Annotated in this window: 214 protein-coding genes, 5 tRNA genes and 2 pseudogenes (2 of these 221 cut by a window edge); 95 read left to right on the top strand and 126 right to left on the bottom strand. The window is 72.1% G+C overall.

Going from position 1 to position 221,915, the window contains the following annotated elements:
- Positions 1-1,241: the 3' portion of a class I SAM-dependent methyltransferase gene (locus tag F6W97_RS23390; RefSeq protein WP_155372545.1), read on the top strand. 262 nt of this gene lie to the left of the window's left edge; only the last 1,241 of its 1,503 coding nucleotides appear in the window; its start codon lies beyond the left edge, outside the window; the stop codon is at positions 1,239-1,241.
- Between the two features lie 85 nt (positions 1,242-1,326).
- Here F6W97_RS23390 and F6W97_RS23385 read toward each other — a convergent pair whose 3' ends face one another.
- Positions 1,327-2,112: a hypothetical protein gene (locus F6W97_RS23385; protein ID WP_155372544.1), complete on the bottom strand. Its 786-nt coding sequence runs from the start codon at positions 2,110-2,112 to the stop codon at positions 1,327-1,329.
- Positions 2,113-2,201: 89 nt separating this feature from the next.
- Between F6W97_RS23385 and F6W97_RS23380 the strand changes: the two genes are divergently transcribed.
- On the top strand, positions 2,202-2,834 hold the full coding sequence (locus tag F6W97_RS23380; RefSeq protein ID WP_196279284.1) for a DUF998 domain-containing protein: 633 nt from the start codon (positions 2,202-2,204) through the stop codon (positions 2,832-2,834).
- Here F6W97_RS23380 and F6W97_RS23375 read toward each other — a convergent pair whose 3' ends face one another.
- Positions 2,835-3,494, bottom strand: coding sequence for a HEAT repeat domain-containing protein (locus F6W97_RS23375; RefSeq protein WP_196279283.1), 660 nt, complete (start codon positions 3,492-3,494; stop codon positions 2,835-2,837).
- Between the two features lie 122 nt (positions 3,495-3,616).
- On the opposite strand from F6W97_RS23375, the gene F6W97_RS23370 reads away from it, so the two are divergent.
- Positions 3,617-4,303, top strand: a complete 687-nt coding sequence (locus F6W97_RS23370) for a GNAT family N-acetyltransferase (protein WP_155372541.1) — start codon at positions 3,617-3,619, stop codon at positions 4,301-4,303.
- A gap of 25 nt (positions 4,304-4,328) precedes the next feature.
- On the opposite strand, the gene F6W97_RS23365 is transcribed toward F6W97_RS23370, so the two are convergent.
- From F6W97_RS23365 to F6W97_RS23355, 3 genes are all read right to left on the bottom strand, one after another.
- A complete protein-coding gene (locus tag F6W97_RS23365) occupies positions 4,329-5,705 on the bottom strand; it encodes a hypothetical protein (protein ID WP_155372540.1) in 1,377 nt (458 codons plus the stop codon).
- A gap of 118 nt (positions 5,706-5,823) precedes the next feature.
- Positions 5,824-6,807, bottom strand: a complete 984-nt coding sequence (locus tag F6W97_RS23360; protein WP_155372539.1) for a CU044_5270 family protein — start codon at positions 6,805-6,807, stop codon at positions 5,824-5,826.
- Positions 6,807-7,388: an RNA polymerase sigma factor gene (locus F6W97_RS23355; RefSeq protein WP_155372538.1), complete on the bottom strand. Its 582-nt coding sequence runs from the start codon at positions 7,386-7,388 to the stop codon at positions 6,807-6,809. The genes F6W97_RS23360 and F6W97_RS23355 overlap by 1 nt, the downstream gene beginning before the upstream one ends.
- 129 nt (positions 7,389-7,517) lie before the next feature.
- Here F6W97_RS23355 and F6W97_RS23350 point away from each other — a divergent pair, with 129 nt between their 5' ends.
- Entirely contained in the window at positions 7,518-8,171 is a 654-nt protein-coding gene (locus tag F6W97_RS23350; RefSeq protein WP_230686895.1) for a DUF2625 family protein, read from the top strand.
- 13 nt (positions 8,172-8,184) lie between these two features.
- Here the strand turns inward: F6W97_RS23350 and F6W97_RS23345 are convergent, their stop codons facing one another.
- Both F6W97_RS23345 and F6W97_RS23340 read right to left on the bottom strand, forming a co-directional pair.
- Positions 8,185-8,736: a DUF6036 family nucleotidyltransferase gene (locus F6W97_RS23345; RefSeq protein WP_155372537.1), complete on the bottom strand. Its 552-nt coding sequence runs from the start codon at positions 8,734-8,736 to the stop codon at positions 8,185-8,187.
- Positions 8,733-9,239, bottom strand: a complete 507-nt coding sequence (locus F6W97_RS23340; protein ID WP_155372536.1) for a helix-turn-helix domain-containing protein — start codon at positions 9,237-9,239, stop codon at positions 8,733-8,735. Before F6W97_RS23340 ends, F6W97_RS23345 begins: the two co-directional genes overlap by 4 nt.
- Before the next feature lie 192 nt (positions 9,240-9,431).
- Here F6W97_RS23340 and F6W97_RS23335 point away from each other — a divergent pair, with 192 nt between their 5' ends.
- The 7 genes from F6W97_RS23335 to F6W97_RS23305 all read left to right on the top strand — a co-directional run bounded on the left by F6W97_RS23335 (position 9,432) and on the right by F6W97_RS23305 (position 17,550).
- Positions 9,432-10,832 (top strand): MFS transporter, encoded by a 1,401-nt coding sequence (locus F6W97_RS23335; protein WP_155372535.1) that lies wholly within the window; start codon positions 9,432-9,434, stop codon positions 10,830-10,832.
- A gap of 113 nt (positions 10,833-10,945) precedes the next feature.
- Positions 10,946-11,479, top strand: coding sequence for a hypothetical protein (locus F6W97_RS23330; protein ID WP_155372534.1), 534 nt, complete (start codon positions 10,946-10,948; stop codon positions 11,477-11,479).
- Between the two features lie 7 nt (positions 11,480-11,486).
- The gene (locus F6W97_RS23325) at positions 11,487-12,500 is read left to right on the top strand and encodes a hypothetical protein (protein ID WP_155372533.1); all 1,014 of its coding nucleotides are present in this window, start codon (positions 11,487-11,489) and stop codon (positions 12,498-12,500) included.
- 13 nt (positions 12,501-12,513) lie between these two features.
- A complete protein-coding gene (locus F6W97_RS23320) occupies positions 12,514-13,824 on the top strand; it encodes a Dyp-type peroxidase (RefSeq protein WP_155372532.1) in 1,311 nt (436 codons plus the stop codon).
- A 28-nt stretch (positions 13,825-13,852) separates the two neighbouring features.
- Positions 13,853-14,722 carry a bile acid:sodium symporter family protein gene (locus F6W97_RS23315; protein ID WP_155372531.1) on the top strand — a complete coding sequence of 290 codons (870 nt, stop codon included), beginning with the start codon at positions 13,853-13,855 and terminating at the stop codon, positions 14,720-14,722.
- Between the two features lie 9 nt (positions 14,723-14,731).
- Positions 14,732-15,490, top strand: coding sequence for an MBL fold metallo-hydrolase (locus tag F6W97_RS23310; RefSeq protein ID WP_230686894.1), 759 nt, complete (start codon positions 14,732-14,734; stop codon positions 15,488-15,490).
- Positions 15,478-17,550 carry a phage holin family protein gene (locus tag F6W97_RS23305; RefSeq protein WP_155372530.1) on the top strand — a complete coding sequence of 691 codons (2,073 nt, stop codon included), beginning with the start codon at positions 15,478-15,480 and terminating at the stop codon, positions 17,548-17,550. The genes F6W97_RS23310 and F6W97_RS23305 overlap by 13 nt, the downstream gene beginning before the upstream one ends.
- On the opposite strand, the gene F6W97_RS23300 is transcribed toward F6W97_RS23305, so the two are convergent.
- Positions 17,547-18,593, bottom strand: coding sequence for a questin oxidase family protein (locus F6W97_RS23300; RefSeq protein ID WP_155372529.1), 1,047 nt, complete (start codon positions 18,591-18,593; stop codon positions 17,547-17,549). The genes F6W97_RS23305 and F6W97_RS23300 overlap by 4 nt on opposite strands.
- A gap of 343 nt (positions 18,594-18,936) precedes the next feature.
- On the opposite strand from F6W97_RS23300, the gene F6W97_RS23295 reads away from it, so the two are divergent.
- On the top strand, positions 18,937-19,230 hold the full coding sequence (locus F6W97_RS23295; RefSeq protein WP_155372528.1) for a hypothetical protein: 294 nt from the start codon (positions 18,937-18,939) through the stop codon (positions 19,228-19,230).
- 35 nt (positions 19,231-19,265) lie between these two features.
- On the opposite strand, the gene F6W97_RS23290 is transcribed toward F6W97_RS23295, so the two are convergent.
- On the bottom strand, positions 19,266-19,901 hold the full coding sequence (locus F6W97_RS23290; protein WP_196279282.1) for a hypothetical protein: 636 nt from the start codon (positions 19,899-19,901) through the stop codon (positions 19,266-19,268).
- 68 nt (positions 19,902-19,969) lie between these two features.
- Positions 19,970-20,575, bottom strand: coding sequence for a TetR/AcrR family transcriptional regulator (locus F6W97_RS23285; RefSeq protein ID WP_155372526.1), 606 nt, complete (start codon positions 20,573-20,575; stop codon positions 19,970-19,972).
- Between the two features lie 66 nt (positions 20,576-20,641).
- Between F6W97_RS23285 and F6W97_RS23280 the strand changes: the two genes are divergently transcribed.
- The gene (locus F6W97_RS23280) at positions 20,642-21,556 is read left to right on the top strand and encodes an alpha/beta fold hydrolase (RefSeq protein ID WP_155372525.1); all 915 of its coding nucleotides are present in this window, start codon (positions 20,642-20,644) and stop codon (positions 21,554-21,556) included.
- 39 nt (positions 21,557-21,595) lie between these two features.
- Here the strand turns inward: F6W97_RS23280 and F6W97_RS23275 are convergent, their stop codons facing one another.
- On the bottom strand, positions 21,596-22,657 hold the full coding sequence (locus tag F6W97_RS23275) for a saccharopine dehydrogenase family protein (protein WP_155372524.1): 1,062 nt from the start codon (positions 22,655-22,657) through the stop codon (positions 21,596-21,598).
- A 104-nt stretch (positions 22,658-22,761) separates the two neighbouring features.
- Here F6W97_RS23275 and F6W97_RS23270 point away from each other — a divergent pair, with 104 nt between their 5' ends.
- Complete coding sequence (locus F6W97_RS23270) at positions 22,762-23,700, top strand: helix-turn-helix domain-containing protein (RefSeq protein ID WP_155372523.1); 939 nt, start codon at positions 22,762-22,764, stop codon at positions 23,698-23,700.
- Positions 23,701-23,771: 71 nt separating this feature from the next.
- Here F6W97_RS23270 and F6W97_RS23265 read toward each other — a convergent pair whose 3' ends face one another.
- Positions 23,772-24,176: a hypothetical protein gene (locus F6W97_RS23265; protein ID WP_155372522.1), complete on the bottom strand. Its 405-nt coding sequence runs from the start codon at positions 24,174-24,176 to the stop codon at positions 23,772-23,774.
- 229 nt (positions 24,177-24,405) lie between these two features.
- On the opposite strand from F6W97_RS23265, the gene F6W97_RS23260 reads away from it, so the two are divergent.
- Positions 24,406-27,540, top strand: a complete 3,135-nt coding sequence (locus tag F6W97_RS23260; RefSeq protein ID WP_155372521.1) for a BTAD domain-containing putative transcriptional regulator — start codon at positions 24,406-24,408, stop codon at positions 27,538-27,540.
- Here the strand turns inward: F6W97_RS23260 and F6W97_RS23255 are convergent.
- The 3 genes from F6W97_RS23255 to F6W97_RS23245 all read right to left on the bottom strand — a co-directional run bounded on the left by F6W97_RS23255 (position 27,524) and on the right by F6W97_RS23245 (position 30,062).
- Entirely contained in the window at positions 27,524-28,270 is a 747-nt protein-coding gene (locus F6W97_RS23255) for an ABC transporter permease (RefSeq protein ID WP_155372520.1), read from the bottom strand. The genes F6W97_RS23260 and F6W97_RS23255 overlap by 17 nt on opposite strands.
- The gene (locus F6W97_RS23250; RefSeq protein ID WP_155372519.1) at positions 28,267-29,208 is read right to left on the bottom strand and encodes an ATP-binding cassette domain-containing protein; all 942 of its coding nucleotides are present in this window, start codon (positions 29,206-29,208) and stop codon (positions 28,267-28,269) included. The genes F6W97_RS23255 and F6W97_RS23250 overlap by 4 nt, the downstream gene beginning before the upstream one ends.
- 110 nt (positions 29,209-29,318) lie before the next feature.
- Complete coding sequence (locus F6W97_RS23245) at positions 29,319-30,062, bottom strand: GbsR/MarR family transcriptional regulator (protein WP_155372518.1); 744 nt, start codon at positions 30,060-30,062, stop codon at positions 29,319-29,321.
- A gap of 230 nt (positions 30,063-30,292) precedes the next feature.
- Here F6W97_RS23245 and F6W97_RS23240 point away from each other — a divergent pair, with 230 nt between their 5' ends.
- Complete coding sequence (locus F6W97_RS23240; RefSeq protein ID WP_155372517.1) at positions 30,293-30,964, top strand: DUF4097 family beta strand repeat-containing protein; 672 nt, start codon at positions 30,293-30,295, stop codon at positions 30,962-30,964.
- Between the two features lie 17 nt (positions 30,965-30,981).
- Entirely contained in the window at positions 30,982-31,791 is an 810-nt protein-coding gene (locus F6W97_RS23235; protein WP_155372516.1) for an alpha/beta fold hydrolase, read from the top strand.
- 49 nt (positions 31,792-31,840) lie between these two features.
- On the opposite strand, the gene F6W97_RS23230 is transcribed toward F6W97_RS23235, so the two are convergent.
- Positions 31,841-32,389, bottom strand: a complete 549-nt coding sequence (locus tag F6W97_RS23230) for a cysteine hydrolase family protein (protein WP_155372515.1) — start codon at positions 32,387-32,389, stop codon at positions 31,841-31,843.
- An 8-nt stretch (positions 32,390-32,397) separates the two neighbouring features.
- The gene (locus tag F6W97_RS23225) at positions 32,398-33,246 is read right to left on the bottom strand and encodes a helix-turn-helix transcriptional regulator (protein ID WP_196279281.1); all 849 of its coding nucleotides are present in this window, start codon (positions 33,244-33,246) and stop codon (positions 32,398-32,400) included.
- Positions 33,247-33,319: 73 nt separating this feature from the next.
- On the opposite strand from F6W97_RS23225, the gene F6W97_RS23220 reads away from it, so the two are divergent.
- Together F6W97_RS23220 and F6W97_RS23215 are read left to right on the top strand one after the other, a co-directional pair.
- A complete protein-coding gene (locus F6W97_RS23220) occupies positions 33,320-33,844 on the top strand; it encodes a GNAT family N-acetyltransferase (protein ID WP_196279280.1) in 525 nt (174 codons plus the stop codon).
- A 110-nt stretch (positions 33,845-33,954) separates the two neighbouring features.
- Positions 33,955-34,152 (top strand): hypothetical protein, encoded by a 198-nt coding sequence (locus F6W97_RS23215; protein ID WP_155372513.1) that lies wholly within the window; start codon positions 33,955-33,957, stop codon positions 34,150-34,152.
- Between the two features lie 36 nt (positions 34,153-34,188).
- On the opposite strand, the gene F6W97_RS23210 is transcribed toward F6W97_RS23215, so the two are convergent.
- Together F6W97_RS23210 and F6W97_RS40880 are read right to left on the bottom strand one after the other, a co-directional pair.
- Positions 34,189-34,437 carry a hypothetical protein gene (locus F6W97_RS23210; protein WP_155372512.1) on the bottom strand — a complete coding sequence of 83 codons (249 nt, stop codon included), beginning with the start codon at positions 34,435-34,437 and terminating at the stop codon, positions 34,189-34,191.
- Positions 34,438-34,588: 151 nt separating this feature from the next.
- A pseudogene (locus F6W97_RS40880) lies at positions 34,589-34,855 on the bottom strand (GlsB/YeaQ/YmgE family stress response membrane protein); the annotation flags it as partial.
- A 186-nt stretch (positions 34,856-35,041) separates the two neighbouring features.
- On the opposite strand from F6W97_RS40880, the gene F6W97_RS23200 reads away from it, so the two are divergent.
- Complete coding sequence (locus F6W97_RS23200) at positions 35,042-35,410, top strand: hypothetical protein (RefSeq protein WP_155372510.1); 369 nt, start codon at positions 35,042-35,044, stop codon at positions 35,408-35,410.
- Positions 35,411-35,854: 444 nt separating this feature from the next.
- A complete protein-coding gene (locus F6W97_RS23195; protein WP_155372509.1) occupies positions 35,855-36,265 on the top strand; it encodes a hypothetical protein in 411 nt (136 codons plus the stop codon).
- A gap of 225 nt (positions 36,266-36,490) precedes the next feature.
- On the opposite strand, the gene F6W97_RS23190 is transcribed toward F6W97_RS23195, so the two are convergent.
- Positions 36,491-36,784 (bottom strand): hypothetical protein, encoded by a 294-nt coding sequence (locus F6W97_RS23190; RefSeq protein ID WP_155372508.1) that lies wholly within the window; start codon positions 36,782-36,784, stop codon positions 36,491-36,493.
- A gap of 373 nt (positions 36,785-37,157) precedes the next feature.
- Here F6W97_RS23190 and yidD point away from each other — a divergent pair, with 373 nt between their 5' ends.
- Complete coding sequence (gene yidD, locus F6W97_RS23185; protein WP_230686893.1) at positions 37,158-37,553, top strand: membrane protein insertion efficiency factor YidD; 396 nt, start codon at positions 37,158-37,160, stop codon at positions 37,551-37,553.
- A 217-nt stretch (positions 37,554-37,770) separates the two neighbouring features.
- Here the strand turns inward: yidD and F6W97_RS23180 are convergent, their stop codons facing one another.
- Together F6W97_RS23180 and F6W97_RS23175 are read right to left on the bottom strand one after the other, a co-directional pair.
- Entirely contained in the window at positions 37,771-38,421 is a 651-nt protein-coding gene (locus F6W97_RS23180; RefSeq protein WP_230686892.1) for a DNA alkylation repair protein, read from the bottom strand.
- A gap of 171 nt (positions 38,422-38,592) precedes the next feature.
- Positions 38,593-39,312, bottom strand: a complete 720-nt coding sequence (locus tag F6W97_RS23175; RefSeq protein WP_155372507.1) for a hypothetical protein — start codon at positions 39,310-39,312, stop codon at positions 38,593-38,595.
- 486 nt (positions 39,313-39,798) lie between these two features.
- On the opposite strand from F6W97_RS23175, the gene F6W97_RS23170 reads away from it, so the two are divergent.
- The 3 genes from F6W97_RS23170 (at position 39,799) to F6W97_RS23160 (ending at position 44,744) form a co-directional block, all read left to right on the top strand.
- A complete protein-coding gene (locus F6W97_RS23170) occupies positions 39,799-42,138 on the top strand; it encodes a carboxypeptidase-like regulatory domain-containing protein (protein ID WP_155372506.1) in 2,340 nt (779 codons plus the stop codon).
- Between the two features lie 194 nt (positions 42,139-42,332).
- Positions 42,333-42,953 carry a flagellar basal body-associated FliL family protein gene (locus F6W97_RS23165; protein WP_155372505.1) on the top strand — a complete coding sequence of 207 codons (621 nt, stop codon included), beginning with the start codon at positions 42,333-42,335 and terminating at the stop codon, positions 42,951-42,953.
- A gap of 387 nt (positions 42,954-43,340) precedes the next feature.
- On the top strand, positions 43,341-44,744 hold the full coding sequence (locus F6W97_RS23160) for a thrombospondin type 3 repeat-containing protein (RefSeq protein ID WP_155372504.1): 1,404 nt from the start codon (positions 43,341-43,343) through the stop codon (positions 44,742-44,744).
- 422 nt (positions 44,745-45,166) lie between these two features.
- Here F6W97_RS23160 and F6W97_RS23155 read toward each other — a convergent pair whose 3' ends face one another.
- The 4 genes from F6W97_RS23155 to F6W97_RS23140 all read right to left on the bottom strand — a co-directional run bounded on the left by F6W97_RS23155 (position 45,167) and on the right by F6W97_RS23140 (position 51,245).
- Positions 45,167-48,544, bottom strand: coding sequence for a S8 family serine peptidase (locus F6W97_RS23155; RefSeq protein WP_155372503.1), 3,378 nt, complete (start codon positions 48,542-48,544; stop codon positions 45,167-45,169).
- A gap of 107 nt (positions 48,545-48,651) precedes the next feature.
- Positions 48,652-49,509: a hypothetical protein gene (locus tag F6W97_RS23150; RefSeq protein ID WP_155372502.1), complete on the bottom strand. Its 858-nt coding sequence runs from the start codon at positions 49,507-49,509 to the stop codon at positions 48,652-48,654.
- A gap of 5 nt (positions 49,510-49,514) precedes the next feature.
- Complete coding sequence (locus F6W97_RS23145; RefSeq protein WP_155372501.1) at positions 49,515-50,072, bottom strand: SigE family RNA polymerase sigma factor; 558 nt, start codon at positions 50,070-50,072, stop codon at positions 49,515-49,517.
- Between the two features lie 519 nt (positions 50,073-50,591).
- Positions 50,592-51,245 carry an HAD family hydrolase gene (locus tag F6W97_RS23140; protein ID WP_155372500.1) on the bottom strand — a complete coding sequence of 218 codons (654 nt, stop codon included), beginning with the start codon at positions 51,243-51,245 and terminating at the stop codon, positions 50,592-50,594.
- Positions 51,246-51,323: 78 nt separating this feature from the next.
- On the opposite strand from F6W97_RS23140, the gene F6W97_RS23135 reads away from it, so the two are divergent.
- Positions 51,324-51,539, top strand: coding sequence for a hypothetical protein (locus F6W97_RS23135; RefSeq protein WP_155372499.1), 216 nt, complete (start codon positions 51,324-51,326; stop codon positions 51,537-51,539).
- Between the two features lie 1,390 nt (positions 51,540-52,929).
- A complete protein-coding gene (locus tag F6W97_RS40220; RefSeq protein WP_196279279.1) occupies positions 52,930-53,325 on the top strand; it encodes a peptidase inhibitor family I36 protein in 396 nt (131 codons plus the stop codon).
- 1,266 nt (positions 53,326-54,591) lie between these two features.
- On the opposite strand, the gene F6W97_RS41435 is transcribed toward F6W97_RS40220, so the two are convergent.
- Both F6W97_RS41435 and F6W97_RS23120 read right to left on the bottom strand, forming a co-directional pair.
- Positions 54,592-55,689: a helix-turn-helix transcriptional regulator gene (locus F6W97_RS41435; protein WP_330164982.1), complete on the bottom strand. Its 1,098-nt coding sequence runs from the start codon at positions 55,687-55,689 to the stop codon at positions 54,592-54,594.
- On the bottom strand, positions 55,664-56,500 hold the full coding sequence (locus F6W97_RS23120) for a helix-turn-helix domain-containing protein (protein WP_155372497.1): 837 nt from the start codon (positions 56,498-56,500) through the stop codon (positions 55,664-55,666). The genes F6W97_RS41435 and F6W97_RS23120 overlap by 26 nt, the downstream gene beginning before the upstream one ends.
- A gap of 429 nt (positions 56,501-56,929) precedes the next feature.
- Here F6W97_RS23120 and F6W97_RS23115 point away from each other — a divergent pair, with 429 nt between their 5' ends.
- From F6W97_RS23115 to F6W97_RS23105, 3 genes are all read left to right on the top strand, one after another.
- The gene (locus F6W97_RS23115) at positions 56,930-57,241 is read left to right on the top strand and encodes a hypothetical protein (protein WP_155372496.1); all 312 of its coding nucleotides are present in this window, start codon (positions 56,930-56,932) and stop codon (positions 57,239-57,241) included.
- Positions 57,242-57,369: 128 nt separating this feature from the next.
- A complete protein-coding gene (locus F6W97_RS23110; protein WP_155372495.1) occupies positions 57,370-57,528 on the top strand; it encodes a hypothetical protein in 159 nt (52 codons plus the stop codon).
- 326 nt (positions 57,529-57,854) lie between these two features.
- Positions 57,855-58,022: a hypothetical protein gene (locus F6W97_RS23105; protein WP_155372494.1), complete on the top strand. Its 168-nt coding sequence runs from the start codon at positions 57,855-57,857 to the stop codon at positions 58,020-58,022.
- Positions 58,023-58,371: 349 nt separating this feature from the next.
- Here the strand turns inward: F6W97_RS23105 and F6W97_RS23100 are convergent, their stop codons facing one another.
- The 3 genes from F6W97_RS23100 to F6W97_RS23090 form a co-directional block, all read right to left on the bottom strand.
- Positions 58,372-58,674, bottom strand: a complete 303-nt coding sequence (locus tag F6W97_RS23100; protein ID WP_155372493.1) for a hypothetical protein — start codon at positions 58,672-58,674, stop codon at positions 58,372-58,374.
- Between the two features lie 348 nt (positions 58,675-59,022).
- Positions 59,023-59,094 (bottom strand) — tRNA-Val (locus F6W97_RS23095).
- Between the two features lie 206 nt (positions 59,095-59,300).
- Positions 59,301-59,732, bottom strand: a complete 432-nt coding sequence (locus F6W97_RS23090) for an SsgA family sporulation/cell division regulator (protein ID WP_120318938.1) — start codon at positions 59,730-59,732, stop codon at positions 59,301-59,303.
- 272 nt (positions 59,733-60,004) lie between these two features.
- On the opposite strand from F6W97_RS23090, the gene F6W97_RS23085 reads away from it, so the two are divergent.
- The gene (locus F6W97_RS23085; RefSeq protein ID WP_155372492.1) at positions 60,005-60,454 is read left to right on the top strand and encodes a TIGR02611 family protein; all 450 of its coding nucleotides are present in this window, start codon (positions 60,005-60,007) and stop codon (positions 60,452-60,454) included.
- Positions 60,455-60,651: 197 nt separating this feature from the next.
- Here the strand turns inward: F6W97_RS23085 and F6W97_RS23080 are convergent, their stop codons facing one another.
- The 6 genes from F6W97_RS23080 to F6W97_RS23060 all read right to left on the bottom strand — a co-directional run bounded on the left by F6W97_RS23080 (position 60,652) and on the right by F6W97_RS23060 (position 69,120).
- Positions 60,652-61,803 (bottom strand): VWA domain-containing protein, encoded by a 1,152-nt coding sequence (locus F6W97_RS23080; RefSeq protein WP_155372491.1) that lies wholly within the window; start codon positions 61,801-61,803, stop codon positions 60,652-60,654.
- Positions 61,800-64,199 (bottom strand): DUF5682 family protein, encoded by a 2,400-nt coding sequence (locus tag F6W97_RS23075; protein WP_230686891.1) that lies wholly within the window; start codon positions 64,197-64,199, stop codon positions 61,800-61,802. Before F6W97_RS23075 ends, F6W97_RS23080 begins: the two co-directional genes overlap by 4 nt.
- Positions 64,196-65,284 carry an ATP-binding protein gene (locus F6W97_RS23070; RefSeq protein ID WP_230686890.1) on the bottom strand — a complete coding sequence of 363 codons (1,089 nt, stop codon included), beginning with the start codon at positions 65,282-65,284 and terminating at the stop codon, positions 64,196-64,198. Before F6W97_RS23070 ends, F6W97_RS23075 begins: the two co-directional genes overlap by 4 nt.
- Positions 65,281-66,768: a DUF5691 domain-containing protein gene (locus F6W97_RS40875; protein ID WP_230686889.1), complete on the bottom strand. Its 1,488-nt coding sequence runs from the start codon at positions 66,766-66,768 to the stop codon at positions 65,281-65,283. The genes F6W97_RS23070 and F6W97_RS40875 overlap by 4 nt, the downstream gene beginning before the upstream one ends.
- Before the next feature lie 136 nt (positions 66,769-66,904).
- A complete protein-coding gene (locus F6W97_RS23065; RefSeq protein WP_155372489.1) occupies positions 66,905-68,230 on the bottom strand; it encodes an SWIM zinc finger family protein in 1,326 nt (441 codons plus the stop codon).
- Positions 68,231-68,328: 98 nt separating this feature from the next.
- Positions 68,329-69,120 carry a hypothetical protein gene (locus tag F6W97_RS23060; protein WP_155372488.1) on the bottom strand — a complete coding sequence of 264 codons (792 nt, stop codon included), beginning with the start codon at positions 69,118-69,120 and terminating at the stop codon, positions 68,329-68,331.
- 321 nt (positions 69,121-69,441) lie between these two features.
- Between F6W97_RS23060 and F6W97_RS23055 the strand changes: the two genes are divergently transcribed.
- From F6W97_RS23055 to F6W97_RS23040, 4 genes are read left to right on the top strand one after another with little or no spacing between them, the layout of a single operon-like run.
- Positions 69,442-71,691 (top strand): sensor histidine kinase, encoded by a 2,250-nt coding sequence (locus F6W97_RS23055; RefSeq protein WP_155372487.1) that lies wholly within the window; start codon positions 69,442-69,444, stop codon positions 71,689-71,691.
- A gap of 1 nt (position 71,692) precedes the next feature.
- Positions 71,693-72,103: a roadblock/LC7 domain-containing protein gene (locus F6W97_RS23050; protein ID WP_230686981.1), complete on the top strand. Its 411-nt coding sequence runs from the start codon at positions 71,693-71,695 to the stop codon at positions 72,101-72,103.
- Positions 72,093-72,482 carry a DUF742 domain-containing protein gene (locus F6W97_RS23045; RefSeq protein ID WP_155372485.1) on the top strand — a complete coding sequence of 130 codons (390 nt, stop codon included), beginning with the start codon at positions 72,093-72,095 and terminating at the stop codon, positions 72,480-72,482. Before F6W97_RS23050 ends, F6W97_RS23045 begins: the two co-directional genes overlap by 11 nt.
- On the top strand, positions 72,463-73,050 hold the full coding sequence (locus F6W97_RS23040) for a GTP-binding protein (RefSeq protein ID WP_120318925.1): 588 nt from the start codon (positions 72,463-72,465) through the stop codon (positions 73,048-73,050). Before F6W97_RS23045 ends, F6W97_RS23040 begins: the two co-directional genes overlap by 20 nt.
- A gap of 61 nt (positions 73,051-73,111) precedes the next feature.
- Here the strand turns inward: F6W97_RS23040 and F6W97_RS23035 are convergent, their stop codons facing one another.
- The gene (locus tag F6W97_RS23035) at positions 73,112-73,339 is read right to left on the bottom strand and encodes a hypothetical protein (RefSeq protein ID WP_155372484.1); all 228 of its coding nucleotides are present in this window, start codon (positions 73,337-73,339) and stop codon (positions 73,112-73,114) included.
- A 70-nt stretch (positions 73,340-73,409) separates the two neighbouring features.
- On the opposite strand from F6W97_RS23035, the gene F6W97_RS23030 reads away from it, so the two are divergent.
- A complete protein-coding gene (locus F6W97_RS23030; RefSeq protein WP_155372483.1) occupies positions 73,410-73,862 on the top strand; it encodes a GNAT family N-acetyltransferase in 453 nt (150 codons plus the stop codon).
- Positions 73,859-74,251 carry an NTP pyrophosphohydrolase gene (locus F6W97_RS23025; protein ID WP_155372482.1) on the top strand — a complete coding sequence of 131 codons (393 nt, stop codon included), beginning with the start codon at positions 73,859-73,861 and terminating at the stop codon, positions 74,249-74,251. Before F6W97_RS23030 ends, F6W97_RS23025 begins: the two co-directional genes overlap by 4 nt.
- On the opposite strand, the gene F6W97_RS23020 is transcribed toward F6W97_RS23025, so the two are convergent.
- Positions 74,186-75,535, bottom strand: coding sequence for a TolB family protein (locus F6W97_RS23020; RefSeq protein ID WP_155372481.1), 1,350 nt, complete (start codon positions 75,533-75,535; stop codon positions 74,186-74,188). The genes F6W97_RS23025 and F6W97_RS23020 overlap by 66 nt on opposite strands.
- Positions 75,532-76,038: a SigE family RNA polymerase sigma factor gene (locus F6W97_RS23015; protein ID WP_155372480.1), complete on the bottom strand. Its 507-nt coding sequence runs from the start codon at positions 76,036-76,038 to the stop codon at positions 75,532-75,534. Before F6W97_RS23015 ends, F6W97_RS23020 begins: the two co-directional genes overlap by 4 nt.
- A 105-nt stretch (positions 76,039-76,143) precedes the next feature.
- Between F6W97_RS23015 and F6W97_RS23010 the strand changes: the two genes are divergently transcribed.
- Entirely contained in the window at positions 76,144-76,686 is a 543-nt protein-coding gene (locus F6W97_RS23010; protein ID WP_155372479.1) for an RNA 2'-phosphotransferase, read from the top strand.
- Between the two features lie 185 nt (positions 76,687-76,871).
- Here the strand turns inward: F6W97_RS23010 and F6W97_RS23005 are convergent.
- Positions 76,872-76,944, bottom strand: a tRNA-Gly gene (locus tag F6W97_RS23005).
- A gap of 152 nt (positions 76,945-77,096) precedes the next feature.
- On the opposite strand from F6W97_RS23005, the gene F6W97_RS23000 reads away from it, so the two are divergent.
- The 4 genes from F6W97_RS23000 (at position 77,097) to F6W97_RS22985 (ending at position 78,541) form a co-directional block, all read left to right on the top strand.
- A complete protein-coding gene (locus tag F6W97_RS23000; protein ID WP_230686888.1) occupies positions 77,097-78,179 on the top strand; it encodes a CapA family protein in 1,083 nt (360 codons plus the stop codon).
- 95 nt (positions 78,180-78,274) lie between these two features.
- Positions 78,275-78,347 (top strand) — tRNA-Gly (locus F6W97_RS22995).
- Positions 78,348-78,374: 27 nt separating this feature from the next.
- Positions 78,375-78,445 (top strand) — tRNA-Cys (locus F6W97_RS22990).
- A 21-nt stretch (positions 78,446-78,466) separates the two neighbouring features.
- A tRNA-Val gene (locus tag F6W97_RS22985) sits at positions 78,467-78,541 on the top strand.
- Positions 78,542-78,637: 96 nt separating this feature from the next.
- Here the strand turns inward: F6W97_RS22985 and F6W97_RS22980 are convergent.
- On the bottom strand, positions 78,638-78,865 hold the full coding sequence (locus tag F6W97_RS22980; protein ID WP_155372477.1) for a hypothetical protein: 228 nt from the start codon (positions 78,863-78,865) through the stop codon (positions 78,638-78,640).
- A 267-nt stretch (positions 78,866-79,132) separates the two neighbouring features.
- On the opposite strand from F6W97_RS22980, the gene F6W97_RS22975 reads away from it, so the two are divergent.
- Complete coding sequence (locus F6W97_RS22975; protein WP_155372476.1) at positions 79,133-79,786, top strand: hypothetical protein; 654 nt, start codon at positions 79,133-79,135, stop codon at positions 79,784-79,786.
- 27 nt (positions 79,787-79,813) lie between these two features.
- Here the strand turns inward: F6W97_RS22975 and F6W97_RS22970 are convergent, their stop codons facing one another.
- From F6W97_RS22970 to F6W97_RS22955, 4 genes are all read right to left on the bottom strand, one after another.
- Entirely contained in the window at positions 79,814-81,028 is a 1,215-nt protein-coding gene (locus F6W97_RS22970; protein WP_155372475.1) for a vWA domain-containing protein, read from the bottom strand.
- On the bottom strand, positions 81,025-82,278 hold the full coding sequence (locus F6W97_RS22965) for an AAA family ATPase (protein ID WP_155372474.1): 1,254 nt from the start codon (positions 82,276-82,278) through the stop codon (positions 81,025-81,027). The genes F6W97_RS22970 and F6W97_RS22965 overlap by 4 nt, the downstream gene beginning before the upstream one ends.
- 148 nt (positions 82,279-82,426) lie before the next feature.
- Positions 82,427-83,845: a hypothetical protein gene (locus F6W97_RS22960; RefSeq protein WP_230686887.1), complete on the bottom strand. Its 1,419-nt coding sequence runs from the start codon at positions 83,843-83,845 to the stop codon at positions 82,427-82,429.
- 114 nt (positions 83,846-83,959) lie between these two features.
- The gene (locus F6W97_RS22955) at positions 83,960-84,820 is read right to left on the bottom strand and encodes an isocitrate lyase/PEP mutase family protein (protein WP_155372472.1); all 861 of its coding nucleotides are present in this window, start codon (positions 84,818-84,820) and stop codon (positions 83,960-83,962) included.
- Between the two features lie 153 nt (positions 84,821-84,973).
- Here F6W97_RS22955 and F6W97_RS22950 point away from each other — a divergent pair, with 153 nt between their 5' ends.
- Positions 84,974-85,939 (top strand): alpha/beta hydrolase, encoded by a 966-nt coding sequence (locus F6W97_RS22950; protein WP_155372471.1) that lies wholly within the window; start codon positions 84,974-84,976, stop codon positions 85,937-85,939.
- A gap of 78 nt (positions 85,940-86,017) precedes the next feature.
- On the opposite strand, the gene F6W97_RS22945 is transcribed toward F6W97_RS22950, so the two are convergent.
- The gene (locus tag F6W97_RS22945) at positions 86,018-86,734 is read right to left on the bottom strand and encodes a FadR/GntR family transcriptional regulator (RefSeq protein ID WP_196279278.1); all 717 of its coding nucleotides are present in this window, start codon (positions 86,732-86,734) and stop codon (positions 86,018-86,020) included.
- A gap of 98 nt (positions 86,735-86,832) precedes the next feature.
- On the opposite strand from F6W97_RS22945, the gene manD reads away from it, so the two are divergent.
- Positions 86,833-88,056, top strand: coding sequence for a D-mannonate dehydratase ManD (gene manD, locus F6W97_RS22940; protein WP_155372469.1), 1,224 nt, complete (start codon positions 86,833-86,835; stop codon positions 88,054-88,056).
- Positions 88,046-90,241 carry an alpha-glucuronidase gene (locus tag F6W97_RS22935; protein ID WP_155372468.1) on the top strand — a complete coding sequence of 732 codons (2,196 nt, stop codon included), beginning with the start codon at positions 88,046-88,048 and terminating at the stop codon, positions 90,239-90,241. The genes manD and F6W97_RS22935 overlap by 11 nt, the downstream gene beginning before the upstream one ends.
- Positions 90,242-90,414: 173 nt before the next feature.
- Here the strand turns inward: F6W97_RS22935 and F6W97_RS22930 are convergent, their stop codons facing one another.
- From F6W97_RS22930 to F6W97_RS22905, 6 genes are all read right to left on the bottom strand, one after another.
- Complete coding sequence (locus F6W97_RS22930) at positions 90,415-92,463, bottom strand: beta-galactosidase (RefSeq protein ID WP_155372467.1); 2,049 nt, start codon at positions 92,461-92,463, stop codon at positions 90,415-90,417.
- On the bottom strand, positions 92,460-93,143 hold the full coding sequence (locus F6W97_RS22925) for a YesL family protein (protein WP_155372466.1): 684 nt from the start codon (positions 93,141-93,143) through the stop codon (positions 92,460-92,462). The genes F6W97_RS22930 and F6W97_RS22925 overlap by 4 nt, the downstream gene beginning before the upstream one ends.
- Positions 93,136-94,683: a GH39 family glycosyl hydrolase gene (locus F6W97_RS22920; protein ID WP_155372465.1), complete on the bottom strand. Its 1,548-nt coding sequence runs from the start codon at positions 94,681-94,683 to the stop codon at positions 93,136-93,138. Before F6W97_RS22920 ends, F6W97_RS22925 begins: the two co-directional genes overlap by 8 nt.
- 65 nt (positions 94,684-94,748) lie before the next feature.
- On the bottom strand, positions 94,749-96,383 hold the full coding sequence (locus F6W97_RS22915) for an ABC transporter substrate-binding protein (RefSeq protein ID WP_155372464.1): 1,635 nt from the start codon (positions 96,381-96,383) through the stop codon (positions 94,749-94,751).
- 56 nt (positions 96,384-96,439) lie between these two features.
- Positions 96,440-97,339, bottom strand: coding sequence for a carbohydrate ABC transporter permease (locus tag F6W97_RS22910; protein WP_230686886.1), 900 nt, complete (start codon positions 97,337-97,339; stop codon positions 96,440-96,442).
- Positions 97,336-98,328: an ABC transporter permease gene (locus F6W97_RS22905; RefSeq protein ID WP_155372463.1), complete on the bottom strand. Its 993-nt coding sequence runs from the start codon at positions 98,326-98,328 to the stop codon at positions 97,336-97,338. Before F6W97_RS22905 ends, F6W97_RS22910 begins: the two co-directional genes overlap by 4 nt.
- A 314-nt stretch (positions 98,329-98,642) precedes the next feature.
- Between F6W97_RS22905 and F6W97_RS22900 the strand changes: the two genes are divergently transcribed.
- Positions 98,643-99,686 carry a LacI family DNA-binding transcriptional regulator gene (locus tag F6W97_RS22900; RefSeq protein WP_155372462.1) on the top strand — a complete coding sequence of 348 codons (1,044 nt, stop codon included), beginning with the start codon at positions 98,643-98,645 and terminating at the stop codon, positions 99,684-99,686.
- Between the two features lie 6 nt (positions 99,687-99,692).
- Positions 99,693-100,700 (top strand): acetylxylan esterase, encoded by a 1,008-nt coding sequence (locus F6W97_RS22895; RefSeq protein WP_155372461.1) that lies wholly within the window; start codon positions 99,693-99,695, stop codon positions 100,698-100,700.
- Positions 100,701-100,812: 112 nt separating this feature from the next.
- Here the strand turns inward: F6W97_RS22895 and F6W97_RS22890 are convergent, their stop codons facing one another.
- The 4 genes from F6W97_RS22890 to F6W97_RS22875 form a co-directional block, all read right to left on the bottom strand.
- Positions 100,813-101,262, bottom strand: a complete 450-nt coding sequence (locus F6W97_RS22890; RefSeq protein WP_230686885.1) for a hypothetical protein — start codon at positions 101,260-101,262, stop codon at positions 100,813-100,815.
- The gene (locus F6W97_RS22885; protein ID WP_155372460.1) at positions 101,259-101,780 is read right to left on the bottom strand and encodes an RNA polymerase sigma factor; all 522 of its coding nucleotides are present in this window, start codon (positions 101,778-101,780) and stop codon (positions 101,259-101,261) included. Before F6W97_RS22885 ends, F6W97_RS22890 begins: the two co-directional genes overlap by 4 nt.
- Before the next feature lie 164 nt (positions 101,781-101,944).
- Positions 101,945-102,526 (bottom strand): DUF305 domain-containing protein, encoded by a 582-nt coding sequence (locus tag F6W97_RS22880; RefSeq protein WP_155372459.1) that lies wholly within the window; start codon positions 102,524-102,526, stop codon positions 101,945-101,947.
- 129 nt (positions 102,527-102,655) lie between these two features.
- Positions 102,656-103,474, bottom strand: a complete 819-nt coding sequence (locus F6W97_RS22875; RefSeq protein WP_155372458.1) for a lytic polysaccharide monooxygenase — start codon at positions 103,472-103,474, stop codon at positions 102,656-102,658.
- 269 nt (positions 103,475-103,743) lie between these two features.
- Between F6W97_RS22875 and F6W97_RS22870 the strand changes: the two genes are divergently transcribed.
- Positions 103,744-105,141, top strand: a complete 1,398-nt coding sequence (locus F6W97_RS22870; RefSeq protein ID WP_155372457.1) for a serine/threonine-protein kinase — start codon at positions 103,744-103,746, stop codon at positions 105,139-105,141.
- A gap of 112 nt (positions 105,142-105,253) precedes the next feature.
- Here F6W97_RS22870 and F6W97_RS22865 read toward each other — a convergent pair whose 3' ends face one another.
- Positions 105,254-106,171, bottom strand: a complete 918-nt coding sequence (locus tag F6W97_RS22865; RefSeq protein WP_155372456.1) for a LysR family transcriptional regulator — start codon at positions 106,169-106,171, stop codon at positions 105,254-105,256.
- Positions 106,172-106,243: 72 nt separating this feature from the next.
- On the opposite strand from F6W97_RS22865, the gene F6W97_RS22860 reads away from it, so the two are divergent.
- Together F6W97_RS22860 and F6W97_RS22855 are read left to right on the top strand one after the other, a co-directional pair.
- Positions 106,244-107,152, top strand: coding sequence for a cyclase family protein (locus tag F6W97_RS22860; protein ID WP_155372455.1), 909 nt, complete (start codon positions 106,244-106,246; stop codon positions 107,150-107,152).
- A gap of 25 nt (positions 107,153-107,177) precedes the next feature.
- Positions 107,178-107,474 carry a CBU_0592 family membrane protein gene (locus tag F6W97_RS22855; protein WP_196279277.1) on the top strand — a complete coding sequence of 99 codons (297 nt, stop codon included), beginning with the start codon at positions 107,178-107,180 and terminating at the stop codon, positions 107,472-107,474.
- Here F6W97_RS22855 and F6W97_RS22850 read toward each other — a convergent pair.
- The 4 genes from F6W97_RS22850 to F6W97_RS40215 all read right to left on the bottom strand — a co-directional run bounded on the left by F6W97_RS22850 (position 107,459) and on the right by F6W97_RS40215 (position 110,498).
- Positions 107,459-108,751 (bottom strand): RNA polymerase sigma factor, encoded by a 1,293-nt coding sequence (locus F6W97_RS22850; protein ID WP_230686980.1) that lies wholly within the window; start codon positions 108,749-108,751, stop codon positions 107,459-107,461. The two genes, F6W97_RS22855 and F6W97_RS22850, sit on opposite strands and share 16 nt — an antisense overlap.
- Positions 108,751-109,116: a YciI family protein gene (locus F6W97_RS22845; protein WP_155372454.1), complete on the bottom strand. Its 366-nt coding sequence runs from the start codon at positions 109,114-109,116 to the stop codon at positions 108,751-108,753. Before F6W97_RS22845 ends, F6W97_RS22850 begins: the two co-directional genes overlap by 1 nt.
- Before the next feature lie 125 nt (positions 109,117-109,241).
- Positions 109,242-109,745, bottom strand: a complete 504-nt coding sequence (locus tag F6W97_RS22840; RefSeq protein WP_155372453.1) for a GNAT family N-acetyltransferase — start codon at positions 109,743-109,745, stop codon at positions 109,242-109,244.
- A 33-nt stretch (positions 109,746-109,778) separates the two neighbouring features.
- On the bottom strand, positions 109,779-110,498 hold the full coding sequence (locus tag F6W97_RS40215; RefSeq protein WP_196279276.1) for a sulfite exporter TauE/SafE family protein: 720 nt from the start codon (positions 110,496-110,498) through the stop codon (positions 109,779-109,781).
- Positions 110,499-110,633: 135 nt separating this feature from the next.
- On the opposite strand from F6W97_RS40215, the gene F6W97_RS40210 reads away from it, so the two are divergent.
- Positions 110,634-110,852 carry a hypothetical protein gene (locus F6W97_RS40210; RefSeq protein WP_196279275.1) on the top strand — a complete coding sequence of 73 codons (219 nt, stop codon included), beginning with the start codon at positions 110,634-110,636 and terminating at the stop codon, positions 110,850-110,852.
- A gap of 132 nt (positions 110,853-110,984) precedes the next feature.
- Here the strand turns inward: F6W97_RS40210 and F6W97_RS22830 are convergent, their stop codons facing one another.
- The 6 genes from F6W97_RS22830 to F6W97_RS22805 form a co-directional block, all read right to left on the bottom strand.
- A complete protein-coding gene (locus F6W97_RS22830) occupies positions 110,985-112,031 on the bottom strand; it encodes a DivIVA domain-containing protein (RefSeq protein ID WP_155372451.1) in 1,047 nt (348 codons plus the stop codon).
- Positions 112,032-112,197: 166 nt separating this feature from the next.
- On the bottom strand, positions 112,198-113,955 hold the full coding sequence (locus F6W97_RS22825; protein ID WP_155372450.1) for an aldehyde ferredoxin oxidoreductase C-terminal domain-containing protein: 1,758 nt from the start codon (positions 113,953-113,955) through the stop codon (positions 112,198-112,200).
- Entirely contained in the window at positions 113,952-114,947 is a 996-nt protein-coding gene (locus F6W97_RS22820) for an aldo/keto reductase (RefSeq protein WP_155372449.1), read from the bottom strand. Before F6W97_RS22820 ends, F6W97_RS22825 begins: the two co-directional genes overlap by 4 nt.
- Before the next feature lie 22 nt (positions 114,948-114,969).
- Positions 114,970-115,566: a LutC/YkgG family protein gene (locus tag F6W97_RS22815; RefSeq protein WP_155372448.1), complete on the bottom strand. Its 597-nt coding sequence runs from the start codon at positions 115,564-115,566 to the stop codon at positions 114,970-114,972.
- Complete coding sequence (locus F6W97_RS22810) at positions 115,553-117,001, bottom strand: lactate utilization protein B (RefSeq protein ID WP_155373068.1); 1,449 nt, start codon at positions 116,999-117,001, stop codon at positions 115,553-115,555. Before F6W97_RS22810 ends, F6W97_RS22815 begins: the two co-directional genes overlap by 14 nt.
- Positions 117,002-117,103: 102 nt before the next feature.
- Positions 117,104-117,784 (bottom strand): (Fe-S)-binding protein, encoded by a 681-nt coding sequence (locus F6W97_RS22805; protein WP_155372447.1) that lies wholly within the window; start codon positions 117,782-117,784, stop codon positions 117,104-117,106.
- Positions 117,785-117,908: 124 nt separating this feature from the next.
- Between F6W97_RS22805 and F6W97_RS22800 the strand changes: the two genes are divergently transcribed.
- Both F6W97_RS22800 and F6W97_RS22795 read left to right on the top strand, forming a co-directional pair.
- Complete coding sequence (locus tag F6W97_RS22800) at positions 117,909-119,216, top strand: enolase C-terminal domain-like protein (RefSeq protein ID WP_155372446.1); 1,308 nt, start codon at positions 117,909-117,911, stop codon at positions 119,214-119,216.
- On the top strand, positions 119,209-119,946 hold the full coding sequence (locus F6W97_RS22795) for an SDR family NAD(P)-dependent oxidoreductase (protein ID WP_155372445.1): 738 nt from the start codon (positions 119,209-119,211) through the stop codon (positions 119,944-119,946). The genes F6W97_RS22800 and F6W97_RS22795 overlap by 8 nt, the downstream gene beginning before the upstream one ends.
- A 200-nt stretch (positions 119,947-120,146) precedes the next feature.
- On the opposite strand, the gene F6W97_RS22790 is transcribed toward F6W97_RS22795, so the two are convergent.
- Positions 120,147-120,989 (bottom strand): fumarylacetoacetate hydrolase family protein, encoded by an 843-nt coding sequence (locus F6W97_RS22790; RefSeq protein WP_155372444.1) that lies wholly within the window; start codon positions 120,987-120,989, stop codon positions 120,147-120,149.
- The gene (locus F6W97_RS22785; RefSeq protein ID WP_155372443.1) at positions 120,986-121,861 is read right to left on the bottom strand and encodes an amidohydrolase family protein; all 876 of its coding nucleotides are present in this window, start codon (positions 121,859-121,861) and stop codon (positions 120,986-120,988) included. Before F6W97_RS22785 ends, F6W97_RS22790 begins: the two co-directional genes overlap by 4 nt.
- A 69-nt stretch (positions 121,862-121,930) precedes the next feature.
- Between F6W97_RS22785 and F6W97_RS22780 the strand changes: the two genes are divergently transcribed.
- Entirely contained in the window at positions 121,931-122,614 is a 684-nt protein-coding gene (locus tag F6W97_RS22780) for a GntR family transcriptional regulator (protein ID WP_155372442.1), read from the top strand.
- Positions 122,615-122,778: 164 nt separating this feature from the next.
- Here the strand turns inward: F6W97_RS22780 and F6W97_RS22775 are convergent, their stop codons facing one another.
- On the bottom strand, positions 122,779-123,648 hold the full coding sequence (locus F6W97_RS22775; protein ID WP_155372441.1) for a hypothetical protein: 870 nt from the start codon (positions 123,646-123,648) through the stop codon (positions 122,779-122,781).
- 109 nt (positions 123,649-123,757) lie between these two features.
- On the opposite strand from F6W97_RS22775, the gene F6W97_RS22770 reads away from it, so the two are divergent.
- Complete coding sequence (locus tag F6W97_RS22770) at positions 123,758-124,624, top strand: tetratricopeptide repeat protein (protein ID WP_155372440.1); 867 nt, start codon at positions 123,758-123,760, stop codon at positions 124,622-124,624.
- A 4-nt stretch (positions 124,625-124,628) separates the two neighbouring features.
- Here F6W97_RS22770 and F6W97_RS22765 read toward each other — a convergent pair whose 3' ends face one another.
- Positions 124,629-125,183 (bottom strand): NADAR family protein, encoded by a 555-nt coding sequence (locus F6W97_RS22765; RefSeq protein WP_155372439.1) that lies wholly within the window; start codon positions 125,181-125,183, stop codon positions 124,629-124,631.
- Positions 125,184-125,259: 76 nt separating this feature from the next.
- Here F6W97_RS22765 and F6W97_RS22760 point away from each other — a divergent pair, with 76 nt between their 5' ends.
- The gene (locus F6W97_RS22760; RefSeq protein ID WP_196279322.1) at positions 125,260-125,742 is read left to right on the top strand and encodes a macro domain-containing protein; all 483 of its coding nucleotides are present in this window, start codon (positions 125,260-125,262) and stop codon (positions 125,740-125,742) included.
- A gap of 61 nt (positions 125,743-125,803) precedes the next feature.
- On the opposite strand, the gene F6W97_RS22755 is transcribed toward F6W97_RS22760, so the two are convergent.
- The 3 genes from F6W97_RS22755 to ssuE all read right to left on the bottom strand — a co-directional run bounded on the left by F6W97_RS22755 (position 125,804) and on the right by ssuE (position 128,008).
- The gene (locus tag F6W97_RS22755) at positions 125,804-126,673 is read right to left on the bottom strand and encodes an AraC family transcriptional regulator (protein WP_155372437.1); all 870 of its coding nucleotides are present in this window, start codon (positions 126,671-126,673) and stop codon (positions 125,804-125,806) included.
- Positions 126,674-126,837: 164 nt separating this feature from the next.
- Positions 126,838-127,413, bottom strand: coding sequence for a DUF4291 domain-containing protein (locus F6W97_RS22750; protein ID WP_155372436.1), 576 nt, complete (start codon positions 127,411-127,413; stop codon positions 126,838-126,840).
- A gap of 61 nt (positions 127,414-127,474) precedes the next feature.
- Positions 127,475-128,008 (bottom strand): NADPH-dependent FMN reductase, encoded by a 534-nt coding sequence (ssuE, locus tag F6W97_RS22745; protein ID WP_155372435.1) that lies wholly within the window; start codon positions 128,006-128,008, stop codon positions 127,475-127,477.
- A gap of 228 nt (positions 128,009-128,236) precedes the next feature.
- Between ssuE and F6W97_RS22740 the strand changes: the two genes are divergently transcribed.
- From F6W97_RS22740 to F6W97_RS22725, 4 genes are read left to right on the top strand one after another with little or no spacing between them, the layout of a single operon-like run.
- The gene (locus F6W97_RS22740; protein ID WP_155372434.1) at positions 128,237-128,815 is read left to right on the top strand and encodes a winged helix-turn-helix domain-containing protein; all 579 of its coding nucleotides are present in this window, start codon (positions 128,237-128,239) and stop codon (positions 128,813-128,815) included.
- Complete coding sequence (locus F6W97_RS22735) at positions 128,812-130,233, top strand: MFS transporter (RefSeq protein WP_196279274.1); 1,422 nt, start codon at positions 128,812-128,814, stop codon at positions 130,231-130,233. The genes F6W97_RS22740 and F6W97_RS22735 overlap by 4 nt, the downstream gene beginning before the upstream one ends.
- Positions 130,172-130,903, top strand: coding sequence for a lysophospholipid acyltransferase family protein (locus F6W97_RS22730; protein ID WP_155372433.1), 732 nt, complete (start codon positions 130,172-130,174; stop codon positions 130,901-130,903). The genes F6W97_RS22735 and F6W97_RS22730 overlap by 62 nt, the downstream gene beginning before the upstream one ends.
- 56 nt (positions 130,904-130,959) lie before the next feature.
- Positions 130,960-131,901 carry an acyl-ACP desaturase gene (locus tag F6W97_RS22725; protein ID WP_230686883.1) on the top strand — a complete coding sequence of 314 codons (942 nt, stop codon included), beginning with the start codon at positions 130,960-130,962 and terminating at the stop codon, positions 131,899-131,901.
- A gap of 200 nt (positions 131,902-132,101) precedes the next feature.
- Here the strand turns inward: F6W97_RS22725 and F6W97_RS22720 are convergent, their stop codons facing one another.
- Positions 132,102-133,061, bottom strand: a complete 960-nt coding sequence (locus F6W97_RS22720; protein WP_155372432.1) for a DMT family transporter — start codon at positions 133,059-133,061, stop codon at positions 132,102-132,104.
- Positions 133,062-133,131: 70 nt separating this feature from the next.
- Here F6W97_RS22720 and F6W97_RS22715 point away from each other — a divergent pair, with 70 nt between their 5' ends.
- Positions 133,132-134,043: a LysR family transcriptional regulator gene (locus F6W97_RS22715; RefSeq protein ID WP_155372431.1), complete on the top strand. Its 912-nt coding sequence runs from the start codon at positions 133,132-133,134 to the stop codon at positions 134,041-134,043.
- A gap of 131 nt (positions 134,044-134,174) precedes the next feature.
- On the opposite strand, the gene F6W97_RS22710 is transcribed toward F6W97_RS22715, so the two are convergent.
- The 4 genes and pseudogenes from F6W97_RS22710 to F6W97_RS40855 all read right to left on the bottom strand — a co-directional run.
- Positions 134,175-136,898 carry a PQQ-dependent sugar dehydrogenase gene (locus F6W97_RS22710; protein WP_196279273.1) on the bottom strand — a complete coding sequence of 908 codons (2,724 nt, stop codon included), beginning with the start codon at positions 136,896-136,898 and terminating at the stop codon, positions 134,175-134,177.
- A gap of 244 nt (positions 136,899-137,142) precedes the next feature.
- Positions 137,143-139,029 carry a cellulase family glycosylhydrolase gene (locus tag F6W97_RS22705; protein ID WP_155372429.1) on the bottom strand — a complete coding sequence of 629 codons (1,887 nt, stop codon included), beginning with the start codon at positions 139,027-139,029 and terminating at the stop codon, positions 137,143-137,145.
- A 281-nt stretch (positions 139,030-139,310) separates the two neighbouring features.
- The gene (locus tag F6W97_RS40860; RefSeq protein WP_230686978.1) at positions 139,311-140,501 is read right to left on the bottom strand and encodes a saccharopine dehydrogenase family protein; all 1,191 of its coding nucleotides are present in this window, start codon (positions 140,499-140,501) and stop codon (positions 139,311-139,313) included.
- 600 nt (positions 140,502-141,101) lie between these two features.
- A pseudogene (locus tag F6W97_RS40855) lies at positions 141,102-141,491 on the bottom strand (metallophosphoesterase); the annotation flags it as partial.
- 143 nt (positions 141,492-141,634) lie between these two features.
- On the opposite strand from F6W97_RS40855, the gene F6W97_RS22695 reads away from it, so the two are divergent.
- On the top strand, positions 141,635-144,472 hold the full coding sequence (locus F6W97_RS22695; protein ID WP_196279272.1) for an ATP-binding protein: 2,838 nt from the start codon (positions 141,635-141,637) through the stop codon (positions 144,470-144,472).
- A 468-nt stretch (positions 144,473-144,940) separates the two neighbouring features.
- On the opposite strand, the gene F6W97_RS22690 is transcribed toward F6W97_RS22695, so the two are convergent.
- The 3 genes from F6W97_RS22690 to F6W97_RS22680 form a co-directional block, all read right to left on the bottom strand.
- The gene (locus tag F6W97_RS22690) at positions 144,941-145,786 is read right to left on the bottom strand and encodes an AbfB domain-containing protein (RefSeq protein ID WP_155372426.1); all 846 of its coding nucleotides are present in this window, start codon (positions 145,784-145,786) and stop codon (positions 144,941-144,943) included.
- A 53-nt stretch (positions 145,787-145,839) separates the two neighbouring features.
- Positions 145,840-146,577 (bottom strand): YidC/Oxa1 family membrane protein insertase, encoded by a 738-nt coding sequence (locus tag F6W97_RS22685; RefSeq protein ID WP_155372425.1) that lies wholly within the window; start codon positions 146,575-146,577, stop codon positions 145,840-145,842.
- Between the two features lie 100 nt (positions 146,578-146,677).
- Complete coding sequence (locus tag F6W97_RS22680) at positions 146,678-146,980, bottom strand: DUF6412 domain-containing protein (protein ID WP_230686882.1); 303 nt, start codon at positions 146,978-146,980, stop codon at positions 146,678-146,680.
- 271 nt (positions 146,981-147,251) lie between these two features.
- Here F6W97_RS22680 and F6W97_RS22675 point away from each other — a divergent pair, with 271 nt between their 5' ends.
- Positions 147,252-147,743, top strand: a complete 492-nt coding sequence (locus F6W97_RS22675) for an SRPBCC family protein (RefSeq protein WP_155372424.1) — start codon at positions 147,252-147,254, stop codon at positions 147,741-147,743.
- 147 nt (positions 147,744-147,890) lie between these two features.
- On the opposite strand, the gene F6W97_RS22670 is transcribed toward F6W97_RS22675, so the two are convergent.
- A complete protein-coding gene (locus tag F6W97_RS22670) occupies positions 147,891-148,652 on the bottom strand; it encodes a putative protein N(5)-glutamine methyltransferase (RefSeq protein ID WP_155372423.1) in 762 nt (253 codons plus the stop codon).
- A 138-nt stretch (positions 148,653-148,790) separates the two neighbouring features.
- Between F6W97_RS22670 and F6W97_RS22665 the strand changes: the two genes are divergently transcribed.
- Positions 148,791-149,216 (top strand): NUDIX domain-containing protein, encoded by a 426-nt coding sequence (locus F6W97_RS22665; RefSeq protein ID WP_155372422.1) that lies wholly within the window; start codon positions 148,791-148,793, stop codon positions 149,214-149,216.
- A gap of 69 nt (positions 149,217-149,285) precedes the next feature.
- Here F6W97_RS22665 and F6W97_RS22660 read toward each other — a convergent pair whose 3' ends face one another.
- From F6W97_RS22660 to F6W97_RS22600, 13 genes are read right to left on the bottom strand one after another with little or no spacing between them, the layout of a single operon-like run.
- The gene (locus F6W97_RS22660; RefSeq protein WP_155372421.1) at positions 149,286-150,227 is read right to left on the bottom strand and encodes a S41 family peptidase; all 942 of its coding nucleotides are present in this window, start codon (positions 150,225-150,227) and stop codon (positions 149,286-149,288) included.
- Between the two features lie 42 nt (positions 150,228-150,269).
- Positions 150,270-152,453, bottom strand: coding sequence for a LysM peptidoglycan-binding domain-containing protein (locus F6W97_RS22655; RefSeq protein WP_155372420.1), 2,184 nt, complete (start codon positions 152,451-152,453; stop codon positions 150,270-150,272).
- 41 nt (positions 152,454-152,494) lie between these two features.
- Positions 152,495-152,905, bottom strand: a complete 411-nt coding sequence (locus F6W97_RS22650; protein ID WP_155372419.1) for a hypothetical protein — start codon at positions 152,903-152,905, stop codon at positions 152,495-152,497.
- Positions 152,902-153,336 (bottom strand): TadE family protein, encoded by a 435-nt coding sequence (locus F6W97_RS22645; RefSeq protein ID WP_155372418.1) that lies wholly within the window; start codon positions 153,334-153,336, stop codon positions 152,902-152,904. The genes F6W97_RS22650 and F6W97_RS22645 overlap by 4 nt, the downstream gene beginning before the upstream one ends.
- Positions 153,333-153,758, bottom strand: a complete 426-nt coding sequence (locus F6W97_RS22640; RefSeq protein WP_196279271.1) for a TadE family protein — start codon at positions 153,756-153,758, stop codon at positions 153,333-153,335. The genes F6W97_RS22645 and F6W97_RS22640 overlap by 4 nt, the downstream gene beginning before the upstream one ends.
- The gene (locus F6W97_RS40205; protein ID WP_196279270.1) at positions 153,755-153,970 is read right to left on the bottom strand and encodes a hypothetical protein; all 216 of its coding nucleotides are present in this window, start codon (positions 153,968-153,970) and stop codon (positions 153,755-153,757) included. The genes F6W97_RS22640 and F6W97_RS40205 overlap by 4 nt, the downstream gene beginning before the upstream one ends.
- A gap of 14 nt (positions 153,971-153,984) precedes the next feature.
- Positions 153,985-154,866 (bottom strand): type II secretion system F family protein, encoded by an 882-nt coding sequence (locus F6W97_RS22635; protein WP_407924598.1) that lies wholly within the window; start codon positions 154,864-154,866, stop codon positions 153,985-153,987.
- On the bottom strand, positions 154,863-155,765 hold the full coding sequence (locus F6W97_RS22630) for a type II secretion system F family protein (protein WP_155372416.1): 903 nt from the start codon (positions 155,763-155,765) through the stop codon (positions 154,863-154,865). The genes F6W97_RS22635 and F6W97_RS22630 overlap by 4 nt, the downstream gene beginning before the upstream one ends.
- Positions 155,762-157,264 (bottom strand): CpaF family protein, encoded by a 1,503-nt coding sequence (locus F6W97_RS22625; protein WP_155372415.1) that lies wholly within the window; start codon positions 157,262-157,264, stop codon positions 155,762-155,764. The genes F6W97_RS22630 and F6W97_RS22625 overlap by 4 nt, the downstream gene beginning before the upstream one ends.
- Positions 157,261-158,058 (bottom strand): ParA family protein, encoded by a 798-nt coding sequence (locus F6W97_RS22620; RefSeq protein ID WP_155372414.1) that lies wholly within the window; start codon positions 158,056-158,058, stop codon positions 157,261-157,263. Before F6W97_RS22620 ends, F6W97_RS22625 begins: the two co-directional genes overlap by 4 nt.
- 10 nt (positions 158,059-158,068) lie before the next feature.
- Positions 158,069-158,737, bottom strand: a complete 669-nt coding sequence (locus F6W97_RS22615; protein ID WP_155372413.1) for an SAF domain-containing protein — start codon at positions 158,735-158,737, stop codon at positions 158,069-158,071.
- A 46-nt stretch (positions 158,738-158,783) separates the two neighbouring features.
- Positions 158,784-159,734: a hypothetical protein gene (locus tag F6W97_RS22610; RefSeq protein ID WP_196279269.1), complete on the bottom strand. Its 951-nt coding sequence runs from the start codon at positions 159,732-159,734 to the stop codon at positions 158,784-158,786.
- Complete coding sequence (locus F6W97_RS22600) at positions 159,728-160,321, bottom strand: hypothetical protein (protein ID WP_155372410.1); 594 nt, start codon at positions 160,319-160,321, stop codon at positions 159,728-159,730. Before F6W97_RS22600 ends, F6W97_RS22610 begins: the two co-directional genes overlap by 7 nt.
- A gap of 383 nt (positions 160,322-160,704) precedes the next feature.
- Between F6W97_RS22600 and F6W97_RS22595 the strand changes: the two genes are divergently transcribed.
- Positions 160,705-161,916, top strand: coding sequence for a cytochrome P450 (locus F6W97_RS22595; RefSeq protein WP_155372409.1), 1,212 nt, complete (start codon positions 160,705-160,707; stop codon positions 161,914-161,916).
- Between the two features lie 149 nt (positions 161,917-162,065).
- On the opposite strand, the gene F6W97_RS22590 is transcribed toward F6W97_RS22595, so the two are convergent.
- From F6W97_RS22590 to F6W97_RS22580, 3 genes are all read right to left on the bottom strand, one after another.
- Complete coding sequence (locus tag F6W97_RS22590) at positions 162,066-164,876, bottom strand: helix-turn-helix transcriptional regulator (RefSeq protein ID WP_155372408.1); 2,811 nt, start codon at positions 164,874-164,876, stop codon at positions 162,066-162,068.
- 125 nt (positions 164,877-165,001) lie between these two features.
- Positions 165,002-165,205, bottom strand: coding sequence for a hypothetical protein (locus F6W97_RS22585; RefSeq protein WP_155372407.1), 204 nt, complete (start codon positions 165,203-165,205; stop codon positions 165,002-165,004).
- 243 nt (positions 165,206-165,448) lie between these two features.
- Complete coding sequence (locus tag F6W97_RS22580; RefSeq protein WP_155372406.1) at positions 165,449-165,709, bottom strand: Prokaryotic metallothionein; 261 nt, start codon at positions 165,707-165,709, stop codon at positions 165,449-165,451.
- A gap of 169 nt (positions 165,710-165,878) precedes the next feature.
- Between F6W97_RS22580 and F6W97_RS22575 the strand changes: the two genes are divergently transcribed.
- From F6W97_RS22575 to F6W97_RS22560, 4 genes are all read left to right on the top strand, one after another.
- Complete coding sequence (locus F6W97_RS22575; RefSeq protein ID WP_155372405.1) at positions 165,879-167,078, top strand: sensor histidine kinase; 1,200 nt, start codon at positions 165,879-165,881, stop codon at positions 167,076-167,078.
- A complete protein-coding gene (locus tag F6W97_RS22570; protein WP_155372404.1) occupies positions 167,075-167,728 on the top strand; it encodes a response regulator in 654 nt (217 codons plus the stop codon). Before F6W97_RS22575 ends, F6W97_RS22570 begins: the two co-directional genes overlap by 4 nt.
- 203 nt (positions 167,729-167,931) lie before the next feature.
- The gene (gene rox / locus F6W97_RS22565; RefSeq protein ID WP_155372403.1) at positions 167,932-169,455 is read left to right on the top strand and encodes a rifampin monooxygenase; all 1,524 of its coding nucleotides are present in this window, start codon (positions 167,932-167,934) and stop codon (positions 169,453-169,455) included.
- 93 nt (positions 169,456-169,548) lie between these two features.
- On the top strand, positions 169,549-171,603 hold the full coding sequence (locus tag F6W97_RS22560) for an MMPL family transporter (RefSeq protein WP_155372402.1): 2,055 nt from the start codon (positions 169,549-169,551) through the stop codon (positions 171,601-171,603).
- A 102-nt stretch (positions 171,604-171,705) separates the two neighbouring features.
- On the opposite strand, the gene F6W97_RS22555 is transcribed toward F6W97_RS22560, so the two are convergent.
- Positions 171,706-172,806, bottom strand: coding sequence for a sulfite oxidase (locus F6W97_RS22555; protein ID WP_155373064.1), 1,101 nt, complete (start codon positions 172,804-172,806; stop codon positions 171,706-171,708).
- Positions 172,807-172,960: 154 nt separating this feature from the next.
- Here F6W97_RS22555 and F6W97_RS22550 point away from each other — a divergent pair, with 154 nt between their 5' ends.
- Entirely contained in the window at positions 172,961-173,854 is an 894-nt protein-coding gene (locus tag F6W97_RS22550) for an ADP-ribosylglycohydrolase family protein (protein WP_155372401.1), read from the top strand.
- Positions 173,855-174,040: 186 nt separating this feature from the next.
- Here the strand turns inward: F6W97_RS22550 and F6W97_RS22545 are convergent, their stop codons facing one another.
- On the bottom strand, positions 174,041-174,796 hold the full coding sequence (locus F6W97_RS22545; RefSeq protein ID WP_155372400.1) for a hypothetical protein: 756 nt from the start codon (positions 174,794-174,796) through the stop codon (positions 174,041-174,043).
- Positions 174,797-174,995: 199 nt separating this feature from the next.
- On the opposite strand from F6W97_RS22545, the gene F6W97_RS22540 reads away from it, so the two are divergent.
- The 5 genes from F6W97_RS22540 (at position 174,996) to F6W97_RS22520 (ending at position 182,908) form a co-directional block, all read left to right on the top strand.
- On the top strand, positions 174,996-176,738 hold the full coding sequence (locus F6W97_RS22540; RefSeq protein WP_230686881.1) for a VWA domain-containing protein: 1,743 nt from the start codon (positions 174,996-174,998) through the stop codon (positions 176,736-176,738).
- A 320-nt stretch (positions 176,739-177,058) separates the two neighbouring features.
- The gene (locus F6W97_RS22535) at positions 177,059-177,547 is read left to right on the top strand and encodes a hypothetical protein (RefSeq protein ID WP_155372399.1); all 489 of its coding nucleotides are present in this window, start codon (positions 177,059-177,061) and stop codon (positions 177,545-177,547) included.
- A gap of 54 nt (positions 177,548-177,601) precedes the next feature.
- Positions 177,602-179,287 carry an aspartate-alanine antiporter gene (gene aspT / locus F6W97_RS22530; RefSeq protein ID WP_230686880.1) on the top strand — a complete coding sequence of 562 codons (1,686 nt, stop codon included), beginning with the start codon at positions 177,602-177,604 and terminating at the stop codon, positions 179,285-179,287.
- Positions 179,288-179,390: 103 nt separating this feature from the next.
- Positions 179,391-180,617: an FIST signal transduction protein gene (locus tag F6W97_RS22525; protein WP_155372398.1), complete on the top strand. Its 1,227-nt coding sequence runs from the start codon at positions 179,391-179,393 to the stop codon at positions 180,615-180,617.
- Positions 180,614-182,908: a putative bifunctional diguanylate cyclase/phosphodiesterase gene (locus tag F6W97_RS22520; protein ID WP_155372397.1), complete on the top strand. Its 2,295-nt coding sequence runs from the start codon at positions 180,614-180,616 to the stop codon at positions 182,906-182,908. Before F6W97_RS22525 ends, F6W97_RS22520 begins: the two co-directional genes overlap by 4 nt.
- Positions 182,909-182,942: 34 nt before the next feature.
- On the opposite strand, the gene F6W97_RS22515 is transcribed toward F6W97_RS22520, so the two are convergent.
- Positions 182,943-183,293, bottom strand: coding sequence for a DUF2203 domain-containing protein (locus F6W97_RS22515; protein WP_155372396.1), 351 nt, complete (start codon positions 183,291-183,293; stop codon positions 182,943-182,945).
- 204 nt (positions 183,294-183,497) lie between these two features.
- Here F6W97_RS22515 and F6W97_RS22510 point away from each other — a divergent pair, with 204 nt between their 5' ends.
- Positions 183,498-183,995 (top strand): DUF6232 family protein, encoded by a 498-nt coding sequence (locus tag F6W97_RS22510; protein ID WP_155372395.1) that lies wholly within the window; start codon positions 183,498-183,500, stop codon positions 183,993-183,995.
- 165 nt (positions 183,996-184,160) lie between these two features.
- On the opposite strand, the gene F6W97_RS22505 is transcribed toward F6W97_RS22510, so the two are convergent.
- Together F6W97_RS22505 and F6W97_RS22500 are read right to left on the bottom strand one after the other, a co-directional pair.
- A complete protein-coding gene (locus F6W97_RS22505; protein WP_155372394.1) occupies positions 184,161-186,854 on the bottom strand; it encodes a PEP/pyruvate-binding domain-containing protein in 2,694 nt (897 codons plus the stop codon).
- A 36-nt stretch (positions 186,855-186,890) separates the two neighbouring features.
- Positions 186,891-187,367, bottom strand: coding sequence for a MarR family winged helix-turn-helix transcriptional regulator (locus tag F6W97_RS22500; RefSeq protein WP_230686879.1), 477 nt, complete (start codon positions 187,365-187,367; stop codon positions 186,891-186,893).
- A 158-nt stretch (positions 187,368-187,525) separates the two neighbouring features.
- Between F6W97_RS22500 and F6W97_RS22495 the strand changes: the two genes are divergently transcribed.
- Positions 187,526-187,933 (top strand): DoxX family membrane protein, encoded by a 408-nt coding sequence (locus F6W97_RS22495; RefSeq protein ID WP_155372393.1) that lies wholly within the window; start codon positions 187,526-187,528, stop codon positions 187,931-187,933.
- A gap of 214 nt (positions 187,934-188,147) precedes the next feature.
- On the opposite strand, the gene F6W97_RS22490 is transcribed toward F6W97_RS22495, so the two are convergent.
- The 6 genes from F6W97_RS22490 to egtA form a co-directional block, all read right to left on the bottom strand.
- Positions 188,148-188,801: a response regulator gene (locus F6W97_RS22490; protein WP_155372392.1), complete on the bottom strand. Its 654-nt coding sequence runs from the start codon at positions 188,799-188,801 to the stop codon at positions 188,148-188,150.
- On the bottom strand, positions 188,798-190,036 hold the full coding sequence (locus tag F6W97_RS22485) for a sensor histidine kinase (RefSeq protein WP_155372391.1): 1,239 nt from the start codon (positions 190,034-190,036) through the stop codon (positions 188,798-188,800). The genes F6W97_RS22490 and F6W97_RS22485 overlap by 4 nt, the downstream gene beginning before the upstream one ends.
- 45 nt (positions 190,037-190,081) lie before the next feature.
- A complete protein-coding gene (gene egtD, locus F6W97_RS22480; protein WP_155372390.1) occupies positions 190,082-191,047 on the bottom strand; it encodes an L-histidine N(alpha)-methyltransferase in 966 nt (321 codons plus the stop codon).
- Positions 191,044-191,778: an ergothioneine biosynthesis protein EgtC gene (egtC, locus tag F6W97_RS22475; RefSeq protein ID WP_155372389.1), complete on the bottom strand. Its 735-nt coding sequence runs from the start codon at positions 191,776-191,778 to the stop codon at positions 191,044-191,046. Before egtC ends, egtD begins: the two co-directional genes overlap by 4 nt.
- On the bottom strand, positions 191,778-193,085 hold the full coding sequence (gene egtB / locus F6W97_RS22470; RefSeq protein ID WP_155372388.1) for an ergothioneine biosynthesis protein EgtB: 1,308 nt from the start codon (positions 193,083-193,085) through the stop codon (positions 191,778-191,780). The genes egtC and egtB overlap by 1 nt, the downstream gene beginning before the upstream one ends.
- A 120-nt stretch (positions 193,086-193,205) precedes the next feature.
- Positions 193,206-194,411 carry an ergothioneine biosynthesis glutamate--cysteine ligase EgtA gene (gene egtA, locus F6W97_RS22465; protein WP_155373060.1) on the bottom strand — a complete coding sequence of 402 codons (1,206 nt, stop codon included), beginning with the start codon at positions 194,409-194,411 and terminating at the stop codon, positions 193,206-193,208.
- A 256-nt stretch (positions 194,412-194,667) separates the two neighbouring features.
- Here egtA and F6W97_RS22460 point away from each other — a divergent pair, with 256 nt between their 5' ends.
- Positions 194,668-194,856, top strand: a complete 189-nt coding sequence (locus tag F6W97_RS22460; RefSeq protein ID WP_155372387.1) for a hypothetical protein — start codon at positions 194,668-194,670, stop codon at positions 194,854-194,856.
- A gap of 155 nt (positions 194,857-195,011) precedes the next feature.
- On the opposite strand, the gene F6W97_RS41555 is transcribed toward F6W97_RS22460, so the two are convergent.
- Together F6W97_RS41555 and F6W97_RS22450 are read right to left on the bottom strand one after the other, a co-directional pair.
- A complete protein-coding gene (locus F6W97_RS41555) occupies positions 195,012-197,312 on the bottom strand; it encodes a fibronectin type III domain-containing protein (RefSeq protein WP_230686877.1) in 2,301 nt (766 codons plus the stop codon).
- Positions 197,313-197,400: 88 nt separating this feature from the next.
- Positions 197,401-198,375, bottom strand: coding sequence for an urease accessory protein UreH domain-containing protein (locus F6W97_RS22450; RefSeq protein WP_155372386.1), 975 nt, complete (start codon positions 198,373-198,375; stop codon positions 197,401-197,403).
- 191 nt (positions 198,376-198,566) lie between these two features.
- Here F6W97_RS22450 and F6W97_RS22445 point away from each other — a divergent pair, with 191 nt between their 5' ends.
- Complete coding sequence (locus F6W97_RS22445; RefSeq protein ID WP_155372385.1) at positions 198,567-199,115, top strand: hypothetical protein; 549 nt, start codon at positions 198,567-198,569, stop codon at positions 199,113-199,115.
- Between the two features lie 209 nt (positions 199,116-199,324).
- Complete coding sequence (gene arfA, locus F6W97_RS22440) at positions 199,325-200,842, top strand: arabinosylfuranosidase ArfA (RefSeq protein ID WP_155372384.1); 1,518 nt, start codon at positions 199,325-199,327, stop codon at positions 200,840-200,842.
- A gap of 127 nt (positions 200,843-200,969) precedes the next feature.
- On the opposite strand, the gene F6W97_RS22435 is transcribed toward arfA, so the two are convergent.
- The 3 genes from F6W97_RS22435 to F6W97_RS22425 are packed head-to-tail and all read right to left on the bottom strand — an operon-like array spanning position 200,970 to position 202,957.
- Positions 200,970-201,956 carry an aldo/keto reductase gene (locus F6W97_RS22435; protein WP_155372383.1) on the bottom strand — a complete coding sequence of 329 codons (987 nt, stop codon included), beginning with the start codon at positions 201,954-201,956 and terminating at the stop codon, positions 200,970-200,972.
- A 51-nt stretch (positions 201,957-202,007) separates the two neighbouring features.
- Positions 202,008-202,193 carry a hypothetical protein gene (locus F6W97_RS22430; RefSeq protein WP_155372382.1) on the bottom strand — a complete coding sequence of 62 codons (186 nt, stop codon included), beginning with the start codon at positions 202,191-202,193 and terminating at the stop codon, positions 202,008-202,010.
- A gap of 26 nt (positions 202,194-202,219) precedes the next feature.
- Positions 202,220-202,957, bottom strand: a complete 738-nt coding sequence (locus tag F6W97_RS22425; protein WP_155372381.1) for a CBS domain-containing protein — start codon at positions 202,955-202,957, stop codon at positions 202,220-202,222.
- A 150-nt stretch (positions 202,958-203,107) separates the two neighbouring features.
- Between F6W97_RS22425 and F6W97_RS22420 the strand changes: the two genes are divergently transcribed.
- Positions 203,108-203,341: a DUF6158 family protein gene (locus tag F6W97_RS22420; protein WP_230686876.1), complete on the top strand. Its 234-nt coding sequence runs from the start codon at positions 203,108-203,110 to the stop codon at positions 203,339-203,341.
- An 82-nt stretch (positions 203,342-203,423) separates the two neighbouring features.
- Here F6W97_RS22420 and F6W97_RS22415 read toward each other — a convergent pair whose 3' ends face one another.
- Positions 203,424-203,663: a hypothetical protein gene (locus F6W97_RS22415; RefSeq protein WP_155372380.1), complete on the bottom strand. Its 240-nt coding sequence runs from the start codon at positions 203,661-203,663 to the stop codon at positions 203,424-203,426.
- A 117-nt stretch (positions 203,664-203,780) separates the two neighbouring features.
- Between F6W97_RS22415 and F6W97_RS22410 the strand changes: the two genes are divergently transcribed.
- Entirely contained in the window at positions 203,781-204,551 is a 771-nt protein-coding gene (locus F6W97_RS22410) for a hypothetical protein (RefSeq protein ID WP_155372379.1), read from the top strand.
- A 246-nt stretch (positions 204,552-204,797) separates the two neighbouring features.
- Here F6W97_RS22410 and F6W97_RS22405 read toward each other — a convergent pair whose 3' ends face one another.
- Together F6W97_RS22405 and F6W97_RS22400 are read right to left on the bottom strand one after the other, a co-directional pair.
- The gene (locus F6W97_RS22405; RefSeq protein ID WP_155372378.1) at positions 204,798-205,277 is read right to left on the bottom strand and encodes a GNAT family N-acetyltransferase; all 480 of its coding nucleotides are present in this window, start codon (positions 205,275-205,277) and stop codon (positions 204,798-204,800) included.
- Between the two features lie 100 nt (positions 205,278-205,377).
- Entirely contained in the window at positions 205,378-205,623 is a 246-nt protein-coding gene (locus F6W97_RS22400) for a DUF5522 domain-containing protein (RefSeq protein ID WP_155372377.1), read from the bottom strand.
- A gap of 58 nt (positions 205,624-205,681) precedes the next feature.
- Here F6W97_RS22400 and F6W97_RS22395 point away from each other — a divergent pair, with 58 nt between their 5' ends.
- Entirely contained in the window at positions 205,682-206,185 is a 504-nt protein-coding gene (locus F6W97_RS22395; protein ID WP_155372376.1) for an O-acetyl-ADP-ribose deacetylase, read from the top strand.
- A 10-nt stretch (positions 206,186-206,195) separates the two neighbouring features.
- On the opposite strand, the gene F6W97_RS22390 is transcribed toward F6W97_RS22395, so the two are convergent.
- Entirely contained in the window at positions 206,196-206,762 is a 567-nt protein-coding gene (locus F6W97_RS22390; RefSeq protein WP_155372375.1) for a GNAT family N-acetyltransferase, read from the bottom strand.
- A 59-nt stretch (positions 206,763-206,821) separates the two neighbouring features.
- Here F6W97_RS22390 and F6W97_RS22385 point away from each other — a divergent pair, with 59 nt between their 5' ends.
- Positions 206,822-207,310 carry a helix-turn-helix domain-containing protein gene (locus tag F6W97_RS22385; RefSeq protein WP_155372374.1) on the top strand — a complete coding sequence of 163 codons (489 nt, stop codon included), beginning with the start codon at positions 206,822-206,824 and terminating at the stop codon, positions 207,308-207,310.
- 10 nt (positions 207,311-207,320) lie between these two features.
- Positions 207,321-207,761, top strand: a complete 441-nt coding sequence (locus tag F6W97_RS22380) for a VOC family protein (protein WP_155372373.1) — start codon at positions 207,321-207,323, stop codon at positions 207,759-207,761.
- An 87-nt stretch (positions 207,762-207,848) separates the two neighbouring features.
- Here the strand turns inward: F6W97_RS22380 and F6W97_RS22375 are convergent, their stop codons facing one another.
- A complete protein-coding gene (locus F6W97_RS22375; protein WP_155372372.1) occupies positions 207,849-208,172 on the bottom strand; it encodes a hypothetical protein in 324 nt (107 codons plus the stop codon).
- 240 nt (positions 208,173-208,412) lie between these two features.
- Between F6W97_RS22375 and F6W97_RS22370 the strand changes: the two genes are divergently transcribed.
- Complete coding sequence (locus F6W97_RS22370) at positions 208,413-209,171, top strand: AfsR/SARP family transcriptional regulator (protein WP_155372371.1); 759 nt, start codon at positions 208,413-208,415, stop codon at positions 209,169-209,171.
- Positions 209,172-209,350: 179 nt separating this feature from the next.
- Here F6W97_RS22370 and F6W97_RS22365 read toward each other — a convergent pair whose 3' ends face one another.
- Entirely contained in the window at positions 209,351-209,962 is a 612-nt protein-coding gene (locus F6W97_RS22365; protein WP_155372370.1) for a histidine phosphatase family protein, read from the bottom strand.
- Between the two features lie 77 nt (positions 209,963-210,039).
- A complete protein-coding gene (locus F6W97_RS22360; RefSeq protein WP_155372369.1) occupies positions 210,040-211,317 on the bottom strand; it encodes an NAD(P)/FAD-dependent oxidoreductase in 1,278 nt (425 codons plus the stop codon).
- Between the two features lie 194 nt (positions 211,318-211,511).
- Here F6W97_RS22360 and F6W97_RS22355 point away from each other — a divergent pair, with 194 nt between their 5' ends.
- From F6W97_RS22355 to F6W97_RS22345, 3 genes are read left to right on the top strand one after another with little or no spacing between them, the layout of a single operon-like run.
- On the top strand, positions 211,512-212,093 hold the full coding sequence (locus F6W97_RS22355; protein WP_196279268.1) for an RNA polymerase sigma factor: 582 nt from the start codon (positions 211,512-211,514) through the stop codon (positions 212,091-212,093).
- The gene (locus F6W97_RS22350) at positions 212,090-213,166 is read left to right on the top strand and encodes a hypothetical protein (protein WP_155372367.1); all 1,077 of its coding nucleotides are present in this window, start codon (positions 212,090-212,092) and stop codon (positions 213,164-213,166) included. Before F6W97_RS22355 ends, F6W97_RS22350 begins: the two co-directional genes overlap by 4 nt.
- Positions 213,167-213,222: 56 nt before the next feature.
- A complete protein-coding gene (locus F6W97_RS22345; RefSeq protein ID WP_155372366.1) occupies positions 213,223-214,122 on the top strand; it encodes a dienelactone hydrolase family protein in 900 nt (299 codons plus the stop codon).
- 135 nt (positions 214,123-214,257) lie between these two features.
- On the opposite strand, the gene polX is transcribed toward F6W97_RS22345, so the two are convergent.
- Positions 214,258-215,985, bottom strand: a complete 1,728-nt coding sequence (gene polX, locus F6W97_RS22340; RefSeq protein WP_155372365.1) for a DNA polymerase/3'-5' exonuclease PolX — start codon at positions 215,983-215,985, stop codon at positions 214,258-214,260.
- Positions 215,986-216,008: 23 nt separating this feature from the next.
- Here polX and F6W97_RS22335 point away from each other — a divergent pair, with 23 nt between their 5' ends.
- The 4 genes from F6W97_RS22335 to F6W97_RS22320 all read left to right on the top strand — a co-directional run bounded on the left by F6W97_RS22335 (position 216,009) and on the right by F6W97_RS22320 (position 218,692).
- Complete coding sequence (locus tag F6W97_RS22335; protein WP_196279267.1) at positions 216,009-216,284, top strand: acylphosphatase; 276 nt, start codon at positions 216,009-216,011, stop codon at positions 216,282-216,284.
- A gap of 196 nt (positions 216,285-216,480) precedes the next feature.
- Complete coding sequence (locus F6W97_RS22330) at positions 216,481-217,170, top strand: DUF3105 domain-containing protein (protein ID WP_155372364.1); 690 nt, start codon at positions 216,481-216,483, stop codon at positions 217,168-217,170.
- Complete coding sequence (def, locus tag F6W97_RS22325; protein ID WP_155372363.1) at positions 217,167-217,706, top strand: peptide deformylase; 540 nt, start codon at positions 217,167-217,169, stop codon at positions 217,704-217,706. Before F6W97_RS22330 ends, def begins: the two co-directional genes overlap by 4 nt.
- Before the next feature lie 122 nt (positions 217,707-217,828).
- A complete protein-coding gene (locus F6W97_RS22320; RefSeq protein WP_196279266.1) occupies positions 217,829-218,692 on the top strand; it encodes a sulfotransferase family protein in 864 nt (287 codons plus the stop codon).
- Positions 218,693-218,752: 60 nt separating this feature from the next.
- Here F6W97_RS22320 and F6W97_RS22315 read toward each other — a convergent pair whose 3' ends face one another.
- Together F6W97_RS22315 and F6W97_RS22310 are read right to left on the bottom strand one after the other, a co-directional pair.
- A complete protein-coding gene (locus F6W97_RS22315; RefSeq protein ID WP_155372361.1) occupies positions 218,753-220,003 on the bottom strand; it encodes an ATP-grasp domain-containing protein in 1,251 nt (416 codons plus the stop codon).
- A gap of 106 nt (positions 220,004-220,109) precedes the next feature.
- Positions 220,110-221,363: an SGNH/GDSL hydrolase family protein gene (locus F6W97_RS22310; RefSeq protein WP_230686875.1), complete on the bottom strand. Its 1,254-nt coding sequence runs from the start codon at positions 221,361-221,363 to the stop codon at positions 220,110-220,112.
- A gap of 200 nt (positions 221,364-221,563) precedes the next feature.
- On the opposite strand from F6W97_RS22310, the gene F6W97_RS22305 reads away from it, so the two are divergent.
- A protein-coding gene (locus F6W97_RS22305; RefSeq protein WP_155372360.1) for a TIGR03086 family metal-binding protein crosses the window boundary here: on the top strand, positions 221,564-221,915 show its 5' portion. Its footprint extends 224 nt past the window's final position; the window shows 352 of its 576 coding nt (coding positions 1-352); its start codon is at positions 221,564-221,566; its stop codon lies beyond the right edge, outside the window.

Raw genomic sequence — 221,915 nt, 5'->3', positions numbered from 1 at the left:
TCAAGAACATCACCGCGGCCACCGGTATCGAGCTGACGCCGCACAACACCGTGGTGGCCTGCTCCACCCCCGACGTCGCCGCGCTGTACGAGCGGCTCGGCTTCGCGATCGACCCCGTCGAGGCCGGGCAGTCCCCGGCGGCCGAACGGCCCTGGGACGTCCTGCTGCGCCTGGCCGCCGGTGACGAGACGTGGCGCGAGCTGGCGCATCCCGCCACCGTGGACGTCTTCGACCGCTACCGGCTCACCGACACCGTGCGCAGGGTCGTCAACGACCCGGTCGTCGGGGACGAGGGCGGGCTGACCACGACCCGCGACTACCGCAGCTACGTGGAGGCGTTCGCCGACAGCGCCGCCCGCAAGTGGGCCGCGGCCCGCGAGCACGTCCAGCCCGGCCGGGTCGTCGACATCGGCTGCGGCGCGGGGGCTGTGCTCGAACTGGCCGACCGGGAGCCGGCCCTGCGCGAGAGCGACCTCATCGGGGTCGAGGTCGCCCGCCACCTGTTCGACGAGTGCGTACACCGCAAGGCGCAGGGGGTCTTCGCCAACCCGAACGTGTTCTTCTACCGCCGCAACGTGCTCGGCGGCGCGGTGTTCCCGGCCCGGTCGATCAACACGACGCTGACCTTCGCGCTCACGCACGAGATCTGGTCCTACGGTGACCAGGAGAAGTCGCTGCGCGCCTTCGCCCAGGCCATCTTCGAGCACACCGTGCCGGGCGGCGTCTGGATCAACAGCGACGTCTGCGGGCCCGACGACCGCGACCGGCAGGTGCTGCTGCGCCTGGAAAGCGGCGACGGCGAGAACCCGCGGCACCCGCGCACCGACCTGGCCGGGTTGCCTTCCGGGCAGGTCGCGGCCTATGTCGCGGGCCTGTCCACGCGGGCCCGCTTCGACCAGTTCACCGTCGACTTCGCCTTCGGCGTGCCGCACACCGCCACCGGCGACACGGTCCAGCTCGCCCTGGGCGACGCCATGGACTACCTGACCCGCAAGGACTACTCCGCGAGCTGGCTGGCGGAGACCCGCGAGCAGTTCTGCGGCATGGCGTACGCGGACTGGCGCCGCCTGCTCACCGACGTCGGCTTCGAACTGGACCCGGCCTCCGGGACCAGCCGCAACGACTGGATCGTCGACAACCGGATCGCCCCGGTGGCCACCCTCACCGACCCCGACGGCACCCCGCTCGACTGGCCGGTCACCCACCTCCTGCTGGTGGCCCGACGCCCCCTCAACTCGTAAGGCCGAAGGAAGGGCGCCTTCACATCGCTAAGCGACGTAGAAGGCGCCCTTCCCTAACGCCTGTGGGCGGAGCCCGCCTGCCGGGTCAGCGGATGCGGCCGCCCTCGGTGACCAGCCATTCGCCGGTCTCCCAGTCCGACGGGCCGCCGCCCTCGCCGCGGTAGCACAGGTCGAAACGGATGCCCAGGTCTGGCCACGGATGGCGGACCGGCACGACGCGGAAGATTTCCTCCAGACCCGGAAAGGTCAGCCCCTCGGGCTCGGGGAACAGCAGTTCCAGCTCTGCGCGGGTCAGATCGGTCCACAGCGCGATCTGCCACGACGTCTGCGTGAGCCGCTGCTCGAATACCAGCTCGAACCGGGGCTCGCGGCCGACGACGAAATCGCGGACATCGTCGTCGAGCTCCGCCGGTGACGCGGGCAGGACGAAGGGCCACTGCTCGCCGGTGGGATAGCGGTACATCGCGGACGCCGCGGCGACCGCGCCGACCAGGTCGTCCCACTGCTCGACGGACGTGCCGACGGGCAGGTTGACGCCCGTGTGGTCGACCCGGCGGACGTGCCCGGCGAGGCGGCGGCCCAACTCCGGCAGCTCGACCCGGCCCGGCAGCGTGACCGCGTCGGCGCCGGGGCCGCGTACGACGCGAATGACCTGGCCGGTGTCCAGGGCGACCTCGGGCGCGGGCACGTCGGCCAGCGCGAACGTCGTGATGGGGCGGGCGTCGCCGGGCCGCGGCGGGGTGAGCGTCAGCCGATCGGCCTTCCGCGCGGCGTAGGGGACGTCGGCGAGCAGCAGCCCCAGCCCGTCGAGGAAGGCACGTGACTCCGCGGTCGCGGGCAGGCGGAAGGTGATCTCGGAAAGGCGGTCCATGCGCCGACCGTAACCGCGCCCGCGTCCACCTCGATATGACAATTTACCGGGCCGGACCGCTGCTGGACAGCCGGTCTAATCTCGACCTGGTGAGACAACGGCTGGGTGCGGTCTGCTGGATGCTGACGATCGTCTACTTCCTGGTGCAGCCGGTGGTCGCGGCGGCCTGGGATCCCGCGTACAGCTTCGCCGACAACACGATCAGCGATCTCGGCAACGCCCGCTGCGCGCCCACCGGCGAATCCTGGCGGCCGGGGACCTTCCTCTGCTCGCCCAGGCACGCGCTCATGAACGTGGCCTTCGTACTGGTGGGCCTGTTCACCGCGGCGGGCGCGCTGACCACTCGGGGCTGGTGGCCGCGTCACCGCCTCGCCGGGGCGGGCCTGGCGCTGGTGGCCGTCAGCGGCGTAGGCGCGGTGCTCGTGGGCCTGGCTCCCGGCGATGTGAACATGCCGCTGCACCTGGTCGGGGCCGGGTTGCAGTTCCCCGGGGCGATCGGCCCGCTGCTGCTCGGCCTCGCCACACCCGGTGAGCGGCCGCGGGAGCGGGTCTTCTCCCTGGCCATGGGCGTCGTCGGGATCGTGGGCTGCGCGCTGTTCGCCAGCGGCCTGCATCTGGGCCTGGGCGTCGGCGGCGCGGAGCGGCTCGGCTTCGACCCGCTCACCGTCTGGACCGTGGTGCTCGGCGTGGTGATCTGGCGCGCCCGCTCAGCCCAGCGCTGATCAGCCCCGGTCCACAGCGGTCAGGTGTGTCCTGGCGAGTTCGCGGATCTGCTCATCGGGGTCGTCCAGCAGGTCGGCGAGCGACCGCGTGACGAGTTCCGGGTCCGCGCCGGAGATCTCCTCGACCATGGCGTGCAGGGCGTAATACCGGGTGTCCGCCTCCTCGTCGCCGCACAGTGTCCGCAGCGCCTCCAGCGCGCCCGGTTCGATCCGATCCGGGTCCACCAGCGCCGGCAGCGCTGCCGCGACGTGGAAGCGAACCCACCGGTTCGGGTGCCCGGTGAACCGGAGCACCTCGCCGAGTGCCTCCCGTGCGCAGTTGAATCCGAGCGCGGAGATCACCCACTGCAGCACCCGCGGGTCCCGCTCCTGATCGAGCCGCCCGACCAGCAGCGGTATCGCCTCCGCGCCGAACGGCCGGCGCCCTTCGTCGTCCCGCGGCCCCAGCTCGCGCAGCACCCGGGCGCCGAGTTCCCGCGCATCGGGGTCGTCGTCGGTCAGCAGCCGCACCGCGGTGGCGAACACCTGCCGGGTCGGCCGCTCGTGCAGGGCGACCAGGTGGGGAACCGGGTCCAGGTAGTCGTCCTCGGGAATCTCGGCCGCCGCGGCGGCGAACAACTCCGCATCCGACATCTCGGCCAAGCCGCTTCGCATTCCCATCCGCCCATTGTCTGTCGGTGGGCAACACGGATTCACCCGCCGCCGCAGCGCCCGCGCATCCATCCACGATCATGATTGTCAGGTTAGAGTCTGCGCAGCGCTAACGCCGACCCGAGGACGCCATGGACCCACTCGACGACCCCGTACGGTCCGCGCTGACCGGCCCGCATGCCCACCTGGCGCAGCGGCGGGGCCGCATCCTGCGCTACCCGCCGGAGCTGTCGCGGTTCATCACGATCCCGCATCCGACCACCGCCGAAGACTGGGCGGACGCCGCCGCGCTGGTCGGCCCGGAGCAGGCCCCGATCGCCGGCATCGTCGTGGCCCCGCACCCCGATTGGAAGGTCACCGGGGTCGGGCCCGGACTGCAGCTCGTCGAGGACGACGCCGAACCGCGGACCGACGACGAGGCAGTGCGGCTGGGTCCGGCCGACGTACCCGAGATCGTCGCGTTCGTCGCCCGCCACCGCAACGGCCGCCTGTTCACGCCGCGCACCCTGGAACTGGGCACCTACCTGGGTATCCGCCGCGGCGGGGCGCTGGTGGCGATGGCCGGCGAGCGGCTGCGCCCGACGGGCTGGGCCGAGCTCAGCGCCGTCTGCACCGACCCCGCCCACCGGCGCCAGGGCCTGGCCGTCCGGCTGGTCCGCGCGCTTATCGCCGGTATGCGCGAGCGCGGCGATCACGCCTTCCTGCACGTGGCCCACGACAACACCGGAGCGCTCGCCCTGTACGAGCGGCTCGGCTTCCGGCTGCGCCGCCCGATCAGCATGGGGTCGGTGCACATCCCGGAGGTGGACCGGCCGTGAGCACGCCACGGCCGGTCCTGGGCGGTCAGCCGCAGCTCGGGCAGCCCCCGGGCGCGGGCACGCCCACGCGGGGCAGGTCGTCGCGGTACTCGGGCTGGGCCTTGGTGACCCGCGTCGGCGACACCAGCAGGTAGCCACCGGACAGGTCGGAGTCGATCAGCGCCACCAGGCTCGGATCGTTCGGGTCGGCCGGCTCGCCCTCGAAACCGGGCGCGGCCCAGCCGGGCACCACCTTCACCGCCGCGCCACGGGTACGCAGCACGTTCTTCTCCGTCTCGAAGGTCACGACCGTGGTGTCGGCGTCGGGGTTGTAGTACTCCTCGTCGTCGACGGTGTCGCTGTCCTCGTAGTCGGAGTCCACCATCGTGCAGTTGCCCGCGGAGTCGCAGTCCTCGACCGTGGTGTCCGCGGAGCCGTACTCGCCGTCGGCGGAGATGTAGCTGACCACGGTCGTTCTCTGGGAGCCGGTGACGTTGCCGTCTGAGTCCCGGACGAACTTGGTGGTCGTCGTGATGGTGCTGACCGCCCCGCCGGCGAAGCGGTGCTCGTCGGTATAGGTGACGCTGTCCAGGTCACCGTCGGCGTCGGTCGTGGTCTGCTTCTCCTCGTGCCGGGTGCCGCCTTCGCCGTCGCTGGATTCCCGGGCCTGGCCGGTGGTGCTGGGGCCCGCGCTACCGTCGGCGTTCGTAGTGGTCCTGTTGAATCCGCCCGCGCCGTCGGACCTGGTGGTCTGGGACGCGCCGTCGTTGAACTCGATGTGGGTGCCGGTCCCGCCCTCGATCGGCTTGGTGCTCTTGACGCCGCCGTGCTCCTGGCCGAACTGGTGCTTCGGGTCGACGGAGCCCGCGGAGATCAGCCCGACGGAGACCCCGCCGACGCGGGCGCCGGGCAGGGAGCCGATGCCGCCCTTGCCCGCCATGCCGATCGTGAACCCGTGGCTGGGATCGACGTCCACACCGCCGGTCTGGATCTCACCGAAGGTGAGGCCGAAGTGGGTGAGCGTGTCCCGCCGTGAGGCCATGCCGAACGCGCCGAGCACGTCCATGCCGATCTTCTCCCGCGCCTCGACGATCTCCTGGGGCATGGCGAGGAACGCGCCCAGACCTGCCTCGAACGAGGGCAGTCTGCGCTCCAGTGCTACTTCCACGACCAGCTTCAGGGGCGGGCGGCTGGTCGGGTCCCACGGGTCGGTGCCCGCCATCAGCTCGTCGGCGTCGCCGACGCCGTCGTGATCGGAGTCGACGACCCGCCAGGCCACGTAGCAGCCGGTCGGGTCGCAGAGCCGCAGGGTGGACTTGTGCACGGGATCTGCCGCGTGGGCAGGCTGGGCCGCCACGGTGGCGGCCAGCAGCACGGCCGCGGCGACGGTCGCGGCGGTGCGCCGCGAGATATCGATAATCATGCGCCGAGCTTCGGCGTCCCCTGGGGCGAAAGCCCTGGACTGCGCAATACCTGTCTGTCCGAAACCGGCCTCGCGGCGGGCCGCGGCGCGTACGCCACGGCCCGCCGTCAAGCAACCCTCACACGCCGGCCCGGTCGACGATCTCGACCGTCAGCACCGCGGCCGAGTACATCACCTGTCCGGCCCGCAGGCCGTCGCCGTCCTGCAGGGCGACCGAACGGTTGCCCAGGTAGGCGTGGCTGTCCCGGTCGAAGATGAGTTCGGCGCGGGTGCCCTGCACCTCGTGCAGGGCCACTGCGACGCCGTCGCGGCCAGCCTCGTCGGTCACGTCGCCGACCACGCTGACCCCGGGGATCCTGGCCACGGCGCCGAAGACCGCGGCCAGTGACGCCGGCGACAGGTACGCCTCGGCGACGAGGTCCACCGCAGCGGTGAACGCCCGCTGGTCGCGGGGGTTCTTGTTCGGCTGCTCGTCGGCGATGCGGTAGAGGTGGGCCAGCATCGCGTCCGCGTCGGTCGGCAGGCCGCCCCGATAGGCGGGCGTCGGCGTGCACGCGTTCGTGACGGTGACCCCACCCTTGGTCTGCGTGACGACCCCGCCGTGGCAGCCGGGCAGGGCGGTGTCCGTCCAGTCCCCGCCGGACCGCGGCCGCTGCTGGATGAGCCCGTCGCGGGTCCCGTCCACCGACAGCCAGACCCGGCGTGCGATCACGGCCGTCGACGACTGCTTCGTCGCCTCGTTCATCCCGAGCACCGTCGCGACTGACTCGACATGCACGAACTGATCCCCGCGCACCGGCACGTCCGGCTGGTGCCGGGCCTGCTCGGCGGCACCGGCGAGGATGTCCGCGGCCTGCGCCTGGGCCGCCGGTCCACTGCCGCCGAACGGCACGACCTGCGCCGCCAGCACCGCCGCGGTGAGCACCGCGGCCAGCCCGCCGCCGACCGCGACCCGCATCCCGGTACGCCCGGTGAGCATGCGGCGCCAGACCGGTTGCGGGCGCATCACCCCGGTGAGCACCCGCCGGCGCAGGTCCCGCGGCGGCGGACCGTCCGGGTCCAGGGCAGCGCCGAAATCGTCCAGCATCGTCATCTCGTCCATCACTCCACCTCGAAAAAGTCGGTCATCGTGTCCTCGCCGAGGGCCTCGCGCAGCTTGAGTCGCGCCCGGTGCAGCCGGGAGCGCACCGTGCCGACCTTGATCCGCAGCGTCTGCGCGACCTCCTCGTACGTCAGGCCGCTCCACGCGACGAGCAGCAGCACGTCGCGATCACGCGCGGCGAGTCCGCGCAGCCCGTCGGCGAGCGCGCCGCGGGTCGCCTGGGCGCTGACCGCCGCGTCGACCTCGTCGGCGAAGCCCTCGACGGCCTCGGCTTCGCCTGCTCGGCTCAGCGCCCGGTATCTGGCCTGCTCCGTGCGCCACCGCCGGGCGATCTCCTTGGTGAGGATCCCGAACAGCCACGGACGGGCGTCCTCGCGCCCCAGGTCGTAGCGGTCGCGGTGGCGGAATGCGGCGAGGAACGTCTCCGCGACCGCGTCCTCCGCCGTCTGCGGCCCGAGCCGCCGGTACGCGTACCGGTGCAGCCCGGCGGCGTACCGGTCGTATATGACCCCGAACGCCTCCGCGTCGTGCCTGGACGCGGCGATCACCGCCGCGTCGCCGGACAGCTCCGCCGTCGTCATCGCTGATGTGGCCAATGCACCGTGGTCCCTCCTCCCGAAAACCGACCTGACAGCCATGTCTCTGCGCCAGGGCCGATTCGGGTTCACGGCCGCGTCCCGCAGCGGCAGACCGGCGGGTACCTTGGCGGCGTGCGCGAACTGGACGAGCTGGTGGTCGGCGATCAGTCTGCCTGGGCGGAGATCCTGGGCGTCGTCGCGCAGTCGCCCCATATCGTCGAAGTCCTGCCCGCCGACGAGGGCATGCCGGCGTCCTGCCTGCACCACCTGCAGGTCACCACCGGGTCCTGGCTGGGCGCCGTCACCTATCTCAGCGGCGGCATCGTCGTCGACGGCGGTTGGCTTCGTGTCCTGGGTTCCGGCAGCATCGGCCGCGGGCTGACCGACATCGTCGCCGCCAACCAGCCGGACTCGTTCGGCCTGGTGGTGGCGCATGACGTGCTCGGCGGTGTGTTCGCGTGGGCGCAGGGCTCACCGGGCGACGCCCCGACGGTGCACTACTTCGGCCCGGACGCGCTGGACTGGCAGGACCTCGAGCTGGGGTACGCGGCCTGGCTGACCGCCATGCTGATGGGCGCGATCGAGCCCTTCTACGACACCCTTCGCTGGCCCGGCTGGCCGGCCGAGGTCGCCGCCTGCCGGCTCGACCAGGGCATCCACACGCTTCCGCCGCCCTGGAGCAAGGAAGGCAAGGATCTCGGGAAGGCCTCCCGGCGGCCGATTCCCATGACCGAGCTGGTCGCTGTCCACCGCGACATGGCACGGCAGCTCAACGGGATCGGGTGAGGTACGCGGCCGCTCAGCTGGGCGCTCCCCGCCGTGCGTGATAGTTGATCCACTGGCGCAAGCGCTGCCGGTGAGCAGCGGTCACGTCCACGGTCTCCACCCGCTCGGTGAGAACAGCAGCGTCGATCAACCCGTGTTCCAGCAGCGCCGCCGCGAAGACGTGGTCCTTCTCCCTGCCCGCGACGAGCTTCGAAACCACACAATCGTGCGGGTCGAGCAGGTGACCACGCCCAGGCGCGGTACCTGGCGTGTCGACCACCACCAGTCGCTGCCGCCAGCCTGCCGGGAGCACTGCGGTGGAAACGCTCACACCCTGGGCGTAGTAGCCGAAGGTTTCGTGGAAGGGCGACAGCTCGCCGATCGCCCCGTCCACCCGGTCCGCCTTGAGATCGTCCGGATCGTCGAAGAACGCGACGTCCACTTCGATCGACGCCGTCGCCGCGGCGGGCAGCCTGTCCTCGGGTATGGCGCCGAGGATCGACTGGCTGCCGATGACCAGGATGTCGGGCTCCTGCGCGATCTGCGACGCGGCCCGGAGCACGTGCTCCAGCTGCTCGCGGTTCACGCCATCCGCTCCCTGCGCCAGCGCTCGGCGAACGCGGCCAGCACAGCCTGGCGGGTGCCTTCGGGAAGCACGCCTGCGAACGGCGAGTTCTGGCGCAGGTCGGCGGCGTCGCGGCTCCGTGAGGTCAGGACCTCGAGCACCGCCTCGGCTCCGGCATCGAGGACCTGCCGCCAGCGTTCGAGCCACATCGCCGCCATGCCGTCCGGGTGTACGCGCTGGAGTCTGTGCAGGTTCTCAGTGGCGTCGGCCAGCACGTTGTCGGGGTCGGCGACGAGACGGCCGGCCACGGCGCGGTGCAGCCACAGCGACTTGAGCTGGTCGCGGGTCAGTTCCGGACGCAGCATGGCGAGCACGTCCGCCCTGGCGATCCGCCGGTGCGTCCCCACCCTGACGAAGGGAAGGGCTCCCCGCTCACACAGGTCGACCACATGCTGACGTGACGAACGCAGCAGCGCCGCCGCCTCGCTCGTCGTCATCAGGTCGTCGTCGGAGTCGCCTCTCATGCGTCAACCATGCCGCAGTAAACACCAAAAACGCAACCGCCCGTCCCCTCTCCGCAGCGATCTCCCGGTATACCGGCATGAATCGGACAGCTTTACTACGCTGTCCATGTCGGCCCGCCAGCAGGAGGAGTGACCCATGCCCACCGCGATTGAGCAGTTCGTCGCGGCCGGCGTGAAACGGTTCGCGAGCCGATGAGCACCGCCATGCCGCCCGCGGGGTCGCTGCGGCAGATGCTCGTGCCGCTCGCGCTGGCGCAGTTCATCTGCAGCTTCGCCGGCACCAACATGAACGTGATGATCAACGACATCAGCACGGACCTGAACACGACCGTGCAGGGTGTCCAGATCGCCATCACGATCTTCCTGCTGGTGATGGCCGCCCTCATGATCCCCGGCGGCAAACTCACCGACCGGTACGGCCGCAAGCGCTGCTTCCTCGCCGGCCTCATCCTCTACGGCATCGGCGCGCTGCTCAGCGCGGTGTCACCCGGGCTGGGCGTGCTCATCCTCGGCAACTCGATCCTGGAGGGTGTGGGCACCGCGCTGCTCATTCCACCCGTCTACATCCTCACCACGCTGCTGTTCACCAGCGTCACCTCCCGCGCCAAGGCGTTCGGCATGATCAGCGCGATGGGCGGCGTCGGCGCGGCCGCGGGACCGCTCATCGGCGGCCTGATCACCTCGGCGCTGAGCTGGCGCTGGGCGTTCGTGTTCCAGGCACTCGTGGTGGCCGTGATCGTCGTGCTCGGCCGCAAGCTGTTCGACCCGCTGCCGCCGGACCCGACCCGGCCGTTCGACACCCGCGGCGCGGTGCTGTCGGCCGGCGGGCTCATCCTCGTCGTCGCCGGCATCCTCGCCGCCGACGACAACCTCTGGCTGATGCTCGCCCTGATCGTCGCGGGCCTGCTGCTGCTGTTCCTGTTCTTCCGCTGGGTACGCGCCCAGGAACGCGCCGGCCGCGAACCGCTGCTGTCGACCACGCTCTTCCGCAACCGCACCTCCAACTTCGGCCTGGTCACCCAGAACACCCAGTGGCTGATCCTGATGGGCACGTCCTTCACCGTGTCCGCGTACCTGCAGGTGGTCCGCGGCTACGACGCGATCCAGACCGGTGTCATCTTCACCGCCGCGACGGCCGGTCTGCTGATCTCGTCGCTGGCAGCCGAGCGCCTGGCCAAACGCCGCCCGCAGCGCACCCTGATCCGGGCCGGCTTCGTGCTCACCGCGATCGGCGTGGTCGTGCTGCTGGCCCTGGTCACCGGCACGCCCGGGGCCTGGGCGTTCGCGCCCGGCCTGCTGCTCATCGGGCTCGGGCTGGGCCTGATGCTGACCCCGTCGGTCAACATCGTGCAGTCCAGCTTCAGCGACGACCAGCAGGGCGAGATCTCCGGGCTGTCGCGCAGCGTGTCCAACCTCGGCTCCTGCCTGGGCACCGCCGTCGCCGGCACCATCCTCGTCGCGGGCATCACCGCGACCCCCGAACGCGCCTACGGGCTGGCCATGGCCGTGCTCGCCGTGGTGGCGATCGCCGGGCTGTGGGCGGCCGCGAAGCTGCCGCGAACCCCCGCACCCGCGGCGACCCGGACGCCCTGACTTCCCCGAGGACCGGTTCAGTCGGGTCGATTTGCATATTTTCAGTATGGTCTGTGGGCATGATGGGCTGGTCGCCACCGTGACCACGGGGTGTGCCTGCGATGGGAAGCGCGATGGAACTCAAGCCTGCGGCCATGGTGATCCCCAAGGACACCAGCCATCTCGAACAGGGCAAGTACGGCCCGGTCTTCCCCCGCACCCCGGCCTGCTACGGGTTCACCATCATCGCGAAGGTGAAGCCGGGTCGCGCGGACACCATGCGCGAGTACGGCAACACCCTGGCCAAGGCGCTGGAGTCCGACCCGTACCTGCTGGCCCCGTTGAAACTGCACTACCTGCGGTGGGTCCTGTTCGACGACGACACCCGGTTCATGTACCAGGGCATCTTCGACACCGACTTCGACAAGTACACCGAGGACGCCGTCGCGCTGTTCGGCAAGTCGGGGGTCAACACCGCGTTCGAGAACCTCGAAGGCTTCCCGGAGGACTGGAAGACCAACCCCGAGGCGTTCATCCGGTTCGTGCGCGAGCACCAGTGCCCGAGCTTCATCGAGTACGGCGAGTACCCGTACGTCACCGCCGACGAGATCAAGAAGGCGCTGCGGATCAAGGGCGCGTTGTCGGAGATGCTCGACCAACTGCAGTGAGGACTTCATGAGCGACCCGCGACCCGCCCGCGTCTACAACACCCGCCACCAGCCCCGCCCGTACACGCCGGGACGGCGGCGGGTCAGCATCTACGTCGCGTGGAGCTACCCCGCCGAGGCCGGCCGCAACCCGGCCGAGCTCGACAACCGGTTCTCCACGATGACCGAGGTGCGCCGGGTCACCTGGCCCGCGTACGAGGACCCGCAGTGGTCCGACCCGATGCGCTTCCAGCAGGGCATCTCCGGCGCGCTCGAACTGTTCTTCTGGGCCTGGGCGCCGTTCCAGGACTTCGCCGCCGAGACCACCGGCCACCCGGTGGCGATGTACCAGCGCGTCGACCAGGCGGGTGTGGTCACCCCGCTCGACGAGCGGGTGCTGGCCGACACCGACACGCTGTTCGTCTTCGGGCTGGACCATATGGTCACCGGCCAGGACGCCACCGCCGAGGAGGTGCAGGCGCTGCGCGAGTGGGTGGGCCGGGACGGCACCCGCCTGGTGCTCGGCCCGCACCACGACGTCGGCGCGGGCGACGACCTCGCCGTGCGCGACGTGGAGTACCACCACCACGGCGACGCGCTGGTGCCGCGCCAGCAGCGCTTCGGCCGGTACACCCGCTCGCTGATGGAGGCGCTCGGCGTGCCGGTGGAGAACCGCTACGGCCTGCGCCCGGCCGTCGCCGCGCCCAAGCGCATCGCCCCGCTGTCGATCAACCGCGACCTGGACACCAAGGGCTGGCTGGCCGACGTGACCAGCTTCAACTTCCACATGCACCTGCCGCACTACGCCGTGACGACCAGCGACGAGCAGGCCGTACGCGTGCTGGGCCGCCAGCCCATCGACCTGGCCAAGCCGCACCCGTTCACCGAGGCGGGCAACACCGAGTTCAACATGTTCCTGTGGCTGCCGCCCGCGGGCGACCGGGCCGGCGACATCCTGATGGCCGACTCGACCATCTTCAGCACCCTGTTCGGCGCGGACGACAGCCTGCGCAACTTCTGGCGCAACATCGTCACGCTCTAGCGGGAGGCGCGACGTGGAGCTGCACGACATCCAGCGCGGGGTCCTCAGCCCTCGGCCGTCGCCGTACGCGGCCACCTACCTCCTGTTCCGCATCGACGACCGGGCCCACGGCAGGGAGCTGATGCGCCGCATCGCCGCCGCGGTCACCAGCGCCGCCGACACGCTCAGCCCGCTGGGCGAGACCTGGGTCAGCGTCGCCGTCACCTACCACGGTCTGCGCGCGCTCGGCGTGCCCCAACCTGCGCTCGACACCATGGCCTGGGAGTTCCGCCAGGGCATGGCCGCCCGCGCCACCGCCCTGTCCGACACCGCCGGCAGCGCCCCCGAACATTGGGAAGCCCCGCTGGGCAGCCCCGACGTGCACGTCGTCCTGGTCGCGCTGGCACCCGACGAGCCGACCCTCGAAGCCGCGATCGACCGCGCCCGGCCCGCCTACGAGGGCCTGAGCGGGGTGACCGCGATCTGGCGGCAGAACTGCCACGCCCTGCCCACCGAGACCGAGCCGTTCGGCTACCGCGACGGCATCAGCCATCCGGCCGTCGACGGCAGCGGCATCCCCGGCTCCAATCCTCTGGAGAAGCCGCTGGCGGCCGGCGAGTTCGTGCTCGGCTACCCCGACGAACTCGGCGGTGTGCAGACCACCACGCCGGACGTGCTCGGCCGCAACGGCAGCTACGTCGCCTTCCGCAAACTGCACCAGGACGTGGCCGGGTTCCGGCGCTTCCTGCGGGCCAACTCGGCCGGGCCTGACGAGGAGGAGCAGCTCGCCGCCAAGCTCATGGGACGTTGGCGCAGCGGCGCACCGTTGGCCCTGTGCCCCGTGCACGACGATCCGGAAGTCGGCGCCGACCGGGACCGCAACAACGCGTTCCTGTTCCGGCAGGACGACCCGGACGGGTTCGCCACCCCCGGCGGCAGCCACATCCGCCGCGCCAACCCGCGCGACTCGGCCGTCGCGGGCGAACCCCGCCTGCACCGCATGATCCGGCGCGGCACCGCGTACGGGCCGCTGCTGCCCGAGGGCGTGCTCGACGACGACGGCGCCGACCGCGGGCTCATCTTCGCCTTCGTCGGCGCCCATCTGGGCCGGCAGTTCGAGTTCGCGCAGTCGCAGTGGATGAACGACGGCGTGTTCTTCGGCGGCGACGACGCCCGGGACCCCATCGTCGGCTCCGGTGAGGGCCTGTCCGACTACACGATCCCCCGCCGGCCGGTGCGGCGGCGGCTGCCGGCCGTGCCGCGCTTCGTCACCACCCGCGGCGGCGAGTACGCGTTCATGCCCAGCCTCAGCGCCCTGCGCTGGCTCGGCGAACTCACCGACTGACCCATCCGACCGCAGGCAGGAGACCACGGTGGACACGCTGCAGTTGCTGCTCAACGCGGTGACCGTGATCTTCATTTCGACGACCATGTTCGCCGCCGGCCTCGGCGCGACCCTGCCCGCGCTGCGCCGGGCGTTCACCGACGTGCCGCTGCTGGCGCTCGTGCTGCTGGCCAACCTGGTCGTCGTCCCGCTGCTGGGCTGGGGGCTGGCGGCCCTGTTCCAGCTCGCGTCCGCACCGTTCATCGCGCTGATCCTGATCGCGTCCTCGCCGGGCGGTCCGTTCGGAGCCAAACTCGGCATGATCCAGCGCGGCGACGTCACCACCGGCGCCGCGATGCAGGTGCTGCTCGCGGCCATCGGCAGTGTCACCTTCGCGCTCACCGCCAACGTCCTGCTGACCGCGGCGAACGTCGGCGGCGGCATCTCCCTAGACGTCGGCGCGCTGGTGCGCACCGTCGCGATCCTGCAGCTCGTGCCGTTCGCGATCGGCCTGCTGCTGCGCCACCACACCGCCGAAACCGCACTGGCCTGGCACCCGGTCGCGATCAAGGTCTCCAACGTGACGTTCCTGATCGTGCTGGCCGGGATGATTCTGGGCAGCTGGAGCGACGTCGTCGACCTGCTGGGCTCGCGTACCCTGCTCGCCGGGTTCCTGTTCTCCGCCCTCGCCTTCGGCCTGGGCACGCTGCTGTCCACCGGATCACCGGCCCGGCGCACCACCATGGGCGCGGTCACCGCGGTACGCAACCTCGGCCCGGCCCTGGCCGCCATCGGGATCGCGTTCAGCGACCAGCCCGCCGTCCTCGGCGCGGTCGCCGCCATCCTGCTCAGCGGCCTCTGCGCCGCCATCCCCATCACCGCGGCGCTGGCCCGCCGCCGGGCCGAACCCCGGACCTGAGGGGTTCCCGTGACGTCCTCGCTGGTGTTCCTGGGCCACTCGACGGTCCTGCTCGACCTCGGCGGCGTCCGGGTGCTCACCGATCCGGTGCTGCGCGGGCGGCTGACGTTCCTGCGCCGGGTGGCCGCGCCGGTGGCCGCCGCCGACCACGCCGACATCGACGTCGTCGTGCTGTCCCACCTGCACCACGACCACTGCGACCTGCGCTCGCTGGCGCTGCTCGGACGCGACGTGCCACTCGTCGCGCCCGACGGCGCCGCGGACTTCCTCCGGCGGCGAGGATTCCGGCGCGTCGTCACGCTGAAGGCCGGTCAATCCCACACCGTCGGCGCGGTGACCGTGACCGCGACCCCGGCGGTGCACGACGGGCGGCGGGAACCGTTCGGGCCCCGGGCCGCCGCGGTCGGATACCTCATCGGGACCGCGCAGGCCGTCGCGTACTTCGCCGGCGACACCGACCTGTTCGCCGGGATGCGCGAGCTGTGCCCCGACCTCGATCTCGCCCTGATCCCGGTGTGGGGATGGGGGCCGAACCTCGGCCCGGGGCACCTGAACCCGCAACGGGCCGCCGAGGCCGTCGCCCTGCTGCGCCCACGCCGCGCCGTGCCGATCCACTGGGGCACGCTGTTCCCGTACGGGCTGGGGGTCTTCTATCCCGGCCGGCTCCGGGAACCCGCCCGTGCCTTCGCCGACGCCGTCGCGGCCCGCGAGCTGCCCACCGAGGTGCGGGTGCTGGCCCCGGGCAGCAGGCTGACATGGCAGCCGTGAACCCCGGGTGGATCGGCGCCCAACTGCGCACGGCGGTCCCGGTGCTGCTGCTGGACTGGGCGGCGCTGAGCATCGCGATCGCGGTCACGCCGGGGCTGTCCGCGAGCACCGGCTGGGACGTCCTGCTGGCCGCGGTGCTGCTCGCGGTCGCCGCCGCGGTGCTGCGGCCGCTGTTCGCCGCGTTCGCCGCCCGGCTGGGCTGGGCCGGTGTCGTGGCGGGCTGGCTGCTGACCCAGGCGCTGCTCGTCTACCTGGCCCTGTCGCTGGCCCCGCACATCCAGGTCGACGGCTTCTGGCCCGCGTTCTGGGCGTCGTGGATCTACTCCGCCCTGGTCAGTGCGGCCATGTGGGTCGTCACCGCGGGCGACAACTCCGCCGTGCTGGCACACCTGCTGCGGACCACGAAGAAGACCCGCCGCGCGGCGGCCACCACCGCGGTCCCCGGGGTCGTGATGATCCAGATCGACGGGCTGTCCGCCCCGCTGGCACGCTGGGCGATCCAGGCGGGCAACCTGCCGACGCTGACCCGGTGGATCCGCTCGGGCAGCCACACGCTGGTCGAATGGCACGCGCAGCTGCCCGCGACCACCCCCGCCAGCCAGGCCGGCCTGCTGCACGGGGCCAGCGCGCACGTGCCGGCGTTCCGCTGGCTGGAGAAGGAGACCGGCCGGCTCGTCGTCACCAACCATCCCAAGGACGCCGAGTACGTCGAGCGCGGCTTCTCCGACGGCCGGGGCCTGCTCGCCGACGGCGGGGTGAGCCTGTCCAACGTCTTCTCCGGCGACGCGCCGACCAGCCTGCTGACCATGAGCACCGTCGCCCGCAAAAGCTCCCGGCGCGGCCCCACCCGCGAGGTCAGCAGCTATCTCGTCGATCCGTTCGGGCTCACCCGGTCGCTGGTCCTGACCGCCGGAGAAATGATCAAAGAGGTGTTCCAGGCCCGGCGGCAGCGGGCCCGCGACATCGAGCCCCGGGTGCACCGCGCCGCCTCCTACGTGGCGTTGCGCGGCGTGACCAACGTGCTGCTGCGCGACCTCAACCTGAACCTGGCCGCCGAGCACATGATGCGGGGCGCACCGGCGATCTACTGCGACTTCGTCGACTACGACGAGATCGCCCACCACGCGGGACCGACCCGGGCCGAGTCGCTGGCCTCGCTCGACGGCATCGACTGGGTCCTGGGCACGCTGGAGCAGCTTGCCGCGAGCGCGCCGCGCCCGTACCACCTCGTGGTCCTGTCCGATCACGGCCAGAGCCAGGGTGCGACCTTCCTCCAGCGGTACGGGTACACGCTGGAGGTCCTGGTCCGAAGGCTGATGGCGGGCGACGGCACGGACGTGTCGACCGCACCCGACAACGAGCAGTGGGGCCGGGTCCGCGCCCTGCTCACCGAGGTCAGCGGCGAGCAGCAGCTGGTCGGCAGGCTGACCGGCGGCGTGCTGCGGGCGAAGGAGGAGCCACCCGCGCCGGCGCAGGGCGCGGAGCTGGTCGTCGTCGCGTCCGGCAACCTGGGCATGGTGTATCTGGCCCGGGAGCGCCGCCGCCTGACGCTGGAAGAGATCGAGGCCCGGCACCCGAACCTGCTGACCGGCCTGATCGCGCATCCCGGCGTCGGGTTCGTGGTGGTGCGATCGAGTGCCCGCGGGCCGGTCGCCCTCGGCCGCGACGGCGTCCACCATCTGGCCGACGGGCGGGTCGACGGCACGGACCCGCTGGCCCCGTTCGGCCCGCACGCGGCAGCCGACCTGCGGCGGCACGACACCCTGCCGCACGTCGGCGACATCGTGCTCAACAGCCTGCTCGACGCCTCGACCGGCGAGGTCGCGGCGTTCGAGGAGCTGGTCGGCTGTCACGGCGGGCTGGGCGGCGCGCAGACCAGGCCGGTGCTGATCCACCCCGCCGGCTGGGCGGCCCCGGGCCCGCTCGTCGGCGCCGACGCGGTCCACCGGCAGCTGATCGGCTGGCTGGAAGATTCAGGCAGCCGAGCGCGGCTGGAGCCGGCCGATCAGGCCCGCCGCGCGGACCCGCCGGATCCGGCAGGGCAGGCGCAGCCGCGCTAGCCCCGGACGATCAGGTCGTTGGCGTACACCGCCACATCCAGCACCGCCTGTTCGCCGGTGCGGCGGTGCACGTCGAGAGCCGCGTCGATGAACTTGATTCCGTGCGAATCCTGGTCGTGCAGGCCGCGGGCCATCAGGTCGGCCGGGTCCACGGCCTCCCCGACCGGCATCGCCCGAGCCGTCGCGGGCGAGTACGCGCTGGTCACCGCAGCGGTGGCGGCCCAGGCGGCCTCGATGCTCGGCTCCCACAGCGCGGCGGGCAGCACCGGCAGGACGCGGGCGATCGCGTTCGGCGCGGTCGCCGCGTGGACCAGCATCACCGGGTTGCCGTGCCCGTGTGTGCCGAAGCGCAGCACCGCCGCCTCGACGATGGCGGCGAGCCGGTCGGGCACACCGGTTGCGGCGTCACCGGGGACCGCGCCGACCGACTCCGGCCAGCCGGGCAGGTCGGCGAGCTGCGCGAGCCGGGCACGGATGCCCGAACGCTGGTGCGGCACCCGGGGCACGGCGTCCAGCGCCGCACGCGGATCGGTCGACCGGTACGGGCCTTTGCCGGCCGGTGCCAGCGGCTGCCAGCGGGCGGCCCAGTAGCCGAGCCCTGCTGCCAGTTCGGCCACCCGGGCCGGAGTCGCCACGCCGTCCTGCTCGCTGTCGAGCAGGGCGCGCACCGCGTGCCCCACCCTGATGACGCCGTGCGTCGCCCCGGCTGCCACGCCCGGCAGCAGCCGGGGCCACCACTCGATCAGCACCTCGCGCCAGGGCCGCTCGCCGAGTTGCCGCTCGAAGAAGGTGAGCCAGTCGCCGGTCCGGACCGGGTCGCCCAGCGGATCGCGCCACTCGCCTGCCGAGATGCGCTGGATGCCGCGGGGGCGTTCGGACAGCCGGTCGGCATAGCCGTCGATCCAGGCATGCACCTGATCGCCGTAGCCGTGCCGGACCAGCGCCTCCGCCGCCATCGGCGCGTGGTTGGACAGCCAGCCGTCGCGCTCCGGTCCGGTGTGCTGCAGCCGCTGGTATGCCTCGTCGAGAACCCCGTTTGTCATGGCCAAAAGCTTCCGGCTTCAAGTCCACTTGAAGTCAATAGCCTCTGAGCCGCCGCTACATCAACATCGACTCACACATCCGTCACCTGCGCCTGAAGCGAAGGAAGGGCACCTTCACATCGCCATACGTATTAGAAGGTGCCCTTCTTAACGGTGGTCGCGGAGCGCACGGGCGAAGATCACTGTTTGCGGTCGAAAAGTAAGGCCTGGCCGTACTTTTCGACCGCAAACAGTGATCTTCCGCGGAGCGAGAAGGCGCGGAGAAGTTCCACAACAGCCCGTAGCCGAGCCGTCACCCGACCTATGCTGATCCCACAGTCCAAGATCGAGACAGGGGTACGCGATGGCGATCGTGCTGGTCCACGAAGGCCCTACCTTCACCGAAGAGCAGTACGTCGAGATCGTCCGCAGGATGACCGGCGGAAAGACCCGCATGGAGTCGTTGGCCGACTGGCCCGTCGAAGGGCTGCTGGTGCACGTCGCCGGCCAGGGCGACAACGGCTTCCGGGTGGTCGACGTGTGGGAGGACGAGGACGCCTGCCGCCAGTTCGCCGACAAGCTGAAGCCGATCATGGATGAAGTCGGCGTGACGGAACAGGCCAAGCTCTACCCGCTGCACTCGTTCGTGGCGGCCTGAGCCGGAGACGGCCGGACGAAGGGCGCGCGCCGGCGTCACCGTCCGAGCGCGGCGTCGCCGACGGCACCGGCCCCGACCGTGGTGGCCAGGGCCTGTGCCAGTTCTTCCCCGTTCGAACGGACGTGCAGGTAGAGGCTGTGGCCGGGCGGCGGGTCGCGGTGGTACAGCTCGATGCCGTTGAGACCCAACTCGAAACCCGCGTACTTGTGCTCACCAGGCCAGCACACACGCCACAAGACCGAGGCCGGATCCGAGCCCACCGCCGACAGCAGAGATCCGGCAGGATCGTCCTCCAGCTCGCACTCATAGGTGGAGATCCTGCATTCCAGCGGTGGAAGCCGGCGCAACGCCGTGACGACCGCGCCGTCGAAGTCGATCATCAAAGGCAGGCTGCCGTCACGGGACGTTTTCCAGCGGTCGGCGGCCGACAGGTGCGGGCCGAGGACCGGCGTCGCCTGCTCCACCAGCTCCGCGGGAAGCGTCACCACGAGGTAGGCGCTACCGAGCGTCAGGTAGCGGGCGAGGTCCCGATGGGTGTCGACTTCGACGTCCACTGCCACATACGCCCGGCAGCAGCCGGTCGACCGCCGGTCGAGCAGCCGCCGCGCCATCGCGTGGACGGCGACGACGTCGTCGCCGGTGTGTATCCGGTACACGGCCGAGGTCCCCATGGCCGGGGATTGTGCCAGCGGGCGGATGCGCCGACCGCCGGGGCGGCAACAGGCCGTGCGGTCCCCGGTCAGGCGAGCAGGTCTCCGGTCGGGAGCAGGGCAAGGTGGCGGTCCACCACGGCCAGCGCGTCCTGGTATGAAAGCGCACCGACCAGCACCGGTAGCCGCAGTCCGTCGAGCAGCGCGGCGAGCCGCTGCGCTTCGGCCGGGGCGTCGATCGATACTCCTGCGCCCTGAAGCACGGTGCTCAGCGTGTGGGCGAAACCGGCGAAGGCTGGGGCGAGGGCGGCGGCCAGGGCGGGCGCGACGGCGGCCCGGGACAGGAACGCCATGCTGACCAGCACCTCGGATCGGCAGGCTTCGTCATAGGGCAGGTACTCGGCGGCGATGGCGCGCAGTGCCGCGGTCGGCTCGCCGGAGGGTTCGCGGGTGAGCCGGGCGCGCACCCGCTCGGCGAAGCGGTCGTGCACGCTGAGGCTCAGCCAGTGCTGCAGCGCGTAGAGCAGCATCTCGTCCTTGGTGGCGAAGTAGTGCTGGACGGCGCCCATCGACACGCCCGCCTCGTGGGCGACCTCGCGCAGGGAGACCGCTTCCAGGCCCTGCGTGCCCGTGATGCGCAGCAGCGATTCGACGATGTGGCGGCGGCGCTGCTCGTGGTCGACCTTGCGGGGCATGGCCAGAACCTATCCTTCCCGGTTACAATGCAGTCGCATTGCAAAAGCTAGCGCGAAGAGGCCACGGTGACCATACGGACGGCACACAACGGCGACGTCCAGCTCGCGTACGAGACCTTCGGCGCGCCCGGCGGCGAGCCGCTGCTGCTCATCATGGGCCTGGACTTCCAGATGACGTACTGGCCCGACGGCCTCTGCCAGGCGCTGGCCGCACGCGGCTTCCACGTCGCCCGCTTCGACAACCGGGACGCGGGCCTGTCCACCCACTTCTCCTCGCCCGAGCCGGAGAACCCGTTCAAGGTGCTGTTCCGGGGCAGCCGCAAACCGGCGTACACCGGATCGGACATGGTCGCCGACGGCCTGGCCGTGATGGACGCCCTCGGCTGGGACTCCTCCCACGTGTGCGGCACCTCCCTCGGCAGCGGACTCGCCCTGGCCACCGCCGTCCTGCACCCGCAGCGGGTGCGCACCGTCACCGCGATCATGGGTGCGCCGCCGGGGAAGCTCAACATGCTGCGGTACGTGAACTTCGGCGTCTTCCCCCGCTTCGCCCGGATCAAGCACCCCGCCACCGACGAGGGAGCGGTCCAGACCCTGGTCGACATGATCCGGCTGCTGTCCTCGCCGCACCATCCGTTCGAAGAGGAATGGGCCCGGTCCGTGGCCGAGGTCAGCCACGCGCGCGCCCCACGCGACCCCAGCACGACGCAGCGCCAGACCGCCGCCGGGCTCAACCTCGGGACCACGGGCCGCCGGCTGGGTGAGATCACCGCGCCGACCCTGATCGTCAACGGCGCCGACGACCCGCTCATCCGGCCGTCCGCCGGGGCCGCGCTGGCCCGCCGGATCCCCGGCGCACGCTCGGTCGTCTACCCGCGCATGGGCCACATCCTGCCCGAACACGTGTGGACCACGCTGGCCGACGACATGGCCGCCCAGGCCCGCCTCGCCGCAGGACCGGTGACCTCCGACGCCGCCTGAGCGCCACCGGCCGTCCCGATCCGTCGGGGCGGCCTCCGATCAGGCGAACTGCGGCACGCTCGACTCGTCGTGCAGTTCGATCGCCAGGTGCGCGGACAGCGCGCGCAGGAAATCGGGCGCGTCGAAGATCTCACCCGCGGAGGCGACACCGGTCGTCCTCGTCTGCCCGGCGAGGATGCGGTGGACCGCCTCGACCGCCAGCGGGGCGCTGACGGCGTAGATGTCCCGGCCCCTGGCGACGACGCGCCGACGCGTGTCGCCGGAGCGCACGACGACGTCGACGGTGAACAGCTGCGCCGACCGGCCCAGCTCGTCGACCGCGGCCGGGGCGGGCGAGTCCGGGGCGGCCAGGTCCCGGGCCGCGTCGGTGGTCATGTAAGTGCGCACCTCGGGGATCGCCAGGTGGCTGGGCACGGTGACGACGTCGGCCATGGTGAACTCGCCGAGCACGGACCGAGTGCCCATCGGTGCGGGGAAGTCCCAGTCCAGGGTCGGCAGGGCCTGCTCGGCGACGTAGTACTCCAGCCGGCCGCCGGTGTAGCGGACCCGCTGCCCGTCGCGCCTTTCCCGGGAGACGGCGCCGGAGACGAGAGTCCCGGCCGTGGGGTGCCAGCTGCTCAGCCCGTACGCGACGTGCGCCTCGTCGGCCGCCGTCCAGTCCCCCATCGCCGTGGTGACCAACAGGTCGCCGAGCCCTCCGAAGAACGCCATCGCCGGGACCACCGCGACGCCCGCAGCCTTAGCCCGGTCGGCGAAGTGCGTGAACGTGTCGACGTTGGCCTCGATCTCGGCCGCCACGTCCACGTACGGAACACGGTTGCGCAGAGCGGCCTCGATCACGGGCCCCGCGGTCGACGCGAACGGTCCGGCGCTGTTGACAACCGCGGCCGCACCCGCCAGCGCCCGGTCCAGCGAGGCCGGATCGTCGGCCGACGCCACCCGGTAGGCGAGCCCCGGATGCCGCGCCGCCAGTTCCTGGAGCCTGCCCGCAGCACGGCCGACGAGCAGCGGGACGAACCCGCGACCGAGCAACTCCGCCACCAGGAACCGTCCGGTGTGTCCATACGCGCCGAACACCGCCACGGTCTTGTTCGCACTCATCTGTGGTTCCTCCGCGCTTTGCAAAAGATCGACTGAGGAGATCCTGTCAGCGGCGGCAGGCCCGGACGAGTGTCTGGAACGCCAAGCCCCATACAATTTCGGACATGGCCACTGTCGCGCTCGCCGCCACCGACGGAATGCTGCACTTCGAGCTCGCCATGGCCTGCGAGGTGTTCGTCCGCGACCCGTCCGGCCTGGCCGACCCGTGGTACGACCTGGTGATCTGCGGGCCGGGCCCGGTCGGCATCGGCAGATTCCAGCTGACACCGGACGACGGGCTGGACCGGCTCGCCCGCGCCGACACCGTGATCGTCCCCGCCGTCGCGGACGTCGACGCGGACATCCCGGCCGGCCTGCTCGACGCCGTACGCGCGGCCCACGAGGCGGGCGCCCGGATGGTCTCGCTGTGCACCGGCGCGTTCGTGCTGGCCGCCGCCGGGGTGCTGGACGGGCGACGCGCGACCACGCACTGGGCCCACACCGACGCGCTGGCCGCCCGCTACCCCCAGGTCACGGTGGACCCGGACGTGCTCTACGTCGACAACGGCGACGTGCTCGCCTCGGCCGGCAAGGCCGCCGCGATCGACCTGTGCCTGCACCTCATCCGTCGCGACCACGGCTCGACGGTCGCCAACGCCGTCGCCCGCCGCCTGGTCGTGCCGCCGCACCGGGCCGGTGGCCAGGCGCAGTTCGTCACCACCCCGGTGCCCGCCCGCGACGACCATCCTCTCGCCGGCCTGCTCCCCTGGGTGATGGCCCGGCTGGACCGCCCGCTGACCGTGGAGGACCTGGCCCGCCAGGCGAACCTGAGCTCGCGCCACCTGGCCCGCCACTTCCGGTCGGCGACCGGCGTCACCCCGCTGCAGTGGCTGTCGACCCAGCGCATCCGCCGGGCCCAGGAGCTGCTGGAGAACACCGACGACAGCATCGACGCCATCGCGGCGGCGGCCGGCATGGGCACCGCCACGACCTTGCGCCGGCACTTCCACCGCACCGTGGGGGTGGCCCCGGACGCGTACCGGCGTACCTTCCGCAGCACGTGACGACTGCCCCTGATCACAGCAAGGGTGTGCCACAGGATCCTGTGGCACACCCTTGCTTGTTGCGCGTTCTGTCAGGCGGCGTCGAGCGCCTTCGTGATCTTGTTGATCATGTCGGCGACCACCGGGCCGGGCTGGCTGTGGTGCGTGGCGGACTCGATCGCGGTGACGACGGCGCTGCGGAAGTTGTCCGCCTCCGCCGGGGACTGCCCCTTGAGCAGGGTCATCGACGCGGTCAGCGCCGGCAGCACCCGGTCGGCGATCTCGGCCACGGACTTGCCGTTGAGGTCCTTGCCCTTCGGGTACTTGGCGAGCACGTGCCCGACCAGGCCGGTGGCCGAGCCCAGCGCGATACTGCCGTTCGTCGCGATCTTGTGAGGTGAGCCGCCGGCGGCGCCTGCGGCGGCCAGCAGCGTGACGGCGCCGTAAGCGGCCAGGCGCAGCGTGGTCTGGTCCTGCTCGGAGATGGTGATGGTCATGGCGGTGCACTCCTTCGTACGGAACTCACGTGAACCGGTGGGGCGGGCCGTGCCGGTTTCTGTCATGGGTCAACCATCGGCGTCGCGCCTGACACCGGTCTGCCACCGCCCTGACACGGGCACTGACACCGCGCTCCGAGCACTGACACCGCGACAGAACGCCTGACGGCGGCGACCCCGGACATCGGCCGGTTCCTTCCTGATCATCGTTCGTGGCAGGATCTGTCAGGTGCAGATCGCGATGCTCGGACCGTTCGAGGTGCGCACGGACGACGGCACCGCCGCCGACGTGCCGGGTGCGCGGCTGCGCGGGCTGCTGGTCGCGCTGGCCCTGGAACCGGGTCGGGTGGTCCCGAAGGCGACGCTGCTCGACTGGATCTGGGGCGAGAACCCGCCCGCCGACGCGACGAACGCGCTGCACCGCCTGGTCTCCCGGCTGCGCAAGGCGCTGCCGGACGGCTCGATCGAGGGGCATTCGGACGGCTACCGGCTGGCGGTCGAGCCCGACGCCGTCGACGCGGTGCGTTTCGAACGCCTGGTGGGCCGGGTGCGCGACGACGACGGCCCGCAGCGCGTACGTCGGCTGCGCGAGGCCCTCGCCCTGTGGCGCGGTGCGGCCATGCAGGACGTCGGCCTGCCCGACAGCTTGGCGCTGGATGCTGCGGTCACCCGGCTCGACCGGCTGCGCCTGACCGCCACGGAGGACCGCTTCGACGCGGAGCTCGGCCTCGGCCACGGCGCGGACCTGGTCACGGAACTGACCGACCTGGTCGCCGCGCACCCGCTGCGCGAACGGCTCGCCGGTGCGCTCATGCGGGCCCTGATGAGCGCCGGGCAGGACACCGAGGCCCTGCAGGTGTATCAGCGCACGAGGGAGGCCCTGGCCGACGCGCTGGGCGTGGACCCCTCGCCGGAGCTGTCCGCGCTGCACGTCGCGCTGCTGCGCGGCGAGTCGGGACGGCGGCAGGAGAACCGGAACACGAACCTGCGGGCCGAACTGGCCAGCTACATCGGCAAGGACGCCGACGTGGCCGCGGTCGCCGGTCTCGTCGCCGAGCACCGGCTCACCACCCTGATCGGGCCGGGCGGGTCGGGCAAGACGCGGCTGGCCAACGAAACCGGGCGCGGACTGCTCGCCGACCTGCCCGACGGGGCCTGGCTGGTCGAGTTCGCGGCCATCGGCGCCGACGGTGACGTGGCGCAGGCGACGCTCGCGGCCCTCGGCCTGCGCGACGCGCTGCTCGGGGAGCCGTCGAACCTGGAGCCCAGGGACCGGCTCATCGCCGCGATCGGGGACCGGGAGATGCTGCTGATCCTGGACAACTGCGAGCACGTGATCGAGCCGGCCGCCGAACTCGCCCACCGCCTGCTCGGGGAGTGCCGGCGGCTGCGGATCCTGGCGACGAGCCGGGAACCGCTGGGCATCACCGGTGAGGCGCTGTGGCCGGTCGCGCCGCTGGCCCTGCCCGCCAAGGACGCCGACCCGGCCGGGATCGCGGCCGCGCCGGCCGTCCGGTTGCTGCTGGACCGGGCCGGTGCGGTACGCACGGATCTCGTGCTCGACGCGCACACCCTGACGACGATGGCGCGGGTCTGCCGGGCCCTGGACGGGATGCCGCTGGCGATCGAACTGGCCGCGGCCAGGCTGCGCACCATGACGATCGACCAGCTCGCGAACCGGCTCGACGACCGGTTCCGGCTGCTGACCGGCGGCAGCCGCACCGCGCTGCCCCGGCACCGGACCCTGCGCGCGATGGTCGACTGGAGCTGGGAGCTGCTCACCGACGCCGAACGGGTGGTTCTGCGCAGGCTGTCGGTGTTCTCGGGCGGGGCGAGCCTGGAAGCGGCCGAACGGGTCTGCGTCGGCGACGACGTCGCGCCCGAGGACGTGCTCGAGCTGCTCACCGCGCTGACCGAGAAGTCGCTGCTGGTCGCCGCGGGTGACAGCGCGCCGCGCTACCGGATGCTCGGCACGATCAAGGAGTACGCCGCCCAGCGGCTCGCCGAGGCGGCGGAGTCGGACCTGGCGCGCGACGCGCACCTGGCCTACTTCACCGAACTCGCCGAGAAGGCGGACCCGCACCTGCGCCGCGCCGAGCAGCTGACATGGCTGGCGACGCTCGACGCCGAGCACGACAACATCACCGCCGCGATGCGTGGTGCGCTCGCCGCCGGACAAGCCCAGGCGCCGATGCGGCTCGCGGCGGGGGCCGGCTGGTACTGGTGGCTCAGCGGGCACCGGGCCGAAGGCATGGAGCTGATCTCCGCGGCCGCCGGGCTGCCCGGCGAGGTGGACGACGAGATCCGGGCCACCGTCTACGGCCACGCCGTGACGTTCGCCAGTTCCGGCCGGGCCGCCGACGAACACCAGGTGGCGGAATGGATCCATCAGGCGTACCGGTTCGCCGGGCGCAGCCGGTCGGGCAATCCCGTGCTGGCCGTGGTGGTCCCGCTGGAACGCATGCTGGCCGGACCGGACGCGATCCTGCCCGCGTGGGAGTCGATGCTCGACCACGAGGACCCCTGGGTACGCGCGCTGGCCCGGCTGCATCTGGGCAAGTCGCGGATCCTGCTCGGCCACGCCGGGCAGGACGCGGACACGGACCTGCGGACGGCGCTGACCGAGTTCCAGGCGCTCGGCGAACGGTTCGGGATCTCGTTCGCGCTGACCGTGCTGGCGGACCGCATCGCCACCCGGGGCGAGTTCGCCGCCGCGAGCGAGTACTACGAGCAGGCGATCGCGGTGGTCACCGAGGTCGGCGCCGTCGAGGACGTCATCCGGATGCGGTCGCGCCAGGCGCAGCTGTACTGGCTGCTCGGTGACGCCGCCGCCGGCGAGGCCGCGATGGCCGAGGCCGAACGCCACGCCGAGCGGGTCACCTGGCCGGAGGCGCTGGCGGAGCTGGCCCTGGCGAAGGCGGAACTGGCCCGCTGGCGCGGCGACGCCGGGCAGGCCCGCCGGCAGCTCGACGCGGCGACCGCCATGCTGGGCGACAAGGCGGACAAGCTCCGCGCGCTGACCCACGACCTGCTCGGCTACCTCGCCGACGACCTGGACGAGGCCCGCGCGCACCGCACCGCGGCCTACCAGGCGGCGACCGAGACCGGGCACGTGCCCATGATCGCCCAGGTGCTGGTGGGCATAGCGGACCTGGCATTGCGCCGTGACCAGCCCGAGCAGGCCGCCCGGCTGCTGGCGGCGAGCGACGCCGTACGCGGGCTGGCGGACCGTTCGCTGCCGGACACGGGCCGGATCGAGCGGGCAGCACGCAGCCGCCTCGGCGACACAAGGTTCGCCGAGGCGGCTGCGGAAGGTGTTCAGACGAGCTGGGCCGAGCTGGCCGAGGTCACGCTCGCTTCTTGAACGTGGACCGCGCCCACAGGTAGCCGACGAGCGCGATCACGACGCACCAGGCGACCGCGACGATCGCGTCGGTGGTGTCCGGCGCGCCGTTGAGCAGCCCGCGCATGGTCTCGATGATCGGCGTGAACGGCTGGTACTCGGCGAACTGGCGCAGGCCGGGGCCCATCTTCTCGGCGGGGACGATCGCGCTGCTGAAGAACGGCAGCATGACCAGCGGCACCGCGGCCAGACCCGCCGTCTCCGGCGACTTCGCGGACAGTCCCAGCGCGACGGTGAGCCAGCCGGCCGCGAAGCCGAGCAGCACGATCATCCCGACCACGCCGAGCCAGTGCGGCAGGCTCGCCGCCGGGCTGAAGCCCAGCAGGAAAGCCACCCCGATCAGCGCCGCGATGGCGATCACGTTGGTCAGCACGCTGGCGATGACGTGGCCGGTCAGCACCGCGCCGCGGGACACGTCCATGACCTTGAACCGGTTGATGATGCCCTTGGTCATGTCGGAGTTCACCGCCGTCGCGGTGGCCCCCAGCCCGTAGCAGACGGCCAGCAGGATCAGCCCCGGTGTCGCGTAGTCGATGTAGTCGACGCCGACACTGAACGCGTCACCGAACATGTACACGAACATCAGCATGATGATGATCGGCATCAGGACCGCGTTGAAGACCGAGGTCGGGTTCCGGGCGATGTGCTTGAAGTTGCGGCGCAGCATGACCAGCGAGTGCGACTTGCTCATTTCGCTTCCACCTCCGTGGTGTGGCCCGTCAGGGCGAGGAAAACGTCGTCGAGGTCGGGGGTGTGCACCGAGCACTCCTCGGCGCTGAGGGAGTACTCGTCGAGCCGGTCCAGCAGCGCCCGCAGCGATTTGGTGCCGCCGTCACCGGGCACCCGCAGGGCCAGCGCCTCGTCGTCGCGGGTGGCGTCGGTCAGCACCCGGGCGGCCGCGTCGAGTTCGGCGGCGGTGGTGAACCGCAACCGGATGTGAGTGCCGGGGATCTGCCGCTTGAGCTCGTCGGCGGTGCCCTGCGCGACCAGCCGGCCCTTGTCCAGCACCGCGATCCGGTCGGCGAGCTGGTCCGCCTCCTCCAGGTACTGGGTGGTGAGGAAGACGGTCACGCCGTCGGCGACCAGGCCGCGGATGATCGACCACATGGTGCGGCGGCTGCGCGGGTCCAGCCCGGTCGTCGGCTCGTCCAGGAAGATGATCTGCGGGTTGCCGACCAGCGTCATCGCCAGGTCGAGCTTGCGGCGCATACCCCCGGAGTAGGTCGAGGCGGGCTTGCCCGCCGCCGCGGTCAGCTCGAACCGCTCCAGCAGGTCCGCGACGATCCGCTTGCCGTCACCGGCGACCGCGCGGTTCAGGTCCACCATCAGCTGCAGGTTCTCCTGGCCGGTCAGCAGCTCGTCGACCGCCGCGAACTGACCGGTGACCCCGATCGCCGCCCGCACCGCCTTCGCGTTGCTCGCCACGTCGTGCCCGGCGACCCGGACCGTGCCGGCGTCGGCGCTCAGCAGCGTGGTCAGCACGTTCACCGTCGTCGTCTTGCCGGCGCCGTTCGGGCCGAGCAGGGAGAACACCGTTCCTGCGCGGACCTCGAAGTCGATGCCGTCGAGCACGACCTTGTCCTTGTAGGCCTTCCGCAGTCCGGAGACCGCGATCGCTGAATTCGTCATGCCGATGACTATCGAGATCCGGCCTGTCACCACCCTGACACGCTTCTGACACGGCCCCTGACACGGCTTCCCGCCCTCGTCGGGCCAGGTCACGGCGCTGACGGAACCGGTCAGCCCGGCTTGACGGTGTCGCCTGGGCTCGCTTCGGGCTTGGTGTAGAGGATCTCGCGGACCTGCTCGGCGGCGCGCAGGATGCTCTCGCTGATGAAGTCGCTGAAGCGGGCGATGTTCTCCAGGCGGACGGTGGCCGGGGTGCCGGGGCCGAGGACGCTGACGCCCTTGCGCGCGGTCTCGGCGACCTGGGCGATGCCACGGGCGCTGGCGATCGTCGATTGGTACCAGACGCCGTCGTCGACGAAGTAGCGCTCGCGGCGGCGTTCGTCGCGGACCCGGCGGATGAGGCCCTGCTCTTCGAGGAACGTGATCGCCTTGGAGACCGACGCCGGGCTGACCTGCAGGTGCGAGACGAGTTCGGACGCGGTGAGGCTGCCCGCGTCGGCGATGAACAGGCAGGTCAGCACACGGGCCATCATCTTGGGCAGGCCCTGGTGCATCATCAGGGTGGCGAAGGCCTCCTCGTACTCGCGCACGGCCTCGGGGTCGCGCCCGGGGCCCTGTACCAGCGCCCCCTGCTCCCGGGGCGGGCTGAGCTTTCGTCGGTGGGCGCGGCGTTCGGTGGCGCGGTGGGCCAGGTCGGCCCGATAGGCGGTGGGGCCGCCGTTGCGCATCACCTCGCGCGTGATCGTCGAGGTGGGGCGGTCGAGACGCCGGGCGACCTCGGCGTAGGCGAGGCCGTCGGCCAGCCCCAGCGCGATCTGCTGCCGTTCCTGCTGGGTGAGTCTGCCTCCCGGCACGCGCGAACTCCCTTCGTGCTTTGACTGTCGCCGCCAGCGTAGCGTTCGCGCCCAGCCCAATGCAACGATCACTGGGTCGCTCATTGCATTCAGCTTCAGGCCCGTTGCAACGAAATCATTGCCCTCAACTGCTAATACGCTTCTCCATAGCAACGATCTGGTTGCCGATTTATCGAACGCAACGTAGCGTTTCCGTTGTCGGAAACGAAGAAACGCACGAGGAGAGCAAGATGCAGAAGTTCGCCACCCCCGCCGCGATCACCGCCGTCCTGGACATCCCCGCCGGACGCATCCAGGTCATCGCCGCCGACCGCGCCGACACCACCGTCGAGATCCGGCCGGCCAATCCCGGCAAGAGCCGCGACGTGAAGGCCGCCGAACAGACCGAGGTCGCCTTCGACGACGGCGTGCTGCGGATCAAAGCCCCAGCGCAGACGAAGCAGATCCTCGGCCCGTCCGGATCCATCGAGGTGACCATCCAGCTGCCCGCCGGTTCCCGCGTCGCGGCCAAGGCGGAAGCCGCCGAGTTCCGGGGCGTCGGACGGCTCGGCGACGTCGCCTGCGAAGGCGCCCACGGCACGATCAAGATCGACGAGGCCGCCGGCGTGCGACTGAGCGCCCACGCCGGTGACGTCACCGTCGGCCGCCTCACCGGCCCCGCCGAGATCACCGTCCAGCAGGGCGCCATCCACATCGCCGAGGCCGTCTCCGGCAACGTCGTGCTGAGCACCCGGATGGGTGACGTGACCGTCGGCGCCGCCCGCGGAGTCTCCGCCTCGATGAACGCCGGCACCCGCTACGGCCGGATCCACAACGCGCTGAGCAACACCGAGGGCGCCGGGGCCGGGCTGAACATCCACGCGACCACCGACCACGGCGACATCACCGCCCGCAGCCTGTGAAGAAGGAGCCACCAGTCATGAACACCCCCTCGAACAGCGCACCGTGGACCGGCATGGTCCCGGTCGACGACACCGCCCTGGCCGTCACCGACACCGCCGGCCCCGGCATCCCCGTGCTCTACCTCAACGGCCAGTTCGCCACCCAGGGGTACTGGCGGCGCGTCATCGCCGACCTGGGCCCGGGATGGCGGCACATCACCTACGACGAGCGGGCCCGCGGCAGGAAGTCGGGTCGCTCGGCGGACTACTCCTTCGAGGCCGCCGTCCGCGACGTCGACGCCGTGCTCGCGGCCCGGGGCGTGGACCGGGCGCTGCTGGTGGGCTGGTCCTACGGCGCGTTCGTCGGCGCGCACTGGGCCAGCCGCAACCCGGCCCGCACCATCGGCGCGGTCCTGGTCGACGGCGCGTTCCCGTACGACTGGCTCGACGAGGCCATGGAGCAGCGGATCCGCACGATGTTCCGCCGGATGGGCTGGTTCATGCCGCTGCTGCGCCCGACCGGCCTGGTCCCCCGGATGACCGCCGACCAGCAGGCCGACAGCAACATCGAGATCGGCGTCATCTCCCGCGAACGCGCACTGGGCCCGGTGCTCGACGCCGTCACCGTCCCGGCGCGGTACGTGGTCGCCTCGGGAACGTCCCTGGGCAGCAAGGGTGACGAGCAGGAGCGCATCCGCGCCGGCCTCGACGCGGTGACCGCCCGCAACCCGAACATCAAGATCAGCGCGAAGGTCCCCAGCAACCACGGCGCGATCCTGCGCAAGGACTTCCGCGCCATCGCCGACGCCGTACGCGAGGTCGCCGCCCTCGACGGCGGCAACCGCTGACGACCTGCCCGCGGATCGGCCCCGGCCTGCGCCGGGGCCGATCCGCGCGTCACTTCGACGCCAGCGTCTCGGCCCAGCGCGCGATGGTGGTGACCTCCGCCTGGGTCGGGAACACCTTGGCGGTGAGCACGGTGTGCACCTCGGGGTCGCCGTCGTGGCAGCCGTCGGCGAGCACGGTGAGGCGGTAGTCCAGGTCGGCGGCCTGCCGCAGGGTCGACAGCACGACGCCGCTGGTCGCGATCCCGGTCAGCACCAGGTGGTCGATCCGCTGGGCGCGCAGCAGCAGGTCCAGGTCGCTGCCCGCGAAGGCGGACACCCGGCGTTTCACCACGACGATGTCGCCCGGCAGCGGTGCGACGTCGGCGTGGATGTCGTTGGGCTGGGCGACGGTGCGCCCGGCGAGGGCGCCGAACATCCGGTTGTCCGGGCTGACCTCCGGTGCGCCCGGCCGGAAGGCGACCGTCACGTAGATCACCATCAAGCCGGCCGGGCGGGCCGCATCGATCGCGGCACGCAGGCGGGGCAGGTAGTCAGGGTCGGGGTAGCGGGCGACGACGGCCTCCTGGACGTCCATCACGAGCAGCGCGGAGCGGGTCATGCTGATCCTTACGTGGTGAGGGTCTGTCGCCGGCCGGTGCTCCAGCCGGCGAGGAACTGCAGTGCCGCCGCGGATGCGGAGTGCGGCTCGGCGGCGCCCGCGGTGATCCGCAGATCGGGGTCGGTGATCAGCGCCATCGACTGGAATTCCACGGTGATCGGCCCGGCGACCGGGTGCCGGAAGCGCTTGACGCCGGTGTGCCGGGTCCGCACGTCATACGCCGTCCACATGTCCCGGAACGTGCCGCTGCCCGCCGACAGCTCCCCCACCAGGGCCTCCAGCCGCCGGTCCTGCGGGGTGCGGCGCAGCACGGCGACGGCGTCATGGGCGAGCTGCGCCCAGTCCGGGAAGAAGTCGGGCGCCGCCGGGTCGAGGAACAGGAACCGGGCCTGGTTGACCGGGCCGTCCGGGCCGTCGAACAGCGGCGCGAACAGCGCCCGGCCCAGCGGGTTCACCGCCAGGATGTCGAGTCGGCCGTTCCAGACGTACGCGGGGGCCGTCGCCATCGCGTCGAGCAGGCGCCGCACGCCGTCCGGCACCGGCTGACCCACCGGCTTCCTGGTGCGCCGGGAACGGGCGTTGGCCAGGTGTACGAGGTCGAACAGGTGCTCGCGCTCGGCCTCGTCGAGCCGCAGTGCCCCGGCGACGGCCGAGACCACGTCATCGGAGAAGCCGCGGGCGTTGCCGCGTTCGAGCCGGATGTAGTACTCGACGCTGATCCCGGCCAGCCGGGCGACCTCCTCGCGGCGCAGTCCGGCCACCCGCCGCTCGCCGTGTACCGCGATCCCGGCCTGGCCGGGCGACACCCGGGCCCGCCTGGCCAGCAGGAAGTCGCGGATCTCGTCCTTCACACCCACCCGCCGACTGTATGTCGATCACCGTCGCGCCCGGGAGGAACCACCAGTACCTGGCAGCCGTATCCTTCCTCCGGTGTCCACCGTCCTGTTCACCACCGAACGCCTGGTGGTACGGCCGTTCCACCACGCCGACGCCGCCGCGGCCTTCTCGATGTGGTCGGACCCCGAGGTCTGCCGCTTCACCGGCGACGAGCCGCCCCGCGACATCGAGGTCATCGCGGCCGACATCCCCCGCTGGCAGGCGGTCGCCGAGCGCGGTCCGGGCTGCGGCTTCTGGGCCGTCACGACGCCCGACGCCATGTTCGTCGGCGACGTCTACGTGCGACCGGTCGACGGCCTGGCCGGAGAGTACGAGATCGGCTGGCACCTCGCCCGGCCCTTCTGGGGTCGCGGCTACGCCACGGAGCTCGCGCTCGCGGCGACAGCCCATGCCCGGCGAAACGGCATCAACCGGCTGGTGGCGCTCATCCACCCCGAGCACATGGCCTCACGCCGGGTCGCGGAGAAGACCGGCCTGACCTTCGAGGGGCTGTCGGACCGCTACGACCCCGACGACCCGCCCGTGGCGGTGTACGCCGTTCTACCCGCCGAGGCTTGACCGGCTCGCCCGGATCTGTTGCCGTCGGGTCGGGCCGGTAAACCTTTCCGGGGACAGATTCATCCGAAAGAGTGTCCAGGATCGTAATACGACGATGGCACCCTTTTCGGGTGACTGGATTTCTGAGCCGCGTGCAGCGGCGCGGCATGTGGGCCGCGTTCCTGGTGATGTCCGCGTATGCCCCGTTCACCGCCTGGCTGTCCGACGACGACACGTGGTTCCTGAGCATCGTCGTCGCGGGCCTGGTCGCCACGGTGCTGATCGCCGACGACGTCGAGCGCGGCTCCCGGCGCGTCAGGCGCGACTGACGGCTCGCCCCGAGCGTGGCAGGTGCGCGCGGAGACTCAGCGCGTCCACGGCCACGTCGCCGCAGCCTGGGGGAAGCGGCGCAGATACTCCCCGTCCAGTTCGTCGAGGCGGGTCTGCAGCATGGCCCGGTCCAGCGGAACCGCCCGCAGGTGTACGAGACGGCCGACCGCGTGGGTGTTGGCCAGCTCCACGCGCAGCTGCGCATCGTCGAGCTCCGCGGCGGGACGCAGCGCCCCGGACCTGGCTGCGGGCACCACCTGTCGCGGCGCCAATGCGGTCGTCATGCCTGCCACTGCCTTCCGGTAGAGAAAACCACCCCCGGCTCGCTTCCCTGAACCCTGCTGGCTCAAACCTGGGCGGCGTCCGGACTTTCACCGCACGTGGCGCGGGGCCCCAACCTACGTTGGGGCCCCGCGCCCGGGTGGAGGCGGCTCCGACCGTGCTGCGTCCACGGAAGCCGGACAGCAGCGCGACGCCGAGGGCCGCGAGGCCGACCTGGAAGACCAGCTCGATCCAGTCGATGCCGTCGGTGACGGCGACACCGACGGCCTGCGCGATCGCGGTGCCGATCAGGGCGGCGACGATGCCGACCACGATGGTCAGCCAGATCGGCAGGCTCTGGCGGCCGGGCAGCACGAGCCGGCCGAGCGCGCCGATGACCAGACCGACGATGAGAGCCGAGATGATTCCGGCGACAGTCATGACCTTCTCCTTAAGCGCGTGAAGTCTTCTGCCGTCTGTCTGCCCCCTGTGCCCACGCCGCAAACACCCCCCGGCGCATCGATGGCAGTACGCACTGATCCGGTCTGCCGTCCACCGGGCCCGAGGTTTGAAACAGCGCAGGATGGACATGCGCCTGTCGCGGACGACGTACCTGGAGGAACGGCGATGAGCAATGAAGTAATGGTGCGGCTGGCGCTGACGGGCTTTGCGATCTCGCTACTCGTCCGCTACTGGTACGCCATACGCAAGGCCGGGCGAACCGTCGCCGCGTCTCCGGTTCGGGAACGCCGCACGACGCTCGGCGCCCGAAGGCTCGTCTCCCGGATGGCCGCCTCGGGGCGCAGGCGCGCGGCGATGAACTACGCGTTCCGACTGCGCACCTTCCGACCGGCGGGCGAGTACAGCGAGCCCACGGGCCGCCGCCTGATGGCAACCCTCACCCGGCGGCAGGGGCTCGCGCCGCTGGGCCCGCGACGACCGACGCCGAGCGGATCCCCCCGACGCACCGCGCCGCGCCTGCGCCCGATCCTCTGACCACCGCCGTACCGCTGCCGGGCGTCACTTCGCGGTGTCGGACAGCTGGGTGATGAGGAGTTCGAGCCGCTGCTCCTGTGCGTCCGCGGGGATGTGGCCGCTGTCTGCCAGGACGCCTATGCCGTGCAAGGCGCTCCAGGTGGCTTCGGCGCTGCTGGCAGACTCCGGCAGCCGGCTGGTTCCCGTCCGATCACGGCTGAACCGCGCTCTCGCAGCCGGCGCCGGATCGCACTCATCGCGCGACAGTATCGACGATCAGCAACCTGCCAACGGGTGCAGCGCTGACCGCGAGCCGGGGCGGATCCTCGGGAACCTCTGATGCCTGTTTCGCGGTAGGCTTCGCGACCGCGTGCTGGGAAGGGCGGACGGGGAAACGTGATGAAGGGTTTCTGGGCGCGGCTTCGCGGGCGGGCTGTTCCGTCGGATGCCGAGACGGCGACACGCATGCGCGCACTCGCCGAGGCGTTCGTGCAGGGCGCGGCGGAGGAGGGCGAGGCCTTCGGCTGGGAGTCCGTCGAGGCCTCGCGGCTGGACAGCCTGTGCGGAGCGTTTCTGAACTCCCGCCCGTCGGCAGACGTCCAGCATTCCATGATCATGGCCATGGGCGCATACCTGGGCGAGCTGATGGTGCGCAACGGCGGTGGCCGATGGCGGTACGACTCCCGCCATCGTGAGGCCGTGGTGGAGATGCCGAACGGGCTGCACGGATACCCCCACACCAAGGTGGCCAAGCGGCTCACCGTCGGCCCGGAGCACGACCTCTTCCAGTTCTACTGGTACGCCTTGACCAGGGACACTCCTCCTGGCTCGCAGATCCGGGTCCTGTCCGACGAGGACAGCGGAACCTCCGGCTGACCAGCGCCCACACGATGGCACCGACTCCGCCGGTGGCCTGGGTATCGGGATCGCGTCGTCGGCGTCGTCGGCGCCAGTGCCCGCCGGCGTGTCTGGAGAAGTCACGCGTCTATCCAATGTGGCTGCAGTAGCGATGTGCACCGAAAGTAGCCGTGGCGATACAGACTAACCAGACGGCGAATGTGCGCTCCGGCTCACCGGATCGGCTGCCGGACGGGGGCCGGGTCAGCGTCCCCCCGGGCAGTCGGGCGCCATGCAATCGCGACGGCGGCGGTGTATACGCAGATCGTTCGCGCTGATCTGCACCACCCTCAGCCGCGGGCGCATCGGGCCGGGCCGCCAGTACCGGAAGTCGGCGACAGCGGCTCGCAGCGCCTCGGCCTCGGTCAACCGCGGCAGGACGAACTCGTGGGTCGCCGGATATGGCCAGTCCCGCCGCACTACGTACAGCACCTGATTGTCGCGCACACGTTGCGACAGCTCGCCGCGCCAGATACCGCCCGCCCCTTTGCGCACCACGCACCTACCTCCCCGCCGACGAGATCGGACCGCTCGGAGGCGACCCGGATCCAGCATTCGAACATATGTTCGAATCTCGATGGTAGCAGCGAACGCCGGATCTTGGCACCGATGTCCCCAGCCGGTCGTCGCGATGCCGGGATTCGAGCCGCTCGCGGACTCAGTGGTCCAGTTCCTGGACCGGCTGCGGAACGTCGTCCCCAGGTTCGTGGACGGCGGCGCGGAGTCTGGCACCACCCCGCGACAATCCACGGCCGCGGCCCGCGAGCAGCATCCGGCGTCCGCCGGATCCGCCGGGATCCTCCACACGACCTGCACCGTTCCCGGCGACCCGCCCGCTAACTTTCTGCGTGAGACCCCGCAGGAGGATGCCATGGCTGCTCTGGAACCGCCGTTCCCCGCCTGCTTCGCGTGCTGCCCCGGCGGCATGTGTTGCGGCGGAGGCGTGGATGACCTCGCCGCCTGGGCGCACCTGCCCGAGGTGGTGCTGCGGGCGGTGGCGGGGCTGTTCACGGCTGAGCCGGCCGACGGGCCGCGGCTCGGGATCACCGCCCGGCTGGCCGAGAACCTGATCCGCGAATACCAGCACCGGATCTCCGCGCGCACCGCCGCCCGCTGCCGGTTCAGCCCCAGTTGCAGCGCGTTCGGCCTGGAGGCGGTGCGCCGCCACGGCACCTGGGCGGGCACCCGGATGATCTGGCAGCGCCTGTTGCGATGCCGCGCCACCGTTGCCTACGGCACCGCCGACCCGGTGCCCGCAGCAGCCTGAGCCCCAGTGTCCGCTCTCCAGTACACAGACTTTTGTCGACAGAATGCCCTCGACGCCAGGTCGGAACCGTAGTTCGTACGACCCCGGGTGAGGAATGCGACGAGTCGGAGTCGATACCCGGCGATCCCGCCGTTGGACAACGCGCCACCTCGCCCGCCGATGCCGGCTCCACCTCGCGGCGTCGGCTTCCCCTGCCCCATGATCAACGCGGCGCGGCTCAGCGACCGAAGGCCAGGTAGTGCCGCCGCTGCTCCGGCTCCAGGTGCTCGATCGCCGCCCGCAGCAGGACGCGCGGCGCCGTAGCCGCGTGCCGGTCGAGGAAGTCCAGCAGCCGGGCGCGGTCGGTCTTGCCGGCCTCGCGCAGCATGCCTCCCGTGGTCGAGGCGAGCATCAGATGATCGTCGTCGGCCAGGATCTCGGCGAGCGCGAAGGTGTCGTCGACCTGCCCGTGGCGCAGAAAGTGCAGCGTGCAGAAGATCGCGATCCGGCGCTCCTGCGGCAGCGGCGACCGGGCCAGCCCGCAGAGCACGTCCCGGGGCTTGTCGAACAGGTAGCGGCCGACGACGTGGTGGGCGCTCACGTCCACCAGGTCCCAGGTCGCGATCCGGTCGGTGCGGCGCAGGTAGAGCTCGTACAACTCGCGCAGGCGGTCCGGCGTGGTCTGCTTGCGCTGCGCCTGGTGGCCCATGACGCTGACCGCGCCGACCCGCTCGTCGTGGGTCTCCCCGTCGAGGAGTTTCTCGATCTCGGCCGGTGGCAGGTGGGCGTACTCCTTGGCGAGTTTGAAGATCTCGCGCATGGGCAGCGAGCCGTCCGCGGACCGCAACCCGCTGAGCCGCTCGCGGAATTCAGCCGCGGTGAGGTTCACAGCGAGTATGAGACCACGTCCTGCGTGTCCCCGGAGCCCGGACCGATGGACGCGGGAAGAAGTCCGCCCCAGGCTCGAATCCAGAAGGATGGGCAGACCGCCACCGTGCTGTGACGTCGTCTGCCGGGTCAACCCGGAAGGGCGGTGCCGGCCGCGAGCATGCCGGGCAGGTCAGTGCGGCGGACGGTTGCCCTGCCGACCAAGTGCCTCGGCAGCGGTGCAGCCGAGCTCGCCGGGCTGGTCCTGGGCGCGCGACAGGGTCCACGCCTCGACAACGCCGCGCTCGGCCCGGATCAGCATGCAGCCGGCGCGCTCGCCGAACGGGCCCCGGGCACGCAGCGCGACGCCGACCGCCGCGGCATCCGCGGCGACGTCGATCTCCAGCCGCTGGTCCACCTTGAGGCGTTGCAGCGCCTGACGTGCAGCGGCGACGTCGGCGGGCACCTTCGCGAACACCTCCTCCACCGCGTCCTGCGCAGGGAAGCTCGCCGGGGCGGGCAGCGGCGGATACGCGATCGCAGGCTTCGCCGGGCAGCTGACCAGCTCGGGGTCGTGCCCGACGTGCATGCCGGTGAACTGAAGTCGGAAGCAGAACGGCAGATCGACCGCGTTCTCCTCCATGCCGTAGAAATCGTGGTCGGCCCCATGGCCGACGACACGCACGATCAGCGTGACCCCTGGGCCCTCTTCGCGGCCGGCCTCCGTGCCGATCACCTCCAGCACCTCCAGATCCCGGTCGACTGCCATCCGACCGACCAGTTCCGCAGGCATGATCCGGTTGTTGTTCCGCATGCTCGCGTAAGCGACGGACACCGCGCTCGTGGCGTCCTCCTCGGCCTGCTCGGCCGGGGACGGGTCACCGCAACCGGTCAGTGTCAGCAGCGCGGCCATGGCACACAGGCCGATCCGTCGTTGCACGAGCCCTCCCCCGTTCCGAAACAACGCGTGCAGCATAGGCGCATCGGGTACCGGGGTGATCGCCCCCGGGCGGAGTGGCTGTGCGGCGGCAGTCCCGACGGGCCCGGCCACCGGGCGACCCGAAGAGTGATCGTCTGTAGTGGGTGGTCGCTGCCGACAAGCCGACGCCTGCTCCTGGACCAGCCCGAAGGCTTAGCGCATCCGAGTGACGCACTGCAGCAAGACCGGTCCACGGCGGCTCGCCGCCGGGCCGATCGGATATTCCAGACGTGCCCAGTCGGCGCAGGCCTGTCGACTGAGCTGGATCAGGATTGCTGCCGCGAGGCGGGCGGCCGAGGTGAAGATCCAAAAGGGCCCGCCCGGTGTCAGGCGACGCCGCTATGGTGTCGGCCATACGACGGGGGATCTTCGTAAACCCCTGTGCGTGCACACATCCACTTCTCACTTTTGAGGAAACGCATGCGCAGAACCACCCTGCGCCGGCTCGGCTCGACGCTGCTCGCCGTGACAGTCGCCATCATGGGACTGGCCACGCCCGCGCACGCCGATCCCGGCACCGGCGCGATCTCCGGGCACCTGACCGACAACGGCAGCCCGGTCGCCAACGCCTGGGTCAGCGTCTGGGGCGGCGTCACCTACCGTGACACCACCACCGACGCCGACGGCTACTACCGGGTCACCGATCTACCGCCGGGCACCGACTACCGGGTCATTTACTACCCACCCGGCCGGCCCAACCAATACGCCTACCAGTCCCTGGAATGGGAAGGCTCGACCGAGTTCACCGTCGTCGCCGACACGGAGACCGTGGTAGACGACAGCCTCTTCCCCGTCGGTTTCATCACCGGCCGGTTCACCACACACACCGGCGAACCGCTGCTCAACGGCTCGGTCGAGCTTCGATCCACCAACGGTGGATACCGAACCTGGGCCGAGACCGACGCCGACGGCCGCTACACGGCGGCGGCGCCGGCGGGCACCTACAAGGTCGGCTTCAGCAGCTACTGGACACAGCAGCAGTGGGTACCCGGGCAGGCCTTCTACGACGACGGCGCCACCTTCACGGTGACGGTCGGGCAGACGCTGGACGTCAGTGAGGCCCAGACCGAGCGGGCCGTGGTCACCGGCCACATCACCAGACCCGACGGCGCTCCGGCCGCCTCGGCCTCGGTGTCACTGTCCGATGTCACCGACCGTCTGAGCGGCATCGGGGCCAGCACCGACGAAAACGGCGCATACCGCATCGAGGCGCTGCCCGGGCAGTACCGGATCGTCGTCACCAACGCCGTCGGCGAGCAGTACGTGCCGCAGCAGCGGTATATCGCCGGTGCGACGGTGTTTGACCTGGTCGCAGGCGTGGTCACCACGGTCGATGAGACACAGCTGGGCCTGCCGGGTTCCCCCGCCACCATGCGGGGGCGGCTCGTCGACGCCGCCGGGCACGGCGTGCCCGACGTCGAGGTGCGCATCACCAGCGAATGGGGCTCGTACCGGACGGCCACCACCAACACCAGCGGGGACTGGACCTCCACGGGCATGACCGCGGGCGTCTACACGGTGCGTTTCAGCTCCCCCGCGCACCAGGTGTTTCAGTACGCCTACGGCAAGGCTCAAGAACAGGACGCGACCAGGTTCACGCTCCAGTCGGGACAGACCCTCGTCGTCAACGACACGGTCATTCCCGCGACGTCGATCCGGATCACGGCCAAGGATGCGGCCACCGCGGCGGCGCTCGACGCGTTCGACGTGTCGCTGGGCCAGCAGTACGTGACGGCCGAGCACGGCGTGGCGGTGCTCCTCGGGGCGCCGGCGGGCCAGGTCGAGGTCGCGGTGCACGCCCCTGGATACCGCTACCAGCTGTTCCCGGTGACGGTCACGGCCGGACAGACGACCGAGCTGGAGGTGTCCCTCACGCCCTACGCCCACATCACCACGAAGGTCGTCGACGCCGTGACGGGAGAGCCGCTCGCCGGGGTCTGCGTCTTCCCCGCCACCAGGCAGAGCTTCCGCACCTGGCAGGGCTGCCCCGGCGAGAGCGGACCGGACGGCACGCTGACCCTCGACCACGTGGACCCGGGCACGATGCAGCTGTTCGTGCTGCCCGCCGGCGGTTCGCCGTACGGCGCGCAGTGGTTCGGCAAGGACGGGCACGGCACCGGCAGCCAGCAGGATGCCCGCTCGATCACACTCGCACCCGGCGAGACGCGGCAGATCCAGCGGATCAAGATGGATCGGGCCGGGACGGTGACCGGCGTGGTGACCGGCGCGGACGGCCAACCGGTCACCGGCGGCGTCGTGTCCATGGTCACCCCGACCATCGGCAACGGCAGCCGCGGCGGCGCCACCATCGACAGCACCGGGCACTACACGATCGGATGGCTCGGGCCGTACCAGTGGCCGCTGCAGTTCCGGGTCGCCGAGCATGCCTGGCAGTGGAGCGGCGCGATCGCCAAACGGCACGACGCGGTGAAGGTGCCCGTCGCCGCCGAGCAGACCACCGTTTTCGACCAGCAGCTCAAGCGGGGAACCCAGGTGCGGGTCACCGTCACCGGCGGGCCGGACGGCGGCGAGCCGGCCGCGTTCAACGTCGCCACCGGCGACCTGGCCGCGATCGGATACGCCGAACAGTCCGGTGACGAGGTCAGCCTGCTCATCCTCCACGGGCAGCAGGTGCGGTTCCAGTACTCGGCCGGCAACGGTGACCGGTTCGGCTGGTACGGCGGCACCGGCTTCGCCACCGCCACGAACGTGCCGATCACACCGACCGGCCCGGCCACGCTGACGTACGCGTACAGCTGACCTGGCCCGCCGGCCGGGAGCGGTCTTCCTGCTCCCGGCCGGCGACGTGTGCGGCCCCGCCGCTCTCCTCCATCCCGCACATGATCAACGCGGGTGACCGACCCGCGGCGCGATCGATCCAGGATGCCGGCGCCCCGCGCCGCTGACGTTCCGGTAGGTTCAGCCGACTTCGTTGACCACAGAACGGCGAGACAATGAGCGACCTTCCTCGGCAGCCGCCGACCCGACTGCGGCGCGGCGTTTTGATCGGCCTGCTCGCACTCGCGCTGGTCGTCTGCGGGGGCGGCGGCTACGCCGTGTGGTCGTGGGCCGGGCAGCAGAACGGTTCGCCTCGCATGCTGAGCTTCGGCACGCCGCTGCTGGACGAGCTGCCGACGCCGAGTGCCGGCCCGTCCGTGTCTTCCGTGCCCAGCCCGTCACCGAAGCCGAGCCCGTCGCCGAAGCCGACCCGCGCGCCCAGCCCGAAGCCGTCGCCGAAGCCGGCGGGCAAACTGAAGTCTGTACAGATCGCCGGCCACGTGAGCGGCGGCAACGTGGTCGCGACCGTCACCGCTCAAGTCACCGGTACCGGTCCCGTCAAGATTCTGGTGACTTTCACGTTCCCCACCGGGAACGGCGTCGAGAGCCGGGCCATCAGCAAGGTCGTCACCGTCACCGCGACCGGCGGCGAGTCGACCAGGACGGCGACGACGAGCATCAGCCGGTCGATCGTCTGTGCGCACTTGAACACCCCGCTTGGCCGGTATGTCAGCCTGCTCGCGCAGCGCCACCCAGGCGGCAACCCGCACGCCTCGGACGACGTCGACTGTCCCTAGCCGGGCACTCGCAGCCTGGAGCGCGGGACCGTCCGTCAACCGAATCCAGCGCCGCCCGCGAGCGATGTGGTGCGTGTCGTGCACCCGAGGAGGCTCTGACCACTGCCGGCGGATTGGTCGGCTATCTCATAGGCGCGGGTCCTGCTGGATCTTCAGGGCGTTGAGGATTGGGTCGCCTTCGCCCTTGTCGCGGCGAAGCTCGATCTTCTGGGTTTTGCTCCGCAGCAACGTACGCCTGACACCGGGATCATCAGCGGCGCGCCGAGGTCGGGGCCTTGCCCGAGGAGAGCGGCGGGACTGGGGAATCCCCCTGGGGGTGGCCGACGCGGGTGTCACGGAACAGACAGACAGCGTACGGACACCGACGGTGCTGCCAGCATTCGCCGCATGACAAACCCCTCCGTGAATCGTGGCGGCGCCTATGCGCCGGCCCGGAGAGCGCTCGCCGCTGCCGCCGCGCTGGCGCTGGCAGTCGCGGCGGCGCCCGCTGCCGCCGCCGAGGACCCGCCCCGCCGCCCCACGCGCGACCTTGTCGTCTGCGACACGACCGCCTGCTACGCGGCCTGGTTCGTGGTCGACTCCGACGGCGACGGCTACTGCGACGCCGACGAACTGGCCGCCGGCACCGACCCGAACGACAAGACCAGCCGCCCGCTGCTGCAAAGACTCGTCGACCTGGCCGTCGACCGCGCCCTGCCCTCGTTCGAAGCGGGCGCCGGAGCGTTCCTCCTGCTGCCCACCGAGCTGGTCCGGCAACGTCAGGAGGTGGCCCACGACTGGCTGGGCGCGTTCCCGATCCCGAGCCGCGCCGACGCCGTGGGCAGGTTCGGTGTCACCGGGGACCTGATGAAGAAGTTCGGCCTCGACCCGACGAAGGACCCGTTCAGCCTCGGCCTCGACCTGCCCGGCACCAACGGCGGCACCAGCAGCGGCGGCCTGAAACTGGCCGCGGTCAAGCCCGGCCGTGTGCAGACCTCGCTGCTCGCCGTGGACGGCAGTGCGACCTACGGGGCCGAGCGCGGCGGAGTGGTGGACAGCGTCAAGGACTGGGGCGGCTACGGCAGCGGCGACATCACCACGTACGGCGACGGCTCGGAGACCCACACCACGACCGACAAGAACGGCACGACCACCGTCGAGTACACCAACCCCGGCGGGTCCGCGGGACCGACCGTGACGACCACCTCCGACAGCCACTGGGAAGGTGACGTGCGGGTCGACGAGGAGCACGAGACGACGAAAGACGCGGACGGCAACATCCTGAAGGAGTCCACGACGGTCACGCTCCACTTCAAGGACGGGCACACCGAGAGCCAGACCGACACCACGCGGTACAACCGGAACGCCAACGGCGAAGTCATGGACACGTCGGTGAGCCATACCGAGTCGAGTTACGTCCCGGGCGGAAAGAACACCAGCAGCACGGTCACCTACCGCTGCGACGCCAACGCCGAGAACTGCACCCAGACGGGCAGCGGCACCGCCGAGGGCGGCATGTACGACCCCGACTACGGGCCGCCGGTCCTCACCGAAGAGGTGGTCAAAGGCACGCTGCGGGTACGCGGCGCGGCGGTCACCGTGCTGGAGGGCTGGCAGCGGCCGGGCTCGGAGGAGCCGGACCTGCCCGACCTGGGGGCGCTGATCCTGGTCGACCCGAACGCCGACGACCTGTTCGCGCTGATCGAGCCAGGCAACGCGGCACGGGCGAAGCCGGAGTCGCGGCCCGACCTGCCCAACCCGATGACCGGCGAACCGGTGCCGGTGGGCGGTTGCACGGGCGGCCTCTGCTGACGTAGACGGCCCGTGAGTCGTGGGGGGCGGGCGGGTCGCCGGGCCCCCCCCGCACGCCCCGACGGGCCGGACAACACCGGGGCGGGGGGGGGTGGGTGGTGGTGCTTGGCGCGGCGGGGGGGGGGGGGGGGGCGGCCCCCCCCCCCCCCCCCCCACGACTCGCCCGTACGTGCCGGAAATCCCGTGAGCTCCCCGGACACGAACCAGCAGTTGTGGCCGATGAGTCCGGCTCAACTGCCACACCGAGAGGGCCGAACACGCCGCCCTGTCGGTCGCCGCCGACGTCAAGGTCTACTTCGCCCGCCCCCACCTGAGTTCGACAGGCAGCGCGAACTCGCCCACGTCCGGGTCGAACCCAGTCGGCTGTCGAGGTCGGCTGGACCTGGTGAGGGTGCCGGGCTGCAGGCCCGGCACCCTAGCGGTCAGGCGTACCGGTATGCCCGGATCACGGTCACCTCGACTGTTGAGCCGTCGGCCGTGGCGGCCTGCGCTCGCAGCGACACGAAACCACTGCCGGATGGATGGCGCACCAATGCGCAGCCGTCTTTGACCGAGACGTTCTGCCACGTCGTGCCGTCGTCGAACGACGCCTGCACGGACAGTGACGTGACGGCTCCGGCTGTGGAACCGGCCTGGGGCAGCACCGTGACCGGGACGGCGGATAGCCGGCCGGCGGGCGCGCTGCCGAACCGGTCGAGGGCTGGGGTCCAGCGGATCGCCGACAGCGGCAGCGGCAGCGCGGCGCCGGAGACGTGCCCGGACCGGAAGGTCCACGCGACCTGTGTACGTGTGGTGAGCGCGAACCGGGCGCCGCGCTCGGCACGCAGCTCCAGCCGGTAGCGGCCGTCCTGCGCCGGCAGAGCGATCTCGGCGTACTCGGCGCCGTCGAGGTCGGCGAGCTTGACGCCGTCGCGGTGCAGCGTCCCGGAGACCGAGTCGGTCTGCGACCGACCGGGCCGCCCGGCGCCGTCGCCGTGCAGCCCAAGGTCCATCGTGAGCGTGTCGCCGGTGCGGGTGACGCCCGCCAGGACACCGTTGCCGAGGCTGGGTGCGAAGACGGCGCGGTTCCATCGCTCGAGATAGCTCCGATCGGCACGGTAGGCCCTGTGTTCGCCGAACACGCCGCTGATCCTCTCGTCGGTGATGGCGTCGATCTCGGCGAAGTCGCCGGCGAAGGTGACGAGCGGGTCTGCGGTGTAGTACTCGGTGCGGGTGAACGGCAGCGGGAAGCTGAGGAACGGGCCGAAGTTGCCGACGCTGTAGTCGCTCAGCCCGCCCCGGATGCGCTTGGCTCCTCTCGTGTCCGCAGTCGTATGCGCGAAGTCGGCCCGCACGGACGCCAGCTGGTCGTCGGTGACGGCGCGCTGGTAGCCGGTCACCATCCGGCCTCGCTCGGGGAACGAGAGCGCGTAGACGTAGGGGCTGGCCCAGAGGCTTCCGGAGGTGTCCGCGCGAGCCCACTGACCTGACACGATCGAGACGTAGTCCGGATCAAGCGGCGCCGGGGTGAGCTGGGCGGCGTAGATGCTACTGAAGTCGCCGCCGACGAGCGCGCCGCCGGCGGTCCCGTGTGGACGTCCGGTGTATGCGGCCAGGACGGCGTAGTACTGCCGGGCCGACGTGCGCGGCACGGTGACCGACAGCGGCAGTCCCCGCGTGCCGTCGAGGCGGATGGTCATCGCCCGGTCGATCAGCAGATCAGGTTGGCCGAGCATGACGTCGTAGCGATCCTCCGCGGCGGCGGTGGCGGAGGCGCCCTTCGTCACCGGCGGCGCGTCGGGGTAGACGTGGAGGAAGCTGTTCAGCGAGTAGTGCGCCTTCGGCACCCGCAGGGTCACGGTGCCGTCCGGGTCCGGCCCCCACAGGTCCAGCGGCGGCCGGTCGCTGTCGCGCCGGGCCAGTTGGGTGAGGAAGAACGACGGCGTCCGCCCGGCCCGATCGGTGTGGAGCAGGGTGACGTCGTAGCTTTCCACCTCCTTGTCGACGGCGACGGGCACGCCCACGACGATTCCGCCCGCGGTCGCGGTCAGCCAGCCGCCGACCAGACCGTCCGGCCCGATCCGGGGGTCGGCCGTGACGGTCGCGGTCGCTTCACCGCCTGCGGGGACGGTCAGCTGCGCAGGGGTCACCGTGAACATTCCCGCCGGGACGGCCGCGCCGTCCGGCCCGGTCACGTTCAGCCGCAGGTCGAGGGTGACCGGCGTGGCGGCGGTGTTGCGGAAGACCGCCTGCCGGTGGGTGACCTGGTCGTCGGTGTGCGGCCACCTGAGTGCGCCGAACGAGATGCCGGCCGTGGTGCTCGTGACGGTCTGCGCGACGGTGCGTGCGGCGTCGACCCGGCCCGCGCCCTGGGTGTACACGGCCTGGTCGGCGCGCGGCTGGGCAGCGGCCATCAGCGCCGCCTTCAACTGCTGGCCCGTCCAGCCCGGGTGCCGCTGGTTCAGCAGCGCCGCAACGCCGGCGACGTGCGGCGTGGCCATCGAGGTTCCGGACAGCTCCGTGTACGCGTCGCCCAGCGCGCCGGGCACGTCGAGGGCGGTCGTGCTGCGGGCTGCGGTGATCGCGACCCCGGGGGCGGTGATCTCCGGCTTCAGCACGCCGTCCGGGCCTGGTCCCCGCCGGGAGAACGGCGCGACCGCGTCGGCGCCGTCCACCGCTCCGACGGTCAGCGCAGCGGGGACCGTGCCCGGCGAGCCCACCGCGCCTTCGGTCGGGCCGTCGGCGTTACCCGCGGCCACGACGAACAGCATGCCGTGGCTCGCGCTGAGGTCCTGCACCGCCTGCTCCACCGGATCCAGTCCTGGGCTGTCGGGTGCGCTGACACTGAGGTTGGCGATCTTCGCCCCCTGCTCGGCGGCCCAGGTCATCCCGGCGATGATGGCCGAGTCGAAGCAGTCGTAACGGTCGCACACCTTGGCGTCGAGCAGCTTCGCACCCGGTGCGACGCCCCGGTACGTGCCGCCCGACGCCATACCGGTCCCGGCGATCGTCGCCGCGACATGCGTGCCGTGCCCACTCAGGTCCAGCTCGGACTCGCCGCTGCCGGTGAAGTCCCGGCGTCCGGCAACCTGCCCGGCGAGATCAGCATGGGCCGTGTCGATGCCCGTGTCGAGGACGGCGACGCTCGCACCCGTCCCGGTGAAGCCGGCCGCCCAGGCGGTGGGCGCGCCGATCTGGACGACGCTGGTGTCCAGCGCCGGCCGGCGTACGCCGTCCAGCCAGATCCTGCCGACACCGGCCCGCAGCCGGGCGCCGCCCGGCGACCCCGTCAGCCCGCGCCACGCATCGGCGGCCGTGGCCCGCGCCTGCCGGACCGCGACCCCGCCGATCGCAGACAGATCGCGTACTCCCGTCAGGCCGGCGATGCCGGTGACACCCCGCCGGGCGGTCGCCGTGCCGACTGTCCGGGTGCCGGAGCCGTCGCCGGTGACGATCAGGGGAAGGCCGTCGCGGCGGGCATACCCGCCGTCGAGCAACCCCGTGACGTCGAAGAGCCGGACGTCGAGCCTGCCTGCGGCGAGCAGCGCTCCCGCATCGGCCGGGATCACCCGCACCCGGCCGGACGCCGTCGTGACCTGGAACGTCATGCCCGCCCGGCCCGGCCCCGGCTCGACAGCGACCTGGCCGTCGGCCGAGACCGTGACGTTGTCGCCGGTCACCAGGGTGACTCCGGCGGCGTCGGGCGGGGCGGCCGCCGGCGCGGCCGTCGCGATCGGGGTACCGATGCCGGTCAGTAGACCGGCGACCAGCGCGGCAGCAGCCGCGGCCGCTGCGGCAGGCCGCCATGTGACTCTACGCATGTGAGTATCTCCTTGCCCGTGGCAGAACAGAGGCTGCCCGCGACCCGACGGGTCGGGGGCAGCCTCTGCTGTCGTGAATGGGGGTGCAGTGACTATCCGAGTGGAGGTCAGCCAGCCGAGGCCGGGACCGGGTTCGGCGGCGCTTCGACGGCCACCGGCTCGCCGTAGCCGGAGTACTCCAGGACGACGTTGGACTTCTTGAAGCCGCCCTGGCCGTAGTCCAGCAGCCAGGCGTAGGCCACCTTCGCGATCCGCTTGTCCGCGCCGACGACGATGTCGCCGGTGAAGGTGACGGTTCCCTCGTGCTTGCTGCTCGTCACAGCGAAGTGGTAGGTGTCCGCGCCGGTCTTGTCGACCTTGCCGCCGCTGCTCAGCGCCGAGAACAGCTGCTGCGAGTCGGCGGACTCGACGAACGCGCCGCGCAGCTTGTCCTCGTCCATGTTCAGTGACGTGTAGGTGCCGGGATCGCGCAACCACTGTCCGCCGTCGGTCATGTAGAGCACCCCATTGACCAGGCGGTACTCGCGGCCGTCCACAGTCCGGACGTATCCGGTGGCGGTGGCCGGGTCGAACGCCGTCTCGGTGACCATCGTGTACGCCGGGACCGTCGTCTTCCCGTCGCCCTTCTGGTCGGTCGTCGTCGTCTTCAGCCGGAAGCTGATCTGCTGGCTGTTGGCGATGGCGGCGACCAGCTCCAGCCGCGGGTCGGTCACGGTGGCCGACGTCGCCGCAGCGTCCGGCCGCACCGGGCCGCCGGGTGCGGTGGACGGCGTCCCGGCGATCACGACCGCGGCGACCGCGCCGAGCGCCACGACCGCGAACGAGGTCCCGGCCAGCGAAGCGGCCCGGCGCTGGCGTGCCCGCCGGCCGCGGTCGAGCAGCTGCCGGGTCGGCGGGGCGGAGACCGGCTCGGCGGCGGCCAGCTCGTGCAGCCCCTCGGTCAGCTGCCTGTCGAAATAGTTCACGTGTTTCACCTGCTTCTTCCGTGTACCAGGTGGTTCTCGCCGACTTCGCCGACGAGATGACGAAGCTTGGCCAGGGCCTTGGAGTGCTGGCTCTTGACGGTGCCCAGGCTGCAGCCGAGCACCGCCGCGACCTCCCGTTCGGGCAGGTCCTCGTAATGACGCAGCACCACCACCGCGCGCTGGCGCGGCGGCAGCGCCCGCAGGGCGTCACGTAGCACGAGCGCGTCGGCGCTCACCGCCCTGTCCGGCGCAGACCGCTCGGGCACGTCGGCGACCAGGCTTTCGCGCCGTCGCCGCCGCCAGATCGAAGTGTGGTTGTTCACGAGCACCTTGCGCAGGTATGCCTGGAGGTCATCGGCACTCGACAACCGGCGCCACCGCTCGTAGATCCGCACGAGGCTGTCCTGGAGCAGCTCCTCCGCCTGCCACCGATCGCCGGTCAGGAGCAGAGCAAATCGCAGTTGGCGCTGCCAGGCGGCCTCGACGAACGCCGTGTACGCCGCGTCGGCACCATGCGGTGCCTTGATTCGGTTCGTCACGGTCCTACCACGGTCGAAGGGCATGCAAGGTTGCCCGCGACTTCAGGCTGATTCATGCGACCGGACAACGACCAGAGGGCATGAGATAAGGCCGAGCGCCGCTCCTTGCCCTGGGCAGGCCCATTCACGGCATTGCCGTGACCGGGTCGTTCAGCTGTGTGACGTGGCCCGCGCCTGCCTGTCGGACGAGTGACGCCCGGCGGGGGCGCCTTCGCAACCGAACCCCGACACCACGACTTCTCCAGTCGGCGCTGCGTCAAGGACTTCAAGTCCTCGGCGCTGACCGTCGGCGGCAGCAACGGAATCGGGTGGGCCGAGCTACGCCTCGGGCACAACTGCTGGAACCACGCGGAAGACCTCACGATCCGCTACCACGACGTCCGCAGTCTCACGATCGATCCCGCCACCGCCGCAGCGGACGCCGTAATCGTCGCTTTTCGCCATGGGTGGTATCGAGAATCTTCGACGGCATGCTTCTCGGCCAGCGCGCCGCCGTGCCGTCGGCCCGTACCGCACGGTGCTGACGGTCCCCTTGCCGCAGGTTCAGATCCCGGCCAACCACAGCACGTGATCGAAACCACGGTTTTGGGCAGGCGAACTCACCATAGGCAGCACAAGGGCCGGAATCCCGGCCGTCACGGAACCACCGTCGCCGCCGGGATGATCTCCGACCATCAGCGTCCGGTCCGGCTGTGCCGCCAAGGCGTCGAGGGCGGTGCGCCAGATCCGCACGTCGGGTTTGACGAAGCCGACCTCGTAGGAGAGCACGAAGGCGTCGATGTAGTGGTCAAGCCCGTGCCGGACGAAGCATTTACGGATGTCCCAGCCCACGTTGCTCACCACGCCGAGGCGGATGCCGGCGGCATGCAGCGCGGCGAGGGTGGGCAACGTATCCGCGTACGGCTCGACCGCTTCGGCGCGCGTCTCATGCAGCGCGCGCGCAAATGCCGCGCTCACCCCGGGAATCTGCTGCAGCACGGCCAGAATCGCCTGATCCCAGACCTGAGGGTCGAGGTCCCGCGCGATGTGCTCAGGATCTGTAGCGGTCGACCGTAACAACTCGGCGAAGTCGTCGGCGATGCGCTGCGCCTCACCAGGTGCGACCGTCCGCCCGATCTTGGTCGCCGCGTTGCCGACCCAGCAGACCGGGTCGCTGGCGAACAGCGTCCAGGCGAAATCGAACAGGACAGTCGTCACACGAGGTGAAGGCACCAGGCCACCTTAGAACAACCGGACGATTCCCGTAGGCCATGATCCTCTTCGCCGGTCGGGAAGATGGAGGTTCAGCGTGCTGTTCAATCGACGATCGTGAGGTTCGTCAGATGTCGAGCTCGTGATGGCGTCGAGGTACATCGGGAACCGGTCGAGCAGGCGGCGGTGGCCGGTGGCCAGCAGCCGCCAGTTCCTGAGGTGCCCGAAAACGCGCTCGATGCCGGCGCGGCGGGCGGCGACGGCGCGGTTGTACTCGCGGTCGACTCGGTCGGGCTCTAGCCTTTCTGTCTGCGGTGGGGCACGCACAGGCCGGTGCCGGTGCCGGTGCCGGTGCCGGCGGCGTCGGTGAAGCCGCCTGGTCCGCCGTCGGCGTGCAGCCGGCCTTCGAACCTGTTGGCGAGTACGGAAGCGTCCGGCGGCGTCCGGCTTCCGGTCCCCCGGACATGACCGCGACCAGGACATCCGCTGACATCAATCCGGAATCGGTCGGCACCCGACCCTGACGATGCGTAGCCCCGGTTGACTCGGGCCACAGAGGCAACGGATCCACGACCCGCGCCGGCCGCTTCGACCCCGAGCCCGCCGACTCGGCGACCCGGCCACCACGGAACCGATCGACCGACGCAGGGCCAGTGCCAAGGCCTCGGCCAGCCCGAAAAAGGAGGTCTCGAAACGTCTACCGCTGATCGATCCACCCTCGTCGTGCTCGCCGCAGTCGTCGGCGTAGCCACCTTCACCCCGAAGACGATATCCATCCAACTTAGGAGCTCTCATGCGTAAAGTCCCGCAAAGGATCGGAGTCGGGCTCGCGGCTGTCCTGCTGGCCATCGTCGGCGGTTTGGTCGCCACCGCCTCACCTGCGTCTGCGTCAGTGACATGCGGGCCGCCCGCGCCCGACTACGACGCAGCGTCGTCGCAGGTTATCAACGCGGTCAGCGGCTACACCGGCCCTGCGATGCGGACCGGACCCGGTCACAATTGCAGCATCCTCGTCCGACCGCCATGGGGTGCCTGGCTTCCCATGAACTGCTTCCGGTACGGCGACTCGGTCAACGGCGTCGCCACCTGGACGGCTGTCCATTACGGCGGATACTTCGGCTGGGTCTCCGACTATCACCTCTCTGGGTACGGATCCACGAAGCTCTGCTGACCGTCGCGGCACCGTTCTCTTCTCCTGGCGCCTGAAGCAATCCATCGACATCCCGTGAGGGGTTGAGGTCGGATGCCTAGACCGGCAGCCCGTAGATACGCAGTCAGCCCGGCCGGCCTGGCTGCGTATCGCGACTGACTGGCCCGCTTGCGCCCCGTTCCAGGCAGCGGCCCCGCGTCGCAGAGCACGTCGGTGAGCCGGCTCGCCGCGCTACGGCTCATATCTCCGCCGTCGCCGACGCGGTCACCGCACCGTAGCGCGAACACCGGCGTGCCCGGTTCGGCGGTCGATCCTGGCCGCCAATCAGCTCGGTGGCTCCAGCGCGTTGACGACGATCACCGGCCAACGCGCTTTGGAGGCATCGCTCGTGGTCGAGCTGATGCACTACCTCGGCCACGGGCACATCAGAAAGACACCGGACAGCGACGTCCACCCCGGGTCGCAGCGCCCCTATCAATCAGGAGGAAAACTTTGAGTACAGGAAACACTTCCCGTCGGATTGCGGTCATTCTGTCAGCGGTGATTCTGCTCTTGACCGGAACCTCAGCGGCCGCCAACGCTACGACCGCCCGCACTACGGCCCTAGCGGCCTGGGACTGCCCTGTCGGCGATCTCTGCGTCTGGAGCGGGTATGACGGCACGGGCTCCCGTTGCAACTGGGCGAACGCGGACAACGACTGGATGAACGCTCCGGTTACCTGTTCGTGGTCGGGGTACAACAAGGTTAAGTCCATCTACAACCGCGGGCAGAGCACCTCCTTTTTGGGAGTGATGCTGTACAAGAACACCAACTACCCCTCCAACGCTATTTGGGATTGCATTGCCCAAGGCAGCAAGATGTCGTTCATCTCGGGCATCAGCGACGGGGTTTACTTGGCCTCACATCGCTGGACCAACAGTTGGCCGTACTGCTGACACTGCGATAAGAGGGCTGACACGCCGGTCACCACCCGTCAACGAGATGCAGGCGGGACCAGGTTCGGCGTAGGCAACCGTTTGGGTTGGCGGTGGGCGGGATGGCCCACCGCCAACCGCCCCCAGACCGCCAGCCGCCCGCGCTCCTCTGGCGTCCCGCCTCTGCTGATCCGTCCACCGCTCTGACGCGGTGACCGGTCGGCGGCTACCTCGACGGTGGTCGACTGCGCCACGAGCTCCAACGGGACTCCCGGCACCCGCTCCAGTAGACGCGCCTGGAGCATGTCGAAATCGGCGGGGGTAGCAGGGTCGGTCCTGCCCGTGTTGCGCACGAAGACCGTCCGGCCTGGAACTTGTCGAACTGTCTACGTAGGACGTGGATCGGATCGCCGGCACGGGGCGGGTCCACGATGACGACGAGCACCTGGCGTTGCTCGACCGTCACGTACTCGGGCGTCCAGCGGACGGCGTCGCCTTCCGCAACCCGGATCTCCACCGGCAGCTGTGGATCGACCGCCGTGACGCCGCCGATCCCGCCAGGTGATACCCCGACGAGCAGATAAGCGTTCGGAGCGAACATGCTGTCCGGCCGCATCAGGCTAAAGAAGATGTCACGCACCGAGGCGCAGACGATCCTCACGGAGCCGGAACTGTGGCCGACAGACATCGTCAGAGCCGCCGCCGAGACAGCCTCCGCAGGACTGTCTGATCTTCCACCGCTGGCCAAGGTAGCCGAGGTCGACGGATGGTTCACGAGCTAACAGGGCCCAGCGTCTCCGATGGCGCGCCGCCCGCGCAAGCCGCCGTCGGAGCAGCCGCCATCTAGGCTAGTTCGCTGGGTGCTCGATATCTCCCCTGCTGGCTCGCTGCCGAACCTGTCGCGCATCCTCGACAAATACTCGGTGAATTGTGATGGCGTAAGGGCGGTCACAACACAGCGACGTTACACGCCCCATACTTGCTGCTGATCAGTGATCCTCCTTCGAGCATCCACTTCCGAGATCCGCTGGCAATGTTGCACAGCAGCTATCTCGATGATCTTCTTTAGTTTGGCCCCTATGATCACCGCCGCCTCCCAGGGCTTCTCCTGAGTGAATAGCAAGGTGGCTTGGGCAGCAGGCACATGTAGCGCAATCGCCCCGAGGGTGGGCGGGCGTCCGCTTACCGAGCGGGACTTGCCAGCAGCGCTGCTGTCCCTTTGATTTACCGACGACTGGGAAGATCCGGAAGATTAAATGCCTCTACCGAATCTGGTTTCTGCGCCGATCAGAAGATCAGACCGGCCCGGAATCCAGTCGCAACAGCATGTGCCCGATCCCGAGCACCAAGCTTGCGAAACAGCCGGCGCACGTGCGTCTTCACCGTGTCCTCGCTCACGAAGAGGGCTGCGCCGATCTCGGCGTTGCTCATCCCGTCAGCCATCCCCCGAAGGACCTGCAGCTCTCGCTCGGTGAGGGTGACTGAACGCGCGGGCCTCATCCTCAGAGCACGAGGTTCTGCCTCCACAGCGAAGCCCTCTGCGATGGCAAGCATCCGCAGCTCGGCGGCCTCACTTTGACGGCCAGCTTGCCGCAGCAGGTCGAATAGAGTCTGGATGTGAACCGATCCCGACCGCTCCGGATAGAGGCTGGACTGGCACATCTGAACGAACTCACCGAGTAGATACCCGGCAGCCGAGCCCTCACGGAGCCCAGCTTGGGAGGCAACCAGTGCGGAGCGCGTTGGGTCGACAAGTTCACGCAACTGCTGGGCACCGTCCGCTCCAAGCGAGGACGCCTCGATCAGCCGCCAGAACTCCTGCAGTCTCGCGCGATCGAGGACGTCCACAGCGGGAGGTGCGTGACCCGGAAGTTCCTGGCCCGACATTCGTTGCGCTAGAGGTTCCCGAGGAGGGATGGACCGCGGGCCGGGGATTAGAGTCGCCCGAGCTCCCACAGTCGAGCCGGCGGCAACGGCCATGGCGGGCGTCCGTCGATCGGCGGCACTGTGAGGAGCCTTGGCCAGCACCAACAAGATTATCGACTTGGCTGCCGTCGCGACCGTTTCACCGGGTGCGCCGATGACCCCACGGGCACCCGCGCGGATCGCCGCCCGCGCAGCCTCCGGTTCCTCCTCGCCGAAGAAGATCACTGTGGCGTAGGGCACTAGCGCAAGCACTTTCCGAACGAACGTCGCAATGTCTGGGTGGCGAGCCAACGTCACTTCGGCCAGAACGATGTCAGCGGGATGCTCGCCGAGCCAAGCCAAGGCCTCTTCCTGGGTGACCGCTGTGCGGACGGCGGGGGCCACATTCAGACGGTCCGCAACCGCGGAAATCGCGCTCGCCGCGGCCGGCGAACTAACGCAGACGAGCATGGTCTGCATCGCTGTCACCTCCCTTCAATACCAGTCGAGCACGCCGCCTCGCCCGGTAGAGCTCGCCCTCTACGCCGCGTTCACTTATCCCGCCACCCAGTGCCTCGGCAATCTCCCGGTGGGTGTAGCCCTCGGCCGCCAGGGCCAACATCTTCGCGATGCGAGGTGGCTCGGAACCAAGCACTTGCATGATCATCTCACGGAGGACGGCGATGTTCTGGGGGTCGCTCTGCTGACGCGGCCCGGGAACGTGCAGGGCCTCCCCGGTGGGGATCTCGCACATCGGCGTGTCCGCCCGCCACATCCGGCAGGCGTTGCTCAGTTTCAGCAGGCAACCGCCGATGAAGTACGTCTTAATGCTGGCACCACGATCTGGGCACCAGGTCCGTTCGCGCAGCACGACCTTGTCGAACAGTTGCAAACCGAGGGTGACCGTTAGATCTGCGATCGCCAGAGCGTCGTCGCGGTGGGTTCGTCCAGCCAGTGGCCGGTGTTCGACGGCCACTGGGCGGCCGACTTTAAAGGCCCGCACGAACGCGGAGCCGTCTAGCGCCCACGCGGTCATCACCGCCAGCCCGTATCTGGTGAGTTCGACGATGAAGGCGTCGTACTCGGGGCCCTGCAGACCTGCGGCGAACAGCCGCCGTAGCAGCAGTTGGTCAGCAAGCAGCCGGTCTTCGACTTCCGAACTGAGTTTGGCCGCACGGTCGATGCTGCCGACAACCGCCTCGACCTGTTGCAGGTCGTCGTCCAGTTGGAGGTAATCGACAAAGACGGGCACCGCCTCTTCATCGGCGGGAACCTCGAAGTCCTCCGTCATCGCGAGCCGGCCGGCACATGGACGCACGCACGGACAGCAACCACCGCGAGCCGCTTATGGGGTGCGGCGATGCGATCGGCCGGTCGCGGGTGGATGGTCCTGTCCTTCCTGCGCTGAGGGGGTACCCGGGTGCGGCCAGGAGGTTGCGCAGGCCAGCCGCATCAGGGCCGATCGTTGATCGGGATTCGCCACTGTGACCGCGCGCCATGCTGAGTTGTAGATCAAATCAACTCGATCGTGTCTGGCGCGCGTGCTGCTCCCCGAAGCAGCCACGCTCCCTGGTATCTCGGCAGTTCGGAGGTAGCCCACGGCTCTGGCGAACTTTTTTCGGTGACGTTGCCGTCACCTCGCCGCCGTGGGTTTGTGCCGCGTGGTTGAGCTAGAGCCTGGCGCACTGCTTCTCAGATGACAAACCCCTAGGAGCACAACATGTCCAGGAAGCCGCCGAACAGCGTACCGCCGCGGAATCCCCGCCCTGGCGCTTCGCGACCTGACGCCGCAGCGCAGATCGACACGCTGCGCGGACTGGTACGCCGCTACCGGCGCACAGCAGTGGCCGCCGTGCTCGTGGGCGAGGCGAAGGCCACTGTCGGGTTCTTCGTGATCGACACGGGTGACGTTCTCTGGTGGGCCAATCTCGGCTGGGCAGCGGCGCTACTCACGGGCGGCGGCTACCTCGCCGCTCCGCACCTCAAGCGCTTGGCCCAGCTGAGCGACCCAGCCCGGCCGCCTCGGGTGTAACGCGGGCGGTCGGAATCTCGAACCGGCGAGGTGCCGTTCTCGCGTCGACCAGCCCCGCGGCCTGATTCGCTAGTCGAACTCATGTACGAACGGCACCCTTCAGCGCTGCCGCACGCAGGGAGTTCCGGATGACCTCACCTACCAGGCCGCTGGCGGGGGTCCGAGCTGATAGTGGCGCTGACGTCGGCCGAGCGCTGGAGCTGGTGCGCGAGCGGGCCGGGGCGCGGCAGAACACCTCGGCGATGCTGCACCCGGTCTCGACAGGGGCCGCGGCCGAGGACCGCTGAGCCCACGCCAGCGCTGCCGGTCCAGCCCCGAGCTGGCGCAGACCCCCGCCGTGGCAGGGACTGCGCCGCGACGCGGTCGTGGCGGTGACCGGTTCGACGACGCTGCTGATCACGCTGCTCGGCAAGGCTTTGGCGCAAGGATCGTGATGCGCGGCGGTCGGGTGGCCGGACCTGGGCATCGCCGCGGCCGCCGGGGCCGGTGTCGAGCTGTCCCGACGCGGCCGAACTTCGGTGGTCTAACGCCAGTTCGGCCGCGCCGCTCGCGGTCAGCGATCTGGCCGATCAGCGCCCGCCTGCGCGGGACCAGGTGGGCCAGGAACACCCGAATGGCCGCGCGCATGACCACGGCGACCACGGCTGCCACGCCGGTGCCGATCTCGGCGGCGGTGCTGGTAGCGCTGCTACTGGGCACGCCCGACATCGTCGTGCTGCTGGACTTGGTGACGGGCTTCGTCGCTGTGCATGTTGATCTACCAAAAAGTGCCACTCCATGACTTACGATCTTGTGCGCAATCGCTGAGGTCGCGCGATGAACTGCTCGGGGCGTTCACCAGGTGATGGTGAGGCCCGAGATCAGGGCGGCGACGGCGTCGACGAATCTGCGGGAGGAGTTCGCACCGTCTAGGAAGCGCTGCAAGCACCGGCTGCACGAGCCACCGGACACGGTGCTCCGGCTGGCCGCCTGACCGCCCCCGGCCGCGAGCCCTACCGCCCGCGAGACCGGCGGCCACGGCATCCCCGGCGCGGTCGCGCAGACCCGTCTGCGGCAGGCCGCCGCGTTGTGCCACTTGGCAACATAAGCGGCACGGGCAGCGCTCAGCCATCTGGTCGCGACTTCGGAGATCACCGCAGCGGCGGGCGGACTGCGTTGATATCTGCGATCACCTCGTTCATCCGCGCAATCTTCGCGTCCAGCCATCGGTCGTCGATCCAGAAACGGTTGCCGGTGATGGCCCGTTGTACGACTTCGGCACGGTTGAGTCGCTGGCCGTCCGGATGGGTCGCCGGACGGGCGTGCAGAACATCGCTGCGGATCTCAGCGACAATGAACAGGCCGCGGTAGACCGCGGTTAGGTAGTCCTTCATCGCACCCTGCGGGAGCGACTTGGCCGCCGTCCTCACTGATGTGGCAATGCCCGCGGTCATCATCGGCTCCAGGGCGGCGAGCGTCAGTTCGGGTGGCAGGTCGGTGGCGAGCCGGTGGAGGTCGCCAAGGATCGTCCACTCGATCGAACTTGCGGTAAGGCCACCTCACCGATGCGGGCCAGATATTCAGGCTCAGGCAGAGCTACGTGGGAATGCTCCATGACCGCATTGTGCCAAGTACCCGGTGTGATGGGGCCGGCCGCGCCCGGTTGCAGCACCTGACGCCACGCGCGACCAAGCCGAGCTTGAGTCATTGACGTGGGGCAATTGTGGAGCAGATTGCCCACCGACAATAGAAGAAGCTCGCTAGCGTTGATCGCTAGCGAGCTTCTTCCCTGCAAATATCGGTGGGCGATACTGGGATCGAACCAGTGACCTCTTCCGTGTGAAGGAAGCGCGCTCCCGCTGCGCCAATCGCCCGCAACGAAAAGGAACTCTACAGCACCCCCGGCGCCCAGCGCATCTCGGTACCCCTCCGGCGTGGCGCACCGGACAAACACCCCAGACAGCACGAGACGAGGTGCTCATCACGAGCACCTCGTCGGAGTGCTGACCGGGTGTCCGGCCGGAGTTCGCCTAGCTCAAGGGAGTGATCATCCTGCTGACCGTCGCTGGTCAGCAGTTGATCATCGTCCGGCGAGCAGTCGGTTGACCGCCGCGTCGACGTCGAGGTGGTCGGTCTCGCGACCGCGGGGTACCACGACGTAGGTGCGGCGCAGGAAGCGTACGAGGACGCTTCGTGGGACCTCGAAGAGCGCGTTGCCGTCGGGCGACGACAGGGCGAGCGCGACGAAGTCTCCGCGCGGGGTGGCCCAGGGCCAGACCCGCACGTCGCCGATGCCGGCCGGTTCGTCGAGTCCGGTGACCAGCAGTTCTCGGGCGAACGACCAGCTCACCGCCTCGCCGCCGGCGGACTCGGCATGGAAGAGCACATGCACCGCGTACGGGTCGACCGGGTCGTAGCGAAGACTCGCCCGCACCGGAAGCGAGGTCGCGTCGGGCGCGACCAGCCGCAACGATGTCTCGACCTCGACGGTCGTAGGACGGATAGCACTCATGGACGTACTCCCCCCGGCACTGCGGCGGAGCTTGACCGCCCCGCCTCTCCCATACTCAAGGTGACCCTCCCCTATACGCTCCGTCATCGTTCGATCTCACCCGATAGCGGGAAGATCGAGGATTACGCGGGCACGGACCCACCTACAGGGAGTAAGATGCCGTGCTTTTGCCCGGTATTGCTGATAGTGCGATGCCGGCCAAGACCGTCGACACACTCCGGTAACGTCCAGTCATCGGGGTTGGTGACGGGTGATTCCGCGACCCTGACGACATGGCTGACAAGGGTGTGGAGATGAGCGACAAACCGGACTTTCCTCGGGGCTCCAGCACCTGGCGGGACCGGGCACGGATAGCGCATCAGGCCGTTCGGGCTAATCCGACCGGGGCAGCCGCGCTCAAGGTGATCATCGGGGTGCTCGGGGCGGTGGTGGTGGCGATCGGCATCCTGCTGATCCCTCTGCCGGGGCCGGGCTGGCTGATCGTGATCGGCGGTCTCGCGATCTGGGCGATCGAGTTCGTGTGGGCGCGCCACCTGCTGCAGTTCACCAAGGACAAGGTGCGCGGCTGGACCGAGTGGGTCAAACGCCAGTCGCTGCTGGTCCGCGTGCTGATCGGCCTGGCCGGGCTGGTGTTCGTGGCCGCGGTGCTCATCACCACCCTGCGTTACAGCTTCGGCGTCAACGTGGTCAGTCAGGCGTGGAGCTACGTCAGCACCCATTGACCGCACCGAAACATGCCGGACGCAGGGCCGAAACCACCGGTGAGCGTGGCGGCCGAGCGCTCCGGACAGCGCGGCCCGTACGTCCGGAGGACTTGACCGGACGCCCGGCAAGCGGTGTGATCAGTGTGATCCGGCCGCGCCCGTCAACCTCCCCAGGTCAGCGCGGCCGGGTCCGTGCGTTGTGGCTGATCCGTGGCTCAGCGGCCCATCTTCTCGATGATCGGCTGGAGCTCCCGGCGTTCGATCGCCGCCGCCATCAGCTCCGGGAATGCGTCCGGTGTGCACGCGAAGGACGGAACCCCCATCGCCGCCAGTGCCGAGGCGTTGCTGTGGTCGTACGCCGGCTGTCCTTCATCGGACAGTGCGAGCAGGACGATCACCTGCACCCCGGCGGCCTTCATGGTGGCGACGCGGCGCAGCATCTCGGCGCGCACCCCGCCCTCATACAGGTCGCTGATGAGGATGAAGATGCTGTCCCGGGGCCGGGTGATCAGCCCCTGGCAGTACGCGATGGCCCGGTTGATGTCGGTGCCGCCGCCCAGCTGCGTGCCGAACAGCACCTCGACCGGGTCGTGCAGCTCGTCGGTGAGGTCGACGACCGCCGTGTCGAACACGACAAGCGACGTACGCAGGCATTTCATCGACGCGAGCACCGCAGCGAAGACTCCGGAGTAGACCACCGACGCCGCCATCGAACCGGACTGGTCCACGCACAGCACCACGTCGCGCTGCACGGACCGGGTCTGCCGGCCGTAGCCGATCAGCCGCTCCGGCACCACGGTGCGGTGTTCGGCCTGGTAGTGCTTGAGGTTGGCGCGGATGGTGCGGTTCCAGTCGATGTCGCGGTGGCGCGGGCGGTTGATCCGGGCGGCCCGGTTGACCGCGCCGGTGATCGCGGCCCGGGTGCGCTGCGCGACGCGACGTTCCAGCTCTTTGACGACCTTCGCGACGACCATCCGCGCGGTGGTGCGGGCCTTGTCGGGCATCACCTTGTTCAGCGACAGCAGCGTGCCGACCAGGTGCACGTCGGGTTCGACGGCCTCCAGCATCTCCGGTTCGACCAGCAGCCGGGTCAGGTTGAGCCGCTCGATCGCGTCGGCCTGCATCACCTGCACCACCGTGGACGGGAAGTACTGCCTGATGTCGCCGAGCCAGCGGGCGACCTTCGGCGCGGAGCCGCCCAGCCCGGCGCTGCGCCCGGATCCGCCGTCGCCGCCGCCGTCGCGGTAGAGCGCGGCCAGGGCCTCGTCCATGCCCTTGTCCACCCCGGCCAGCGTCACTCCGGTGCCCTCGGCGCCCTCGCCGCCGAGGACCAGCCGCCACCGGCGCATCCGCTCGTCGTCGCTCACCGTGCTCCCCTTCCCGCTGCCAGCAGCAGTTCCAGCGTCGGCAGCACCCGCGCGACCCGCGCCGGGTCCAGCTCGCCGAGTTCGTCCACATCAGACTTCGGTCGCGGACCACCGGTGCCGAGGCGTCGGACCTGCTCGCCGACCGCACGTCGTTCCGGGGCCGCGAACGCGGCGAAGGTACGCCGCAGCAGCGGCAGCACCGCCGTGAACACGTCCGGGGCCAGCCCGGCCAGCCATCGGTCGGTCAGCGTCAGCAGCGCCTCGTCGTGCACCAGCAGCAGCCCGCCGCCGGACAGGAAGCCTTCGACGTACCCGGCGGCGGTCACCGGCGGCACGCCGACGGTCAGCGCCCGGGCCAGCCGCAGCTCGGCAGCATCGGCGTCGAGGGCGCCCGCGTCGCGCAGCAGCCGCAGCAGCCGCCCGGCGAGCAGGCCGGGCAGGTCCGACCGGTCGACGAGCCTGTGCAACGTGTCCAGCCACTCCTCCCGCAGCGGCAGCCGGTCGGCGAGCAGGTTCAGCGCCTCGTGCGTGGCGTCGAGATGTTCGCGCATCGCGCGGGCCGCGTCGTCGTCGAGGCCGGTGAGCGCGCCGGGCAGGCCCAGCCGGATCCGGGTGACCAGACCCGTCAGCACCTCGGCAAGCGCGTCGGTGCTGGTGGCGCGTACGTCGCCGTAGCGCAGCGAGCGGGCCAGCGCCGGGACGGCCGCCATCAGCTGCGCGACGTCGGTGTCGAGCGCGGCCCGGTCGGACAGGGTGCGCAGCACCGCGGGCTGCGCGTCGGGCAGCTGCGCGAGCAGGCACGACTCCAGCAGCCCGGTCAGTGTCGGCAGGTCGGCGTCGGCGCAGGTCTCGACGACCTTCGCGGTGGCGGCCCGCTCCACGGTGGTGCCGTAGGCGCTGGCGGCGACGAGGTCGACCGCGTACTCCGGGTGCCATTGCAGCTGCCAGGACTCCCAGAAGGTGCCCTTGCCGGACTTGCGCTGCACCGGGGTGCCCCAGCCGACGCCGAGCAGGCGCAGCCGGTGCAGCAGCCGGCTGCGGTCCAGGTCGTTGGGTTTGCGCAGGTCGAGGTCGTGGTCGCTGACCAGGGCCTGCTGGGCGAGTTTCAGGCGGCGGGCGGTCGCGTCGAGGTCGCGGGCCAGCGGCACCGCTGGGGCGTCCGGGGGTACGGCGCCCAGCCGCTCCCCCACCACGACCCTGCGCTGCACGAGTTCCAGGCGGGTGTCGTCGCCCTCGCAGAGCACCGCCCTGGTCGCCTCGGTGACCTCGGCCAGGCCCGGCAGCGGCCGTCCCCGCAGCACGGCGAGGGTGTCGGCCAGCCGCGCCGACTCGATCACGTGCGCGCTGGAGACCGGCAGGTCCTCGTCGCGCAGCACCCCGGCGACGGCGACGAGCCAGCGCTCGACCGGGGCGTCCTCGGCGGTGAACAGGTGGTGGTACCAGCCGGGCGCGGTGACGCCCGCGCCGTAGCCGCTCCACGACGCGAGCCGCCCGTGCGTCCACGGCACCCAGGTGACCGTCGCCGGGGTGCTCGGCAGGCCCTTGAGCAGGGCCGTGTCTGCCTTGGCGGGCGGCAGGTCGCCGGTCAGCGCGGGCACGTGCCATGCGCCGCAGACCACGGCGATGCGCTGGTGTCCTTCTTTCAGGGCGGCGCGCAGGACCTGGCGCATGTGCGCCTCGCGCACCAGGTCCTCGGTGATCGCCGGGGCGGCCTCGCGGACCGCCGCCATCGCCTCGGCCACGGCCGCGAACGGCGGCACATCGCGCCGGTGCTCGATCACGTCCTCCCACCAGCGCTCCGGGTCGTCGTACCCGGCCGCATGGGCCAGGCCCGCGATCGGGTCGACCCGCAGCTCGTCCTCGGCGCTGTCAGGAGTCGCGCCCGCAGGCGCGCCGTCGTCAGGCTCGGCGCCGGCGTCCGGTCCGGCAGGCGCGGCGAGCCCGACCACCGGTTCCTGAGCGGTGCCGGCTTCCGTGCCGGTGGGCGGCGCTTGCGCGGCAGTCGGGTCCACCGGGCCGGTCCCGTCCAGGGGACCGGCCGGTTCGACCGCGCGGGCGGCGAAGCGGTGGCCGGCGGGCAGGTCGCAGAAGCGCAGCGGCACGTCGTGGGTGACGGCCCAGCGCAGCGCCTGCCACTCCGGGGAGAAGACCGCGAAGGGCCAGAACGACGCGGTACGCGCATGCTCGCCCTTGGCCGCGTTCGTCGGATACGCCAGCAGCGCCACCGGCGGTTCGAGCCGCTCGTCGGCGGCCAGCGCCACCAGTCCGTCCGCTTCGGGCGGCCCCTCCACCAGGATGATGTCGGGCTTCAGCTCGTCCAGCGCCCGCACCAGGGCACGGGCCGAACCCGGGCCGTGGTGGCGTACGCCGAAGACGTGCACCCGGTCGGTGCTCACTCCGCCTCCCGGGCCGCGCGGTAGAAGTCCTTCCAGCCGTCGCGCTCGCGCGCCACGGTCTCCAGGTACTCCCGCCACACGACGGCGTCGGAGACGGAGTCGCGCACGACCGCGCCGCGGATGCCCGCGGCGACGTCGGCGGCCCGGACCGTGCCGTCGCCGAAGTGCGAGGCCAGGGCCATGCCGCTGGTCATCACCGAGATCGCCTCGGCGGTGGACAGGGTGCCGCTGGGGCTCTTCAGCTTGGTACGCCCGTCGGCGGTCAGTCCTTCGCGCAGCTCCCGGAACACGGTCACCACCCGGCGGATCTCGGTGATCGCGTCCGGCACCTCGGGCAGTTCCAGGGCCCGGCCCAGCGACGCGACCCGCTGCGCGACGATCTCGACCTCTTCCTCGACGGTGCCCGGCACCGGCAGCACCACCGTGTTGAACCGCCGCCGCAGCGCGCTGGACAGCTCGTTGACGCCCCGGTCGCGGTCGTTGGCGGTCGCGATGACGTTGAAGCCCTTGACCGCCTGCACCTCCTCGCCGAGCTCCGGCACCGGCAGGGTCTTCTCCGACAGGATGGTCAGCAGGGTGTCCTGCACGTCGGAGGGCACCCGGGTCAGCTCTTCGATGCGGGCGATCGTGCCGGTGCGCATCGCGCGCATCACCGGGCTGGCCACCACCGCAGCGGCGGTCGGGCCCTCGGCCAGCAGCCGGGCGTAGTTCCAGCCGTAGCGCATCGCCTCCTCGGGCGTGCCGGCGGTGCCCTGCACGAGCAGTGTCGAGTCGCCGCTGATCGCCGCGGCCAGGTGCTCCGACACCCACGTCTTGGCGGTGCCGGGCACGCCGAGCAGCAGCAGCGCCCGGTCGGTGGCCAGCGTCGCCACGGCCACCTCCATCAGCCGCCGCGGTCCGATGTACTTGGCGCTGACGTCCTTGCCGTTGCCGAGCAGGTACGTCACCACGGCCTGCGGGGACATCCGCCAGCCGGGCGGGCGGGGCAGGTCGTCGGCCGCGGCCAGCTGCTCCAGCTCCGCGGCGTAGAGCTGCTCGGCGTGCGGGCGCAGCACCGTGGGCGTGGCGTCGATGGTGGCGGTCATGCAAGCTCCTGGTGGATGTCGTGGCGGATCTGCAGCATCGTGGTGAAGCGGCCCAGCAGTTGCTGGTCCGGGATCGGAACGGAGTCGTGCAGGGCGCGGGCCCGCGGCGCGTACGCCGGGTCGAAGCCCCATTCGGCGTGGCGCAGCAGCTGCCACCAGCCGGAGCGGCGGCGCTCGTCGTCGGCCAGGCACTCCAGCACGGCCTCGGCGACCGGCGGGGTCCACGGCTGCGGCAGCACGTCGAGCAGCCGCACCGCCGCGTCGACCTTGCGGCGCAGCTGCGCCGCGATCAGCTCGGCCAGGTCCGGTTCGGGCATGATCGCGGCGAGTTCCCGCAACTCGTTCATGTCCCGCAGGCCGAGCCCGTCGTGGATCAGCACAGCGGCCCAGGCCGAGTCGCGTTGCGTGATCGCGGCGCGGACCAGGCCGGCCCGGAACACCGCGCCCCAGGTGTCGTCGAACTTGCGGCTGAGCAGCCCGGCGGGTGTCTCGTCGTAGGCGGTCCAGCAGTCCAGCGGCGCGTACTCGATGATCTGGCGCAGCCATTGGGTGCGCTCGCCGGTGCCCTGCTGCGCTTTGGAGGTGATGCCGTCGCGGCGCATCGCGTCGTCGCACTCGGTGGGCGGCGTCGCGACCAGCCGCCGGGCCGCGACGTGCACGCAGGCCAGCGCCCGGTCGGCCATGCGCTGCCGGTACGCCGAGCCCGGCAGCGCACCGAGCAGCCGCGCCGCTACCTCGCGGACCTGCGCCCGCCGGTCGTCGAGGGCCTTCTCCAGCCACGGCTCGTCGTCGGGCCCGAGCCCGGCGTCGCACGCGGCGAGCAGCGCGGCCAGGTCGGACGCCTTCTCCTGCGGCCACGCCGCCAGCAGCAGGTCCCGCCCCGCGGCGGCGTCGCGGGCGCGCAGCTCGCCGAGGTAGCGGACCCGGTCGGCGAGCCGGCCGGTGTCCCAGTCGGACGGCTGCGCCGTCTCCTCCTGCTGCACGGCCCACGCCCAGCGGCCGGGCCCCTGCAGGGCCAGCCAGCCGAGCCGTGTTCCGCCGACGGCTCGCACCGTGGCGCGTACCGACGAGTCGGAGCTGCCCAGGTCCAGCAGCGCGACCAGGATCGCCGGTCCGGCCAGCAGCCCGCGTCCGGCAGCCACCCGCAGCCATTCACCGGCCAGTTCCCGGTTCGTGGACCGGTCCAGTTCGGCGTCCCCGCCGGACAGCAGCGCCGCGAGCCGCTGCTGCGCGGCGGCCGGCGCGTATGGCAGGGTTTCGGCGGGGGCGGCTTCGGGGCGTTGCGGCCGGGCGGCGGCCTGCCCCGCGCGGCGGGCCACGGTCACCGCGGCCGCCGCGCTCAGCAGCCCGTCGGGGTCCAGCTCCGTGCCGAGCGGCGACAGCACCGCGGCCAGTGGGCCGTCCGTGCCGGGCAGCACGAGCCTGCGCCGGTCGGTGCCGACGAGCGCGCTGGACATCAGATCGGACCAGATGCTCGTGCTCATGCCGGCTCCCCCAGCGGCCCGTGGGGCCGCGTCGTGTCCTGGGGGCAGCGGCTCGTGCCCTGCCCGGTGTGCTCGGCGGGCGGGCCGGCGTGGTGGGCGCGCTGAGGGGTCCGGGGCGCGGCGTAGTAATAAGGCCTCATGCGCGTGCCACCTCCGTGCCGTCGTACACGGCGAGCGGGCGCAGCCCGGCCGGGCCCCACTCGGCCGCGAGGGTGATCTCGTGTCCGCCCGCGACGGCGGCCAGCCGCCACGGCTCGCCCAGCGCCGGGTCCAGGGGCAGCGCGTCGCCGTCGGGGTCCACCAGGTGCCAGGGGCTGCCGGGGGCGAGCACGCCGCGCAGCAGCACCGGCCACTGGAACAGCCACGGGTCGCCGGCCAGCGCGGCGCTGACCTCGTCGAGGGCCTGCGCGACGGTCTGCGCCGGGCCGGGCACCGGGCAGGCCCGGGGTGTGCCGTGGCGCGCGGCGACCAGGGCGCGCAGCGGGGCCGCCCCGGGGTAATAGGTCAGGTCGGCGTCGAGTTCGGTGCCGAGCACAAGGTCGACGGGCAGCGCCTGGCCGGGCATCGCGAACGACAGGATCAGCGCGGCGCGTCCGGTGTCGCGGCCGCGCAGCCATACCCGGCGGCTGGTCAGCTTGTCCTCGGTGTCGTCGCGGGTGCCGACGACCTGCCACCGGTCGCGCACCGGCGGCCCGGCCAGCACCTGCTCGGTGGTCACGGCGTGGCCGACGCGGCTGCTCACCGTCGCGGCCAGGTCGTCGGGCAGCGCGTCAGGGTTCGCCGCGGCGCCGGACAGCAGGTGCAGCAGCGACAGTTCGGCCAGCAGCCGCTGCTCCCAGCCGGTGCCGGAGCTGGGCACCGGGGCCAGGCGGCGCACCGCCGCGGCCAGGCCGGGTGCCTGCGCGTCGACGAGTCGTGCCGCGACCTGCTCGAACGGGCGGTAGCCGGCCTGGTCGAGCCCGGCGATGCCGTGCCGGACCTGATCGGACAGCCAGGTCCGCAGCTCGGCGATGCCCGCCGCGACGGACTCGGCGCGTTTGTCGGCCCGGCGCTGCGCGGCCTTCTCCTGCGCCTCGGTGCGCGGCGCGGCGGCCTGCTCGGCCTTCTTCGTGGCGCGCGCCTCGCGGGAGGTGGTCCACTCGGTCATCCACAACGGCGGCTCCTCGGCCGCGACCTGCCCCGCCGACCAGCGCAGCAGCAGCGCCAGCGCGTGCTTGCAGGGGAACTTGCGGCTCGGGCACGAGCAGCGGTACGCGGGCTCGGCCAGGTCGACGCAGATCTGGTACGGCGTGCTGCCGCTGCCCTGGCACAGGCCCCACAGCCCGGACGGGCTGCCACCCGTGCCGGTGCTGCTCCAGCCGGACTTGCCGGCGAGCTTGCGGGCCGCGGCGAACGACGCCGCGTCGGGGGCCAGTCCCTGGACCTGTTCGGCGGTCCAGGGCGGCTCGGTCGGTTCGGACATGCGCGCCACCGTAGCCACCCCGTCCGACAACGACGGTCGCACCCCGGTCGATCCGGCCGCCACCTGTTCGCACGGCGTCATCCCACGGCCGGCGCCGGCTACACCACCACGGGCGCGGCAGCCTGGCTCGGCGCGGGTGCGGCCTCGGCGAGCTTGGCCCGGTCGTCCGGCAGCCGGGTCCGGGCCGGATCCAGGAAGTCGATGAGGTCGATCAGGGCGTGCTGGGCCCGCAGCAGCCGCTCGTTGCCTGCCCAGTCCTGGGCCACGATCTCGGCGACGTCGTCGAGCAGCCGGCGGAACCAGCGGCGGAACTCGAGGCTCTGGTCCAGCCGGGCGCAGAACGCCGGGTAGGTCATGCTGTCGGCCCGGCCGTTGGCGGTCTCGATCATCAGCTCGCCGATGGCCCGCTGCTGGCCCTTGAACAGCCGGAAGTGGGTGCCCGGCAGCTTCAGCGACGAGAACGCCGTGCCGACCAGCGTCAGGTGCCGGTTGAAGGTGCGGTTGCTGTCCTCGTCGCCCAGGTCGAGGAACCGCAGGTCACGACGGATGATCTCGACCCAGCAGAGGTAGTCGGCCAGCACGTAGACCGTGTAGTCGCGGGCGTAGCGGCGCTCGTCCTCATCCTCGTGGTTGAGATATTCCGCCAGGTAGACGCCGCCGACAGCGTTGTGCAGGCGGGACTGGAGGTTGAACGCGGCCAGCAGCAGCGGCTCGCGGTAGCGGCTGATCACCTCCTGGGCCTGCTCGGCCTTGCTGGCCTCGTGGCGTTCGGCGGCCAGCCGGTGCTCGAACATCGCGTTGCGGCGCGCCGACCAGGTGGTCATGACGCCGGCGACGATCGCGCCGAGCACGGACAGTGCCGCCGAGACCACGGTGACGATGTCGCCCATCGATGACCCTCCAGATATGACGCCGCTGCCGTGCGACAGTGTGCCGGGCGACCGGCGGCGAGCCAAGCCCATACACCCTGCGCAAGCGCTCCATCGCCTTAAGTGACCTTGTCCACAATGGAGATTCACCGCAGTGGACAGGAACTCCAGAGCCGACTAGGTTCACTGCCCGGAGGCATTGTCAGATAGCGACCTGTGGCGTGTCATGGTTCCGCTTCGTGCACCGGCTGGCCCCCGGAACACGATGGTGACGTCGCGGTGAGCCGTACCTTGGACGTGGTCAGTGTGAGAAACCGTGGCTGGAGCATTCGCGCCAAGATCATGACCCTGGCAGTGGTGCCATTGGTTGCCATCACCGGCCTTTCCGTCTTCGGAGTGGCCGTCAGCGCGGGCGGGGCGCTGAATCTACTCGCCGCCCGCGACTACGAGCAGGTCTTCGGCGCGTACGGCGAGCGCATGATGGTGCAGCTGCAGAAGGAGCGGCGGGTCTCGGTCGCCGAGAAGCCCGGCTCGGCCGCGCTGGCCGAGCAGCGGCGCGCCACCGACGAGCGCGAGCAGCAGTTCCACACCCGACTGGCCGACAGCAAGCTGCGCGACGACCTGCCGCCCGACCAGCTCGCGCAGGTCGACGCCTTCCTGGCCAAGCTGGCCAAGCTGCCCGAACTGCGCACCGACGTCGACGCCGGCAACGCCGACCCCACGGCCGTGGTACGCCGCTACTCCGAGATCATCGACACGCTGTACCAGGCGTTCACGCCGATGACCAAGCTCGCCGACCCCGACCTGGCCGCCCTGGCGCACAGCATCTTCGCCATCAGCCGGGCCCGTGAGCTGCTCGCCCGCGAGGACGCCGTGATCACCGGCGCGGTCGCCGACGGCAAGCTCACCCTCGCCGAGCAGGGCCACCTGCTGCGCGCCGTCGGCGCCCGGCGCCAGGTGCACGACGAGGCGCTGGCCGCCCTGCCCGAGCCGCACCGCGAGCACTTCCGGCAGATCTTCGACAGCGACACCTACGGCACCCTGTTCGCGATGGAGGAGACGCTCAGCACCTCCCGCCCCGGCAAGGTGCTCGTCGACGCCGCCACCTGGCGCAGCACGAACGACGCCATCTACGCGCAGATGGACGCCACCGAGGGCGCGGCCGCCGCGGCCACCTCCGACCTGGCCAACGAGCTGGGCATCGCGGCCTTCGCGCAGACCATCGTCGCCGCGCTGCTGGGCCTGCTGTGCGCGGCGATCTCGCTGGTCCTGGCGCTGCGCACCGGCCGCTCCGTGGTCCGCCGCCTGGAGCGCCTGCGGGTGTCGGCCCTCGAGGTCGCCCACGAGCGGCTGCCCCGCGCCATCGCCGCGCTGCGCCAGCCCGGCGCACTGGTCAACGACCCGTCGCTGACCGACGTGCCGCTGGTCGCCGTCGGCACCGACGAGGTCGGCCAGGTCGGCCACGCCTTCGGCGCCGTGCAGCGCACCGCGGTGCGTGCCGCCGTCGACGAGGCCGTGCTGCGCCGCGGCATCAGCGAGGTCTTCCTCAACATCGCCCGCCGCTCGCAGGCGCTGCTGCACCGCCAGCTGACCCTGCTGGACCGGATGGAGCGGCGCACCACCGAGCCGCAGGAGCTGGAGGACCTGTTCCGGCTCGACCACATGGCCACCCGCATGCGCCGCCACGCCGAGGCGCTGGTCATCCTCGCCGGCGCGGCCCCGGGCCGCGGCTGGCGGCACCCGGTGCCGGTCATCGACGTGGTGCGCGGCGCGACCTCCGAGATCGAGGACTACCAGCGGGTCACCATCGACCGCATGCCCGACGTGAAGATCGTCGGCCGGGCCGTCGGCGACATCATCCACCTGCTGGCCGAGCTGCTGGAGAACTCGACCTCGTTCGCCCCGCCGCACACCCGGGTGCGCGTCTTCGCCGAGCAGGTCGGCAACGGCCTGGCCCTGCACGTGGAGGACCGCGGCCTGGGCATGAGCGACGCCGAGCTGCTGGAGGCCAACGGCAAGCTGGCCGAGCCGCCCGCGTTCGACCCCTCCAGCAGCGCCCGCCTGGGCCTGCTGGTGGTGGCCCGGCTGGCCGCGCGGCAGGGCATCAACGTGCGGCTGCGCTCCTCGTCATACGGCGGCATCACGGCCGTCGTGCTCATCCCGACCGAGCTGGCCCTGACCGACCCGACCGACAAGGGCGAGCCGCTGGGCATCTTCGCCCCGCGCGCCCCCCGCGCCGTCGAGGCCGCACCGGCCGCTCCGGTCGAGGAGCAGACCGTCGACCTGGGCTCCGGCGGCGAGGAGACCACCGCGCTGCTGCCCAAGCGGGTGCGCAAGGCGGCCCCCGAGACCGCCCCGGTCACCGAGGAGACCACCGTCTCGCTGGGCACCGCCGAAACCCCCGTGGTCCCCCGCCAGCGCAGCGCCGACCAGGTCCGGACGATGATGTCCGCGTTCCAGTCGGGTACCGTGCGCGGGCGCGCGAAGGCCGTCACCGAGAGCACCGCGAACGGGGATGCACCCGCCACAGCACCGACCCCGCAAGACAGCGCCGGTATGGAAGACAGCTCCACCCTGGAAGGACGTGCCTGACGTGGTACCGACGACGACCCGACCCGCGACCGACTGGCTGCTCGACGACCTGCTCGCCCGGGTCCCACAGGCCCGCTGCGCCGTCGTGCTCTCGGTCGACGGACTGCTCACGGGAGCCTCCAGCGGGCTGTCCCGCGACGACGCCGAGCACCTGTCGGCGGTCGCGTCCGGGTTCTCCAGTCTCGCCACCGCCACCGGCCAGCGTTTCAAGGGCGGCCAGGTGCGCCAGACCATCGTCGAGATGGAGGAGGCGTTCCTGCTGGTGAGCACGGCCGGGCAGGGCTCCTGCCTGGCGGTGCTGGCCGACCCGGACAGCGACCTGGGCATCCTCGCGTACGAGATGGCCATGCTGGCGACCCGCGTGGGCACGCATCTGGCCACACCGTCCCGGCCGGGCACCGATGTCCACTGATCCGCTCGACGGTGTCGAGGAAGGCCCGGCCTGGTGGGACCACGAGGCCGGCCCCGTGGTGCGCCCGTACATGGTCACCGGCGGCCGGGTCCGGCCCACCACCGTCGACTTCGACCTGATCACCTACCTGGTGGCCACGGCGACGCTGGCCGCGGACACCCCCAGCCCGGAGCACCAGGCGATCCTGGCGCTGACCCAGGAGCCCCGCGCGGTGGCCGAGGTGGCCTCCCGCGTGGACCTGCCCCTGGGTGTCGTCCGGGTCCTGTTGTGTGATCTGCTTTCCGACGGGCTGATCGCTCGATACGATCCTCCCCCCACTGACCATCTCCCGAACGTCGAAACCCTGCAGGCGGTGATCCATGGACTCCGTGCGCTCTGACACCGCACCGGTCCCCCAGGCGCTCAAGATCCTGGTCGCCGGGGGCTTCGGCGCCGGCAAGACGACCCTGGTCGGCGCGGTGAGTGAGATCGCTCCACTGCGGACCGAGGAGGTGCTGACCACCGCGGGCGTCGGCACCGACGACACCACCGGGGTCGCCACCAAGACCACCACGACGGTGGCGATGGACTTCGGCCGGATCACCATCAACCCGAGCCTGGTGCTGTACCTGTTCGGCACCCCGGGGCAGAACCGGTTCTGGTTCCTGTGGGACGAGCTGGCCACCGGCGCGCTGGGCGCGGTCGTGCTGGCCGACACCCGCCGGCTGGCCGACTCGTTCGCCGCGATCGACTACTTCGAGCAGCGCAACACGCCGTTCGTCATCGCGGTCAACTGCTTCGACAACGACCAGCGCTACACCGCCGAGCAGGTGCGCGAGGCGCTGGACGTGGACGGCCACGTGCCCGTGCTGCTCACCGACGCGCGCGACCGGATGTCGGTGAAGAACGTGCTGATCACGCTGGTCGAGCACGTGCTGACGATGGTCCGCAGCTCCGTCCCGGCCTGACCTGCGACGACAGACGCCGGTGGGCGCGCCCCGCGCGCGCCCACCGGCGTCTTCGCGTGCACTACTTCTTGCGGCTGCGCATCACCAGGAACACTGCCCCGACGATGATCGCGATCACGACGAGGCAGCAGATCAGGCCGAAGATGCCGCCGAAGCCGAAGCTGACGCCCTTCTTCTTGCGCAGCACATCGGCGACGCCGGACTCCTCGGCCCACGCGGTGGCGGGCACGAGGACGGTGGCCAGGAAACCGGCCACCACAGCGGCCCAAACACGAGAGATACGTTCCATGCGCGCCAGCGTAGAGGGCGTGCGCCACGGTAGGTCCGCGCAGCGTCGGCATTCTGCTACCGTCGCGCCCGTGAGTGATCTTGAAATTCGCCGCGCCACCCTCGCCGACGTGCCGGTCATCGTCGCCATGCTCGCCGACGACCCGCTCGGCGCGACCCGGGAGGGCGACCCGGCGGATCCCGCGTACGCCCAGGCTTTCGCCGCACTCGACGCGGACCCGCACCAGCTCCTCGTGGTCGCCGAACGCGGCGGCGAGGTCGTCGGCACGCTGCAGCTCACCGTCATCCCCGGCCTCAGCCGCCGCGGCATGCGCCGCGCCCTGATCGAGGCCGTGCGGGTACGCGCCGACCAGCGCGGCCACGGCACCGGCCGCCGGCTCGTGCAGTGGGCGATCGACCGCGCCCGCGCCGACGGCTGCGGCCTGGTGCAGCTCACCACCGACCGGTCCCGCACCGACGCGCACCGCTTCTACGAGGGTCTGGGCTTCGAAGGAACGCACCTGGGTATGAAACTGGCACTGTGACCGCACCCGCGCCCCGCCCGCTGCTCGTCGTCGACGCCGCCAACGTCGTCGGCTCCGTGCCCGACGGCTGGTGGCGCGACCGCCAGGGGGCCGCCACCCGGCTGCGCGACGCCGTCGCGCGCATCGCCGACACCGGCCTGCCGCAGCTGCCCGGCCCGCTGGACGTGGTGCTCGTCGTCGAGGGCGCGGCCCGCGGCGTCGCGGACGCACCGGGAGTGCGGGTGCTCGCCGCGTCCCGCAGCGGCGACGACGCGATCGTCGACCTGGTGCGCCAGGAGAGCGTTTCGCGGCCTGCCGTGGTCGTCGCCACCGCGGACCGCGGCCTACGCGACCGCGTCACCGCCCTCGGCGCGCAGATCGTCGGGCCCCGCACCCTGCCCTACCCGTAGCCCCGGCAACGCCCTGAGCGCCCTCCTGCGCAGCCGGAGCACCACCAGCAGCACCACCGGCGGCGCCAGGCAGGCGGCGAGGCCCACGAACGCCCACGGCTGCGCCTGCAACGGGTTCGCGGTGTAAACACCGAACGTGCCGTGCTCGACCAGATCCCGCGGCACGTCCAGCTCTCCGGCACCCGCCGGGCCGGCCAGCAGCACCTCCCGCCCTCCGCCGGGACGCGCCACCACCAGCTCCGGCGGCGAAAAGCGCCCGCCCTCGACGAACACCGGAAGCCCGTCCCGCCACCCGGCCAGCGCCCGCGGCAGCCCTGCCCGGCCGCGGGCCTCCTCGTCGGTGACCGCACCCGTGGCAGCGTCGACATACTGCATCCGCCAGCCGCGCAGGCTGTCCGGCCTTGCCTGGCAGGCGGACCAGGCGCACCCGTCCGCGACCGTCAGCACCACGGAGCGCCCGTCCGGCGTCCACGCGGCCGGGCCGGCCAGCCGTTGCTCGCCGGTCAGCACGTGAGAAGTCGACGGGCTGCCGGTGATGTCGTCAACGATCACCAGCTGGTGCAGCCCGCTGTCGGCCGTCCCGTAGCTCACCGCGATCCGGTCGCCGTCCGGCGCGAATGCCCCCACCGGCGGGGCCGTGTCGACATTCATGATCGGCAGCGACTGGTCGGTGTCCAGGTCGTACACCACGATCTCGTCCGGACGCGCGGGGTCGCTCTCCGCGCCGTCCACGTACTGCCGGGTGAACCCGTCGGCGCGGTCCACCCAGAGCAGCAGCCGGCGCCCGTCCGGCGACCAGGCCAGCGGCCGCCCGTACACCGCGCCGACCCGCCCGGTCACCAGGTCCACGAGCTGGAAGTCCCGGGCCAGGTGGCGGCCGTCCGGTGAGACCAGCCCCAGCTCCTTGCCCGGGTCGATCGGCAGCAGCCGGTACGAGCCGTCCTGACCGACCAGCACTCCCGCCCCCGCGGAGAACGTGTCGTCGTCGGTGAACACCGCCACCACCGGGCCGTTGGGCCCCGCCTCGTGCGACAGCTGCCACGGGAAGGGTTTGCCCAGGCTGCCCACGATCACGTCACCCTGCGCCGGTCCGGGCAGCACGCCGCCGCCCGCCAGACCCGGCAGCGTGGCCAGGCCCGCCACCAGCAGCAACCCGGCCAGCGTCGTCGCCGCCCGGCGCATCCGCCGCCGCCGGCGGCCCCGCCGCCACAGCTGCCCGTCAAGCCGCGGCACCGGCGCGGACTCCGCGGCCCGCCGCAGCGCTTCCCGCAACGTCTCGCTCACCGGTTCACCTCCGCCAAGGAATCCGACAGCTCGGGAGCGATCCTCCGGAGCCGCGCCAGCGCATCCCTGGTCTGGCTCTTCACCGTGCCGACCGCGACGCCCAGCACCGCGGCCGTCTCCGCCTCGCTCAGATCCTCGAAGTAGCGCAGCACCAGCACCGCCCGCTGCCGGGGCGCCAGCCGGGCCAGCGCCTCGCGCACCGCCAGCGCGGTCACCGTCTCGCCCGCGAAGTCCGCCGCCGCCCGCTCCGGCAGCACCGCGACCGGCAGCGCCTCCCGGCGCACCCGCCGCCAGGACACGTGCTGGGTGTAGAGGATCCGGCGCACGTACGCGTCCGGCTCGCGCGCGGCGGACACCTGCTCCCAGCGCGACGCCAGGCGCAGCAGCGTCAGCTGCACCAGGTCGTCGGCCAGGTACGGGTCGCCGGTGAGCAGGTACGCCACCCGGGCCAGCATCGGCAGCCGGGAGCGCGCGTACTCCTCGAACGACTCGGCGTAGGTCATCGCCACCTCCGCCTCGTACACGCGGCGGACCGGCACCGTGGAGGGGTCCCGGCACGACGTATTCGATCGACGGATCCGCCCCGCGCCGCTAACGTGAGCCCCGACATGGACCTGAAGAAGATAAGCAAGCAACTGTCGTACGTGCTGCGGCACCGTCCCGACAGCATCGGCATCACCCTCGGCCCCGACGGCTGGGTGCCGATCGACACCCTGCTGGCCGCGATGCGCGCCCACGGCAAGGCCATCAGCCGCGCCACCCTCGACGCCGTAGTCGCCGACAACGACAAGCAGCGCTTCGCCGTCGACGGCGACCGCATCCGGGCCAGCCAGGGCCACTCCGTGCCGGTCGACCTCGGGCTGGCCCCGATCGCCCCGCCCGCGCGGCTCTACCACGGCACCGCCCGCCGCAACCTGGACTCGATCATGGCCGGCGGCGTGCACCGCGGCAGCCGCCACCACGTGCACCTGTCCGGCGACCCCGACACCGCCCGCAACGTCGGCAGCCGCCACGGCGCACCCGTGATCCTGATCGTCGACGCCGCCGCGATGGCCGCCGACGGCCACACCTTCTACCGCAGCGCCAACGGCGTCTACCTCACCGACGAGATCCCCGCCCCCTACCTCCGCGGCGAAGCCCCCACCCCCTGACCCGCCCCATCCCCTGCGCAACACTTAAAGAGTCGCGCCCTCCGAGGGGCCACGAGGCCGCAAGTCCTTCAGAGTTGCGCCAGGAGGCGGTGGCCGGAGGGCCGGTGGCGGGGCGGGGGCGGGGCGGGGCGGGAAAGGCGAATCGCCGGTGACCCGTGGGGGTCCCGGCGATTTCGGGGAAAGAGAGCGGATGACGAGATTCGAACTCGCGACCCTCACCTTGGCAAGGTGATGCGCTACCAGCTGCGCTACATCCGCACGTCCCTCAGCTGGCCTTGCGGCTCGCTGCCTGACAGGAGAGAACTTTAGCGGGTCCTCCGGCGGCCCCGCCACCGGGTATCCCCCCGGATGTCGGCAAGCCGGTCGAGACGGTGATGCGAAACGCCTTCACCTGCCCGTACCCTCGTGCCGTGACCTCCCCCCGCGCCGTCCGCCGCACCCTGGCCCTGGCCCTCGCCGTCGCCCTGGCGGCCTGCTCGGGCGAGGAGCCCGCCGTCTGGCAGCAGCCCGGCGGCACACCCCCGGTGCCCGCGCCCGCGGACAGCGCCGCGCCCAGCAGCCCGCCCGCCGCTGAGATCACCCTGGCGTTCGCCGGCGACGTGCACTTCACCGGGCGCACCCTGCCCCTGCTGAAGAACCCGGACACCGCCTTCGGCCCGTACGCCGAGCAGCTGCGCGCCGCGGACTTCGCCATGGTCAACCTGGAGACCGCGGTCACCGACCGCGGCACCCCGCAGCCCAAGGAGTTCCACTTCCGGGCGCCGACCACGGCGTACGCGGCGATCCAGGCCGCCGGCATCGACCTGGTGTCCATCGCCAACAACCACACCCTCGACTACGGCCAGGTCGGCCTGCTCGACACCCTCGACTCCGCCAAGGCCGCCGGGATGCCGATCGTCGGCGCGGGCCACAACACCACCGAGGCGTACGCCCCCCACCTGGTCACCGTGAAGGGAGTCCGGCTCGCCGTCGTCGGCATGTCGCAGGTCCACGAGCTCAAGGAGCAGTGGAAGCCCACCGCCACCCGCCCCGGCATCGCCATGGCGTTCGACCGGAAGCTGGCCGTCGCCGCCGTCAAGTCCGCCCGCGAGCAGGCCGACGTGGTGATCGCGTTCATGCACTGGGGCACCGAGGGCCAGGGCTGCCCCAACGGCGACCAGAAGAGCATCGCCAAAGCCCTGTCCGCGGCCGGAGCCGACCTGATCATCGGGACCCACGCGCACGTGCTGCTCGCCGACGGCTTCCTCGGCGGCGCCTACGTGCACTACGGCCTGGGCAACTTCCTCTGGTACTCGACCTCCAAGAGCACCGACACCGGCCTGCTGACCGTGACGATCAAGGATGGGAAGGTCGAAACCAGGCAGTTCACCCCCGGGGTCGTCTCGAACAATGGACAGCCCAAGCCGGTGACCGGAGCCGCGCTCAAGGCCGTACAGGGCAGGCTTGACCAGGCTGCACGCTGCACCGGGCTGGCCAAGAGCCCCGCAGCGTGACGCGCCGGGGGACCCCGGTTTGTCAAGACCTCTGCGGACCGGCTAAAGTTCTCAACCGTTGGGCAAGCACGCCGGAAGGCGGGCAAACCTTACAAGCGGATGTAGCGCAGCTGGTAGCGCATCACCTTGCCAAGGTGAGGGTCGCGAGTTCGAATCTCGTCATCCGCTCGGAGAACCGCCGCAAGGCGTCACCACGGTGGAGTGGCCGAGAGGCGAGGCAACGGCCTGCAAAGCCGTGTACACGGGTTCAAATCCCGTCTCCACCTCGTAGTACAGCACGACAGCACGGGCGATTGGCGCAGTGGGAGCGCGCTTCCTTGACACGGAAGAGGTCACTGGTTCAAACCCAGTATCGCCCACCAGATCAGAAGGCCTGTCCGATCATCGGACAGGCCTTCTTTCGCGCCGACGCATCGGACCGCCTCCCGTGACGCCGTCACATCGGGGCCCTCCCGGAGCTAGTCCCATGGCTCCCGGCGCGCGTCCTCGCCGAGTATCAACGCAGCTGCCCGGCACAGATCTTCGCCGTACAGCTGGTTGTCACCGAACTCGGAACCCCACAGCTCCGTCGCGGCCTGGGCGACACCTCGCCAGCTCGCCTCCTCGTCCACGCGCCATCTTCGGATCTGGCGCGCCTGCTCAAGCGTGAGAGCGGCGGGATCGACGAGGCCGACGAACTTCTCCACGTGCTGAAGCGTAGACGCGCGGACACCATCCCGATCGCGAGCGCCGACAACAGCTCAAGGCCACGACCGCGATGCTCGCGTGCGAGGTGAAGGCTCAATGTGGCGTGCACGGAGTCACCACGTCGCGCACTGGCGCGTGGACTGCTTCGATCCACCCGGCGAAGTCGACAGACCTGGCCGGCTGTTGCGCCCGGAGCCACCGCCGGGCAACCCTGATTCACTGTGGCGCACCCGGCGATTCCACAGCGGAGAGAAAGCCCGAGGAACATGCCGAGCAGCCCTGAGCGTCGCATTGCCGACCGCGTCAAGCAGTTCCTCGACGACGAGAAGACCAGCCCGGAACTCGTCCGCGAGTACCTGAACCTGCTCCTGGCCGAGCAGCGTTCGATCGTCGGTCAGCTCAACAAGGCTCTGGGGTTCATGTTCCTGCTGGCCGCCCTTTTCGTCCTCATCGATGTGCAAGGAGTCCAGGAGGTGAGCGTCGGCGGTGTGAAGTTGGGGAATCTCCACTTCCTCACCGCGCTCATCCCCGTCGTCATGGTCGGACTCTTCGCCCGGGCGGCCATCCTCAACGTCCAGCGCTCCGTGGTGAACAAGACCTACTTCTCGTTGAACGAACACGCGTTTCCCGGGCTGTACCGCTCGGATCTGGACACGCTGCTGGTGCCGAACCTCTTCTTCGTCACCTCCGAGCCCGACGCGATCGCCCGGAGCGGCCGGATGAAGAAGGTGCTGGAAGCAGCGTGGATCACCGAGATCCTGGTGTTCATCGCATTGCCGCTCGCTTTCTACGTGTACGCCTACGTGCGAATCTTCGCCCTGTTGCACGTGACGAGTCCGCTGGCGTGGATCTCGCTCGTGCTGACCGTCGCTCTTTACGTCCTCGCTCTCGTGGTGTTCTACGAGGGCGTGGAAGACTAGGGTCGGGAGACCATTTGTCTGCCGCGCTCAGCCGATGGTGACCACCCGCGCCCAGTCCGGCGGCGTATCCGGGACGTACCCTTCGTCGTCCTCGTCGTACCTGCTCGGCCGGGGGAACAGTCCCACCACCGTGCGGCACGGTGGCTGTGCCTGCGGCCAGGGCGTCTGCCCGTCGGTCAGCACCACGACGACGTCCGGGCGCGGGCTGAGCCGCAGCGCCTTGGCGAACCCGGCGCGCAGGTCCGTGCCCCCGCCGCCGGTCAGCGGTATGCCCTCCGCCCGGCACAGCGCGTACGCGACCCCGGCGGCCGCGTCGCAGGACAGCACCGTGACCAGGTCCCGCCGCCCGCCGACGGCGCGGGCGATGGCGGTGACCTCCAGCAGCGCGCTGCCCAGTTCGGCGTCGCTGACCGACCCGGACGTGTCGATGACCACGGCGACCCGGGGCGGCCTGCGCCGCAGGCTCGGCAGGACTACCCCGGGCAGGCCCGCGGACCGCCGCGACGGCCGGCCGTAGGTGTAGTCGTCGCCTGCCCCGGCGGAGGTCACCGCGGACCGGACCGCCGCGCCGAGCAGGTCCCGCCACGGCTGCGGCGGGTGGAACACGTCTTCGGCCCAGCGCTGCCAGCCCTTCGGGGCGCAGCCCGGGGCTCCGGTGACGCCCTGCGCCACCCGGAACCGGACCGCGTCCTGCTCCTGGTCGCTGAGCCCGTGCGCGCCGCCGGGTCCCAGGTCCCATTCGCGGTCCAGCCCGTCGGCGCCGCTGCCGCAGTCGAGCCAGACCATGCCCTGGGTATGCCGGCCGAGCCGGAACTGGCGCAGGTAGTCCTCCATCAGCTCGCCCGCGCACAGCCCGAGCATGCCCGGGACGACGACGTCGGCGGGCCGGGCCAGCCCGTCGCCGTACACGTCGTCGTTGATCTCGAAGTCGGCGGCGATGTTGATGCGCAGGCGCTCCCCCGGGCCGGTCAGGCCGCGTGCGGCGGCGACCCGGTCGCCGCGTCCGTGGTGGTCGCGCAGCAGGTGGGAGACCTCGTGGACCCATACCCCGGCCAGTTCCTCGACCGGGGTCGCGTCCACGAAACCGGGCGAGACGTAGCAGCGCCATTGCCTGTCCACGGCCATCGTCGGCACCCGCCGCGACTCCACCACGGTCAAGGCGAACAGCGCCGTGGCCAGGTACGGCCGGACCCGGGCGGCGTGCAGCCGGGCGGCGTAGAGCTTCTCCAGGTCCATGGTCATCGGCCGGCGCCGACGGGGGTGCGTTCGGCGGCGCGGTCGGCCCGCTGCGACAGCGACACCGCGCCGGCGAGCCGCTCGATCTCCGCCGGGACCGTCCAGTCGTCGTCGCGCAGCGCGGCGAGCGTCGCCGCGGGCACCACGACCAGGTCCGGGGCCCCGGTCTCCAGGGCTCGGACCAGGACCGCCCAGGCCGCGTCCCAGCGGGACTGGTCGGGCCGCCGGCGGACCGCCTCGACCACGCCGTCGAGCACCGCCTGGCGCAGGTCGCCCCGGTCGGGCAGGACGGCCGACGCGGGGTCGGCCAGCAGCGTCTCCGGGTCCGGCAGGTCCATCCGGTCCAGGCTCGCCAGCAGCTCCAGCCCGGGGCCGTCGCCGACGGTGCCGCGGACCAGCATGGACAGCACCTCCCGGGAGGTTCCCGCGGCGGTGGCGAACGCGATCAGGCGCAGCGCCATGTCCCAGCTGCGGGGCGAGGGCCATGCGCCGCCCCGGCGGGTCTCGCTGTCGGGCAACCGGTGCACGAGCTTGGGACGGGTGGCCAGCAGCTCGCAGACGGCCCGGCGGGCGTATGCCACGGCATCGCCGAGCAGGTCCGGGTCGAGCCGGGGCAGCGACGCCCTCGGCCAGGTCCCGCCGAGGCCGCGTACCACGACGTCGTGGTCGTGGGTCCACTGCAGATGGACGAACCGGTTGGCCAGCGGCGCGCTGAGTTCCCAGCCGTCGGCGGCCGACGAGCGCGGGTTGGCGGCGGCCACGATCCGGATCCCGGGCGGTAGTCGCAGCGCCCCGACCCGGCGTTCGAGCACGAGCCGCAGCAGCGCGGCCTGCACGGCGGGCGGGGCGGTGGACAGCTCGTCGAGGAAGAGCAGCCCGCGGCCCGCCCGCACCAGGCGTACGGCCCAGTCCGGCGGCGCCATCGGGACGCCCTGTACGGCGGGGTCGTCGCCGACGACGGGCAGACCGGAGAAGTCCGACGGTTCGTGCACGCTGGCGATCACCGTGGTCAGCGGCAGGTCGAGGGACGCGGCGAGCTGGGTCAGGGCGGCGGTCTTGCCGATTCCCGGCTCGCCCCACAGCAGCACCGGCAGGTCGGCGGCCACGGCCAGGGTCAGCGCCTCCAGCTGCGTGTCGGCACGCTGCTCGGTGGCGGTGTCGCCGAGCAGCGCGAGCAGCTCGGCGGCGACGTCGAGCTGCGGGACGTCGCCCACAGCTCGGGAGAGTTCGACGGTGGACGGGACGGTAACAGTCATGTGAGATCACCTTCGGGTGTGCGGGGCCGCGAGGCGGCCGGCGGAGACGGCGAGTTGCCGGCGTGCAGAGCCAGGGCGGCCGGAGCCGGTGTCATGAGGGCAGCGACGGCCGTAGCCGGTGTCGTGGAGGCAGCGCCGAGGTGGGCTGTCAGGGGCGCGAGGCGTGGCGCGGCCGGGTGCGGACCGTGTTGCGGGTCAGCAGGCTGCTGGGGTCCCGGCTGGCGGGTCCGCGGCCGAGCCCGGCCAGGCCGGCCCGGAACAGCCCGTGCGTGATCCGGCCCTGCGCCGCCGCTGCCAGCTCGTCGCGCAGCGCACCGCTGCGTAGCAGCACGTCCGGGCCGAGCAGGCCTTCGACGGCGGCCAGTGCACCGGCGGCGTCGCCGTGGTCGAGGCGGGCGCGGACGTCGACGAGGCACTCCGGGTGGCGGTGTGTCTCGTCGACGGCCCGCAGGCAGGGCAGCGCCGGGCCGCCGAGCGCGGTCAGCAGCTCCTCGCGCCGGATCTCGACCGCGCTGTGGTCGAGCGCGGTGAGCACCCCGTCCACGAGGCCGATCCGGTGCTGCTCGCCCCGGCAGTCGACGAACCGGGTGCCGCTCATGTCGTCCGCGGTGCGCGACGTGGGCGGTGGGCGGTCCGGCGCGAGCGCCGCGGCGACGAGCGGGTGCAGCCCGTCGGCGTCGATGAGCCCGTGGTCGAGCAGCTCCAGGTCCGGCAGCACCCACGTCGCGGCGTCCGGCAGGAGCAGCGACGCGCGGGCGCGGTCCCGGGACGGCACCGCCGTGATCCGCGTGGCGGCCGGCGACGCGCCGACGTCGACCGCGAAGCGGTGCCGGCTGTCGAGCCGCACCACGACCACACCGCTGGACCGGCCTTCGGCGTGCAACAACAGGGCCGCCTCCGGCCCCCATCGGTGCACGGCGCACCCGTCCCCGACCGGCAACGGGTCGCGGACGGGCTGGTCGGCTTCGGACACCCGGCCGGGAGTGGGCCACCGGTCCGTGGCGGCCCGCTGGCCGGTGCGCCGCCACCGGCCTGCCCCGGCCCGGTGCGCCAGGTCGCCGGACCGGCGCGCGTCCCACAGCTGGCGGTGCAGGTCGAGGCGGAACCGGCGGTCCGGGTGGGGGTGCGGATGCAGGTACGGCACGTCGCCGGACCCGGAGCCGTCCCACAGCGCGAGGCTGATCCGCTGCCCGGCGTCCGCCCAGGCGGGCGCGGTCCGGGCGACGAGATGCACCGTGCCCGCCCCTTGGTAGCGGGCCAGGGAGATGGTCAGCCCCGGGCGCAGCAGGCCGTCCGGCGCGATCCTGGGCATGTGCCAGCGCAGCAGGTCAGGAGCGAGGTTCTTGAGGTCTGCGCGGACCCGGGCGGCAAGCTCCCGGCCGTGGGCGTGGGCCACGGTACGCAGGTTCAGATCGACGTCGACACGTGCGGCGGCGCAGGCCCCGGCCCAGTCGCCGGCGGCCCGGCGGGCGGTCGCACTTTCGATCATCGAGGGCGGCACGGCGAACTCGCGCACGCGCAGCCACAGGGCAAGGCGGGTGTCCCTCATCGCAGTCAAGGAGCGCATCAGCACTCACCTTTTGCGGACGGGACCCCCGATCTGATCGAGGAGGTAGTCATCGCAGGAAGCGTACAACGCCGCGCAAGCCCTGTCAGGTCCCTACCGGCCGGGCAGGCCCGGTCACCCGGCCCGGTGGCGGAAGACGTCGTTGAGTTCGGTCTGGCTGACCTGGTCGTCGGCGTAGCTGAAGGTGCCCTGCTCGGCGAGTTCCCGGGCGGCGCGTTGCAGCTGCCGGTACATGCTGCGGGCGATGCTGCCGCCGACGGTGACCCGCCGCACGCCCAGCTCCCGCAGGTCGTCCAGCGACAGCGCGTTGCCGCTCAGTCCCATGACGACGTTGAGCGGGCCGGCCAGCTCGCGGACGAGTGTGCCGATGGTCGCGGCGTCGGCCGCGCCGGGGACGAACGCGCAGTCGGCCCCGGCGGCCAGGTAGGCGTTGGCCCGCCGGATGCTCTCGTCGAGGCTGCCGCCGACCAGGAGCACGTCGGTGCGCCCGACCAGGACGAACGGCTCGCCGCAGGTGTCGGCGGCGGCGCGGGCGGCCCGGATGCGGTCGGCGGCGCGGGCGAGGTCGTACAGCGGCTCGGCCCGGTCGCCGGTGAAGTCCTCGATGTTGCCGCCGCAGGCCCCCGTCGCAAGCGTGGCCGTGATCGTGGCCGCCACGTCCTCGGGCGCCGCGCCGAAGCCGTCTTCGAGGTCCGCGCTGACCGGCACGTCGACGCTGTCGGCGATCTCGCGTACCCGGCGCAGCATCGTGTCGCGGCCGACCCGGTCGTCCGGGGACTGTCCGGGATCGTGGTAGTCGTGGTCGGGGCGGCCCAGGGAGAACGCGATGCCCGCGCTGGTGGTCGCGACGGCGGGGAAGCCCGCGGCGGCCAGCATCCGGGCGCTGCCCGCGTCCCAGGCGTTGGGCAGCAGGAAGCAGCCTGCGCGGTGCAGTTCGGCGAAGCGTTCCGCGCGGTGCCGTGTCGTGCCGTTCATGCGGTGGTACCTCCTGGCGTCCGTCGTGACGGTACGAGCGGCATCCGAGCTTCGTCCAATATGGCACATCGGAGGCCTTGACCTGCCCGGGTACCGACCTCCTTAATCTTCCCTAAGGGAAACGCCGTTCCACCAAGGGAAACCGGAGGCATCATGTCGTTCCGCAGAGCCGTGCTCGCCCTAGCCCTCGCCGCCACCTTCCTCGCCGCACCGTCGCCCGCGTCCGCCGCTCCCGGCGTAGTCGAGGTCAGCAACACCGTCGACATCCGCTGCGCGTTCTACACGATGAAGGCCGACACCGACTGGTACTTCCCGGCCGGCGCCCCGCGCGGCCTGGTCTACCTGCAGCACGGGTTCTCCCGCAGCAACGGCAACGTGCAGGACCTGGCCGAGCACTACGCCGCCGCGGGCTTCGTGGTCTTCGCGCCCACGCTGCCCTCGGCCAACCTCTACGGCTGCACGGTCAACAACATCGGCAACAACACCGCGTTCCTCGACAACGTCGCCGACCTGCTCGGCAAGGCCGCCGACAGCACCGACAAGCTGGGCCGCAGCTTCGCCGACGCGCGCACCAAGGCCGGCCGCGCCGGGCTGGCCCTGCCGACCGGCTACGTGATCTCGGGCCACTCGGCGGGCGGCGAGGTCGCCGCCTACGTCGCCAACAAGCTGCGCACCTCGTACGCATCCCAGTTCGCCAAGGTGAAGGCGCTGGTGCTGCTCGACCCGGTGAAGTCGCCGGTCGGGCAGAGCATGGCCAACGCCTTCGGTGGCCTGAAGACCACCGCCCTGCCGATGTACGCGATCTCGTCGCCGCCGTACCTGGCCAACAGCGACGCCAGCGGCACCGTCGAGCTGACCAACGACGTGCCCCGCCCGTTCCTCGGCGTACGGCTGACCACCGGCTGCCACTGCGACGCCGAGGGCGCCAGCACCGACGGCCTGTGCACGCTGACCTCGGGCACGCCGCAGGCCCGGAACGTCACCGCGCTGCAGACCCTCGCCGTCACCTGGGCCGCCGACGGTGTCGCCGGCACGACGACCGCCACCCACTACCCGGGCGGCGCGTACTACGACGGCCTGCTCACCGCAGGCGTGACCCAGACCCTCAGCGGCGTCTGACCTGCCACGCAGGACGACACCCGTTAGGAAGGGCACCTTCCACAACGCATAGCGATGTGAAGGTGCCCTTCCTTTCGCTCAGGCGGTGGGCGGGTGGGCGTCCTTCATCTCGTCGTGTATCTGCTGCATGAGGTCGGTCATCGCGGTCCGGGCGCGTTCGCCGTCGCGGCGCTGGATCGCCTGCGCGACGTCGGCGTGCAGGGTCAGCGCACGCTGGTCCGGATGCTGCGGCATCAGGTGGTGGTGATGGCGGCCCACCAGCGATGCGGCCACGAGTTCGTGCAGCCCGGCGAACATCTCGTTGCCGGAGTGCAGCAGCACCCGCCGGTGGAACTCGATGTCTGCGGCCAGGAAACCCGCCTCGTCGCCGGACTCGGCCGCCGCCCACAGCTTCGCGGCGAGCGCGACCAGCTCGGCGGCCTCGGCCGACGACGCCCGCCGGGCGGCCAGCAGCGCCGCCTGCGGCTCCACCGCGGCCCGCAGTTCGGTCAGCGAGCGCAGCTGGACCAGCCGCTCGGCCGACGCCAGCCGCCAGCGGATCACCTGCGGGTCGAAGACGTTCCAGTCGGCGGCGGGACGGATCCGGGTGCCGACCCGGCGGCGCGCCTCCACCAGGCCCATCGAGGCCAGCACCCGCAGCACCTCGCGGACGACCGAACGCGACACGGCGCAGCGTTCGACCAGCTCGTCGATGTAGAGCACGGTGCCGGGCGCGAACTTTCCGCCGCAGATCGCGACGCCGAGTTCGTCGAGGACGCGGGCATGCAGCCGGGAGGCGGCGGGGGGTGTGTCCATCCCATACAACATATCAGTTTATGGGTTGTCCTTGATTACGTCTGATTTATGGGCCTAGCATTTCGGGGCGAACCAGCACCGTCCAGAAAGGGCGCCTTGTGAAGATCGTCGCCGCGGAAGTCATCGTCACCAGCCCCAGCCGCAACTTCGTCACCCTGAAGATCACCACGGAGGACGGGATCACCGGCCTGGGCGACGGCACGCTCAACGGCCGCGAGCTGTCCGTCGCCTCCTACCTGACCGACCACGTCGCGCCGCTGCTCATCGGCCGCGACGCCCACCGCATCGAGGACACCTGGCAGTACCTGTACCGCTCGGCGTACTGGCGGCGCGGCCCGGTCACCATGGCCGCCATCGCCGCCGTCGACGTGGCCCTGTGGGACATCAAGGCCAAAGCCGCCGGGATGCCGCTCTACCAGCTGCTCGGCGGCGCGTCCCGCAACGGGATCATGGCGTACGGGCACGCCTCCGGCCGCGACCTGCCCGAGCTGTTCGACTCCGTACGCGAACACCTCGCGCTCGGCTTCCGGTCCATCCGCATCCAGACCTCCGTGCCCGGCATCGACGCGGTCTACGGCGTCGCCGCGCAGACCGAGGGCGAGCGCTACGACTACGAACCCGCCCAGCGCACCCCGCTGCCGGTCGAGGAGGACTGGGACACCCGCGCCTACCTGCGCCACCTGCCCGGCGTGTTCGAGGCGGTGCGCAACGAGTTCGGGCCCGAGCTGCCGCTGCTGCACGACGGCCACCACCGGATGACCCCCATCCAGGCCGCCCGGCTCGGCCGGGACCTCGAGCCATACGACCTGTTCTGGCTGGAGGACTGCACCCCGGCCGAGAATCAGGAGGCGCTGCGGCTGGTCCGGCAGCACACCACCACGCCACTGGCCATCGGCGAGGTCTTCAACACCGTCTGGGACTACCAGACCCTCATCCGCGAGCAGCTCATCGACTACGTGCGCTCGGCCGTCACGCACACCGGCGGCATCACCGCCATGCGCAAGCTGCTCGACTTCGCCGCGCAGTACCAGATCAAGTCCGGCATCCACGGGCCGACCGACATCTCGCCGGTCGGCATGGCCGCCGCGCTGCACCTGGACCTGGCCATCCACAACTTCGGCATCCAGGAGTACATGCAGCACAGCCGGCTGACCGACGAGGTGTTCCGGCAGTCGTTCACCTTCGTCGACGGCTACCTGCACCCCGGCGAGCAGCCGGGCCTGGGGGTCGAACTCGACGAGCGGGCCGCCGCGCGTTTCCCGTACGTGGCCGCGTACCTGCCGGTGAACCGGCTCAAGGACGGCACCGTCCATGACTGGTGACCAGACGGCCACACCGCACCCGGCCTGGCTGCCCGCCGAGGCGTTCCGGGCACTCGGCTCCCGCCGCACCCTGATCATCGCCGAAGGGTTCCTGGCGCAGACCGTCGTGCAGGAGGTCATCCAGGCCGCCGAACAGCACGGCGGCAGCCTGCACCACCGGCCGACACGACGGGCGGAACCTCGGCCGGACGACGCGGGCGGCGCGGGCAGCGCGGGCAGCGCGGGCAGCGCCGGCGGCACGGGCGGTGACGGCGGTCCGGACGGCGGCATCGGCGGTGACGGCCGGTTCGACCTGGTGCTGGCGTTGACAGCCGCGGACGGCCTGCCGGATACGGCGGCGACGGTGCTGGCCGAGCTGGACTACCGGGCCGGGCGGGGCACGCTCGGCCCGGAGGGCTTCGCGCTGGCACGGCGCGACGGCGTCACCGTGGTCCTGGCCGGCGAACCGGCGGGGCTGCTCTACGGCCTGTTCCAGGTGGTCCGGCTCGGCGAGGCGGCGTTCGGCGCGACGCTGCCGCTGGAGCTGCACCACCCCGTGACGGCGAGCCGGATGCTGAACCACTGGGACAACATCGACACCCATCCGGTGATGGGCCAGGTCGAACGCGGCTACTCCGGCGGCTCGATCTTCTGGCGGGACGGCGGGCTGACCCCGGACCTCGGCCGGGTCCGTGCCTACGCCCGGCTGCTGGCCTCGACCGGCGTCAACGCGGTCACCGTCAACAACGTCAACGTGCACGCCACCGAGGCGCACCTGCTGACCGACCGCCTCGGCGACGTCGCGGCGCTCGCGGACGTGCTGCGCCCCTACGGCATCCGGACCCATCTCTCGGTGAACTTCAACTCCCCCGTCGCGCTGGGCGGCCTGCCCACCGCCGACCCGCTGCACTCCGACGTGCGGGCGTGGTGGGCGGCCACGACCCAGCAGGTGTACGCGGCGATCCCCGACTTCGGCGGGTACGTGGTGAAGGCCGACTCCGAGGGGCAGCCCGGCCCGTTCGGCTACGGGCGCACCCACGCCGACGGCGCGAACACCCTCGCCGTCGCGCTGGAGCCGTTCGGCGGCGTCGTGCACTGGCGCGCGTTCGTCTACGACCACCGCCAGGACTGGCGCGACCGCGGCACCGACCGGGCCCGCGCGGCGTACGACCACTTCGCCCCGCTCGACGGGCAGTTCGCCGGCAACGTGATCCTCCAGGTCAAGTACGGCCCGATCGACTTCCAGACCCGTGAGCCGGTGTCGCCGGTGATCGCCGCGATGCCCGGCACCCGGCTGGCAGTGGAACTGCAGGTGACGCAGGAGTACACCGGCCAGCAGCGGCACGTTTGCTACCTGGGCCCGCTGTGGAGCGAGGTGCTGGCGTTCGAGCCGTGGGGCCGGGGGCGGACCGTGGCCCAGGTCGCGGCCGGGCTGGGCGCCGACAACGGCCCGACGGGGCTGCCCGGCGGGCTGGTCGCCGTGTCCAACGTGGGCGACGACCCGTTCTGGACCGGGCACCCCCTCGCTCAGGCCAACCTGTACGCCTTCGGCCGCCTGGCCTGGAACCCGCGCCTGGACCCGGCCGCTGTCCTCGACGAGTGGATCGGCCTGACCTTCACGCCGTCGGCGACCGCCGACCCCGAGCTGCTGCGGCGGACCCTGCACGAGGTCATGGACGACTCGTGGCACGTCTACGAGTCGTACACCGCGCCGCTGGGCGTCGGGTTCATGGTCCGGCCCGGCAGCCACTACGGCCCCGACGTCGACGGCTACGAGTACACCCCGTGGGGCACCTACCACTTCGCCGACCGCGACGGCGTCGGCGTCGACCGCACCCGCGCCACCGGCACCGGCTTCACCGGCCAGTACCCGCAGCCCTGGTCGGCGCGCTACGAGTCGCTGGACTCATGCCCCGACGAGCTGCTGCTGTTCTTCCACCACGTGCCCTACACCCACCTGCTGCGCAGCGGGAAGGCGGTGATCCAGCACATCTACGACACCCACTTCGACGGTGCGGAGCGGGTGGCGCGGATGCGATCGCAGTGGGCGGGGCTCGCCGGGCTGGTCGCCCCGGACGTGGACGGCCGGGTGCGCGAACGCCTCGGCGAGCAGCTGCGCAGCGCCCAGGAGTGGCGCGACCAGATCAACACCTACTTCTACCGCAAATCCGGCATCCCCGACGCCCACGGTCGCCGCATCCACTGACCCGCGCTCGATCCACGGCTGAAGATCTGTTTTTGTGGACGCTGGACGCCCCTATAGGGACAGCTGGCGTCCACAAAAACAGATCTTCGCGGCCACCCGGTCAGGAAGCGGGCGGACGCGGTGAGCGTCGTCGCCCGGCTCGGCATCTCTGCCCCGGCGCAACCGATGCCCGGTCAGCGGCTGGCGGTCGTGCTGTCGCACGCGATCACCATGACGGCGCAGGCGGCGAGAGCGAGCCGCTGCCCACGCACGATCCGCTCACCCGTCAGCAGGTCGACGCCCGCAACGCAGGCGGCCACCTCGGCAGGGGCCATCGCATGGTTGAGCAGGAACAGCAGGCGCGTCCCATCGGCAGCGACCCGCACCGCCGTCTCCAGGTCCGGCACCTCGGCGTATGGGCCGATCAGGTCGTGGCGGGCCAGCACCTGCCGCATCACCCACGACACGCCGTCCTGCTCCAGCCCGGCGCCGACGTACCACCCGTGCCCGGCCCCGAACGCGTTGCGGGTGACGGCGGGCGTGCCCGCGTAGAAGTCGGCCCCGTAGGCGCCGACGACGTCCGCGCCCTGCGGGATTACCAGCTCGAACAGCAGCCGCGACGGACCTTCGAGGCGGTCGTCGTCGGACTCCAGCAGCACCGGGTTGACCACGTCGGCCTCGCGGGCGTCCCACTCGTCGACCCGCACCCCCATCAGCGGCCCGAGCGGGCCGGGCACGTCGGTCAGGAACGCGTTGTCGTCCTCGTCGACCCGCCCGGACAGGAACGTCGTCACGACCGAGCCGCCGCGCGCCGCCACCGCCTCCAACCGCCGCACCAGGTCGCCCTTGACCATATGCAGGGCGGGCGCGACGACCACGTCGTAGCGGCACAGGTCGGCGGTCACCGGCAGCACGTCCACGTCGGCCCCGGCGTCCCACAGCGCCCGGTGGTAGGCGAGCACGACCTGCTGGTAGCGCACCAGCCGGGACGGGCCGTCGGAGATCTCCAGCGCCCACCAGCTGTCCCAGTCGAACAGCAGCGCGACCCGGGCCGGGGTCCGCGCGCCCAGGCTCGCGCCGCCGAGCCGGTCCAGTTCCGCGCCGAGCTGCGCGACCTCGCCGAACACCCGGGTATCGGACCGGCCGGCGTGCCCGATGACCGCGCCGTGGTACTTCTCGCTCGCCCCCCGCGAGGCCCGCAGCTGGAAGTACAGCACCGCGTCCGCGCCGTGCGCGACGGCCTGCCAGCTCCACAGCCGGTTGATCCCGGGGCGTTTGAGCGGGTTGACGTCGCGGCAGGCGGTGACGCTCGGGGTCTGTTCCATCAGCCAGAACGGCTGCCCGTCCTTGAGGCCGCGCATCAGGTCGTGGGTCAGCGCCATCCGGGCCGCGGACCGGTCGTCGGGCGGGTAGTTGTCCCAGGACGCGAAGTCCAGGTGCGCCGCCCAGCGGTGGTAGTCCAGCGGCCGGTACATGCCCATGAAGTTCGTGGTCACCGGGATGTCGGGGCTGGACTCGCGGATCGCGGCCTTCTCGTCGGCGAAGTCGGCCAGCATCGCGTCGGACATGAACCGCAGGTAGTCCAGGGTGATGCCCTGGAAGGCCGTGTGGTTCGGGCCGCGCCAGTGCTCGGTCAGCGCCGACGGGGCCTCGATCTCGTCCCAGCCGGTGAACGTGTGCGACCAGAACGTCGTGCACCAGGCGTGGTTGAGCCGGTCCAGGGTCCGGTACTTCTCCCGCAGCCAGTCCCGGAACCCGGCCGCGCACAGCTCGCAGTAGCAGGCCCCGCCGTACTCGTTGCCGACGTGCCAGGCGACCACGGCGGGCTCGTCGGCGTAGCGGGCGGCGATGCGGCGGGCCAGTTCGGCCGACAGCCGCCGGAACACCGGCGAGCTGGGGCACGAGTTGTGCCGCTGGCCGAACCTGTGCCGCCGGCCCTCGAAGTCGACGCGGGTCACCTCCGGGTGGGCGCGGGCCAGCCAGGCCGGGTGCGCGCCGGTGCCGGTCGCCAGGCACACGGCGCGGCCCTGCTCGGCGGCCCGTCCGACGATCGCGTCGAGGGTGGTGAAGTCGTACACGTCGGGTGCGGGCTGGGTCTGCGCCCAGGTGAACACGCCGACGGTGACGGTGTCGATACGGGCTTCGTCGAACAGCTGGTAGTCCTGCGTCCACACGTCGCGCGGCCACTGCTCGGGGTTGTAGTCGCCGCCGTAGGCGATCTTCGAGGTGGCGGGCAGGGTCATGCGGTGAACTCCCTGGAGATCTGGCCGACCATCGGGCGGCAGTTGCGTGACAGCACGAACACCAGCACCGCGCCGAACAGGGTGAGCACCGCCTCGGACAGCAGCACGGTGAGCCCGGCCGCCGCGACGAGCACGCTGAGGTTGCCCAGGGCGACGGCGGGGCGGCGCACCAGGAAGTACGACGCGAGCCGGGCGGCGTCCCGGACCCGGAAGTCGAACAGGGACGTGATCACCAGCAGGTTCACGCCCCACAGGGCCGCCGCGACGGCGAGCACGACCAGCAGCGCGGCCCACCACCGGGGCACGGCGGCGGCGTCGAGGTGGGCGAGGTTCACCGCGACGACGGCCAGCCACAGCAGCCACGGCGCCCAGACCAGCAGCACCGGGCCGGCGTTGACCCGGTAGCCGCGCCAGAACGCGGCGGCGGGCGTGAGGTCCGCGAGGTCGGCACGGTGGTGGTGCAGCGCGTACAGGGCGGCGGACACCGCCGGGCCGAGCGGCAGCGCGCAGGCCGCGAACAGCGGGATGTTGCTGGCGTCGCGGTCCAGCAGCACCAGCGGCGCCAGGCCGGGCAGCGTGGTCGCCACGAGCAGCAGTTCCACGACGAGCAGGCTGTAGACCAGCGCCGCGGCCCGCGACAGCACGCCCTGCCCGAACCGGCCCGCAACGGCGTCAGCCATCGCTTCGCCCCGACGGCTGCGGGGCCGGGCGGCTCAGGCCGAGCAGCCGGTTGTCGTCCCACCAGGGCGGGGTCTCGTCGACGACCGGGGTCAGCTCGACCAGGGTCACCTCGTGCCGGGCCAGGACGAGGTCCAGCTCGACGCAGCCGCCGACGCGGGGCAGGTTGCGGTGGCAACGGGCCGGTTCGGCGGCCTCGTACAGGTCGGCGAGCTGGCGGCGGTCGGGTGAGGCGGGCCGGCCCATCTCGCACCAGGCCGTCCAGGCGTTGCCCGCCTCCTCGCTGACCGAGGAGCGGTTCAGGTACACCGACGCCGTGCCGGGGCCGCCGACCGGGATCGACAGCCGCACGGTGTGGCCGTCGACCGCGGGGCCGCCGCTGACGTCGACCGGGGCCCAGGCCAGCACGGTGACCCGGCCGGTGGCGTCGCGGGTCACCAGGTGGTCGTCGCCGCGGGTGAGGATCTGTTCGCCCATCCGGGCCATGAACGCGTACAGGTGGTAGGTGGGTTTGCGCAGCTGCCGGTGGGTGAGCAGGCCGAAGCCGCCGTGGAACAGCGACGTCGGCACGCCGGTCTCCTCGAACATGTCGGAAAACGTCCAGTACGAGAACGAGTCGACCAGGTCGCCGCCGTTGGCCAGCACCGGCGCCAGGTAGGCGGCGTGCAGGGCCGTGTCGTGCACGGGGTTGTCGGGCCGGTAGGACGAGTTGAACTCGGTGATGTGCACCGGCAGCCCGGCCAGGCCGGTCGCGGCCAGCAGCTCCCGCGGGGTCGCGAACTGCTCCAGCAGCTGCTCGGCCGGGGCCAGGGTCTGGTGCACCCCGAACGGCACGTGCTGGGCGGGCCCGGAGGTGTAGGCGTGCTTGCTGACGAAGTCGACCGGCACCCCGCGGCTGTCCGCGAACTCGGCGAACGGAATCAGCCAGTCGTCCGCGCCGGGTGAGATCGCCGGGCCGCCGACCTGCAACGACGCGTCGACCGCCTTGACCGCATCGGCGCTGACCTCGTACAGCCGGTGGTAGGCGTCGCGGTCGGCGCCGGCCCAGAACTCCTTGAGGTTGGGCTCGTTCCACACCTCGATCGGCCAGGTCCGGACCTGCTCGACGCCGTACCGGTCGACCAGGTGCGACACGGTCGCCTTGACCAGGTCGGCCCACTGGGTCCAGGAGCGGGGCGGGGTCACGTTGCCGCCCCACCAGAACACGGTCTGCTCGCCCGAGGCCAGGGCCGCGGGCATGAACCCCAGCTCCACGAACGGCGCGATGCCGAGGTCGAGGTAGGCGTCGATCACCTGGTCCACGTAGGTGAACGCGTACCGGGTGCGGCTCGCGCCCTGGTACTCGTAGGGCCGGTACACCCCGACGCCGTCGGACAGCAGGCCGTGCCCGCGGATGTGCCGGAAGCCGATGTCGCGCTGGATCATCGCCAGCGAGTCCTGGTAGTCGCGCCGCAGGGCGAGCTCGAAGCGGCCGGTGCCGACGCAGAAACGCCAGGCGTCGGTGAGCCGTCCGGAGGCGGTCTCGGGAACGTGGATGCGCATCGCGGTCTCCTGCGTCGGTGCGTCGGCCCGGCCGCACCCCCGTGGATGCGGCCGGGCCGGCGGGGTCAGCCCCGCTGCTTGGCGAAGCGGTCGTACGCCTTGTTGACGAGCTCGATGTAGGCGTCGGAGTTCTTGGCCTTCAGCTCGGCGACGTAGGCATCCCATTCGGACAGGTCACGCTGGCCGAGGATGAACTTCAGCGTCATCTGGGCGACGTGGTCCTTCAGCGGCGTCTCCCAGAGGGTGGCCTGCTCGGCCTCGGCGTCCTCGTACGGGTGCGGCGGCGGCACGGGCAGGATCTTCCTGGTGTCCATCGCCTTCTGGTACTCCAGCTCCTCGGCGGAGAACGTCGACTGCAGCAGCGCGGTGGTGCCGCCGTAGGCGAACACGCCGTTGCCGAAGCCGAAGTCCTTCTGCAGGTGCTTGGTGGCGGTGGGGTTGAGCTTGACGTAGTCGACGTCGGGCGCGAGCGTGATCTTGCCCGAGGCGTCCTTGTCGTAGGTGGTGCCGGGCACGCCCCACTTGGCGAACTCCTGGCCCGCGTCGGAGTAGTACAGCCAGTCGATGAACTGCATCATCGCCACGAAGTTCTTGCTCTCCCGGGCCTTCTTGGAGATCATGACGCCGTTCTCCAGGCGGCTGCCCGCCTTGACCTCGCCGGCCGGCCCGACCGGCTGCGGGATCTTGACCATCGTCGCCTTGGGCAGCGTCTCGGCCATCGTGGTGCGGTACTTGTTGACCAGCTCCTGAGCGTTGGCGCTGATCACGAAGGACTTGCCGGTGGCGAGCTTCTGGATGGCGGTGTCGTCGTCCTGGGTGAAGCTCTCCGGGTCGAGCAGCCCCTCCTTCACCAGCTTGTTCAGGTAGGTGACCATCTGCCGGTAGCCGTCGGTGGCGCCGGTGAAGACGAACTTCTTGGCGTCGGCGTCCCAGTAGTCGTTGCGGTAGCCCCAGCCGCCGTTGGTGCTGAACGCCCCGGCCATGTAGTTGAACAGCGCGCCGCCGGGCGTGGGCTTGCTCCACCGGTCCGACATCGGGTACTGGTTCGGGTAGGCCGCCTTCATCGCCTTGAGCATCGTGTACACCTCGTCCCAGGTCTTGGGCGCGGTGAGGTTGAGCTGGGCGAGGATGTCGGTGCGCACGCCGAGCGAGTAGTCGGTCCACACGTTCTCGTGCAGGCCGGGCAGGAGGTAGAACTTGCCGTCGAGCTGGCGCAGCTGGTCGACGTCAGGCTGCAGGTTCCACTTGGTGATCTTGTCCTTGAAGTTCGGCATCAGGTCGAGGTAGTCGCTGACCGGCAGGATCGAGCCCGAGGCCACGAACGGCGTCTCCTGGCCGGGATAGGTCTTCGGGATGATCAGCGGCGCGTCGCCCGCGCCGATGAGCAGGCTGCGCTTCTGCTCGTAGTCCGACAGCGGCACCGCGGTCGGCTGCAGCGTGACGCCGGTGCGCTTGGTCAGCTCGGACCAGAACAGCCACTCGTTCTTGATCGGGTAGTTCGGGTGGTTGTTGTACAGGATCGAGAAGTTCAGCGCCTCGGTGGCCTTGAACTGCGAGTTCACGGCGTAGTCGGACATCGCGCCGACGCGGTTGCCGGACAGGTCGTCGGAGCTCGATTCCTCGCCGGTGCACGCGGACAGGGATACGGCCAGCAGCGCGGCGGCGAAGGCCGCGACACGTCTGCGGGAGCGGGTTGCCATGTGTTTGCGCCTTTCGGGTTGAGGAGTGGAAGGTGCGACTTGCGGACAGCGCCGGTTCACCCCTTGACCGCCCCGAGCATCACGCCGGACACGAAGTACCTCTGGACGAAGGGGTAGACCAGCAGGATCGGCACGACGGTGAGCACGATCGTCACGGCCTGGATGTTGGCCGCCGTTTGCAGATCGGCGTCGGCTGCGCCGACGGAGCCCGCCCCCGTCGCCCCCGCGATGAGATTGCGCAGGTAGACGGTGACCGGGAACAGGTCTGACTGGTCCATGTAGAGGAAGGCCGAGAACCACGAGTTCCAGAACGCGACCGCGTAGAACAGCACCATCGTCGCGATCATGGCCTTGGACAGCGGCAGCACGATGCGCCACAGGATGCGGTAGGTGTCCAGGCCGTCGACGGCGGCGGCCTCCTCCAGCTCGACCGGCATGCTCTCGAAGAACGCCTTCATGACCAGCAGGTTGAACACGCTGATCGCGTTGGGCAGCGCGATCGCCCACACCGAGTTCTTCAGGCCCAGGCTGGTGATCAGGATGTAGTTCGGGATCAGGCCGCCGGAGAAGAACATCGTGAACACGGCGATGCCGACCAGCGCCGACCGGCCGCGCAGGTGCTTCTTGGACAGCACGTACGCGTAGCAGGTGGTCAGCGTGATCGCGACGGCGGTCGCGACAACGGTGTAGAACACGGTGTTGCGGTAGTTGGCCCAGAACATGTCGTCAGCCATGACCAGCTTGTAGGTGGCCAGGTTGAACCCGCGCGGCACCAGGTTGACCTGCCCGGCCCGGATGTAGCTCTCCTGGCTGAACGAGCGCGCCACCACGTTGACGAACGGGTACAGCGTCACGATCACCACGACGGTCAGCACGACCGCGTTGACGGCCTGGAACACCCGGTAGCCCCGGGTGACCTGCATCCGCCGCCGGGCGGGCTTGCGTCCGACGGTCACCACAGGCTCGTCCCTACCGCGCGGCGGGCGATGAGGTTGGCCGTCAGCACCAGCGTCAGGCCGATGACGGCCTCGAACAGGCCGATCGCGGCGGCGTAGCTGAAGCTGTTGGACAGCACGCCCATCCGGAACAGGTACGTGGAGATCACGTCGCCGGTGGGGTAGGTCAGCGGGTTGTACAGCAGCAGGATCTTCTCGAAGCCGACCGCCATGAACGTGCCGATGTTGAGGATCAGCAGGGTCACCATGGTCGGGCGGATGCCGGGCAGGGTGACGTGCCAGGTCTGGCGCCACCGGCCGGCCCCGTCGATGCGGGCCGCCTCGTACAGGTCGGAGTCGATGGTGGTCAGCGCGGCCAGGTACAGGATCGTGCCCCAGCCGACGGTCTGCCACGCCTCCGAGGAGACGTAGATGGTGCGGAACCACTCCGGCTGCTGCAGGAACGAGACCGGCTCACCGCCGAACGCCCGCACGACCTGGTTGACCGTGCCGTCGACGGACAGCAGCTGCATCACCATCGCCGCGATGATCACGACCGACAGGAAGTGCGGCAGGTAGGACACCGACTGCACGAAGCGCTTGAGCCGGCGGCTGCTCAGCTCGTTGAACAGCAGCGCCAGCACGATCGGCAGCGGGAAGCAGACCACCAGCGTCAGCACGCCCAGCACCAGGGTGTTGGTGAACACGTTCCAGAACGTCGGGTCGTTGAGGAACATCTCGACGTAGCGCAGGCCCACCCAGTACTCCCCGAGCGGGTTGCCGCCGGGCGAGAACTTACGGAACGCGATGACGTTGCCGATCATCGGCAGGTAGCGGAAGACCGCGAAGAACAGCAGCGGCGCCAGCGCCAGCGAGTACAGCTGCCAGTCCCGGCGCAGCGCCCGCCGCCAGGTCGGCCGCCGGGCGCGGACGGGCGGCGCGGGAGCGGGCGCCGGCCGCACCACCTCCGGCGTGGACCGCGGCGGGTCCAGCGTCCCGGGCACGCTCATCGGAGGACCTCCCCTGTTCAAAACCACAGCGCATCGCGTACGACCACAGCGCGGTCCATCACGGACAGCGAGAGCCGACCTCCGCGTTCCACCGAAAGTTTCGGAAATATTGCGTTACCTTTGCCGGGCAACTTAAGCGCCCCACCGAGGCATGTCAAGGGTCGTTGAACTGCTGACACAAACGATTGCAGTGCGTGACCCTCCGGAGAGGACCATCGATCTCCTCGATCCCCGGAAACATCAGTCTGGCCGAGAATGCCGATCGTGGTGTTAGAGTTCGGTCCGAAACTTCCGAGGCTCCTGGCGAGGCAAAGATGACGAAGTCCCGTCCGAGCGCCGCATCCGGCGCGGTGACGATCGCGGCCATCGCCGACGAGGTCGGCGTCTCCACCGCCACCGTCTCGAAAGTCCTCAACGGCCGCCTCGACGTCTCCGCCCTGACCAGGGCCCGCGTCGAAGCCAGCCTCGAACGCAACCGCTACCGCCGCCGCTCCCGGCGGCTGCCCACCGGCCAGATCGACCTCGTCTTCCACGAGTACGACTCCACCTGGGCCATGGAGATCATCCGCGGGATCGAGACGGTGACCGTCCCCGCCCGGATCGGCGTGGTGCTGTCCCAGCTCGACGGCCGCCACCGGCCCCCGCAGGAATGGCTCGACGGCGTCCTGTCCCGCCGGCCCCGCGGCGTGGTGCTCGTGCAATGCCACCTCTCCGAACCCCAGCGCCGGCAACTGCACCGCCGCGCGATCCCGTTCGTCGTCATCGACACCGACAGCGCCACCTCCGCCTCCGTGCCCACCGTCGGCGCGAACAACTGGAGCGGCGGCCTGCTCGCCACCCGCCACCTGATCGAACTCGGCCACCGCCGGATCGCCGTCATCTCCGGCCCGACCGACGTGCTGTGCAGCCGCGCCCGCACCGCCGGCTTCCGCGCCGCACACGAGGAAGCCGGCCTGCCCGTCGACCCCGCCCTGGTCCGGCACGGCGCCTTCTACGTCGCCACCGGCCACGAGCACGCCATGGACCTGCTCACCCGGCCCGACCGGCCCACCGCGATCTTCGCCGGCTCCGACATGCAGGCCATGGGCGTGCTGCGCGCCGCCCGGCAGCTCGGCCTGCACGTGCCCGACGACCTGTCCGTCATCGGCTACGACAACCTGCCCGTCGCCGCCTGGACCGACCCCGCCCTCACCACCGTCGACCAGCCGCTGCGTGACATGGCCGGAATCGCCGCCCAGATGGTGCTCGACCTCGCCGACAAGATCGACCTGGCGACCAGCCGGATCGACCTGGTGACCGAACTCGTCGTCCGCGAGACCACAGCCCCACCCGCGCACCTGCGCCAGAACACCCGGTGAGGACCCATGCCCCTGTTCGACCTACCGCTCGACCAGCTCCGGCACTACACGCCCGACGTCACCGAACCCGCCGACTTCGACGAGTTCTGGACCGCGACGCTGAAGGACGCCGCCGCCCACCCCGTGCTCGGCGACGTCCATCCGGTGCGCACGGACCTGCCCCTGCTCGACACCTGGGACGTCACCTTCGCCGGATTCGGCGGCGACCCCGTCCGCGCCTGGTACACCCGCCCCGCAGGCGTGCACACCCCACTGCCCGCGGTCGTCGAGTACGTCGGCTACGGCCGCGGCCGCGGCCTGCCCCACGAACGCCTGACCTGGCCCGTCGCCGGATACGCCCACCTGCTCATGGACGCCCGCGGCCAGGGCGGCCAGTACGGCAGCGGCGGGGACACCCCCGACCCGCACGGCGGCGCACTCGGCGGGCCGTGGCCGGTGGTCCGCGGCATCCTGGACCCGCGCGACTACTACTACCGTCGGCTGATCACCGACGCCGTCCGGGCCGTCGACGCGATCCGCGCCCTGCCGGGAGTCGACCCCGACCGGGTCGTCGCCACCGGCAACAGCCAGGGCGGCGGCCTCGCGCTGGCCGTCGCGGGCCTGGTGCCCGACCTCGCCGCGCTGATCGCCACCGCCCCGCTGCTGTGCCACCTGCAGCGCGCCATCGAGATCACCGACGCCCCGCCGTACGGCGAGATCGTCAACTTCCTCGCCGTGCACCGGGAGGCCGAAGACGCGGTCCGGCACACCCTGTCCTATGTCGACGGGGTCAACTTCGCCCGCCGCGCCGTGGCGCCCGCGCACTTCGGCGCCGGGCTGCGCGACAACGTGTGCCCACCCGGCGGCGTGTTCGCCGCCCACAACCACTACGGCGCCGCCAACGGCCGCCCGCAGCGCCCCGCCCGCGAGATCCACGCCTACCCGTTCAACCACCACGAGGGCGGCGAGGCCTTCCAGGTCCGCCGCCAAATGAGCTGGCTGTCAGAGTTGCTGCGCGGCGATCGTCACGAGTGACCGGCGCGGCCCCGGGCCGTGGCGCGGGCTCACCACGGCCACCCTCCCGCACAGGAACGAAGCCCCGCCCATGCCGGTTCGACGGCAGGAACGGGGCCTCGGCCCGTAGGAGTCAGCCGCCGAGCTCCCGCTTGCGGCGCAACAGCGCGCCACGCGACGCGCGGGCCCGGACGAGGTTGCCCACCGCCACTACGACCAGCACCCCGACCATCGCGTACGCCGCCGGGTGCACGCCGCCCCGGGTCACCGCCACCAGCGCCGTCGACCCGGCGAGCAGGCCCGTGGCGGCCAGCGCGAGCCAACCGGCGATCACGCGGTCGAGCGCGAACAGCGGAGTACGCCGCGACAGCACCCACCCGCCGTAACCGGCCCACCCCAGCCCGACCAGCACCAGCCCCCCGAAGGCGAGCTGCGTGCGGACCGGCAGCACCGGCTCGGTCAGCCACAGCAGGCCGACGAACGCGGCCCCGAACAGCCCGCCCAGCAGCACGGCCACGGTGGCCACCCGGCGGCGCAGCGACAGCGGCCCGGACAGTCGGGAGATCATTTCGTCGGCGTTCACGGGCGGCCTTCCTTCCGGTTCAGCTCCTCGCGCAGCAGCCGCCGCGCACGGGACAGGCGTGACTTGACGGTGCCGACCGGGACGTCGCAGATCGCCGCGCACGTCTCCAGCGGCAGGTCCTGAAGATGGAAGAGGATGAGCACCTCCCGCTCCCGGGCCGGCAGCGCCGCCAGCCCGGCCAGCAGCTCGGCCCGGTCCACCAGCGCGTCGGCGGGATCGGGCGTCACCGGTTCGGCGTCGGCGGCCACCTCGGGGCGGGCGTACTCGGCCCGCAGCCGGTTGGTCACCGCCCGCCGCGCGATGGTGAACAGCCACGGCGTGAACCGCTCCGGCTGCCGCAGCCCCGGCAGGCCCCGCACCACCGCGAGCCATACCTCCTGCGTCACGTCGTCGGCCTCGCCCGGCCCGATCATGCGCCGCACGTACCCCCACACCGGCGCATGCCAGGCCCGCACCAGCTCCGCGAGCGCATCCCGCTCGCCGAGCCGGCACCGCACCACCAGCAGCTCGTCGCTCATACCCGCCTCCTCGACCAGCACAGTCGCCGGACGGGCCGTCCAGGTTCACGCCGCCGCCGCAGGAATCAGCCGAGGCTCCGCCCATGCTGCCAGAGCAGCGCGGACGGAGCCTCGGACACGGCGGCCGGGGGACCTTCGGGCGCCGGGTCGGCCTGGTCGCGGGGTCAGGCCGCGACCAGGCCCAGCATCTGCTTGATCTGTTCGGTGCGGGACAGACTGATCCGGTTGGCGAGGTCCTTGACCTTCTCGTTGAGGCCGCTGTCGGTCTCCATACGGGCCATCTCGACGGCGTTGTGCTGGTGGCCGATCAGCAGGTTCAGGAACGTCGTCTGGAACTGTCCGCCGGTCGCCTTGCGCAGCGCCGCCATCTCGTCCGCGCCGGTGATCGGCAGGCCGCCGTGCGAGGCGTGCGCGTTCGGGTCGTGACCCGCGGTCGTCGGCTCGCCCCACCCGGTCAACCAGCCCTGCATGACCTCCAGCTCCGTGGTCTGGGTGACCTCGATCGCGCCCGCGAGCTGCGCCACCTCCTCGCTGGTCCCGCGCGTGCGAGCGAGTTTGACCAGCTCCAGGCCCTGCGTGTGGTGGGCGACCATCATCTGCAGGTACATCACGTCGGTCGAGTTGAACGTCGCGCCGGCCTCGGGCGCCGACGGCGGCCGGTACGCCACCGGTTCGGGTGCCGCGGTGCCGCAGGCGGCCAGCAGCGTGAGCGCGGCGGCGGCCAGCGCGAACTTGATCCTTCTCATCGTCACGGTCCTGTTCGGAGACGGCGCGATCGCCGGGTCGGGTGCGGGGGTCTCAGCCGCGGGCAGGGCTGGTGGGCAGGGCAGCCGGTGACCGGCGGGCCGCACGGCGGTGCGGCCCGCCGGAGCCGGTCAGATCGGCAGCCAGAGCGCCAGCGTGTAGTACGAGGGCTCCCAGGTGACGATCGAGGTGTGCGACTGCCGGCAGCGGTAGCGCACACCCTGGTAGCTGATCTCGTCACCGGTCCGGTAGGCCGTGCCCGGGGCCCACTCGCCGGCGGGCGCGCCGGGCCCGGGGCCCGTCGGCCGGGCCGACGGCGACCCGGCCGGGCTCGACGGCCGCACCGTCGGCTGCGCGCTCGGGCGGGCGGTGGGCCGGGCGGTGGGCGACGTGCTGGGCCGGGCCGTCGGCGACGCGGTCGGCGACGGAGCCGGGCCGCCCCCGCCGATCTGCAGGTCGATGCAGTTGTAGAAGGCCATCGGGGTGTCGCCGATGTTCCAGATCGCCAGCAGCGTCTGCCGGCCGCTGAACCCGGCCAGGCTCACCTGGTGCGACACCGTCGCGTTCGGCTGGCGGCCGCCGTCCTCGAAGAACGCGATCCGCCTACCCCCGATGAAGTACTCCCAACTGCTGGTGGAGTGACGCGCGGTCAGCACCCAGTTGAACGTCACCGAGGAGCCGACCGACGTCGCCGGCCAGTTGCGGCTGTCGTCGTTCAGCACGGCGAACTGCGCCAGGCCGCCGTGGCAGTTGCGCTGGCCCTTCGGGCCCTCGACGCTCTGCGGCTCGTACTGGACCGGGCCGCAGCCGGTGACCCTGCCCGACGCGCACAGCGCCTGGCGGCTCGGGGGCGACGACACGTACCCGTGCGCGGACGCGGGCGAGGCGAGCGCCAGCGACGCGGTCACGAGACCCAGCGCCACCAGCGGGTAGGCGACCAGTCTTCGCATGCGGTGAACTCCGTTCCTGCCGGGGGCACGCACGCGTCCGGCAGCCCGGCTGGCGGGACGGCGGCGTGCGGCGGCGGCCGCGGTGCACGGCCGATGCCCGGAACGCTACGGAGAACTCCCTTGTGGAGACCTTAAACGGCCCACAAGATCCGCATAAACCTCGGCCGGACCGGGTCGCCTTCCCGACTCGCGCCACGCTCCGGCGGACGCGTAAGGGTGACATCGGCCGGATTCGGTTTGCGGTCTGGAGAGCCGGGTAGAGCCACCGAATGGGCAGACTCCTGAGCGCCCGGTACCAGATCGACGAGGAGATCGGGCACGGCGGCATGGCCACCGTCTGGAGTGGACGCGACCTGCGTCTACGCCGCCCGGTCGCCGTGAAGATCCTGGACCCGGCACGGTTCGCCGACACCGGCATGCGGCAGCGCTTCTGGCGTGAGGCGCAGGCCGTCGCCGCGCTGCCGCACCCGCACATCGTCGCGGTGTACGACGTCGCCGTCGAGTCCGACGACGCGTACGTGGTGATGGAACTCGTCGACGGGCCCAGCGTGCACACCCTGCTGCAGGACGGCCCGCTGCACCGCGACCAGGCCGTCGGCATCGCCGTGCAGACATGCGCAGCCCTGGCCGCCGCGCACTCGGCCGGCATCGTGCACCGCGACGTGACCGCGGCCAACCTGCTGGTCAACTCGTCGGGCACGGTCAAGGTGTGCGACTTCGGCATCGCCGCCTGGCAGGAGGCGGCGTACCCGTCCCTGATCGCGGGCACCCGCGGCTACACCGCCCCCGAGCAGGCCGCAGGCGGGCCCGTCGACGCGCGCACCGACGTGTTCGGGCTGGGCTGCTCGCTGTACGCGATGCTCACCGGCGCCCCGCCCCCGGCCGGGCACGACGGCGACGGCGTACGCGACGACCTGCTGCGCGCCGGAGTGCCCGAGCCCCTGGCCGAGCTCACCGGACGGCTGACCGCGGCCGACCCCCGGCACCGGCCCGGCAGCGCCGACCAGGTCGCGGCGCAGCTGCTGACGATCGGCGAGGCGATAGTGCCCGACCCGTACGCGACGGCCCAGCTCTCCGACACCCTCATCTCGGCACCGGTGTCACCGTCCGGCGCACGATCGTCGGGCACGCTGGTCGGGGTGGCCTCCGTGCCCCCTCCCCCGCTCTACCGGCCCGAACCAGCGCGCAGGTCCGCAGCCCGCCCGGCACGACCCGACCGCTGGCTGCGGCCGGTGCTGTGGGGGACCGCGGGCGTGCTGGCCATCGTCGCCGGGCTCATGATGATCGTGCTCGCCTCGGCCGGGTCACCGCCCGGCAACGCCGCCGTGGCCGGGCCGTCGGTCCCCGCGAGCGCCTCCCGGGCCGCCGCGCCGCAGCCGTCCGCCGCCCGGCCCGCCGATCAGCTCCGGCAGCTGCGGCAGGAGATAGACCGGCTGGCGCAGACGGGCGGCATCGCCGGCAAGAACGCTGCCGAACTGCGCAAGCAGGTCCAGGACATCGAGAAGCGGTTGCGCAAGGACGGCGACGACGAGGCCGCCGACGAGGCCCGGGACCTGCTGGCCAAGCTGCGGGACATGCGCGGCGACGGCGACCTCTCGGACGGCGCGTACCAGGTGCTGGAGCCTATCGCCGGCCGCCTGGCCTCGGCCCTGTCCGACGCCACCTGACCCTGGACGGCATCCTTCCGCAGCTCGCACGGGCAGTGCGGATGGCAAGGGCACCTTCTACAACGCATAGCGATAAGAAGGTGCCCTTGCTTTGCACGGTGGGTGGGGCTTCCTAGGGGGATGGGGTGGTGGTGTGGGCTTGGGTGGTGAGTGCGGCGGCGACCAGGCGGGCGGCGGGGCTGGGTTCGTGGCGGCCGCGGCGGTGCATCAGGTCGAGGCGGCGGGCGCCCACCAGCGGGGTGGTGATGGCGCGGACCGCCGGATGTTCCTCGGGCAGGGCCAGCGCGGGCACCACGGCGGCGGCCAGGCCGGCCGCGACCACGGCGAGCGCGGCGGGGAACTCCAGGCACTCGTGCCGGCGGTCCAGGGTCAGGCCGTGCTGGGCGCACACCCGGTCGAGCACCCGGCGCACCGCGGTGTCGGGCGGCCCGTCCACCCACGGCCGGTCCCGCAGCACGTCGAGGTCGGTGACAGGACCCCAGCGGCGCGGCACCACGATCCGGTAGGGATCGTCGAACAGCTTCACCGTGCGCAGCCCGGCCGGGTCGCGAGCGGGCGCGGCCGCGTCGGTCTCCGTGATCAGCAGGTCCAGTTCGCCGGTGCGCAGCGCGGCCCGTCCCGGCTCCGGCTCGTACTGCCGGATGCGCAGCGCCACCGCGGGCGCGCTCTGGCCCAGCTCGGCGGCCACTGGGACGACCAGGTGCCGGATCGCGGTCGGGAACGCGCCCACGTTCACCGGCCCGGCGACCTGCCCGGTGAACGCGGCCAGTTCGTGCTCCGCGGCGGCGAGCACCGCCCCGAGCTTCGCGGCGTGGCCCGCCAGCATCCGCCCGGCCGGGGTCAGCCCGGCAGCGCGCCGCCCGCCGAGCTGCGAGCGGTCCAGCAGGGTCACCCCGGTCTCCGCCTCCAGCCGCGCGATGTGCTGCGACACCGCCGACGGGGTCAGATGCAGCACGGACGCCGCGGCGAGCACGCCGCCCGCGTCGGCGACGGCGCGCAGCACGGCGAGGCGGCGCGGGTCGATCTGCATTCAGTCAGGCTACATGCCACATGAAGAGATCGTCGCTTGTGCTGCATGCCGACCGAGGCGGATCATGAGGATATGACCGAGTACCGGGCGTCCTTCGACGCGGACGTGACCTTCCTCAACGGCGGCGGCATCCAGGCGCAGGGCTTCCGCCTCGACGTGCCCGGCCCGGACGTCACCCCCGACGACCTGGCCGCGCTGTTCGTCAGCCACCTCGGCCTGCTGATGGTGGACCAGGTGCGGCTGACCGGGGTCGAGGTCTTCACGGAGGCGCACAAGGGCTCCCGCGGCGGCCCGTCCGCGAACGCCGCCACCAGGCGGCAGACCCGGCTGGTCGACCTGAGCCACGTGATCGAGGCCGGGATGACCACCTACCCCGGGCTGCCCGGTCCGGAGATCATCCCGCACCTGACCCGCGCCGACTCGCGCGGCGTCTACGCCGAGGGCACCGAGTTCACCATCGACCGGATCAGCATGGTCAGCAACACCGGCACCTACGTGGACAGCCCGTTCCACCGCTACGAAGGCGGCGTGGACCTGGCCGGGCTGCCCCTGGAGTCGCTGGCCGACCTGCCCGCCGTGGTGGTCCGGGTGACCGGCACGACCGAGCGGGCGATCACCGCGCAGACCCTCGCGCCCTACGACGTGGCCGGGCGGGCGGTGCTGCTGCACACGGGCTGGGACCGGCACTGGCGCACCGCCGAGTACGGCGTCGCGGCCCCGTACCTGGCCGAGGACGGCGCGAAGCACCTGGTCGACGCCGGGGCCAAGCTGGTCGGCATCGACAGCGTCAACATCGACTGCACCGACGGCAGGACCCGGCCCGCGCACTCGATCCTGCTGCACGCGGGCATCCCCGTGCTGGAGCACCTGACCGGCCTCGGCGAGCTGCCCGTGCACGGCGCCCGGCTGCACGCGGCGCCCGCGCCGGTGCGCGACTTCGGCACGTTCCCGGTGCGCGCGTACGCGCTGGTGCCGCGATGAGCACCCGCTACGGCCGGGCGCGGTCATGAGCGTCGACCTGCTGGTCGAGGTGTTCGGGTGGCTGGGCGCGGCCGCGCTGCTGCTGGCGTACGGGCTGCTGTCCAGCGGGCGGATCGCGGCCGGGACGACGTATCAGCTGCTCAACCTCGCCGGGGCGGTCGCGCTCGCGGTCAACGGCATCGTGCACCGTGCGCTGCCGTCGGTGGCGGTCAACGTCGTCTGGCTCGTCATCGGCCTCGCCGCGCTGCGCGGCCTCGCCGGACGCCGACACGCCCAACGCCGCGCCGCGACCCACGACGAGCCTGCTCAGCCGGGCCGCTGAGTGGGAAGGCGCCTTCTATGACGCGGAGCGTCAAGAAGGCGCCTTCCTTCGTTCTCCGCCGCGCGGGTGGTGAGGTGGCGGCGTTCGGGGAGGTTGGTGGCCAGGGTGGCGGCGGCGCGATAGGAGGCCGCCGCGGCGGTGTGGTCGCCGGACTGTTCGAGCAGGTGGGCTCGGGTGGCCAGGAGGCGGTGGTGGTTGGCCATGCGGGGGTCGGCGGCGAGGGTCGCCAGGAGGTCCAGGCCGGCCTGAGGGCCGTGGACGTGGCCGACGGCGACGGCGCGGTTGAGGGTGACGGCGGGGCTGGGGGCGACCTGTTCCAGTAGGCCGTAGAGGGCGAGGATCTGGGGCCAGTCGGTGTCGGCCATGGCGGGAGCCTCGTCGTGGACCGCGGCGATGGCGGCCTGGAGCTGGTACGGGCCGACCGCGCCGCGGGGCAGGGCCTCGCTGATCAGGGCCACTCCCTCGGTGATCCGGGCCCGGTCCCAGCGGCCGCGGTCCTGGTCGGCCAGGGCCACCAGGCTGCCGTCGGAGCGGGTGCGGGCCGGGCGGCGGGCGTCGGTGAGCAGCATCAGGGCGAGCAGCCCGGCCACCTCGGGGTCGTCGGGCAGCAGGCGGCGCAGCCAGCGGGTCAGGCGGATCGCCTCGTCGGACAGCTGGGGGGCGACGAGGTCGGGGCCGGCCGTGGTGGCGTACCCCTCGTTGAAGATCAGGTAGAGCACCTGCAGCACGGCCCGCAGGCGGCCGTCGCGGTCGGCGGCGTCGGGCATCGCGAACGACGCGCCCGCCGCCTTCACGCTCGCCTTGGCCCGGCTGATCCGCTGCGCCATGGTCGCCGTCGGCACCAGGAACGCCGTGGCGATCTGCTCGGTGCTCAGACCGCCGACCGCGCGCAGGGTCAGCGCGACCTGGCTCGGCGCGGCCAGCGCCGGATGGCAGCACAGGAACAGCAGCGTCAGCGAGTCGTCGCGGTCGGGCTCGGCATCGGCGGGCGCGCCGAGCAGCGCCGACTGCGGCGTGGCGAGGGTGACCGCGTCCTCGCGGCGGCGGCGGGCCGACTCGCTGCGCACCTCGTCCAGCAGGCGGTGCGCGCCGACCGTGATCAGCCAGCCGCGCGGGTTGTCCGGCACGCCGTCGGCCGGCCACTTCGTCGCCGCGACCAGCAGCGCCTCCTGCACCGCGTCCTCGCAGGCGTCGAACATGCCGTAGCGGCGCACCAGCGCGCCGAGGACCTGCGGCGCGAGTTCGCGCAGCAGCTCCTCGACGCGCCGGTCGGTGATCACAGGTCGTTGACCGGCGACTCGTGCAAGACCGGCCACAGCTCGACCGGATCCTGGTCGGTCCACGGCATGTCCGCCGCGATCTCCTCCGCACGCTGCTGGCTCTCGCAGTCGAGCAGGTAGAAGCTCGCGATGTACTCCTTGGTCTCCAGGTACGGCCCGTCGGTCACCGCGGGCTGCCCGTCGACGCGGCGGACCAGCTTCGCCACCGCCGCGTCGGCCAGCCCGTACGCACCCAGCAGCTCGCCGGTCTCCTTGTACTTCGCGTTCCAGGCCTCCTGCTTGGCGACCTCCACCGGGAACGTCTCGGCCGGGATCGACGCCCACTTCTCCTGGTTGCCGTAGATCAAAAGCAGGTACTTCATCGCGGTCTTCCCTCCGGTCCGGCGGGCCCCGTCGGCCCGCCCTTCACCTCACGGACGGAGCCGGCCCGCCGGTCTCTACATCCGCGGGGAAATTCTTCCAAGATTTTTTGCCGGGAACCGGCCGATCAGGAACTCGACAGGTCGTAGCGCCAATCGTTGCTGCGCATGAGGCTGCCCGGCGGGTACTCGAAGTCGTACGGCCCGACCAGCTCGAACCCGGCCTTGCGGCAGATCGCGTTCGAGGGCAGGTTGTCCACGCCCGGGTACGCGTGCAGCCACCGGCGCCGCCCGTCGGCGCGCGCCGCCTCGATCAACTCCTGCGCGGCCGCGACGGCGATGCCCCGGCCCTGGAACTCCGGCAGCACGCTCCAGCCGGTCTCGTACACCTGCTCGCCCTGCCACTCCCGGTCCCAGTGGCCGATGGTGCCGACCGGCTCCCCCGTCGCCGCCAGCGCGACCCGGAACATGCGGCCGTTCGGCAGCGCCAGGTAACGCTGGTGGCGCGCCAGCACCTTCTCCTCGGTCTCCGGGCCGCCGAGGTGCTTCTTCATCTCGGGCGTGTTGATCCGGCGCAGCAGGCCGAGATCGTCGTCGGACCAGGGAACGAGGCGTACCAGTCGATCAGTCACGCCGTCCACCCTGCCTCAACCCTGCGACATCGGCTACCAGGCCGCCTTCGCCAGCGCCGCCGCCGAGCTGACCACGAGGGCGCCCAGCACCATCCGGCGGAACGTGCCCGCGGCGAACCGGGCGAACAGCCGGTTGCCCGCCCAGCCGCCCAGCGCCGCCGCCGGCAGGCCGACCGCCGCGACCAGCAGCGCCCGCGTGCTCAGCAGCCCCGCCAGCAGAAACCCGGCCACCGCGATCGGCGACACCGCGGCGAACAGCAACGCCAGCGTGGCCCGGAACGCGCGCGGCTCCAGCCGCATCGCCTGCAGGGCCGCCACCAGCGGCGGGCCGTTCGTGGCGGTGGCCGTGGTGAGCACCCCGGACAGCAGGCCCGCGCCGCGCAGGGTCCAGCCGCCCGGCGCGAGGTGCCAGCCCCGCCAGACGACCACCGTGCAGCCCAGCGTCACCAGCGCGATCACGGCGACCAGCGCGCCCGACGGCAGCAGTCGCAGCGCCAGCACGCCCAGCGGCAGCCCCGCCAGCACCCAGGGCAGCAGTCGCCGCGTCGCGCCGAGGTCGAGGTGGCGGCGGTGCCCGTACGCGTTGGCCGTGTTCAGGCAGCAGCTCACCATCGTGGCGGCGACCACGGCAGGCTGCGGATCCACGATCATGGCCAGCAGCGGCACGGCCACCAGGGAGAAGCCGAAGCCCGAGATGGCCTGGGCGAACGCCGCCACGGTGAGCACCGCGAAGGCGAGCAGGTACAGGGTCACGGGCGGCACCGTACCCGCAGCGTCACCCCGCCCGCGCGTCCCGTGAACAGAATGTGAACCAGTCCCCATCCGCACCCGGCGGGCGGCGGCGAAACTCGGAGGACGTCGACGGTGATCGTTGCTACCGTCGCGGCCATGACAACGCTGGTTCAGGTCGACCTGAGATCCGGAAACCGGATGCTGACGTGCTGGGTGGAGCCCAAGGTCAGAATCGGTGACCGGATCACGCTGAAGAGCTCCGAGGAGCCGCACCGCCGCTGGGACGTGCTCCGCGTCGGAGCACCGCACGCCTCCACCGACATCCGGCGCGGCTGGAACGGCGACCTCAAGCGCGGCTGGCGCGAAGCCCGCTGACGCCGCCGTGGGGCACGGTCGGCGACAGGGTGGATGATCGCTGTTCGGTGCCATGAGCTGCGGCCGGACCGCAGCTCATGGCACCGAAGGACGCTCTGCACACCATCGGTCCGGGGTCCGGGCCGGGCCGGCTCACGGGCGCTTGGCGGGAAGGGTCTGCGCGGGGTCGGACGAGCCGGCGGGTTGCGCGTTGGCGGGGTTGGCGCGCTGGTTGCGGGCCCGCTTGCGGCGCGACTTGTTCGACCCGTTGTGGAACCGCTCCACCGGCTCCTCGATGACGGGGTACTCGTCCTCCAGCACCTCCGGCACGGTGTGGTCATCGACCCCCGGCTCGTCGCGCTGCACACCGGCCTCGGCAGGCCCGAGACAGGCGGCCGCGGCGGCATCCTCGCGAGCCCCGTCCACCGGCGCCGCGACCGCGGTCGGGCGGCCCGTTGGCGCCGAACCCGCAGCCTGGCCGTTCGCCGACGCCAGACCCACGGCGCGGGCGTCCGTCGCAGTGGGAACGGGCTCGACGTCGCGTTCGGCCTCAAGATCCGGCGTGAACCCCAGGTCCGACCCCGCCTGCACCGTTGGCACCGGCTCGACGGCGCTCTTGCGGGCTACCCCGTCCACCGGCTGACGGCCGTCCACCCGCTTGCGCTTCTTCTCGGACGCGCTGGCGAACAGTTCCCGCATCCCGACGGTCTCGCGCGGCTCGGGCTCCGGCTCGGCGCTCGCGGCGGCTTCGGCCATGACCTCGGCGATCAGCTCTTCCTTGTCGTGCCTGCGGCGGTGGGCGAGGGCGATCTCGTAGTCGCGGGTGGCGTTGTACGCCTCGTCCTCGGCCTTCTGCCGAACCTCGCGCGCCTCCTCGTAGGCCTTGCGCAGCACCTCGAACGCCGTGCGGCGCAGCGTTTCGGCCTCCCGCTCGGCCATCCGCAGGATCGCCTGCACCCGGGGGCCGACGCTGGCCAGCGGCCGCGCCTCGGCGAGTTCGGAGGTCAGTTTGGAGATCTCTATCCGGGCGGCGCCGAGCTGGTTCTCCGCCACGGACAGCCGCTGGATCTCCGCGGCGAGCCGGCGCATGCGCCTGGCGGTGTCCTCGACGTAGGCGTCCACCTCGTCCATGGAGTATCCCCACAGCGCGGTGGTGAACAAGTCATCACTGCGCACCTGGTCAGCGGCGGTCCGAGCCATGACGTAAGCCTAGGCAACGACCCCTGCTCCCCCGAGCCGAATCCGGCGATTCGCGCATTCCGGTCTGGACCAGATCACGGAAGGCGTGAAGATCGTCGCGATGCGATGCGATGCGATGCGACGACGCGACGGCGACGGTGGTCGGGGGCTAGGGCTGGCGCGCGTGTCAGGTCGTGGTGGTGCGCCAGTGGTGGTGCAGCGCCCGCACCGCGGCGGAGAACTCGGCCCGGTCGAGGGCCGCTCCGCGGTGCGCACCGGTGGCCACGGGTTCGTCGAAGAACCTGGCGGGCAGGGTCCCGGCGGGCACGCCGAGCCGGTCGTTGATCTCCTGCTGGGCGCGCAGCCGGTCCCGGCCGAGGGCGAACACCTGCTCCGGGGTGATCGGACGGCCGGAGGTGGCCCGGACCAGCTCGCAGACGCGGTCGAGGGTGAGCGGCCGGGTCGGCGTGCTGGCGAACGGGCAGATCAGCAGCGCGTCCAGGCCGCTCCACAGGTCGGCCAGGCGCAGCGTGCGCGCGACGTCCAGGGTGGACGCGGGCGCGGGCACCGACAGCCCGATCCGCTCGGCCTCGCCGTAGCAGTGCGGCAGGCCGTACACCGGGTCGAAGTCGAGGTCGTGCTCCACGGCGTCGTAGCGCGGGCCGATCGGCGCGGCCGCGTACATCAGTCCCAGGCCGGGCTGGGCGCGCGGGTCGAACGGCGGCAGCTCGACCCCGCGGCTGGTCATCGCGAGTTCGGGCGCGCCGATCCGGGCGGCCAGCGCCGCCGCGCCCACCCCCAGCGGATGCCCCGGCCGAGCGGCCCGCTCGACCAGCTCGACGAGCAGCTCGGCGGCCCCGAAGCCGGCTCCCGGCGGCAGCTCCTCGGCCAGCCAGGACGGCAGCGAGCCGCGATCGGCGGCTTCGAACACGCAGGCCAGGGTGCCGCCGAGCGACACCGGGTCGAGGCCCAGGTCCTGGCAGCGGGCGTTGGCGGCGAGGATCGCGCCGAGGTCGCCGATACCGAGGTTCGGACCGAGCATCGCCACGGCCTCCTGGTGCAGGCCCGCGCCCGCGTACCCCTTGACGCAGTCGTTGGGGCAGCCGGGACAGCCGCCGCCGGACCAGGTCGCGAACGCGGCGTAGCGGTCGGGGTGCAGGCCGGGCCAGGACGCGGGGGCGGTGGCGGTGTCGGCGAAGTTGCGCACCGCCGCCGCGCCGGGCTCGGCCGACGTGCCCGGCCAGGCCCCGAAACCCGGGGCTGCGAGCTGCCAGCCGGCCAGCGGGTGGTCCGGCATCTCCCGGCGGTACGCGGTGAACAGCGCCTGCGCGGCGAGCACGTCGTGCGGCCACGGGGCGGAACCGGACGGCACGCAGACAACGGCCTTGATGCGCCGCGCGCCGAGCACCGCCCCGAACCCGAGCCGGGGCAGCGGGAACGAGCCGCAGGTGACGACGTCGGCGTAGCGCGCCCCGGCCTCGCCCGCCGGCCCGATCACCGCGACGGCGGCGTCGCGCCCGTGCCGGGCCAGCAGGGTCTCGGTGGCCTGCCCGGTCTCCATCCCCCACAGCTCGCCCGCCGGGAGCACAGCGGCCCGTCCGGCCGCGACGACGACATAGGACGGCTGGACGGCAGACCCGGTCAGGCTGATGCCGGTGATCCCCGCCGCGCGCATGCCCGCCGCGTACGGGCCTTCGGCCCGGGTCTCGGCGACCGCGCCGGACAGCGGCGAGACGCCGACGGCGGCGACGCGCGCCGTGCCGACCGCGCCGAGCCCGGCGACGGTGCTGGTGACCAGCGCGACGGGCAGCCGCGGATCGGCCGGGTCGACCAGCCCGTCCAGCGCCTTGTACAGCGTGGACAGTGCCTGCAGCGGCCCGCCCCAGCCGACCGCCGGCTCGGTGTACTGGCCACCGCTGTCCAGGTCGAGATGCAGGTACGTCATGCGGGGACCGGGGCGTCGGGGCGCAGCAGGCCCTCGTCGACCAGCTCGGCCCACAGCTGCGCGGGCGGCGCGGGCAGGGCGAACCACTCGGCGCTGCGCTCGACGTGGCTCGGCTTGCCCGCGCCGACCACGACCGACGCGACGGCCGGGTGCGCGGCCGCGAACGCGAGCGCGGCCTGCGGCAGGGTCACCCCGTGGCGGCGGCACGCGGTGGCGATGCCCTGCGCGCGGGCCAGGATGCCGGCGGGCGCGGCGCCGTACTCGTACGGCCGGGTCTCGTCGGGCCACTCCACGGCCAGCAGGCCGCTGTTGAACACGCCGACGTTGAGCACCGAGATGCCACGAGTGACGCAGGCGGGCAGGATGTCGTCGAGTGCGGGCTGCTCCAGCAGCGTGTACCGCCCGGCGACCATCAGCGCGTCCACATCGGTCTCGTGCGCGAAGCGCGCCAGCGTCGCCGGGTCCTTGGAGCCGACGCCGATCGCGCCGACGACACCCTCGCGGCGCAGCCCGTCCAGCGCCGGGTACGCCTCGCGCAGCGCCCGGTCGGGGTCCGGGCTCTCCTCCGGGTCGTGCATCAGCACGATGTCGACGCGGTCGTGGCCGAGCCGGGACAGGCTCTGCTCGATGCTGCGGCGCACCCCGGCGGCGCTGTAGTCCCACACCCGCCGCCGGGTCGCGGGCACCGCGAAGCCGTTGGCCATGTCGTCGCCCGCGCCGTCGGGTTCGTCGACGAGGATCCGGCCGACCTTGGTGGAGACGACGTACTGCTCGCGCGGCCGCCCGGCCAGGGCCCGGCCCAGCCGCTGCTCCGACAGGCCCAGCCCGTAGTGCGGTGCGGTGTCGAAGTACCGGATGCCCGCCTGCCAGGCGGCGTCGACGGTGGCCGCGGCCTGCTCGTCCGGGACGGCCCGGTAGAGGTTGCCGATGGACGCCGCGCCGAACCCGAGCGCGCTGACCGCGACCTTGGAGCCGCCTAGCGCTTTGGTCATGGTGGATCGCCTTTCCGTGTGCTCAGGGATGTACGCAGACGATGTCGAGGCGGCGCGGACCGTGCACGCCCTCGACCCGGTTCAGCTCGATGTCACTGGTCGCCGACGGCCCGGAGATCATCGTCAGGGGTCGGCGGGGATCGGGCAGCGCGGCGATCATGTCGGGCACGTCGGCGACGATCTGCTCGTCGCGTACCACGCAGACGTGGTGGTCCGGGACCAGTGTCAGCAGCCGCCGGCCCTGCCCCGGCCCGGCGTCGAGCACGATCGTGCCGGTCTCCGCGATCGCCACCGCACACCCGGTGAGCACGGACAGCCCGGCTTCGTCCAGCTCAACCGCCGTCAGCCCGGCCTCGTCCAGCTCGGCCGCCGTCAGCGCGGCGGCTCGCCCGTCCCGAGCCGATCCGGGCCGAGCCGCCTGTGCGACCGCCGGGCCGTCCAGGAGGGCCGGCATGGTCAGCGCGGCGGTCCACGCGTCCGGCAGGCCCGGCGGCAGCACCACCTTGGACGCTCCGGCCAGCAGACCGGCGAGCACCGCGGGCAGGTCGTCCTCGGTGCAGTGGTGCATCCCGGCGCGGTAGTCGCCCGCCCGCTCGGCGAACAGCTCAGGAAGACTCATGGGTGCGCCTCCACCAGTCTCGGAACGACTCGGCCGCGGGCAGCGGCGCGTCGCGGTGCGCGGTCCACGCCGACAGCGGCCACGGCGCGCGCCGCAGCGTGCCGCCCCGGCGGCGGGTGAGGGCGCGCAGCGGCGCGGCCCCGGACCGGGCGGCCCGCAGCGCGGCGCGCCACCGCCGCCGGTCGCGCATCACCCAGCTCAGTGTCGACATCGCGGCCCGCTCGGCGGCCGGTTTCGAGCCGGTCTGGCGCAGGTGCACCAGGATCTCCGGAATGTTGATCTTCACGGGGCAGACGTCGTAGCAGGCCCCGCACAGCGTCGAGGCGTACGGCAGGGTCTTGTTGAACCCCGCGTCCTGCCCGGTGAGCTGCGGCGACAGGATCGCCCCGATCGGTCCGGGGTAGACCGAGCCGTAGGCGTGGCCGCCCGCGCGCTCGTACACCGGGCACACGTTGAGGCAGGCCGAGCAGCGGATGCAGCGCAGCGCCGCCCGGCCGACCGGGTCCTGCGCGACCTGGGTGCGGCCGTTGTCCAGCAGCACGATGTGCAGCCGCTGCGGCCCGTCACCGGGCGTCACCCCGGTGAAGATCGAGGTGTACGGGTTCATCCGCTCCCCGGTCGACGAGCGCGGCAGCAGCCGCAGGAAGTCGCCGAGGTCGGCGAAGCGGGGCAGCAGCTTCTCCACGCCCACGACCGCGATCAGCGTCTCCGGCAGGGTCAGGCACATCCGCCCGTTGCCCTCCGACTCGACGATGACCAGCGACCCGGTCGCAGCGATCGCGAAGTTGGCCCCGCACACCGCCACCTTCGCGGCGAGGAACGTGCGGCGCAGGTACTCGCGCGCCGCCCCGGCCAGCACCGCGGGTTCGTCCGACGTGGCGGTGAACCCGGGCATGCGCCGCGCGAACAGGTCCCGGATCTGGCTGCGGTTGTAGTGGATCGCCGGGACCAGGATGTGCGACGGGGTGTCGTCGGCGAGCTGCACGATCAGCTCGGCCAGGTCCGTCTCGATCGGCGTGATGCCCGCGGCCTCAAGAGCCTCGTTCAGCCCGATCTCCTGCGTGGCCATCGACTTGATCTTCACCACGCTCTCGGCCCGCTGCTCCTTCACCAGCTCGGTCACGATCGCGTTCGCGTGCGCGGCGTCCGTCGCGTGGTGCACCGTCGCCCCGGCCGCGACCGCCGCCGCCTCGAATCGCGCCAGCAGCTCCGACAGGTTGTCCAGCACCTCGTCCTTGACCGCCGCGGCCCGATCCCGCATCGGCTCCCAGTCGGCGACCTCGGCCACCACCCGCGCCCGCTTGTCGCGAATGGTCCGCGTGGCCCGCCCCAGATTCGCCCGCAGCTGCGCATCCCCCAGCTCACGCTCCGCCGCCACCGCAAACGGCGTGATCGCCACGATCGGCAGCTCCCTACTCACCGTCCCCACCCCCATGATCGCGACGATCTTGCGCGAACTGTTGCCCATCTGCCCGGATAGTGCGTGTCGTCCCCACAGTCCACGCAAGATCGTCGGCTCGGGGAGGGGGTGGGGGGGTCATGGGTGGGCTCCGGTGGTGGCGAGGATTTCGGCGTAGTGGATCGGTTTGGGGGCGGCGGGGTGGCGGGCGAGGCCGCCGCCGATGTGGGCCAGGCAGGAGTTGTCGGCGGCGGCGAGGTATTCGGCGCCGGTGGTGGCGGCGTTGGCGCATTTGTCGGCGAGCATGGCGCCGGAGACGGCGGCGTTCTTGAGGGCGAAGGTGCCGCCGAAGCCGCAGCACTGCTCGGGTTCGGGCAGGTCGATGAGTTGCAAACCCTTGACGGCGCGCAGCAGGGTGGTGGGGCGGTCGCCGAGGCGGAGTGCTCTCAGGCCGTGGCAGGTCGGGTGGTAGGTGACGCGGTGCGGGAAGGTCGCGCCCACGTCGGTCACGCCGAGCACGTCGATCAGCAGCTCGGACAGCTCGTAGGCGGGTAGGCCGGTGTGGGCGCGCAGGTGGGCGACGCAGGAGCCCGAGGGGGAGACGATTACGTCGTGGCCGGCGAACGCGGCCCCGGTGAGGCGCTCCAGTCGGCGGGCGGGCGCCGCGTAGCCGGTGTTGGCGTGCATCTGGCCACAACACGACTGAGCGTCCGGGAACGCGACGGTGTGGCCGAGCCGTTCCAGCACCGTCACCGTCGCGATACCGGCCTGCGGGAACAGCGCGTCGTTGAGACATGTGACGAACAGTGCGATCCGCACGGAGCGACCCCTCCTCCCTTGACGATGTCTTGCTCTTGAGGCTAGATCCTATAGGATCCAGGATGTAGCCGGAAGGAGCCAACCACATGCCGACCCACCACTGCCCACCCCGCGGCGCGGCGCGATGAAGGTCATTGATCTGCGCGTACGCGACATCCGCTTCCCCACCTCACGCCACCTCGACGGCTCCGACGCGATGAACCCGGATCCCGACTACTCGGCCGCCTACGTCGAGCTGGTCACCGACGGCGACACCGACGGGCACGGCTTCACCTTCACCATCGGGCGGGGCAACGACATCTGCGCCGCGGCAATCGAAGCGCTTCGACCGTATGTGGTGGGCCAGGATCTGGACACCCTCGACCTCGGGGAGTTCGGCCGCCGGCTCACCCACGACTCGCAGCTGCGCTGGCTCGGCCCGGAGAAGGGCGTCATGCACCTCGCCGCCGGCGCGGTCGTCAACGCCGCCTGGGACCTGGCCGCGCGCCGGGCCGGGCAGCCGCTGTGGCGCTACCTGACCAGCCTGTCCCCCGACACGATCGTCGACTGCGTGGACTGGCGCTACCTCACCGACGCGCTGACCCCCGAGGCCGCCCACGACCTGCTCAGCGCACGTGCGCCGGGCCGGGCCGCGCGAGCCGAGGAGATCGCCGCCGACGGCTTCCCGGCGTACACCACCTCGGCGGGCTGGCTCGGCTACGACGACGCGAAGGTGACCCGGCGGGCGCTGCGCGCGGTGGCCGACGGGTTCTCCATGGTGAAGCTGAAGGTCGGCGCGGACCTCGACGACGACCTCCGCCGGTTCACCGCCGCGCGGCAGGCGCTCGGCCCGGACTTCCCGATCGGCATCGACGCCAACCAGCGGTGGGGCGTCGGCGAGGCGATCGGCTGGGTGAGCGCCCTGGGCCACCTGAACCCGTACTGGATCGAGGAGCCGACCAGCCCCGACGAGATCCTCGGCCACGCGGCCATCCGCACCGGGCTGTCCCAGGCCGGACCCGGCGGCACCCCGATCCGGGTGGCCACCGGCGAGCACGTGCACAACCGCATCATGTTCAAGCAGCTGCTGCAGGCCGACGCGGTGGACGTGGTGCAGCTCGACGCGGCCCGGGTCGGCGGCGTCAACGAGAACCTGGCGATCCTGCTGCTGGCCGCGGCGTACGGCAAGCCGGTCTGCCCGCACGCGGGCGGGGTCGGCCTGTGCGAGCTGGTGCAGCACCTGTCGTTCTTCGACTACACCTCGGTGGCCGCCGCCCTGGACGGCCGGATGATCGAGTACGTGGACCACCTGCACGAGCACTTCGCCGACCCGGTCCGCATCGTGAACGGCCGGTACGCCGCGCCCGAAGCGCCCGGCTTCTCGGCCAGGATGCACGAGGAGTCCCTGCTCCGCTACAGCTTCCCCGACGGTCCGGAGTGGAAGAATGACTGAGTTCTCAGGCCTGGTCGCCGCGATCACCGGCGGCGCGTCGGGCATCGGCGCGGCGATCGCCGATCTGCTTGCCGACCGCGGCGCGGCGGTGGCGGTGCTCGACCGCGCGCCCGCCGAGGGCGGCCGGCACCTGGCCGTCACCGCCGACGTCACCGCGCCGCTGGACGCCGCGATGGCCCGGGTCGTGAGCACCCTGGGCAGCCTCGACATCCTCGTCAACTGCGCCGGGATCAGCGCCGTCGGCACGGTCGAGGAGGCCGCCGACGAAGAGTGGCAGCGCTGCCTGGACGTCAACGTCGTCGGCATCGCCCGCGCCAGCCGGGCCGCGCTGCCGTTCCTGCGCGGCTCGAAGAGCGGCGTGATCGTGAACATCTCCTCGATCGCCGCGACGGCCGGCCTGGTGAACCGGGCCGTCTACTCGGCGACCAAGGGGGCTGTGCACGCGCTGACCCTGGCCATGGCCGCCGACCTGGTCGGCGAGGGCATCCGCGTGGTCAGCGTCGCCCCCGGCACGGTCGACACCCCCTGGGTGGCCCGGCTGCTGGCCGGAGCCGACGACCCGGCCGAGGAGAAGCGCAAACTCGCCGCCCGCCAGCCCACCGGCCGCCTGGTCACCGCCGACCAGGTCGCCGAGGCCGTCGCCTACCTCGCCTCCCCCCGCTCGGGCGCCACCACCGGCACCTCACTCGCCGTCGACGGCGGCATGAGCGGCCTCCGCCTGATCCGCTGACCCCCCATCCGGCGGCGTGGCCCCTACACACGGGCGACGCCGCCCTTTCTCTGCCGCAACTCTTGAAGAGTCGCGGCCTCAGGGGCGCGGCAAGACCGCGACTCTTCAAGAGTTGCGCGACGGGCGCGGCCGGGGGGCGGAGGCGGGGCGGGGGGCGGAGGCGGGGCGGCACGCCGCCGAGCGCACCGCCTCCGGGTCTGTCAGGCCTGGGCCATGACGTTGCGCTGGCGGCCGAGGCCGTCGATCTCGACCTCGATCACGTCGCCCGCGGCCAGGTAGGGGAAGCGGCCCGACAGGGCCACGCCCTGCGGCGTGCCCGTGTTCACCACGTCGCCCGGGTCCAGCACCGTGTACTGCGACAGGTGCCAGATCAGGTACGCCACGTCGAAGATCATGTCCTTGGTGGTCGAGTCCTGCCGGACCTCGCCGTTGACCCACGAGCGCAGCCCGAGCCCCTGCACGTCCGCGACCTCGTCCGGGGTGACCAGCCACGGGCCCAGCGGCTGGAACGTCTCGCAGGACTTGCCCTTGGACCACTGCCCGCCGGACTGCTGCAGCTGGAAGTCGCGCTCGGACACGTCGTTGGACACGACGAACCCGGCCACGTGGTCGAGGGCCTGCGCGGGCGAGTCGAGGTAGCGGGCCCGCCGCCCGATGACGACGGCCAGCTCCACCTCCCAGTCCGTGGTGGTCGAGCCGCGCGGGATCAGCACCTCGTCGTACGGGCCGACCACCGTGTTCGGGGCCTTGTAGAAGACGATCGGCGTGGTCGGCGAGGGCGCGCCGGACTCGGCGGCGTGCGCCGCGTAGTTCTGCCCGACGCACAGCACCACACCCGGCCGGGCCACCGGCGCGCCGACCCGCAGGCCGGTGACGTCGATCTCGGGCAGGTCCGCCGCGGCCGCCCGGACCCGGCCGACGCCGTCCGCGGCCAGGAACGCGCCGTCGATGTCGGGCGTGACCGGGGACAGGTCGTAGTGCCGGCCGCCGGACAGCAGCACCGGCTTCTCCGCGCCCGGGGCGCCGACCCGCATGAACTTCATTGGTTGATCTCCAGACCGTAGGTGCGAATCGCGGTGCCGCCCTCCACGGCGGCCCGCTCCGAGGGCGACAGCCCCGACAGGCAGGAACCGACCGCGGCCAGCGCGTCGGCGTACGAGGCGACCAGCTCGCAGACCGGCCAGTCCGAGCCGATCAGCAGCCGGTCGGGGCCGAACAGCTCCAGCGCGGTCTCCACGAACGGCACGATCGCCTCGACCGTCCAGTCCGGACCGGCCTCGGTGAGCAGCCCGGACAGTTTGGCGGCGACGTTGTCGCAGGCCGACAGCGGCTCGACCGCGTCCCGCCATTCGCGCAGGCCGTCCGCCGTGATCCGCGGTTTGCCCAGGTGGTCGAGCACGAACATGGTGTTCGGCGTCGCCGCGACGGCCGCGGCGACCGACGGCAGCTGGTCGGCGCGCACCACGAGGTCGAAGGTGAGCCCGGCCGCGCCGATCGCCCGCAGCGCGCCGCGGACGTCAGGGCGGGCCAGGTAACCGGGGTCGGTCACGCCCTGGACCTGGTCGCGCAGGCCGACGAGCAGGTCGCCGCCGCGCCCGTCCAGGAACGTGGTGATGGTGCCGGGCAGGTCGGGGTCGGTCAGCGAGGCCCAGCCCACCACTCCGGCGATCTCGGGCGTGTCCTGCGCGAGCGCCAGGAAGCGTACGGTCTCGTCGGTGTGGCACCGCCCGGCTTCCACCAGCACGGTAGCGTCCACCTTGCCGGTCGGCAGCTCGCGGCGCAGGTCCTCGACGGTGTAGTCGCGGCGCAGCGGCTCCAGGCCGGGTTCGGCCAGCCAGGCGTAGTCAGCCGTCCACAGGTGGTGGTGCGCGTCGATCCGCACGTGTCTGCCCCCTGTCAGGTCCACGGTAATCATAGATCCTATATCATTGCAGTATCGATAAGGTGTACTCGCTCACGACGGTGACAGTCAAGGGGTGTTCCGATGGCCACTACGCCCATCTCCGGCCGGATCCGGCCCGCGCAGCGGCTCACGCTGACCGATGACGTCTACGAGTCACTCAAGACCCTCATCATGGAGCACGCCATCGCACCCGGCGAGCGGGTGAGCATCGACGGCCTTGCCCGTACCCTCGAAGTCTCCCCCACCCCGGTCCGGGAGGCGCTGGCCCGTCTGGAGTCCGACGGCCTGGTGCGCAAGCGCGCCATGTCCGGATACACCACCACCCCGCTGCTCACCCGCACCGAGTTCGACGAGCTGTTCGAGATGCGGCTGCTGCTGGAGCCCGCGGCCGCCCGCCGCGCCGCCGCCCAGGCCGACGCCGAGCAGCGCCGCCGGGTACGCGAGGAGGCCGCCGCCACGGTCGCCGTCGAAGCCGGTGACGGCTACCGCAGGCACGCCGTGTTCACCGCTCTCGACGCCCGCTTCCACGGCCTGGTCGCCGAGGTCTCCGGCAGCGGCCTGCTCCGCGACGCCATCATCCGGCTGCACGCCCACCTGCACCTGCACCGGCTGTACTTCCCCTCCGCGGGCACCGGCGACACCGTCGGCGAGCACAAGCGCATCGCCACCGCCATCGCCAAGGGCGACGCCGACGCCGCCGCCGACGCCATGCACCACCACCTCACCTCGGCCCGCGACCGCCACCTCCCCGCCTTCCCCTCCTGACCAGGCACCCACCGCCCCGCCCCGCCCCGCCCCGCGCCCCTGCCGCAACTCTTAAAGAGTCGCGGTCTCATGACCCGCCTGATGGCGCGGCTCTTTAAGAGTTGCGCCAGGACTGGGCAGGCCAGGCCAGGCGGGGCCGGGCGGCGGGGGGGGGTTGGGGTGGGTCAGGGGGTGATGAGGCGGAGGCTGCCCAGGCGGGTGAGGCCGTCGTCGGCGAGCAGGGCGGCGTGGTCGATGGCGAAGTCGCCGTTGGCCAGCAGGTCCGGCCGGTCGAGGTCGCCGATGCGTACGCCGACCACCCGGTCCGGCAGGAACTCCCGGAGCTGGTGGCGCATGCCGCCGGGCCACTGCATGACCGCGCTGCACAGGTGTTCCGGGCCGAGGCCCCAGTCGTCGGCCACGTCCTCGTCGTCCACCCCGAAGACGACCAGGTGGTCGCGCCCTACCGGGCTGCCCAGCCGCGGCACGCCGCCGGTGTGGCAGTCGATCGCGGGGACGACGAGCCGGGACGGATCACGCGGCTCGTACCAGAGCAGCAGCGGTTTGGCCCGGCGCGCGTCGCGGTTGTCGAAGCAGCACAGCGCGACCGCGTGCCCCGGGAACGCGGTCGCGTAGAACTCGAACAGCTCCGGGCTCACCCGCGGGCGGCGGTGGGGCGGCACGCGCTCCAGCGCCGCGTACACCCGCATCGGGTCCTCGGCCAGCACCACGGTGTAGACGTCGTGCTCGAACACGTGCACCTGCGGCGGCGTCCCCTGCTCCATCCAGTCCATGCCGTCCGCCGACGCGGACACCGGGGTCAGCGCGTCCGACATCCTGGTGAGCACGTCGGCATGACGGCCGACGTCGACGAAGTGCTCCGGGCCGACGCCTGCCGCGGGCAGGTGCAGCAGCATCGCGTTCGGTCCGGCGGCCAGGTTGAGCGCGGTGTTCTGGTAGCCCAGCACCTCGATCCGGCCCAGCCGCGGATGGTTGCGCCGGCCCGCGTACACGATGGTGCCGCGGAAGTCCGCGTAGTCAGCCGAAACGCACATCGCGCGAGGATACGCGGTCACGGCCGGACGCGCGCCCCACGGCGGAACGGTCTGCGGTAGCGTGCGGCGACCACGACGCGGATCAGGGGACGGGAACATGTTCGGGCGCTTGAGGATCACTGCCGCAGCCCGTTCCGCACACGCCGACGCCTACACGGCGTTCGAGGCCGAGGACTGGCCGCTGGCCGGGCAGCGGCTCGCCGGGGCGGCGGCATTGCTGCCGACGGGCAAGGTGCAGCAGGCCACCTGGTTCGACGCCGCGCTGGCGTACAAGTTCGCCCGGGACTGGCCGCGCGCGTTCGAGCACGGCCGGACCGCCGCCTCGCTCGTCAGGCGCGGCAAGCAGGAGCCCGCGTTCTGGAACCTCGGCATCGCGGCGACCATGCTGCGCGAGTGGGACACCGCCCGTGACGCCTGGGCCGGTTACGGCCTGCGGCTGCCGCCCGGCACCGGCGAGATCGACGAGGACCTCGGGCCGACCTGCGTACGCATCGAGACCGAGGGTGGCCAGGAGGTCGTCTGGGCCGTCCGGGTCTGCCCCACCCGGGCGCGGATCGTCAACGTGCCGTTCCACCCGTCCCGCCGGTTCGGCGAGGTGGTGCTGCACGACGGCGTGCCCAACGGTGAGCGGGTGTACGGCGACCTGACCGTCCCCGTCTTCGACGAGATCGCCCTGTTCACGCCCTCGGACCTGGCCACGCTGACCGTCGACGCGGAGGCGTCGGAGCAGGCCGACGTCGAGGCGCTCGCGGAGCTGTTCGCGCAGGAGAAGTACGGCATGGAGCTGCCGTCGACCCGGCGCGACATGTGTGCGTGCTGCAGCGCGTCGACAGTGCGCCAGGAGCGCGTCGTCCCCGTCGGCAGCCAGCAGATTCTGCTGGCCGCGCCGCTGGATCACGCGCGGGAACTGCTCGACCGGTGGCAGGCCGAGCGGCCCGCCGCGCGTGCCTGGGCGAACCTGCACCCGGCCGCCTGACGCCTCAGCTGTACGCGAGCTGCTCGCGGGCCTCCATCAGGGCGAAGCCGAGCAGGTTCAGGCCGCGCCAGCGCTGCGGATACCAGGCGTCGCCCTCCTTGGCCGACAGGCCGATGCCCCAGATCGCGTCGAGCGGGCTCGCCTCCACCAGCACCCGGTCGCCGGTCGACAGCAGGTACGCCCGCAGCGCCTCGTCCTGGCCGAACTTCGCCACGCTGCCCGCCAGCACGATGCCGTACCGCTCCCGCTCCCAGACGGCCTGGCTGAAGCCGCGGACCTCGCGACCCAGGCCCTTGGCCTGCTGCGGATGGTCGACCGCCAGAATCCGCTGCGCGACCTCGGCGTCGCCGAACAGCGTCGCCTTGCGCCACATCATGTAGTGCTCGGCGGTCGCGAAGGCCAGCCCGTCGACCGTGAACGGCGCCTCCCACCACTGGCTCAGGCAGCTCGGGCCGATGCTCCCGTCCGCGGACGGCTGGTGCCCCCAGAACATCAGGTACTTCACCCGCCGCCCGCGCTCGGCGAGGGTGACGAGTTCGGCGACGCTGCGAGGTGACATGCCCGCCAGTGTGGCGCAGTGCGGTCCCGCCGCGCGTCACGATTTCGGTCGACCGAAGTCACACCCCGGCGGCATGATGCCCACCGTGACCACGCTGACGATCATCAAGGGCGACGCGACCAGCCCGCAGGCCAAAGGCCCGAAGGTGATCGCGCACGTCTGCAACGACGTCGGCGGCTGGGGCAAGGGCTTCGTGCTGGCGATCTCCCGGCGCTGGCCGGAGCCGGAACGTGACTTCCGGCGCTGGCACCGCGAGCGGGCGCGCAACGACTTCGGCCTCGGCGCGGTGCGCCTGGTGCAGGTGCTGCCGGACACCTGGGTGGCGAACATGGTCGCCCAGCGTGGCACGAAGACCGGCAGCTCCGGACCGCCGATCCGGTACGAGGCGGTCGAGTCGTGCCTGCGCCTGCTCGCCGGACAGGCATCGCGTCTCGGCGCGTCCGTGCACATGCCGCGCATCGGCTGCGGGCTGGCGGGTGGACGCTGGGAGCGCATCGGACCGATCGTCGCGGGCACCCTGCTCGCCGCGGGCGTGCCCACCACGGTCTACGACGCCTAGGCCCGGCGAACGCCCTCCCGGAGGACGCCCGCCGGGCGGTCATCTCATGTCCCGGTGCACGTCACGCCGCTTCGACGGGCAGCCACAGCTCGCAGGTCGCGGTGCTGAAGTCGTCGGCGCGGGCGAGGATCGCGACGATCGACGGCCCCGGCCGCAGCCGCCACGGGTTGGACGGGAACCACTCGGTGGCCGTCGCGGCCCAGGTCGTCTGGAGCGCCTGCGGGTACGGCCCGGAGGTGCTGAAGACCGCCCACCGCCCGGCCGGCACCTCGATGGCGTCGAGGTCGCCGGGAACGGGCGTATCCGCAGCCACGGCGACTCCGTGCAGGTAGGTCAGCTCGGTGCCTTCGACCGCGTCGGGGTCGACGCCGTCGGTGACCTGCAGCAGACCGGCCGGTTCGGCGGCGCTGAGGGCCTTGAGCCGGGCGTGCTCCTGCACCGGCAGGGCGGCGATGTGCTGCTGGATGTGCGGGTTGACGCCGTGGTGGATCAGCGGCACCCGGGCCGCGTGTCCGATGAGGCGGAACGCGGGGCGGTCGACGATGCGGGTGTCCATGGGGATGCTCCCTTCGACGGTCAGGCGGAACCTGAGCTGCGGTTGTGTACGAAGGGGGCCGCCGTCGCGGCGGACGTCACCGGGGCTCGCCCCGTGCACGGCCCGGAACGCGCGGCCGAACGCCTCGGTCGAGCCGTACCCGTGCCGCACCGCGATGGTCAGCAGATCGTCCTCGCCGCGGACCACGTCGGCGGCGGCGACGGTCATGCGGCGGCGGCGTACGTACTCCGACAGCGGCATGCCCGACAGCGACGAGAACATCCGGCGCAGGTGATACTCGGTGGTGCCGAGCGACCCGGCCAGCCCGCCGAGGTCGAGCTCTTCGGTGAGGTGCTGCTCGACGAGGTCGACGAGCCGGTTGAGTGCCGAGATCATGTGGCCTCCCTTCGCCGTCAAGCCTGGTCGAGGGACCCCCGGTCGCGCCCGATCATGCCGAACCGATCCGATCACGCGGACCCGCCCGGTGTCACCGCGGCGGGCCGGTTGCCCGGCTGGCCGGCGTCGGCGCCATGCCCGGACCGGTACGGCCTCCGGCGTCGCTAGGACTGCGCGCCGAGGGCGTACGGCTGCTCGGCGGGCAGCAGGCGTTGCGCCCCGGCCAGGTCGCGGGCGGTGACCAGCGCGTGGATCTCGTGGGCGAGCGCGGTCACGTCGGTGATGCCGACGGTCCACTCGTCGACGTAGCCGTCGACGGCCGAGCCGGACAGGCCGATCTGGATCGCGCGGTGCGCCAGCGGCCGCAGGTGCAGGTCGCGCTCGGGGTCCCACTGCACGCGCACCGGGGAGCGTTTCAGGGCCCGCTGCCACTGGGCCTGGTCGGCGTACACGTCGCGGTCGTGGTGGCTCGGCACGGCCTGCCGCACGGCGGCGTCGAACCCGGCGCGGCGCAGGCGCACGGCGAGCACCCGTTCCTGGCCTTCCTTGGCGGCCCAGCCGCAGCGGTACATCATCCACAGGAAGGACGGCTTGATCCAGGTCATCCGATCGCGGCGGTACCAGTCCGGGAAGCGCCCCAGGGCGGCCGCGGCATCGCCGATCTCCGGCCGGTACGCCTGGTAGACGGTGATGGTCTCGTCGTCGTGCAGCGCCCGGATCTGTCTTGTCGGCACTGTCATGGCCAGGATGATCCAGGACCGCCCCGCATCCGTCGACCGGGTTTGCCACCCGTGCCACGTGCTAGGCGACGACCTTGGAGGTCAGCGCTGCGGCGAAGACGGCGACCACGCCGTCGAGCAGGGTGCGCGCCGGTTCGGCGATGACGATCCCGCCGTCCGCGTCGTCGCTGATCAGCTGGTCGTGCACGAAGTAGCCGGGCAGCACGTGGGTCGCGCCCATGGTGGTGAGCACGGGTCGCAGCGCGTAGTCGATGGCCAGCACGTGGGCGACGGTGCCGCCGGTGGCCAGGGGCAGCACCGTCTTGCCCGCGAGGGCGTACTGCGGCAGCAGGTCGAGCAGGGCCTTGAGGATGCCGCTGTAGGCGGCCTTGTAGACCGGCGTGGCGACGATCACGCCGTCGGCGGCCCGCAGGCGCTCGGCGATGTCGAGGATCACCGGATGCGACGGGTCGCAGCCGAGCAGCACGTCGGCGGGCAGGTCCCGGACGGCGATGGTGTCGATCTCGGCGTCGAGCGCACCGGCCACGTTGGCCAGCACCCGCGCGGTCCGCGAGGTCGGTGACGGCGAACCGCTGATCGCGACCACAACGGCCACGTCTACCTCCCCTGTTCGCCAATGCCGCAGCCACCGTATCGCGCTGCCGCCCCGCCTCGCACCGCCGCCGGCGGACCACCCCGCCATGATCGTCCGTTTTGCCTGGCACACGGGCGTATGCGCGCTCAAGATTCGCCACCTGCCAGGCAAGTCGAGCGATCATGACGCGGCCAGGGCTTACAGAATATTCTTTGCAAAAGAAGTTCTGCATGGCGTACGGTTCCGGACATGAGTCAGAGTGAGGGCGTACGCCGGGTCGGCAACGTCGAGGAGTTCAAGGCGCTCGCGCACCCCCTGCGGGCGCGGCTACTGGGGGCGCTGCGCGAACACGGACCCGCGACCGCGACCGAACTGGCGCACCGGTTCGCCACCGACACCGGGTCGACCAGCTACCACCTGCGCAAACTCGCGCAGTACGGGTTCATCACGGAAGCGGGCGACCCGGGCCACCCCCGCGCCCGCCGCTGGCAGGCGGTGCACCATGTCAATGACTGGAGCGCCGTCGACATGGCCGCGACCGCCGAGGGCCGCGAGGCGTCCGCGGTGATGCGCCGCCAGCAGGTCGACATCCTGATCAGGGACGTCGAGGCATACGAGCTCGCGCTGAGCACGCTGCCCGCCGAGTGGGTCGAGGCCTCCGGCGTCGGCGACCTGCTCCCCCGGCTCACACCGGCCTCGCTGAACACGCTGTGGGAGCGGTTCTACGCCCACGTCGACGAGCTGGCCGCGCAGGACGCCGCCGATCCGGCCGCGCGCACGGTCAGCATCGTCGTGGCCGGCCTGCCCCGGCTCGGGGAGACGGCGTGATCACCGCGGACTCGGCGCGCCGCCGGTACGTGCTGATCACCTTCCTGACCTGGCTGCCGGCCGGGCTGTACACCGCTCCCCTGGTGCTGCTGCTGCTCGAACGTGGGTTCAGCCTGGGCGAGGTCGCGGCGATCGGCGCCGTGTACGGGATCTCCGTGCTGGTGCTGGAGCTGCCGACCGGCGGGCTGTCCGATGTGCTCGGCCGCCGTCCCGTGCTCGTCGCCTCCGCCGCGGCGGGACTGGCCGGGCTGGCCCTGCTCGGCCTGACCGGGGCGGTGTGGCTGCTGGTCGTCTCCGCGGTGCTGCGCGGCGTGGCCCGCGCGCTGTCCTCCGGCCCGGCCGAAGCCTGGTACGTCGACGCGGTCCACGCCGCCGAGGGTCGCGACGCAGACCTCGGGCCCGGTCTGGCCCGCGGCGGGATGGCCGCGTCGGCCGCCCTCGGCCTCGGTGTGCTCGCCGGGGGCGTCATCCCCTTCCTGTGGCCGTCGGGGGCCGCGGACGGCTCCGCCGCCGCGAACCCGGCTGAGACCGTGGCGGCCGGGTCGGCCGGTCTCAGCGCACCGGGCGCCGTCGGATCCGGCGCGCTTGCCGGACTGGCCGTGCCGGTGCTGCTGGCGGCGGCGTTCGAACTGGTGCTGCTGCTCGTCGTCGTGTTCGCGATGCCGGAGGCGCGGGGGCCGCGGCCGGGGTTCGGGGCGGTGCTGCGCGGGGTGCCCGCGACCGTGGCCACGGGGCTGCGCCTGGCCGGGCGGGATCACGTGCTGGTACGGGTGCTGCTGGTGGCCGCCGCGACCGGGACAGGTCTCGCGGTGATCGAGTTGCTGACCCCGGCGTGGATGGCGGTGCTGTCTGGCGGGACGGGCCGCGGGGTGCTGGCGTACGCGCTGGTCGCGGCCGTCGGCTTCGCGGCGGACGGGGTGGGCAGCACGCTCGGGGTGCCGCTGACCAGGTGGCTCGGCTCACCGGGGCGGGCCGCCTGCGCGGGCACCGTGCTCGCCGCGCTGGGGCTGGCCGGGCTCGCCGGCACGGCCGCGCTGACCGGGTGGCTCGGGGTGGTCGCGGCCGGGGCGGCGTACCTGCTGATGTTCCTGGGGTTGGGGGCGGCGGTGGCGCCGACGGGCCGGCTGCTGCACGACCGGGTCGAGGCGGGCGAGCGGGCCACCGTGCTGTCGGTGCAGTCGCTGCTGCTGCAGCTCGGCGCGGCCGCGGGTTCCGTCGCGCTGGGGGCGCTGGCCGCGGCATACGGGCCGGGTCCGGCGTTCGCGGTGTCCGCGCTGCTGCTCGCGGCGGCGGCGCTGACGGTGTGGGGGCTGCCGCGCCGTCGGGACGTCCAGGCACGGGCTCTACTGTTACGCCATGTCGGACCGCGTATACCCGCCCGTGATCGCCCTCGCGAAGACCGCATTTCGCGTTCTTGACCTGCGCATCGACGTGCAGGGGGCAGAGCACGTGCCCACCACCGGGGGCGCGGTCATCGCCTGCAACCACATCAGCTACCTGGACTTCATCCTGTGCGGGTTCGCCGCGCAGCCGGCCAAGCGCATGGTCCGGTTCATGGCGAAACAGGAGATCTTCGCCAACCGCATCGCCGGTCCGCTGATGCGTGGGATGCATCACATCCCGGTGGACCGCGAGGCGGGCCTGTCGTCGTACAAGGCGGCACTGGAGGCGCTGAAGCAGGGCGAGGTCATCGGCGTCTTCCCGGAGGCGACGATCAGCAGGTCCTTCGTGGTCAAGGAGCTGAAGGGCGGTTCCGGCCGGATGGCCGCGGCGGCCGGGGTGCCGCTGATCCCGATGGCGCTCTGGGGGCCCCACCGCCTGTGGACGAAGGGGCGCCCGCGCAAGCTGACCCAGCGGCACGTAGCCGTGACGATCTTGGTCGGCGAGCCGATGTATCCTAGCAAGCGGGATAAGTCCGACATTGTCACAGCTGAACTGCACCGCCGTATGCAGGAACTTCTCGACCGGGCACAGCAGGAGTATCCGGACAAACCTCAGGGTCCTGAGGACTCCTGGTGGCTCCCGGCCCACCTCGGCGGTACCGCTCCCGCCCCGGACCAGGTCAAGGACTCCGCGGACGAGGACTAGTTACGGTGCCGTAGGTTACGGTACCGTAGTTACCAGCCCATCTCAGGAGGACTGCGTTGACGACCGAAACCACCGATACCCTGGTGCTGCTGCGCGAGCTTGAGCCGGTGGTGGAGACCAACCTGAACCGCCACCTGTCCACCGCCAAGGAGTGGTTCCCGCACGAGTACGTGCCGTGGAGCCAGGGCAGCGACTTCGACGGACCGCTCGGCGGCCAGGCCTGGGAGCCCAGCCAGTCGAAGCTGTCGGAAGTCGCCCGCACCTCGCTGATCGTCAACCTGCTCACCGAGGACAACCTGCCCAGCTACCACCACGAGATCGCGACGCTGTACGGCCGCGACGGCGCGTGGGGCACCTGGGTGCACCGGTGGACCGCAGAAGAGGGCCGGCACGGCGTCGCGATCCGCGACTACCTGCTGACCACGCGCGCCGTCGACCCGATCGCGTTGGAGCGGGCCCGCATGACGCACATGGAGACCGGCTTCACCGCCGACCACCCCGACGTGCTCGGCTCCCTGTCGTACGTCTCCATGCAGGAGCTCGCCACCCGCGTCGCGCACCGCAACACCGGGCGCATCAGCGGCGACCCGATCTGCGACGCGCTGCTGGCCAAGGTCGCCGCGGACGAGAACCTGCACATGCTCTTCTACCGCAACCTGCTGATGGCCTCGTTCGACCTGGTCCCGAACGCGACCATGGAGGCGATCCTGCGCGTGGTGAAGTCGTTCCAGATGCCCGGCCACACCATCGAGAACTTCGGCCGCAAGTCCGTGCAGATCGCCATGGCCGGCATCTACGACCTGCGCATCCACCACGACGAGGTGGTCATGCCCGTGCTGCGCCAGCTCAAGGTCCTGGAGCGCACCGGCCTGTCCGCCGAGGGCGAGCGCGCCCGCGAGGAGCTGGTCGAGGTCCTGGGCAGGCTGGACACCGCCGCCACCCGCTTCGAGGAAAAGCGCGCCGCCCACCAGGCCCGCGCCGCCGCCCGCGCCGCCTGACCACCACCCCACCCCGGCGCGCCGCGCCGAGCCGCGCCGCGCCGCGCCGCGTTGATCATGAACTTATGGCACGGTTCGACGGCGTTTCCTGGACACAACTTCATGATCGATCAGGCCCCCCACCCGTGCCGGGTGGGGGGCCTGATCGATCATGAAGTTAGGCGCACGACACGCCGGTCAGCCGTGCCATAAGTTCATGATCAACGCGTGAGGGCCGGTTGGCGCGAGGCCGAGGCCGAGGCCGGGGCCGGGGCGGTGACGGACGGCGCGGTGGTGGTGGGTGGGGCAGTGGGGATGGGGGTGGGTTTGCGGGTGGCGAGCCAGGAGCCGAGCAGGATCAGGGCGAAACCGATGATGGTGGCCGGGGTGAGCGGCTCGGCGAGCAGGAGCACGCCGAGCAGGACGGCCACCGCGGGGCTGGTGTAGGAGACCAGGGCGGCGGAGCCGGCGCCGGCCAGGGCGATGAGCTTGTAGTAGACGAGGAACGCCAGGGCGGTGCTGAGCAGGCCGAGGGCGAGCACGGCCGCGGAGGCGTCCAGGCCGGGCAGGGTCGTGGGGGCGGCCAGCAGGCCCGCGGGCAGCAGCAGCACGCTGGCGATGCCCGTGGTGCCGACGACCACACCCAGCGGCGGCACATCCGACAACTTCTTCTTCACCAGCGTGGTGGCCCCGGCGTACGACGCGCCGGCCAGCAGGACCAGGCCCGCGCCGACCAGTTCGAGGCGGTCGCCGCCGCCGAGGTCGAAGCCGACCACCGCGGCCACCCCGACCAGGCCCACGAACAGGCCCAGCAGTTTGCGGGAGCCGGCCCGCTCGGAGGCGTCGAAGCGCAGCGCGAGCACCGCGATCAGCAGCGGCTGCGAGGCCAGCAGCAGCGCGGTCAGCGACGAGCTGATGTGGATCTCGCCGTACGTGATGAGCAGTTGCGGCGCGACGACGTGCAGCAGCGACAGCGCTCCGATCGCGGTCCACTTTCCGCGCAGCGCGCCCAGCGCGCCCCGCCGGTAGGCCAGCGGCAGGAGCACCAGCACGGCGATGAGGGTGCGTCCGAGCACGACGACGGGCGGCGACAGCTCCGTCAGGGCGATCTTGATGAACAGGTACGGGATGCCCCAGAGCACCGACATCGCGGCCAGCAGGACCCAGGCTTGACGCTTCATGTGTTCAGCCTGGCGCGCTAGGGTTGTTAGCGGTAGTGATGACTTCCTTACGCGGCTTGCAGAGGTTCTAATGATCGATGTTCAGCGGCTGCGCATCCTGCGCGAGGTGGCCGAGCACGGCAGTTTCAGCGGCGCGGCGGCGGCGCTGCTGCTCACGCCGTCGGCGGTGTCCCAGCAGATCGCCGCGCTGGAGCGCAGTCTCGGCACCGCGGTGGTGGAGCGCACCACCCGCGGCACCACGCTCACCGACCCGGGCCGGGTGCTGGTCGAGTCCGCCGACGTGGTGCTGGCCGAGCTGGTGCACGCGCAGGAGCGGATCACCCGGCTGGCCCAGGGCCGGGCCGAACGGCTGGCCGTCGCCACCTTCATCAGCGGCGGGCAGCTGCTGCTCCCGCCCGCGCTGACCGGGTTCGCCGCGGCGCACCCGCGGGCCGAGCTGACCGTGCTGGAGAGCGAGACCGACGAGAGCCTGGCCCTGGTCCGTGAGGGGCGGGCGGAGCTGGCGCTGGTGTACCACTTCGACGGCCCGCCGCCGGTGCGGCCCGGTGACCGGTCCGGGCTGGCCTGGACGCAGCTGCTCGACGATCCGATGCGGATCGTGGTGCCCGCCGCGCACCCGCTTGCCGGACAGGGCGAGGTCGACCTCGCGGAGCTTTCCGGGCAGCGCTGGGTGCAGGGCTGCGTCAGCGTCGGCGAGCTGCTCGACGGGTACGCGGCGATCGCCGGGTTCGAGGTCAACATCTCCTGCCGCACCACCGACTACGGGTTCGCGGTGTCGCTGATCGCGGCCGGGGTCGGCATCGGCCTGATCCCGTCGGTCGCGCTGGCCGGGCCACCGCCCGGGGTTTCCGTGCTGACCCTGCGCGCCCCCGCGCCGACCCGCTACATCGGCCTGGTCACCCGCCGCGGCAAGCAGTCCCCCCTGGTCGAGGAGCTGACCCGCAACCTCCTCGCCGCCCCCGCCACCCTCGGCCTGCCCTAGCCCCCGTCCTCAGACCCGCCGCCAACCGCCGCCGCCACACCGGCGCCGCAACTCTTAAAGACCTGTGGCCTCGGCAGATGCACGAGGCCACAGGTCTTTAAGAGTTGCCGTAAGAAGGGCGGGGACGTCGGCTACTTGGCGATGGCCACCAGGGAGATGTCGTCGTTGAGGTCGGCGCCGACGTATTTCTGGTCGCCGGTGTAGAGGCGGCACGGGTTGATGTCGGCCTCGCCCTTGGCGCTGTCGTGGCGGCACACCACGGCCTCGTGGTCGGCGGCCACCTTCAGCGAGCTGATCTTGTCGTTGCCGACCGGGCCGAGCTCCGTCGACTCGTAGATGCCGATGCCGTACTTGTTGGACACGCCCTTGAAGTCGCGGTCGCGGTAGACGGTCATCCGCGCGCCGTTGCTCGGCCCGGCCAGCACCGCCATCAGGGAGATCTTGTTGTCGAGCACGCTGCCCTGCAGCGTGTGGTCGCCCGCGCCGAAGGTGCGGCAGGGGCCGAGGTCGCCCTTGTTCGTGTTGTACTTGCCGTCGTTGGAGCACACCACGAAGCGGTAGCCCGGCTCGACCCGGAACGACGTGATCGCGTCGTTGCCGACGACGCTCAGCTGCCCCAGCTGGGCCTGGTGGATGCCGGGCGCGAACTGCTGCGACTTGCCGGTCAGACCGGCCTCGCTGTAGGCGGTCACGGCCGGGCCGCCCACCGCGATCAGGTGGACGTTGTCCTCGAAGTTCGCGCCGAGCGCCGGGTGGTCGCCGGCGGTGAAGAACCGGCACGGGCCGACCTGGCCGCTGTTCACGCCCGCGTCGCGGTCGTGCTGGCAGACGATCGCCTCGTGGCCCGCGGCCACCTTCATCGAGCTGGTGTCGGTGTCGACCTGGTTCAGCTCGCCCGCGCTCGCCTCGAAGCCGCCGACGCCGAGTCCCTGCGAGTCGCCGGCGAAGTTCGTGCCGGTGTACGCGGTGACGCCCTTGCCCTTGGCCGCGCCGGACAGCACGGCGATCATCGACACCTGGTCGTTGAGGTCAGCCCCGATGAACTCGTGCTGGCCGGGGCCGTAGTAGCGGCACAGGCCCAGGTTCAGCGCGTTGGTGCGGCCCTGGGAGCTGTCGTCCTGGCACACCACCACGCGGTAGCCGGGACCGACCTTCATCGAGCTCATCTTGTCGTTGCCGACCGAGCCCAGCTCGCCCTTGGCGTTGTCGTGCACGCCGGCCCCGAGCGCCTGGAAGGAGCCCTTGAAGTCGCGGTCGCCGTAGATCGTGACCGGCGACGCGGCCTGCCCCGGCGCGTACCGCACCCGGTAGATCTTCGCGCCGGCCTTGGTCGGGTCGGTGCCGGTGTCCGGGTAGAGGCCGGTGAAGTAGAGGCCGTCCTGGCCGACGGCGAGGCCCGCGACCGTGCTCTTGCCGCTGCCGTTGTACTCGACCAGCGTCTTCGGGCCGGTGACGGAGCCGTCGCCGTTGAACCCGAACTCGACGATGCGCTTGCCCTTCTCCTGCGGCCCGGAGGCGTAGGTGGGGCCGCTCTCGGAGACGAACGCGTGGCCCCACTTGTCCTCGGGGAAGCCGCCCGCGTGGTGGTCGGCCTGCTCGGTGAAGGTGATGTTCACCGGCGCGTGCGTGCGCTCCCAGTAGTAGAGCGCGTTCTTCTTCATGTCGTTGACGCTGCCGCCCCAGCCGTAGTCCGTGCCCTTGGTGATGCGGGCGAGGCGGTCGTTGGCGCCGGGCCCGTTCTCCACGGAGTAGTGCTGGCCGTCGGTGGCGCGCCAGGCGCCGCCGAACGGGTTGCGCAGGCCGTACGCGAAGATCATGTCGCGGGCGCTGATGCCGTCGTCGTCGTTGTAGAACGGGTTGTCGCTAGGCACCGACCCGTCCAGGTTCAGCCGCAGCACCTTGCCCCGCGCCGAGTCCTTGTCCTGCGAGGTGTCGGGCTCCATGGCGTCGCCCATGTGCACGTACAGCTTGCCGTCGGGCCCGATGCTCAGGTTGGAGATCTGGTGCGAGGCGCTCTGCGGCTCGTCGTCGAGGTCCAGGATGGTCTTGCTCGAGCTGGCCGTCTTGCCGCCGTCGGTGCTGTGGAAGCGCACGACCTTCGGGTAGAAGTTCGAGCCGTCCTTGTAGACCATGGACGCGAACAGGTCGCCGGTCTCGGGTTCGATCACCAGACCGGCCAGGCCGATCTCGCCGCTGCCGGGAAAGGCCCCGGTCGGGTCGAAGTCCAGCAGGTCGTCGGCGTACGTGCTGACCGAGTAGTCGCCCTTGACGACTTTGATCTTGCCGTACAACTCGGTCACGTAGAACATCGGCTTGGACGGGTCGGCGACGTGGCCGGGCACCATGGCGAGGTTTACCGGCAGCTGGAACCCGCCGGCCACCTCCTCCACCTTGTAACCGTCCTGCTTGGCCACCCATTGCGGCGCGTCGGGACGCGGCTTCAGCTCCTTGGCGGTGCGGAACGGGCGCTCGGACCAGTTGCTCCACTCGGTGCCCGGGTCGCCGCTGCTGTCCTTGAACCGGACCCGCAGCTCGTAGTCTTTGTCCGGGATCAGGTCGGAGCGGCCGGCGTGCGAGTTCTCGAAGACGCCGTCGCCCATGTGGATGTGGTTGCGCAGCACGCCGCCGGTGCAGCCGCTGGCCCAGACGCGCTCACCGCCGCCGGTGACGATCTCCCACTCGCTGCACAGGTGCGCGTCGCCGTCCGGGTCGCTGAACGGGGCCGCCTCCATGTGCACGTCGGCGGCGCTGACCAGCGTGTTGTCGGCGCCCGGCTCGGTGATGGTGGGGGCGGTCGGCGGCGACGCGGCCTGCGCGGGCGCGCCGGGCAGGACGACCGAGAGAATTCCTGACATCAGCGCCGCACCGACGGGCAGCGATCTCCGATGACCCATAGCGTGAAAGCCCTCCATCTCGTGTGGTGTCGCTGACAGTGCGCCAGGCTAACGAGCGGAATGCATATTTCAGGCTCTTACACGCTGGTGTCTCCAAATAAGCCCTAATTTCCCCAATACGCGTGGAGAAAGGAATTGTCGGGAACTAAACAGCTGCGCCCACCCCGTGGGTACGGGGCGGGCGCAGCTGTTCGCAAAGCGGTTGTCAGCTACGCGTGCAGGTCAACGCGGGCACCGCGTTGACGGAGTTGTTCCACGACCCGTTGAACCCGAACGACGTGGACGCGTTCGGGCCCAGGTTGCCGTTGTAGCTCATGTTGCGTGCCGTGTGGCTCGCGCCGCTGGCGGTGTCCTGCGCGCTCCAGATCTGCGTGATGGTCTGCCCGTTGGCGAACGTCCAGGTCACGGCCCAGCTGGTGCTGGCGGTGGCGCCGTTGGTCACGGTCACGTTCGCCCCGAAGCCGCCGGGCCACTGGTTGGTGATCGTGTACGTCGCCGTGCAGCCGCCCGTGCCGCCGCCGGTCTGCGTGGTCACGCTCACCGTGGCCGACCGGGTCGAGCGGTTGCCCGCGGCGTCCTTGGCGTACACGGCCAGGGTGTACTGCGTGGCGGCGGTCAGGCCGGTCAGCGCGGCGGAGTTGCTGCTCGGCGAGGCCAGCACCGTCTCCGTCGAACCCGACACCCGCACCACGTCGTACCCGGTCACGCCCACGTTGTCGGTCGACGCGGTCCAGGACAGCGACAGCGACGACGACGTCACGTTCGACGCCGACGGGGTGCCCGGCGTCGTCGGAGCCTGCGTGTCGCCGCCGGTGCCCGAGGTGGTCACGTTCACCGTGGCCGAGCGCGTCGAGCGGTTGCCCGCGGCGTCCTTGGCGTACACCGCCAGGGTGTACTGCGTACCCGCGGACAGGCCGGTCAGCGACGCCGAGTTGCTGCTCGGCGAGGCCAGCACCGTCTCCGTCGAACCCGACACCCGCACCACGTCGTACCCGGTCACGCCCACGTTGTCGGTCGACGCGGTCCAGGACAGCGACAGCGACGAAGACGTCACGTTCGACGCGGACGGGGTGCCCGGCGTCGTCGGGGCCTGCGTGTCGCCGCCGGTGTTGTAGATCGTCGCCTGGGTCGAGGTGGTGGACAGGCCGTTCGCGCCGGTGATGTACCGGTTGCCCCAGGTGCTGCGCTGGGCCGGGTTGAAGCTCGTCACCATGTCGAGATACTCGACGCCGCCGCCGTTGCCGCTCCACGACCAGCCCATGTTGCCGATACCGGCGGACTGGGTCTTGGCCATGATGGTGTCCTCGTCGGGGTTGCCGTCCGAGTGCATGTCGCCGAACTCGCACACGCACAGCGCCAGGTTGCGGCTGGTGAACGAGTCGACGTACGCGGTCACCTCGGCGGCGGTGTCGAACACGCCGTACATGTGCACGCTGAAGATGGTGTTGCCGGTGGTGTCGGCGGCCAGCACGCTGGGCGCGTTGTCGCGCATCGTGAACGACCAGTCCTGGCCCCAGTTCGGCGCGTCCACCATGATGGTGTGCTGGAACCCGGCGCTGCGCAGGCGCTGAATGGCGCTCTTGGTGGCGTCGGTCCAGTTCGGGGTGGTCGCGTTGTTGCCGATCGGCTCGTTGCCGATGTTGAGGATGACGTAGTTCTCCTGGCCGGTCAGCGCGCTCTGGATGCTGATCCAGTAGTTCACCGCCGTGTCCAGGCTGACCGAGCCGCTCTGCTCACCGAAGCCGGTGGTGTCGTGGTTCTCCAGTACGCAGATCAGCTTGTTGGCCTTGCACAGCGAGATGACGTTGGCGACGTCGCTCGCGGTGTTGGTGGTCCAGCGCCCGCCGGACAGCACCACCCGCACGGAGTTGGCCCCGGCCGCCTTGATGTTGGCGAAGGAGCTGGTCTGGGTGGCGTACCAGGCGTGCGGGTGGTTGATGCCACGCAGCTTGAGGGCAGTGCCGTTGGCCTCGACGAGCTTGCCGTTGGACACGCGGATGCCGGTGGCGGCCTGCGCCGGCTGACTGAAGGCCACCACGGCGGCGGCCAGCGTCAATATGGACGCAGCCGCGAGCGCGATCTTTCGTTTCATGTTCACCTCGAAGGGAGCAGCCCCGGCGGCACGGCCGACACGGGGGAAGGACACGAGGAAGCGGATGACGCAGCCCGACGGCTCCCTACAAGCGTCGGCATCAGCATAGGTTGATGCCCCGATGCGCGCAACCGGTTAAGGCGCCGCCCTGGGCGACCCTCGACGCTGATCATGAACTTATGGCACGGCTCACCGGCGAGTCGTGGCCACAACCTCATGATCGAAGCAGGAGGGCGCGCCTTCTGCTGAACACAGCACTGAACCGGTTCACCGGCCTGTGCTCAGGAAGGCTCGACCGCTAGTCGCAGACCCGCGGCGATCAGCCGGGCCGTCAGCGCGTCGCCCATCGCCACCGCGGTGGTGACCTGCCCGGCGGTCGGCGGCAGCTCGTCGAAGGCCAGGCACAGCGCTGACTCGGCCAGCATCTTCGCGGTCTCGCCGTAGCCGGGGTCGCCGCCGGACACCTCGGCGACCACCCGCCGACCGCCGCCCTCGCCGACGAACCTGACGCTGAACCAGTTCTTCGCCCGCTGCTCCGGGCCGGGCCCCTGCCCTCCCGGCAGCCGCCGCGTCAGCCACCGCCGCACCGGCCCGAGCTGGGCCAGCACGAACAGCACCGCGACACCGGCGAGCGCGGCCAGCGCGACCGGCAGCCGCCGCACCACGGCACTGTGGGTGTAGGAGAAGTCCGGGCCGTAGCGCTCCAGCGCCGCCGCGGACCGGCCCACGATCTGCGGGTCGATCGTCGGCAGCGGCACCGCCCAGCCCTGGAGCCCGCTCTCCGGACGCAGCCGGCGCAGCCTGCCCAGCGGCGTGCGGATGCGCCGGCCCGCCGGGCGCGGGTCGAGAGCGCGGCGCTCGCGGCCCGCGTGTGCCGTCTGCCGCCGCCGCGAGAACGCCAGCAGTGCCGAGGCCAGGGTGCCGCCCGACACCGAGCCGCGCGCCCTCAGCAGCCCGTCGACCCGGATCGGGCCGTCGGACGGCAGCCGCCCCACGGCCAGGTACACCCCCAGGTCGTGCGGCATCGAGTCGAACCCGCACGCGTGCACCAGCCGGGCCCCGCTGCCCACGGCGGTGGCGTGGTGGCGCGTGTACATCGCGTCGACGAACTCGGGCTCGCCGGTCAGGTCCACATAGTCGGTCCCGGCCTGCGCACATGCGGCCACCAGCGGCTCGCCGTACAACACGTACGGGCCCACGGTGCTGATCACGACGCGGGTCGCGGCAGCCAGCGCGGCCAGCGAGGCCGGGTCGGCGCTGTCGGCGACCAGCAGCGGCAACTCGGCACAACCGGGCGCGGACCCCGCCAGCCGGTCGCGCACCGCCGCCAGCCGGGCCTGGTCGCGCCCGGCGAGCGCCCACCGGCACCCGGCGGGAACGTGCCGCGCCAGATACTCCGCGGTCAGCCCGCCGGTGAATCCCGTCGCGCCGAACAGCACGATGTCGTACGGCCGGTCCGCATCGCGTCCCACCCGTGGCGCGACCTCACCTGCCGTGCCCGCGTGGGCCCCCACCAGCACACCGCCGGCGTACGCCGGGCCGTCCGGAGTCATTGAGCCACCCGATGCCGACGCGCCGTCCGCCGTCACCACGTCGGCCGGCCGCACGACCTCATCGACCTGCGCGGCACCGCCGGGCCGGTGGCCGGAGGGCAGCACGAGGGCGCCGTCGAGTTCCAGCGGCCGCCACGACGGCGCGCCGGTGCGGCCGTGTTTGGGGTCGACGCCGATGAGGACCCGGCCGCCCGCGCGCACCCGCACATGCCGCGCCTGCCAGTCGACGGTGGCCCGCTGCCGGATCCGGCCGGTCACCCGCCAGCTGCGGTCCCGGAAGCCCACGATCTGCGAGTGCCCGTGGATCTGACCGAACGGGACGAACCCGCCGGTGGCGTGGAAGCTCAACCACTCGCCGTACAGCTCCGACCCGGCCTCGGCCCACAGCGGCCCGGACTTGCCGTCGGCGTCGGTGTAGAAGCCGCGCCACAGCAGCGGCTCGGGCCGCTCGTCGAGCAGCCGCGCCGCGGCCGCGGCGGTGGCCGGCTCGCCCAGCTCCTGCCAGCAGGCCACGGTCAGCCCGGCGTGGCTGAGCAGGTAGTCGTCACCGTCGGCGGTGCGCACCGCGGCCGCCACCCGCAGCCTGCCGTCCTCCCACCAGGTGCGCAGCAGGCGCGCGTCGGCCTTGGACAGCTGCTCCGGGAAGAAGTGGTCGCCGCCGGGCAGGTACTGCGACTCGTGGTTGCCGAGCAGCTGGATCCACTGGTCCGGCTGGGCGTCGAGGCGGTCGGCGACGATGCGCAGCACGCCGGAGCTGTCCGGGCCACGGTCGACCAGGTCGCCGACCTGGATCACGGTCAGGTCGGCGGGCAGCCGCAGGTCCTTCTTGCGTGCCCCGGCCGCGACCAGGGCCGCGCTGAGCTGATCCGGGAAACCGCCGACGTCCCCGATGACGATGACCCGGTCCATCCACCCTCCTCTGTCCTGCGCCGCAACACTACCCACGCCGTGCTCGCCACGGTTCGCCCGACCGGGCGGCCGGACGACCGGGTGTTCCGGTCACGGCTCGGGACGACTTGGCGTCGATGCCCGACAACGGCGAAGATACGGTCGTGCAGACAGACCGCGCCTTCGTCGGGCGCACCGAGACTCTGCAACGCTTCCTCCACGCCGTGGCCGGCCCACCCGCGGTGCTGTTCGTCGCGGGCGAGGCGGGCAGCGGCAAGACCAGGCTGATCAACGAGTGGCGCCGGCAGGCCGCGGGGACGGTGCTGGCCGCCGCCTGCCCGCCCATCCGGCCGCCGCTGCCGCTGGCCGCCGCGACCGGACTGCTGCTGGGCGCCGAGCCGCACCTGCCCCCGGCGTCCACGTTGAACCCCCTGCTCGGTGCGCTGCGCCCGCTGCTGCCCGAACTGGCCGACCGGATGCCGCCGGACCTGCCGGGCCTGGCCGACCCCGCCGAGGATCGCCACCGGATGCTGCGCGCCGTACGCGCGCTGCTGGGCTCCCTGGGCCGGGTCACGCTGGTCGTCGAGGATCTGCAGTGGATCGACCCCGACTCGCGTGACCTGCTGTCGCTGCTGCTGTCCGCGCCGCTGCCCGAAGCCTGCCTGGTCCTGTCCTACCGGCCCGAGGAGCTGGCCGTGTCGGGGCTGCCGCTCGGCGTCGCGGCCGCGTACGCGCCGCAGATGCGCTCGGCCACGGTACGCGTGCACCCGCTGCAGGCCGAGCAGGTACGCCAGCTGGTGCGCCAGGTCCGGCGGCAGGACCCCCCGGCCGACTTCACCGCCCGGCTCACCGCGGCCACCGGCGGCGTGCCCCGCGTCATCGAGGACGTGCTCGAACAGCTGCGCGTGCCCAGCGAGGACCCCGACGGCTTCGGCGGCGGCCGCTTCGCGCCACCTGCCCGGCTGCGCGAGCTGACCAACGCCCGCGTCGCCGCGCTGTCCGCGGCCGGCCGGCGCATCGCCGAGGCCGCCGCCGTGCTCGACGAGCCCGTCGGCGAGGAGCTGCTCGCCGAGGTGTCCGGGATGGACGCCGGCGAGGGCCGCGACGCCCTCGTCGAGGTGCTGACCGGGGCGGTGCTGGCCGAGGCCGAGGACGGTCGCTACGGCTACCGCATCCCGCTGGCCGCCCGCGCCGTGTACGAGGTGATGCCCGGCCCGTGGCGGCGCGAGCTGCACAGCCGGGCCGCGGCCGCGCTGGCCCACGGCGACGCGGCCCCGCAACTGGCCCGGCTGGCCCACCACCACCGCCGTTCGGGCCAGCACAAGGCCTGGATGCGCCACGCCGAACAGGCCGCCGAGCGCTACATCGCCGACGGCGACAACGAGGCCGCGATCGCCACCCTCGAAGAGGTGCTGGCCGACCAGACCGTGCCCCGCAACGTGCGCACCCGGCTGACCATCCGGCTCGCGCAGACCGCCGAGGTCGGCCGCCGCTCGGACCAGACCGTCGCCCTGCTGCGCCGCATCATCGCCGACGACCGGCTGCCCGTCGCCGCCCGCGGCGAGCTGCGGCTCAAGCTGGGCCTGGTGCTGATGAACCAGGCCGGCGAGTACGTCGAGGGCGCGGCCGAGGTCGAGAAGGCCGTCGACGAGCTGCACGAGCGCCCCGCGCTGGCGGCCCGCGCCATGGCCGTGCTCTCCTGGCCGGTGCTGCACTTCTCCTCGTTCCGCCACGACCTTGGCTGGCTCGAACGCGCCGAGGAGGCCGCCGCCGCCTGCGACGACGCCGCCATCAAGATGGCCGTGCTGGCCAACCGGGCCACCCTGCTGATGAACTGCGGCGATCCGGCGGCCTGGACGTCGGCGCAGCGGCTCACCACCGAGGGCGGCCCGAACCTGGCCGTACGCCAGCAGGTCGCCCGCGGCCTGCAGAACCTCGCCGACGCGACGATCCTGCTGGGCCGCCACCGCGCCGCCGAGGACTTCCTGCGCCAGGCCACCGCGCTCGCCGAGCAGGTCGGCGCCTCGGTCACCTCCACCACGGCCCGCTGCACCATGCTGCGCCTGGACTGGGCGATGGGCCGCTGGCCGGGCCTGGCCGACCGGGCCGCCGAGTTCACCGGGCCGGACGGCCCCACCACGGAGGTCGAGGGCCACCTGGTGACCGGTCAGGTGGCGATGGCGCGCGGCGACTGGGACACCGCCGAGTCCTCATTGGCCGCCGCGGGCGTCGCCGCGCCGCACACGAGCACCGTGCCGGTGGTGGCCGCGGCTTCCGGGGCGTACATCCGGGTGCTGGCAGCCCGGGGGCAGCTCGACGAGGCCGTCGCCGAGAGCCGCCGTGCCGTGGCGCGGGTACGGGCCAAGGGCATCTGGAACTGGGCCGCCGAACTGGCTCCGTACGCGGTGCAGGCGCTGGGCCAGGCGGGGCTGACGGGTGAGGCCCGCAGCCTGGCCGAGGAGTTCGCCGAGGGCATGCGCGGGCTGGAGTCGCCGCTGGCCGAGGCGGCGCTGGAACTGTGCCGGGGGCACCTGCTGGCCGCCGAGGACCAGCACGCCGAGGCCGTCGCCCACTTCGCCGGGGCCGCGAAGGCCTTCGCGGCGCAGCCGCGCCCGTACGAGACGGCGCAGGCCGACGAGGGACGCGCCCGCAGCGAGCTGGCCCTGCGACCGGGCGACACCGACGCGCTGGCCCTGCTGGCCGCGGCGGGAACCGCGTTCACGGCACTGGGCGCGGGCTGGGACGCCGCCCGCTGCCAGCACACGCTGCGCGAGCACGGGGTGGTGGCACGGGGCGGGCGGCCGGGCTACGGCGGCGGCCTCACCCCACGGGAGCGCGAGGTGGCCCAGCTGGCCGCGCAGGGGCGCACCAACCGCGAGATCGCCCAGATGCTGTTCCTGTCCCCGCGTACGGTCGAACAGCACGTGGCCCGCTCGCTGCACAAACTGGGCGTCCACTCCCGAGCCGAGCTGGCCGGGGTGGAACTGGACCTGCCCGGGTGAATGTGAGCGGCCTCCGGAACCGTTGCCGGCACCGGAGGCCACCTCCTCCCCAGGCCCCGTCGGCGGCCCTGGCACAGACCTACGACGGTGGATCGAGCCTGTTGTTCGTGCTGGTGGTGAGGGAGCGACGATCGGCCGCTCCCTCACCTCAGGGTCGTACGCCGTCAGCTCTGGATGACGACGCATCTCCCTGCCACACCGCTCAGCGAGCGCACTGGTTCCGACCGGCGGTGACCGGCCGTTACCGAAAAACCGTTCGGGAACCCCCGACGGGGGTGCGAATCCACCCAGCGGCACGGAGACGAAGTCACGTGCCGCTGGGGAGTCGCTCGGCGGTTCCCAGGTGGTCCACCCATGCGTACAACGATCGCGGAGTGCGCGCGAGGCGACAATCCGTAGAGCGCTAGGTACCCATACGCAAGTAACCGTGAATACCTACGGATGGCCGCCGACCATGCAAATTGCAGGTCAGCCCCAGGGTGCGCTGACCGCGAAGGCACACTCGCGGTCGAAGACGGCGTCCCGGTCCCGCCACCGGTCGATCCACAGCTCGTCGCCGCGCAGGTGGACGTAGTAGCCGCGGTAGTTGTACGACTCCAGGTACACGGCCCCCGGCACCGTGCCCGCCCGCACGCAGAACGTCGCGTCCTCCCGGAACAGCTGCGAGCCGTTGCTCTGCTCGTGCCGGATCCGCCAGTCGCGGTGCCGCAGGTAGCCGCCGTCGACGCCGACGAAGGAGAAGCAGTTCTTGTCGGCCAGCCCCGCCACGACCGTGAACGTGGCCGCCTGCCGCACCCCGCCAGGGCTTTCCAAGGTGACGCTGACGAGCGAGGCCAGGCCGCTGCTCTGCCGGACGAACCGGTCCGGGCGGTCGGCCGCGCGCAGCGAACGCTGGCTGCCCGCGACCAGCGCCGACGGGGCCAGCGACTGGCCGGGCGACGTGGGCGCGCCGGAGGACGAGCCCGCCGCCGACGGCCGTGCCGACGGCCCTGCTCCCGGGCCGCGCGGCAGCGACCGCGACGGCGGCTGCGCCGACTCGCTGACCGCGCCGAACCCGTCGACGTAGCCGCGCGACCCCGCGGTCGGCAGCGCGGCCGGCGGCGATACCGGCTGGTCCGCGGGTTGGGTCAGGGCCCAGCCGGTCGCCGCGGTGGTGAGCACGGCCGTGACCGCGGCGACGATCACGACCGGCCGCCGGGACCGCCTGGCCGCCGGCTCCCGCTCCTGCGCCGCCAGCTCCTCGACGGTCGCCGGCAGGCTCAACTTGGGCAGGATCGTGGTCGCGTCGTCCTCGTTCAGCCGATGCTTGGTCACGCCAGGACGCTACCGAGCGGCCCCGGTGATCGCGATCGGCTGTCCGACTGACGTCACGCGGTAGCCGCGCCGCTCGCCGGAGTCACGGCCGCGGCGCGGGCCGGATAGCCGCGACGCAGCAACGCGTTCTCGGCGACCGTCCACGCCGTCGACGTGGCCAGGTAGAGCACCGCTGCCAGCGGCAACACCACGGCACTGATCAGGATGGCGTACGGCAGCACCCGCGGCAGCGTCGCCAGCAGGCCCGTCGGCGGCGTCTCCTGCAACGCCGCCAGCCGGACCGCCCGCTGTGACGAGGCCCACGCCAGCGCCGTCAGCACCGCCACCACCGCGCCGAACACGGCCAGATGCGGCAGCCACGCGGCCGCCGGGACCAGCAGGTGCGCGCTCAGCGGCACCCCGAACAGCGTGCTGTCCAGCAGGGTGTTCGCCTGCCCGGCGACCGTGGAGTAGGCGAACAGCTGGTACAGCAGGATGAAGACCGGGATCTGGAGCAGCATCGGCAGGAAGCCGGCCAGCGGCGACACGCCCGCCTCGCGGTGCAGGTCGGTCATGGCCTGGGCGAGGGCCGCGGTGTCCTTGCCGTGCTTCTTGCGCAGGGCGGCCAGCTGCGGGGCGAGCGCGGCGCGGGCCCGCTCGCCGCGTACGGCGGCCCGGGTCAGCGGGTGCAGCAGCAGCCGGACCAGCATGGTGACGGCGACGACGGCCGCGGCCGCGCCGCCGACCGGGGCGAGCACGGTGGACAGGTGGATGACAGCGGTGTGGGCAGCATGGAACAGCGAATCGAACATGGAAGAGAACCCCTCTGCGGGTACGGCTGCCCGGCCGGGACGTCAGATCGACCGGCGGGCATGGACGGGGACCGTGTGGCCCGCGCCCGGATACGCCGGGTCAGCAGGCCAGAGGGATGAGTCCGGGTGCTCGGGGGCGGGGGCGGCCCGCCGCGTCGGGATCACGCTGGCGCAGCACGCCCGTGCGCTTGGACAGCTCGCGCAGCGCGAGGTCGAGGGCGGTCCGGGCGGAGGGGCGGCGGCCGACGGCGTGAGCCGCGGCGACGGCCAGGGCGGTGACGAGCAGCAGGGCCGCCGCACCGGCGAGCACGCTGCCGAGGCTCGGCTGATCGGCTGCCGCGCCGGTGCACAGCACGGCCACCCACAGGGTCAAGGCCCAGCTGGAGGCAGCGGCGAACGGCACGCGGCAACGGTACCTGTGCCGCGCAAGACTTGAGTCCACCGGTGAGCGCTTCCACAAATCTGCATCACTCGCGCGACAGGCGGCTGTGTCGTCTGTAGGCCCGTGGGGCCGTGTCTCGTGGATCTCGCCAGAGGTCGCCGCGGCAGAAAGCGCGTGGAGGCGGACTCCACACGGCCTGGTTCAGGGCGCTGCCGTACCTGCCGGCCACTGACCAGGGCCGGAGGCGCTGCTAACGTGCCCTCGTTCACTCGAAACCCTGGAGCGTTCCGCTATGAAGTACACCGTCTCGGTGGAGATCGCCCTGCCGCTGGAGAGGGTGGCCCAGTTGCTGGCAGACCCGGCCCAGCTGCCCAAGTGGCTGCGAGGCCTGGTGCTGCACGAGCCGGTCAGCGGGACGCACGGGCAGGTCGGCACCATCTCGCGAGTCGTCATGCAGATGGGCGACCAGAAGATCGAGGCCACCGAGACCATCACCCGCCGCGAACCGGTGGATCTGCACGGGATACCGGAGGGAAGCGTCGTTCGGTACGAACGTGAGATCGTCGCCGACGGCATGTGGAACGCCGCCCGCGAACGGCTGACCGAAGCGGGACCCGGGACGACGCTCTGGCAGAGCGAGAACGAGTACCGGTTCAGCGGCTTGCTGATGCGGCTGGTGGGATTACTGATGCCTGGCGCCTTCCGCAAGCAGTCGCAACAGCACATGCAGGACTTCAAGGCATTTGCCGAGCAGGGACGAGATGTCCGTGACGAGAAGGGCTGATCAGGCCGGTCTCCGCCACGCCGTCACGCATCCGGGTGTCCGCACGGGCAGCGGCGACGATCTCTGACGTCGGCATGGCAGCGCTTCGGTGTCGGCCAAGCGGGAACGCGATACCTGTGCGGACGCTTGGTGAGTCGTGGGAAACGGTCAGGCCCGCTCGCCGACGACCACGACCGCGCCACGGTCGTCACAGCGGGACAGGAGGGGGCTCAGCCCCTCGGCGACGAACAGGGCGCTTGCCGCGTCCGCCTGCTCGTCACTGGTTTCCAGCAGGAGCATGCTCTGCGGAGCGAGCCAGTCTCCCGAGCCGCGCAGTACCCGGCGGGCGATGTCCAGCCCGTCGGGTCCGCCGTCCAGGGCCACCGTGGGCTCATGCAGCCGCGCCTCCGGCGGCATCAGCGCGATCGCGTCCGTCGGCACGTACGGCACGTTCACCACGAGCACGTCCACGCGGCCGCGCAGGGAGTCCGGCAGGGGCTCGTACAGGTCGCCCTCGTACACGTGGCCGCCGAGCGGTTCCAGGTTGCGCCGGGCGCAGCTCACCGCGGCGGGCTCGATGTCAGCGGCGTGCACCTCGTAGTCGCCATACCCCGCCAGCACGGTCGCTGCCGCGCCCGACCCGCAGCACAGGTCCAGCACCACGGCCCCTGGCCGGAGCAGCCGCGCGGCCTCCTCGACCAGCAGCTCGGTACGCCGCCGCGGCACGAACACGCCCGGTTCCACGGCGATGCGCCGACCGCAGAACTCGGCGAAGCCGACGATGTGCTCCAGCGGCAGCCCGGCGACCCGGCGCGCGACCATCTCGTCCAGCTCGTCCGGACCGGCCGCCGTCGAGATCAGCAGATCGGCCTCGTCCTCGGCGAACACGCAGCCCGCCGCCCGCAGCGTCCGGATCACCTCTGCCCGCATCCACACCTCCCCCACCCGCGCACACGCTACGCCGATGGTCCGTGAGCGGCCCGGAGAGGTGGAGACGGCGTGAGCGCTGACGATCCGGGCGTATAGGCGGGACCACGGCGACCCTGTTCGTGGTTAGGATCCACGGCCATGCGGAAGTTCGTGGCCGGGGTGCTGCTGGTCGACGCCGACGGGGCGCTGCTGTTGCAGGAGCGCGACGAGCACGCGCCGACGTTCCCGAACCAGTGGGCCTTCCCGGCCGGCGTGGCTGAGCCCGGCGAGCAGCCGCTGGAGGTCGCGCACCGCGAGCTGTACGAGGAGACCGGCCTGCGCGTGGCCGAGCTGGCCCTGTTCCGGGAGGGCCCGATGCCGGAAAGCCCGCTGTACGGCTACCTCTTCCACGGCCGCACCACCGCCCGTCAGGCGGACGTGGTCCTCGGCGAGGGCCGGGCCATGGTCTTCGTGCTCCCGGCCCGGATCCTGAGCCTCGACCTGGCCGGCTACGCCCGCCCCGCCCTGACCGACTTCCTGGCCTCGCCTTCCTACCGAGGGCACCTGCTCCCACCCAAGCGTTGATCATGAAGTTGTGCACAGGACACGCCGCCGACCCGTGCCATAAGTTCATGATCAACGCTTGGAAGCGGGTCAGTCGAGTGCGGTCAGTGCTTCGCGGGCCTCGTCGCGGACCGGCAGAGACGGCGAGGATGCCAGCACGTGCTCCAGCGCGAGGCGGTAGGCCGCAGGGAAGGCCTCGGCGGCCGGGACGGTGATGTCCGGTACGACGCCGACGCCTTCCCAGTTGGTGCCGGTGATCGGGTTGATGGAGCGGGCCACCGGGACGGTGATCTCCAGGGTGGGGGTGATCGGGAAACGGTCGGTGGGGTGTGCGCCGCCACGGGTGGTCTCGCCGATGAGGGTGGCGCGGCCCTGGGACTGGAGGTTGTAGGAGACCTCCTCGCCGGCGGAGAAGGTGTCGCTGCTGGTGAGCACGTAGACGGGGCGGTCGAGGTAGCGCTCGCCGGGCAGGTAGGCGAGGCTCCAGTACTGGCGGAGCGAGCTGCCCGCGCCGGACTCGATGCTGTTGAGGTGGGTCTCCCCGTCGGGGAAGAAGTAGCTGGTCCAGAAGATCGCGCCGTCGGGCGAGCCGCCCCGGTTGCGGCGCAGGTCGATGATCAGCGCGTCGGTCTGCGAGATCAGTTCCATCGCGGCGGTGATCGCCCTGCCGCCCAGGCCGGCAGCCGTGATTCCGCGCAGGTCGAGGCAGCCGACGTTGCCGTCGAGCCGCTCCACCCGGGCGATGCCGTGGTTGGTGACCCGCAGGTGCTCCCGGTACACCGCATCGGCTTCGGCGGGGTCGACGGTGGTGTGCAGGCGCGCGTCGCGGACGCGTACCCGCAGATGCTTGTCGGCGCAGTGCTCGGCCAGCCGCAGGGTGAGCGCGTCGGCGAGCGCCGCCTCGCCCATGCCGTCGTACTCCCCCTCGGTCAGGCGGCGGCGCACGTCGGCGGCGGCCGGGACGGCACGCTCGGGGAACACGTAGTTGGCGCACATGAGTTCCATGGCACGCTCGACCAGAATCTTCGGCATGGCCGACACCGTAGCGACCGGGCCGCCCCGGTCGCCACGGTGTCACCGCAGCCGGTGGCGCGGCCCACTGGGGGTCGACTGCACCGGCACCCGGGCCACCTGCGCGAGCCCGGCCACGTGCGCGGCCAGGCGGGCGCTGGTCAGCTCGCAGGCGGTGATGTCGGTGACGGCGAGCCAGGACATGTGCACTCCGCCGTCGGCGGAGATGCTCGCCGACCAGCGGGTGCCGGTCGGGTGGGTGGCGATCACCGCGACGCCGACCCGGCCCAGGTCGGCCAGCAGCGCGTCCAGGTCGCGCAGCTGCTCGGTGTGCTCACCCCACGGGTCGGCGACGAACAGCAGCTGGATGCCCCAGGCGTCGCCGGTGACGTTGTTGATGCGGGCGGTGGGCATGTCAGCGGTCTGCGAGTCGTGCAGCACGGCGGCGTTGGCCGCGGCCCGGCGGCCGACCCGGGACAGGGCGTCGCTGACCGACGAGCTGGTCCGCACCCGGTCGCTGAGCGCGCCGAGTGCGCGCATGTCCGCGCTGCTCAGCCCGGCGACGGTGACTGCCGCGCCGTCGGCCCAGCTGGCCGTGGCGGCCTCGGCGACGAGGTAGCGCAGCAGGTCGTCGCAGCGCTGCGGGTCGCCGAGCAGGGTCAGCAGGCCGGTACGCTCGCCGTCGACGAACAGCTCGCCGCCCTGCGGCCAGGTGCCGATCTTGAGCAGGCCGGGCAGCAGCGACGGGGTGTCGACACGGTCGGGCAGCCAGGACGACGACGACAGCGACCAGGTGTTGGGCCACTGCACGTCGAACGGCTCCGGCGGGTCCGCGCACGGGGCGGCGAGGATGATCGCCAGGTCGCCGCCGTGTTCCCAGGCGGCGGCGATGTCCGGCATCTCCCACGGCGCGCGGCCGCGCAGCCCGGCGGTGAGCTGGCGCAGCCCGGCATCGAGGCGCTCGGTGGCGCGGTGGCGGGGCGGCACCTCCCGCGACCGGTAGCCCAGCGGGCTGCGCACCCCGCCGACGCCGCGGCGGCGGCCGACGCGCATCCGGTGCATGCGGCGGATGCGGCGGCGCACCACGACGTGACCGGCCAGCACCCCGGCCAGCGCCAGCCCGGCGCCGGCGGCGAGCACCTTGGTCTTGCCGGTGCCGGGGTCGGTCTCGTCCATCGGCACGACGCTCGGCCGGGTGGCCGGGGCGGGCACCACGGAGGCGGACGGGGCCGCCGCCGAGGGCGTCGCGGCCTTGGACGGCGCGGGCGACGCCGGGGGCGGGCTCGCCGATGCGGACGGGCTCGCCGGGGCCGGGGTGGCCGGAGGCGGCGGCGTGGTCGGCTGCTGCGGGGTCGTGGGCTGCTGCGGGGCGGGTGTCTCGACGGCGGGCAGGGTCAGCTTCCCGGTCGCGTGGCGGATCGGGCCGCGGTCGTGCGCGTCGGCGGGCAGCACGATCCGCCAGCCGGGCTCGATGTGGTTCGGGTTGCGGATCAGCTGCGGGTTCAGCGCCGCGAGCTGCTGGTAGCGGTCGAAGTCGCCGGTGAACCGCTGCGCGATGCAGCCGAGGTAGTCGCCCTTCTTGACGACGTACACGGGGCGCTCGACGCGCTGGCGGGGTGGCGGGGCCTGGTGCAGCTCCATCGCTGCCGCTGCCGCGGGCGCGAGGGCGGTGGGTGCCGTGTGGGGCGGCGCGAGGGCGGCGGGCGCGGCCTGGGGCAGCGCGGGGGCGGCGTACGCCAGGGCGGGCGCGGCCCGGGTCAGCGTCTGCGCGGCCATGGGCGTCCCGCCGTACGGAGCGGCCTGGACGGCCACCATCACCCGGGCGGAACCGGCCGTGGGCAGGCTCGGCAGCGCCGCGGTCGCCACGCTCGCCCCGGCGAACACCGCGATGAGCGCGCCCACCAGGGCGGCGGCGACCCGTTGCTGCAGGCCCAGACCGGGCAGCCGGGCGGCCCGGCGGCCGCTGATCCGCGCCCCGATCTCCACCAGGATGCTGATGGTGAAGGTGGCCCAGGCGACCCAGCCGGCCAGCGTCAGCACGCGCAGGAACAGGTCGCCGTTGTCGGGTGAGGTCAGCGCCGCGGTCAGCTCGTCGAGCGAGGGCACGTGCCGGGGCAGCGGGTTGCCCGCGAGCTCCAGCAGCAGCACGGGGACGCCCGCGACGATCGCCACGATGCCGGACAGCGCTGCCAGGCCGGCGAGCAGGCGCAGCGTCCAGTGGGGCCGGTTACGCCGGACTGGTGCCATGGTCTCGCCCTTTCGTGTGGCTGCTCGACCGGCGAGCAGGTCTATCCGATGAGGAGTGTCGCGGTGGCCTCGCCGGTGGCGCGCCAGGTGGCCCCGCCGAGGAAGGCGAGGCCGGAGGGGTTGCGGTAGGTGATGGTGGCGCGCACGGTGACCGATTCGCCGTCGGGTGCGACGGTGACCGTGCCGGTGGCGCCGACGCGGTCCAGATAGGCCTGTGCGGCGGCGGTCGCCAGCGCCGGGTCGATGACTTTGGCGTCGCCCTGGATCGCCTGGGCTGGGTCGATGGCCTGCCCGGCGCTGCGCGCGGCTTCGGCGGCGACGTTGTCGGCGCGCTGGTAGGCCCGCAGCCGCCCGCCGCCGACGACGACCATGCCGAACATGAAGACCCAGGCCTGCGCCATGATGACCACGAACACGGTCGCCTTGCCGCCGTCGCCGCGGAACCTGCTCATGTGCGGCTCCGGTAGGTGTCGAGCGGGCTGGTGAACGACGACTCGATGCGGAAGCTGCCCGGCACGCCCGGCATCGAGATGTCGGCGAACTGGAGCTCGCAGCGGACCAGCACGGTGACCGTGGCGGGCGTGCCGACCGGGCGCTGGAACTCGGAGGCGTCGACCTCCGCCTCCAGCGGGTCGCAGGTCAGGCCCGCGGCGCGGTAGGAGTCAAGGGCGGCGGTACGCGCCTCGGTGCGGGCGGCGGCCTCGGTGCGGGCCAGGCTCGCGGTGCGCGCGGCGTCGTACGCGGCGGCCTCCCCGGCCTGCCGGGCCAGGCTGTACCGGCCGGCGACGATCACGGCGGCGAAGAACAGCAGCACCGACGGCACGAGGATGGCCAGCTCGACGGCGGCCGAGCCGCGGTCCCGGCGGCGCGCGCGCGTGCTCACGGCACCCACCTCTCGACCGGCCCGTGTGCCTGCTGCGAGATCTCGAACGGGTTCATGAACGGGAGCAGGCTGACCGCCCGCCCGGTGACGACCACGGTGACCTCGGTGTTGGCGGTGTCGCGCCGTACGGTGACCACAGGGCTCTGCAGACCCGGGCCGATGCGGCGCAGGAAGTCCTCGGCGTTGGCCCTGGCCGAGGTGTCGTTGCTGCCGTGCTGGCGGCCCGCGTTGGCGCCCTGGGTCGCCGCGGCCAGCGCGATCGAGCGGGCGTAGAAGTAGAACCCCGTCTGCAGCACCATCATGGACACCAGCAGCAGCGGGGCGGCGATGATGGCGAACTCGACGGCGCCGCCGCCGCGGTCCGGGCGCGCCCGTGACCGGCTCCGTCGCCGGAGCCGGTCACGGAGCTGGCGCGAGATCACGGGGCCGCCGGGCCGTCCGGGGCGTCGGTCGGGACCTGGTCCATCCAGCCTTCGGCGATGCCCCACACCGCCGTGGCGATGGCGACCGCGGCCAGCGCCATGATGGCGACCAGCACGATGTGCGGGACGGGGCCTTCGCCCCGGTCGCGCACTACCGGAGACATCAGCGCGCGCAGCCGGATCTCGACCGCGGAGCAAATGGTTGCGAACATGTCGTTGCTACTCCTCATCCTTGGTTGAACAGGCTCACCATCAGCGGATATCCGACCAGGACCAGCAAGATCATGATCATCATCGTGGATGGGATGTCCAGCTTGGAGGTGCGCGTCTTGGCCACCTCCAGGGCACGGACCCGGATCTGGTCGCGCAACGACGCCGACTGGGCGCGCAGCGTCTGGTACACCTGCGCGCCGTCGTTGCCGGCGCTGCGCATGATGTCGGCGAAACTGGTCAGCTCGACCACCCCGATGGCCGTCGCCAGCCCCTTCAGCTCGTCCCACGGCGCGCGCATCTGCAACTGCGCGCTCAGCAGCGCGGTCCGCAGCCGCACGTACGGCCAGCCGTCGCAGATGCGCGCCGAGCGCTCCATCGCCTCGACCGCGCCGTGCCCGGAGCGCACCTGGTGCGCGGTCAGCGTCGAGTAGGTGCACAGCGCCCGGACGAACTCGGCCCGCGCCGCCTTGGCCTTGTTGAGCATGTCGTAGTGCGCCAGCGCGCCCATGCCCAGCGCCAGCCCCAGCGTCAGCGCCACCGGCACGACCACCGGCACCGAGCGGCCCGTCACGACCAGCACCACCGTCACCACCACCGGCAGCACCAGGCCCAGCAGGCCGGACAGCGCCACCCCGGTCACGTGCCGCTCGGGCGTGCGGTCCAGGATCGCCAGGTCGGCAGCCGGCAGGCGCAGCCGCGACAGCCAGTCGCCGTCGACGATGGGGACCTCGGTCGGCGCCGCGTAGTGCGGGTCCACGCCGGGGTGCAGCCGCCGCAGCGCCGGCCCGAGCGCCGGCGTGGCCGGCACGAACTGCATGACCAGCAGGTACAGCCCGAACCCGGCGACCGCGCCGCCCGCCACACCCAGGGCCAGCCACAGGTTCCCGCCGATCACGGATTCACCTCCACCCGTGCCGCACCGGCCTCCGAGCGCAGCAGCCGCGGCAGCCGCTCGGGCAGCGACAGCCCGCGGATCCACATCATCAGGGCCACGTACAGGCACGCCAGCAGGGCGAGGATCAGCTGGCCCAGGCCGGTGCGGTACGGCGCGGCATAGCCGGGATTCAGCGCGCCGAAGCCCACCATCACCACGGTCACCCCGGTCAGGAAGCGCACGGTGAACCGCGCCGACGAGCGCTCGCTGTCCACCGTGGCCCGCGCCACGATCTCCTCGGCCAGGCCGTTCGCGATGTCGAGCAGCGCCAGGTGCAGGCCCTCGCCGCCGTCCGCGGACTGCAGGATGAGCGGGGCCACGACCTCGTCGCAGCTGGGGTCGTCGAGTTCGTCGGCGAACGCGCGCAGCGCACCGGCCAGGTCGGTGCCCGCCTGCAACCGGGCGGCCAGCGTGCGCACCTCGGTCGCCAGCAGCGGCGGCGCGGTGCGGGCGGTGGCCACGATGGCGGCCTGCAACCCGATGCCGTTGCGCACGTAGTCGCTGACCCGCCGGGTCCACGCCTCCAGCGCCGACAGCCGGGCCAGCGCCTTCTTCTCCGCGGTGGCCGCGGCGAACAGCCAGGGCACCCCCGGCACCGCCAGCGCGACGATCACCCCGCCCACCGGCCAGCCGGTGACCAGCCAGGCCGCCGCGCCCGCGCACACCGCGAAGATCAGCACCCCCTGGTGGGTACGCCGCTGGGCCGCGGTGCGCCCCGGCCCTCGCCAGAACCCGCGCAGCCACAGCCGGGTCGGCGACGCCGGGCCGGGCGGGCGGGTCGTGCCGACCAGGAACATGACCGCCAGCACGATGCCGGAGCCGGCCGTGAGCACGGACAGTGCCGCGAGAATCTGGATCATTGGCGCACCCGCTTGACGTGCAGTTCCCTGGTCCAGGAGCCCCGGTTGTGCGGCCCGGCCTCGATGTAGGGCACCAGCTCGCGCGGGTCGTAGCCGACGTCCATCAGGTCGTCGCGGATGCGCTCGGGCAGGTGCCGCGGCACCGCCCGGCCGTCCTGGCCCGGCCCGAACACCGTCGTGGTGACCACGCGGTCCTCGCGCATGCCGCCGACCTCGATGACGTGCGAGACGAAGCGGTGCTCGCCGCCGCCGATGGCGCGCTCGTCGACCACCGCGGTGTACACGATCAGGTCGATGCCCTGTGCCGCCATGCGCAGCGCCTGCTCGGCCCCGATGTCGTTGCCGTACGAGCAGGCCAGCTGGACGATCGAGTCCATCACCTCGCGCGCCTGGCGGGCGTGGATGGTGCACATCGCGCCGCGGCTGACCGTCATCGCGCGCAGCATCGGCACGATCTCGCGGCCGCGGGTCTCGCCGACGATGACCCGCCGTACCCCGAGCCGCTGGGTGATCGGCATCATGTCGTGCAGCGTCTTCTCACCGCGCCGCTTGCCGTTGTTGTCGTACTCACCGTGGCCCTGCAGGGCTTCGAGGCTGATCACCCAGTTCTCGTCCGACGGCTGGATGGACTCGTGCAGGCCCAACTCGCGCGACTCCTCCAGGGTGATGTACGGCTCGCCGGACGGGATGGTGCGGCCCAGCGCGCGCAGCAGCGTGGTCTTGCCGGACGCGGCCAGCCCCGCGATCATGATGTTGGCGCCGGACTCCAGCGCCTTGATCAGGAACCGGTACAGCAGCAGGTCGATCATGCCCCAGCGGTCGCGCAGCTCCTCCAGCGTCGCCGTGAACAGGCTGTGCTTGCGGATGTACACGATCGGCCGCGGCGACACCTTGTACAGCACCGTCATCCGGGAGCCGTCGGGCAGCTGCATGTCCAGCTCGGGGTTGGACTCCGACAGCTGGCGCTCGGTGGCCGCCACCCGCATCGCCAGCACCTGCAGCATGCCGATGAGCTCGTCGTCGGTGTCGGCGACCGGCTCGCCCCGGCTGCGGCTGCCGTCGGCGTGGTGCAGCAGCACCTGGTCGCAGCCGATGATGTGCACGTTGGTGATCTTCGGGTCGTCCAGCAGCCGTTGCAGCCGCCCGGCCCCGAACATGCCGGCCACCACCGCGTCGAGCAGCGCCTGCTCGTACGACGGGCTCACCGGCTGCCCGGCGTGCGCCATCGCGACCACGTAGTCCGCGATGATCTCGCGGCCGATCCGCGACGCCGTCTCCCGCCGGTACGCCGCGGTCACGTTCGCCGAGTCGGCCAGCAGGCGGGTCAGCGTCTCGGTGACCCGGCCCTGCAGCTGGCGCACCACCGCGTAGTCCACCGGCGTCGGCGGCGCGGCGTGCGCGCCGGGCGGCTGGGCCGGGTAGGAACCCCGGGCGTGCCCGTTGACCCGGGGCACGGCCGCCGGCTCCGGCGGGATCGGGATGAACCGCGGGGCCGTCACGGCAGCACCGGCAGCAGCGGCTCGGTGTCGCGGCGCGACAGTGCGCTGTCCATGCGGCGCGACGCGATCAGCGCGGTGATGTTCTCGTATGCGGCGGCGGACTTGCGCATCAGCGCGGCCCGGCGGCGGCCGCGGCCGTCCCCGCACAGCGCCCCGGCCGTCGGCGGGTCCCAGGGCAACGACGCCGCCACGGGCACGCCCAGGTGCCGCGACACCTCCCGCCCCGCAATCCCGCCGCCGATCAGCAGCAGGCCGAGGTTGTTCTCCACGAAACCGGCCGGCAGCTGGCGGCGCATCGCGGTGACCGCCGACACCGCCGGCGACACCGTACGCAGCGAGTGCGGCCGCAGCGCCAGCAGCACCAGGTCAGCCCGCGCCAGCAGCCCCCACGGCGGGTGGGCTGCGGACAGCCGCCCGCAGTCGGCGATCACCATTTGCGCCGTCATCCGGGCGAAGAACTCGCCGAGGCTCGTCCACGCCATGTTCAGGGTGGCGCTCTGCCCCGGCTCGGTCAGCCCCGGCAGCGCCATCCGCTGCTGGCGGGGTGCGTCCAGGTCGATCAGGTTGCCGGCGAGTTCCTGCTCGGCCGTGCCGCGCAGAGCCGCGGACGCCAGCGGCAGCACCCCGCGGTTGGCGGGCAGCTCGTAGCGGGCCAGGTAGCCGGCCAGCAGGTCGCCGCCGGCCGGGTCGCACTCGGCCAGCAGCACCGGCGCGGGCCAGGTCAGCGTGAACGCCAGCCCGGCGGTGGAGGCGCCCGGCGAGCCCTTGGCGGAGACGATCGCGATCAGAGTCATCGGCGACCGCTCACGATCCGTCGAGGGCGAGCACGATGCGGTCGTCGGCGGCGAGCGCGGCCACCGACGGCGCGTCCACCGTGGCCACCTCCACGTTGATCACCCATTGGCCGGATCTGGTGCCCGCGGCCAGCTGGACGATCGTGGCGGTGACGGTGCGCGGCGGGACCAGGTCCGGGCCCTCGTCCTTGCCGCCGCGCTCGGGCACCACCACCAGCAGCACCTGCGACCCCACCGACAGCCGGGACGCCGAGGGCATGCGGTCCTCGCCGAGGGCGATGCCGATCAGCTGGTGGCCGGGTGCCGGCACGGGTGTCTCGGTGACCTGGTCCAGGGTCAGCAGGGTGCCCGGGACCAGCGCCATGACGGCGCGCTTGCCGATCACCTTCGCGGCGTTCGCGGCGGGGATCGGGCGCAGGCCCACCGCCTGGTTGACCCGTACGACCAGCAGGTCCTCGCGGCTGATCAGGCCGCCCTTGCCGACCGGCCGGGCGACCGCGAGGTAGTCGTGCGTGCCGCCGACGCGCTGCGCGACGTATCCCGCGGTCAGCGCGCCCACGATGATCAGGAGCACGGCGAGCGCGCCCTGGGCCACCGACCGCCGCCGGGGTGCGGTGCGGGGCACCTGGATCGGCGCCGCGGGCAGCGCCCGCGCCGGCGCACTGGTGTTGACGCTCATGCCGCCTTGCCTCGTTTCTCGACGCTCCGGCCGGCCGGCGGCCGGCTCATGAGTTCACGACCTGCATCTCGTCGATCCGAACGTCGGCCGCGGACCACCGCTCGATGTCGATCTCGCCGGACTGGCCGCCGCCCGCCCACTCGACGTGCCAGACGGTGGTGGCCACGATGTGGTACCTACCGCCCGGCTTGTCGCGGGAGGGCTCGGTGTAGCGGTGTCCGCAGGTCGGGGAGGGCTTGTCGCCCTGCGCGGGGGTGTACGGCGTGCCGATCGACCGGCAGGTGACGGTCTTGCCGTCGCCCATGTTCCAGCGGATCTCCACGGCCGTCCCGGTGGCGGTGACGCTCAGGCCCGGCACCGACGCTGTCCGGGTGAACGAGCCCCAGGTGTAGTCGCCCGCCGAGTTCCGCAGCGGGGTCCACATCCAGACCGGCAGGCCGACCAGTCCCGCACTGCCGGGGCCGGTGTCAGGCGCCATGGTGATGACCGGCTTGGCGATGGGCATCTGCCGGATCGCCCGCACGGCCAGCGCCATCGGCGAGGGCATCGCCCCGTATCCCGGCGGCGGGTCGGTCAGGTATTCCGTGCTGCCCTGCTGCCAGCCGGCCGACAGCCCGCCCCAGCACCAGACCGCGTACATGAAGCCGTCGTCCGGGTCGTTGCCGCCCCACAGCGGGTCGTCGTCGGTCAGTTCCAGGCGGTTGTAGTAGCAGCTGTCGGTGTGGTTGAACCAGCCCATGCTCAGGTCGTGGCAGGGGATGGGGTCGACGAAGTCCTCGTGCTCGCAGTCGATGCCGTCGCCACCACCGCCGCCGCCTCCCCCGCCGCCGCCGCCTCCCCCGCCGCCGCCACCGGTGACGATGAGGATGCAGGGGCCGTTGTTCGGCGGGCAGTAGATGTAGTCGGCGTGTGCCGGGCTCTGCGTCACGACCAGGGTCAGCGCGAGCGTGAGCGCGGTGGTGGCGAGCGTGGCCAGCACGCGGGTCCGGGTCAGCACGACGCCGCCCGGTCGGTGTGCGAGTCCACCCAGCGCCACGCGCTGTCGGGGTAGAGACCGGCGCGCAGGGTCACCGGGTAGCGCTTGTTCTGCCCGGGAGCCGCGACGGATTTGCGGGTCTTCTTGTTGACGGTGTCCGTGCCGGCGTCGTCCACGCAGGCCTCCACGATGATCGAGGTGGCGCTGACCGAGACGACCCGGCGCAGCGTGACCGTGGGTTTTCCGGTGCGCACCAGGCCCTGGGCGGACAGCAACCCGAGGTCACGCTCCAACAGGGCCATGTAGCGGCCGCCCGCGTACTTGTACAGCGGCCGCCTGGTGGCGTCTTTGTTCCAGTCGTATTTGCCGGTCTGGCCGGCGGTGAGGTAGATGCCGTTCAGCTTCTGGAAGGCCGTCCAGGCGGCGTCGACCGTGCGCTGCTGGTCGTCGCTGAGCACCGGGCCGGGCGACGGGCGCTCGGCGGCGTGCGTCGGCAACGCCGCGGGCTCCGGCACCTCGGCCGAGCACGCGGCGAGCAGCACACAAGAGACAGCGGCCAGCAGGGCCGCGGCGGCGGCCGACCGTCCTCTTCGGCTGTACGGAATCATGCGCCCCCCTCGTCCGCGACGAGCCTCGCTGAGTCCTTCACCTGCCAGAAGTTGTTGCCGTGACAGCGGATCCCCCCCCGCATCAGACGGCCGATCGTACGATGAACTCCGCCGATATAACAAGGGGTGAGGAATAGCCACACGGACAGTATTTGTCGTCAGATCTTCCATTTACGACTCACGATCATTCCGATCTCGACGACCCTCGAGCGTGCGCGACATCTTCCTGACAGCAGCCCGCAATCCATCGACCGCGACAAATGGTGTGCGCAGCGCCCCGCGTCATGAATGCGACGACGCGGGGCGAGTGGCACACCGGTTCGTCGATACCGGCAAATCGTCATTGATCGCCCGCTAAGATGACAAAGTTATCGACGGGAGTGATGGTTGTGGTGACTGTCGACAAGAGCGCGAGCTTCGCCGAGGTGCCCGCGCGGCTGGACGACGTGCTGGGCTGGTTCGCCCGGAGGCGCGAGGGCGACCCCGTCAGCTGGGACGAGCGCTACGGGGCATACCACGTCTTCCGGTACGCCGACATCGAGAAGGTGCTCTCCGATCCGGCGACGTTCTCCTCCGACCTGACCGCGCTGGTCCCGCCGCAGGAGGAGATCGAGCTGTTCAGCCGGGGCAACTTCGTGCGCATGGACCCGCCCCAGCACACCAAGATGCGGCGCATCGTCAGCAAGGCGTTCACCCCGCGCGTGGTCGCCGGGCTGGCCCCGCGCATCGAGACGATCACGAACGAGCTGCTCGACCAGGTCGCCGGGCGCGAGCGCGTCGACCTGGTGCAGGCGCTGGCGTACCCGCTGCCGGTGACGGTGATCGCCGAACTCATCGGGGTGCCCGCCGGCGACCGTGACACCTTCCGGCGCTGGGCCGACGAGCTGCTCAGCGCGCAGCTGCCGGACACCGTGATCCCCGACGAGAAGACGATGCAGCAGGCCGGCGCCCGGCTGCGCGGCATGATCGACTACCTGCTGGCGCACATCCGGCAGCGGCGCGCGAACCCCGCCGACGACCTCACCAACGCCCTCATCGAGGCCGAGGTCGACGGCGAACACCTCACCGACGAGGAGATCGTGGGCTTCCTCGGCGTGCTGCTCATCGCCGGGCACATCACCACCACGACCCTGCTCACCAACACGGTGCTCTGCCTGGACGCGAACCCGGCCGCCGCCGCGGCGCTGCGGGCCGACCCGGAGCGCATCCCGCCCGCGCTGGAGGAGGTGCTGCGCTACCGCTCGCCGTTCCCCCGGCTGGCCCGGCTCACCACCGCCGCGGCCACGGTCGGGGAGCGGCAGGTGCCCGCGGGCAAGGTGCTGATGCTGTGGGTGGCCTCGGCCAACCGGGACGCCGCCCAGTTCGTCGCGCCGGACGCCTTCGACGTCACGCGTACGCCGAACCCGCACCTGAGCTTCGGCCACGGCATCCACTTCTGCATCGGCGCGCCGCTGGCCCGGCTGGAGGGCCGCATCGCCGTGCAGGCACTCCTGCGGCGCTGCGCCGACCTGGCCGTCGACGACGGCGTGCAGCTCTACGACCCGCGCATGATGACCGGCGCGCGCGTGCTGCCCCTGCGCGTGCGCTGGTCCTGACCCACCGCGACCCCCGGCCCGGTCGATCGTGCGCGGCCCGCCGGGCACGGGCCGGTCGATCGCTCGACCTGCCTGGCAGGTGGGCTAAAGCAGGTTCAAGATACGCACAGGCGCCCGGCGAGTCGGACGATCGAGCGGCGACGCGGGCGTCAGGCGGCGCCGGTGCGCTGGTGGGCGCTCACGGCCAGTTCGACGCGGGAGTGGACGCCGAGTTTGGCCAGGATGCTCGACACGTGTGACTGGACGGTGCGCCGGGACAGGAACAGCTGCGCCGCGATGTCGGGGTTGGACATGCCCGCGGCGACCAGCAGCGCGACCCGGTTCTCGGTCTGGGTGAGCGCCTCCCAGCCGTGCTTGGGGCGCTTGCGCGGGCCCTGCCGGCCGCGGCGCACCCCGAGCCGGCGCAGCCGCGCGTCGGCGCGGAAGATGTCCCGGCTGGCGTCCATCGCGGTGTAGTGGTCCAGCGCCCGGGTCAGCGCGGCACGCGCCGGGTCGGGCTCGCCCCGCGCCGCGAGCGCCACCGCGGCGTCCTCGGCGGCCTGTGCCTCGTACAGCCGCCAGCCGCAGGCGCGGTAGGCCTCCTCGGCGGCCAGCAGCAGGTCCGCGTCGCCCTCGGCGAGCCCCCGGCACAGCAGCGCGGTCGCGGTCAGGCTCACTGCCGGCTGGTCGGCGGCCAGTTCGGCGGTCTTCGCGACCAGCGCGGCGGCCCGGTCCCGGTCGCCGGCCGCGGCCGCCAGCCGGGCCAGGTCGGGGCAGATGTGGTACATCACCCGGTGCGGCAGGTGGTCCAGGGGCGAGGCGTGCTCCCAGAACGGGTAGAACAGGTCGAGGGCGTGCTCCGCCCGCGCGGGCTCCTCCTGCAGCACCCGGGCCCAGGTGTCCAGGTAGACGTACTGCGCCTCGGCGGAGCCGCCCTGGCCCTGCGCCACGATCGTGGCCTCGGGCAGCGGCTCGCCGCGGTGGATCGCGATGAGGCGGCGCAGGCCGCGCAGCCACGGCTCGTCGCCCAGCGGGTCCGGATACTCCAGCCCCGCCTCGATCTCGGCGAGCGCGTCGTCCCAGGCCCCGGTGAGGAAGCGCAGCTGCGCCCGCAGCGCGTGCACGAGCGTCAGGTACGGGCCGCCGTAGCGCTGGTTGCTCTCCAGCGCGTCGGCCAGCACCTGCTCGGCCTCGTCGAGCCGGTCCAGCTGCAGCAGGCAGTAGCCGCGCAGCACGCTCTGGCCCGCGGGCATGTCGGGCAGCACGCCCTGGCCGAGGTCGGCGATCGCCTGCTCGCTCAGGACCAGGCCCTGCCCTATGTCGCCCTCGACGAACCGCAGCACCCCCTGCACCAGCCGGCCCAGGCCCACCGCGTACCCGTCGCCCGTCCGCCCACCGTGCTCGACGGCCAGCGCCGCGGCACGGGCTGCGGCCTCATGCTGGCGCAGGAAGAACCGGCACTTGGCGCAGAACCCGTGGAAGCGCCCGACGTCGCCCGCAGGCAGGTCCGCAGCGGCCAGCGCCACCGTCGCGACCTGCACCGCCTCGGCCTGCCGGCCCTGCCGGAACAGCGCGTCCATCAGCAGCCAGTAGAGCGAGCTGCGCCGGTGCGGGTCCCGGTCGCGGCCGATGGCCTCCCGCGCTACCTGCTCCGCCTCGCCCAGGCTGCTCTCCCAGATCAGCGCCCGCACCAGGTGGAAGCGCAGCTCACCGGCACGTTCCTCGGACACCGTGGCCAGCGCCCGGCGCAGCAGCCGCACCGCCGCGCCGGGCGCTCGGGTGATCAGCTCGTCCACGGAGGACACCAGCCAGTCCAGCGTCGCGGCGTCGAGGGTGGTGCCCGCGACCAGGTGTTCGGCCACCCGCTCCACGCTCGCCCCGGACGCGGTGAGCACCTGCCCGGCGCGCAGGTGCAGCGCGGTGCGCATCTGCTCGGGCACCCCCTCGCAGAGCGCCTCGCGGATCAGCGCGTGCCGGAACTCCAGGTAGGGCCCGGCATCGACGACGACACCGGCGTCCAGCGCCGCGAACATGACCTCCGACAGCGCCATCACCGGCATGTCCAGCACCGCCGCCAGCTCCCCGACGTCGATGGCCCGGCCCAGCACGGCCGCCTGCTGCAGCGTCTCGCGCTCCTTGCGCGGCAGGAAGGCCAGCCGGCGCAGGATCGTGTCGACCAGCGAGCGCGGCATGCCCGCGTCGGCGGCGTCCGGCGTCAGCTCCGCGGTGCCGCGTGCCACCCGGATCCGGTCCTCGCGCGTCAGCGCGGCCAGCAGTTCCGTGACGTAGAACGGGTGGCCGCCCGCCGCGGCCGCCAGGCGGGCCAGCCGTGGGCCCGGCGGCGCGCCCAGCCGGTCGGTGACCAGCGCGGTCACCGCCTCGTCCGGCAGCGCGGCCAGCTCGATCAGGTCCGCGCCGCGTGACTGCAGGCTGCGCAGCAGCCCGACGGCCTCGGCCCGGGTGGTCGCCCGGGTGGCCACGACCACCAGCAGCGGGTACTCGTCGATGCCACGGCCGAGCCGATGCAGCACCACCAGGCTGGCCGGGTCGGCGAACTGCACGTCGTCGACGATTACCGCGACCGGGCCGGCCGCGCACCAGGTGTCGACCAGATCGAGGATCGCCTCCGTGACCGCGAGCTGGTGGTTGGTCGCGGCGGCGCTCAGCGCCAGCACACCCTCCCCGCGCAGCAGCCGCGCGACCTTGGCCTGGGCCGGATCGTCGGTCACCACCAGCAGGCCGAGGCACGCGCCGATGGCGGAGAAGGGCAGCTGCTGTTCGAGGTCCTCGGCCGCGCCGCGGCGCACCCGCATACCCAGCCGCGCGCACTCCGCTTCGGCCGTGTCCAGCAGGCTGGTCTTGCCGATGCCGGGTTCGCCTTCGACGAGGACCGCGGCGCCGGTTCCGGCGGCCGCCGCCCGGGCCAGCTCCCGCAGGCGCTCGACCTCGGCATCGCGGCCCACGAAAACAGGCGCCGCCATGGCACAAGCCTAGTCTTCAGGCATGTCCCAGGCGGCGCCATGGGGCCGAACGTGGGGTGTCCGCCCGCAGGTGCGGGCTGGGGACACCCCGTGTCCGGGGTGGGGTGGGATGGGTGCGAGGAACGTCAGTGGTCCGCGCGTCCGGCGTACATCTCGTTGACGACGGTGAGCACGTCATGGATGGAGGTTCGGGCACGGGTGGCGATGTGTTCGACGGGGGCGTTGCTGGCGAACGCCGCCCGGATCGCCGAACGGAGCGAGCCGGTGTCATGGCCGGTGGCGACGGCCTGGTCGATCAGGCACAGCGCGTGGTCCGCGGTGACGTACATGCTCATCTCCCGGCTGCCGGCTCGTCGTCGTGGTCGGTGCGGAGGACCCGGCGTGCTTCCGCCCGTCCCGCAATGACGCGGGGCGACGAGGCGCCGGTGCTTCCGTGAGATCCACGATCCGGCACCCGGCCCGTCGAAACATCCGCCACCCGGCGGTACTGCACGCCCGACTCATGCCTTTTCATAGGAAAAAGCTCCGTTCCTGCCGGTATTTCGGCCGGAACGGAGCCCTCGCACACCAGTTCAGCCCGGGTGCACGCCGACGGCGTCCCGGATCTTGAAGCCCTCCCGCGCGTCGGCCGAGCGGGCGCAGTGCGCACAGCAGTAGAAGTGGCCGGACACCTCGACCCCGTGCCCGATGATCTTGCAAGCGCAGTGCTCGCACACCGGTGCCAGCAGGTGCACCGCGCACTCGAAGGAGTCGAAGACGTGCACAGCCCCACCCGCGGTGTGCACCTCGAACGACAGCCAGTAGTCGTTCTTGCAGACCTCACACGTGCCCACAGACAATCCCTCCGATCGGCGTATCCATGAACAGTGTCGGGTCCGTCACCACCAGTGAGCGGCAAAACGACCCATTTGCCCAGTCCACCGTCGTAATCAGCGCGTACGCAACCTGACGTACGCCCCCGCGCGGATGCGGCCGGGCGTCCCGACTCCGTAACCTCGCCCTGTGCACCTGCTCCATCGCCTGGCCGCCCGCCCCCAGCGCTACGACGCCCTGTTCGCGCTGGTCGTCGGCGTGCTGGTGGTCGGCTGCTCCTGGCCGACGCAGACCGAGCAGCCCGACCGGCTCCGCCTGGACGCCGCCGGCTTCGCCCTGCTCACCCTCGGCGCCCTCGCCCTGGTGGTCCGCCGCCGCTGGGCGGTGCTCGCCTGCGTGACCACGTTCGCGGTGGTCACCGTGTTCATCGGCGTCGGCTACCCGTACGGCCCGGTCTTCGCCTACGTCATGATCGCCGTGTACTCGCTGGCGGCCTGGCGGGACCCGCGCTGGTCCGTGCCCGTGACGGCGGTCCTCATCGTGCTCTACCTCTGGCTGAGCGGCTGGGTCGAGAAGGAGCCCGACGGGCTGCTGTTCAACCTCTTCACCACCACGTTCTGGCTGGCCACCCCGCTGGTCACCGGCATCGCGGTGCGCATGCGGCGGGTGTCGGTGGAGCAGTCCGCGATCGAGGAGCGGCGGCGGCACGCCTACGAGGAGCGCCTGCTCATGGCCCAGGAGGTGCACGACGTCGTCGGGCACAGCCTCGCCGTGATCAGCATGAACGCCGGGGCCGCCCTGCACGTGCTCAGCCGCCGGCCGGACACCGCGCCGCAGGTCGAGGAGTCGCTGCGGGCAATCCGGCAGACCAGCACCGCCGCCCTGGACGAGCTGCGGGTCACCCTGTCCGCGTTCACCGGCGCGGTCGCCGCCCCCGACCGCCCCGCGGCCGGGCTGGGCCTGCTGCCCGAGCTGGTCGCGGCGACCACCTCCGACCGGCTCACGGTCCGGCTCACCGTGCACGGCCCGACCCGGCCCCTGCGGCACGCGGTCGACCTGGCCGGATACCGCATCGCGCAGGAGGCGCTCACCAACGTGCTGCGCCACGCCGCGGCCCGGCACGCCGCCGTGGACCTGGCGTACGGCCCGCACGGCGTGGCGCTCACCGTCGCCGACGACGGCCGCGGCGGCAGCCCGCTGCCCGGCGGCTCCGGGCTGGACAGCATGCGTGAACGCGCCCGAGCCCTGCACGGTGTCCTCGACGCGGGCCCGCTGCCCGGCGGCGGCTTCCGGGTGCACGCCGTGCTCCCGTACGGCGACATCGTCCACCAGCAGCCCGAACCCGTCGCAACTGGTGTCCTGAGCCCCGTCCCGGGCGGGGTCGCGTGATCCGGGTCGCGCTCGCCGACGACCAGGCGCTGCTGCGGCTGGCCATGCGCACCCTGCTCAGCTGCGAAGCCGACCTCGAACTCGTCGGCGAGGCCGAGGACGGGATCGGCGCGCTGGACCTGGTCGCCGCCCATCGCCCGGACGTGCTGCTGCTCGACATCCGCATGCCCCGGATGGACGGGCTGGAGGTGCTGCGCCGCCTCGACGGGCCCACCCGTGTGATCATGCTGACCACGTTCGAGCTCGACGAGTACGTCTTCGAGGCGCTGCGGGCCGGGGCGTCGGGCTTCCTCACCAAGGACGCCGAGCCCGCCGAGCTGCTGCGCGCGGTGCGGGTGGTCGCCGCCGGGGACTCGCTGCTGTCGCCGACGGTGACCCGCCGGGTCATCGAGCGGTTCGGCGCGGCGCCGGGCGCGGCCCCGCCGGTGCGCGTACACCCTGATCTGCATCTGCTCACCGAGCGCGAGCGGGAGATCGTGGGCTGGGTGGCGACCGGCCTGTCCAACGACGAGATCGCGGCCGGGCTGGTGGTCAGCCCGGCCACGGTCCGCACCCACGTCAGCCGCGCACTGATCAAACTCCACGCCCGCGACCGCGCCCAACTGGTCGTCATCGCCTACCAGTCCGGCCTGCCCATCCCCCGCCCGTGACCCTCGGTCCACGCAACGCGGCCGGAGTGGACGCGATGACGCTCGGGCTTGTAGTTTGCAGCTGACCGTGTCACGGCCCGAGGAGGTGAGACCCATGAACGCTGTATCGCTGTGGGTGCTCCCCCTTTCCGCCACGGCCGGGCGACAGACGTAGTTGTCGCCGGGAGCGCCTCGCCAACCAGGCACTCCCGAAAGGCAACAACATGCATTCTTCGCACTCCCCCGCCGAGTCGGCCCCCGACGCCGATCGGGCGGCCCCCGGGTTCGACGTGATCATCGCCGGATGCGGGCCGACCGGCGCGGTGCTGGCCGCCGAACTCCGGCTGCACGACGTGCGGGTCCTCGTCCTGGACAAGGAGACCGAGCCCGTCTCGTTCGTCCGCATCGTCGGCCTGCACATGCGCAGCCTCGAACTGATGGCGATGCGCGGCCTGCTGGACCGCCTTCTCGAACACGGCCGGCGGCGTCCGGCCGGCGGCTTCTTCGCCGCCATCGACAAACCCGTGCCCACCGGCCTCGATTCCACGCACGCCTACCTGCTGGGCATCCCGCAACCCGTCATCGTCGGGCTGCTCGAAGAACACGCGATCGCACTGGGCGCGCAGGTCCGGCGCGGCTGCGCGGTCGCCGGTGTCGAGCAGGACGACGCAGGGGTGACCGTCACCCTGGCCGACGGGGAACAGCTGCGGGCGCGCTACCTCGTCGGCTGCGACGGCGGGCGCAGCACGGTGCGCAAACTGCTCGGCGTCGGCTTCCCCGGCGAGCCCGCGCGGACCGAGACGCTGATGGGCGAGCTGGAAGTCGGCGTGCCGCCGGAGGAGATCGCCGCCAAGGTGGCCGACATCGGCCGGACCAACAGGCGCTTCAGCCTCAGGCCGTTCGGTGCAGGGGTCTACCAGGTCATCGTCCCCGTCGCGGGCGTCAGCGACCGGGCGGAGCCGCCCACCATCGAGGACTTCCGGCAGCAGCTGCGCGCCGTCGCCGGAACCGACTTCGGCGTGCACTCCCCGCGCTGGATGTCCCGTTTCGGGGACGCCACCCGGCTGGCCGAGCGTTACCGGGTCGGGCGGGTGCTGCTGGCCGGCGACGCGGCACACATCCACCCGCCGATCGGCGGACAGGGCCTCAACCTGGGCGTTCAGGACGCGTTCAACCTCGGCTGGAAACTGGCCGCGCAGATCCGCGGCTGGGCGCCGAAACCCCTGCTGGACACCTACCAGGCCGAACGCCAGCCGGTCGCCGCAGACGTGCTGGACAACACCCGTGCCCAGATGGAACTGTCCTCCACCGAGCCCGGTCCGCAGGCCGTACGCAGGCTGCTCACTGAGCTGATGGACTTCGACGAGGTGAACCGCCACCTGATCGAGAAGATCGCCGCGATCAACATCCGCTACGACTTCGGCGCGGGCCCCGACCTGCTCGGCCGCCGCATGCGTGACATCGAGCTGAAGCAGGGCAACCTCTACGGGCTGCTGCATCGCGGCCGCGGCCTGCTGCTGGACCGCACTGAACGGCTGACCGTCGGCCGCTGGTCGAACCGGGTCGACCACGTCGCGGATCCCACTGCGGCACTGGATGTGCCGGGCGTCCTGCTCCGCCCCGACGGCCACGTCGCCTGGGTCGGGGACGACCAGCGGGACCTGGACGACCACCTCGCTCGCTGGTTCGGCTCCGGCGAGGCGGTGCACGCCCTGGCCGATGGTGGCCACGCGACGCGACGGCGCTGACGTAGGAGCGGATACGCGCCCGCGCTGATGTGCGCGACGGGGATGGGCGGCCAGCCTGTTCGGGTTCCATGACCCGAACAGGAAGGCCCGCCCATGTCCTCCGCCTGGCAGCGGATCGCCGCCGCCCCCGCCGGACGCCGCACCGCCTGGTCCGTGCTGATCGGCTGGCTGCTGATCGCCGTCTCCGCCACCATGTTCGCCAAGGTCGGCGACGTCGAGACCAACGACCTGAGCTCCTGGCTGCCCGCCTCGGCCGAGTCGACCCGCGCGCTCGAACTGGCCGCCGCCGAGTTCCCCGCCGCCGAACCGGCGCAACTGCTGCTGGTGTACGCCCGCGACGGCGGCCTGACCACCGCCGACCGGGACGCGGCCACGGCCGACGCCACCGCGCTGGCCGCCCTCGCCGCGGGCCCGGTGTCGCCGCCGATCCCGTCGCAGGACGGGGCAGCCCTGCTGGTCACCGTGCCGCTCAGCCCGGAGCAGGCCACCGACGAGGCCGTCGGGCCGGTGCTGGACCAGGCCCGCACGGTGCTGGCCGACGGCCTGCCCGCGGGCCTGGGCGCGTGGATGACCGGCGGACCCGCCGCCGGGGCCGACTTCGACGCCGCCTTCGACTCGCTGGACACCATGCTGCTCGGCGTCACCGTCGGCGTGGTCGCGCTGCTGCTCCTGCTCACCTACCGCAGCCCGGTGCTGCTGCTGGTGCCGCTGGTCAGCGTCGGCGTCGCCGGCCAGCTCGCGAGCGCGCTGGTCTACGTCGGCGGCAAGTACCTCGGCCTGGTCGTCAACGGGGCCAGCGCGGGCATCCTCACCGTGCTGGTGTTCGGCGCGGGCACCGACTACGCGCTGCTGCTGATCTCCCGCTACCGCGAGGAGCTGACCCGGCACGCCGACCACCGGCACGCGATGCGACTGGCCCTGTGGCACAGCCTGCCCGCGATCATCGCGTCGGCCGCCACCGTGATCCTGGCGCTGCTCACCCTGCTCGCCGCCGGGCTGAACTCCACCCGCGGCCTGGGCCCGGTCGCCGCGCTCGGCATCGTCTCGGCGCTGCTGGCGATGACCACGCTGCTGCCGGCCCTGCTGGTGATGTGCGGGCGGCGGGTGTTCTGGCCGCTGATCCCCGCGGTACGCGACACCGCCGCCCCGGCTCCCGGGCCGGGCCTGTGGGCGCGCACCGCCGGGTTCGTGTCCCGGCACGCCCGCCCGGTCTGGATCATCACCGCGCTCGGGCTGGCCGCGCTGAGCCTCGGCGCGACCACGCTCAGCACCGGCCTGCGCCAGTCGGAGTCGTTCGTGACCAAACCCGACTCGGTACGCGGCTTCGAAGCTCTCGCCCGGCACTTCCCCGCCGGCTCCGGCGACCCCACCGAGGTGTACACGAACACGACCACCGCGGCGCAGGTCACCGGCGCGCTGCGCGCCCTGCCCGGCGTCGCCGAGGTCGGCGAGGCGGAGCGGTCAGCGGCGGGCGGCTGGACCAGGCTGCGCATCGTGCTCGCCGACGCGCCGTCCAGCGACGGGGCGGAGCAGACGGTGCTGCGGCTGCGCGACGCCGTGCACACCGTCGACCCGTCGGCCCTGGTCGGCGGCGCGACCGCGCAGGAACTCGACGAGAACACCACCATGGACGCCGACCTGCGCCTGCTCATCCCGCTGATCCTGGCGGTGGTGCTGGGCGTGCTGATCGTGCTGCTGCGCTCACTGGTCGCGCCGCTGCTCCTGCTCGGCAGCGTGCTGCTGTCGTTCGGCGCGGCGCTCGGCGCGTCCGCGCTGGTCTACCACGCGATCGGCTTCCCGGCGATCGACCGCTCCGTGCTGCTGCACGGCTTCCTGTTCCTGGTCGCGCTCGGCGTGGACTACACCATCTTCCTGATGACCAGGGCCCGCGAGGAGGTCGCCGAGCACGGCCACGCCGAGGGCGTCACCCGCGCCCTGTCCGTCACCGGCGGCGTCATCACCAGCGCCGGCGTCGTGCTCGCCGCGACGTTCGCGGTGCTCTCCCTCATGCCGGTCGTCTTCATGATGCAGGTCGGCATCCTCGTCGGCATCGGCGTCCTGCTGGACACCTTCATCGTCCGCACCCTGCTCGTCCCCGCCCTCGTCCACCACGTAGGCCCCCGCACCTGGTGGCCCCGCCACCCCTGAGCAGAAAGGAAGGGCACCTTCACATCGCTACGCGATGTAGAAGGTGCCCTTATTAACTCTTGTCCCCGCCTGACCTGCGGCGGGACGCGTCGGCGGCGGGTACTAGTCCAGGCAGGCCACCGGGACCTGCTGCACCGCGTTGTTGGCGAAGCCGCCGCGGTTCCAGGCCTGGTCGATCGGCTGCTCCCCGCCCAGCGCGTCGACGGCGCGGGCGGTCAGCAGGTGCCGGCCGGGCACCGCGTCCCAGGCGTACGTGAAGCGCCGCCAGGCCCACCGGTGACCCGTGTCCGGCTCCAGTTCGGCCGCCGACCAGGTGCCGCCGCCGTCGACGCTGACCTCCACCGAGGTCACCGCGGCCCGGCCGGACCAGGCCCGCCCCTGCACCAGCACCGGCCCCGGGCGCACCACCCGGGTGCGGGACATGAAGTCCGGGAAACCCGGCGGGGCCAGCAGCGCCCGCGGCGCGATCCGGGTGACCGGCACGCCCGGGTCGTCGGCGTCGCGGCGCACCCGGTACGCCACCGCCTGCTGGAACCCCTCGAACGGCCGGTCCACCAGGGTGATCTCCCGCAGCCACTTCACGTGCGCCATGCCATACCAGCCGGGCACCACCAGCCGCAGCGGGAACCCGTGCTGCGGCAGCAGGGGCGAGCCGTTCATCGCGTACGCCAGCAGCACGTCCTCGCCGAGCGCCTCGTCCACCGGCAGGCTGCGCTGGTAGTCCTGCTCGATCCCGCGCTCCACGCCGTGGTCCGCGCCGGTGAACACCACCTCGACCGCGAACGGATCGATCCCGGCCGCGGCCAGCACGTCGCGCAGCGGCACCCCGGTCCACTCGGCGGTGCCGACGGCCTCCACCAGCCACGGCTGGCTGACCGGGCGGGGCAGCAGCCGGGCCCGGCCGTTGCCCGCACACTCCATGGTCACCCGTACCGTGCGCGCCGGCATCGCGCGCAGGGCCGCCAGGTCCAGCGTCAGCGGCCGGTCGACCAGCCCACCCACCGCGACCTGCCAGGACGCCTCCTCGGCGTACGGGATGTCGTAGTGGATCAGCAGGTAGTGCAGCCCGGCCGGGGTCACGTCGTAGCGCAGCGCCTCCAGCGGCATGCCGTGGTTGCGGGCGGCCAGCGCCAGCTCCTCGGCGCTGATGCCCTCATCCGGCTCGGCCAGGCGACCGGGGCGGCTGACGTCGTTCAGGGTCATGTCCACCCGACCAGCATCGCCCCTCGCCGGGACCGCACGGAACCCGACCCGCCCACCTGGGCGCGTGGCGGCGCCAGGCGGGGACCGTCGGCCACCCCGCCTGACGGAACCGCCGGCAGGCGAATCCGATTGCGGGGCACGAGATCATCGAGAGATGACCCCGAACCGCACCGCGGCACTGCGCTCGCTGCGCGGGTTGGCCCTGGGTGACGCCTTCGGCGAAACCTGGTTCTTCCAGCCCGCCGACAAGTTCGAGTGGCTGCTGTCCGAGCGGCAGGCCCGCTCCGGCCCCTGGCCGTGGACCGACGACACCGCCATGGCACTGTCCCTGGCCCGCGTGCTCACCCAACACGGCGAGGTCGACCAGGACGCGCTGGCCGCGGCGTTCGCGAACGCGTACGACGCCGACCCGTACCGCAACTACGGGCCGTCGATGCACGGCGTGCTGCGCGCGGTGTTCGAGGGCGAGCACTGGCGCGAGGTCACCGGACGGCAGTTCGGCGGGCAGGGGTCCTGGGGCAACGGCGCGGCGATGCGGGTCGCGCCGCTGGGCGCCTGGTTCTCCGGCGACCTGGACCTGGTCGTCGCGCAGGCCCGCGCCTCGGCCGAGGTCACCCACGCCCACCCCGAGGCGGCGGCGGGCGCGGTCGCCGTCGCCGTCGCGGCGGCCCTGGCGGTCTCCGGCGTCCCCTCCACAGAGCTGATCGAGGGCGTGCTGGCCCGGACCCCGGACGGCGAGGTCGCATCCGGGCTGCGCCGGGTCGCCCGGCTGCCCTTCGACCGGCACCCGACCTGGGTCGCCGGCGAGGTCGGCTGCGGCTTGCGCATCTCCGCGCCGGACACCGTGCCCTACGCCCTGTGGTGCGCCGCCCGCCACCTCGACGACCTGCCCGAGGCCCTCTGGGCGACCGCCTCCGCGGGCGGCGACATCGACACGACGTGCGCCATCGTCGGCGGCATCGTGGCCGCCCGCACCGATCTCGACCAGGTCCCCGCGACGTGGCTCGACGCCTGCGAGCCACTGCCCGCCTGGACCGCCGCCGACTGAAGCCCACACCTTCTTCCGGTAGCCTCCGGCGGCTTCCGGCGGCTTCCGGCGGCTTCCGGCGGCTTCCGGCGGCTTCCGGTGCCATGATCGCTGTTTCTGGTCAGAACCTGGGGTTGGACCGCAGGTTCTGACCCGAAACGGCGATCATGGCCGCGACCCGCTCGCGCCGGGTGGGACGGGGCGCGGTCAGGGGCGCAGGGTGCCGGTGGGTGGGAGGCCGGCGGAGGCGGTGACGTGTACGGCGGTGGTCCACCAGCGGCTGTCGAGGCGGCCCGCGGCGGTCCAGTCGATGACCCAGTCGAGCATGCACAGCGGCGGCTCGTCGTACGTCTCCGGCAGCGGGAGCAGGGTGATGCCGCCGTCGGGCTCGACGTACCCGTCCAGGGGCAACTGCTGGGGCATGGCCAGGCGCGACGGCAGCAGCTTCCACGCCCGGTGGGTGGGGTAGCTGTGGTCGGTGGCCCAGGTGTCGATGATCCCCGCCCGGACCAGAGGTCGCAGCAGTGACGCGGTGTCGGTGCACAGCCGGTCCCGCTTCGGCTGGTACGGCGTGAAGCTGAGCAACCGGGCCCGGGTCAGCTCGACGCCGCCCGGCCGCCCGGCCGACTCCCACGTCCGGCCGTCCCACGCCTCGGCGTCCGGTTCCCCGTCCCACGGCTCGGCCTCGGACAGGTCCGCCGGGCCGGCGCGGTCGTCCCACTGCTCGGGCACGTCGGGGTCGGCCTCGTCGTGTGCGGCGGACGCGCGCCGCCGACGCCCGCCGCGCACCTGCCGGTCGTACGCCTCGGCGAGTGCCGCCTGTTCGTCGAGGTCAGCCCCGTGCCGGGCGCGGCGTGGCGCCGCCTCGGCGTGGGGATCGTCGTCGAGGGCGAGCCCGCCGGATCCGGGCACGGGCTCGTCCTCGCGCCGCGCCGTCGTAGCTCGCAGTCGTGACGCCCACATCGGCGCACCTCCTGGGGTCCCGGGGAATGGGACGGGACGGGATGAATTCCAGTCCGCCAGAAGGAGTAACGGGTGATCTTTCCGTCGGGTTAGCGGTGTTCGGGCAGTACAGAAGGCCGAATCGACAAGTTCCTTCCCGGTAACATTCGTCCGAACGTATGTGGCGAGACGCCTTCATGTTGACGAAACATAGCTTCTTGTGCCGGGCCGCCATCGCAACGTACGCCGTATCCACCCCGTCACCAGCGCCATCGCCGCAGTCTTCGCGGTCGCGCTGGTCGCCTCGGGTGGTTTCCTCGTCTACCGACAGCTCTCCGAGCCTGCCTGCTCCGGGGAGGCGCCGCTGACCGTGGCCGCGCCCGCGGAGCTGGCGCCGGCGCTGCAGGAGACCGCCGCCGCGCTCACCGCGCAGAAGGCCGAGGTCGACGGCGCCTGCATGAGCGTCCAGGTGACCGCGGCCGATCCCGCCGACGTCGCGGCCGCGGTGGCCGCGCTGCGCGGGCTCTCGCTGACCGGCGTCGGCCAGCCCAGCGGCAGCACCCAGGTGCCCGACGTGTGGATCCCGGACTCGGCCACCTGGCTGGCCCGGGTGAGCGCCGCCGCGCCCAACACGGCGGTCCAGGAGGCGCCCTCGATCGCGCGCAGCCCGATCGTGGTGGCCATGCCCGAACCCGCCGCGACCGGCCTCGGCTGGCCGTCGGCGAAGCTGACCTGGCCGGCGCTGCTCCAGCAGATGACCTCCGGCACCAAGCTGCACGTCGGCATCGTCGAGCCGACGCGCGACTCCGCCGGGCTGTCCGGCCTGCTGGCCATGGCGTCGGCGGCGAGCACCTCGCCCAACGCCCAGGCCGCCACGACCGGTGCGCTGCGCAGCCTGGCCGCCGGCCGCTCCGTGCTGCGGCAGGACATCCTGGCGCGTTTCCCGCGCGCCAACGACCCCGCCGCGATCGCCTCCGGGCTGAGCGCGGCCCCGCTGTCCGAGCAGGCGGTCATCGCGTACAACGCGGCGAAGCCGCCGGTGCCGTTGGCCGGGCTCTACCTGGAGCCCGCGCCGATCGCCCTGGACTACCCGTACGCCGTGATGCCCGGTATCGAGCCGGAGCGCCAGGCCACGGCCGCCCGCCTGCTGGAGGCGCTGCAGACACCCTCGTTCCGCGACCGGCTCGCCAAGGTCGGCCTGCGCGGGCCGGACGGCGGCTTCGGCGCGGGCGCGACGACCCCGCGCGGCGCGCCCGAGGTGATGGGCGCCCCGGCGCCCGCGGCCTCGCCGACCGCGGCGACCACCACGGCCGCCGTGGAGCGCATCCTGTCGACCTGGGTGGCCGTGACGCTGCCGGCGCGCATGCTCGCCGTGATCGACGTCTCCGGCTCGATGCTGCAGCAGGTCGCCACCGCGGGCGGCGCGACCCGCGCCCAGGTCACCCTGGAGGCGGCGCGGCGCGGCCTGGGGCTGTTCGACGACTCGTGGGCGGTCGGCCTGTGGACCTTCTCCACCGAGATGGACGGCAGCAAGGACTACAAGCAGCTGATGCCGATCGGCCCGCTGTCGTCGAACCGCACCGGGATGCTGTCGAAGCTGGCCGCCATCAAGCCCAAGCCGACCGGTGACACCGGCCTCTACGACACGATCCTGGCCGCGTACCAGGCAGTTCAGAAGGACTGGGATCCCGGCCGGGTCAACTCCGTGGTGCTGATGACCGACGGCGACAACGACGACGACAACGGCATCTCGCACGACGCGCTGCTGGCCAAGCTCAAGGAGATCGCCGACCCGGCCCGTCCGATCCAGGTCGTCATCCTCACCATCGGCGACGTCAGCACCGACCCGCTGAACAAGATCACCAAGCTGACCGGCGGCGGCGTCTTCTCCGCCAAGGACCCGGCCAAGATCGGCGAGATCTTCCTCAAGGCCATCTCGCTGCGCTCCGGCCAGCCCAGCTGACCCGACCTGGGGGCGGCCCCTCCCGGCCGCCCCCACCCCACCCCACCCCACCCCACCCCACCCCACGCGCCGCCCGCCCGGCACCCGCCCGGCACCCGCCTGGCGCAACTCTTAAAGACCTGCGGCCTCGGACCCCTCCGAAGGCCGCAGGTCTTTAAAAGTTGCGGCCCGGGAGGCCGCGGGGCCGAGGAGGCGGCCCGGGAGGCCGCCGGCCCCGGAGGCGGGCCTGAGAGGCGGCGTGCGGGAGGCGGGCGTGCGGGAGGCGGGCGGGAGGCGGGCGGGCGGTGGGGGTGGTCGGTGGGGCGTGGGAGTATCCGGGGATGCTGAGTCAGGAGCTGCGGCGGTTGCCGGGGGTGGCGCGGGGGATCGCCGAGGCGGCGGTCGACGCGGTGGAGGCGGCGCGGGCGCGCGACGCCGAGGGACTGCGCGAGGCGGCCGACCGGCTGGCCGCGGCCGACTCGGAGCACGTCGGGCTGGTGCTGGGCAGCGTCGTGCGGGCGCTGCTGGAGGACCTGCATCCGGACGGGCTGGCCGGCGAGGACATCCAGGACGTGCTGGAGCAGTGCGTGCGCGAGACCCTGTCCTGGACCGGCGAGCTGGACGTCGACACCCTGGTCGTGGTGCTGACCGGGGCGCTGGGCGTGCACCAGCAGGAGGACGGCGAGCCTCGGCCCGACCCGCGGCGGCTGGCCTGGCATGCGCCGGTGCTGCTGGCATACCTGCTCATGGTTTCGAACAGGCGGCTGGACCCGTATCTGACGGCCGCCTTCGCGGAGATCATGCGGGCCGAGACGGTCGAGATGCCGTAGCCGCGATACACCTTTGTCCTAATATGAGGTGAACTCACGGGGCGGGGGTACGGGGTGCTCGACTGGCTGGGCGACCTGCTGCGCAGCACCCCCGGGCTGGCCCTGTTCGGCTGCCTGGCGGCCGGTTTCACGCTGGGCCGGGCGCGCTTCTGGAAGATCACGCTGGGCGGGGTGGCCGGCACCCTGCTGGTCGCGCTCGCCGTCGGCCTGCTGGACGTCACGCTGACCCCGGAGCTGCGCAACGTCGCGTTCGCGCTGTTCATCTTCACGCTGGGTTACCTGGCCGGGCCGTCGTTCTTCGCCAGCCTCAACCGCAAGGCGCTGCGGTACGCCGTGTTCACCGTGATCCAGGTGGTGACCCTGGTCGCCCTCGTCTGCGCGACGACCGTGGCGCTGCGGCTGGACCAGGGCACCGCGGCCGGGCTGCTGGCCGGTGGGACGACCTCGTCGTCGGTGCTCGGCACGGCCGGGGAGGCGATCGGCGCGCTGCCCGTCGGCCCCGAGCGGATCCGCGAGCTGCAGTCCAACCTGGCCACCGCGTACTCGATCGCCTATATCTTCAGCCTGGTCACCCTCATCATGTTCACCAGCCAGTTCGTGCCCATGCTGATGCGCGTCGACCTGCGCGAGCAGGCCGGCGCACTGTGGCGCAAGCTGGGCGGCGAACCCGAGCGGTCCGACAGCACGGCCCGTGCGGTGCCCGGCGTCGTGGGCCGGGTGTACGTCGTCTCCGAGGCGCACGGGCGCACCCTGGCGCAGCTGGCGGAGGCGCTGGGCACGGGCGCGGCGGTGGAGCGGCTGCGCCGCGGCGGCGAGATCACCCCGTGCGCGCCGGGCACCGTGCTGCAGCACGGGGACCGGCTGGTCGTGGTCGGTGAGCGCGAGGCGCTGCTGCAGGCGGAGCGGCTGATCGGACCGGAGACGCTGGGCACCGGGGGCGACCCGCTGAGCCTGGACGTCGTGGAGGTCGTCATCACCGACCCGCGCTACCGCGGCTGGACGCTGGAGCGGCTGCACCGGCAGGTCCCGCCGCGGGGCGTGTTCGTCACCGGCCTGTCCCGGATGGAGCACGACCTTCCGGTCAAGCCGTGGACCGACATAACCACCGGCGACACGGTACGGCTGACCGGCGCGGCGCACGACCTCGACGCGTACACCCCGCTGCTGGGGGTGCGGATCAACCCGGCGATCAAGGCGGACCTGAGCTTCATCGCGCTCGGCGTGGTGGTGGGCATGCTGGTCGGCAAGCTGTCGGTGCCGATGGGCGGGGTTCCGCTGTCGCTGGGCATCGGCGGGGGCTGCCTGTTCAGCGGGCTGTTCTTCGGCTGGCTGCGGGCCCGGCACCCGACCTACGGGCAGTACCACCCCGCCGCCGCCCAGGTGATCCAGCAGTTCGGGCTGGCCACGTTCGTCTGCGCGGTGGGGCTCAGCGCCGGCCCGGCCGCGATCACGCTGCTCAAGCAGTACGGCGTGCTGCTGCCGGTGGTCGCGGTGCTGGTCACGGTGATCCCGGCGCTGCTGAGCCTGTGGGTGGGCGCCCGCCTGATGAAGCTGCCCGCGCCGCTGGTCGCCGGCTCGATCGCGGGCCAGCAGTGCAGCACGCCCGCGGTCGACGCGGTGCGCGAGGCGGCGGGCAACACCACACCCCTGATGTCGTACACCATCGTCTACGCCTTCTCCGCGGTGCTGCTGCCGCTGCTGGGGCCGCTGATCGTGGTCCTGGCGGGAGCGCTGCCATGAGACGTGATCTTTGGCAGGTTGACCGGTTAGCGCGTTATGGTCGCTTTGTGAAGTGCCAGGTCAGGCGGCCCGCACGGGTCCGCGCCGGGCACCGGGGGTGAGCATGGCTGTCGACGATCCCGCGTACCGGCCCGAGCGGACCGCCACCACCACGGCCGAGCCGCTGCGCGTCGGGGTGGGCCACAGCAACGCCGCCGACGCGGTCGAGGCCGGTCGCGCCGCCTCCGCACAGGCCCTGGCCGGGCTGGACGGCGCGCCTCCGGCGCTGATCATCATGTACGCCTCCGTCTCCTACGACCTGGTCGCCCTGCTGCACGCGGTGCGCCGCGCGACCGGCAAGACGGCCCTGGTCGGCGCGACGACCAGCGGGCAGTTCCACGACGGCAGGCTGATCGACCCCGGGCTCGGGGTGTCCGTGCTCGCGCTGTCCGCCGGGCCGTACCGCTTCGGCACCGCCTCGGTCACCGGCGTCACCGAGAACGGCGACGACGCCGGCCAGCGCCTGGCCCGCGCCGCCCGCGCCGCCGCCGGGCCGGAGCCCGCCCCGCACGCCGCCCTCCTGCTGCTCACCACCGGCCTCGCCGGGCACCAGCAGGAACTGCTCAACGGCGTGCACAAGGTGCTCGGCGCGCCGGTCCCCGTGGTCGGCGGCAGCGCCGGCGACGACCGCCTGCTCATCCGCACCTGCGTCTTCGAGAACGACCACGTGCTGACCGACGGCGGGGCCACCGCCGTCTGGATCGCCTCGCCGACGCCGCTGTCGGTCGTCGCCGAGCACGGCTGGCACGACGTCGGCCTGCCGCTGCTGGTCACCAAGTCCGACGGCCTGGTGATCCACGAGATCGCCGGGCGCAACGCCGTGGAGGTGTTCCGCGAGCACTTCCACGACGACGTCGACTTCGAACGCCCCGGCCTGATCAAACCCGCGCCCGGCTACCTGTCCGCGTACGCCTTCGGGCTCATCCAGCCCGACGGCAGCAAGCTCGTCCGCGGCGCGTACATCGACGAGGACGGTCAGCTCAAGACGTTCAGCCCGCTGCCGCTGTACGCCCCGGTGCAGATCGTCTCCTGCCGCGCCGAGGACCTGCTGCGCGTCACCGGCGACGTGGTCCGGCGGAGCCTGGCCGGCCGCGACGCGTCGGTGCTGCTCGCGTTCAGCTGCGTCGCCCGCCTCGACGTGCTGGCGGAGCAGGGCGCGAAGGAGGCGGCGCTGATCCAGGACGCCGCCGGGGACGTGGCGACGTTCGGCTTCTACACCTACGGCGAGTTCGCCCGGACCACCCGTGTCGCCGGCTACCACAACGCGACCCTGACCGCGATCGCCCTGTGACGGCCGCCGTGCCCGACGACAGCGAGACCGAGCAGCTCAGACGGCAGCTGGCCGAGGCCGTCGACGCGGCCCGCGACGCCTACCGCGACACCACGCGGCTCATCCAGCTGCTCGACCTGCTCGGCCGCCCGGCCGGGTCGGCGGAGCTGATGGGCGACATGCTCAACGTGCTGTCCGACGCCTTCTTCGCCGACGTCGTCTGCATGGCCCGGGTCAGCGGGGACCGCCTCATCGTGTCCGGCTCATGCGGGCTGGCCGAGGACGACCCGGCGTACACCGAGGGCTGGCCGGTCGGTGAAGCCGTGCGCCGCACGCTGGCCACCGTCGAGCCGACCGCCCTGCACGGCGACGTGTCCGGCGGGGACGCCCCGGGTTCGGTGGCGGGGCTGGGCATCCGGTCGGCCGCGTGGATCCCGCTGTCGGCGGACCCCTACGCCGACACCCTGCTCATCCTGTTCCGCAGCCTCGACCAGCCGTTCGCCGTCGCGGACCTGCGCATGCTGACCTCGGTCGCGGCGCGCCTGCACATGGCCCTCGAAGAGCGCGAGCGCCACGCGATCATCGAGCAGCTGGCCCACTACGGCCACCTGCTGGCCCGCCACCTGGAGGTGGAGCCGCTGCTGGACGAGGCCGCCGAGCTGCTGCGCCGGCTCACCGACGCGGACCGGGCCTGGGTGGTCACCGTCGAGGGCGGGCAGGGGCAGCTGCGCGCCCACCGCGGCCTGCCGCCCGAGCTGACCGCACTCTGGCCGGTCGCCGCCAGGAGCCTCGACGACCTGCCCGCCTGCGACGCGGGGCTGCCCGAGATGCTGAAGGTCGCCGTCTCGCGGGAGAACGGCGCGACCACGCTGCTGTGCGCCGGACGCGAACGCTCCCGGCCGTTCACCCAGGGCACCCTCGAGATCATGACGATCTTCGCGAACTACCTCGGCGTCGCGCTCACCAACGCCGAGCTGTATCGCGCGCTCGCCGACCGGGCCACCCGCGACCCGCTCACCGGCCTGGCCAACCGCAGCGCCCTGGTGTCGCACCTCGACACGCTGCTGTCCGCCGACGACCCGACCCGGGTCGGCGTGCTCTTCTGCGACCTCGACGGGTTCAAGGCCGTCAACGACCTGTTCGGCCACGAGGCCGGCGACGAGCTGCTGCTCCAGGTCGCCGACCGGCTGCGCGCCAGCGTGCGCCCCGACGACCTGCTCGCCCGGTTCGGCGGCGACGAGTTCGTCATCGTGCTCGACCGGGTCAAGCAGCTGTCCGAGGTCGCCGAGATCGGGGCCCGGGTCTGCGCCGACCTGGACGACCGGCTCATCGTCAGCGGCGAGCAGGTGCACGTCTCGGCCAGCATCGGCGGCGTCCTCGGCGTACGCGGCAAGGCCACCCCCAGCACCATGCTGCGCGACGCCGACGCGGCCATGTACGTGGCCAAGGCCCGCGGCAGCGGCCAGGTCGAGGTGTTCGACGAGGACGCCTCGCACCGCTCCCGCGACCGGCTCGACCTGCGCGCCGAGCTGCTGCTCGCGCAGACCCGCGGCCAGCTGCACCTGGCGTACCAGCCGATCTTCGCGCTCGACAGCCGTGCCATCGTCGCCTTCGAGGCGCTACTGCGCTGGACCCACCCGCACCACGGCACGGTGCCGCCGGACGTGTTCATCCCGCTGGCCGAGGAGACCGGGGCCATCGTCGAGATCGGCCAGTGGGTGCTGGCCCAGGCGTGCCGCCAGCTCGCCCAGTGGCACCGCCTGCCCGAGGGCCGGGGCCTGGGCATGAGCGTCAACCTCTCCCCCGTGCAGCTGCACCAGTCCCGCGCCGCCGAACGCACCCTGGACGTCATCCGGGCCGCCGGGCTGCACCCCGCCGACATCTGGCTGGAGATCACCGAACACAGCTACCTGCGACACGAGGTCACCGAGTACGCCGGGGCGCTCGGCGCGGCCGGGGTGCACCTGGTGCTCGACGACTTCGGCACGGCGTACTCGAACCTGAGCTACCTCAAGCGGCTGCCGATCGAGATCCTGAAGATCGACAAGTCGTTCGTCAGCGGGGTCACCGGTGCCGGGGGCGGCCACCTCGACCTCAGCATCGTGCGGGCGATCCTGGCCATCGCCGACTCGCTCGGGCTGGTCGCCATCGCCGAGGGCATCGAGACCGAGGACCAGCGCGCCACCCTGCGCTCGCTGGGCTGCCGCCTCGGCCAGGGCTACCTGCTGTCCCGCCCGCTCCCCGCCGCCCAGGCGGGCCTGCTGCTGCGCCCGCAGGAACAGATGCCCGCCCGCGCCCACCGCGCCGGCTGAGCCCTCCTCCGCGCCGCTTCCGCGAAGGCGACCGTCAGCAGGGGCGGCGGCCGGCGAAGCCGGTGTCGCTGCGGTGGTACCAGTCGATGCCCTCGTCGCCCTCCAGCCAGCACCAGCGCACCGTGCGGCCGTCGAGCTCGCCGGGGAAGTCCAGCAGCAGCGGGGCGAAGCCCTTGACCTCGACGTCCGAGTCGGCGATCTCCTCCAGCGCGGCGTAGAGCCGCGCCTCGAGGGCCTTCGCCTCGGCCAGCCCGCCCAGCTCGCTGTGCCCGCCGGTGTCCAGATCGGCGCGCAGCTCGGCGAGATCGGCCCGTACGCCGATGAGCTCTTCGAGCTGCGGCATCAGCGCGGCGAGCCGGGCACGCGCCTCGTCCAGGGTGAACATCACCCCAGTATGTCGGCCCCGGGCCGGCCCACCGCACCAGGGCCGTCCATGATCGCTCGATTTGCCAGGCAGGTGGGCGGAAGTGCGACCAAGATACGCACAGGCGCCTGGCAAGTCGGACGATCGAGGGCGGGCCGGATTCACTCACGGACGACTTGGTCACTCTGCGCGATCCTAAGACAACGCTGAAGCGTCGGAGGGGTCGTGATCACCTACTATCGTGATGAGACGGTTGCGGTGACCTCGACGTACGTCCAGGTCGAGGACCGCCGGTTCCGCCTGGACGAGCTGCGTTACGTCTGGCACCGCCAGGAGCGCCCGGACTGGCGGGTACGCCGTCGCACGGCCGGCCGCGGGATCCTCAACCTGCTGATGATCCTGTCCGCCTTCGCCGGGTTCATCGCACTGATCGGGTTGATCGCCTCCGCGTACGGCGAGTCCCGCGTCGCGGCCGCGCTCGGCAGGCTGCCGTTCCCCCGCGACACCCTGCTGCTGGTGGCCGTGCTGCTGCTGGTGCTCGGGCTGGTGCCACTGCTGTGGGAGTGGGCGCTGCACCGCGTCGACGACAGCTACGACCGCGGCAACGCCATCTACGAGGTCTGGGCCGAGACCCAGGGCACCCAGGTCCTCCTGCTGCGCCTCGACGACGCCGCCCGCTTCGGCAAGATCTACCGAGCCCTCCAACGCGCCCTCGGCCAATAACCCCGCCCACGGCCGCCCGCCCCCACCTGCCGCAACTCTTAAAGAGTCGCGGTCTCACCGGCCTGTCGAGGCCGCGAGTCTTTAAGACTTGCGGCAGGTGGGACGGCGCCCGGGGACGGCGGGCGGCCCGCAGGGGTGCCGGGGTGCCGGGGGGCGGGTTCGGGATCAGGTGAGGGTGATCGTGCCTGCGGCGCCGTCGACGGTGATCTGCTGGCCGGTGGTGATGCGGTTGACGGCGTCGGGGACGCCGACCACGGCGGGGATGCCGTACTCACGGGCGACCACCGCCCCGTGCGAGTTCGCCCCGCCCATCTCCATGACCAGGCCGCCCGCGGTGAGGAACAGCGGGGTCCAGCCGGGGTCGGTGGACGGCGCGATGAGGATCTCGCCGGGCTCCAGGTGCGCGCCGACCGGATCGAGGATCACCCGGGCGGTGCCCGCGACCCGGCCGGCCGAGGCCGGCGTGCCGGTGAGCGAACCGTCGGCGCTGCCCGCGGCCTGCTTCGCCGCGGGTTCGGTGCCGTCGGACAGCAGCACCCGCGGGATGTGCCGGCGGCGCAGCTCCTCGTTGTACGCCCGGCGGCGCGCCTGCGCCGGCTCGCGCTGGTCCGTTCCGGACAGTGCGGCCCGCGCCTCGGCGAGGTCGAGGAAGAACACGTCGTCGGCCTCGGCGAGCCGCCCCTGTTTGGCCAGTTCCGCCCCGACCAGCCCGACCTGCTGCCGGCAGGCCGCGATGATCCGCACCATGTGGTACTTCGGCAGCTCGCGCACCCCGGCCAGCAGCCGTGCCCGGCCGAGTAGGACCCGCACCATCCTGCCGCGCAACCGGCTGCGCTTGGCGGCCCGCCCGGCCAGCGTGTCGACCATCGCCTCGGCCTCGGCCGCGCCCTGGGCGAACAGCCGGTCAGGCGTCAGCGCGGCCCCGTCGGCGGGGTCCATCCGCAGGTAGTTGGCCAGCACGCCGAGGATGTAGCGGGGGTCGTCGGACCAGCGCGGCATACCCATGTCGATCTCCGCGACGGCGCGGTGGCCGTACCGGGCCAGGAACTCGGCGATCCCGGCCTGCGCCGCGGCGGGCATGGCGCCCGCGGTGTACCGGTGCGCGAGCTCGTCCACCTTCGCCGAACCGAACAGCCGCGCCGTGCCCTCGTCGGCGCGCAGCCGGACGGCCAGGTGCCACAGCTCCAGGTCCATGTCGGTGGTGACGTTGTGCGGGATGCCGCGCAGCACGGCCTGCACGTCGCCGACCGCGGCGTCGGCCCCGAGCAGCTTGTCGGCGAGGCCGAGCGCGACGAAGCCCGCCGCGGCGACCGGCATGACGCGCGGCAGCAGCGGGATGACCTCGGTGCCGAGCACGGTCTCGACGAAGTCCAGCCGCTGGGCGGCGGTGGCCCGCTGCGGTGCGACGAGCCGGCTCTCCAGCTCGGCCCCGACCCGGTCCACCGCGGCGAGGCCGCGCTGCGGCTTGACCAGCGCCTGCACCAGCTTCATCGGCACCCGGTGCTGTAATGCCACCCGGCCGACCCGCCGCACGAACGGCAGGCGCGAACGGTGGATCACCGAGAACCGCGGGTCCTCGAACAGCTCCCGGAAGATCGCCGCCGAGCGTGCCTCCATGACCCCGAGGATCTTCGGGATCAGGGCCTGGCCCACGGTGCTGCGTACCGCGGCGGTGAGGTCGATGAACATCCGCTGCCCGGCGGGGGCGAACACGGCGGGCCCGGTGAGCGGGTCGGCGACGCCGAAGCCGAACAGGCGCGAGGCTGACGAGGCCAGCACCCGGAAGGCGGCCATGCCCATCGGCGTGATCGGACGGTACAGCCCCTGGGCCACGCTGAAGCAGAAGTACGCCCGGGTGTCCGCGCCGATCGCCGGGGCGTGTTCGGGCAGCGGGAACAGGGTCGTGACGGGACGGGCCTGGGTCAGCCACAGCGTCCCGTCGCCGTCGATGGCCCACTCGGTGTCCTGCGGCGCGCCGTAGTGCGCCTCGACCCGGTCGCCGAGCGCGGCCAGCGCGAGCACCTGCGCGTCGGTGACGCAGGCGGTGTCGCTGCCGGCGGGCAGCGCCACGTGCTCGGTGCCGCCGCCGGGCAGCGCCCGGACGGCCAGCCGCTTGTCGCCCAGCCGCCGGTCGAGGATGACCCCGGCCGCGGTGTCGACCACGAAGTGGTCGGGGTTGACCGCCCCGGACACGACGGCCTCGCCGAGGCCGGGGCTGGCGTCGATGACGGCCTGGCGGCGGTGCCCGGTGACCGGGTTCGCGGTGAACAGCACCCCGGCCACCGCGGAGTCGACCATGCGCTGCACGACCACGGCCAGCCGCACCGTGCGGTTGTCGATGTTGTTGGTGGCCCGGTAGACCACGGCCCGGTCGGTCCACAGCGACGCCCAGCAACGGCGTACGGCGTCGACGACCGCCTCCTCGCCGACGATGTTGAGGTAGGTGTCCTGCTGCCCGGCGAAGCTGGCGAACGGCAGGTCCTCGGCGGTGGCCGAGGAGCGCACGGCCACCGGCACGCCGTCGCCGAGCCGGGCGTATCCGGCGGCGACCGCCGCGGCGATGCCGGATGGGATCGGCGCGGCCAGCAGCGCCGCCCGCGCCCGTCCGGCCAGCGCGGTGAGCGCGGGCACGTCGGTGGGCGCGGTGCGCTCCAGCGCCTCGTGGATCTCGTCGAGGTGCGCCGTGTCGGCGACCACCCGGTAGGCCTGCGTGGTCAGGCACAGCCCCGGCGGCACGGGCAGCCCGGCCCGGGTCAGCACGCCCAGGTTGCCGGCCTTGCCGCCGACCACGGACAGCATCCCGGCGTCGATGTCGGCGAAGTCGAGCACGAGGTCGGTGGGCGCCAGTGTCGCGCTCATGCCTTCCCCCCGCTGTGCCCGCCGGCGGCACGCGTCTCATGCCACATGGTCCGCTCCCTGCTCTCGCTCATCCAGGTGCCTCCGGGAAGCCTTGCCGAGCAGCGCCATCGCCTCGCTCACCTGGCGCCGCTCGTCGTCGGTCAGGTACGTCATCAGCTGCCGCTGGGCCTGCGCCCGCACTGCCTCGAAGGCGCGCAGGTAGTCGCGCCCGGCCGGGGTGATCCGCAACCGCTTGGCCCGCCGGTCGGCGGGGTCCTCCGTGCGCTCGACCCAGCCGCGCCGCACCATGTGCTCGACGAGCCGACTGGTCACCGACATCGATCGGCCGACCTGCTCGGCGAGGTCGCGGACGGTGGGGTGCGGGCCGCTGTCGAGGACGTACAGCGTGGCCATCTGCAGCAGGTTGGGCTCTTCGTCGCCCATCCGGCGGAGCAGGCCGAGCAGGAAGTCCGGGATGAGCGCCCGCCGGAACAGCCCGATGTCCTCGGCGAGCTGGTCGCGCTGCGTCTCCACGACACCCCCATTGCTTGCTACTTCACAACTAATGCGTTAACGCAAGCTTAACGCCCCACCCCGGCGTCAAGTCAACGCCCGATGAAATGTTCGCCGGGTAACGCCCGCCACAGAATGATTTATCGGACATACCATCCAGTTTCTGCACAGAATGAGGTGTGGACATCCTTCTGCTGGTCGGCCGGATCCTGCTGTCGCTGCTCTTTCTCGGCTCCGGCGTGAACCACCTGGCCCAGCCGGACGGCGTGGTCGGCTACTCGGCCTTCCGCGAGGCGCCCGTGCCGCGCCCCATGGTCCAGCTCACCGGCCTGTGGCTGCTCGCCGCGGGCCTGTCGGTCGCCCTGGGCGTATGGGGTGACCTGGGCTCCCTCATGCTGCTGCTGTTCCTGCTGGCCACCGCGTTCCGGGTGCACCGGTTCTGGCGCGACGCCGACCCCGCGATCCGGGCCACCGAGACCGCGATGTTCATGAAGAACATCGCGCTGTCCGGAGCCGTCCTGATCACCTTCGCGCTGTTCCGCGCGAGCGAAGCGGGCTGGACGCTCACCGGCCCGCTGTTGCGCTGAGCCGCGCCGTGACCCCGGTCACCGCGTACACCCGGTCCTGACTTTCGTCAGCGGGTGTCGCCGACCGTCGTCGGGTGTGCGCATGCTGCCCCGACCCACAGACTGGCAACGGTTCGCCGCGCTGTTCTGCGCGGCCGGCGGCTGGGAGACCCCACCCTCGAACTGGCAGCGCTCCGGCCGCCCCCCTCTCCCTGGCCGGGGCGCTGCCGCCTGTTCAGCCGCTGTCCAGGCCCGCCCGGTATGCCACCCGGGCGGCCTGGACCCGGTTGTCCGCGCCGAGTTTGGCGAGGATCGCGCTGACATAGCCCTTCACCGTGCCCTCGGTCATGAACAGCTCCGCGCCGATGTCGGCGTTGGACAGTCCCCGCCCGATCAGCCGCAGCACGTCGACCTCCCGCGCGGTCAGCGACTCCAGCTGCGCCTTCTCCTCCTGGGTGAGCCGCGGCGCCTGCTCGGCGATGGCGTCGATGACCTGCCGGGTGACCGCCGGGTCGAGCATCGCGTGGCCTTCGTGCACCGCCCGCAGCGCCCGCAGCAGTTCGTCGGGCGGCGAGTCCTTGAGCAGGAAACCCGCCGCGCCGGACCGGATCGCCTCGTCGACGTACTCGTCGGTGTTGAAGGTGGTCAAGATGATCACGCGGGGCGGTTTCTCCAGCTCCAGCAGTTGGCGGGTCGCGGTCAGCCCGTCCATGCCGGGCATGCGGATGTCCACCAGCGCGATGTCCGGCTTGGCCCGCCGGGCCGCCTCGATCGCGCTGCGCCCGTCGCCCGCGTCGGCCACCACCTGCAGGTCGTCCGCCGCGTCGATGATGGTGTGCAGACCGCGCCGGATGATGTCGTTGTCGTCGACGATCATTACCTTGATCATGAACTGCCCTCTCCCGCGGTGACCTGCGGCGGCGCGACACCGTCGGCCGGCGGAACGGCCCTGGGCCGCCCGGCGGGCGGAATGACCGCGCTCACCCGGAACCCGCCACCGGGCAGCGGCTGCGCCGCGAACTCGCCGCCGAGCAGGTCGACCCGCTCGCTCAGCCCGATCAGCCCGTGGCCGGAACTGGGCAGACCCGCGCCGCGCCCGCCCGGCGCACCGTCGTTCTCGACCGTGACATGCACCCCGTCCACGGCGCAGCGCACTGCGACGCGCACCGGCGCGCCCGGCGCGTGCTTGACCGCGTTGGTCAGCGACTCCTGCACCAGGCGGTACACCGCCCGCTGGGTCCGGTCGGCCAGCAGCTCGGGGAAGCCGGTGACGTCGAACTCGACCGGCATCCGGCCCACCCCGCGCATCCGCTCCACGAGCGCGGGCAGGTCGCGCGCGGTCGGCTGGGGCGCCAGCGGGGCCTTGTCACCAGGCGCGCCACGTGCGTTCAGCAGGCCGAGCAGGGCGCGCAGCTCGGTCAGCGCCTCGCGGCCCTCGTCGCGGATGCGGTCCACCTCCGGGCGCACCGAGGGCGCCTGCGCCTCCGGCACGTTCTGCAGCGCGGTCGCCGTGACGACCATGTTGCTGACCCGGTGCGCGACCACGTCGTGCATCTCGCGCGCGATCCGCGCCCGCTCGGCCCGGCGCGCGGTCTCGGCCATCATGTCCCGTTCCCGCTCCAGATCCCCGGCCCGCGCCCGCAGGCTGACCACCAGGTCCTGGCGCACCCCGGCGGCATAGCCCAACAGCAGCGGACCCAACGCGAAGGACAGGGTGTACGCCCAGGCCCGCACGTCGGGGGCCAGCCCTTCGGCCGCCGACAGCGCCTGCACGCCCACCCCGAAGACGGCCAGCACGCCCAGCTGCCACCAGAGCCGGGTGATGACGCCCATCGTGTACATCATCACCGCGAACGCGAACGGGGTGAACGCCAGCAGATGGCACGCCGCCACGAACAGTGTGGTGAGCAGCGGCCATCGCCGCCGGGCCAGCAAGGACAGCCCGGCGGCGATGGTCAGCAGCTCGGCCGGGACGGTGTGCCCGAGCAGCCGCGGCGCACTCGCCCCGACCAGCTCGTCGACCTGGCCGACGATCAGCGCGACGGCGGTGACGACGAAGTCGAACCAGGTCAGGCGGGGCTCGTCGGCGGCGTCGCCGGGCAAACGCGGCCGCAGATCCCCCATACCCGACATCTCATCACCAACGCGGGGACGGAGGGGCCGAACCGGCTACTCGACGGCCCGCGCCAGCGTCACCGCGAAACGGCCCTGCGGGTCGGTCCACCAGCGCGCCGCCTTGAACCCGGCCCGGGTCAGCTCGGCCTCGACCCGTACCCGGTCGAACTTCGCCGAGACCTCCGTGCGCAGCTCCTCGCCGGCCTTGAAGTCCACCTCCAGGTCGAGCGCGGGCACCTCGACCCGCATGTCCCGGGTCGCCCGCAGCCGCATCTCGATCCAGTTGTGCTTCGGGTCCCACAGCGCCACGTGCTCGAACGCGGTCAGGTCGAAGTCGGCGCCCAGGTTGCGGTTGAGCACCCGCAGCACGTTCAGGTTGAACTCCGCGGTCACCCCCGCCGCGTCGTCGTACGCCGCGACCAGCGTCTGCGGGTCCTTGACCAGGTCCGTGCCCAGCAGCAGCCACTCGCCCTCGTGCAGCACGTCGCGCAGCTCCTCCAGGAACGCGGCCCGCTCCACCGGGGGCAGGTTGCCGATCGTGCCGCCCAGGAACACCACCATCCGCCGGCCGCCCTCCGGGATGCGGTGCAGGTCGTGGCTGAAGTCACCGACGATGCCGTGCACCTCCAGGTCCGGGTAGTCGCCGTCGATCGCGTTCGCCGCCGAGCGCAGCGCCGTCTCCGACACGTCCAGCGGCACGAACTGGGCCAGCGTGCCCGTGTCGTGCATGGCGTCCAGCAGCAGCCGGGTCTTGTCCGACGACCCGGAACCCAGCTCCACCAGCGTCTTCACGCCGGTCTCCTGGGCGATGTCGACGGCGTGCTCGGCCAGCACGGCGCGCTCGGCCCGGGTCGGGTAGTACTCGGGCAGCTGCGTGATGCGTTCGAACAGGTCACTGCCGTACGCGTCGTAGAACCACTTCGGCGGCAGCCACTTCGGGGACGAGGTCAGCCCCTCGCGGGCGTCCTCGCGCAGCTGCTCGCTCAGGTCGTCGGGTGTGAGGTACACGTCGAGCTTCATAATTCCTCCACGGTGTACGAGGCCGGGTGCGCCACCACCAGTCGGTGGTCGGGCACCTGCACCCAGCCGGGGTCGTCGTCGAAGGGCTCGGAGGCGACCAGCGCCCGCCCGGGCGAGTGGTGGACCGCCAGCGCATGCCCGAAGGTCGTCGCGTACGCCTTGTCGCCGTCGGTGAGCAGCAGGTTCAGCCGGGAGCCGTGCGCGGCGGCGCTCACCTCCGCCACCGTCGCGCGCAGCGCCTCGGCCGGGCCGTACCCGGCGCGCAGCCGGTTGCGCACCAGCGTCCACACGAACGCCGCGTCGGTGGGCGCGTCCATCGTCATCAGATCCGTCACCGGCAGCCGCTCGGCGAGCTTGGCCACCGTGTCCGGCCAGCCCGCGACGAAGCCGTTGTGGCTGAAGAACCAGCCGTCCCCGCTGAACGGGGCGCAGGCGTCGTCGGTCACCGTCAGGCCGGGCGTCGCCGAGCGCACCGCCGCCAGCAGCGAACCGGCGACGGTGACCCGGGCCAGCGCGGCGAAGTTGCGGTCCGTCCAGATCGGCACCGCCCGCCGGTAGCGCACCGGCCCGGCGGAGGTGTACCAGCCCACCCCGAACCCGTCCACGTTGATCGTCCCGCCCCCGCGCATGTCGCGGGGCGCCCAGGACTGGTGCTGCAGCCCGTACGGCGGCTCCACCAGCAGCGCCGCCAGCGGCACCGGCGGACCGAGATAGACCAGGTGGCGGCACATCAGTCGGCCAGCTCCCCCGGGCGCGGGTCGCGGGCGCAGCGGAAGCCGCTGAAGATCTGCCGCCGGATCGGGTAGTCCCAGTTGCGGAACGTGCCCCGGCAGGCCGCCGCGTCGGTGCCGAACGACCCGCCGCGCAGCACCCGGTAGTGGTCGCCTTCGGCGAAGAACACCTCGGAGTACTCCCGGTACGGGAACGCCCGGAACCCCGGGTAGCCGCCGAACGGCGAGCTGGTCCACTCCCACACGTCGCCGATGAGCTGGTGCACGCCTGCGGGAGAGGCCCCGGCCGGGTATGCGCCGACCGGCGCCGGGGACAGGTGCCGCTGGCCGAGGTTGGCGTGCTCGGGCGTCGGATCGTCATCGCCCCACGGGTAACGGCGGGAGCGCCCGGTCGCCGGGTCGAAGCGGGCCGCCTTCTCCCACTCGGCCTCGGTGGGCAGCCGACGCCCGGCCCAGGCCGCGTACGCGCTCGCCTCGTGCCAGTCCACGTGCACCACCGGCTCGTCGCCCACGATCGGCTCACGCCGGCCGAACCGGGTGTACGTGCCGTCGCCGTGCCAGTGCCCCGGGCCGGTCAGCCCGGCCTCCTGCCGGTGCGCCCAGCCCTGCGGGCTCCACCAGCGCGGGTCGTCGTACCCGCCGGCGTCGATGAACGCCTGGTACATCGCGTTGGTCACGGGCGCGCGGTCGATGAAGAACGGCGGCACGTCGACGGCGTGCGCGGGCCGCTCGTTGTCCAGCGCCCAGGGCTCCAGCGAGGTGCCCATCTCGAACGGGCCGCCGGGGATCAGCGCCTCGCCCGCCACGATCGCCCGCGACGGCGGGGGCGGCTCGGCGACCAGCACCGGATCACCGGTGCGCAGCTGGTGGGTGGCCAGCATCGTCTCGTCGTGCTGCTGCTCGTGCTGGATGATCATGCCGAACGCGAAGCCCTGCTCGACCAGCGGGCGGCCCTCCAGTTCGACGGTGTCCAGCAGGTCCAGCACCTTCTCGCGCACGGTGCGCACGTACGCCCGCGCCTGCGCCGGGCTCAGCAGCGGCAGCTGCGGCCGGTCCCCGCGCGGGTGCTTGAACGCGTCGTAGAGCTGGTCGATGTCGGCGCGGACCGGCTCGCGGCCGCCCACGTCACGGACCAGCCACAGCTCCTCCTGGTTGCCGACGTGCGCCAGGTCCCACACCAGCGGCGACATCAGCCGCGAGTGCTGGCGCACCAGGTCGTCGTCGTCCACCGCGTCGGTCAGCCCGACGCTGCGCTGCCGGGTCCGGACCAGTTCCGCCGCGGCCCGCTCCCGCAGTCCGGTGCTCATCGCCTCACCTCACTCCCTTGCGGCGGCACAGCCTTATCGGCGGCACAGCCTTATCGGCGGCGCAGCCTCGTCGGCGGCACAGCCTCGTCGGCGGGACGGCAGGGGTGCGCGCACGCACGCTCATCGCAGGCCCCCCTCCCGCAGTCGCCGCTCCACCACGTCCGTCACCGCCTCGACGGTCGCGGGCGGCAGATCGGTGTCGTCCAGCGCGGCACAGGCCAGGTCCAGCAGGGGCGGGGCGACCGCGGCGATCGCCGGGTCGGCCAGTCCGTGCCGGGCCGCCTGCACCCAGCGCCCCGCCGCGGGCGCGGCCAGCGCCGCCGCCGCGTCGACGGTCTCCTCCCGGGCGAACAGCGCGACCAGCACCGCGACCGGGGCCACCCAGTCCAGACCGGACTGCATGTCCAGGTAGCGCACCTCGAAGTAGCCGCGTGCCCGCACCGGCGGGAAGAGCGTGCTCAGGTGGTAGTCGAGGTCGGCATAGGTCGGTCCCGGCGTGATCGCGCCGTCGATCCAGTCCGCGAACGTCACTCCCGGCGGCGCCTCCCACGAGCCGTCGTCGCGGCGTACGCACAGCAGCGGCGTGTCCAGCACCCGCCGCGCCCAGCCGGCCACCGGATCGGCGTCGTCGGCGGGCGGCCCGTTGCGTTTCGGGTCGGCGGCCAGGCAGGCCCGCATCCGGGCCGACGCCCAGCCGGTGTCGGCGCCGGCGTAGCGGGCCGAGTTGGCGAACGCGGCGACCAGCGCCGGGCCCACCGCGTGCAGCGCCCGCCAGCGCGGCGCGACCCGCTCGGGCAGCCCTGCGTCCAGGCATACCTGCACACTGGCCGTCCCGCACATCCACTGCCTGCCGTACGGGCCGAAGCGGTCGAAGACGCGCTCCATGGCCGCGTACCGCGCGGTGTCGAGGATGCGGCCCGGCCGCCGGTGGGCGTCGCAGCCCTGCCCGTCCAGTGCCAGGCCCGCGCGGTCGAGGAGGCCGGTCAGCTGCTGAAGATCCGCCATGGTGGCGTCGAGCAGCCCGGCGAGGGAGTCGCTGGTATCGGTGGAGATCTCCACCTGCCCGCCCGGTTCGAGGGTGACCCGGCCGCCGTACGGCAGCGGGGCCTGCGGGCTTTCCGGCACCAGACTGCGCGGGGCGTGCTCGCCCAGCGCCGAGCCGAGGACCTCCGGATCGACCGGCCGTGCCGGATCGTCCTGATGGTGCGTGGTCCACTCCAGCTCGATGCCCACCCGCCCCGGCGGCCCCGTCTTGAAGCACACCTTGGCGACATAACCTTCGGCCTCGGCCCGGTCCGCGATCCGCACTCCCGCGTCCCGCACCATCTCCCGCTGCACCACCGCATTCACCCCCGTCCACCGGTCACCGGTACGTGAGACCGCCCAACCTACTCCCCCAACTCCACCCCCACCCCATGATTCCCCCTCACTCACCCCGCCCCCTCACGGGTTGATCATGAACTTATGGCACGGATCGACGGCGTGTCGCGGCCACAACTTCATGGTCACCCCCGGTGATCGACAGCGATGGGATTCCCGAATCACGCGATCTTTAACCACGGGGCGGGCGGACAATAACCACATGCAGCCCGAACCGCAGGACTCGCCGACGCTGGAAGAGGTGCTGGCCGAGGAGACCGACTTCGCCAGCGAGCACTCCCGCACCAACACCAGCGAGGCCGTCAGCTCGGGCGAGGACAAGCACTCGGACCCGGACATCCCGCTCGGCCTGGGCGGCATGGACATGAAACGCCTCCGCCTACTCGACTGATCGGCCCGCGCCGCCCGCGCCGGCCCCTCCCAACTGGCGTTGATCATGAAGTTGGGGCAACGACACGCCGTCGACCCGTGCCATAAGTTCATGATCAACGCGAGAAAAAAGCCCCGCCGCGGCCAGGTGGCCGGGCGGGGCTCGGTGGTGCGGGGTTACGGGAGGGCGTTGAGGAAGGGTTCGTGGGAGTTGCTGAACTCCCAGTTGTAGTAGCGGTCCCAGTTGATGGACCAGGTCATCAGGCCGCGGAAGTCGGGGCTGGTGCCGCCGCGCAGGGTGTATCCGCCACAGTTCTGGTTCTTCACCAGGCAGTTGACGGCCTGCTGGACCTGGGCGGGGGTGGTGTACCCGCCACCGGCGCTGACCGCGGCCGGCACGCCGAACGCGATCTGGTCCTCCCGCAGCGCGGGAAACGTGACGCCGGTGTTGGCCACCGGGAAGCCCGCGGCCAGCATGTCGGTCATGGCGATGTGGAAGTCCGCGGCGCCCATGTTGTGGTACTGGTTGTCCAGCCCCATGATCGGGCCCGAGTTGTAGTCCTGCACGTGCAGCACCGTGATGTCGTTGCGCAGGGCGTAGATGACCGGCAGGTACGACCCGGCCCGGTTGTCGCAGCCACTGCAGGTGCCGCCGTAGAACTGGTACCCGAGCTGCACGAAGAACGTCTCCGGGGCCATCGTCAGCACGAAGCCCGAGCCGTAGCGCGCCTTCAGCGTGCGCAGCGCCGAGATCAGGTTCACGACGACCGGAGTCGTGGGGTTCCGGATGTCGCCGTCACCGGCGTTCAGGTACAGCGAGTGGCCCTCGAAGTCGATGTCGAGACCGTTCAGGCCGTACTTGTCGATGATCGCGCTGACCGAGTTGACGAACGTGTCCCGGGCCGCGGTCGAGGTGAGCTGGACCTGCCCGTTCGCGCCGCCGATGGAGATCAGCACCTTCTTGCCCTGGGCCTGCTTGGCCCGGATGGCGGCGATGAAGTCGGCCTCGCTCTCCACATTGGGGCACTCGGCCACCGGGCACTGCCGGAACCGGATGTCACCCGAGGTCACCGAGGTCGGCTCGCCGAACGCCAGGTTGATGATGTCCCACGAGGACGGCACGTCGGCCATCCGCAGGTATCCCGACCCGTTGGCGAAGCTGGCGTGCAGGTAGCCGATGAGCGCGTGCTTGGGCAGCCCCGTGTTGACGCAGCCCGTGGTGGTCGCGCTGACCGCCCCGCTCTTGGCGGACTCGCCGGAGGCGTTGTACGCCGCGACCGTGTAGGCGTGCGCCGAGCAGGTGCCCAGGCCGCTGACCGTGGCCGTGGCGCCGGTGCCGGAGGCGACCTGGGTCGTGCCTTCGTACACCCGGTAGCCGGTCGCGCCGGAGGACGCGGACCAGGACAGCGACACCGAGGTGTTCGTGGTGCCCGTGACGGTCAGGCCGGTCGGCGTCGGCGGCACCGTGGTGCAGCCGGTGGTGGTCGCGCTGACGGCCCCGCTCTTGGCGGACTCGCCGGAGGCGTTGTACGCGGCGACCGTGTAGCTGTGCGCCGAGCACGCGGCCAGACCGGTGATCGTCGTCGACGTGCCGGTCACCGTGGCGCGCACGGTCGTGCCCTCGTACACCCGGTAGCCGGTCGCGCCGGAGGACGCGTTCCAGGACAGCGCGATCGAGGTGTTCGTGATCGCGCCGACGGCGAGGCCGCCCGGGGTCGGCGGGACGGAGGTGCATCCGGTGGTGGTCGCGCTGGCGGCAGAGGTCTTGGCGGACTCGCCCATGGCGTTGTAGGCGGCGACCGTGTAGCTGTGCGCCGAACACGCGGCCAGCCCCGTGATCGTCGTCGAGGTGCCGGTCACGGTGGCGCGCACCGTGGTGCCCTCGTACACCCGGTAGCCGGTGACCGTGCCGCTCGACGCGCCCCACGACAGCGCGATCGAGGTGTTGGTGATCGTGCCGACGGACGGGTTGCCCGGCACGCCGGGCACGCCGGTGCCGCCGGGGCCGTCGAGGCTGACGTCGTCGGCGAAGTAGGTGCCCTGGCCGTACCAGCCGTGCGTGTACACCACCACGCTGGTCTGCGAAGCGCCCGTGGTGAACGGCACGGTGAGCTGCGTGTACGCGGCCGCGCCGGGGGTCCAGGTGGACGCGCCGCCGTCGATGCCGAGGTAGACGTAGTTGCCGCGGACCCAGCCGGTGAGCGAGTACGCCGTGTTCGGCTGCACCGCCACGGTCTGGCTGCACTTGGCGTTGTCCGATGCCGACGCCGCGCCCTGCAGCGCCCTGGCGCCGGTGCGCACCGGGGTGCTCACCACGGAGCCGAGGCCGCCGGTGCAGCTCCACGGGGACAGCGTGCCGGTCTCGAAACCGGGGTTGGCCAGCAGGTTGGCCGCCGACGCGGGGGTGCCGACGGCCAGGACGCCGACCGCGACCAGCAGCGACAGGGCGGCGGCGAGTGAGAGTGGTCTTCTGGTCACGGGCCCTCCTCTTAATGGATGGCCCTGATTATTAACTCTCTTAACTGTTAATGTCCATGCCAGATTGACGAAGCTCCACGGACGACGGTCAGGCCAGCAGCGCCGTGGTCGCCACGCCCACCCCGACCACGATCACCGCGGACGAGGTGACCAGCGGCAGCAGCCGCCAGGCGCGATGCGACATCCAGGCTCGCGGCGCCCGTTCGAGGCGGTCCCGCATCCGGGTCAGCAGCAGGCCGATGCCCAGCAGCGAGGCGGCCATGCCCGCCCCGTACGCCGCCACCAGCAGCACGCCGTACCAGGCGCGCCCCAGGGCCACCGCGCCCAGCAGCACTACCACGGCCGACGGGCTCGGCATCAGCCCGCCCGCGAGTCCCATCGCGACGATCCCCCGGCCGCCCGGCCGCCGCGCGCCGCGCCCGGCACAGCCCTCGTCGCCGTGCCCGCCGTGCCCGCGCCCGTGGTGACCGCCCGCGCCGGGTGCGTGCTCGCCGTGCCCGTGCCCGCGGCCGTGGCCGTGGCCGCCGGGCCGGTCCCGGTCGCGCCAGGCCCGGCGCAGCAGCGAGAGCCCCACGGTGACCACCAGCGCCCCGCTCAGCACGGTGAGCAGCGTGTACACCCGGTGCGGCACGAAATGCAGCCCGGCGGCCAGCACCACCCCCAGCACCAGCACCCCGGCGGTATGGGTCAGCGCGACCGTCCCCGCCACCGAGACCGCCTGGCGCAGCGAACCCCGCTCGTTCACCAGGTACGTCGCCATCAGCAGCTTGCCGTGCCCCGGGGCCAGCGCATGGCCCGCGCCGAGTGCCAGCGCGACCGCCATGGCCAGCAACGCGAAGCCCGGAGTCAGCTCCTGCCGCCCCACCAGCCTGGCGAACTCGGCCGTCAGCCGCCCCAGCAGCAGTCCGTGGTCATGGCCGTCCTCCGCGAGCCCGGCCGCGCCGCCCGGGTCCCCGGCTGCCCACCAGGCAGCCAGTCCCACCGCGACCAGCCCGGCCGCGAACGCCAGGACCGGCGCGGCACGCCACCGCCGCTGTGCCGTCCGTGCTGGATCTGCCGTCACGCGTGCCCCCTCGCTCTGCGGACTCAACTGGGGAGGTATCACCCCGGAAACGATCCTTCTCGACCGTCCGCTTTATGGGCTCTTGTCCCTGATCAGGCGTATCCGATACAGGCGAACCGCGTTGACCATGTGGTGCCGCAGCCCGGCCAGCCCTCCTACCCGCCGCCCGGACGGCCAGAGAAGGACGACCCATGCGTATGTCACGAGAGCAGTCCCGCCTGGCCGGCCTCGCCGCGCTCGCGACGGTGCTGACCGCACTGCTGGTGGCCTCCGTGATGGCCCTGTTCGCCGCGCCCGGCACCGCGGGCCCCGACGATCGCGGCAAGCACCGCGGCTACGGCTCGCACAGCCCGTCCACCGCCCCGTCCGATGGCCCGTCCACTGTCCCGTCCGAGTGGCCGTCGTCCGAGGGTCCGTCGGAGTCGGCGACGCCGACGACCGGAGTCTCCGGCACCTTCCACGAGGACGGCGGGGACGACGACGATGACGATGACGACGGTGGTGACCACAACGGGGACGGTGGCGGCGACGATGACGACGAGCTGCCGCGGACCGGGACCTCGGGCCCGTCGACGGCGACGCTGGTGCTCACCGGGCTGACCGTGCTGCTGCTCGGCGCGGGCGCGCTGTGGCTGGCCGCCGCGCTGTCCCGCCGCCTCGAAGGCACCCGCCTCAAGGCGCAGGCCGCCGGAGCCGTCGCCGCCCTGCGCCGCCGCCCCAGCCCGCGCCCCCGCGACTGACCCTTCGCGCCACACCACCCACACCACCCGCTGCTTCGCATAGACGTTGGCCTATCTGATCGAGTTTGATCTTCAAATTCTCGATCAGATAGGCCAACGTCTATTACGATCCCGGCGTTCCGTCCGGGTTTGCGGCGGCACGGAGGTTCGGTGGACCGATAGTTTCGGGAGGGTGGACGGGGGTCGCCGGGTGCGCGAGGCTGGCCGTCATGCCGTCACCGCATACCGCCGAGGTCTTCCTCGACCCGCACTTCACCACCGGTGAGGTGGACCCGCTGCTGTTCGGCTCGTTCGTCGAGCACCTCGGCCGGTGCGTGTACACCGGACTGTTCGAGCCCGGCCATCCCGCCGCCGACGCCGCCGGCCTGCGCACCGACGTGCTGGCCCTGGTACGCGAGCTGGGCGTGACGATGGTCCGCTACCCGGGCGGCAACTTCGTGTCGGCGTACCGCTGGGAGGACGGGGTCGGCCCGGCCGACCTGCGGCCGCGCCGGCTCGACCCGGCCTGGCGCACGGTCGAGACCAACCGGTTCGGCCTCGGCGAGTTCGCCGCCTTCACCCGGGCCGCCGGGCTGGAGCCGATGATGGCGGTCAACCTCGGCACCCGGGGCCTGGCCGAGGCCGGCGACCTGCTGGAGTACTGCAACCACCCGAGCGGCACCACGCTGTCGGACCTGCGCGGCGCGCACGGCGCGCCGGAGCCGTACGGCATCCGGCTGTGGTGTCTGGGCAACGAGATGGACGGGCCGTGGCAGGTCGGGCACAAGACCGCCGACGAGTACGGCCGCCTGGCCGCCGAGACCGCCCGGCTGATGCGCCTGATCGACCCGTCGGTGCGGCTGATCGCCTGCGGCAGTTCCGGATCAGGCATGCCGACGTTCGGCGACTGGGAGTCGACCGTGCTCGCGCACGCGTACGACGAGGTCGACTACCTGTCCCTGCACGCCTACTACGACCCCGAGGCGAGCGACCAGGCCTCCTACCTGGCCAGCGCGGTGGACATGGAGCGGTTCATCACGGACGTGATCGCGCTGTGCGACGCGGCCCGTGCCCGCCGCCGCTCAGCGAAGCGGCTGTCGCTGGCGTTCGACGAGTGGAACATCTGGTACATGTCCCGGCAGCGGCCCGGCCAGGGCGAATGGCCGCGGGCGCCGCGGCTGCTGGAGGACGTGTACACGGTCACCGACGCGGTGGTGCTGGGCAGCCTGCTGATCACGCTGCTCCGGCACTGCGACCGGGTCACCGCGGCCTGCCTGGCGCAGCTCGTCAACGTCATCGCCCCGATCATGACCGAACCGGGCGGTCCGGCGTGGCGGCAGACCACGTTCCACCCGTTCGCCCAGGCCGCGCGGTATGCCCGCGGGCAGGTGCTACGACTGCACGTCACGTCGCCGACGTACGAGACCGCGAAGTACGGCGACGTGCCGTTGCTGCACGCCACGGCGGTGCACGGCGAGGACGGCCTGCTCACGGTCTTCGCCGTCAACCGCGACCCGGCGGCGGACCTGCCGTTGACCGTGCACCTGGGCGGCTTCGTCCCGGCCGGGCCGGCCGCCCACTCGGTGCTGGCCGACGACGACCCCACAGCCGCGAACACGATGGCCGAACCGGACCGGGTGGTACCCCGGGACCTGGCCGTACCCCTGGTCGAGAACGGACGCCTCACGGTCGGCCTGCCGCCGCTGTCCTGGAACGTGATCCGGCTGCCGCTCGCCCCGGTCCGCTGAGGTCGCCGCGCCGACGCATGGCGCCCGGCCGCCATCACCCGAGGTGGCGGCCGCCACGATGTCAGGAAGGGCACCTTCTACAACGCATAGCGTCCAGAAGGTGCCCTTCCTTTGCTCTCGCCGGGGTTTACCAGCGGTGGTGGATGTGGGGGCGGATGAGGTCGTCGTAGACCTCGGCGACTATGCGGAGCTGGTCGGGCAGGAGGGCGGACAGGTCGGCGGCGGACGCGTTGGCGCGGGCCTGCTCGGGGTTACGCGCGCCGGGGATGACGACGCTGACGCCGGGCTGGTCGATGATCCACCGCAGCGCGAACTGGGCCATGGTCGCGCCCGCGGGCACCGCCGGGGCGAGACGGCGTACGGCGGCCAGGCCGGTGGCGAAGTCGACGCCGGAGAAGGTCTCGCCGACGTCGAACGCCTCCCCGTGGCGGTTGTAGTTGCGGTGGTCGTCGGCAGAGAACGTGGTGTGCTCGTCGTAGCGACCCGACAGTAGGCCGCTGGCCAGCGGCACCCGGGCGATGATGCCGACCCCGGCGGCCGCGGCGGCGGGCAGCACCCGCTCCAGCGGCTTGAGCCGCAGCGCGTTGAAGATGATCTGCACGGACGCCACGTTCGGCCGGGCGATCGCGGTCAGCGCCTGCTCGCAGGTCTCGACGCTGACGCCGTACGCGGCGATGCGCTTCTCCTGCACCAGGGTGTCCAGCGCGTCGTAGACGGCCTCGTCGGAGTAGACCTCGGTCGGCGGGCAGTGCAGCTGGACCAGATCCAGCGTGTCCACGCCGAGGTTGGCCCGGGACCGGTCGTTCCAGGCCCGGAAGTTGTCCATGTGGTAGTTGGCGGGTTCCTGGGCGACGCGGCGGCCCATCTTGGTGGCCACGGTGATCCCGTGGCCGGGGCCGCGTTCGCGCAGGAACGTTCCGATCAGGGTCTCGCTGCGGCCGTCGCCGTACACGTCGGCGGTGTCGACGAAGTTCACACCCGCGTCGACCGCGGTGGCGAGCACTGCCAGGGCGTCGTCCGCGCTGACGTCGCCCCAGTCCGCGCCGAGCTGCCATGCGCCGAGCCCGACCACGCTCACGTTCCGGCCTGTCCGGCCGAGGATTCGCTGCTGCACCTGGACAGCCTACGGCGCGCGGCCGCTGCGTCCGGCGGTGCGCCACCACGATCAGTCGGGCTCGCGGTGGTCGCGGCGGGCCGTGCTGTTCGCCTTCTCGATGGCGCGCGCCAGCTCTGCCTTGGTCATGTGCCAGCGTCCGGTGATGTTCAGCCGCTTGGCCATGCCGAGCAGCTGATCCTTGGTCTGGTTCGACTGGAACCGCAGCTTGCTGCGCATCTCCCGTTGGATCGGCATCGGGCCTCCCGCTCCTTCGATCCTGCCTACACGATCCCCAGCGTGCCGTCACGGGGCCGCTCGGGTCCCTCCACCTCGGCGTTGAACTCGTAGCGCCGGTTGATGTCCGGGGTGTCGTCGTACTCGAAGGTCAGCGCGTTGACCACCTCGACGACGCCCGGCACGCCGCGCACCAGGCGCTCGGCGATCTGGGCCGAGCTGCGCCGGCCGGTGCCGCCGGTCAGCGTCACCACACCCTCCTCGACCGTCGCGTCGATCTCCGGCGGCTGCACGAAGAGCATGCCCTGGATGATGTCGTGCACCACGTCGTGCCGGATCGCCTCGTCCGAACGGCGGTAGGTGCGCAGCAGGTCGCGCCGCGACACGATGCCCACCAGCATGCCGTCGGCGTCCACCACCGGCAGCCGTTTGAGCTGCTCGTCCTCCATGCGGCGGGCGGCCGCGACGACGGAGGCGTCCGGCGCGACGGTGATCACCGGGCTGGTCATCAGGTCCTCGGCCCGGTCGCCCTCTGCCTTGGCCCGCGCCACCGCGCGCCGCCGCCGCTCGAACAGGTGCCGCTGCGGCTCCTCGCCGCTCAGGGCCAGTTTGTGCAGCAGGTCGGCCTCGGAGACGATGCCGACCACCAGGCCGCCGGGGTCGAGCACCGGCACCGAGCTGATCCCGTGCTCGGCCAGCAGGTCGATGATCTCCTTGTACGGCGTCGCGCTGCCCACGCTGACCACCGGCGCGGACATCACCTCCCGCACGGTCCGCACCGTCATCGGCGTACCCCCTCGTTCGGCCGGTGTGACCCACCCGCGCAGGCCAGACTGGAGAGGTGAGCCACCGCGGTCCGGTGGGTACATGCCCACTGTGATCGTACCGAGCCGGACGTGCCCGTCCGGCCCGGTTGACCCACTCGGAGGTGCATGATGAGGTCCGACGTGGCCGACCGCAGCGGCATACCGGCCGCCGCGCTGAGCAACCACGAGCTGTCCCGTGAGCTGGCGTCGCTGCACCGGACCCGGCACGACACGTTCGTGCACGGCTCGGACAGCGCGCTGGCCAACCATGATCAGCGCAGCCGCGAGCTGGAGCTGGAGTACCTGCGACGGTTCCCCGAGCGCGATCCCGATCCGCGGCGGTTCCGGCCCGCCGGCGAGTGACGGCCTCCCGGCCGGCCGCCGGTCGCCATCAAATCGGGCAAATTAGTCGCTTTCGGACACGCCGATAGGGTGTCCGATAAGGTCAGTGACCGGTGAAGAGAACCTTCACCCGGTGCTGGCCGTGCTGCACCCCGGCCGCCGCGGTCAGTCGACCGGCGAGGCTGTCTGCGGCGTCACGCGAATCGGTGGTGTGCTCGGCATCGCGCTGCTCAGGCCAGCGCAGCTCGTCGCGTCCACCACCATTCGGGTCAAGCGGACGAACGCGGCTGACCACGACAATCCACTTGCCGGCGGCCGCCTTTCGCCTCCTCCACCAGAACATCTCTGCCTCCGTCTCCCGCGTGCGCCGAGTGCCCACCGTACCGTGGCGCGTTCAACGGGACAGCCCTCGGTTGCGGGGTACGTTGGTAGGCCGACCAGCCTCACCGAGGAGGGCAAGGTGACAGGCCTTTTCGCTTCGATAGGCGTCGACCTCGCCCGCCAGGACGTGCGCCAGTTCACCATGTCGGTCGTCAACGCGGGCACCGCGGTGACCCTGTCCCGCCGCTTCTGCGACCACGTGTGGACCGACACCTCCGGCGCCCGGGTGGTCGCCCGCGCCCGCTGGGGCCGCATCCACCACATGCAGCCCTCACTGGCCGGCGGCGCGGTCGCGGTCGCCTGCGAGAACATCCGCCTGATCGACGACCGCACCGCGGTCATGGACCTGCTCGACGAGACCGACGGCGGCCTGGTCTGCCCGGTGGCCGTACACCTGGAGGACCACACCGCGCTGCACGTCGCCGGCGGCGGGCTCGCCCGCGGCCAGGTGACCCTGTCCGCCCTGGCCGAGTCCGTCGAACCCCATCCGCCGCCCGCGGACGGATCGGCTCAGTCCGCCGAGACCGTCCCGCACGGCCTGGTCTGCGACGACCTGGTCCGCCCCGGCCGGGCCGCCCCCGGCTGGACGCCCACCGCCCGCGCCCGCCTGCACGGCACCGTCCGCCTGGCCGAACTGCGCACCAACACCCTCACCGGCGAGCCCTTCCACTGGCTGCGCCTGCGCGTGCACCCGGGCATCGACATCGACATCGCCGCTCCCGCCACCACCCTGCCGAGCAGCCCCTCCCCCGGCGAGCCCCTCCACATCCGGGCCACCCTCACCGGCCGCCTCGACCTCCAACCCGACACCCTCAAGAAAGGAAGGGCGCCTTCACCACGCTCCACGTAGCGGAAGGGCGCCTTCGTAACGCGTGGTGTGGGTTGAGCAGGGCGTCCACACAGCCCGGGACCTGTCTCACCATGCAGAGACAGGTCCCGCCTGACGCCTCGAGGTCGTGCCCAGCGTGGTTGCGCCGTGTCCGGGGACCTCGTGGGATCCGGGCGCCGGCGCGGCTGAGATCTGGCGCCATCATCACACCCGGCGGTTACCGGCGCGTCCCCCGTCCGACCATGCCCGGACGGGCTTCGGGCGAGGTCACCGCCGCCCGGCGGCCAGCCGCAGCGCGGTATACGACACCGGCGCGAAGCCGAGCGACCGGTACAGCGGCTCCCCGTCACCCGTCGCCCGCAGATCGACCGTCGTCACGCCGCGTTCGGCGAACCAGCCCAGCAGCGCCTCCATGCAAGCGCGCGAGTAACCCCGGCGCCGGTACGCGACGTCGGTCACCACGTTGTACACGTACCCGGTCCGCCCCGACGGGTTCGCCGGCCCGCCCAGCCGCACGTCGATCGTGCCCACCGCGCACGCGGCCAGCCCCGCCCCGCCCGGGACGTCGACCACGTACGCCGCCATGACCGGCTCCGGCTCGCCCAGCCGCGTCTGCAGCAGCGCCAGCGCCTCCTGCTGCCACGGCCCCGGCTCGACCGGCTGCCCCGCCATCGCGCTGAGCATCACCGCCCGCAGCCTGACCAGCTCCGCCGCATCCCCCGCCACCGCGCGCCGCGTCTCGATCACGCCCCGCAGGCTAACCGAACCGCCGCACCGGCGTCCGTCCCGCCGACCGCCCCCCGCGAGCGCGACGGCCTGCCCGGCTCGTGGACACGGTCCAGCCGGTTCAGGTCACGTAAGGGCAGTGGCGGCAGCCCCGGGTGCAGCAGAAGCCGCGCTTGGCCAGGAACCCGGCGCTGAGCACGAACAGGCCGGAGGACGGGTCGAGGTAGCCCGGCGTCCCGTCGCGCAGCGCCTCGGCGTGCCGGGCCAGGATCTCGGCCCGGTCGGGGTGGTCCTCGCCGAGCCGGGACGGATGCGGTTCGTCCAGCTCACGCGGTGCCAGGGGCCATCGTTGCCGGGGTGCGGGCATCCGGCGACGATATCGTGCCGCCCGCGATGCATCGACGCCTGGTGACATCATCGACGTCATGACCGACATCGAGGTCGTGCTCGGCGACATCACCGCGGAGGACGTCGACGCCATCGTGACCGCGGCCAACGAGTCGCTGCTGGGCGGCGGCGGGGTCGACGGGGCGATCCACCGCGCGGCCGGCCCCGGACTCGCCCGCGCCGGCGGGGCGCTCGCGCCCTGCGACCCCGGCGACGCCAAGGCCACTCCCGCGTTCGCGCTGGACCCGCCGGTGCGCCATGTGATCCACACGGTCGGCCCGGTCTGGGAGGGCGGGACCTACGGCGAGGACGACACCCTCGCCTCCTGCTACCGCCGCAGCCTTGAGGTGGCCGACGAGCTGGGCGCGAGCAGCGTCGCGTTCCCGGCGATCGCGACCGGCGTCTACGGCTTCCCACCCGAGCGCGCGGCCCGCATCGCGGTGGCGGCCATCCGCGCCACCCCGACCCGGGTGCAGCGGGTACGCCTGGTCGCCTTCGACGAGGATGCCCGTGACCTGCTGCTGGACGCGCTGAAGGGCTGACTCCGGCCCGTCAGGGCGCCGGCGGGCCCTGCTCGTCGGCGGCGATGCGGGCATACAGCAGCATGTCCCGGCGTACCCCGCCCAGCTCCATCCAGCTGCGCAGCAGGCCCTCCTGCCGGAACCCGGCGCGCTCGGCGGTGCGCACCGAGGCGGTGTTCCACGGCTCGACGTGCAGGTGCACCCGCGGGATCGCGAGGTCGGTCAACGCCCAGCGGGTCACCGCCGACAGCGCGTGCCCGGCCGCGCCGCGCCCGCGGCCCGATGGCGCGATCCAGTACCCGGTCGCCGCCCGGCCCTCGGCCATCTCGGTGACCCACAGCCCGATCTGGCCCACCGCCCGGTCCCCGGCCCGGTCGACGATCGCCAGGGAGTATCCGAAGCACTCCCGGGCCCGGTCGTGCTGCCGCTGGACGAACGCCAGCCCGGCGGCCTCGCTGTACGGCACCGGCACCGAGCTGATCACCGGGATGTACGGGTCCGCCGCGGCCTCCTCGATCAGCGGCAGGTCGCCGGGCCGGAACGGGCGCAGCAGGAACGGTCCCGCGTCGAGTTCGGGGATCACCAGTCCGTCGGTCACCGCGCGAGTCTGCCACCATCGGCCCGGTTTCGTCGGCGGGCGGTCCTAGGCTCGGACCCATGGCGAGGGTGACCACGGTGCCGGTGGAGCTGCTGCCCCACCTGCGGCGGGCGCGCGACCACGTCGACCGCCACTACGCCGAGCCGCTCGACCTGGACCGGCTGGCCCGGGTGGCCGGGGTGTCCAAGTTCCACTTCGTCCGCAGCTTCGAGGCGGCGTACGGCGAGACCCCGATCCGCTACCTCACCCGCCGCCGCATCGAGCGGGCCCAGGACCTGCTGCGCGTGGCCAACCTGACGGTGACCGAGGTGTGCATGATCGTCGGGTTCGCCAGCCTCGGCTCGTTCTCGACCCGGTTCTCGGCGCTGACCGGCGAGACGCCGACGGGATACCGCGACCGCTGGGCCGCCCGGGGCGGGCCCCACGTGCCCGGCTGCTTCCTGTTCATGCGCGGCGTGCTCGACCTCGGCGGCACCACCGGCCACCCGAAGGCGACCGCCGAGGACGTCGCAATCTCGGAGAAGCCCCAGCTCAGCCCCGAGTCCTAGGGTTTGAGACATGATCACAAACATCTCGCTGGTCACCGTTTACTGCCTCGATCAGGACAAGGCCCGCGACTTCTACGTCGACGTGCTCGGCTTCGAGGCCGGTGCCGACATCACCATGGGCGAGGGCTTCCGCTGGGTCACCGTCCGGCACCCCAGCCAGCCCGAACTCCAGGTCACCCTGATGACCCCCGGCCCACCGCTGGACCCTGACGCCGCCGACTTCATCCGCCGCCAGCTGGAGAAGGGCGCCATGGGCGGCCTCGGCCTGAGCGTCGACGACTGCCGCAAGACCTTCGAGGAGCTCAGCGCCAAGGGCGTGGTCTTCCTCCAGGAGCCTGCCGACCGCCCCTACGGCGTCGAGGCCGTCATGCGCGACAACTCCGGCAACTGGCTGGTCCTCGTCGAAGAAAAGCAATGGACCCCGGAAAACTTCGACTACCCCCGCGACTGACCCGCGGGTCGCACGCGATCACGAAGGGCACCCTGGCCATCCGGGGAGGGTGCCCTAGCTTCTTCCTTCCTCATGAGGCCCTGTGTCCTAGCAGTACCGGGCCACGCCGGCCTCCCATCCATCACCGAAGCCTGACTCATAGCCCTGGGCGAACTTCCAGTTGTCGAACTGCCGGCTGGCGTACGAGCGCTGGCAGTCTTCCTTCGCGTCCTTGAAGCCGTCGCGGTAGCCCTGCCGGTAGCCGTCGCGCCACGGATCGGCTACGGGCTGGTCCTGCACTGTCACCGCGGACGAGGCCGCGGCGGGCACCGGGCCGGAGGAGGCCTGCGCGGCGGTGGCGGGCGCGGACACCGCCAGGGTGGCCGCTATCGCGGCCGTGCCGAACAAAATTGACACCTTTCGGGTACGCATAGGGTTTTCCTCCCTCGGTCGGTGATCCTGGGTGCCTTGTCGATTCATTCTGTGACGGACACCGTCACCCGGACGTGACGCAGGCGTGACAGACCCGGCACTACGGCCGGACAGATCGGGCATCCAGGCCGCGCCGGTATGGTCCGGACCGTAGGCTGCTCATGGGTGATTACGACGACCCCGTTCCTTTCCCGAGGCTGCGCGGTGGGCGCCGCAGCCGGGCCGGCGAGACGAGTGGTGATGTCCCTTCCTCGGGCGCAGGACGACAGGGCGGCGCCCACGGCACACCTCTCGCTGCTCGGCGGCTTCGAGCTGGCCGTGCAGGACGATCCCGTGCCGGTGTCCGGCGGGTCGGCCCGCCTGCTGGCCTTCGTGGCGATGCGCTGCCGTGCCGCGGTGCCGCGTGCCCTGGTGGCGCAGACACTGTGGCCCGCCGTGCCGGAACGGTGCGCGTACGCCAACCTGCGTTCGGCGCTGACCCGCGTGCCCCGGGCCGCCCGTGACGCGCTCGACGTGCGTCCTGACGAGATCCACCTGGCCCACCACGTCACCGTCGACCTGCACCGCGCCCGGCGGACGGCATACCGCGCGCTCGACCCGGCCGTCGCCGTGCACGACCTCGGGCTCGGCCCGGAGACCATGAAGGACCTCTCGACCGATCTCCTGCCCGGCTGGTACGACGACTGGGTCCTGCTGGAGGCGGACGACTGGCGGCAGCTGCGCCTGGGCGCCCTGGAGGCGGTGGCCGTCGGGCTCATCGAGGCGGGGCGGTACGCCGAGGCGCAGGTCGCCGCGCTCACCGCGGTCCGTGCCGACCCGCTGCGGGAGACCGGACACTCCATCCTGATCCGCGCCCACCTCGCCGCGGGCAACCGCGGTGAGGCATTGCGCGATCTGGACCGCTACGAGCGGTACCTGCACCACGACCTCGGACTGGAGCCCACACGCGAACTCCGGCAGCTCATCGCCGAGCTGATGCGCGCCGTCACCCCCCATTGACACGCCACCCGCAGCGGGAAGCGCGGGCACACCTTCTTGACGCTCCGCGTTATGGAAGGTGCCCTTCCTCATGCGACGTGGTGGGTGGCCTATGGAAACGCGGGACGCCGGACACTGTCGCCGGTGGGCCGCGCTTCACGGCGGCCCCGGTTCCGGCAGCCCTTCGCGGCGGCCGCGAGTCACGCGCTGAAGCGGTGCAGGGTCCAGCGCGTCGGCGGCGACGTGACCGGGTCGCCGTCAGCGGTCCACTCGGTGACCGAGCCGGGGGCGACCACCGTGTCGAACGCGCGCAGCAGCGGCTGCATGCCCAGGACGTGGAACGAGCCGTTGATCGTCTCGCTGTGGCCGACCAGCACCACCGTCTGGCCCGCGTGCCGGTACGCGATGTCCATGATCGCCCGACCGGTCCGCACCACCAGCTCGGCCCAGCTCTCGTTCTCCCGCTGGAACGGCCGGTGCACACCCCCGCCGGGCAGCTCCGCGTCCTTGAGCACGGCCAGCGGCCGCCCGTCCGCGTACGCCGGATAGTGCCAGGTGCACAGCCCGCAGTCGGCGACCACGTCCGCGCCCAGCGCCGCCGCGATCGGGGCCGCCGTCTCCAGCGCCCGCCGCAGCACCGACGAGTACACCGCGACCGGCCCCGACACCTCCCCCGCGAGCCGCCGCGCGGTCTCCGCCGCCTGCTCGTGCCCGCGCGCCGTGAGCCCGCGGCACCCTTGCCGCCCGCCGACGAACCGCTCGACCGAGTGCACCGACTCGCCATGCCGTACGAAGATCAGCCGCGTCCGCATCGGACGATGCTACGGCCACCCATCGATCATGAACCTGTGTCCACGACACGCCGCCGACCCGTGCCATAAGTTCATGATCAACTCTTCTGGGCGAGCACCTCGGGGAGGGGGACGGAGGGGTCGGTGAGGCGGGCGGGGTCGGCGGGGGTGCCGGAGAAGCCGGCTTTGACCAGGGCGTTGAGGTCGTCCTGGACGTCCCAGATGTTGATGTTCATGGCGGCTACGACACGGTTGTCGTCGGTGAGCCAGAAGGCGATGACCTCCGGGGCCTTGCCGTCGCGGACGGTCGGGTCGCCGCGGAAGACGACCCGCGCGTAGTCGCCCGGACCCGCCCAGCCGCAGTACTCCATGCCCAGGTCGTACTGGTCCGTGAAGAAGTACGGCACCTGCGCGTACGACACCTCCTGCCCCGCCATCGCCTTGCCCGCCGCCTTGCCGCCGGCCCGGGCGTTGGCCCAGTGCTCGGTCCGCAGGTGCTTGCCCACCAGCGGGTTCAGGGTCGAGGCCACGTCGCCGCAGGCGTAGATGTGCGGGTCCGAGGTGAGGAAGCCGGCGCCGGTGACGACGCCGTTGTCCACGGTCAGTCCCGCCTGCTCGGCCAGCTCGGTGACGGGCCGGATGCCGACGCCGACCGCCACCAGGTCCGTGGCGAGTTCGGTGCCGTCGTCGAGGACGGCGCTGCGCACCGCCCCGTCCAGGCTGCCGAACTCGCGCACCCCGGTGCCGAACCGGAACTCGACGCCGTTCGCCTCGTGCAGCGCCTGGAACAGCGCGGCCAGCTCGTCGCCGAGCACCCGCCGCAGCGGGGCGCTGTCGGTCTCGACCACCGTCACCGGGCAGCCGTAACCGCGGGCCGCGGCCGCGATCTCCAGGCCGATCCAGCCCGCGCCCACGACCAGCACCTGCGGCCGTGGGTCGGCCGTCAGCGCCTCGCGCAGCGCGGCCGAGTCGGGATAGGCACGCAGGTAGTGGATACCGGCCACGTCCGCGCCGGGCACGTCGAGGGTGCGCACCTTCGAGCCGGTGGCCAGCAGCAGCTTGTCGTACGCGAACAGCTCGTCACCGTCCAGCGTCACCGTGCGGGCGGCCGGGTTCACCGCCAGCGCACGGCGGCCGAGCATCAGCTCGATGTCCTGCTCGGCATACCACTCGCGCGGGTGCACGTACGCCTTCTCGCGCGGATCCTTGCCCTGCAGGAAGCCCTTGGACAGCGGGGGGCGCTCGTAGGGGACCTCGTCCTCCTGCCCGATCAGCAGCACCCGGCCCGTGAAACCCTCGGCCCGCAGCGCCTCGGCGGCCCTGGCCCCGGCCAGCGACGCACCGACGATGACGAATACCTGTTCGTCCGCACTCATGCCGTCCAGCCTCTCGCATCGACGTGCCGCCGGTCCACGAAAACGCGGCAGTCGTCCGGGAATCGGGCCGGGGCGGCATGGACCGGCGCGGATCCGTACCCTCGGCGTCCGGCCCGCGCAGGCCGGGACGACCTGCCGGCCTGACGGGCGAAAGGAGCCGGGAACATGGGCGGCGCCTGCGGGCAAGTACTGGCATGACCGTGACGACCCAGCACGACCCTCCGGCCGGAGCCGACCCACCGGCCCCCGGCGGGCCGCCGGACCCTGCCGACCTCGGCGCGATGTTCGACGCGTACGCCCGCGACCTGCTGCGTTACGCCGGTCAGCGCGTCGGCGAGCAGGTCGCCGAGGACGTCGTGGCACAGACCTTCCTCATCGCGTACGAGCAGCGCCACCGCTACGACGGCACCCGGGGCGCGATGCTGCCCTGGCTGTACGGCATCTGCGGCAACCTGCTGCGCCGCCACCGCCGCACCGAGGTCCGCGCGCTGCGCGCCGTCGCCGCGGCGCAGTCCCACGCCGCCGACGAGGTCGCGCCGGACGCCCGCTCCGCGGATCGGGTCGACGCGCAGCGCACCGTGGCCCGCGTCGCGAGCACCCTGGCCAGACTCCCGCGCCGCCAGCGCGAGGTGCTGCTGCTGTTCGCCGTCGCGGAGCTGGAGTACGCCGAGATCGCCCACGCGCTCGGCATCCCGGTCGGCTCCGTGCAGTCGGCCCTGCACCGCGCCCGCACGAAGATCAAGTCTGCGCTCGCCGCCACCGGAGGTTCCCGATGACCCGCACCGACGCCGACCTCACGGCGGTACGCGACCTGCCGCCGGGCTCGCCCGAACCGTCCGACGAGTCCGTCTCCCGCACCTGGCGCCTGCTCAACGCCCGGCACACCACCGCCCGGACCCGTTCCCCGCGCTGGACGGCCCGCCGACTCGTCCCCGCCGCGGCCGGACTGGCGGTGGCCGCCGTCGCGCTCGGCGTCGCCGTCCACGGCGGCACCGGTGCGAGCGACTCCGCCGCACCCGACATCGCCGAGATCAAGGCCTCCCATCAGCCGCTGCCGTCCGAGCGCGGCGCCGATCCCCGCCGGCCGCGTACCACCCCCGAGGCGAAGGCGGCCCTGGCGGAGCTGGCCCGCACCGCCGAACGCGCCGACACCGTGACCGTCGCGCCAGGTCAGTTCGTCCATGTGCGCCTCGACGGCTGGGCCGCCCACTCCGACGACGCCAGTGCGCGGACCGTGCGGATGGACTATCTCGGCCGCGAGCTGTGGCTCGAACCGGACGGCCTGATCGCAGTCAAGATCACCAACTCCATGGGCAGCTTCGACGCGGAAGACCCCGGCACGACCGCCGTCGATCCCCAAAAGCAACGTACCTACCTGCGCGAACAGGGCCCGAGTCTGGTGTACCCCACCACCGGGTGGCTCGCGGACCTGCCGGCCGACGATCCCGCGGCCCTGCTGGACCTGCTACGCGCCCCCGTCCGCGGCAATCCGAGCCGGGACCACGACTTCTGGTACGCGATGACGCACTTCTACCAGGCCTGCGACATCCTGCTGCCCCGACGGCTGCGCGCCGGCCTGCTGCGCGCATTCCAGGGCATGGACGGCCTGACCGTGGGCGAGGTGACGGTCGACGGCACCCGGCTGATCTCCGTACGCCACACCGACGGCGACAGCGCCTTCGAGATCCTGTTCGACCCGGTCACCGCCTGGGCGGTCGGCCGTCGCGAACTCACCCTCCACGGCGGCCCCGCGCTCCTGCCGCCGGCGCCGGGCCCGCGCTTCGACCCACCCGTGCTCCATCACGCCATGTGGCAGCAGCGCATCGTGGGCAGCCTCGACGAACACTGACCCGCAGACACCCACCGGCCCGCAACACCGTCCGGTTGAAGGGGTATGAATGAGACATGTCTGAGTTGGGCGAATACCTGTCGAGCGAGGTCGTCGTCGACTACGCCGACGGCCTGATCTCCCGTCGCGAGGCGCTGCGCCGACTGGGCCTGCTCGGCGTCGGCGCCGCCGTGGCCGTCCCGCTGCTGGCCGCGTGCGAAGCCCAGCGCGACACCACCACGACCCCACAGACCGCACCGACGCCCGCGGTGACGGGCCCGGCCGGCCCGAGCCCGCTGCCCACCGAACCCATCACGTTCCCCGGCCCGAACGGGCAACTGCAGGGGCGTTGGGCCGCCGCGGCCACCCCCAAGGGCTCGGTGCTGGTCGTCCACGAGAACAAGGGCCTGACCGACCACATCGCCTCGATCGCCGGGCGGTTGGCCGCCGCGGGCTGGTCCGCTCTCGCGATCGACCTGCTGTCCGAGGAGGGCGGCACGGCCACGTTCGCCGACCCGGCCCAGGCCACCGCCGCCCTCAACGCCGCCCCGCCGCCGCGGTTCATCGCCGACCTGAAGGCAGGCGTCGACGAGCTGCTGCGGCGCAACCCGGGCCACACCGTCGGCGCGATGGGCTTCTGCTTCGGTGGCGGCATGGTCTGGTCCCTGCTGGCCGCGGGCGAACCACGGCTGCGCGCGGCGGTGCCGTTCTACGGCCCGTTCCCCGCAGGCGCGTCGGTTTCCGGCTCCCCCGACGCGGCTGTGCTCGGCGTGTACGCCCAGCTCGACGACCGGGTCAACGCCACCCGCGACGCCGCCCGCGACGCCCTGAGCAAAGCGGGCCTGACCTTCGAGATCGTCACCTACCCCGACGTCAACCACGCCTTCTTCAACGACACCGGCCAGCGCTACAACGCCCCCGCCGCCGCCCAGGCCTGGGCCAAACTCACCGACTGGTTCACCCAATACCTGACCTGACCACCCCACCGCGCTCGCCGGCCCGGCTCGCCATAGACGTTGGCCTATCTGGATGACAATTTGTAGATCGAACCCATTCAGATAGGCCAACGTCTATGAGAAAGCGGGGCCGCACCCGTGCCCGTGCCCGGCGGTTCACGCCCCGCGGCGCTTGGCCGCGACGAATTTGTTCAACTTGGTCAGCGTCCACGTGTTGATCACGTCGGCGGGAGTCAGCCAGCCACGCTGCGCTATGCCGATACCGAAGCGCAGCAGATCCAGGTGGACGGTCGAGTGCGCGTCCGTGTTGATCGCGAACTTCACCCCGCGCTCGCGCGCCCGCATGATCAGCTCATCGGGCAGGTCGAGCCGGTCCGGGAACGCGTTCACCTCCATCGCGGTCCCGGTCGCGGCGGCCGCGTCGAACACCGCGTCCCAGTCCGGCTCGACCGGTTTGCGCCGCCCGATCAGCCGCGTGGTCGGATGCCCGATGATGTTGACGTACGGGTTCTCGCACGCCTTCACGAACCGGTTCGTCAGCTCCGCCGGAGTCTGCGTGAAGTGCGAGTGGACCGAAGCGACGCAGATGTCGAACCCGGCCAGGAAGTCCGCGTCCCAGTCCACCCCGCCGTCCGGGTCGATGTTCAGCTCGCTGCCGTGCAGCAGCGCCATCTTGCCGCCCTCGGCCAGCGCCCGCAGCTTCTTGCGCTGGGCGAGCATCTTCGCGTCGGTCATCCGCTGCATCGGCATGTCCTTGGCGTGGTCGGTGACCGCGTAGTAGCGGTAGCCGTGGGCCCGCGCGGCGGCCAGCATCTCCTCCAGGGTGGACACGCCGTCGGTGAGATCGGTGTGGGTGTGCAGGTCGCCGCGGATGTCGGCTTCGGTGACCAGGTCCGGCAGGGCGCCGTTGCGGGCGGCGGCGACCTCGCCGCGGTCCTCGCGCAGGGTGGGCGCGATCCAGGGCAGGCCGAGCCGCTCGTACACCTCCTCCTCGGTCTCCGACACGAGCAGCGTGTCGTCCTCGGCGCGGAACAGCCCGTACTCGGACAGCTTCAGCCCCTTGCGCACCGCGATCTCGCGTACCCGGATGTTGTGCTCTTTGGAGCCGGTGAAGTACTGCAGGGCAGCCCCCCACGACTCCGGCGGCACGACCCGCAGGTCGACCTGGAGCCCGCCGGTGGTGCGGATCGACGTCTTCGCCGGGCCGCCCGCGATGACCTCGCCGACCAGCGGCAGCTCCGCGAACGCCGCCATGATCGGCTTCGACTCGCGGGAGGCGACCAGGATGTCGACGTCGCCGATGCTGTCCCGGCCGCGCCGCAGCGACCCGGCGTACGTGCACTTCTCGCAGCCGGGCAGCGCCGACAGCGCGGCGATGACCTCGTCGGCGACCTCCAGCGCCGCGGAGACCAGCACCCGGCCGCCGCTGTGCCGCAGCACGTCGATGCCGTGCAGGATGTTGGCCGCGGTCTTCGCGCCGAAGCCGCGCAACCCGGACAGCCGCCCCTCCCCGATCGCGTGCACCAGCTCATCGATCGAGGAGATGCCCAGCTCACGGTGCAGGGCCATGGCCTTGGCCGGGCCGAGGCCGGGGATCGCCATCAGCTCGCGCACCCCGGCGGGCACCTTGGCCCGCAGCTGTTCCAGCACCGCCATCCGGCCGGTGGCCAGGTACTCGACGATCTTCTCGGCGGTGGACTTGCCGACGCCGGGGATCTGCTCCAGACCTTTCAGGTCGAGCGTCGCCACGTCGGCGGCGTGACCGGCGACCCCGCGGGCGGCCTTCTCGTAGGTGCGGGCCCGGAAGGCGTCACCGCCGGTGATCGCGATGAGATCGGCGTACTCCTGCAGTGCCGCCGCGACGACCTCGTTTGGCCGGGCCATGCCGTCCAGTCTACGGTTGACGCATGATCCGCAGGCGCGTTGTGATCTCCGGCGAGGTACAGGGCGTCTACTACCGCGACAGCTGCCGCCAGCAGGCGCAGGCCGCCGGTGTGGCCGGGTGGGTGCGCAATCGCCCCGACCATACGGTGGAGGCGGTCTTCGAGGGCACGCCCGACGGCGTCGACCGCCTCGTGGCCTGGACCCGGCACGGCCCCGAGCTGGCGATCGTCGACGGCGTCGCGGTCTTCGAGGAGACCCCGGAGGGCCTGTCCGGCTTCGGCATCCGTCCCACCGCCTGAGCGGCCCCACGCCACCCGCTCCCACCCGCCCGCCCCGCTCCGCGAGGTTGGGAAGGTGCCCTTCCACTACCTATCGCGATAAGAAGGTGCCCTTCCTTCGGGTCGGGGGGGTGACGGGGTGGATGCGGGGTGTCGACTCGGGGGTGGGCGTCGATAGGATCACCGCGGCGAGTCGAGTTCCTGGGGAGGCCGCGCCATGGTGGATTACACGAACCCGCACCCGAACCCGAGCCCGCCGCGCAGGTCGGCGGTGCCCGTGTGGGTGTGGATCGCGGGTGGCCTGGCGGTGCTGCTCTGCTGCTGCCTGGGCGTGGGCGGCGCGCTCTTCTACTACCTGCGGGCCGGGAGTGTGAAGCCGGGCGACCAGGTCGCGACGGCGCCCACCGGGACCTGGCAGCAGCAGCTCGCCGCGATCGACGGGGTGCGCAACTACCTGGCCGAGGGCACGCTGAGCCAGGACCACGCGCCGGGTGCGGTGGTCTATCCGCAGCAGCCGCCGGTCGGCGGGCAGCACAACGGCACGTGGCAGAACTGCGCCGGCGCCGTCTACGACACGGCGATCGCCAGCGAGCGGGCCGTGCACAGCCTGGAGCACGGCGCGGTGTGGATCACCTACCGGCCCGGCCTGGACAGCGACGAGGTCCAGGCGCTGGCGGCGAAGGTGTCCGGGCGCGACTACCTGATGCTGAGCCCGTTCCCCGGCCAGGATGCGCCGATCTCGCTGCAGGCGTGGGGATACCAGCTGAAGGTGAACAGCGCGGAGGACCCGCGCATCGACTTCTTCGTCAACGCAGCCCGCCAGAACGCCGCGCCCGAGTTCGGCGCGCCCTGCTCCGGCGGCACCCGCGAGACCGGGGAGCTGCCGCCCGCCGGGACCGCGGCATGAGCGAGCGGGCCGTCGGGGCCGGGATCGCCCGGGACATCACGCTGTACGGCACGCCGGTGCTGCACCGGCCGACGGCTCCCGTCACCGACTTCGGGCCGGAACTGCACCAGCTCGTCGCCGACATGTTCGCCAGCATGTACGCGGCCAACGGCGTGGGCCTGGCCGCCAACCAGATCGGCGTCGGCCTGCGCGTGTTCGTGATGGACTGCCCGGACCCGGCAGGCGACGGCCCGAACGTGGTGGCCCACGTCGTCAACCCGGTCCTGGAGCTGCCCGCGCCGCCGCGCGAGCTGGAGGTCTCCGGGGAGGGCTGCCTGTCGGTGCCCGGCCAGCGCGGCGACATGGCGCGCACGGTGACGGCGGTGGTGACCGGGGTGGACATGCACGGCGCGCCGGTGCGCATCGAGGGCGCCGGGCTGGTCGCGCGCTGCCTGCAGCACGAGTCCGACCATCTGGACGGCACCGTGTACGTGGACCGGCTCACCGCCAAGGAGCGCAAGAAGATCCTGTCCGCCGCCGGCCTGCCGTCGAGCTGACTGAAGCAGCTTCACGTTCTTGACAGCCCTGACCCTTCCTGCATAGATGTATTTATTGTTAACGCAGCTATAGAGCCGCGTCGGCAATGCGTCTCATCAGGACTTTTGTCAGGAGTGAACCGGTGCTTCGTGCGTATTTCGCGCGCCACAAATCAGCGTCGACCTGGGCCAGATCCATCCTGCACGAGGCGGCGTTCGCGCTGAACCTCAAGGTCGACACGATCCACGTGCCGGACCAGTGGGCGCCCTACGACACCCTCGGCGACTACGTGCGTGCCACTCGCCCCGACCTTCTGATCATGACGAACGCCAAGCCGGAATGGGTGGACACGCTGCCAGAGAACCGGGCGTTCCACCTCATCCGCGACCCGCGCGACATCGTGGTCTCCGGCTACTTCAGCCACCTCAACAGCCACCCGGAGGTGGTGGGCGGGGTGCCCTGGCCGGAGCTGGTGGCACACCGGCGCAACCTGCGCGCCCTCGACGAGGCCGGCGGCCTGCTGGCCGAGGTGGAGTTCAGCGGCATGTTCCTGGACCCGATGGCGCAGTGGGACTACGCCCGCCCCGGGATGCTGGAGGTGCGCATGGAGGACGCCATCGTCGACCCGGTGAAGTCCTGGACCGCCATCCTCGGCCACCTGGAGCTGCTCACCCCCGACGGTTCGGGCCCGGAGCAGGCGCGCATGGCCGCGGTGCGCTGGAACCTCGCCGCCCGCCGGGGCACTCCCCGCACGCTGAAATATCCCCGGATGGTGCTGCCCCGGCTGCCGCTGCACCGGTTGCCCGGCGCGTACGTGACCAGCGCGTGCGAGCGGTTCTCGTTCAGCCGACTGGCCAAGGGCCGCGAGCGTGGCCAGGAGGACGTGCACAGCCACTACCGCCGCGGGGTCGCCGGCGACTGGCGCAACCATCTGGCAGCCGAGCACCTCACGGCGTTCCGGGCCCGCTACGGCGACCTCGTGGAGCGCCTCGGCTACGACTGGTGAACCCGGCCCGGGGCCGGACCGGCGTGCCCGACTTCGCGCACGCCGGGTCCGTCCCCGCGGTCAGCCGTGGTCGGCCGGCCGCTCGCCGTTGACACGCAGAGCGGCGCCCGCGGCGTCGAGGGCGCGTTCGCACTCGCGCTGCGTCGCGCCCACCGCGGTGGCGTACGCGACCCGCCCGTTGACGGTGCCCTGCGGCGGCGGCGAGCGCCGGTCGCCGGGATCGGCCAGCAGCGCCAGCTCGTCCACCGCGGCCGGGAGCCCGGCCCGGTCGAACGCCAGCGTCTCGATGACGGTGTCGGGCTGCGCCGGGTAGAAGAAGCGCACCCCCGCCACCAGTTTGCGATCGGGCACCGCGACCGGGGGACGCCCGCAGGCCACCGCGGCGGCGGCCAGTGCCACGTCCACGCCGGTGGCGCGCAGCCCCAGGTACGGGATCATGTCGCCGCCGAGCCGCCCGTTCACCTCGATGATCCGCGGCCCGCGCGAGGACAGCTTGATCTCGGTGTGGGTGACCCCGTCGCGGAAGCCGAGCGCGGTGTGCGCGTCCTGCAGCAGCCGCAGCAGCTGCGGATCGTGCAGCAGCGGGTCGTCGCCGTGCACGTAGTGTCCGATCTCGATGCAGTACGGCGGGTGCCCGATCTCCTTGCGGGCCAGGCACAGCGGAGTCACCTCGCCGTGGTGCACCGCCGCGTCGACGCTGATCTCCTCGCCGTCGACGTACTCCTCCAGCAGCACCTGCGGTCGCCAGTCGGGCAACGCGCCGTGGCGCACCGCGCTGGTGAACTCGTACGCCGCGGCCAGCTCCTCGGGCCCGGCCACTTTGATCACTCCGACGCTGAGCGCCAGGTCGCTCGGCTTGAGGATCACCGGGTAGCCGATCCGGGCGGCCTCGGCGAAGGCCTGCGACAGCGAGCCCACCGGCACCGACGCGGGCTGGGCGACGCCGGCCGCGGCCAGGGCCCGGCGGGTCAGCAGCTTGTCGCGGCAGCGGGCGGTCACCGCGGGGTCGCCAGGCAGCCCCAGGGCCAGGGCCAGCTCGGCGGTCTGCAGCGTGCGCGCCTCGTCCCAGGTGAACACGCCCGCGACCGGGCCGTCCGGCAACCGGCGGGCGGCCTCGGCCATCGCCTTCACGTCGAGCAGGCTGCCCAGTTCCGTGGCGCCGGCGACGTATTCCAGCTCCCAGCCGGGCGCGACCCCGGTGAACAGGTGCACCCGGTACGCCGGGGCCAGCGAGCGCAGCAGGTATTCCCGGAACTCGCGTTTGCCGGTGCGGACCATCAGCAGATGCGGACGGTCGTCGTGGACGGCCATGCTCTTCCTCTCGACCCCGTTAAGCGTGTGTCCGACAAGCGGGATCGGCACGAACAGCCTCACGCGCCGATCCCGCCATGTCAACACGCGTACCTGTGCCTATGGATCAGGACACCAGCCACAGCGGAATGAAGTCGGCCATGGCCTGGTAGCCCGTGTCGTTGGGGTGGATGTGGTCGCCGCTGTCCCACTCGGCCCGCAGCTTGCCCGGCGCGGCCGGGTCGCGCAGCAGCTCGTCGAAGTCGACCACGCCGGTGAACTCGGCCCGGTGCGTACGGAGGTACTCGTTGATGGCCAGGCGGCTCTGCTCCTTCGCCGGCGTCCAGGACGAGAAGCCCTCGAACGGCGTGATCGTCGAGACGACCACGTCCACCCCGGACTGCCGCGCCTGGGCGCTGATCTGTCGCAGGCCGCCGATGACCTTCTCCGGGGCGTCGGCGTAGATCTGCAGGTCGTTGATGCCGAGCATGACCACCACCGTCTGCACCCCGGTCTGGCTGAGCACGTCGCGGTGCAGCCGGGCCAGCCCGTTCACGCCCAGTTCCGCGTACCCGATCTCGGTGCCGTCGTGGGTGACCGCGTTGCCGGCCAGGCCCTGGTTGAGCACGCCGATCTCGGAGTGCGGCGAGTGCCCGGCCAGCAGGCGGGCCGCGAGACGGTCGGTCCAGCGTGCGTTGCCGTTGATGGTGGACTGGCTGCCGTCGGTGATCGAGTCGCCGAGCACCACCACCGAGCCGGGCGACCTACGGCTGAGCACGTCGACGCCGGTGAGGAAGAACCACGAGTTGCGGGTGCCGGTCAGGGTCGCGCCGGTGGGCTCGGCGGCGGTGTCGCCGCTGCCGTAGTACGTCGCCTGCCGCGAGGTCCAGTGCCACGTCGCGGGGCCGGTCGCGACCGGCAGGTAGACGCTGACCACCAGGTCCGACAGCTCCGGCACGGTCACCGGCAGCGGGTCGCTGACGACCTGGCCGCCCTTGGGGATGGTGATGCCCGGCGCGCCGTTGAAGGTCAGTTCGCCCACGCTGGCGGGCAGCACGTCGGTGAGCGCGGGGGTGGCCGCGTCGGGCCGGGCCACGGTGGCGTGCCCGACGGTCACGGCCCCCGTGCCGAAGGTGTTGGACAGCCGGATGCGCGCCGCGCTGCCGCCGACCGAGGTGTGCACGATCATGCGGATGGTCTGGTCGGCGAAGCCGGTGCCGGACAGGCCCGCGCCAGCGCCGGTGGGCGCGGCCGACCAGGAGCCGACCCACTCGTCCTTCGCGCCCGCGGTGGCGCCGCCACCGGGCCCGGCCAGCACGCCGAGGGTGGTCGCCAGCAGGGCCGCGGCGAGCAGCGCCCGCCGCGTCGAGGGGTGCTTCACAGGGGAGAACCTCCTTGGGCGCGGCCGTCGGCCACGCGCCGTCGTGGGGGTGTGCGCGGCACGGCCGCGACTCAAATTACGAAGAAATGTTTGCACGAGTCAATATCTGCCGACTCAGCTGATTGGACTGTCCGGACAGGTTTTCCGCCTGACGGCGTCACCGGTGGAGCACACGGAGCTGCGGCACTAGGGTGCGAGACATGGACCTTCGTGATCTCGACCGGCGTGCCCTCGCCGCGGCCGCGGCCGCCGTGAACCGTGTCAAGCGCGCCGATCTAGCCCGGCCCACGCCGTGCGGCGACTGGACCCTCGGCCAGTTGCTCGGGCACATGATCGGGCACAACCGCGGCTTCGCCGCCGCGGCGGCGGGCAAGCCCACCGATCCGGCCGTCTGGGACGACCTGACCCCGCCCGCCGACCCCCGCCGGGCGTTCGCCGACTCCGTCGCCCTGGTCACCAAGGCGTTCAGCGCGAAGACGCTGCTGGACCGCAAGATCGAGGTGTACGGGTACGGCACCTTCACCGCCCCGACCGTGCTGGGCATGCACTTCG

The organism is Catellatospora vulcania, from assembly GCF_009720385.1.
Classification (GTDB): domain Bacteria; phylum Actinomycetota; class Actinomycetes; order Mycobacteriales; family Micromonosporaceae; genus Catellatospora; species Catellatospora vulcania.
Note: the sequence above shows the minus strand (reverse complement) of the source record. Positions and strands in the feature narration are given on the sequence as shown.

What these genes read in the sequence shown, in the direction of transcription:
- F6W97_RS23385 (WP_155372544.1), bottom strand. Translation starts at nt 2,112, where the DNA reads ATGGACCGCCTTTCCGAGATCACCTTCCGCCTGCCCGCGACCGCGGAG.
- F6W97_RS23375 (WP_196279283.1), bottom strand. Translation starts at nt 3,494, where the DNA reads ATGGGAATGCGAAGCGGCTTGGCCGAGATGTCGGATGCGGAGTTGTTC.
- F6W97_RS23370 (WP_155372541.1), top strand. Translation starts at nt 3,617, where the DNA reads ATGGACCCACTCGACGACCCCGTACGGTCCGCGCTGACCGGCCCGCAT.
- F6W97_RS23365 (WP_155372540.1), bottom strand. Translation starts at nt 5,705, where the DNA reads ATGATTATCGATATCTCGCGGCGCACCGCCGCGACCGTCGCCGCGGCC.
- F6W97_RS23360 (WP_155372539.1), bottom strand. Translation starts at nt 6,807, where the DNA reads ATGGACGAGATGACGATGCTGGACGATTTCGGCGCTGCCCTGGACCCG.
- F6W97_RS23355 (WP_155372538.1), bottom strand. Translation starts at nt 7,388, where the DNA reads ATGACGACGGCGGAGCTGTCCGGCGACGCGGCGGTGATCGCCGCGTCC.
- F6W97_RS23340 (WP_155372536.1), bottom strand. Translation starts at nt 9,239, where the DNA reads ATGAGAGGCGACTCCGACGACGACCTGATGACGACGAGCGAGGCGGCG.
- F6W97_RS23335 (WP_155372535.1), top strand. Translation starts at nt 9,432, where the DNA reads ATGAGCACCGCCATGCCGCCCGCGGGGTCGCTGCGGCAGATGCTCGTG.
- F6W97_RS23330 (WP_155372534.1), top strand. Translation starts at nt 10,946, where the DNA reads ATGGAACTCAAGCCTGCGGCCATGGTGATCCCCAAGGACACCAGCCAT.
- F6W97_RS23325 (WP_155372533.1), top strand. Translation starts at nt 11,487, where the DNA reads ATGAGCGACCCGCGACCCGCCCGCGTCTACAACACCCGCCACCAGCCC.
- F6W97_RS23305 (WP_155372530.1), top strand. Translation starts at nt 15,478, where the DNA reads ATGGCAGCCGTGAACCCCGGGTGGATCGGCGCCCAACTGCGCACGGCG.
- F6W97_RS23300 (WP_155372529.1), bottom strand. Translation starts at nt 18,593, where the DNA reads ATGACAAACGGGGTTCTCGACGAGGCATACCAGCGGCTGCAGCACACC.
- F6W97_RS23295 (WP_155372528.1), top strand. Translation starts at nt 18,937, where the DNA reads ATGGCGATCGTGCTGGTCCACGAAGGCCCTACCTTCACCGAAGAGCAG.
- F6W97_RS23290 (WP_196279282.1), bottom strand. Translation starts at nt 19,901, where the DNA reads ATGGGGACCTCGGCCGTGTACCGGATACACACCGGCGACGACGTCGTC.
- F6W97_RS23285 (WP_155372526.1), bottom strand. Translation starts at nt 20,575, where the DNA reads ATGCCCCGCAAGGTCGACCACGAGCAGCGCCGCCGCCACATCGTCGAA.
- F6W97_RS23275 (WP_155372524.1), bottom strand. Translation starts at nt 22,657, where the DNA reads ATGAGTGCGAACAAGACCGTGGCGGTGTTCGGCGCGTATGGACACACC.
- F6W97_RS23270 (WP_155372523.1), top strand. Translation starts at nt 22,762, where the DNA reads ATGGCCACTGTCGCGCTCGCCGCCACCGACGGAATGCTGCACTTCGAG.
- F6W97_RS23265 (WP_155372522.1), bottom strand. Translation starts at nt 24,176, where the DNA reads ATGACCATCACCATCTCCGAGCAGGACCAGACCACGCTGCGCCTGGCC.
- F6W97_RS23255 (WP_155372520.1), bottom strand. Translation starts at nt 28,270, where the DNA reads ATGAGCAAGTCGCACTCGCTGGTCATGCTGCGCCGCAACTTCAAGCAC.
- F6W97_RS23250 (WP_155372519.1), bottom strand. Translation starts at nt 29,208, where the DNA reads ATGACGAATTCAGCGATCGCGGTCTCCGGACTGCGGAAGGCCTACAAG.
- F6W97_RS23240 (WP_155372517.1), top strand. Translation starts at nt 30,293, where the DNA reads ATGCAGAAGTTCGCCACCCCCGCCGCGATCACCGCCGTCCTGGACATC.
- F6W97_RS23235 (WP_155372516.1), top strand. Translation starts at nt 30,982, where the DNA reads ATGAACACCCCCTCGAACAGCGCACCGTGGACCGGCATGGTCCCGGTC.
- F6W97_RS23230 (WP_155372515.1), bottom strand. Translation starts at nt 32,389, where the DNA reads ATGACCCGCTCCGCGCTGCTCGTGATGGACGTCCAGGAGGCCGTCGTC.
- F6W97_RS23210 (WP_155372512.1), bottom strand. Translation starts at nt 34,437, where the DNA reads ATGACGACCGCATTGGCGCCGCGACAGGTGGTGCCCGCAGCCAGGTCC.
- F6W97_RS23200 (WP_155372510.1), top strand. Translation starts at nt 35,042, where the DNA reads ATGAGCAATGAAGTAATGGTGCGGCTGGCGCTGACGGGCTTTGCGATC.
- F6W97_RS23195 (WP_155372509.1), top strand. Translation starts at nt 35,855, where the DNA reads ATGCGCGCACTCGCCGAGGCGTTCGTGCAGGGCGCGGCGGAGGAGGGC.
- yidD (WP_230686893.1), top strand. Translation starts at nt 37,158, where the DNA reads ATGGCTGCTCTGGAACCGCCGTTCCCCGCCTGCTTCGCGTGCTGCCCC.
- F6W97_RS23175 (WP_155372507.1), bottom strand. Translation starts at nt 39,312, where the DNA reads ATGGCCGCGCTGCTGACACTGACCGGTTGCGGTGACCCGTCCCCGGCC.
- F6W97_RS23170 (WP_155372506.1), top strand. Translation starts at nt 39,799, where the DNA reads ATGCGCAGAACCACCCTGCGCCGGCTCGGCTCGACGCTGCTCGCCGTG.
- F6W97_RS23165 (WP_155372505.1), top strand. Translation starts at nt 42,333, where the DNA reads ATGAGCGACCTTCCTCGGCAGCCGCCGACCCGACTGCGGCGCGGCGTT.
- F6W97_RS23160 (WP_155372504.1), top strand. Translation starts at nt 43,341, where the DNA reads ATGACAAACCCCTCCGTGAATCGTGGCGGCGCCTATGCGCCGGCCCGG.
- F6W97_RS23155 (WP_155372503.1), bottom strand. Translation starts at nt 48,544, where the DNA reads ATGCGTAGAGTCACATGGCGGCCTGCCGCAGCGGCCGCGGCTGCTGCC.
- F6W97_RS23145 (WP_155372501.1), bottom strand. Translation starts at nt 50,072, where the DNA reads ATGCCCTTCGACCGTGGTAGGACCGTGACGAACCGAATCAAGGCACCG.
- F6W97_RS23135 (WP_155372499.1), top strand. Translation starts at nt 51,324, where the DNA reads ATGGAGGTTCAGCGTGCTGTTCAATCGACGATCGTGAGGTTCGTCAGA.
- F6W97_RS41435 (WP_330164982.1), bottom strand. Translation starts at nt 55,689, where the DNA reads ATGCAGACCATGCTCGTCTGCGTTAGTTCGCCGGCCGCGGCGAGCGCG.
- F6W97_RS23120 (WP_155372497.1), bottom strand. Translation starts at nt 56,500, where the DNA reads ATGACGGAGGACTTCGAGGTTCCCGCCGATGAAGAGGCGGTGCCCGTC.
- F6W97_RS23115 (WP_155372496.1), top strand. Translation starts at nt 56,930, where the DNA reads ATGTCCAGGAAGCCGCCGAACAGCGTACCGCCGCGGAATCCCCGCCCT.
- F6W97_RS23110 (WP_155372495.1), top strand. Translation starts at nt 57,370, where the DNA reads ATGACCTCACCTACCAGGCCGCTGGCGGGGGTCCGAGCTGATAGTGGC.
- F6W97_RS23105 (WP_155372494.1), top strand. Translation starts at nt 57,855, where the DNA reads ATGGCCGCGCGCATGACCACGGCGACCACGGCTGCCACGCCGGTGCCG.
- F6W97_RS23100 (WP_155372493.1), bottom strand. Translation starts at nt 58,674, where the DNA reads ATGACCGCGGGCATTGCCACATCAGTGAGGACGGCGGCCAAGTCGCTC.
- F6W97_RS23090 (WP_120318938.1), bottom strand. Translation starts at nt 59,732, where the DNA reads ATGAGTGCTATCCGTCCTACGACCGTCGAGGTCGAGACATCGTTGCGG.
- F6W97_RS23085 (WP_155372492.1), top strand. Translation starts at nt 60,005, where the DNA reads ATGGCTGACAAGGGTGTGGAGATGAGCGACAAACCGGACTTTCCTCGG.
- F6W97_RS23070 (WP_230686890.1), bottom strand. Translation starts at nt 65,284, where the DNA reads ATGACCGCCACCATCGACGCCACGCCCACGGTGCTGCGCCCGCACGCC.
- F6W97_RS40875 (WP_230686889.1), bottom strand. Translation starts at nt 66,768, where the DNA reads ATGAGCACGAGCATCTGGTCCGATCTGATGTCCAGCGCGCTCGTCGGC.
- F6W97_RS23065 (WP_155372489.1), bottom strand. Translation starts at nt 68,230, where the DNA reads ATGTCCGAACCGACCGAGCCGCCCTGGACCGCCGAACAGGTCCAGGGA.
- F6W97_RS23060 (WP_155372488.1), bottom strand. Translation starts at nt 69,120, where the DNA reads ATGGGCGACATCGTCACCGTGGTCTCGGCGGCACTGTCCGTGCTCGGC.
- F6W97_RS23055 (WP_155372487.1), top strand. Translation starts at nt 69,442, where the DNA reads ATGACCCTGGCAGTGGTGCCATTGGTTGCCATCACCGGCCTTTCCGTC.
- F6W97_RS23045 (WP_155372485.1), top strand. Translation starts at nt 72,093, where the DNA reads ATGTCCACTGATCCGCTCGACGGTGTCGAGGAAGGCCCGGCCTGGTGG.
- F6W97_RS23040 (WP_120318925.1), top strand. Translation starts at nt 72,463, where the DNA reads ATGGACTCCGTGCGCTCTGACACCGCACCGGTCCCCCAGGCGCTCAAG.
- F6W97_RS23035 (WP_155372484.1), bottom strand. Translation starts at nt 73,339, where the DNA reads ATGGAACGTATCTCTCGTGTTTGGGCCGCTGTGGTGGCCGGTTTCCTG.
- F6W97_RS23015 (WP_155372480.1), bottom strand. Translation starts at nt 76,038, where the DNA reads ATGACCTACGCCGAGTCGTTCGAGGAGTACGCGCGCTCCCGGCTGCCG.
- F6W97_RS23010 (WP_155372479.1), top strand. Translation starts at nt 76,144, where the DNA reads ATGGACCTGAAGAAGATAAGCAAGCAACTGTCGTACGTGCTGCGGCAC.
- F6W97_RS22975 (WP_155372476.1), top strand. Translation starts at nt 79,133, where the DNA reads ATGCCGAGCAGCCCTGAGCGTCGCATTGCCGACCGCGTCAAGCAGTTC.
- F6W97_RS22970 (WP_155372475.1), bottom strand. Translation starts at nt 81,028, where the DNA reads ATGACCATGGACCTGGAGAAGCTCTACGCCGCCCGGCTGCACGCCGCC.
- F6W97_RS22965 (WP_155372474.1), bottom strand. Translation starts at nt 82,278, where the DNA reads ATGACTGTTACCGTCCCGTCCACCGTCGAACTCTCCCGAGCTGTGGGC.
- F6W97_RS22960 (WP_230686887.1), bottom strand. Translation starts at nt 83,845, where the DNA reads ATGCGCTCCTTGACTGCGATGAGGGACACCCGCCTTGCCCTGTGGCTG.
- F6W97_RS22955 (WP_155372472.1), bottom strand. Translation starts at nt 84,820, where the DNA reads ATGAACGGCACGACACGGCACCGCGCGGAACGCTTCGCCGAACTGCAC.
- F6W97_RS22950 (WP_155372471.1), top strand. Translation starts at nt 84,974, where the DNA reads ATGTCGTTCCGCAGAGCCGTGCTCGCCCTAGCCCTCGCCGCCACCTTC.
- F6W97_RS22945 (WP_196279278.1), bottom strand. Translation starts at nt 86,734, where the DNA reads ATGGACACACCCCCCGCCGCCTCCCGGCTGCATGCCCGCGTCCTCGAC.
- F6W97_RS22935 (WP_155372468.1), top strand. Translation starts at nt 88,046, where the DNA reads ATGACTGGTGACCAGACGGCCACACCGCACCCGGCCTGGCTGCCCGCC.
- F6W97_RS22930 (WP_155372467.1), bottom strand. Translation starts at nt 92,463, where the DNA reads ATGACCCTGCCCGCCACCTCGAAGATCGCCTACGGCGGCGACTACAAC.
- F6W97_RS22925 (WP_155372466.1), bottom strand. Translation starts at nt 93,143, where the DNA reads ATGGCTGACGCCGTTGCGGGCCGGTTCGGGCAGGGCGTGCTGTCGCGG.
- F6W97_RS22920 (WP_155372465.1), bottom strand. Translation starts at nt 94,683, where the DNA reads ATGCGCATCCACGTTCCCGAGACCGCCTCCGGACGGCTCACCGACGCC.
- F6W97_RS22915 (WP_155372464.1), bottom strand. Translation starts at nt 96,383, where the DNA reads ATGGCAACCCGCTCCCGCAGACGTGTCGCGGCCTTCGCCGCCGCGCTG.
- F6W97_RS22905 (WP_155372463.1), bottom strand. Translation starts at nt 98,328, where the DNA reads ATGAGCGTGCCCGGGACGCTGGACCCGCCGCGGTCCACGCCGGAGGTG.
- F6W97_RS22900 (WP_155372462.1), top strand. Translation starts at nt 98,643, where the DNA reads ATGACGAAGTCCCGTCCGAGCGCCGCATCCGGCGCGGTGACGATCGCG.
- F6W97_RS22895 (WP_155372461.1), top strand. Translation starts at nt 99,693, where the DNA reads ATGCCCCTGTTCGACCTACCGCTCGACCAGCTCCGGCACTACACGCCC.
- F6W97_RS22885 (WP_155372460.1), bottom strand. Translation starts at nt 101,780, where the DNA reads ATGAGCGACGAGCTGCTGGTGGTGCGGTGCCGGCTCGGCGAGCGGGAT.
- F6W97_RS22880 (WP_155372459.1), bottom strand. Translation starts at nt 102,526, where the DNA reads ATGAGAAGGATCAAGTTCGCGCTGGCCGCCGCCGCGCTCACGCTGCTG.
- F6W97_RS22875 (WP_155372458.1), bottom strand. Translation starts at nt 103,474, where the DNA reads ATGCGAAGACTGGTCGCCTACCCGCTGGTGGCGCTGGGTCTCGTGACC.
- F6W97_RS22870 (WP_155372457.1), top strand. Translation starts at nt 103,744, where the DNA reads ATGGGCAGACTCCTGAGCGCCCGGTACCAGATCGACGAGGAGATCGGG.
- F6W97_RS22865 (WP_155372456.1), bottom strand. Translation starts at nt 106,171, where the DNA reads ATGCAGATCGACCCGCGCCGCCTCGCCGTGCTGCGCGCCGTCGCCGAC.
- F6W97_RS22860 (WP_155372455.1), top strand. Translation starts at nt 106,244, where the DNA reads ATGACCGAGTACCGGGCGTCCTTCGACGCGGACGTGACCTTCCTCAAC.
- F6W97_RS22855 (WP_196279277.1), top strand. Translation starts at nt 107,178, where the DNA reads ATGAGCGTCGACCTGCTGGTCGAGGTGTTCGGGTGGCTGGGCGCGGCC.
- F6W97_RS22845 (WP_155372454.1), bottom strand. Translation starts at nt 109,116, where the DNA reads ATGAAGTACCTGCTTTTGATCTACGGCAACCAGGAGAAGTGGGCGTCG.
- F6W97_RS40210 (WP_196279275.1), top strand. Translation starts at nt 110,634, where the DNA reads ATGACAACGCTGGTTCAGGTCGACCTGAGATCCGGAAACCGGATGCTG.
- F6W97_RS22830 (WP_155372451.1), bottom strand. Translation starts at nt 112,031, where the DNA reads ATGGCTCGGACCGCCGCTGACCAGGTGCGCAGTGATGACTTGTTCACC.
- F6W97_RS22825 (WP_155372450.1), bottom strand. Translation starts at nt 113,955, where the DNA reads ATGACGTACCTGCATCTCGACCTGGACAGCGGTGGCCAGTACACCGAG.
- F6W97_RS22820 (WP_155372449.1), bottom strand. Translation starts at nt 114,947, where the DNA reads ATGACCAAAGCGCTAGGCGGCTCCAAGGTCGCGGTCAGCGCGCTCGGG.
- F6W97_RS22815 (WP_155372448.1), bottom strand. Translation starts at nt 115,566, where the DNA reads ATGAGTCTTCCTGAGCTGTTCGCCGAGCGGGCGGGCGACTACCGCGCC.
- F6W97_RS22810 (WP_155373068.1), bottom strand. Translation starts at nt 117,001, where the DNA reads ATGGGGGTGGGGACGGTGAGTAGGGAGCTGCCGATCGTGGCGATCACG.
- F6W97_RS22800 (WP_155372446.1), top strand. Translation starts at nt 117,909, where the DNA reads ATGAAGGTCATTGATCTGCGCGTACGCGACATCCGCTTCCCCACCTCA.
- F6W97_RS22795 (WP_155372445.1), top strand. Translation starts at nt 119,209, where the DNA reads ATGACTGAGTTCTCAGGCCTGGTCGCCGCGATCACCGGCGGCGCGTCG.
- F6W97_RS22790 (WP_155372444.1), bottom strand. Translation starts at nt 120,989, where the DNA reads ATGAAGTTCATGCGGGTCGGCGCCCCGGGCGCGGAGAAGCCGGTGCTG.
- F6W97_RS22785 (WP_155372443.1), bottom strand. Translation starts at nt 121,861, where the DNA reads ATGATTACCGTGGACCTGACAGGGGGCAGACACGTGCGGATCGACGCG.
- F6W97_RS22780 (WP_155372442.1), top strand. Translation starts at nt 121,931, where the DNA reads ATGGCCACTACGCCCATCTCCGGCCGGATCCGGCCCGCGCAGCGGCTC.
- F6W97_RS22775 (WP_155372441.1), bottom strand. Translation starts at nt 123,648, where the DNA reads ATGTGCGTTTCGGCTGACTACGCGGACTTCCGCGGCACCATCGTGTAC.
- F6W97_RS22765 (WP_155372439.1), bottom strand. Translation starts at nt 125,183, where the DNA reads ATGTCACCTCGCAGCGTCGCCGAACTCGTCACCCTCGCCGAGCGCGGG.
- F6W97_RS22760 (WP_196279322.1), top strand. Translation starts at nt 125,260, where the DNA reads ATGCCCACCGTGACCACGCTGACGATCATCAAGGGCGACGCGACCAGC.
- F6W97_RS22755 (WP_155372437.1), bottom strand. Translation starts at nt 126,673, where the DNA reads ATGATCTCGGCACTCAACCGGCTCGTCGACCTCGTCGAGCAGCACCTC.
- F6W97_RS22750 (WP_155372436.1), bottom strand. Translation starts at nt 127,413, where the DNA reads ATGACAGTGCCGACAAGACAGATCCGGGCGCTGCACGACGACGAGACC.
- F6W97_RS22740 (WP_155372434.1), top strand. Translation starts at nt 128,237, where the DNA reads ATGAGTCAGAGTGAGGGCGTACGCCGGGTCGGCAACGTCGAGGAGTTC.
- F6W97_RS22730 (WP_155372433.1), top strand. Translation starts at nt 130,172, where the DNA reads ATGTCGGACCGCGTATACCCGCCCGTGATCGCCCTCGCGAAGACCGCA.
- F6W97_RS22720 (WP_155372432.1), bottom strand. Translation starts at nt 133,061, where the DNA reads ATGAAGCGTCAAGCCTGGGTCCTGCTGGCCGCGATGTCGGTGCTCTGG.
- F6W97_RS22715 (WP_155372431.1), top strand. Translation starts at nt 133,132, where the DNA reads ATGATCGATGTTCAGCGGCTGCGCATCCTGCGCGAGGTGGCCGAGCAC.
- F6W97_RS22710 (WP_196279273.1), bottom strand. Translation starts at nt 136,898, where the DNA reads ATGTCAGGAATTCTCTCGGTCGTCCTGCCCGGCGCGCCCGCGCAGGCC.
- F6W97_RS22705 (WP_155372429.1), bottom strand. Translation starts at nt 139,029, where the DNA reads ATGAAACGAAAGATCGCGCTCGCGGCTGCGTCCATATTGACGCTGGCC.
- F6W97_RS22685 (WP_155372425.1), bottom strand. Translation starts at nt 146,577, where the DNA reads ATGTTCGATTCGCTGTTCCATGCTGCCCACACCGCTGTCATCCACCTG.
- F6W97_RS22675 (WP_155372424.1), top strand. Translation starts at nt 147,252, where the DNA reads ATGAAGTACACCGTCTCGGTGGAGATCGCCCTGCCGCTGGAGAGGGTG.
- F6W97_RS22670 (WP_155372423.1), bottom strand. Translation starts at nt 148,652, where the DNA reads ATGCGGGCAGAGGTGATCCGGACGCTGCGGGCGGCGGGCTGCGTGTTC.
- F6W97_RS22665 (WP_155372422.1), top strand. Translation starts at nt 148,791, where the DNA reads ATGCGGAAGTTCGTGGCCGGGGTGCTGCTGGTCGACGCCGACGGGGCG.
- F6W97_RS22660 (WP_155372421.1), bottom strand. Translation starts at nt 150,227, where the DNA reads ATGCCGAAGATTCTGGTCGAGCGTGCCATGGAACTCATGTGCGCCAAC.
- F6W97_RS22655 (WP_155372420.1), bottom strand. Translation starts at nt 152,453, where the DNA reads ATGGCACCAGTCCGGCGTAACCGGCCCCACTGGACGCTGCGCCTGCTC.
- F6W97_RS22650 (WP_155372419.1), bottom strand. Translation starts at nt 152,905, where the DNA reads ATGAGCAGGTTCCGCGGCGACGGCGGCAAGGCGACCGTGTTCGTGGTC.
- F6W97_RS40205 (WP_196279270.1), bottom strand. Translation starts at nt 153,970, where the DNA reads ATGTTCGCAACCATTTGCTCCGCGGTCGAGATCCGGCTGCGCGCGCTG.
- F6W97_RS22630 (WP_155372416.1), bottom strand. Translation starts at nt 155,765, where the DNA reads ATGATCCAGATTCTCGCGGCACTGTCCGTGCTCACGGCCGGCTCCGGC.
- F6W97_RS22620 (WP_155372414.1), bottom strand. Translation starts at nt 158,058, where the DNA reads ATGACTCTGATCGCGATCGTCTCCGCCAAGGGCTCGCCGGGCGCCTCC.
- F6W97_RS22615 (WP_155372413.1), bottom strand. Translation starts at nt 158,737, where the DNA reads ATGAGCGTCAACACCAGTGCGCCGGCGCGGGCGCTGCCCGCGGCGCCG.
- F6W97_RS22600 (WP_155372410.1), bottom strand. Translation starts at nt 160,321, where the DNA reads ATGATTCCGTACAGCCGAAGAGGACGGTCGGCCGCCGCCGCGGCCCTG.
- F6W97_RS22595 (WP_155372409.1), top strand. Translation starts at nt 160,705, where the DNA reads ATGGTTGTGGTGACTGTCGACAAGAGCGCGAGCTTCGCCGAGGTGCCC.
- F6W97_RS22590 (WP_155372408.1), bottom strand. Translation starts at nt 164,876, where the DNA reads ATGGCGGCGCCTGTTTTCGTGGGCCGCGATGCCGAGGTCGAGCGCCTG.
- F6W97_RS22585 (WP_155372407.1), bottom strand. Translation starts at nt 165,205, where the DNA reads ATGTACGTCACCGCGGACCACGCGCTGTGCCTGATCGACCAGGCCGTC.
- rox (WP_155372403.1), top strand. Translation starts at nt 167,932, where the DNA reads ATGCATTCTTCGCACTCCCCCGCCGAGTCGGCCCCCGACGCCGATCGG.
- F6W97_RS22560 (WP_155372402.1), top strand. Translation starts at nt 169,549, where the DNA reads ATGTCCTCCGCCTGGCAGCGGATCGCCGCCGCCCCCGCCGGACGCCGC.
- F6W97_RS22555 (WP_155373064.1), bottom strand. Translation starts at nt 172,806, where the DNA reads ATGACCCTGAACGACGTCAGCCGCCCCGGTCGCCTGGCCGAGCCGGAT.
- F6W97_RS22550 (WP_155372401.1), top strand. Translation starts at nt 172,961, where the DNA reads ATGACCCCGAACCGCACCGCGGCACTGCGCTCGCTGCGCGGGTTGGCC.
- F6W97_RS22545 (WP_155372400.1), bottom strand. Translation starts at nt 174,796, where the DNA reads ATGTGGGCGTCACGACTGCGAGCTACGACGGCGCGGCGCGAGGACGAG.
- F6W97_RS22535 (WP_155372399.1), top strand. Translation starts at nt 177,059, where the DNA reads ATGCTGAGTCAGGAGCTGCGGCGGTTGCCGGGGGTGGCGCGGGGGATC.
- F6W97_RS22525 (WP_155372398.1), top strand. Translation starts at nt 179,391, where the DNA reads ATGGCTGTCGACGATCCCGCGTACCGGCCCGAGCGGACCGCCACCACC.
- F6W97_RS22515 (WP_155372396.1), bottom strand. Translation starts at nt 183,293, where the DNA reads ATGTTCACCCTGGACGAGGCGCGTGCCCGGCTCGCCGCGCTGATGCCG.
- F6W97_RS22505 (WP_155372394.1), bottom strand. Translation starts at nt 186,854, where the DNA reads ATGAGCGCGACACTGGCGCCCACCGACCTCGTGCTCGACTTCGCCGAC.
- F6W97_RS22490 (WP_155372392.1), bottom strand. Translation starts at nt 188,801, where the DNA reads ATGATCAAGGTAATGATCGTCGACGACAACGACATCATCCGGCGCGGT.
- F6W97_RS22485 (WP_155372391.1), bottom strand. Translation starts at nt 190,036, where the DNA reads ATGGGGGATCTGCGGCCGCGTTTGCCCGGCGACGCCGCCGACGAGCCC.
- egtD (WP_155372390.1), bottom strand. Translation starts at nt 191,047, where the DNA reads ATGAAGCTCGACGTGTACCTCACACCCGACGACCTGAGCGAGCAGCTG.
- egtC (WP_155372389.1), bottom strand. Translation starts at nt 191,778, where the DNA reads ATGTGCCGCCACCTGGTCTATCTCGGTCCGCCGGTGCCGCTGGCGGCG.
- egtB (WP_155372388.1), bottom strand. Translation starts at nt 193,085, where the DNA reads ATGAGCACCGGACTGCGGGAGCGGGCCGCGGCGGAACTGGTCCGGACC.
- egtA (WP_155373060.1), bottom strand. Translation starts at nt 194,411, where the DNA reads ATGGTGCGGGACGCGGGAGTGCGGATCGCGGACCGGGCCGAGGCCGAA.
- F6W97_RS22460 (WP_155372387.1), top strand. Translation starts at nt 194,668, where the DNA reads ATGCAGCCCGAACCGCAGGACTCGCCGACGCTGGAAGAGGTGCTGGCC.
- F6W97_RS22445 (WP_155372385.1), top strand. Translation starts at nt 198,567, where the DNA reads ATGCGTATGTCACGAGAGCAGTCCCGCCTGGCCGGCCTCGCCGCGCTC.
- arfA (WP_155372384.1), top strand. Translation starts at nt 199,325, where the DNA reads ATGCCGTCACCGCATACCGCCGAGGTCTTCCTCGACCCGCACTTCACC.
- F6W97_RS22430 (WP_155372382.1), bottom strand. Translation starts at nt 202,193, where the DNA reads ATGCCGATCCAACGGGAGATGCGCAGCAAGCTGCGGTTCCAGTCGAAC.
- F6W97_RS22425 (WP_155372381.1), bottom strand. Translation starts at nt 202,957, where the DNA reads ATGACGGTGCGGACCGTGCGGGAGGTGATGTCCGCGCCGGTGGTCAGC.
- F6W97_RS22420 (WP_230686876.1), top strand. Translation starts at nt 203,108, where the DNA reads ATGAGGTCCGACGTGGCCGACCGCAGCGGCATACCGGCCGCCGCGCTG.
- F6W97_RS22415 (WP_155372380.1), bottom strand. Translation starts at nt 203,663, where the DNA reads ATGTTCTGGTGGAGGAGGCGAAAGGCGGCCGCCGGCAAGTGGATTGTC.
- F6W97_RS22400 (WP_155372377.1), bottom strand. Translation starts at nt 205,623, where the DNA reads ATGCCCGCACCCCGGCAACGATGGCCCCTGGCACCGCGTGAGCTGGAC.
- F6W97_RS22395 (WP_155372376.1), top strand. Translation starts at nt 205,682, where the DNA reads ATGACCGACATCGAGGTCGTGCTCGGCGACATCACCGCGGAGGACGTC.
- F6W97_RS22385 (WP_155372374.1), top strand. Translation starts at nt 206,822, where the DNA reads ATGGCGAGGGTGACCACGGTGCCGGTGGAGCTGCTGCCCCACCTGCGG.
- F6W97_RS22380 (WP_155372373.1), top strand. Translation starts at nt 207,321, where the DNA reads ATGATCACAAACATCTCGCTGGTCACCGTTTACTGCCTCGATCAGGAC.
- F6W97_RS22375 (WP_155372372.1), bottom strand. Translation starts at nt 208,172, where the DNA reads ATGCGTACCCGAAAGGTGTCAATTTTGTTCGGCACGGCCGCGATAGCG.
- F6W97_RS22370 (WP_155372371.1), top strand. Translation starts at nt 208,413, where the DNA reads ATGTCCCTTCCTCGGGCGCAGGACGACAGGGCGGCGCCCACGGCACAC.
- F6W97_RS22365 (WP_155372370.1), bottom strand. Translation starts at nt 209,962, where the DNA reads ATGCGGACGCGGCTGATCTTCGTACGGCATGGCGAGTCGGTGCACTCG.
- F6W97_RS22360 (WP_155372369.1), bottom strand. Translation starts at nt 211,317, where the DNA reads ATGAGTGCGGACGAACAGGTATTCGTCATCGTCGGTGCGTCGCTGGCC.
- F6W97_RS22355 (WP_196279268.1), top strand. Translation starts at nt 211,512, where the DNA reads ATGACCGTGACGACCCAGCACGACCCTCCGGCCGGAGCCGACCCACCG.
- F6W97_RS22350 (WP_155372367.1), top strand. Translation starts at nt 212,090, where the DNA reads ATGACCCGCACCGACGCCGACCTCACGGCGGTACGCGACCTGCCGCCG.
- F6W97_RS22345 (WP_155372366.1), top strand. Translation starts at nt 213,223, where the DNA reads ATGTCTGAGTTGGGCGAATACCTGTCGAGCGAGGTCGTCGTCGACTAC.
- polX (WP_155372365.1), bottom strand. Translation starts at nt 215,985, where the DNA reads ATGGCCCGGCCAAACGAGGTCGTCGCGGCGGCACTGCAGGAGTACGCC.
- F6W97_RS22335 (WP_196279267.1), top strand. Translation starts at nt 216,009, where the DNA reads ATGATCCGCAGGCGCGTTGTGATCTCCGGCGAGGTACAGGGCGTCTAC.
- F6W97_RS22330 (WP_155372364.1), top strand. Translation starts at nt 216,481, where the DNA reads ATGGTGGATTACACGAACCCGCACCCGAACCCGAGCCCGCCGCGCAGG.
- def (WP_155372363.1), top strand. Translation starts at nt 217,167, where the DNA reads ATGAGCGAGCGGGCCGTCGGGGCCGGGATCGCCCGGGACATCACGCTG.
- F6W97_RS22315 (WP_155372361.1), bottom strand. Translation starts at nt 220,003, where the DNA reads ATGGCCGTCCACGACGACCGTCCGCATCTGCTGATGGTCCGCACCGGC.